The 230,686-nt window shown below is 71.1% G+C and carries 175 protein-coding genes, 1 tRNA gene and 4 pseudogenes (1 of these 180 only partly in view); 96 read left to right on the forward strand and 84 right to left on the reverse strand.

Annotated elements, in window-relative coordinates:
- Both AB0M67_RS06520 and AB0M67_RS06525 read left to right on the forward strand, forming a co-directional pair.
- Positions 1 to 13, forward strand: the end of a protein-coding gene (locus tag AB0M67_RS06520) for an RNA polymerase sigma factor (protein WP_365743281.1). Its footprint begins 704 nt before the window's first position; 13 of the gene's 717 nt are visible here — the last part of the coding sequence; its start codon lies off the left edge, out of view; the stop codon is at positions 11 to 13.
- Entirely contained in the window at positions 10 to 951 is a 942-nt protein-coding gene (locus AB0M67_RS06525) for a CU044_5270 family protein (RefSeq protein WP_365743283.1), read from the forward strand. Before AB0M67_RS06520 ends, AB0M67_RS06525 begins: the two co-directional genes overlap by 4 nt.
- Before the next feature lie 63 nt (positions 952 to 1,014).
- On the opposite strand, the gene AB0M67_RS06530 is transcribed toward AB0M67_RS06525, so the two are convergent.
- Positions 1,015 to 2,058, reverse strand: coding sequence for an alpha/beta hydrolase (locus tag AB0M67_RS06530; RefSeq protein ID WP_365743284.1), 1,044 nt, complete (start codon positions 2,056 to 2,058; stop codon positions 1,015 to 1,017).
- Positions 2,059 to 2,348: 290 nt separating this feature from the next.
- On the opposite strand from AB0M67_RS06530, the gene AB0M67_RS06535 reads away from it, so the two are divergent.
- Together AB0M67_RS06535 and AB0M67_RS06540 are read left to right on the forward strand one after the other, a co-directional pair.
- Positions 2,349 to 3,317: an SDR family NAD(P)-dependent oxidoreductase gene (locus AB0M67_RS06535; RefSeq protein ID WP_365743286.1), complete on the forward strand. Its 969-nt coding sequence runs from the start codon at positions 2,349 to 2,351 to the stop codon at positions 3,315 to 3,317.
- Between the two features lie 122 nt (positions 3,318 to 3,439).
- Positions 3,440 to 4,270 carry an aldo/keto reductase gene (locus AB0M67_RS06540; RefSeq protein WP_365743288.1) on the forward strand — a complete coding sequence of 277 codons (831 nt, stop codon included), beginning with the start codon at positions 3,440 to 3,442 and terminating at the stop codon, positions 4,268 to 4,270.
- Positions 4,271 to 4,335: 65 nt separating this feature from the next.
- Here the strand turns inward: AB0M67_RS06540 and hypE are convergent, their stop codons facing one another.
- From hypE to AB0M67_RS06570, 6 genes are all read right to left on the reverse strand, one after another.
- Positions 4,336 to 5,325: a hydrogenase expression/formation protein HypE gene (gene hypE / locus AB0M67_RS06545; RefSeq protein ID WP_365743712.1), complete on the reverse strand. Its 990-nt coding sequence runs from the start codon at positions 5,323 to 5,325 to the stop codon at positions 4,336 to 4,338.
- A 118-nt stretch (positions 5,326 to 5,443) separates the two neighbouring features.
- A complete protein-coding gene (gene hypD, locus AB0M67_RS06550) occupies positions 5,444 to 6,589 on the reverse strand; it encodes a hydrogenase formation protein HypD (RefSeq protein ID WP_365743289.1) in 1,146 nt (381 codons plus the stop codon).
- A gap of 66 nt (positions 6,590 to 6,655) precedes the next feature.
- Positions 6,656 to 7,015, reverse strand: coding sequence for a HypC/HybG/HupF family hydrogenase formation chaperone (locus tag AB0M67_RS06555; protein ID WP_365743291.1), 360 nt, complete (start codon positions 7,013 to 7,015; stop codon positions 6,656 to 6,658).
- 62 nt (positions 7,016 to 7,077) lie between these two features.
- On the reverse strand, positions 7,078 to 9,534 hold the full coding sequence (hypF, locus tag AB0M67_RS06560; protein WP_365743293.1) for a carbamoyltransferase HypF: 2,457 nt from the start codon (positions 9,532 to 9,534) through the stop codon (positions 7,078 to 7,080).
- Positions 9,531 to 10,355: a hydrogenase nickel incorporation protein HypB gene (gene hypB, locus AB0M67_RS06565; protein ID WP_365743295.1), complete on the reverse strand. Its 825-nt coding sequence runs from the start codon at positions 10,353 to 10,355 to the stop codon at positions 9,531 to 9,533. The genes hypF and hypB overlap by 4 nt, the downstream gene beginning before the upstream one ends.
- Positions 10,339 to 10,761: a hydrogenase maturation nickel metallochaperone HypA gene (locus AB0M67_RS06570; RefSeq protein WP_365743297.1), complete on the reverse strand. Its 423-nt coding sequence runs from the start codon at positions 10,759 to 10,761 to the stop codon at positions 10,339 to 10,341. Before AB0M67_RS06570 ends, hypB begins: the two co-directional genes overlap by 17 nt.
- A 149-nt stretch (positions 10,762 to 10,910) precedes the next feature.
- Here AB0M67_RS06570 and AB0M67_RS06575 point away from each other — a divergent pair, with 149 nt between their 5' ends.
- Positions 10,911 to 11,327 carry a helix-turn-helix transcriptional regulator gene (locus AB0M67_RS06575; protein WP_365743299.1) on the forward strand — a complete coding sequence of 139 codons (417 nt, stop codon included), beginning with the start codon at positions 10,911 to 10,913 and terminating at the stop codon, positions 11,325 to 11,327.
- A 118-nt stretch (positions 11,328 to 11,445) separates the two neighbouring features.
- Here the strand turns inward: AB0M67_RS06575 and AB0M67_RS06580 are convergent, their stop codons facing one another.
- The 8 genes from AB0M67_RS06580 to AB0M67_RS06615 all read right to left on the reverse strand — a co-directional run bounded on the left by AB0M67_RS06580 (position 11,446) and on the right by AB0M67_RS06615 (position 19,054).
- Positions 11,446 to 11,604, reverse strand: coding sequence for a hypothetical protein (locus AB0M67_RS06580; RefSeq protein ID WP_365743301.1), 159 nt, complete (start codon positions 11,602 to 11,604; stop codon positions 11,446 to 11,448).
- Between the two features lie 5 nt (positions 11,605 to 11,609).
- The gene (locus AB0M67_RS06585) at positions 11,610 to 12,176 is read right to left on the reverse strand and encodes a hydrogenase maturation protease (RefSeq protein WP_365743303.1); all 567 of its coding nucleotides are present in this window, start codon (positions 12,174 to 12,176) and stop codon (positions 11,610 to 11,612) included.
- 1 nt (position 12,177) lies between these two features.
- On the reverse strand, positions 12,178 to 13,743 hold the full coding sequence (locus AB0M67_RS06590) for a hypothetical protein (protein ID WP_365743305.1): 1,566 nt from the start codon (positions 13,741 to 13,743) through the stop codon (positions 12,178 to 12,180).
- Positions 13,740 to 14,378: a DUF6084 family protein gene (locus tag AB0M67_RS06595; protein WP_365743307.1), complete on the reverse strand. Its 639-nt coding sequence runs from the start codon at positions 14,376 to 14,378 to the stop codon at positions 13,740 to 13,742. Before AB0M67_RS06595 ends, AB0M67_RS06590 begins: the two co-directional genes overlap by 4 nt.
- A complete protein-coding gene (locus AB0M67_RS06600) occupies positions 14,375 to 15,121 on the reverse strand; it encodes a DUF5947 family protein (RefSeq protein WP_365743309.1) in 747 nt (248 codons plus the stop codon). Before AB0M67_RS06600 ends, AB0M67_RS06595 begins: the two co-directional genes overlap by 4 nt.
- Positions 15,118 to 16,074: a NifU family protein gene (locus AB0M67_RS06605; RefSeq protein WP_365743312.1), complete on the reverse strand. Its 957-nt coding sequence runs from the start codon at positions 16,072 to 16,074 to the stop codon at positions 15,118 to 15,120. The genes AB0M67_RS06600 and AB0M67_RS06605 overlap by 4 nt, the downstream gene beginning before the upstream one ends.
- A gap of 72 nt (positions 16,075 to 16,146) precedes the next feature.
- Positions 16,147 to 17,931 (reverse strand): nickel-dependent hydrogenase large subunit, encoded by a 1,785-nt coding sequence (locus AB0M67_RS06610; protein ID WP_365743314.1) that lies wholly within the window; start codon positions 17,929 to 17,931, stop codon positions 16,147 to 16,149.
- 34 nt (positions 17,932 to 17,965) lie between these two features.
- Positions 17,966 to 19,054 carry a hydrogenase expression protein HypE gene (locus AB0M67_RS06615; RefSeq protein WP_365743316.1) on the reverse strand — a complete coding sequence of 363 codons (1,089 nt, stop codon included), beginning with the start codon at positions 19,052 to 19,054 and terminating at the stop codon, positions 17,966 to 17,968.
- 361 nt (positions 19,055 to 19,415) lie between these two features.
- Between AB0M67_RS06615 and AB0M67_RS06620 the strand changes: the two genes are divergently transcribed.
- Positions 19,416 to 21,008, forward strand: coding sequence for a substrate-binding domain-containing protein (locus tag AB0M67_RS06620; protein WP_365743319.1), 1,593 nt, complete (start codon positions 19,416 to 19,418; stop codon positions 21,006 to 21,008).
- On the opposite strand, the gene AB0M67_RS06625 is transcribed toward AB0M67_RS06620, so the two are convergent.
- Both AB0M67_RS06625 and AB0M67_RS06630 read right to left on the reverse strand, forming a co-directional pair.
- The gene (locus AB0M67_RS06625) at positions 21,002 to 21,253 is read right to left on the reverse strand and encodes a hypothetical protein (RefSeq protein ID WP_365743321.1); all 252 of its coding nucleotides are present in this window, start codon (positions 21,251 to 21,253) and stop codon (positions 21,002 to 21,004) included. The genes AB0M67_RS06620 and AB0M67_RS06625 overlap by 7 nt on opposite strands.
- A 14-nt stretch (positions 21,254 to 21,267) precedes the next feature.
- On the reverse strand, positions 21,268 to 22,413 hold the full coding sequence (locus tag AB0M67_RS06630; RefSeq protein ID WP_365743323.1) for an inorganic phosphate transporter: 1,146 nt from the start codon (positions 22,411 to 22,413) through the stop codon (positions 21,268 to 21,270).
- A gap of 393 nt (positions 22,414 to 22,806) precedes the next feature.
- Here AB0M67_RS06630 and AB0M67_RS06635 point away from each other — a divergent pair, with 393 nt between their 5' ends.
- From AB0M67_RS06635 to AB0M67_RS06650, 4 genes are all read left to right on the forward strand, one after another.
- The gene (locus tag AB0M67_RS06635) at positions 22,807 to 25,707 is read left to right on the forward strand and encodes a carbohydrate-binding protein (protein WP_365743325.1); all 2,901 of its coding nucleotides are present in this window, start codon (positions 22,807 to 22,809) and stop codon (positions 25,705 to 25,707) included.
- A gap of 20 nt (positions 25,708 to 25,727) precedes the next feature.
- A complete protein-coding gene (locus AB0M67_RS06640) occupies positions 25,728 to 28,460 on the forward strand; it encodes a ThuA domain-containing protein (RefSeq protein ID WP_365743714.1) in 2,733 nt (910 codons plus the stop codon).
- Between the two features lie 171 nt (positions 28,461 to 28,631).
- Positions 28,632 to 30,059: a polyprenol phosphomannose-dependent alpha 1,6 mannosyltransferase MptB gene (gene mptB / locus AB0M67_RS06645; RefSeq protein WP_365743327.1), complete on the forward strand. Its 1,428-nt coding sequence runs from the start codon at positions 28,632 to 28,634 to the stop codon at positions 30,057 to 30,059.
- The gene (locus AB0M67_RS06650; protein WP_365743329.1) at positions 30,056 to 31,432 is read left to right on the forward strand and encodes a glycosyltransferase 87 family protein; all 1,377 of its coding nucleotides are present in this window, start codon (positions 30,056 to 30,058) and stop codon (positions 31,430 to 31,432) included. Before mptB ends, AB0M67_RS06650 begins: the two co-directional genes overlap by 4 nt.
- Here the strand turns inward: AB0M67_RS06650 and AB0M67_RS06655 are convergent.
- Positions 31,344 to 31,783: pseudogene (locus AB0M67_RS06655) on the reverse strand (PP2C family protein-serine/threonine phosphatase); the annotation flags it as partial. The gene AB0M67_RS06650 and the pseudogene AB0M67_RS06655 sit on opposite strands and share 89 nt — an antisense overlap.
- A 372-nt stretch (positions 31,784 to 32,155) precedes the next feature.
- On the opposite strand from AB0M67_RS06655, the gene AB0M67_RS06660 reads away from it, so the two are divergent.
- Positions 32,156 to 32,923 carry a DUF4232 domain-containing protein gene (locus AB0M67_RS06660; protein ID WP_365743331.1) on the forward strand — a complete coding sequence of 256 codons (768 nt, stop codon included), beginning with the start codon at positions 32,156 to 32,158 and terminating at the stop codon, positions 32,921 to 32,923.
- A gap of 68 nt (positions 32,924 to 32,991) precedes the next feature.
- On the opposite strand, the pseudogene AB0M67_RS06665 reads toward AB0M67_RS06660, so the two are convergent.
- Positions 32,992 to 34,360: pseudogene (locus AB0M67_RS06665) on the reverse strand (CAP domain-containing protein).
- 295 nt (positions 34,361 to 34,655) lie between these two features.
- Here AB0M67_RS06665 and AB0M67_RS06670 point away from each other — a divergent pair.
- Positions 34,656 to 35,525, forward strand: a complete 870-nt coding sequence (locus AB0M67_RS06670; protein ID WP_365743333.1) for an aldo/keto reductase — start codon at positions 34,656 to 34,658, stop codon at positions 35,523 to 35,525.
- A 13-nt stretch (positions 35,526 to 35,538) separates the two neighbouring features.
- Here the strand turns inward: AB0M67_RS06670 and AB0M67_RS06675 are convergent, their stop codons facing one another.
- Complete coding sequence (locus tag AB0M67_RS06675) at positions 35,539 to 36,585, reverse strand: ferric reductase-like transmembrane domain-containing protein (protein WP_365743335.1); 1,047 nt, start codon at positions 36,583 to 36,585, stop codon at positions 35,539 to 35,541.
- 156 nt (positions 36,586 to 36,741) lie between these two features.
- On the opposite strand from AB0M67_RS06675, the gene AB0M67_RS06680 reads away from it, so the two are divergent.
- Positions 36,742 to 37,416: a hypothetical protein gene (locus tag AB0M67_RS06680; protein WP_365743337.1), complete on the forward strand. Its 675-nt coding sequence runs from the start codon at positions 36,742 to 36,744 to the stop codon at positions 37,414 to 37,416.
- A 243-nt stretch (positions 37,417 to 37,659) separates the two neighbouring features.
- Entirely contained in the window at positions 37,660 to 38,283 is a 624-nt protein-coding gene (locus AB0M67_RS06685) for a sigma-70 family RNA polymerase sigma factor (protein ID WP_365743339.1), read from the forward strand.
- Between the two features lie 24 nt (positions 38,284 to 38,307).
- Here the strand turns inward: AB0M67_RS06685 and AB0M67_RS06690 are convergent, their stop codons facing one another.
- From AB0M67_RS06690 to AB0M67_RS06705, 4 genes are read right to left on the reverse strand one after another with little or no spacing between them, the layout of a single operon-like run.
- Positions 38,308 to 39,636 carry an MFS transporter gene (locus tag AB0M67_RS06690; RefSeq protein ID WP_365743341.1) on the reverse strand — a complete coding sequence of 443 codons (1,329 nt, stop codon included), beginning with the start codon at positions 39,634 to 39,636 and terminating at the stop codon, positions 38,308 to 38,310.
- Positions 39,623 to 40,855, reverse strand: coding sequence for an ATP-grasp domain-containing protein (locus tag AB0M67_RS06695; protein ID WP_365743343.1), 1,233 nt, complete (start codon positions 40,853 to 40,855; stop codon positions 39,623 to 39,625). The genes AB0M67_RS06690 and AB0M67_RS06695 overlap by 14 nt, the downstream gene beginning before the upstream one ends.
- The gene (locus AB0M67_RS06700; RefSeq protein WP_365743716.1) at positions 40,852 to 41,877 is read right to left on the reverse strand and encodes a pyridoxal-phosphate dependent enzyme; all 1,026 of its coding nucleotides are present in this window, start codon (positions 41,875 to 41,877) and stop codon (positions 40,852 to 40,854) included. Before AB0M67_RS06700 ends, AB0M67_RS06695 begins: the two co-directional genes overlap by 4 nt.
- Positions 41,878 to 41,912: 35 nt before the next feature.
- On the reverse strand, positions 41,913 to 42,653 hold the full coding sequence (locus tag AB0M67_RS06705; RefSeq protein WP_365743345.1) for a methyltransferase domain-containing protein: 741 nt from the start codon (positions 42,651 to 42,653) through the stop codon (positions 41,913 to 41,915).
- A 127-nt stretch (positions 42,654 to 42,780) separates the two neighbouring features.
- On the opposite strand from AB0M67_RS06705, the gene AB0M67_RS06710 reads away from it, so the two are divergent.
- Positions 42,781 to 43,098: a DUF6191 domain-containing protein gene (locus AB0M67_RS06710; RefSeq protein WP_249950476.1), complete on the forward strand. Its 318-nt coding sequence runs from the start codon at positions 42,781 to 42,783 to the stop codon at positions 43,096 to 43,098.
- A gap of 38 nt (positions 43,099 to 43,136) precedes the next feature.
- Here the strand turns inward: AB0M67_RS06710 and AB0M67_RS06715 are convergent, their stop codons facing one another.
- From AB0M67_RS06715 to AB0M67_RS06760, 10 genes are all read right to left on the reverse strand, one after another.
- On the reverse strand, positions 43,137 to 43,826 hold the full coding sequence (locus tag AB0M67_RS06715; protein WP_365743347.1) for an NAD(P)-binding domain-containing protein: 690 nt from the start codon (positions 43,824 to 43,826) through the stop codon (positions 43,137 to 43,139).
- Between the two features lie 79 nt (positions 43,827 to 43,905).
- The gene (locus AB0M67_RS06720; protein WP_365743718.1) at positions 43,906 to 45,117 is read right to left on the reverse strand and encodes an exo-alpha-sialidase; all 1,212 of its coding nucleotides are present in this window, start codon (positions 45,115 to 45,117) and stop codon (positions 43,906 to 43,908) included.
- 2 nt (positions 45,118 to 45,119) lie between these two features.
- Complete coding sequence (locus AB0M67_RS06725) at positions 45,120 to 45,464, reverse strand: aldolase/citrate lyase family protein (RefSeq protein WP_365743349.1); 345 nt, start codon at positions 45,462 to 45,464, stop codon at positions 45,120 to 45,122.
- Positions 45,461 to 45,916, reverse strand: coding sequence for an aldolase/citrate lyase family protein (locus AB0M67_RS06730; protein ID WP_365743351.1), 456 nt, complete (start codon positions 45,914 to 45,916; stop codon positions 45,461 to 45,463). Before AB0M67_RS06730 ends, AB0M67_RS06725 begins: the two co-directional genes overlap by 4 nt.
- A 106-nt stretch (positions 45,917 to 46,022) precedes the next feature.
- Positions 46,023 to 47,006 (reverse strand): aldo/keto reductase, encoded by a 984-nt coding sequence (locus AB0M67_RS06735; protein ID WP_365743354.1) that lies wholly within the window; start codon positions 47,004 to 47,006, stop codon positions 46,023 to 46,025.
- Positions 47,003 to 47,914, reverse strand: coding sequence for an ABC transporter ATP-binding protein (locus AB0M67_RS06740; RefSeq protein WP_365743356.1), 912 nt, complete (start codon positions 47,912 to 47,914; stop codon positions 47,003 to 47,005). The genes AB0M67_RS06735 and AB0M67_RS06740 overlap by 4 nt, the downstream gene beginning before the upstream one ends.
- Positions 47,911 to 48,786, reverse strand: a complete 876-nt coding sequence (locus AB0M67_RS06745; protein WP_365743358.1) for an ABC transporter ATP-binding protein — start codon at positions 48,784 to 48,786, stop codon at positions 47,911 to 47,913. Before AB0M67_RS06745 ends, AB0M67_RS06740 begins: the two co-directional genes overlap by 4 nt.
- Positions 48,787 to 48,789: 3 nt before the next feature.
- Positions 48,790 to 49,782, reverse strand: a complete 993-nt coding sequence (locus tag AB0M67_RS06750) for an ABC transporter permease (RefSeq protein WP_365743360.1) — start codon at positions 49,780 to 49,782, stop codon at positions 48,790 to 48,792.
- A 3-nt stretch (positions 49,783 to 49,785) separates the two neighbouring features.
- Positions 49,786 to 50,715 carry an ABC transporter permease gene (locus AB0M67_RS06755; RefSeq protein WP_365743362.1) on the reverse strand — a complete coding sequence of 310 codons (930 nt, stop codon included), beginning with the start codon at positions 50,713 to 50,715 and terminating at the stop codon, positions 49,786 to 49,788.
- A gap of 3 nt (positions 50,716 to 50,718) precedes the next feature.
- Complete coding sequence (locus AB0M67_RS06760; RefSeq protein WP_365743364.1) at positions 50,719 to 52,341, reverse strand: ABC transporter substrate-binding protein; 1,623 nt, start codon at positions 52,339 to 52,341, stop codon at positions 50,719 to 50,721.
- 230 nt (positions 52,342 to 52,571) lie between these two features.
- On the opposite strand from AB0M67_RS06760, the gene AB0M67_RS06765 reads away from it, so the two are divergent.
- The 13 genes from AB0M67_RS06765 (at position 52,572) to AB0M67_RS06825 (ending at position 72,999) form a co-directional block, all read left to right on the forward strand.
- Positions 52,572 to 53,867, forward strand: a complete 1,296-nt coding sequence (locus AB0M67_RS06765) for a four-carbon acid sugar kinase family protein (RefSeq protein ID WP_365743365.1) — start codon at positions 52,572 to 52,574, stop codon at positions 53,865 to 53,867.
- Positions 53,864 to 54,922 (forward strand): 4-hydroxythreonine-4-phosphate dehydrogenase PdxA, encoded by a 1,059-nt coding sequence (pdxA, locus tag AB0M67_RS06770; RefSeq protein ID WP_365743368.1) that lies wholly within the window; start codon positions 53,864 to 53,866, stop codon positions 54,920 to 54,922. Before AB0M67_RS06765 ends, pdxA begins: the two co-directional genes overlap by 4 nt.
- 49 nt (positions 54,923 to 54,971) lie before the next feature.
- On the forward strand, positions 54,972 to 55,784 hold the full coding sequence (locus tag AB0M67_RS06775) for a DeoR/GlpR family DNA-binding transcription regulator (protein WP_365743370.1): 813 nt from the start codon (positions 54,972 to 54,974) through the stop codon (positions 55,782 to 55,784).
- A 468-nt stretch (positions 55,785 to 56,252) separates the two neighbouring features.
- A complete protein-coding gene (locus tag AB0M67_RS06780) occupies positions 56,253 to 58,139 on the forward strand; it encodes a BTAD domain-containing putative transcriptional regulator (RefSeq protein ID WP_365743373.1) in 1,887 nt (628 codons plus the stop codon).
- 65 nt (positions 58,140 to 58,204) lie between these two features.
- Positions 58,205 to 60,490, forward strand: coding sequence for a TOMM precursor leader peptide-binding protein (locus AB0M67_RS06785; RefSeq protein WP_365743375.1), 2,286 nt, complete (start codon positions 58,205 to 58,207; stop codon positions 60,488 to 60,490).
- Positions 60,480 to 62,414, forward strand: coding sequence for a TOMM precursor leader peptide-binding protein (locus AB0M67_RS06790; protein ID WP_365743377.1), 1,935 nt, complete (start codon positions 60,480 to 60,482; stop codon positions 62,412 to 62,414). Before AB0M67_RS06785 ends, AB0M67_RS06790 begins: the two co-directional genes overlap by 11 nt.
- A 127-nt stretch (positions 62,415 to 62,541) precedes the next feature.
- A complete protein-coding gene (locus AB0M67_RS06795; RefSeq protein WP_365743379.1) occupies positions 62,542 to 64,191 on the forward strand; it encodes a nitroreductase family protein in 1,650 nt (549 codons plus the stop codon).
- 20 nt (positions 64,192 to 64,211) lie between these two features.
- Positions 64,212 to 67,031, forward strand: a complete 2,820-nt coding sequence (locus AB0M67_RS06800) for a lantibiotic dehydratase (protein ID WP_365743381.1) — start codon at positions 64,212 to 64,214, stop codon at positions 67,029 to 67,031.
- Positions 67,019 to 68,134: a lantibiotic dehydratase C-terminal domain-containing protein gene (locus tag AB0M67_RS06805; protein WP_365743384.1), complete on the forward strand. Its 1,116-nt coding sequence runs from the start codon at positions 67,019 to 67,021 to the stop codon at positions 68,132 to 68,134. The genes AB0M67_RS06800 and AB0M67_RS06805 overlap by 13 nt, the downstream gene beginning before the upstream one ends.
- Positions 68,131 to 69,246 (forward strand): peptidase M50, encoded by a 1,116-nt coding sequence (locus AB0M67_RS06810; protein WP_365743386.1) that lies wholly within the window; start codon positions 68,131 to 68,133, stop codon positions 69,244 to 69,246. The genes AB0M67_RS06805 and AB0M67_RS06810 overlap by 4 nt, the downstream gene beginning before the upstream one ends.
- Before the next feature lie 29 nt (positions 69,247 to 69,275).
- Positions 69,276 to 70,295 carry an ABC transporter ATP-binding protein gene (locus AB0M67_RS06815; RefSeq protein ID WP_365743388.1) on the forward strand — a complete coding sequence of 340 codons (1,020 nt, stop codon included), beginning with the start codon at positions 69,276 to 69,278 and terminating at the stop codon, positions 70,293 to 70,295.
- A complete protein-coding gene (locus tag AB0M67_RS06820) occupies positions 70,292 to 71,047 on the forward strand; it encodes an ABC transporter permease (protein WP_365743392.1) in 756 nt (251 codons plus the stop codon). Before AB0M67_RS06815 ends, AB0M67_RS06820 begins: the two co-directional genes overlap by 4 nt.
- Positions 71,044 to 72,999, forward strand: a complete 1,956-nt coding sequence (locus tag AB0M67_RS06825; RefSeq protein WP_365743394.1) for a TOMM precursor leader peptide-binding protein — start codon at positions 71,044 to 71,046, stop codon at positions 72,997 to 72,999. Before AB0M67_RS06820 ends, AB0M67_RS06825 begins: the two co-directional genes overlap by 4 nt.
- An 87-nt stretch (positions 73,000 to 73,086) precedes the next feature.
- On the opposite strand, the gene AB0M67_RS06830 is transcribed toward AB0M67_RS06825, so the two are convergent.
- A complete protein-coding gene (locus AB0M67_RS06830) occupies positions 73,087 to 73,263 on the reverse strand; it encodes a thiazolylpeptide-type bacteriocin (RefSeq protein ID WP_249950498.1) in 177 nt (58 codons plus the stop codon).
- Positions 73,264 to 73,475: 212 nt separating this feature from the next.
- Here AB0M67_RS06830 and AB0M67_RS06835 point away from each other — a divergent pair, with 212 nt between their 5' ends.
- On the forward strand, positions 73,476 to 74,723 hold the full coding sequence (locus AB0M67_RS06835) for an amidohydrolase (RefSeq protein ID WP_365743720.1): 1,248 nt from the start codon (positions 73,476 to 73,478) through the stop codon (positions 74,721 to 74,723).
- 94 nt (positions 74,724 to 74,817) lie between these two features.
- Positions 74,818 to 76,134 (forward strand): MFS transporter, encoded by a 1,317-nt coding sequence (locus AB0M67_RS06840; protein WP_365743397.1) that lies wholly within the window; start codon positions 74,818 to 74,820, stop codon positions 76,132 to 76,134.
- A 48-nt stretch (positions 76,135 to 76,182) separates the two neighbouring features.
- Here AB0M67_RS06840 and AB0M67_RS06845 read toward each other — a convergent pair whose 3' ends face one another.
- Positions 76,183 to 76,953, reverse strand: coding sequence for a FadR/GntR family transcriptional regulator (locus AB0M67_RS06845; RefSeq protein WP_365743399.1), 771 nt, complete (start codon positions 76,951 to 76,953; stop codon positions 76,183 to 76,185).
- A 266-nt stretch (positions 76,954 to 77,219) separates the two neighbouring features.
- On the opposite strand from AB0M67_RS06845, the gene AB0M67_RS06850 reads away from it, so the two are divergent.
- From AB0M67_RS06850 to AB0M67_RS06875, 6 genes are read left to right on the forward strand one after another with little or no spacing between them, the layout of a single operon-like run.
- Positions 77,220 to 78,593: an MFS transporter gene (locus tag AB0M67_RS06850; protein WP_365743401.1), complete on the forward strand. Its 1,374-nt coding sequence runs from the start codon at positions 77,220 to 77,222 to the stop codon at positions 78,591 to 78,593.
- Between the two features lies 1 nt (position 78,594).
- Positions 78,595 to 80,322 (forward strand): dihydroxyacetone kinase family protein, encoded by a 1,728-nt coding sequence (locus tag AB0M67_RS06855; RefSeq protein ID WP_365743403.1) that lies wholly within the window; start codon positions 78,595 to 78,597, stop codon positions 80,320 to 80,322.
- A gap of 27 nt (positions 80,323 to 80,349) precedes the next feature.
- On the forward strand, positions 80,350 to 80,862 hold the full coding sequence (locus AB0M67_RS06860; RefSeq protein ID WP_365743405.1) for a ribose-5-phosphate isomerase: 513 nt from the start codon (positions 80,350 to 80,352) through the stop codon (positions 80,860 to 80,862).
- Positions 80,862 to 81,647, forward strand: coding sequence for a triose-phosphate isomerase family protein (locus AB0M67_RS06865; RefSeq protein ID WP_365743407.1), 786 nt, complete (start codon positions 80,862 to 80,864; stop codon positions 81,645 to 81,647). The genes AB0M67_RS06860 and AB0M67_RS06865 overlap by 1 nt, the downstream gene beginning before the upstream one ends.
- Complete coding sequence (locus AB0M67_RS06870) at positions 81,647 to 82,447, forward strand: TIM barrel protein (RefSeq protein ID WP_365743409.1); 801 nt, start codon at positions 81,647 to 81,649, stop codon at positions 82,445 to 82,447. Before AB0M67_RS06865 ends, AB0M67_RS06870 begins: the two co-directional genes overlap by 1 nt.
- The gene (locus AB0M67_RS06875) at positions 82,447 to 83,304 is read left to right on the forward strand and encodes a phosphogluconate dehydrogenase C-terminal domain-containing protein (protein ID WP_365743411.1); all 858 of its coding nucleotides are present in this window, start codon (positions 82,447 to 82,449) and stop codon (positions 83,302 to 83,304) included. The genes AB0M67_RS06870 and AB0M67_RS06875 overlap by 1 nt, the downstream gene beginning before the upstream one ends.
- 115 nt (positions 83,305 to 83,419) lie before the next feature.
- Here the strand turns inward: AB0M67_RS06875 and AB0M67_RS06880 are convergent, their stop codons facing one another.
- Positions 83,420 to 86,386: an FAD-linked oxidase C-terminal domain-containing protein gene (locus AB0M67_RS06880; protein WP_365743413.1), complete on the reverse strand. Its 2,967-nt coding sequence runs from the start codon at positions 86,384 to 86,386 to the stop codon at positions 83,420 to 83,422.
- A gap of 28 nt (positions 86,387 to 86,414) precedes the next feature.
- A complete protein-coding gene (locus AB0M67_RS06885) occupies positions 86,415 to 87,581 on the reverse strand; it encodes an aminotransferase class V-fold PLP-dependent enzyme (protein WP_365743414.1) in 1,167 nt (388 codons plus the stop codon).
- A gap of 97 nt (positions 87,582 to 87,678) precedes the next feature.
- Here AB0M67_RS06885 and AB0M67_RS06890 point away from each other — a divergent pair, with 97 nt between their 5' ends.
- The 3 genes from AB0M67_RS06890 to AB0M67_RS06900 all read left to right on the forward strand — a co-directional run bounded on the left by AB0M67_RS06890 (position 87,679) and on the right by AB0M67_RS06900 (position 90,599).
- A complete protein-coding gene (locus AB0M67_RS06890) occupies positions 87,679 to 88,464 on the forward strand; it encodes an IclR family transcriptional regulator (RefSeq protein ID WP_365743416.1) in 786 nt (261 codons plus the stop codon).
- A gap of 92 nt (positions 88,465 to 88,556) precedes the next feature.
- Complete coding sequence (locus AB0M67_RS06895; protein WP_365743418.1) at positions 88,557 to 90,014, forward strand: SLC13 family permease; 1,458 nt, start codon at positions 88,557 to 88,559, stop codon at positions 90,012 to 90,014.
- A 111-nt stretch (positions 90,015 to 90,125) separates the two neighbouring features.
- Complete coding sequence (locus AB0M67_RS06900; RefSeq protein WP_365743420.1) at positions 90,126 to 90,599, forward strand: hypothetical protein; 474 nt, start codon at positions 90,126 to 90,128, stop codon at positions 90,597 to 90,599.
- Between the two features lie 56 nt (positions 90,600 to 90,655).
- On the opposite strand, the gene AB0M67_RS06905 is transcribed toward AB0M67_RS06900, so the two are convergent.
- Positions 90,656 to 91,291, reverse strand: coding sequence for a TetR/AcrR family transcriptional regulator (locus AB0M67_RS06905; RefSeq protein ID WP_365743422.1), 636 nt, complete (start codon positions 91,289 to 91,291; stop codon positions 90,656 to 90,658).
- Between the two features lie 117 nt (positions 91,292 to 91,408).
- On the opposite strand from AB0M67_RS06905, the gene AB0M67_RS06910 reads away from it, so the two are divergent.
- From AB0M67_RS06910 to AB0M67_RS06920, 3 genes are all read left to right on the forward strand, one after another.
- A complete protein-coding gene (locus AB0M67_RS06910; RefSeq protein ID WP_365743424.1) occupies positions 91,409 to 92,428 on the forward strand; it encodes a hypothetical protein in 1,020 nt (339 codons plus the stop codon).
- 83 nt (positions 92,429 to 92,511) lie between these two features.
- Positions 92,512 to 92,751, forward strand: a complete 240-nt coding sequence (locus AB0M67_RS06915) for a hypothetical protein (protein WP_249953645.1) — start codon at positions 92,512 to 92,514, stop codon at positions 92,749 to 92,751.
- The gene (locus AB0M67_RS06920) at positions 92,751 to 93,128 is read left to right on the forward strand and encodes a toxin Doc (protein WP_249953644.1); all 378 of its coding nucleotides are present in this window, start codon (positions 92,751 to 92,753) and stop codon (positions 93,126 to 93,128) included. The genes AB0M67_RS06915 and AB0M67_RS06920 overlap by 1 nt, the downstream gene beginning before the upstream one ends.
- A gap of 54 nt (positions 93,129 to 93,182) precedes the next feature.
- Here AB0M67_RS06920 and AB0M67_RS06925 read toward each other — a convergent pair whose 3' ends face one another.
- On the reverse strand, positions 93,183 to 93,851 hold the full coding sequence (locus AB0M67_RS06925) for a TetR family transcriptional regulator (protein ID WP_365743426.1): 669 nt from the start codon (positions 93,849 to 93,851) through the stop codon (positions 93,183 to 93,185).
- Between the two features lie 195 nt (positions 93,852 to 94,046).
- Here AB0M67_RS06925 and AB0M67_RS06930 point away from each other — a divergent pair, with 195 nt between their 5' ends.
- Together AB0M67_RS06930 and AB0M67_RS06935 are read left to right on the forward strand one after the other, a co-directional pair.
- Complete coding sequence (locus tag AB0M67_RS06930) at positions 94,047 to 95,246, forward strand: cytochrome P450 (RefSeq protein ID WP_365743427.1); 1,200 nt, start codon at positions 94,047 to 94,049, stop codon at positions 95,244 to 95,246.
- A gap of 3 nt (positions 95,247 to 95,249) precedes the next feature.
- Positions 95,250 to 95,465, forward strand: a complete 216-nt coding sequence (locus tag AB0M67_RS06935; RefSeq protein WP_365743429.1) for a ferredoxin — start codon at positions 95,250 to 95,252, stop codon at positions 95,463 to 95,465.
- Positions 95,466 to 95,685: 220 nt separating this feature from the next.
- Here AB0M67_RS06935 and AB0M67_RS06940 read toward each other — a convergent pair whose 3' ends face one another.
- Together AB0M67_RS06940 and AB0M67_RS06945 are read right to left on the reverse strand one after the other, a co-directional pair.
- Entirely contained in the window at positions 95,686 to 97,278 is a 1,593-nt protein-coding gene (locus AB0M67_RS06940) for a helix-turn-helix domain-containing protein (RefSeq protein ID WP_365743431.1), read from the reverse strand.
- 71 nt (positions 97,279 to 97,349) lie between these two features.
- Positions 97,350 to 100,589, reverse strand: a complete 3,240-nt coding sequence (locus AB0M67_RS06945; RefSeq protein WP_365743432.1) for an alpha-L-rhamnosidase — start codon at positions 100,587 to 100,589, stop codon at positions 97,350 to 97,352.
- Positions 100,590 to 100,850: 261 nt separating this feature from the next.
- Between AB0M67_RS06945 and AB0M67_RS06950 the strand changes: the two genes are divergently transcribed.
- A complete protein-coding gene (locus tag AB0M67_RS06950; protein ID WP_365743434.1) occupies positions 100,851 to 101,666 on the forward strand; it encodes an SAM-dependent methyltransferase in 816 nt (271 codons plus the stop codon).
- 191 nt (positions 101,667 to 101,857) lie between these two features.
- Here AB0M67_RS06950 and AB0M67_RS06955 read toward each other — a convergent pair whose 3' ends face one another.
- On the reverse strand, positions 101,858 to 102,556 hold the full coding sequence (locus AB0M67_RS06955) for a Tat pathway signal sequence domain protein (RefSeq protein WP_365743436.1): 699 nt from the start codon (positions 102,554 to 102,556) through the stop codon (positions 101,858 to 101,860).
- A gap of 705 nt (positions 102,557 to 103,261) precedes the next feature.
- Here AB0M67_RS06955 and AB0M67_RS06960 point away from each other — a divergent pair.
- Together AB0M67_RS06960 and AB0M67_RS06965 are read left to right on the forward strand one after the other, a co-directional pair.
- A complete protein-coding gene (locus tag AB0M67_RS06960) occupies positions 103,262 to 103,903 on the forward strand; it encodes a DUF6230 family protein (RefSeq protein ID WP_365743437.1) in 642 nt (213 codons plus the stop codon).
- 65 nt (positions 103,904 to 103,968) lie between these two features.
- Entirely contained in the window at positions 103,969 to 104,349 is a 381-nt protein-coding gene (locus tag AB0M67_RS06965) for a DUF6114 domain-containing protein (protein ID WP_365743722.1), read from the forward strand.
- Here AB0M67_RS06965 and AB0M67_RS06970 read toward each other — a convergent pair.
- Both AB0M67_RS06970 and AB0M67_RS06975 read right to left on the reverse strand, forming a co-directional pair.
- Positions 104,264 to 105,490 carry a hypothetical protein gene (locus AB0M67_RS06970; protein ID WP_365743439.1) on the reverse strand — a complete coding sequence of 409 codons (1,227 nt, stop codon included), beginning with the start codon at positions 105,488 to 105,490 and terminating at the stop codon, positions 104,264 to 104,266. The genes AB0M67_RS06965 and AB0M67_RS06970 overlap by 86 nt on opposite strands.
- A gap of 82 nt (positions 105,491 to 105,572) precedes the next feature.
- Positions 105,573 to 106,133, reverse strand: a complete 561-nt coding sequence (locus AB0M67_RS06975; protein WP_365743440.1) for a MarR family transcriptional regulator — start codon at positions 106,131 to 106,133, stop codon at positions 105,573 to 105,575.
- A 211-nt stretch (positions 106,134 to 106,344) separates the two neighbouring features.
- Between AB0M67_RS06975 and AB0M67_RS06980 the strand changes: the two genes are divergently transcribed.
- From AB0M67_RS06980 to AB0M67_RS06995, 4 genes are all read left to right on the forward strand, one after another.
- Positions 106,345 to 107,544 (forward strand): cytochrome P450, encoded by a 1,200-nt coding sequence (locus tag AB0M67_RS06980; protein ID WP_365743442.1) that lies wholly within the window; start codon positions 106,345 to 106,347, stop codon positions 107,542 to 107,544.
- Between the two features lie 29 nt (positions 107,545 to 107,573).
- Entirely contained in the window at positions 107,574 to 107,768 is a 195-nt protein-coding gene (locus tag AB0M67_RS06985) for a ferredoxin (RefSeq protein ID WP_365743444.1), read from the forward strand.
- Positions 107,769 to 107,782: 14 nt separating this feature from the next.
- The gene (locus tag AB0M67_RS06990) at positions 107,783 to 109,000 is read left to right on the forward strand and encodes an FAD-dependent oxidoreductase (RefSeq protein ID WP_365743446.1); all 1,218 of its coding nucleotides are present in this window, start codon (positions 107,783 to 107,785) and stop codon (positions 108,998 to 109,000) included.
- Positions 109,001 to 109,185: 185 nt separating this feature from the next.
- On the forward strand, positions 109,186 to 110,220 hold the full coding sequence (locus AB0M67_RS06995; RefSeq protein ID WP_365743448.1) for a LacI family DNA-binding transcriptional regulator: 1,035 nt from the start codon (positions 109,186 to 109,188) through the stop codon (positions 110,218 to 110,220).
- 7 nt (positions 110,221 to 110,227) lie between these two features.
- On the opposite strand, the gene AB0M67_RS07000 is transcribed toward AB0M67_RS06995, so the two are convergent.
- From AB0M67_RS07000 to AB0M67_RS07025, 6 genes and pseudogenes are all read right to left on the reverse strand, one after another.
- Positions 110,228 to 110,935, reverse strand: coding sequence for a hypothetical protein (locus AB0M67_RS07000; RefSeq protein WP_365743450.1), 708 nt, complete (start codon positions 110,933 to 110,935; stop codon positions 110,228 to 110,230).
- Between the two features lie 130 nt (positions 110,936 to 111,065).
- On the reverse strand, positions 111,066 to 113,033 hold the full coding sequence (locus tag AB0M67_RS07005) for a beta-galactosidase (RefSeq protein WP_365743451.1): 1,968 nt from the start codon (positions 113,031 to 113,033) through the stop codon (positions 111,066 to 111,068).
- Entirely contained in the window at positions 113,033 to 115,240 is a 2,208-nt protein-coding gene (locus tag AB0M67_RS07010; protein ID WP_365743453.1) for a 1,4-beta-glucanase, read from the reverse strand. Before AB0M67_RS07010 ends, AB0M67_RS07005 begins: the two co-directional genes overlap by 1 nt.
- Positions 115,241 to 115,319: 79 nt before the next feature.
- Positions 115,320 to 116,273: a carbohydrate ABC transporter permease gene (locus tag AB0M67_RS07015; RefSeq protein ID WP_365743455.1), complete on the reverse strand. Its 954-nt coding sequence runs from the start codon at positions 116,271 to 116,273 to the stop codon at positions 115,320 to 115,322.
- A pseudogene (locus AB0M67_RS07020) lies at positions 116,270 to 117,193 on the reverse strand (ABC transporter permease subunit); the annotation flags it as partial. The pseudogene AB0M67_RS07020 and the gene AB0M67_RS07015, both read right to left, overlap by 4 nt.
- 142 nt (positions 117,194 to 117,335) lie before the next feature.
- Complete coding sequence (locus tag AB0M67_RS07025; protein ID WP_365743457.1) at positions 117,336 to 119,009, reverse strand: extracellular solute-binding protein; 1,674 nt, start codon at positions 119,007 to 119,009, stop codon at positions 117,336 to 117,338.
- Between the two features lie 338 nt (positions 119,010 to 119,347).
- Between AB0M67_RS07025 and AB0M67_RS07030 the strand changes: the two genes are divergently transcribed.
- Entirely contained in the window at positions 119,348 to 122,236 is a 2,889-nt protein-coding gene (locus AB0M67_RS07030; RefSeq protein ID WP_365743460.1) for a glycoside hydrolase family 3 C-terminal domain-containing protein, read from the forward strand.
- Between the two features lie 95 nt (positions 122,237 to 122,331).
- On the opposite strand, the gene AB0M67_RS07035 is transcribed toward AB0M67_RS07030, so the two are convergent.
- Positions 122,332 to 124,023 carry a lysyl oxidase family protein gene (locus AB0M67_RS07035; protein WP_365743462.1) on the reverse strand — a complete coding sequence of 564 codons (1,692 nt, stop codon included), beginning with the start codon at positions 124,021 to 124,023 and terminating at the stop codon, positions 122,332 to 122,334.
- Between the two features lie 362 nt (positions 124,024 to 124,385).
- On the opposite strand from AB0M67_RS07035, the gene AB0M67_RS07040 reads away from it, so the two are divergent.
- On the forward strand, positions 124,386 to 124,994 hold the full coding sequence (locus AB0M67_RS07040; RefSeq protein ID WP_365743464.1) for a SigE family RNA polymerase sigma factor: 609 nt from the start codon (positions 124,386 to 124,388) through the stop codon (positions 124,992 to 124,994).
- Positions 124,994 to 125,689, forward strand: coding sequence for a hypothetical protein (locus AB0M67_RS07045; protein ID WP_365743466.1), 696 nt, complete (start codon positions 124,994 to 124,996; stop codon positions 125,687 to 125,689). The genes AB0M67_RS07040 and AB0M67_RS07045 overlap by 1 nt, the downstream gene beginning before the upstream one ends.
- A gap of 23 nt (positions 125,690 to 125,712) precedes the next feature.
- Here AB0M67_RS07045 and AB0M67_RS07050 read toward each other — a convergent pair whose 3' ends face one another.
- The gene (locus tag AB0M67_RS07050; RefSeq protein ID WP_365743468.1) at positions 125,713 to 128,709 is read right to left on the reverse strand and encodes a glycoside hydrolase family 2 TIM barrel-domain containing protein; all 2,997 of its coding nucleotides are present in this window, start codon (positions 128,707 to 128,709) and stop codon (positions 125,713 to 125,715) included.
- Positions 128,709 to 128,918 (reverse strand): annotated as a pseudogene (locus tag AB0M67_RS07055) (carbohydrate ABC transporter permease); the annotation flags it as partial. The gene AB0M67_RS07050 and the pseudogene AB0M67_RS07055, both read right to left, overlap by 1 nt.
- Positions 128,919 to 129,035: 117 nt before the next feature.
- Here AB0M67_RS07055 and AB0M67_RS07060 point away from each other — a divergent pair.
- Positions 129,036 to 130,382, forward strand: coding sequence for a 6-phospho-beta-glucosidase (locus AB0M67_RS07060; RefSeq protein WP_365743470.1), 1,347 nt, complete (start codon positions 129,036 to 129,038; stop codon positions 130,380 to 130,382).
- 20 nt (positions 130,383 to 130,402) lie between these two features.
- Positions 130,403 to 131,671 carry an alpha-L-fucosidase gene (locus AB0M67_RS07065; protein ID WP_365743472.1) on the forward strand — a complete coding sequence of 423 codons (1,269 nt, stop codon included), beginning with the start codon at positions 130,403 to 130,405 and terminating at the stop codon, positions 131,669 to 131,671.
- 80 nt (positions 131,672 to 131,751) lie between these two features.
- Here AB0M67_RS07065 and AB0M67_RS07070 read toward each other — a convergent pair whose 3' ends face one another.
- The 9 genes from AB0M67_RS07070 to AB0M67_RS07110 form a co-directional block, all read right to left on the reverse strand.
- Complete coding sequence (locus tag AB0M67_RS07070) at positions 131,752 to 133,698, reverse strand: DUF2264 domain-containing protein (protein WP_365743474.1); 1,947 nt, start codon at positions 133,696 to 133,698, stop codon at positions 131,752 to 131,754.
- The gene (locus AB0M67_RS07075) at positions 133,695 to 134,723 is read right to left on the reverse strand and encodes a hydroxyacid dehydrogenase (RefSeq protein ID WP_365743476.1); all 1,029 of its coding nucleotides are present in this window, start codon (positions 134,721 to 134,723) and stop codon (positions 133,695 to 133,697) included. The genes AB0M67_RS07070 and AB0M67_RS07075 overlap by 4 nt, the downstream gene beginning before the upstream one ends.
- Positions 134,724 to 134,767: 44 nt before the next feature.
- On the reverse strand, positions 134,768 to 135,643 hold the full coding sequence (locus AB0M67_RS07080) for a carbohydrate ABC transporter permease (RefSeq protein ID WP_365743478.1): 876 nt from the start codon (positions 135,641 to 135,643) through the stop codon (positions 134,768 to 134,770).
- A complete protein-coding gene (locus tag AB0M67_RS07085; protein ID WP_365743480.1) occupies positions 135,640 to 136,632 on the reverse strand; it encodes a sugar ABC transporter permease in 993 nt (330 codons plus the stop codon). The genes AB0M67_RS07080 and AB0M67_RS07085 overlap by 4 nt, the downstream gene beginning before the upstream one ends.
- 43 nt (positions 136,633 to 136,675) lie before the next feature.
- On the reverse strand, positions 136,676 to 138,025 hold the full coding sequence (locus tag AB0M67_RS07090; protein ID WP_365743482.1) for a sugar ABC transporter substrate-binding protein: 1,350 nt from the start codon (positions 138,023 to 138,025) through the stop codon (positions 136,676 to 136,678).
- Between the two features lie 101 nt (positions 138,026 to 138,126).
- The gene (locus AB0M67_RS07095; protein ID WP_365743484.1) at positions 138,127 to 139,290 is read right to left on the reverse strand and encodes a substrate-binding domain-containing protein; all 1,164 of its coding nucleotides are present in this window, start codon (positions 139,288 to 139,290) and stop codon (positions 138,127 to 138,129) included.
- Positions 139,291 to 139,471: 181 nt separating this feature from the next.
- Positions 139,472 to 140,608, reverse strand: a complete 1,137-nt coding sequence (locus tag AB0M67_RS07100) for a PQQ-dependent sugar dehydrogenase (RefSeq protein WP_365743486.1) — start codon at positions 140,606 to 140,608, stop codon at positions 139,472 to 139,474.
- Positions 140,609 to 140,861: 253 nt separating this feature from the next.
- Positions 140,862 to 141,743, reverse strand: coding sequence for a YegS/Rv2252/BmrU family lipid kinase (locus tag AB0M67_RS07105; protein WP_365743489.1), 882 nt, complete (start codon positions 141,741 to 141,743; stop codon positions 140,862 to 140,864).
- A gap of 2 nt (positions 141,744 to 141,745) precedes the next feature.
- Positions 141,746 to 143,365 carry an FAD-binding oxidoreductase gene (locus AB0M67_RS07110; RefSeq protein WP_365743491.1) on the reverse strand — a complete coding sequence of 540 codons (1,620 nt, stop codon included), beginning with the start codon at positions 143,363 to 143,365 and terminating at the stop codon, positions 141,746 to 141,748.
- A gap of 132 nt (positions 143,366 to 143,497) precedes the next feature.
- Between AB0M67_RS07110 and AB0M67_RS07115 the strand changes: the two genes are divergently transcribed.
- The 4 genes from AB0M67_RS07115 (at position 143,498) to AB0M67_RS07130 (ending at position 148,492) form a co-directional block, all read left to right on the forward strand.
- Entirely contained in the window at positions 143,498 to 144,097 is a 600-nt protein-coding gene (locus tag AB0M67_RS07115; protein WP_365743493.1) for a TetR/AcrR family transcriptional regulator, read from the forward strand.
- Positions 144,094 to 145,677: a glycerol-3-phosphate dehydrogenase/oxidase gene (locus AB0M67_RS07120; RefSeq protein ID WP_365743495.1), complete on the forward strand. Its 1,584-nt coding sequence runs from the start codon at positions 144,094 to 144,096 to the stop codon at positions 145,675 to 145,677. Before AB0M67_RS07115 ends, AB0M67_RS07120 begins: the two co-directional genes overlap by 4 nt.
- A 300-nt stretch (positions 145,678 to 145,977) precedes the next feature.
- Entirely contained in the window at positions 145,978 to 146,856 is an 879-nt protein-coding gene (locus AB0M67_RS07125; protein WP_365743497.1) for an LLM class F420-dependent oxidoreductase, read from the forward strand.
- Between the two features lie 301 nt (positions 146,857 to 147,157).
- Positions 147,158 to 148,492 (forward strand): DUF3089 domain-containing protein, encoded by a 1,335-nt coding sequence (locus tag AB0M67_RS07130; RefSeq protein WP_365743724.1) that lies wholly within the window; start codon positions 147,158 to 147,160, stop codon positions 148,490 to 148,492.
- Between the two features lie 72 nt (positions 148,493 to 148,564).
- Here the strand turns inward: AB0M67_RS07130 and AB0M67_RS07135 are convergent, their stop codons facing one another.
- A complete protein-coding gene (locus tag AB0M67_RS07135; RefSeq protein ID WP_365743499.1) occupies positions 148,565 to 148,981 on the reverse strand; it encodes an organic hydroperoxide resistance protein in 417 nt (138 codons plus the stop codon).
- Between the two features lie 208 nt (positions 148,982 to 149,189).
- Between AB0M67_RS07135 and AB0M67_RS07140 the strand changes: the two genes are divergently transcribed.
- On the forward strand, positions 149,190 to 149,627 hold the full coding sequence (locus AB0M67_RS07140; protein ID WP_365743726.1) for a MarR family transcriptional regulator: 438 nt from the start codon (positions 149,190 to 149,192) through the stop codon (positions 149,625 to 149,627).
- Positions 149,628 to 149,636: 9 nt separating this feature from the next.
- On the opposite strand, the gene AB0M67_RS07145 is transcribed toward AB0M67_RS07140, so the two are convergent.
- Positions 149,637 to 150,281 (reverse strand): hypothetical protein, encoded by a 645-nt coding sequence (locus tag AB0M67_RS07145; RefSeq protein ID WP_365743501.1) that lies wholly within the window; start codon positions 150,279 to 150,281, stop codon positions 149,637 to 149,639.
- Between the two features lie 113 nt (positions 150,282 to 150,394).
- Between AB0M67_RS07145 and AB0M67_RS07150 the strand changes: the two genes are divergently transcribed.
- Together AB0M67_RS07150 and AB0M67_RS07155 are read left to right on the forward strand one after the other, a co-directional pair.
- Positions 150,395 to 151,300: an NADP-dependent oxidoreductase gene (locus tag AB0M67_RS07150; RefSeq protein ID WP_365743503.1), complete on the forward strand. Its 906-nt coding sequence runs from the start codon at positions 150,395 to 150,397 to the stop codon at positions 151,298 to 151,300.
- 105 nt (positions 151,301 to 151,405) lie between these two features.
- The gene (locus AB0M67_RS07155) at positions 151,406 to 152,113 is read left to right on the forward strand and encodes a ribonuclease H (protein WP_365743505.1); all 708 of its coding nucleotides are present in this window, start codon (positions 151,406 to 151,408) and stop codon (positions 152,111 to 152,113) included.
- 72 nt (positions 152,114 to 152,185) lie between these two features.
- On the opposite strand, the gene AB0M67_RS07160 is transcribed toward AB0M67_RS07155, so the two are convergent.
- The 4 genes from AB0M67_RS07160 to AB0M67_RS07175 form a co-directional block, all read right to left on the reverse strand.
- Positions 152,186 to 153,151, reverse strand: a complete 966-nt coding sequence (locus tag AB0M67_RS07160) for a PfkB family carbohydrate kinase (protein ID WP_365743507.1) — start codon at positions 153,149 to 153,151, stop codon at positions 152,186 to 152,188.
- Complete coding sequence (locus AB0M67_RS07165; protein WP_365743509.1) at positions 153,148 to 154,626, reverse strand: cytosine permease; 1,479 nt, start codon at positions 154,624 to 154,626, stop codon at positions 153,148 to 153,150. Before AB0M67_RS07165 ends, AB0M67_RS07160 begins: the two co-directional genes overlap by 4 nt.
- A 158-nt stretch (positions 154,627 to 154,784) precedes the next feature.
- Positions 154,785 to 155,777: an ADP-ribosylglycohydrolase family protein gene (locus tag AB0M67_RS07170; RefSeq protein ID WP_365743511.1), complete on the reverse strand. Its 993-nt coding sequence runs from the start codon at positions 155,775 to 155,777 to the stop codon at positions 154,785 to 154,787.
- Positions 155,774 to 156,493 carry a GntR family transcriptional regulator gene (locus tag AB0M67_RS07175; protein WP_365743512.1) on the reverse strand — a complete coding sequence of 240 codons (720 nt, stop codon included), beginning with the start codon at positions 156,491 to 156,493 and terminating at the stop codon, positions 155,774 to 155,776. Before AB0M67_RS07175 ends, AB0M67_RS07170 begins: the two co-directional genes overlap by 4 nt.
- Positions 156,494 to 156,678: 185 nt before the next feature.
- On the opposite strand from AB0M67_RS07175, the gene AB0M67_RS07180 reads away from it, so the two are divergent.
- The 13 genes from AB0M67_RS07180 to AB0M67_RS07240 all read left to right on the forward strand — a co-directional run bounded on the left by AB0M67_RS07180 (position 156,679) and on the right by AB0M67_RS07240 (position 188,686).
- Positions 156,679 to 157,368 (forward strand): TetR family transcriptional regulator, encoded by a 690-nt coding sequence (locus tag AB0M67_RS07180; RefSeq protein ID WP_365743513.1) that lies wholly within the window; start codon positions 156,679 to 156,681, stop codon positions 157,366 to 157,368.
- Between the two features lie 373 nt (positions 157,369 to 157,741).
- On the forward strand, positions 157,742 to 158,755 hold the full coding sequence (locus AB0M67_RS07185) for a ketoacyl-ACP synthase III family protein (protein ID WP_365743515.1): 1,014 nt from the start codon (positions 157,742 to 157,744) through the stop codon (positions 158,753 to 158,755).
- Positions 158,752 to 159,030: a phosphopantetheine-binding protein gene (locus AB0M67_RS07190; RefSeq protein ID WP_365743517.1), complete on the forward strand. Its 279-nt coding sequence runs from the start codon at positions 158,752 to 158,754 to the stop codon at positions 159,028 to 159,030. Before AB0M67_RS07185 ends, AB0M67_RS07190 begins: the two co-directional genes overlap by 4 nt.
- Positions 159,014 to 160,300, forward strand: coding sequence for an acyl-CoA dehydrogenase family protein (locus AB0M67_RS07195; RefSeq protein ID WP_365743518.1), 1,287 nt, complete (start codon positions 159,014 to 159,016; stop codon positions 160,298 to 160,300). Before AB0M67_RS07190 ends, AB0M67_RS07195 begins: the two co-directional genes overlap by 17 nt.
- Positions 160,297 to 161,379 carry an HAD-IIIC family phosphatase gene (locus tag AB0M67_RS07200; RefSeq protein WP_365743520.1) on the forward strand — a complete coding sequence of 361 codons (1,083 nt, stop codon included), beginning with the start codon at positions 160,297 to 160,299 and terminating at the stop codon, positions 161,377 to 161,379. Before AB0M67_RS07195 ends, AB0M67_RS07200 begins: the two co-directional genes overlap by 4 nt.
- Positions 161,380 to 161,395: 16 nt before the next feature.
- Positions 161,396 to 163,414 carry an amino acid adenylation domain-containing protein gene (locus tag AB0M67_RS07205; protein ID WP_365743523.1) on the forward strand — a complete coding sequence of 673 codons (2,019 nt, stop codon included), beginning with the start codon at positions 161,396 to 161,398 and terminating at the stop codon, positions 163,412 to 163,414.
- A gap of 31 nt (positions 163,415 to 163,445) precedes the next feature.
- Positions 163,446 to 169,058: a condensation domain-containing protein gene (locus AB0M67_RS07210; RefSeq protein WP_365743525.1), complete on the forward strand. Its 5,613-nt coding sequence runs from the start codon at positions 163,446 to 163,448 to the stop codon at positions 169,056 to 169,058.
- A 33-nt stretch (positions 169,059 to 169,091) separates the two neighbouring features.
- Positions 169,092 to 170,066, forward strand: a complete 975-nt coding sequence (locus tag AB0M67_RS07215; RefSeq protein WP_365743527.1) for a 3-hydroxyacyl-CoA dehydrogenase family protein — start codon at positions 169,092 to 169,094, stop codon at positions 170,064 to 170,066.
- A complete protein-coding gene (locus AB0M67_RS07220) occupies positions 170,059 to 177,177 on the forward strand; it encodes an amino acid adenylation domain-containing protein (RefSeq protein ID WP_365743529.1) in 7,119 nt (2,372 codons plus the stop codon). Before AB0M67_RS07215 ends, AB0M67_RS07220 begins: the two co-directional genes overlap by 8 nt.
- Positions 177,174 to 186,761 carry an amino acid adenylation domain-containing protein gene (locus AB0M67_RS07225; RefSeq protein WP_365743531.1) on the forward strand — a complete coding sequence of 3,196 codons (9,588 nt, stop codon included), beginning with the start codon at positions 177,174 to 177,176 and terminating at the stop codon, positions 186,759 to 186,761. Before AB0M67_RS07220 ends, AB0M67_RS07225 begins: the two co-directional genes overlap by 4 nt.
- Positions 186,758 to 186,976 carry an MbtH family NRPS accessory protein gene (locus tag AB0M67_RS07230; RefSeq protein ID WP_365743533.1) on the forward strand — a complete coding sequence of 73 codons (219 nt, stop codon included), beginning with the start codon at positions 186,758 to 186,760 and terminating at the stop codon, positions 186,974 to 186,976. The genes AB0M67_RS07225 and AB0M67_RS07230 overlap by 4 nt, the downstream gene beginning before the upstream one ends.
- A 139-nt stretch (positions 186,977 to 187,115) precedes the next feature.
- Positions 187,116 to 187,961 carry a M23 family metallopeptidase gene (locus AB0M67_RS07235; RefSeq protein ID WP_365743728.1) on the forward strand — a complete coding sequence of 282 codons (846 nt, stop codon included), beginning with the start codon at positions 187,116 to 187,118 and terminating at the stop codon, positions 187,959 to 187,961.
- A complete protein-coding gene (locus AB0M67_RS07240; RefSeq protein ID WP_365743535.1) occupies positions 187,958 to 188,686 on the forward strand; it encodes a type 1 glutamine amidotransferase in 729 nt (242 codons plus the stop codon). Before AB0M67_RS07235 ends, AB0M67_RS07240 begins: the two co-directional genes overlap by 4 nt.
- Positions 188,687 to 188,801: 115 nt before the next feature.
- Here the strand turns inward: AB0M67_RS07240 and AB0M67_RS07245 are convergent, their stop codons facing one another.
- On the reverse strand, positions 188,802 to 189,479 hold the full coding sequence (locus AB0M67_RS07245) for a GAP family protein (protein ID WP_365743537.1): 678 nt from the start codon (positions 189,477 to 189,479) through the stop codon (positions 188,802 to 188,804).
- A gap of 446 nt (positions 189,480 to 189,925) precedes the next feature.
- On the opposite strand from AB0M67_RS07245, the gene AB0M67_RS07250 reads away from it, so the two are divergent.
- The 3 genes from AB0M67_RS07250 (at position 189,926) to AB0M67_RS07260 (ending at position 193,474) form a co-directional block, all read left to right on the forward strand.
- Entirely contained in the window at positions 189,926 to 190,579 is a 654-nt protein-coding gene (locus AB0M67_RS07250; RefSeq protein ID WP_365743539.1) for a hypothetical protein, read from the forward strand.
- Between the two features lie 293 nt (positions 190,580 to 190,872).
- The gene (locus AB0M67_RS07255) at positions 190,873 to 192,222 is read left to right on the forward strand and encodes a Dyp-type peroxidase (protein ID WP_365743541.1); all 1,350 of its coding nucleotides are present in this window, start codon (positions 190,873 to 190,875) and stop codon (positions 192,220 to 192,222) included.
- A 55-nt stretch (positions 192,223 to 192,277) separates the two neighbouring features.
- Complete coding sequence (locus AB0M67_RS07260) at positions 192,278 to 193,474, forward strand: catalase family protein (RefSeq protein ID WP_365743543.1); 1,197 nt, start codon at positions 192,278 to 192,280, stop codon at positions 193,472 to 193,474.
- A 224-nt stretch (positions 193,475 to 193,698) separates the two neighbouring features.
- Here AB0M67_RS07260 and AB0M67_RS07265 read toward each other — a convergent pair whose 3' ends face one another.
- Positions 193,699 to 197,556, reverse strand: coding sequence for a CHAT domain-containing protein (locus AB0M67_RS07265; protein ID WP_365743545.1), 3,858 nt, complete (start codon positions 197,554 to 197,556; stop codon positions 193,699 to 193,701).
- 80 nt (positions 197,557 to 197,636) lie between these two features.
- Between AB0M67_RS07265 and AB0M67_RS07270 the strand changes: the two genes are divergently transcribed.
- The 5 genes from AB0M67_RS07270 (at position 197,637) to AB0M67_RS07290 (ending at position 200,821) form a co-directional block, all read left to right on the forward strand.
- Positions 197,637 to 198,029, forward strand: coding sequence for a hypothetical protein (locus AB0M67_RS07270; protein WP_365743547.1), 393 nt, complete (start codon positions 197,637 to 197,639; stop codon positions 198,027 to 198,029).
- 22 nt (positions 198,030 to 198,051) lie between these two features.
- A complete protein-coding gene (locus AB0M67_RS07275) occupies positions 198,052 to 198,978 on the forward strand; it encodes a hypothetical protein (protein ID WP_365743549.1) in 927 nt (308 codons plus the stop codon).
- A gap of 340 nt (positions 198,979 to 199,318) precedes the next feature.
- Entirely contained in the window at positions 199,319 to 199,657 is a 339-nt protein-coding gene (locus tag AB0M67_RS07280) for a PadR family transcriptional regulator (protein ID WP_365743551.1), read from the forward strand.
- Complete coding sequence (locus AB0M67_RS07285; RefSeq protein WP_365743553.1) at positions 199,654 to 200,673, forward strand: hypothetical protein; 1,020 nt, start codon at positions 199,654 to 199,656, stop codon at positions 200,671 to 200,673. The genes AB0M67_RS07280 and AB0M67_RS07285 overlap by 4 nt, the downstream gene beginning before the upstream one ends.
- Positions 200,651 to 200,821, forward strand: a complete 171-nt coding sequence (locus tag AB0M67_RS07290; protein WP_365743555.1) for a hypothetical protein — start codon at positions 200,651 to 200,653, stop codon at positions 200,819 to 200,821. The genes AB0M67_RS07285 and AB0M67_RS07290 overlap by 23 nt, the downstream gene beginning before the upstream one ends.
- A gap of 236 nt (positions 200,822 to 201,057) precedes the next feature.
- Here the strand turns inward: AB0M67_RS07290 and AB0M67_RS07295 are convergent, their stop codons facing one another.
- Together AB0M67_RS07295 and AB0M67_RS07300 are read right to left on the reverse strand one after the other, a co-directional pair.
- Positions 201,058 to 202,017 (reverse strand): sigma-70 family RNA polymerase sigma factor, encoded by a 960-nt coding sequence (locus AB0M67_RS07295; protein WP_365743557.1) that lies wholly within the window; start codon positions 202,015 to 202,017, stop codon positions 201,058 to 201,060.
- 22 nt (positions 202,018 to 202,039) lie between these two features.
- Positions 202,040 to 203,239 carry an FAD-dependent oxidoreductase gene (locus AB0M67_RS07300; RefSeq protein WP_365743559.1) on the reverse strand — a complete coding sequence of 400 codons (1,200 nt, stop codon included), beginning with the start codon at positions 203,237 to 203,239 and terminating at the stop codon, positions 202,040 to 202,042.
- Between the two features lie 277 nt (positions 203,240 to 203,516).
- On the opposite strand from AB0M67_RS07300, the gene AB0M67_RS07305 reads away from it, so the two are divergent.
- A tRNA-OTHER gene (locus AB0M67_RS07305) sits at positions 203,517 to 203,607 on the forward strand.
- A gap of 3 nt (positions 203,608 to 203,610) precedes the next feature.
- On the opposite strand, the gene AB0M67_RS07310 is transcribed toward AB0M67_RS07305, so the two are convergent.
- From AB0M67_RS07310 to AB0M67_RS07320, 3 genes are all read right to left on the reverse strand, one after another.
- The gene (locus AB0M67_RS07310) at positions 203,611 to 203,943 is read right to left on the reverse strand and encodes an HU family DNA-binding protein (RefSeq protein ID WP_365743561.1); all 333 of its coding nucleotides are present in this window, start codon (positions 203,941 to 203,943) and stop codon (positions 203,611 to 203,613) included.
- A gap of 94 nt (positions 203,944 to 204,037) precedes the next feature.
- Positions 204,038 to 204,577, reverse strand: coding sequence for a glycosyl hydrolase 108 family protein (locus tag AB0M67_RS07315; protein ID WP_365743563.1), 540 nt, complete (start codon positions 204,575 to 204,577; stop codon positions 204,038 to 204,040).
- 563 nt (positions 204,578 to 205,140) lie between these two features.
- The gene (locus AB0M67_RS07320) at positions 205,141 to 205,917 is read right to left on the reverse strand and encodes a class I SAM-dependent methyltransferase (RefSeq protein ID WP_365743565.1); all 777 of its coding nucleotides are present in this window, start codon (positions 205,915 to 205,917) and stop codon (positions 205,141 to 205,143) included.
- Positions 205,918 to 206,408: 491 nt separating this feature from the next.
- Here AB0M67_RS07320 and AB0M67_RS07325 point away from each other — a divergent pair, with 491 nt between their 5' ends.
- A complete protein-coding gene (locus AB0M67_RS07325; RefSeq protein ID WP_365743567.1) occupies positions 206,409 to 206,933 on the forward strand; it encodes a hypothetical protein in 525 nt (174 codons plus the stop codon).
- Positions 206,934 to 207,100: 167 nt separating this feature from the next.
- Here the strand turns inward: AB0M67_RS07325 and AB0M67_RS07330 are convergent, their stop codons facing one another.
- The gene (locus AB0M67_RS07330; protein ID WP_365743569.1) at positions 207,101 to 208,039 is read right to left on the reverse strand and encodes an ADP-ribosylglycohydrolase family protein; all 939 of its coding nucleotides are present in this window, start codon (positions 208,037 to 208,039) and stop codon (positions 207,101 to 207,103) included.
- 149 nt (positions 208,040 to 208,188) lie between these two features.
- Positions 208,189 to 209,514 (reverse strand): aspartate aminotransferase family protein, encoded by a 1,326-nt coding sequence (locus AB0M67_RS07335; protein ID WP_365743571.1) that lies wholly within the window; start codon positions 209,512 to 209,514, stop codon positions 208,189 to 208,191.
- 89 nt (positions 209,515 to 209,603) lie between these two features.
- On the opposite strand from AB0M67_RS07335, the gene AB0M67_RS07340 reads away from it, so the two are divergent.
- On the forward strand, positions 209,604 to 210,515 hold the full coding sequence (locus tag AB0M67_RS07340) for a LysR substrate-binding domain-containing protein (RefSeq protein ID WP_365743730.1): 912 nt from the start codon (positions 209,604 to 209,606) through the stop codon (positions 210,513 to 210,515).
- Between the two features lie 116 nt (positions 210,516 to 210,631).
- Here the strand turns inward: AB0M67_RS07340 and AB0M67_RS07345 are convergent, their stop codons facing one another.
- Both AB0M67_RS07345 and AB0M67_RS07350 read right to left on the reverse strand, forming a co-directional pair.
- Complete coding sequence (locus tag AB0M67_RS07345; protein WP_365743573.1) at positions 210,632 to 212,059, reverse strand: hypothetical protein; 1,428 nt, start codon at positions 212,057 to 212,059, stop codon at positions 210,632 to 210,634.
- 26 nt (positions 212,060 to 212,085) lie between these two features.
- Entirely contained in the window at positions 212,086 to 216,534 is a 4,449-nt protein-coding gene (locus AB0M67_RS07350) for an ATP-binding protein (RefSeq protein WP_365743575.1), read from the reverse strand.
- 148 nt (positions 216,535 to 216,682) lie between these two features.
- Here AB0M67_RS07350 and AB0M67_RS07355 point away from each other — a divergent pair, with 148 nt between their 5' ends.
- Positions 216,683 to 217,684 (forward strand): translation initiation factor 2, encoded by a 1,002-nt coding sequence (locus AB0M67_RS07355; RefSeq protein WP_365743577.1) that lies wholly within the window; start codon positions 216,683 to 216,685, stop codon positions 217,682 to 217,684.
- Between the two features lie 43 nt (positions 217,685 to 217,727).
- Positions 217,728 to 218,171 carry a cyanase gene (gene cynS / locus AB0M67_RS07360; protein WP_365743579.1) on the forward strand — a complete coding sequence of 148 codons (444 nt, stop codon included), beginning with the start codon at positions 217,728 to 217,730 and terminating at the stop codon, positions 218,169 to 218,171.
- Positions 218,172 to 218,200: 29 nt separating this feature from the next.
- Here cynS and AB0M67_RS07365 read toward each other — a convergent pair whose 3' ends face one another.
- Together AB0M67_RS07365 and AB0M67_RS07370 are read right to left on the reverse strand one after the other, a co-directional pair.
- Positions 218,201 to 219,343: a cytochrome P450 gene (locus AB0M67_RS07365; protein ID WP_365743581.1), complete on the reverse strand. Its 1,143-nt coding sequence runs from the start codon at positions 219,341 to 219,343 to the stop codon at positions 218,201 to 218,203.
- A gap of 369 nt (positions 219,344 to 219,712) precedes the next feature.
- A complete protein-coding gene (locus AB0M67_RS07370; protein ID WP_365743583.1) occupies positions 219,713 to 220,231 on the reverse strand; it encodes an NUDIX domain-containing protein in 519 nt (172 codons plus the stop codon).
- 144 nt (positions 220,232 to 220,375) lie between these two features.
- Between AB0M67_RS07370 and AB0M67_RS07375 the strand changes: the two genes are divergently transcribed.
- The gene (locus AB0M67_RS07375) at positions 220,376 to 220,978 is read left to right on the forward strand and encodes a TetR/AcrR family transcriptional regulator (RefSeq protein ID WP_365743585.1); all 603 of its coding nucleotides are present in this window, start codon (positions 220,376 to 220,378) and stop codon (positions 220,976 to 220,978) included.
- Positions 220,979 to 221,104: 126 nt separating this feature from the next.
- On the opposite strand, the gene AB0M67_RS07380 is transcribed toward AB0M67_RS07375, so the two are convergent.
- Positions 221,105 to 221,902, reverse strand: coding sequence for an SDR family oxidoreductase (locus AB0M67_RS07380; RefSeq protein ID WP_365743587.1), 798 nt, complete (start codon positions 221,900 to 221,902; stop codon positions 221,105 to 221,107).
- Positions 221,903 to 222,432: 530 nt separating this feature from the next.
- Here AB0M67_RS07380 and AB0M67_RS07385 point away from each other — a divergent pair.
- The 6 genes from AB0M67_RS07385 to AB0M67_RS07410 all read left to right on the forward strand — a co-directional run bounded on the left by AB0M67_RS07385 (position 222,433) and on the right by AB0M67_RS07410 (position 229,175).
- A complete protein-coding gene (locus tag AB0M67_RS07385; RefSeq protein WP_365743589.1) occupies positions 222,433 to 224,493 on the forward strand; it encodes a SpoIIE family protein phosphatase in 2,061 nt (686 codons plus the stop codon).
- Between the two features lie 82 nt (positions 224,494 to 224,575).
- A complete protein-coding gene (locus AB0M67_RS07390; RefSeq protein ID WP_365743591.1) occupies positions 224,576 to 225,388 on the forward strand; it encodes an aquaporin in 813 nt (270 codons plus the stop codon).
- A 224-nt stretch (positions 225,389 to 225,612) separates the two neighbouring features.
- Positions 225,613 to 226,581: a sigma-70 family RNA polymerase sigma factor gene (locus AB0M67_RS07395; protein WP_365743593.1), complete on the forward strand. Its 969-nt coding sequence runs from the start codon at positions 225,613 to 225,615 to the stop codon at positions 226,579 to 226,581.
- Between the two features lie 90 nt (positions 226,582 to 226,671).
- A complete protein-coding gene (locus AB0M67_RS07400) occupies positions 226,672 to 227,610 on the forward strand; it encodes an alpha/beta hydrolase (RefSeq protein ID WP_365743595.1) in 939 nt (312 codons plus the stop codon).
- Between the two features lie 142 nt (positions 227,611 to 227,752).
- Positions 227,753 to 228,589, forward strand: a complete 837-nt coding sequence (locus tag AB0M67_RS07405) for an alpha/beta hydrolase (RefSeq protein WP_365743597.1) — start codon at positions 227,753 to 227,755, stop codon at positions 228,587 to 228,589.
- Positions 228,576 to 229,175, forward strand: a complete 600-nt coding sequence (locus AB0M67_RS07410; protein WP_365743599.1) for a TetR-like C-terminal domain-containing protein — start codon at positions 228,576 to 228,578, stop codon at positions 229,173 to 229,175. Before AB0M67_RS07405 ends, AB0M67_RS07410 begins: the two co-directional genes overlap by 14 nt.
- 96 nt (positions 229,176 to 229,271) lie before the next feature.
- Here the strand turns inward: AB0M67_RS07410 and AB0M67_RS07415 are convergent, their stop codons facing one another.
- Positions 229,272 to 230,525 (reverse strand): hypothetical protein, encoded by a 1,254-nt coding sequence (locus tag AB0M67_RS07415; RefSeq protein ID WP_365743601.1) that lies wholly within the window; start codon positions 230,523 to 230,525, stop codon positions 229,272 to 229,274.
- Positions 230,526 to 230,686: the final 161 nt, after the last annotated feature.

Raw genomic sequence — 230,686 nt, forward strand, 5'->3', positions numbered from 1 at the left:
GGGAAACCGATGAGCTTCTTCTCACGATGGCGGTCCCGCGCCTGGCATGAGGAATCGGTTCCGGTCCCCCCTGCGCCACCATGCGAAGACCTCTCCTCCGAGCGGCAGCGTTTCCTCAAGCAGCGTTTTCTGCGACAGATCACCCGGGAATCCGTGTCCGCGCCCTCACCCGTACGACCGGTCCGTCCCGGTCGGCGTCGGCTGACCGCTCTCGTGGCCGCCCCCACTCTGCTCGTCGCGGCCGTGGCCGCGGTGACGGGCCTCACGGGCGTGTTCCGCGGCTCCGCGGCCGACCACCACGAAGCGGTGCGGCTGCTGGACCGTATCGCTCTGGTGGCCGCCGAGCGTCCGGCCAGGACGGTACGCGACGAGCAGTACGTCTATACGAAGATCAAGGGCTCGTGGCCGGTGTCGGACGAGGGCACGGACGTCTTCGTCCGTGAGGAGTGGACCGCGGTGGACGGCGCGCGGAACGGTCTCGCCCGGCAGGTGTTCGAACCGGGAAGCCCTTCGCTGGACTCCCGGCGCCCCGACGGGAAGACGGTGCTCGACAAGGACTCCACCATGACCACGTACCGTGAGCTGGAGGCCCTTCCCACCGACCCGGGCGCCCTGCTGGAGAAGATCGAGAAGGACACCGAGGGCCAGGGCCCGGCCCATGGCCAGGCGGTCTTCGAGGCCATCGCCGAGATGCTCCCGCAGTCGACCCTCCGACCCGAGCTGAACGCGGCGCTGTACCGGGCGACCGCCAGGATCCCCGGGGTCGTCGTCAGGCAGGGCGCCATCGACGCCGCGGGACGGTACGGCATCGGCCTCGCCTTCCACACGGACGGCGACGACGTCGTCTGGGTCTTCGACAAGGACCGGCTGACCTATCTCGGTACGAACAAGGTCGCGCTCCTCGATGTGGGCATCGCCGACGCGACGGACCAGCGGCCCCTCTCCCGCTGAGGGGCGGATCCACCCGCGCCGCCACACCCGGACGTCCGTCCCCGGATGTCGGTGGTAGCGCGCTCAGGACGTGGCGCTCTCCCGGCGACCGGCGGCTCCCGCGGCTTCAGCGGCTCCAGCGGTTCCGGCGGCTCCGACAGCCGTGCCCAGTGCCTCCGGCTTGCTGGCATACGGCAGTTCGTCGAGCGGCCGGTCGGTGCAGAACCGCACCATGAGGTCGGCGAAGTCCGCGATCCGCTCCACCGGAGCCAGATGGTCGGTCTCGTCGATGGTCAGGAACCGCGCCTCGGGAAGCTGTGCGGCCACCTCACGCCCCATGGCGGGCGTGCACAGCGTGTCGTGCTCACCGGTCACCACCAGGCTCGGCACAGCGGGTACCGGTTCCGGCCGGTACCACTCGTGCCGCATCAGCCGGGTGTTGTGCTCCGCGGACTTCTTCAGCTGCTCGGGATCCTGCCCGGCGATCTGCTGGTACACCAGCCGGGACACGGCGGCGTGCTTGCGTACCCGTCCCGTGCCGGGCGGTGACATGAAACGGTCGGCCAGCTCACGGGCGATGGTCTCCGTCTCACCACGGTCGATCATGACGGACCAGCGCTCCATCGCCGCCGCGTAGTCCGCCGGGATCCGAGTGGTCATCCCGACCAGCAGCAGCCGGGCCAGCATCCCCGGGTAGTGCTGGGCGAAGCGCAGACCGACCGCGCCGCCGTAGCAGGCGGCGACCAGATTGACGCGCGGTACGTCGAGTTCGGTGAGCAGATGCCGGATGGTGGCGGCGAGGAAGTCGACACCGTAGTGCGCGGGCAGGAAGTCGGCCGTACCGTACCCCGGCAGATCCACGGTGATCACCTGCCCCAGTGGAGCGAGCCACTTCTCGTGCCGTACCCAGGAGTGGCGGTCCTGGGACGAGCCGCCCAGCACGAGAACGGGCTCGGTCAGCGCGGTGCCGTGATCGACGATGCGGCAGGTGTAGCGGAAGCCGTCGAACGTCAGGTCGCGTTCCTCGACCGGGCCGTCAGGACCGCCCTCCTCGGCCGGCTGCTCCGGGATCAGCGGAGGGGCCATGGGCGAGTCCTGCTCCTGGGCGAGAACGGCATCGATGGGCATGGGTCACTCCAGAGCTACGGAACGGACAAGAACGTCCCTGCCTAGCAGTTGACCCGGCCCGGCCACGCATCGCTGACCCGATCGTGGGCGGTTCGCGCCCCGCGGCCCGCTGGTGGATTCGACTGTCGCTCAGCAGCACGGGGAAGCGGTACCCCTGAGGGTGCGCCTACGGTCCGCCGGGGCATCCCGGCATCGCCGACTTCCCGGACAAACCCGTCGCCGGGGTGAACCTTGCGAGGCCCGGTCGGTGCCCTTGACTTCGAGTGCGCTCCAATTCGTAGCCTTCAGCCATGACAACCCCACAACACACGATCGGATCCGGTTTCGGAGCCCACAGCACCACACAGGACGTGCTCCGCGGTATCGATCTCAGCGGCGAACTCGCCGTCGTCACCGGCGGATACTCGGGTCTCGGCCTGGCGACCACACGCGCCCTCACCGGTGCCGGAGCCCATGTCGTGGTGCCCGCCAGGCGACGCGAGACCGCCGAGGAGGCGCTCGACGGCATCGACGGTGTCGAGGTCGACGAACTCGACCTCGCTGATCTCGACAGCGTCCGCCGGTTCGCCGAGCGTTTCCTCGCCTCGGACCGCTCGATCGACATCGTCATCAACAACGCGGCGGTCATGGCCTGCCCGGAGACCCGGGTCGGCCCCGGCTGGGAGGCGCAGTTCGCGACCAACCACCTCGGCCACTTCGCGCTGGTGAACAGGCTGTGGCCGGCGATCGCGCCCGGCGGGGCCCGGGTCATCTCCCTCTCCTCGTCCGCCCACCGCAACTCGCCCATCCGCTGGGACGACATGTGGTTCGCGCACGACTACGACAAGTGGCAGGCCTACGGCCAGGCGAAGACCGCCAACGCGCTGTTCGCCCTGGAACTCGACGCGCTCGGCCGCGACTCCGGTGTACGGGCGTTCTCGGTGCACCCCGGCGGCATCCTCACCCCGTTGCAGCGCCATCTCCCCAAGGCGGAAATGGTCGCCGCCGGCTGGATCGACGAGGCGGGAAACGCGGTGAACCCGGTGTTCAAGACGGTGGAGCAGGGCGCGGCGACCCAGGTGTGGGCGGCGACCTCGCCCCAGCTGGCGGGCGCGGGCGGCGTGTACTGCGAGGACTGCGACATCGCCGGGCCCGCCTCGGAGGATGTCTCGGTGCCCGGTGGCGTACGCGCCTACGCGACCGACCCCGAGCAGGCGAAACGCCTGTGGCGGCTCTCGGCCGAGCTGACCGGGGTCAACGCGTTCGCGGCGACCGCGTGAGCGGACTCCTCCGCCGCAGGGACCCGCTCCGCCTCACCGGCCGGCCCAGGCCCGCCGGGCCCGGCGCCCGGACGCCCCATAGGCTGGGCGGACCCGTACCCGTGAGGGAAGGCGAGAGATACGTGACCAGTACCCCGGTGCACACGCTCAATGACGGCACCGCCCTGCCCGCCGTCGGCCTCGGCACCTATCCGCTCGATGACGACGAGAGCGAGAAGGCCGTCGCCGGCGCGCTGGCACTCGGCTACCGGCTGATCGACACCGCGCTGAACTACCGCAACGAGACCGGCACCGGACGGGGTGTCGCGCGCGCCGGGGTGCCGCGCGAGGACATCGTCGTCACCACCAAGCTGCCGGGCCGGCACCACGGTTACGAGGAGACCCTCGCGTCCTTCGAGGAGTCCCGCGCCAAGCTCGGCCTCGACTACGTGGATCTCTATCTCATCCACTGGCCGCTGCCGCGCGTGGACAAGTATGTCGATTCCTGGCGGGCCATGATCAAGCTCCGGGAGGACGGGCTCGTCCGGTCCATCGGGGTCTCCAACTTCACTCCGGAACATATCGAGCGCCTGGAGGCGGAGACCGGCGTCCTGCCCTCCGTCAACCAGATCGAGATGCATCCCGCCCTTCCCCAGGAGGAACTGCGCGCCGCGCACGCGGCCAAGGGGATCCGTACCGAGAGCTGGAGTCCGCTCGGGCGGGGCAGCCGGCTGCTGAAGGATCCGGAGACCGTGGCGATCGCCGAGGAGCACGGCGTCACCCCGGCGCAGGTGGTGCTGCGCTGGCACACCCAGCTCGGCGCCGTGCCCATCCCGAAGTCCGCCGACCCCGGCCGTCAGCGGGAGAATCTGGATATCTTCGGGTTCGAGCTGACGGCCGGTGAACTGGCCAGGATCTCGGCCGGTCCGCATCGCAGGCTCGGCGGCGACCCGGAGCACCACGAGGAGTTCTGACGGCCGTCCGACGGCCGGCGCACGCGCCGCTGCCCGGTCCCGCCGTGTCCGGGCCGCGGCGCGCGTCAGCAGATACGGGGGAGTTGCTCGCCCAACGGCGTGTCCACCACCCGGGTGCCGCCCAGACCGGTGCTCACCACGACCATGCCGGGGTGGTCCGTCGTGCACGTGCCGATCGCCACCGCCCCACGGCCCCGCGGATGCGCCCGCATCGCCGCCAGCACCTCGTCGGCGTGGGCGGGCGGTACGAACGCCACGAGCTTGCCCTCATTGGCGACATACAGCGGATCGAGGCCCAGGAAAGCACAGGCGTTGGCGACGGAGTCCGGCACCGGAAGCGCCTGTTCCCGCAGGGTGATGCCCACGCCCGCCGCCGACGCGATCTCGTTGAGCGAGGTCGCGAGCCCGCCGCGGGTCGGATCCCGCAGTACGTGCAGATCGCGGCAGACGTTCAGCATGGCCTGGACGAGCGAGGCGAGCGGCGCCGTGTCGCTCACGATCTCCACCCCGAACTCCAGACCCTCCCGGACGCTCATGATGGCCACGCCGTGCTCACCGAGCGGACCGCTGACGATGACCACATCGCCGGGCGCGGCACGCCGTGGACGGATGTCGATCCCGTCGGGGATCAGTCCGATGCCCGCCGTGTTGATGAAGATGCCGTCGCCGTGTCCGGCGTCCACGACCTTGGTGTCGCCCGTGGCGATGACCACCCCCGCGGCCCTGGCTGCTGCTCCGAGGGCCTCGGCCACCCGGCCGACCGTGGCGAGTTCGACGCCCTCCTCCAGAATGAACCCGCAGGACAGATAGGCGGGCATGGCGCCCATCATGGCCAGGTCGTTGACCGTCCCGTTGACCGCGAGATCGCCGATGCTGCCGCCCGGGAAGAACAGCGGACGCACCACATACGAGTCGGTGGAGAAGGCGAGATGTGCTCCGCCGAGGGTGACGGTCGCGGCATCGCCCAGCTCCGCGAGGACATCACCGCCGAACGCCGGCGCGAAGAGATGCTCGACGAGTTCGGCGGAGAGCTGTCCACCGCCGCCGTGTCCCATGACGACCTTCGCGTGGTCACGGAGCGGGGCGGGGCAGGTCCAGCCGGAGAAGTCGGCGGTGGCGGGCGGCGCTTCGGGCAGGACGGTGTCCGCCTCGCTCACCCGGAGCCCGGTCGTCTCAGCCAAGGGAAGTCACCTCTTCGCGCGTACCGGCGGCGGTGCCCGCCACGTCCGGTGCCGCCAGCCTGCGGTACAGGTAGTACGCGGCGCAGGCGCCCTCGCTCGACACCATCGTCGCGCCGAGCGGATTGCGCGGGGTACAGGTCGTACCGAACGCCTCGCACTCATGCGGCTTGATCAGCCCCTGAAGCACCTCACCGCTGCGGCACTCCGTGGACTCCTCCGTATGCATCTCCGTCACCGAGAAGCGGTACTCCGCGTCGTACTGCCGGTACGCGGGGGACAGCCGCCAGCCGCTGGCCGGGATCATCCCGATACCGCGCCAGGCCCGGTCGGTGACCTCGAAGACATCGGCCAGCATGGCCCGCGCGGCCGGGCTGCCCTCCGCCTGGACCGCGCGCGGGTAGGCGTTCTCGACGGTGTGTTCGCCGGCCTCCAACTGGCGTACGGCGCGCCGGATGCCCTCCAGGATGTCCAGCGGCTCGAAGCCGGTGACGACGATGGGGACGCGGTGCCGCTCGGCGAGTTCGGGGTACTCACCGAGACCCATCACCGTGCAGACGTGCCCGGCCGCGAGAAACGCCTGCACCCGGCAGTCGGGCGAGTTCATGATGGCGTCGATCGCCGGGGGGACACGGACATGCGAGACCAGCAGGCTGAAGTTCGCGACGCCGAGCTTCTTGGCCTGGTAGACCGTCATGGCGTTGGGCGGGGCCGTGGTCTCGAACCCGATCCCGAAGAAGACCACCTGACGGTCCGGATTCCGCTGGGCGATCCTGAGCGCGTCGAGCGGGGAGTACACGACCCGTACGTCCCCGCCTTCGCTCTTGACCTTGAACAGATCACGGCCGCTGCCTGGCACTCGCAGCATGTCGCCGAACGAACAGAAGATCACATCGGGGCGGGAGGCGATCTCCAGCGCCTTGTCGATGACGTCCAGGGGGGTCACACAGACCGGGCAGCCCGGGCCGTGGATGAGTTCGATGGCTTCGGGGAGCAACTGATCGATGCCATGGCGGATGATCGAGTGGGTCTGGCCGCCGCAGACCTCCATCAGGGCCCAGGGCCGGGTGGTGGTGGCGTGGATGTCGTCGAAGAGGCGCCGGGCCAGTTCGGGATCGCTGAATTCGTCGAGATACTTCATCTGATGGTCTCTTCCTAAAGGACTCAGGCTCGGGACTCAGGGCTCGGGGGTTCTGGGCTCGGGGGTTCAGGGCCGCGGACTGAGGGGACCGGGGTTCGCGGGCCCGGCCTGCGGCGACCCGGGGGACGGCGGGGTCCCGGCGGGACGCTCGGCCCCCGCCTCCCGCGCGGCCCGTCCCCAGGGGTCGCCGAACTCCTCCTCCAGAACGCCCAGATTCTCGAAGAGCCGCAGTGTCTGCCGCGCGGATTCCTCGTCGAGCCGCTGGAGCGCGAAGCCGACATGGACGATCGCGTAGTCACCGACCTTCATCTCCGGCACATACTCCAGACAGACGTCCTTGACGACGCCGCCGAAGTCGACCTGGGCCATCCGGGTTCCTTCGCGCTCCTCGATCTCCAGTACTCTGCCGGGCACGGCAAGGCACATCGCTCCTCCTTCACGTCAAACGGTGGTCAACGGGTAGTCCGGCCGGAACCCCGGCCGGTGGCTCAGCTCGTCGTCCGGGCGGCGACCATCAACTGGCCCAGCGCCAGCCCGCCGTCGTTCGGTGGCACCGTGCGGTGCCGCAGCACGGTGAATCCGTCGCGCTCCAGCCGCTGCGCACAGCCGCTGGTCAGCAGGGCGTTGCAGAACACCCCGCCGGTCAGCGCGACGGTGGTCACGCCCGTACGGTCACGGGCCGCCCGGCACACCTCGTGCGCCAGCGAGACGACCGCGCCGTGGAACCGGGCGGCCACCGTGCTCGCGTCCGCGCCCGCCCGCAGGTCCTCGGCGGCGGCGGCCAGTACCGGCGCCGGATCGGCCACCAGCGGCGCGTCCCCTGACCTCGGGGCCGCGGGCAGCCCGAACCGGTAGCCGAAGGACCGTATGTCCCCGGCCGCCGTCAGCGCCGCGTGCTCCAGCTCCATGGCCGCCTGCGCCTCGTACTCCACGCGGTGGCACACCCCGGCGAGCGACGCGACGGCGTCGAACAGCCGCCCCATGCTGGAGGTGGGCACACAGCTGATGCCCCGGTCGAGCTGACGCTCCAGCAGCCGCCGTTCGGCGGGCGGGCACGCGGCGACACACGGAAGTTCCTCGGACCACGGCAGACCCGCGGCCCGCAGATGGGAGAGCGCCATGCGGTAGGGGTTGCGTACGGCCGCGTCGCCGCCGGGCAGCGGCACATACGCCAGATGCGCGAACCGCCGGAAGCCGTCGTAGTCCGCGATCAGCACCTCGCCGCCCCACACGGCGCCGTCGTCGCCGTAGCCGGTGCCGTCGAAGGCGACACCGATCACCGGCGCCGAGCCGTCCAGACCGTGTTCGGCCATCGTGGACGCCACATGCGCGTGATGGTGCTGGACACGGCGCACCGGGCGGCCCTCCGCGTGACGCTCCGCCCACTGGCCCGAGCGGTAGCCGGGATGCCGGTCCGCGACGAGCACCCGAGGGGTGACCGACGCCAGCTCCGAGAGCTGTTCCACCGCGCTCTCGAAGGCGGTCAGTGTCGCCAGGTCGTCCATGTCACCGACATGGGCGGACAGCCACGCGTACCGGCCCTCCGCGACACAGAAGGTGTTCTTCAGGTCCCCGCCGACCGCGAGTGCCGGTTCCACCGGGACGGGCAGGGCGACCGGCAGCGGGGCGTAGCCGCGGGAGCGCCGCACGGGAAGCTCCTGGCGCGCGCAGACCCGAACCACCGAGTCGTCGCACGGCACCCGCACCGGCCGGTCATGCGTCAGCCAGGCGTCGGCGAGACCGTCCAGCCGGATCAGCGCCTCCTCGTCATCGGTGACGATGGGCTCGCCGGAGCGGTTTCCGCTGGTCATCACGAGCACGGGCGGGCCCGCCGGATCGCCGGGCAGGCCCAGCAGCAGATGGTGCACGGGCGTGTAGGGCATCAGCACCCCGAGATCGGGACTGCCGGGCGCGACACCGTCCGTGACGAGCGACCAGGACCGTGACCCGGTCCTGGCCGTGCCGCGCGAGCCGGTCCCCGACCCGTCACGGCGCCGCAGCAGGACGACGGGTCGGCGCCGGCCGAGCAGCAGATCGCGCTCCAGCGGGCTCGTGAAGACGAGACGCTCCACCGTCTCCAGCGAGCCGGCCATCACCGCGAACGGCTTCGCGCCGCGGTTCTTGCGTGTGCGCAGCGTCTGAACGGCGGCGGGATCGGAGGCGTCGCAGGCGAGGTGATAGCCGCCGAGCCCCTTCACCGCGACGACCGCTCCCGCCGCCAGCAGCCGCCGCGCCCCGGCCAGCGCGTCCTCACCGGTCGGCGGCGCGCCGGTGGATCCCCGGGTGATCAGGGTGAGCCGGGGACCGCAGGCGTGGCAGGCCACCGGCTGGGCGTGAAAGCGCCGGTCGGCGGGGTCCGCGTACTCGCGTGCGCAGTCGGCGCAGAGCGGGAAGCCGGCCATGGTGGTCAGCGCCCGGTCGTACGGCAGTCCGGTCACCACGGTGAACCGGGGGCCGCAGTGGGTGCAGCTGATGAACGGATGGCGGTAGCGGCGGTCGCCCGGGTCCGCCAGTTCGGACAGACAGTCGTCACAGGTCGCCATGTCGGGGGAGACGAGGGTACGGCCGCCGCCGCCCGCCGAGGGACGGATGGCGAACCCGCTGCCCCCCGCCGTCGGTACGGTACGGAGCTGGACGGATTCGACGACGGCCAGCGGGGGAGCGTCGGTGGCGAGCCGCTCACAGAACGCCATGACATCGGTGCTCGCCCCCTCCACCTCCGTCTCCACACCGTCCGCGTTGTTCGTGACCCAGCCCGTCAGGCCCAGTTCACTGGCGAGCGCGTACACGAAAGGCCGGAACCCGACGCCTTGGACGACACCGCGTACGACGGCACGCCGGCGTTCGAGGGGGGCGTGGCGCGCCCCCCGGGGAGCGTCGTCGTCGGTGCCGACGGCCGCTTCGGTGTCGGCACCCGTGCCGGTGTCGGTGACGGGTCGGCTCATGGCGTGTCTGCCGCTCCGGCGACGGGGACGGAGGCCGCGGCGGGGTGTTCGTGGGAATGCCCGTGCCCGTTCTCGTGTCCGTCGTGCGTCCGGCCGTCCTCGTCGTCGTGATGGTGGTGCAGATACCGCTCGTGCTGATGAGCGAGCACGGGCCGGTGTACGGGAGCCCCGTCGGCGACCCCGAGGATGAGGGCCAGCAGTTCGTCCACCCCCGCGCCGGTACGCGCCGAGGTCTCCAGCACCGGCACGCCCGGGTTCACCTGCCGCACATTGCGGTGGAACGCCGCCGCGTCGAACTCGACGGCCTCGGCGATATCCGTCTTGGTGATGACCACGAGATGGGCCAGGCCGAACGCCGTCGGGTACTTGAGCGGCTTGTCCTCGCCCTCGGTGACGGAGCCCAGTACGATCCGCAGGCTCTCCCCGAGGTCGTAGGAGGCGGGACAGACCAGGTTGCCGACGTTCTCCACGAAGAGCACCCGGGTGTCCCGCGGCAGCCAGCCGTCCAGACGCTCCCGGAGCATCCCGGCCTCCAGATGGCACAGGCCGTCCGTGAGCACCTGCTTGACCGGCGCCCCGGCGCGGGCGAGCCGCCGCGCGTCGTTCTCGGTGGCCAGATCGGCGGTCACCGCGGCGACGCTGACGCCCGCGGCGACGGCGCGGGCGAGCAGCAGCTCCAGCAGCGCCGTCTTACCGCTGCCGGGACTGGACAGCAGATTCACCTCCGCCGTTCCACGGGCGGCGAGATGCTCACGCAACTCCGCGGCGCCGGCATCGTTCTTGGCCAGCACGGCTTGGCGCAGATCAACCACTCGGCACATGGGTTGCCTCCTCGGGCGTATCCCGATCGTCACCGCTGACCGGGCTCGGCGCATCCGAGGGATCCGTGAGGACGACCTCGGCGATCTCCAGCTCCCGTCCCGACAGCAGTTCGCCGAGCGGGCGCGCGCACTCGGCGCACCACAGGATCGGCGGCACGCCGGTGTCACTCTCCCGGCCGCAGCCTCCACAGCGGGCGCGGCCGGGGACGGTCTCCACCTCCAGCCGGGCCCCGGCGAGTACGGTCCCCTCGCTCGCCAGCCCGAAGGAGAACCGGAGAGCCTCCGGCACCACCCCCGCCAGCTCGCCGATCCTCAACCGCAGCGAGATGACGCGACCGCCGCCGTTGGTACGGACGGCTTCCTCCACCTGGGCGACCACGGCGGTGGCGATGGACAGTTCATGCACGGCTCTCACCTCGTCAAGGAGTCCCATCAGGTCCGGCGGGGCCCCGCCCGCGCGGACGGCGACGGCTGGCCCGGCGGGACCGGGCTGGTTAGCGTGGGAAAGGGCCACTCACCGCACCGTCGCACGGCCACCCGCAGGAGACCGCCGCCATGACGACGCACGACACCGAACGCCGGGCGCTGATGACCCCCGTCATCCTGCTGCTGCTCTCCGAACGGCCCGGACACGGATACGAACTGACCCAGCGGCTCGGCGCGTTCGGCTGGGCCGAGGCCGAGTCCGCGCATGTGTACCGGCTGCTGCGCGGCATGGAGAGGTGCGGCCAGATCTCCTCCCAGTGGCGGGCGTCCGCCTCCGGGCCGGCCCGCCGGGAGTACGAGATCACCGCGACCGGGTCGATGAGTCTGGCGCTGTGGTTCGTCCGGTTGGGGGAGCTGCACAGCACGCTCCATCTGTTCCTGGAGCGCTACGTCCAGCTGAACGGCCCGGACCTCGCCGGGAGCGACGCCGGAGCACAGCCGCTGTTCGGGCACCCGCCCGCCAGAACTGACCCGCACGCCAACTGACCCGACCGCCGGCCGGGTCCGCCCGCCCACTGGTCCGCCCGGCGTCGAAGCCCTCCCGACTGCCCGACGCCTCCCGACTGCCCGACGCCTCCCGACTGCCCCACGCCTCCCGCGCACCTCACATGCGCCGCATGCGCAGATAGCGGCGCAGGTCGGGTACGGATCTCGCCGTCTCGTACGCCACTCCGGCCATGACCACCCCGGCGCAGACCCACAACCAGGTCAGGTCGCCGTCCTTGGTGTGGTCCATCCCCTTCATCGGACGCGTCGTGTGCATGGAACTCATCTCCTTCGGTGTGCCGTGCTGGGGACCGCGCCCGGCGGGCGCCGTACGAGGTCGAGTACGAGGTCCGCCGCCGGTCCGACGGCGGCGGCCACCGGCTCGCTCAGCCCGATGCCCTCCTCGGCGGAGAGCGGCTGGCAGCCGACCACCTGCACCTGCTCGGGGAGGGTGCCGCCCGCCCCGGCGTGCAGATCCCTGACCAGTCGGAGCACCGCCGCCGGGTCCATCCCGTGCCCGTCCAGCTGGGCGGGCGGTGCCTCTTGCGGCGCGGTGGCCGCCGGGTCCACCTCGATCACATAGACCGTTCCCGGCGGAGCGCCGCGATCGACGGTGTCGACCAGGACGAGCCTGCGATAGCCGTCCAGCAGCCGGTAGGCGAGATGGACACCCCGGATGCCCGCGTCCATCAGATCGACACCGGGCGGCAGCGGCCGGCCGGTCAGCCTGCGGACGGCCTCGACGCCGAACCCGTCGTCGCCGAGGAAGATATTGCCGATGCCCGCGATCAGGGTCCTGCCGTGCGAACTGTCCGGCAGCGGTACGGAGACCGAGTCCGTGGCGGCCATGTCAGCCCCCTCCTTCGCCGTCCGGCGCGGGCGCCCGAGCGGGATCCGGCAGCGGATCCACCTCGTCGGGGCGGAAGTAGAGGAACCGGCCCTGCTCGCGCCGTACATCGGTGCCTGGATCCCCGTCCACGGTGACCGCGATATGGGTCTCGCCGTCGAAGTCCTCCAGCACCGCCTCGACCGTCGCCTGGCGCCCCGCGAGGAAGATGTCCTGGGCGTCCGACCTGCGCGGCCCCGGCTGGAGCAGCACCCTGCTTCCGGCGCCGATGACCTGCCCGTCAATGGTGACCGTGCCCTGGCCGGGCGCCTGCCTCGTGTCCTGGGCGGGGTCCCACCAGGGCAGTCCCGGGCCGGTGGGCAGCCGGAGCCCGGCGCTGGGGGACAGGGCGGACGGCGGCATGACGGCCAGGTCGATACCCGGGTCGTACGAGTCCGAGGGCCGCGCCCCGCCGGGGAGGTCACCCGCCCCCGTACGGCCGGTGACATCGCTCGTCAACTCGCCGGTCACCTCGCGCAGTCCGCGGATCGCGCCGTGCAGCCGCTCCCACACCTCGGCCGGCATGCCGTCCACCAGATCGATCACCTCGGCGGCGCGGGCGTCCGTCCCGCGCGCCTCGCGTTTCTCCCGTTCGGTGAGCGCGGCCGTACGCAGCGAGAGGATCTCGTCGATCTCGGTGGCGTCGTAGAGCGGCCCCGGACTCTCCGTCGCGACCTCGGGATGGTCGTCGAGGATGATCGGCGAGGACAGCATGACCTCGTCCCGGCCCTCCCCGCGGGCCAGCGCCGGCCAGGTGTGCTCATTACGGCAGGTACGCGCCGCCGGCCGGGCCCACTCCGGCGGGTCCGCCATCGACAGGAACCGTCCGCCGGGCAGCCCCAGCAGCAGATGCGCCCCGATCAGACTGTGCGGCAGGGCGGATTCACGGTCGCCCCGCTCGCGCGGGCCGGGTGCCCAGGCGGACACATTGTGTACGGTCGCGGTCAGCCGCAGCGCCCCGTACGGACCGGGCAGCGGCTCGGTGGCGAGCCGGATCTCGCCCGCCAGCGGCCGACTGTGGCGTACCAGACGTCCGACGACCCCGGCCGCGCCGCCGTCCACCGGCTCGTGCTCCACCCCGCCGGGCAGCTCGAACCGCAGCGTGTGCCCGTCCCCGGCGAGCCGGTCGAGCGGTACGTCGAGTTCGACACGCTCCTCCTCGCCCTCGTCCCAGGGCACCAGCACCCGGTCGGGCAGGTCGAGTTCGGCCACCTCGGTCCAGCTCTCGCCGTCCGGCGACAGGCGCTCGACCGAACGGCGGCGCACATGGAGGAAGCGCAGCTCCACGAGGAGCCGGTCGGCGCCCCGGGGCTCCAGGAGGCATTCCGTCCGCTGCCAGGTGTGCTCACCGCTCGCATCGGCGTCACCCCAGGCCGGCGGCACCAACACGCCGAACTGCCAGCGCAGTTGGTTCTTCCGCGCGGAGGCACGGTACGGATACAGCACATACCCCTCGAACAGCAGCGCGTCCGCGACCCGGCGGGCCTCGGTGAAGCCCGCCGTCACCCGGTCCACGGTGTCGCCGGTCATGGCTGCCCTCCTTCGGCGGTGCGCAGCAGCTCCTCGAAGACCCGCTCCCAGGACGGCAGGGCCCGCTCCGAGCGATAGCGGCGCAGGGATTCCAGACAGTCGTCGCGCACCCGCAGCCAGCCCGAGCCGGGGAAGTACTGCTCGATCATGTTCTGCCAGACCTTGACCGGCATCCGGAAACCGGTCTCCTTGTGCCAGGGGACCGGCTCCGCCGTGAAGCCGCGCTCACCGGTGAAGACCGTGCCGGAGAACAGCAGCAGGAGCGGGATCTCACCGTCCGCGAGAGCACGGAAGTACTTGGCGGACGCCACCTCCATGTCGTACGTACAGGCCACCGGCAGCTCGATCTCGGTGGCGCCCGTGAAGCCGGGCACGGTCACCGAGGCATGGGCGAACTGGAGCGGTTTGAGTGTGCTGCTCCACCGGTCGGGCTCGCCGAAGAGATCGCCGAGCATCTCCATCTCGGCCGGGGTGTAACGCCGTTGGACGGGCTCGATCCGGAGCTGGCAGCGCAGCGCGACGGCGTGTACCCGCGCACCGTCGGCCGCCTCGATCCGCAGTCGGAACAGCAGGGTCGGGCCGGTGCCGTACGGCTCGGGCCGTACATCGAGACAGGAGAACTCCAGCTCGGTCATGGGCCGGCCTCCTCCTCCGCCGGCGGGCGGGCCTTGGCCCGGACCCGGGCGAAGAACTCCGCCAGATCCGCGCGCGCCTCGGCGCCGCCGTCGAACCCCTGCCAGTGCAGCCGCATCCGGCCCACCAGCTCGTAACAGGCGTCGACCGGCACCAGATAGCACTCACCCGTGCCCAGTCCCTCCGCTTCGCGCTCGCGCCGGATCAGCAGCGCCTCGGTGTCCGGCCGCAGCAGCGCCGCCAGTCGGCTGTGGCCGAGGACATCGCGCCAGGTCTCCGGGTCCAGCTCGCTCTCCGTGGCGCCCGCGGGGCTCGGGTAGAACGCGGCCAGCCGGTCCAGCTCGGAGTTGCGGAAGAAGAAGGCGAGACCGACCGGGATCTGCAGCCGGTTCCAGCTCTCCTCGTCCAGGGCGAAGTCCGGGTCCGTCAGATACCGGTCGGGCACCGCGCGGAAGTGGCCCGCGCCCGCGCCCGGCCGGGTGAACAGCAGATAGCAGCCGGTGCAGGCGCACATCAGCGACCGGTTACGGGTGTCGACCAGATGCCGGTGTTCACCGGACAGCGGCTCGGCGCACAGCTCGCACCGTTCCCGCGCGGGCGGCGGGCGGCGGGTGAAGCCGCGCAGCCCGGCCGGGCCCGATACGGCGCCAGGTCCGCCGAGGGGCCGCGGTGTCGCGGCGCGCCCTCCCATGGCCTGCCGCGCTGTGCTGGGGGCCGCCCCGGCCGGGGCGCGCCGGGCCGTCATGTCCCCGTCCCCAGCAGGATGCCCGGCAGCGCCACCCGTACGGAGCCGTTCTCCTCCAGCAGGGGCACGGGTTCCAGATGGCCGCGCTCGCCCAGGCCGGCCCGGCGGATGTCGTACTCCGCCGCGCAGGACGGACAGCGCAGCGACTCGCCGTCCACCGTCGCCTCGCCCAGCCTGCCGGCGCAGCCAGGACAGTGGTCGCGGTACGCGTACAGATTGCCGGGCAGCCGGATCAGCAGCAGCGGGGTGGCGCCCGCGCTCTCGTACACCGCGGACTCGCCGTCGGCGAGAGCCGGCAGCCCCGGGAGCGGCTGCCACTCGGCCGGGGCACCCCCCGCCGGCCGGGTACCGTCGGCCGGAAGGGTGCGACCGGGGACGTCGTCGCCTGGCGCGTCCGGGGGCCGGGTGGTGATCTGCAGAAGCTTCGTCCGTGGCTCCTCCTCCGTCACACCCTCGACCTCCACCGTCGAGATCTCGGGGACACGCCGGGCCACGGCCTCCTCGATCGTCCAGCGCACGGTCTGCGCGGAGGACGGACAGCCGTCGCAGCTGCCCCGCAGCCGCAGCCGGAGGGTGAGTCCCTCCGTTCCCCCGTCGCCCTCCGGGTCGATCCCGGCGATGTCCACATCGCCCGCGTGCGATCCCAGATACGGGCGGACCTCGTCCAGCGCCCGCCCCACCCGGGTCAGTGTGTCCTCGGGGTGGAGGTCGTGCAGCACCAGCAGTCCGCCGACGAGTTCGTCACCGCCGAGCAGGGTCAGCGGGTCGGTGCCTTCCGGCGCGTCGCGCAGCAGCTCGACCACACGGGCCAGCCCGCACCCGTAGAACTCGACGATGCTGTGCACGAGTTCGTCCGCGAGATCGCGCCCCGCGGGCCCCATCGATCTGCCGAGATCATCGAGCAGCGCGGCGATATGCTCACCCGCCTGCCGCTCCTTGGCCGTTGCTGCCATGTCACGGTGCCTTTCCTCCGCTGGGGACGGCTCCCCCCCCGGGGTGGACCCGCGTGGCTCAGCCGGTGAGCCTCAACCGGCCAACCCACTGAGCCCGGTGGGCATATGCGTCTCCTGGATGGTCCTGCCACCGCCGACGTACATATGGACGCCGCAGGGCAGACACGGGTCGAAGCTGCGCACCGCCCGCATGATGTCGATGCCCTTGAAGGAGTCCGGGGGGTTCTCCTCGAAGATCGGTGTGTTCTGCACCGCGTCCTCGTACGGGCCTGGCGTGCCGTAGGAGTCACGCACACTGGCGTTCCACGGAGTGGGCGGGTACGGATGGTAGTTGGCGATCTTGCCGTCCCTGATCACCATGTGGTGGGAGAGCACACCGCGTACCGCCTCGGTGAAACCGACACCGATCGACTCGTCCGGCACCTCGAAGCTCTCCCAGGTCTGGGTGTGACCGGTGCGGACCTCCTCCATCGCCCGCTCGGCGAAGTGCAGCGCGCAGGCGGCGGCGTAGGCCTGGAAGTAGGTGCGCGCGCGGTTGCGCTCCAGCGCGTTGCTCCACCGAGGGATCCGCCACTCGAAGGTGGTCTCCGGCTTGGTCATGGTGCGCGGCAGATTGATCTCGACGCTGTGTCCGGTCGACCGCACATAGCCGAAGTCGACCAGTCCCGACAGGGCGGTGGACCAGAGCCGGGCGAGGGGGCCGCCGCCGGTGTCCAGGGCGAGATGTTGCGTACCGTCGAACCAGCGCGGGGACATGACCCAGCTGTACTTGTCCTCGAAGTTCCGCTTCTGCGGGGCGGGGATGGTGTGCTGGTTCCACGGATGGCGTTCGTCCACCGGATTGCCCAGCGGGTCGCGCTCGACGAACTTCTCCTGGCCCGCCCAGTCGTCGTAGTACGAGCTGCCGAGCAGGATCCGGATGCCGAGGTTGATGTCGACGAGATCGTTGGTGATGAGCTTGCCGTCGACGATGATGCCCGGTGTGACGAACATGCGCCGTCCCCAGTCGGACATGTTCCGGTACGTGAAGTCGCAGTGCTCCGGGTCGTTGAACGCGCCCCAGCAGCCCAGCAGCACCCGGCGCCGGCCGACCTCCTCGTACCCGGGCAGCGCCTCGTAGAAGAAGTCGAACAGGTCGTCGTGGAGCGGGACGACGCGCTTCATGAACTCCACGTAGCGCGTCAGCCGGGTCAGATAGTCCGTGAACAGCTGGATGGTGGCCACGGTTCCGACGCCGCCCGGGTAGAGCGTGGAGGGGTGGACATGCCGTCCCTCCATCAGACAGAACATCTCCCGGGTCTCCCGGCTGACCTGGAGCGCCTCCCGGTAGAACTCGCCCTCCAGCGGGTTGAGCGAGCGCATGATGTCCGCGATGGTGCGGTAGCCGTGGTCGCCCGCGTGGGGGGCCTCGGTACGCTCGGCCAGCTCCAGGACGCCGGGGTTGGTCTCGCGGACCATCTTCTCGCAGTAGTCCACCCCGACCAGGTTCTCCTGGAAGATGTTGTGGTCGAACATGTACTCCGCGGCCTCGCCGAGGTTGATGATCCACTCGCCGAGGTGCGGGGGCTTCACGCCGTACGCCATGTTCTGCGTGTACACCGAGCAGGTCGCGTGGTTGTCACCGCAGATCCCGCAGATCCGGCTGGTGATGAAGTGCGCGTCCCGGGGGTCCTTGCCCCGCATGAAGACGCTGTAGCCACGGAAGACGGACGAAGTGCTGTAGCACTCGGCCACCCGCTTCTGCTTGAAGTCGATCTTCGTGTGGATACCGAGGCTGCCCACGATCCGGGTGATCGGATCCCAGGACATCTCCATCAGGCCGTTGCCGTCCTCGGCTCGCTTCGTCTTCGGCGCCATGGGGTGCGCACCTTTCCTCGACGGGGGGACTGGATCACCACGGGGGCTGGTAGCCGGTCAGGACCTTGTCGCCCTTGCGCCGCCACTTCGGTTCCTTGTCCACGGTTCTGGCCGTGACACCGCGCAGCTTGCGGATGACCTTGCCGTAGGCCCCGCTGGCCGCCGCCGACACATGGCCGCCCGGTGGCTCGTCCATGAAGGGCATGAACTTGTCCGGGAAGCCGGGCATCGTGCAGGCGATACAGATGCCGCCGACATTGGGGCAGCCGCCGACGCCGTTGATCCAGCCGCGCTTGGGGACATTGCACTTGACGACCGGGCCCCAGCAGCCCAGTTTCACCAGGCACTGCGGTGAGCCGTACTCGGTCGCGAACTGGCCCTGCTCGTAGTAGCCGGCCCGGTCGCATCCCTCATGCACGGTCGCGCCGAACAGCCAGGTCGGGCGCAGCTGTTCGTCGAGCGGGATCATCGGCGCGGATCCGGCGGCCTGGTAGAGCAGATACAGCAGCGTCTCCGACGCGTTGTCCGGGTGGACAGGACAGCCGGGGATGCAGACGATCGGGATGCCCGCCCCGGACTTCCAGTCCCAGCCCAGATAGTCGGGCACCCCCATCGCACCGGTGGGGTTGCCCTCCATGGCGTGGATTCCGCCGTATGTCGCGCAGGTACCGATGGCCACGACGGCCAGCGCCTTGGGGGCGAGCCGGTCGATCCACTCACTGGTGGTGATCGGCTGCCCGGTCTCGGGATCGTCGCCGAATCCGCACCAATAGCCTTCGCGTTTGATCGACTCGTTCGGAATGGATCCCTCGATGACGAGCACGAAGGGCTCGATCTCTCCGCGGTCCGCCTTGAAGAACCACTCGACGAAATTGTCGGCGCCCTGCACGGGTCCGCATTCGAAATCGATCAGGGGCCAGTGCACGGCCACTTTGGGCAGTCCGGGAAGGGCGCCGAGGGCTATTTCCTCGATACTCGGCTGGCTGGCCGCGGTGAGTGACACGGAGTCTCCGTCGCAGCTCAGACCCGCGTTGATCCAGAGGATATGGACCGTCGGGTCCTCTGTCTCATTCTCTCCGCCGGGAGTCGCGCTGCCCTCGGAGACCGGTGTGGCGGTATCCATCATCCCCTCCTCGCGGGAATCGGGGTGAGGCTTCAGGGGAGGGGACGCACACGAGTGGCGAGCCTCTCCCACGAGCTTCCCTCCATGAATAACCGCAAAGGGGGGCTCCGGGTAAGTGCTGGATGGTCCTATGGGCCGGTCCACGGACGCGCCCACGAGGAACTAGGACGCGCCCACGAGGAACTCACGAGAAACCCACTGGACGACCGGGTCCCTTCCCGCCCCGCTGAACCTTTGGTGAACGAGGGCACACGGAGCAGCGAAGTGGGCGGCCCGTCGCCCACGGCGACCGTACCGTGACCGGACGATCTCGCCATCGGTCGCTTGTTCGAGTCCGGGTTTTCAAGGGGGGCGCACGGCCATGGAATGGCTCAGCGCGGAGAACATCATCGCTGTCGGTACCGCGGTCCTCGGTGTGATCGCCTCGCTGGGGGTGCTCTGGTACGAGCGGCGCGTACCACGGCGCACCCGCATCGGCTACCGGGTCCAGCTGGACACCCCGGTGAGCAGCGCCGAGCGCACCGGCCGGGCCGGGGTCAGGCTCGGCCTCTTCCAGGACAACCCACATCTCTCCGATGCCACACTCGTACTGCTGCGCATCGAGAACGATGGCTCCCAGAGCATCGCCGACGCCGACTACACCGGACGTGAACTCCACGGTCTGACAGCGGAGTTCACCTCCCGGACGATCCGGGGCATCGCGGTCACCGCGCCGGGCGGCGCCGACCATCTGCTCGACCATTTCACCCCCTCCGCCGGGCTGCGCCACGCCGACGACCGTGTCTATCTGCCCCGGGTGCCGCTCAACCGGGGCCAGTACTTCAAACTGCTCGTCCTGCTCACCGGGGGACAGGTCGGCGACGCGATACAGGTCACCGGCGGCATCAGGGACGGCGGGATCTACCCGAACCGCGGTACGACGCCCGACGACACCCCGCCCGTGTTCAGCAGGGCTTCCCGGCTGATCATCGTTCTGCTGACCGTCTGTGTGGTCACGCTCGCCTCGATCATCGTCGTACGCGACGACGTCCGGCCGCCGATGGGGTGCGCGACGGGCGAGCTGACCATCACCGGCTCCACCGCCTTCGACCCGGTCGCCCGGGAACTCGCGGACAAGTACGAGAAGGACTGCGCCGGTTCCACCGTGCGCGTCGACTCGCGCAGCAGCCGCGAGGGCGTCCAGGAGCTGAACGAGCGCGGCGCCGCCGCGAAGGACGGGTCACCCGCGCTCATCGCGCTCTCCGACGGCCCCAAGACCGACGGCTTTCCCCGGCTGCGGGAGAACCCGGTCGCCGTCTCCGTCTACACCCTGGTCGTCAACGACTCCGTCACACTGCCGGGTCTGACGACCGACCAGGTCCGTCGCGTCTACCGCGGTGACCTCACGCGATGGAACGCGCCCGAGCTCGGCGGCCCCGATCTGCCCATCATCCTCGCCAGCCGGAAATCCGGCTCGGGGACCCGTGACATCTTCCAGCGCACCGTGCTCGGCGGCGAGTTCGAGCAGGCCGACTCCTCGGCCGACTGCCGCCGGAAGGACGACACGCGCGCCCGGGTCTTCCGCTGCGAACTGGACAGGACGGACCGGGTCCTGTCCACGGTGGCCGCCACCCCGGGGGCCATCGGGTACACCGAGCTGCGCTCCGGCAGTATGCCGAAGGGGCTGCATCCACTGAGTCTGGACGGACAGTCCGCCTCCGCGGACACCATCGCCGACAGCACCTATCCGTTCCGGGAGATCGAGTACGCGTACACCTACGGGAATCCGCCCGCCGGTTCCCTCGTTTCCAGCTTCCTCAACTATCTGCTGCGCGGCAGCGGCCAGGACGTGGTCCGCACGCATGGCCATCTGCCGTGCTCCTCGCCGAAGGGGCGGAGCGTGTGCGTCGGCGCGACCCCGGGCGAGGATCCGGGTGGCCCCTCGGGCGGGGCCCAGGACGGGGCCGCTCAGTGAAACTGCGGGACGATCAGATACAGGCCGTACGCGACGGCCGTCGCGCAGGCGAGGAAACAGAGCGCGGCGACGGCCTTCGCCCCCGCGGTCGGCGGCCGGACCCGGGCCCCGTCCCTGCGCCGGACGCCGTTCACGTCCCGTGGCGCCAGGGCACGTACGCCCAGTGAGAAGACGATCACGACCCCCACGGTGGCGCCGATGCTGACGAGGGCCACCTCCCCGAAGTCGTTCCAGTTCAGAGCCATGCGGTCTGTTCCCTTCAGGCCTTCGCCCTGGCGGCTCCCGAGCGGACGGTCACGGTGCGCTCCTCATTCACATTGCCCGGCGTGACGGGATGCCGCCGGGAGACGATCACGATGAAGACGGCCACGGCCGCGGCGGCCAGGGCGATGACGATGGTGCCGATGGTGCCGCCGTGGACGACCATCACGGCGGCGAGCGCGCCGACGGCCGCCGCGGCGGGCAGCGTGACGCACCAGGCGATGAGTATCCGGCCCGCGATCCCCCAGCGGACCTCCGCCAGCCGCCGGCCGAGCCCCGCGCCGAGGATCGCGCCGGAGCAGACCTGGGTGGTGGAGAGGGCGAAGCCCAGATGCGCGGAGGTGAGGATCACGGTCGTGGCGGACGACTCGGCCGCGAACCCCTGGGGAGCGCGGATATCGGTGAGGCCCCGGCCCATGGTCCTGATGATCCGCCAGCCGCCGATATAGGTACCGAGGGCGATGGCCAGCCCGGCCGAGCCGATCACCCAGAGCGGCGGTCCCGATCCCGGTGCCAGGGTCCCCACGGAGATTAGGGTGAGGGTGATGACGCCCATGGTCTTCTGGGCGTCATTGGTGCCGTGCGCCAGGGAGACCATCGAGGCGGAGACGACCTGCCCCAGCCGGAACCCCCGGTCGACGGAGGCGCCCCGGCCCCGGACGGTCAGCCGGTAGGCGAAATAGGTGGCCGCGAGCGAGGCGATCCCGGCCACCACCGGTGAGGCGACCGCCGGAAGAATGATCTTCTCGATCACCTCGTCGAAATGTACGGCGTTCTGCCCCGCGCCCACCCATACGGCGCCGATCAGCCCCCCGAAGAGCGCGTGCGAGGAGCTGGAGGGCAGTCCGAGCAGCCAGGTCGTCAGATTCCACAGAATGGCGCCGATCAGCCCGGCGAAGACCATACCCGGTGTGACCAGGGCGTCGTTCACGATGCCGCCGGAGATCGTTCTGGCGACCTCGGTGGAGAGGAACGCGCCCGCGAGATTCAGTACCCCGCTGATCAGTACGGCGACCTTGGGGCGCAGTGCTCCGGTGGCGATCGAGGTCGCCATCGCGTTCGCGGTGTCATGGAATCCGTTGGTGAAGTCGAACGCCAGGGCGGTCAAGATCACCACTGTCACAAGAAAAGTGATGTGGTCCATTTACCTCATACAAGCGCAGGAGCCGGTGTCCGGACGCCGGGGGGCGTGGGGACACCAGGTCCTTCCTCCCAAAGGATGAGTGGATCAGCCACTTCGCGCCCTGCGCCGGCGGGGGGCGCCCGGGGGCGTGCCCGAACGGGCTCCGGGGGGCGCGACCGGAATTTTGACACGGCCTTGACAAATTATGGCGCCGTTGCCAGCATGCAAAACTCTCGCGAGTTTCCGCAATCCGTTGATGCCGCATCGAAACACTCCGCCAAAACGATTCCACTGCACCACGGGTGACGGGACATCACCCGCGCACGCAGGCTTCGCACCCAGTGAGACGGCAGCGTGGTTTCGCGCGCCCGCATGCCTGGCTCACGCCCCCCACCAGGTCAGGAAGGAAGCTCCATGTCTGGACCGTCAGCACTGTCAGGGCCGCCGAAACGGAGGCGGACATGGTCGAGATGGCTCACCGCTCTCGCGTTGATCGTCGCGGGCGGTGCCGTCACCGGCCCCGCCGCCGGCGCCCCCGCCCCCGACTCCACCGCCAAGGCGCCCGCCGCGTCCGCCGCCCCCGCGGTCATTCCGCCTGGCGATTACCAGCAGGTACAACTGGCGCTCGGAGCAGCCGAGTTGGGCGAGGCGATGTCGCTCGCCGTGCTGCCGGACCGCGCGGTCGTGCATACGGCCCGCGACGGCACGGTGCGTTTCACCGACGCCGCCGGCAACACCAAGACGGCCGGGAAGCTCGACGTCTACACCCATGACGAGGAAGGCCTTCAGGGGATAGCCGCCGACCCCGGCTTCGCCTCCAACCGCTATCTCTACCTGTACTACTCACCCAAGCTGAACACCCCGGCGGGCGATGCCCCGGTCACCGGCTCCGCCGCCTCCTTCGAGCCGTGGAAGGGCCATCTCAATCTCTCCCGGTTCACCCTGAAGACCGACGGCACCCTCGACATGGCCAGCGAGAAGGTCGTCCTCGAAGTGCCCAACGACCGCGGCCAGTGCTGCCACGTCGGCGGGGACATCGACTTCGACGCCGCCGGGAACCTCTATCTGACCACCGGTGACGACACCAACCCGTTCGAGTCGAGCGGCTACGCACCGATCGACGAACGGACCGACCGCAACCCGCAGTTCGACGCCCAGCGCTCCTCCGGCAACACCAACGACCTGCGCGGCAAGGTCCTCAGGATCAAGCCGACGGCCGCCGGCGGCTACACCGTCCCGGCCGGGAACCTCTTCGCCCCCGGTACGGCGCAGACCCGCCCCGAGATCTACGCGATGGGCTTCCGCAACCCCTTCCGGATGTCGGTCGACAAGGCCACCGGCATCGTCTACCTCGGCGACTACGGACCCGACGCCGGGGGCACCGACGGGGGCGGGCGCGGACCCAGCGGTCAGGTCGAGTTCAACCGCATCACCGCACCCGGCAACTACGGCTGGCCGTACTGCACCGGCACGAACACCGCCGCCGAGACCTACGGTGAGTACACCTTCCCGAGCGGTCCCACCGGAGCGAAGTACAACTGCGCCGGCGGCCCGGCCAACAACTCCTTCCGCAACACGGGCCAGGCCACGCTGCCCCCGGCCAAGCCGAGTTGGATCAGATACGGCGGCGACGCCGGTTCCCCGCCCGAGTTCGGCGGCGGCTCCGAATCGCCCATGGGCGGACCGGTCTACCGCTACGACGCGAACCTGAACTCGAACGTGAAGTTCCCGCAGTCCCTCGACGGCCGCTTCTTCGCCGGTGAGTACGGCCGCAAGTGGATCAAGGCCATCGAGGTGAAGGCCGACGGCTCCCCCGGCGTCATCGAGGCATTCCCCTGGACCGGCACCCAGGTCATGGACCAGGCGTTCGGCCCGGACGGCGCGCTGTACGTGCTCGACTACGGCACCGGCGCCAATAACCAGGCCCTCTACCGAGTCGAGTACCTGGGCGGCAGCAACCGCAACCCGGTCGCCGTCGCGGCGGCGAACAAGACCTCCGGGCCCACCCCCCTGACCGTCGCGTTCTCCTCGCAGGGCAGCGCCGACCCCGAGGGCAAGGCCCTCACCTACGCCTGGGACTTCGGTGACGGCTCCACCTCCACCCAGGCCAACCCCTCCCACACGTACACCACCAACGGGACCTTCCGGCCGACGCTGACGGTCAAGGACCCGGAGGGGCTCACGGGTTCGGCGAGCCTGGTGGTGACGGCGGGCAACACGGCACCGACCGTCAATCTCACCGCACCCAAGGACGGTGAGCTGTTCTCCTTCGGTGACACCGTGCCCTTCTCGGTCACCGTCACCGACCCCGAGGACGGTGCCATCGACTGCGCCAAGGTCAAGGTCACCTATCTCCTGGGCCACGACGAGCACCGTCACGCGATCACCTCGAAGAACGGCTGCACCGGAACGATCGCCGTGCCGACCGACGGTGAGCACGACAGCGCCGCCAACCTCTACGGTGTCTTCGACGCCGAGTACACCGACGGCGCCGGACTGACCTCGCACAGCATCCGTATCCTCCAGCCCCGCCACCGGCAGGCCGAGCACTTCTCGGCCCAGTCCGGCATTCAGGTGGCCGCGCACGGCCCCGCCGAGGGCGGCAACACCGTCGGCTTCACCGACAACGGCGACTGGATCTCCTTCAAGCCCTACGCGGTCGGGAACGCCAACAGGATCACGGCCCGGGTCTCCTCGGCCGGCCCCGGCGGCACGATCGAGGTACGTACAGGATCGGCCACCGGCACGCTGCTCGGCACGGTGACCGTACCGAATACCGGCGGCTGGGAGACCTTCACCGACGTCTCCGCCAATCTGGCCAACGCACCGGCCGGGTCAACGGAGTTGTTCCTCGTCTTCAAGGGACCCACGGGACAGGGCAACCTCTTCGACCTGGACGCCTTCACCTTCGCCACCGGCACCGGTGCCACCGGCCAGACGGTGGAGGGGGAGTCGTACTCCTCGTCCCAGGGTGTCCAGATCGCCGACCACGCCTCGGCCAGCGGCGGCAAGACGCTCGGCTACATCGAGAACGGTGACTGGGCGGGATACGCGTCCGTGCCGACGGCCGGGACCAAGACCTTCAGCGCGAAGGTCTCCTCGGGCGGCGCGGGCGGCACCATCCAGATCCGCTCCGGATCGGCGACCGGCGCCCTGCTCGGCTCCGTCGCCGTCCAGCCCACCGGCGGCTGGGAGACCTTCACCACCGTCTCCACCGCCCTGACCGGCACCGCCGCCTCCGGAGCGCTGTTCCTCTCCTTCACCGGCGGCGCGGGCTCCCTGTTCGACATCGACACCCTCACCCTCACCAAGTGAAGCGCGGGAAAGGGATCATGATGTTCCATCGGCCCCCACACCGACCCGCCGCGCGCCGGCGTCGAATACCGGCGGCGCTCGCCTCCGCCCTCGTCACCGCCCTCGCTCTCATCGGGGCGTTCCTGACACCGGCCGTCACCGCGCAGGCCGCCGACCCCGCGTACAAGGTGCTCGTCTTCTCCAAGACGGCGGGCTTCCGGCACGACTCCATTCCGGCCGGTACCCAGGCCATCCGTGATATCGGCGCGGCCAACAACTTCACGGTCACGGCCACCGAGGACGGCGCCGCCTTCACCACGGCCAATCTGGCTCAGTTCAAGACGGTGGTGTTCCTCAGCACCACCGGCGATGTGCTCAACGACTCCCAGCAGTCGGCGCTCCAGTCGTACCTCGACGGTGGCGGCGGCTATGTCGGTGTGCACGCGGCGGCCGACACCGAGTACGGCTGGCCGCAGTACGAAGGGATCGTCGGCGCCTGGTTCAAGAGCCACCCGGCGATCCAGCAGGCCACACTGAAGACCGAGGACCGGGCCCACGCGGCCACGGCCCACCTCGGCCAGACCTGGTCCAGGACCGACGAGTGGTACAACTACCGGACCAATCCGCGTGCCAACGTGCGTGTGCTGCAGAGTCTCGACGAAAGCAGCTACAGCGGCGGGGAGATGAGCGGCGACCACCCCATCACCTGGTGCCACCCGCAGGGCAGCGGCCGGTCGTTCTACACCGGTCTCGGCCACACCGCCGAGTCGTACGCCGACCCCGCCTTCCGCTCCCTGCTCCTCGGCGGAATCCGGTACGCGGCGGGCTTCGCCAAGGCCGACTGCCGGGCGGAGAGCGGCTACACCCCGCTCTACAACGGCTCGACCACCGGCTGGTCGCAGGCCGGCCCCGGCAGCTTCACGAACACCGACGCCACCCTCACCTCGACGGGCGGCATGGGGCTGTTCTGGTACCGCGCGAAGGAGTACCAGTCGTACTCCCTCAAGCTCGACTGGAAGATGCAGGGAGACGACAACTCCGGTGTCTTCGTGGGCTTCCCCGCCTCCGACGACCCCAACTCGGCGGTGAACCAGGGGTACGAGATCCAGATCGACGCCACCGATACCGCCGACAGAACCACGGGCGCGGTCTACGGCTTCAAGTCGGCCGACATCGCGGCCAGGGACGGCGCGCTCAACCCGCCGGGGGAGTGGAACGGCTACGAGATCCGGGTGGAGGGGGAGCGGCTCCAGGTCTTCCTCAACGGTGTGAAGATCAATGACTTCACCAACACCGACCCCGCCCGGTCCCTGGCGCAGGGCCACATCGGCATCCAGAACCACGGCGCCGGCGACGACGTGTCCTTCCGCAACATCCGGATCAGGGAGCTCGGCGGCACCGGCACGCCACCGTCGACCTTCGAGGGCGAGTCGTACACCTCGTCCTCCGGGGTGCAGCCCGCCGACCACGCCTCCGCCAGTGGCGGCAGGACCCTCGGCTATATCGAGAACGGCGACTGGGCCGGCTACTCACAGGCATCGCTCACCGGCACCAGGACGTTCACCGCGAAGGTCTCCTCGGGCGGCGCGGGCGGCACCATCCAGGTCCGCTCCGGATCAGCCACCGGACCAGTGCTCGGCTCACTGGCCGTACCGAACACCGGCGGCTGGGAGAACTTCCGTACCGTCTCCACCACACTGACCGGTACCCCCACCGGACCGGTCTTCCTCACCTTCACCGGCGGGGCCGGCTCCCTCTTCGACATCGACACCTTCACCCTGGAGAAGCAGGCGGTGACCGCCGCCCTGTCGTCCAATGTGCATCTCTTCTACTACCCGTGGTACGGCAGCCCGGTGAAGAACGGCGGCTACCGCCACTGGCAGCAGGGCGGTCGCACCCCGCCGCAGGACATCGGCGCCGACCTCTACCCGAAGCTGGGGGCCTACGACTCCGGTGACTTCGCCGGGGCCGTCGCCCAGCACATGCGGTGGGTCAAGCAGTCGGGCGCCGGTGTCATCGTCTACAGCTGGTGGGGGAGGGGCGGTTACGAGGACACCCTCGCCAAGGGCGTGCTGGACGCCGCCCAGCAGCAGGGCGTCAAGGTGGCCTGGCACATCGAGCCGTACGCGGGGCGCACCGCGGCCTCCGTCGTCTCCGACATCCAGTACCTCAACTCCACCTACGGGAGCCATCCCGCCTACTACCGCGACGCCGAACACAACAACCGCCCGGCCTTCTACATCTTCGAGAGCCTGAAGATCACGGACTGGGCCGCACTCGACCAGGTCACCCAGAACAACACGGTCCTGGCGCAGACCACCGACACCTCCAAGATCGCGCACTTCTCGGGGCTGTACACCTACGACGGCATCGCGGGCGCCACCGCCCCCGGCTGGAAGCAGGCCGGTGACTACGCCAAGGCCAACGGTCTGATCTGGGCGCCCTCGGTGGCACCCGGCTATATCGACGACCGCGCGGTACCGGGCAACACCACCCCCACACTCGGCCGGGACAACGGCGCGGCCTACGACAAGCAGTGGAACAACGCGCTCGACCCGGCCATCGGCGGATCGCCCACCTGGGTCTCCGTCACCTCCTTCAACGAGTGGCACGAGGGCAGTTCGATCGAGCCAGCGGCCGCCAACCCGCCCGCCGGTTTCGGCTACCAGACCTTCTCCGGCGCGTACGGGAAGACCGGGGCCGAGGCCGAGACCGTCTATCTCGACCGTACGAAGCACTGGGTGGGTCAGTTCGACGCACGGCGTGTGCGCTGACGCCGTGACCGGCTGATCCGTCACCCGGTGGTGGCCGCGCGACGGCCACCGGACGGGCCCCGGCATTCCGTCGGGGCCCGTCCGTCGTCTTAAGGCAGCGGCTATACGCCTGCCACCCGGCCGTGGTGATCACGTCGTCTTCCGGCCACCCCCTGCTGCGAGCCTCCACAGATGCTCGCCCTGAACGCTGATGTGGACCCGAACCGATGCCGGACGCTGGGGCTCGCGGGGTCTGTCGCGCTCACCGTCGGCGGGCTGACCGCGGGCGCGCTGCCGGTACGCGACGCGCTGCTGCCCTCCTCGGGCCGGGCCGCCCTGGGCGTGCTCTGCGCGTACTTCGGTCTCGTCCTGCTGATCGCGGCCTGGTGGTGGCTGGGCCGCGCGGTACGCCGGCCCCGCCCGCCCGCGCCCCGGGAACTGCTGGTGACGCTCGCGATCTGGGCGGCGCCCCTGCTGATCGGACCGCCCCTGTTCAGCCGGGACGTGTACAGCTATCTCGCCCAGGGCGCGATGGTCGACGCGCGGATCGATGTGTACACCCACGGACCCGCGCAGTTGGGCGGCCCGCTCGCCACCGAGGTCGCGCCCGTGTGGCAGCACACCCCCGCCCCGTACGGCCCGGTCTTTCTCGCCGTCGCCGCCAAGGCGTCCGATCTCGCCCATGTCGGCATGTCCGCCGGAGTGTTCGGCATGCGACTGGTCGCGCTGCTCGGCGTCGCGCTGATGATCGTCTTTCTGCCGTTGCTCGCCGACCGCTGCGGCGTCGACCGGTCCGCCGCGCTCTGGCTCGGCGCGCTCAACCCCCTCGTACTGCTGCATCTCATCGCGGGAGCCCACAATGACGCCCTCATGCTGGGCCTCCTCGGCGCCGGACTCGTGGCGGCTCTCGGCGGCCGACCGGCCAGTGCCGCGGTCCTTGTCGCGCTCGCCGCGCTGGTGAAGGCGCCCGCGGCGCTGGGGCTGCTCGCGGTGGTGGCGCTGTGGTCGGGCCGGCTCACCGGCCGGGCGCCCACGGTCAGAGCCGCCGCGCTCACCTGCGTCATCGCCCTGGCCACCACCGCCGTGGTGACGGCCGCGACCGGCACCGGGTACGGCTGGCTCAGCACGCTCTCCACCCCCGTATCGCCCGACAACTGGTCACTGACCAGTGCGCTCGGCCGGCTCAGCGGCGCGCTGCTGGACGCCGTGGGCAGCGGACTCGCCGACCGGGCCGTACCGGCGTGGCGGTTGTTCGGTCTGCTGGCCACCGCCGCCGCCGTGGTCGTCCTCTGGCTGCGCCGGGTGCCCTTGGGGCCCGTCTACGCCCTGGCGCTGAGTCTGCTCGCGGTCTTCGCGCTCGGCCCGGCCTTCCGGCCGTGGTACGCGCTGTGGGGGCTGTTCCTGATCGCCGCCGCCGCGCCCGACGGACGGGTACGGCGCTGGGCCGCGGGCGGCAGCGGCGTCCTCGCGCTTGCCTTGCTGCCCAGCGGATCCCCACCGGACGGCATGCAGCTGACACTCGCCGTGGGCGGCGGCGCGCTCGCCCTGATCGCGCTGTACTGGATGTTCGAGATGTCCGACTCCGGCACGGTCCACTCGCGGACGCGGGTGGCGTCATGAGGCGACGGCGCTCCATCCCGACCGGCACCTGGGGACGACCGGCCCTCGCGGCGGTCCTCGTCGTGGCCACCGCCGTCTTCCTGGCCACCGTTCCCCTGCACCGCGGCTTCTTCGACGTCGGTGTCTACTACGGCACGGTCAACGACTGGGTCCACCACGACGGCCGGGTCTACGACTACCTACGGCCCGGTACGCACTACGGCTTCACCTACCCGCCCTTCGCCGCCGTCGTCATGCTGCCGATGGCGCTGGTCTCCTGGCATGTGGCCATCGCCATCAGCACCGTGCTGAGCGTCGTGGCCTCGGTGCTGCTGCTGCGCTGGCTGGCCGGTCCGGCCGTGCGGCGCCTGGTCGGGCCCCGCGCGGAACCGGGCCAGGACGGAGAGCCGCGGCAGGGGGAGCGGCGACCGTGGTTCGTGTTCGTCGTGGCCGGGTGTCTGTTCGCCCTGTTCGAGCCGGTCCGTGACACCTTCAGCTTCGGCCAGGTCAATCTGCTGCTCGTCGCGCTCGTCTTCGCCGACGCACGGCTGCTCGCCACCGGGCGGGGCCGGTACGCGGGCATCGGCATCGGGCTGGCCACCGCGATCAAGCTCACGCCCGCGCTGTTCATCGGCTATCTGCTGGTCACCGGCCGTCGACGGCAGGCCGCGGTGGCGACGGGTACGGCCGGCGCGGCCACCCTGCTCGCGGCCCTGGTCGACCCCGGCGCCTCCCGGGCCTTCTGGGCCGGCGCCCTGTGGGACACCGACCGGGTCGGCTCGCTCAGCTATATCTCCAACCAGTCGCTGCAAGGTGTCCTGGCCCGGCTCCAGCCGGAGCATCCGAGCCGGCTGGTGTGGCTGGTCTGCGTCCTGGCCGTCCTCGCCGTGTGGGTGTACCGCGCCCGCGCGGCGGTGCGCGATGGCGACGACAGGACCGGATTCGCCCTGACCGGCCTCGCCGCCTGCCTGGTCAGCCCCGTCACCTGGGTGCATCACCTGGTCTGGCTGGTGCCGGCCCTGCTCGTACTGACGGACTCCGCACTGAGCAGGAGCCCTGGTGAGCGCCGACGGCCGCTCGTGGTGTGCGCCGTGCTGTACGCCGTCCTGTGCAGCAGCGTCGTCTGGCTGTGGCGGTGGGACTCGACCGGCCCGGACGCGTTCCTCGGCGCGAACAGCTATGTCTGGATCACTCTCGGCCTGCTGTTCGCGGCCGGGAGCCCGGAGAGGAGCACGCGATCCGTACTCGCGCCGGGCGCCGGGCGGCTGCCCGGGGCGACGGCCGCCGTGGTCACCGACGGGGTGGTCACCGACGGGGTGGCCGCCACTCGATCAGCAGGAGCGTGGCGTCGTCGCGCAGTTGATTCTTCCGGTGATCCAGGATCGAGTGGATGATCCGGCGCAGCGTCTCGGGGGCCCGCTCACCGGCCGCCGCCCCCCCCGGATAATGGAGTCGGTGAAGCGGCGCAGCCCCAACCGGCCGCCGCCCTCGATCCTCGCCTCCGTCACCCCGTCCGTGTACAGCAGCACCCGGTCACCGGGTTCGAGCAGCGTTTCATAGGCCGCGCGCGGAGCCGTGGAGAACTGCGCGGGCAGCCACTGCCCGAGCGCCTGGTCGATGGTGTCGACCAGCTCGGGCAGCTCGGCGCCCGCGCGGCGGGCGTTGCGGCAGCCCGCCACGGCCACGGTGGTGGTCAGCCCCGAGGCCAGATTGTGGCCCATGGCGTCGAAGATCGCGGCGTGCAGGTACGGGCAGATCCATCGGCGCCACGGTGTGGACCTCGGTGAGCAGCGTTTCGAGCAGCCGCTCCCCGGCGCCGGGTACGTCGCCGGGCGTGGGAACGGGAGTGGGGGTGGACGTGTGCGCGGGAGTGCGAGCGGGCGTGTGCGCGGACGGGGGCGCGGCCGTGAGTGCGGGATCGTCGCCGGGGGCGGGGGATCCGGTCGCCATCGCCGATCACCTCCTCCTCAGAAGTCTCACACCGCCACCGCGGTTCCGCCCGGCCGGACGGTCCGCGCCCGTGCCCCGGCCGCGCACGCGAGCGCTCCCCGCTTTTCCGGGTATACGTACGACGGGCCCGACGGGCATACGTGCGACGCGATGGGCAGGTGAGCAGAGTGTCCGATCACTTCCAGACCTTCAGGACGTCATCCCAGGAACAGGGCCGGAACAAGGACGAGATCATGGACAGGGAAGGGGGCAGGGAAACGGACAGGGAAAGGGGCAGGGAAGCGGACAGGCCACGACCGGTGCGAGCCGGAAAGATGTGGCGGAGGGGCGCCCTCGCGGCCTCCATAACGCTGCTGGCCGTCGCGACGGCCGCGTGCGGCGGTGGCGGCTCCGGCGGCTCCCCGGCATCGGCCCCCGAGGGCTCCGGTGGGGACGGAGCCCCGGCCGTGTCCAGCGCACCGCCCTCGTCCACGGCCCCGGTCCAGTCGGCGCCCTCGGCGGGGCAGAGCGGTACGGGGCAGGCCGCCGCCGCGTCGTCGCGGTGTACGGCGAACCAGCTGGGACTGAGTCTGAGCGCCCCGGACGCGGGCGCCGGCAATATCCGCTACGACCTGCGGCTCGTCAACAAGGGGGCGGGAGCGTGCGTGCTGCGGGGCTTCCCGGGCGTCTCGCTGCTCGCGGGCGACGGCGCGATCATAGGCAAGCCGGCCGCCCGTGAGGGCGAGCAGCTGCCCGCCGTGACGCTCGCTCCCGGAGGTACCGCGGATGTCACCCTGCATACGCTGAACAAGGGCATCAAGGGTTCCTCCTGCTGGGCCGCGCCCAGCCTCCTCAGGATCTATCCGCCCGGCTCCAAGGACGCCATGACGCTGCGGACTTCGACGCCGGTCGTCTGTGGCGACACCTTCACCGTGACAGCGGTGCGCTCCGGCTGAGCGGTCCCGGGCCCCGGTCGGCGGGGGTGTCCGAGCGGCCATGGCCCATGGCCCATGGCCCATGGCCCTCAGGTCCGGCCGAAGAGCTGCGTCCAGTAGGTCCCGGCGGGGCCGCCGCCCGCGAAGCCGACTCCCAGGTGGGTGAAGTCGGGCTTGAGGATATTGGCCCGATGCCCGGGGCTGTCCATCCAGCCTCGGACCACCTCGCGCGGATCGCGCTGACCGCAGGCGATGTTCTCACCGATGCCCCGGTGCGTGGCCCCCGCGGCGGCGGCGCGGTCCCAGGGCGCGAGCCCTTCCGGTGAGGTGTGTGAGTAGAACGCGCGCGCGGCCATGTCCGCGCTGTACACCTGCGCGGCAGCCGCCAGCTCTCTGTCGTCGGCCAGTGGACGGAGCCCGGCGCGGGTCCGCTCGGCGTTGGTGAGGGAAAGGACCTCCGCGACTGTCCGCAGCAGACCGGCCGCGGTGAACGGCGCCGCCCACAGCGCGGTCCAATAGACGTCGCCGGAGCGGGAGTCGTGGTGATGGGCGATACCCGCGTCCGTCAGCGCCGGGTCATGGAGCGGGCGGCGGGTCGCCCCGTCGGTCAGGCAGTAGTCGATGAACTCGGCGGCGGTACGCGGACCGGAGACCAGCTGCTGGTCGATACGGAGATAGCGGTAGCCGCCCGCGGTGACCCGCTGGAAGACCGAGAGACCGCCGGGGCCCTCCGCGCTCAGCCGCCGCTGTCCGGCCATCACCGCCGCATGGGCCCGCGCGGCGGCCCGAGAGCCGCCCGTCCAGGGTCACGGGCGCGACACCCGCCCCGAGCCGGGCGGCCCGGACGAGCCCGGCGAACTCCGCCTCCATACCGCTCGCCGGAACGGCCGGCACCGCGACGGCCGGCGTGGGAACGGCCGGCGCGGGAGCGGTCGGTGGCGCCGCCGGGCCGGGTGACGGCGATACGGGACCGGTGGCCTCCTCAGCGACCTCGACCCCGAAGTCACGGGCGATTCCGGCCAGTCCGTCCGCGTACCCCTGACCGAGGGCGCGCAGTTTCCAGGTGGCGCCGCGCCGGTAGATCTCCGCCAGCAGCAGCACCGTCTCATGGGTCGGGCGCGCGGGGGTGAGCCGGGCCAGGACGCGTGTGCCCGCCCAGGTGACCGTCAGTACGGGAACGGGCAGTCGGCCGAGGGGGGTGCCGGGCTCGGCGGGGCTGACGACCACGGTGACCCGGCTCGCGCCCGCCCGCAGCCGCCGGGGATCCACCCCGATGCCGTCGGCGCGCAGCCGGGCACCGGGGGCCGACGGCTGGTTGTAGAAGACGAAGTCGCCGTCCCCGGCGACCTTCCCGCTGTCACCGGTGATCAGTACGGAGAGATCGAAGGGGCCCGCGACCCGGAACCACAGCTCCGTGTCCGGCAAGGGCATGTTTCCGCCGGGGACCAGCTCGTTCATCAGTACCGTCCGTCCGGCTCGGGATCGGGTCGGGGCACATCGGCCCGGTGTGACGCTGCCCAGGGAACGTCGCGGGATGGCCCGACGGTTCCGCACGGGCGCGAGGGGCGCGAGGGGCGCGAGGGGCGCGAGGGGCGCGAGGGGCGCGAGGGGCGCGAGGGGCGCGAGGGGCGCGTACGGGGGAGAATGGGAGCGGAAGACGGGGCTCCGCCGAGGCCGGGCCAAGAGAACGAGTCCGTCGGCCCTCGCGTTGACGCCCGTGTAACGAAAGGCGCAGTCCACCCAGGAGCTGATCATGACCGTCACCCGGCAGCCTGCTCGCGCGTCCGGCACCTTCCTCCTCGGCGGCGATCTGCCGGTCACCCGGCTCGGCTACGGCACCATGCGGCTGACCGGCCCCGGCATCTGGGGAGACCCCGAGGATCCGGCGGAGGCCGTGCGGGTCCTGCGCCGCGCCGTCGAGCTGGGTATCAATTTCATCGACACGGCCGACTCGTACGGCCCCTTCACGGCGGATCTGCTGCTCAGGAAGGCGCTGCACCCGTACCCCGACGATCTGGTGATCGCCACCAAGGTCGGATTGACCCGCACCGGGCCCGACGAATGGGTGCCGGTGGGGCGTCCGGAGTATCTGCGTCAGGAGGTCGAGCTGAATCTGCGTCATCTCGGGGTGGAGCGCATCGATCTGCTCCAGTTGCACCGCATCGACCCGAAGGTGCCGCTCGACGAGCAGCTGGGCGCGCTGGTGGCGTTGCAGGGCGAAGGCAAGATCCGTCACCTCGGGCTGAGCGAGGTCTCCGTCGCCGAGCTGGAGGAGGCCGGGACGATGGCGCGGATCGTGTCCGTGCAGAACCGCTTCAACCTCGCCGACCGCGCGGCCGAGGACGTGCTGGAGTACGCGCGGGCCCAGGGGCTGGGGTTCATTCCCTGGTTCCCGCTGGCCACCGGCGCCCTCGCGGTCGCGGACAGCCCGCTGACGAGGATCGCCGCCGAACGTGGGGCGGCGCCCGCGCAGCTGGCCCTGGCCTGGCTGCTGCGGCGCTCACCCGTCATGCTCCCGATCCCGGGCACCTCCTCGGTGGCGCATCTGGAGGAGAACACCATCGGCGCCACCCTCGAACTGACCGACGACGAGTTCGAGACGCTCTCCCGCGCGGCCGGCTGAGTCGTGTGCGTGCTCAGTCGTGATTGTGGGTGGAGGACGTATCGGCCGGAGGGATGGTGCGACCGCCGTCCCTCCCGCTGAGGACGACCGCCAGGATCGCGACGACGACGGCGGCCACGGCGAGGCGCCCGACGAGCCGCAGGGACCAGCCCGACCAGCCGCGCCAGCCCGCGCCTCCGGTGCCGGTTCGGGCGCCGGCTGTTCCCGCGCCGGGGAGTGACAGCTGCTCGGAGCGGCGGGCGGGGCGCAGCAGCCGTACGAGCAGCAGGGCCGCGATGGGCAGTTGCAGCAGCCAGATCGAGGTGCGGAACCACCCGTCGTACCAGACGTTCGTTCCGTACAGCAGGGTGTGCCAGACGCTCAGGACGTAGACGACGATCACGAAGCGGTGCAGGACGCGCCAGGTCTTGGGGCCGATGCGATGTCTGACGTAGAAGAGCAGCCCCAGGGGAATGGCCAGATACAGGGCGGCCTGGCCGAGCGGCATCGCGATCTGCCCGGTGCCCGAGTCATAGCCGCCCGGCACGAACGCCTCGATGAAGGCCGTCCACAGCCGGGAGTTCCACCGCGCGGTGTCGTGCCGTACCAACTCGGCGGCGAACAGCAGGGCGTGAGCGGCGATCAGCGCGATCGTGTTGAGGCTTGTCGTACGGTGCAGCCGTTCCAGCCGGGGGCCCGACAGCGGCAGCCGCTTCGGGCGGGGCCCGGAGAGCAGCAGCCCGAGGATCACGGTCCCCCATGCCCACAGCAGCGCCGCCCAGCCGAACGCCTGGCTGAGGAAGTACATCCAGAAGCCACCCGCGTCCGCCATGAAGGGCATGATGGACACGGTCGACGAGGTCTTCGCCCGGATCCGGGCGTAGAGCAGCGCGAAGATGGCGGCGGTCACCACCAGCGCGATCAGACCGTCGGGGACCGAGGCCCTGAGGTCGGACCTGAGGGTGGACCGGGGGGTCCTTCGGTCCGGGGTGGTGGCGGGCTCTTCGGCCGATGCGGCGGATGTGGCCGGTGCGGCCGGCTCGCTCGGCTCGGGGGCGGCGGACGCGGGGGACGACTTCATACCGGAGCAGTCGGCCACCGGACATGGAAAGTTCCCGCCGATGTCATGTGACATGGATCACATCTCTTGGTGTCGTTCTATAACGGTCGAACCGTCGACGTATCCGGATCACAAGCTCTTTTCCTCGACTCGGCTCCGGGTGGCACGATGTCGGCCATGGGAGCCGGGCCCGCATTCCGCCTCACACGTGCCGCGACCTTCGCGGTCGTGTGTGTAGCGGTGTCCGGTCTCGGCCACGCGTTGCGCTCCGAAGCCCCCTTGCCCCGGCCCGCGTTGGCCCTCGCCCTGGTGTTGGCGGGCGGCGCGGGATGGTGGCTGGCCGGACGGGAACGCGGGCTCCCGGCCATCGCCGGGGCGAGCGCCGTCGGGCAGCTGATCCTGCACACCCTGTTCAGCTGGACCCATATGCTCCCGCCGCCCGCCGGGACGGCGCCCGCCATCGGCGTTCCGGGCGAGGGCGGTTCCGGTACGGCGATGGCGCACGGCCACTCCGGGATGAGTGAGGCGCCGCCGGATGTCATCGCCCAGGTCCTGGCCTACGACGGCCATTCCCTGACGTCGGGCATGGCGGTGGCCCACTTCGTCGCGGGGCTGCTGTGCGGCTGGTGGCTGTGGCGCGGTGAGGCGGCGGTCCTCCAACTGGGCCGCACACTCACGCTGTTCGTCGCCGCTCCCCTGCTGCTCGCCTGGCGGGTGCTGACCGGCGGCGTATTCGCCCCGCCCCGCACACGGATCCGGACCCCGGGCAGGCCGCGGCGCGGGCCGCGCCCGCTCGTCCTCCTGCGCGGTATCACCCGCCGGGGTCCGCCCGTCCTTCCGTCCCTCCGCTGACCCTTCGTCCGTCCCCGCTGTGCCGCGCGCGGCCGAGGGTCTTCTCAGGCACGTATGCGTGCCTGTTCACAGGCATGCCGGTCGCCCTGCCGCGGGGGACCGGCCACCGATGGAGCCGCGCGGACCCCCGCGTCCGGCGTGGCCCCGCGAGGACACGAAGGATCACCCGCCATGTGCCCTGCTCCGACGATGAATCCCGCCGCCCGCGGCACGAGACCGGCCGCTTCCCCTACTTCCCCCGCCATGTCCCGCGCCCTGGAGGGCGGCTCACCGGGCGTCGGATCCGCGCACCGCGATCCCCAGATCACCGCCTGGGCGCTGGCCGCGGGCACCGGCGACCGTGAGGCCGCCGAGCGGTTCGTGCACGCGACGTACGACGACGTACGCCGGTTCGTCGCGCATCTCAGCGCCGATGTGCCCGGGGCCGACGATCTGGCCCAGGAGACCTATCTACGGGCCCTGACGAGCCTGGCGAAGTTCGCCGGCCGCTCCTGCGCGCGCACCTGGCTGCTGTCGATAGCGCGGTGTGTGGTCATCGACCGCTACCGCGGCGCCGCCGCCAGGCCCCGGCTCGCCGACACCACCGACTGGCAGTACGCCGCCGAGCGTGTCCAGCCGCGCCATCTGCCCGGGTTCGACGAGGGCGTCGCGGTGTTCGACGCGCTGGGCGCGCTGGAGCCGTCGCGGCGGCAGGCGTTCGTACTGACCCAGGTGCTGGGGCTCTCCTACGCGGAGGCCGCCGACGCCGCCGGCTGCCCCGTCGGTACGGTGCGCTCACGCGTGGCGCGGGCGCGCCGGGACCTCACCGCCGTATGGCTGGCGGACCGTGACCCGGGGCTGCTGCCCGTTCGCACGGCGTCCCGGTAACGGACGGCCCGGTCCGCGCCGTCCTCACGCTCGGGTACGGCGCGGACCTCCGCCGTCCGCCGTCCGCTTCTCCGGCCGGGTGCGGGAGCCGTCGTACCGGCGGCGCACCGCACCGGCCAGCGGGACCAGCAGTACCGGCAGGACCAGAGCCTGGAGCGCGACCGCGAACCAGAAGCCGCGCGCCGTTCCCATATCCTCGGCCGCCCCGTACAACTGACCGCCCGCCACCCCGCTGGCGAACGCGCCGATCCCCGCCGCCAGCCGCTGCCGGCCGAACACCACGGCGGGCGCGGCCGACGAGCGGGCCAGCGCCTCCAGATCGTTCTTGAGGAAGAGCACGATCTCTCCCAGGCAGATCAACGCGGCCCCCACGCCGATCCCCGCCCGCCCACCGGCACCGATGACCGCCGTCCCGGCGGCCATCGCGCCGAAGCCCACCCGCATCGCACGCCGGTAGGAGAGCCCGGCGATCCACTCCGACAGCAGCGGCTGGGCGATCACCAGCAGACAGGCGTACCCCATCAGCACCCCGCCGTAGAACGACGCCGATGTGCGGGGGACCGCGTAGAGCGCCAGATAGTGCTGGAAGAACATGAAGACGTACACGCTCAGTACGGTCACCACGAACGGCAGACCGCCCCGGTCAGGACCCCCGGCCGGGGCGGCGTGATCCTCGTCCGTCCGCCGACCGCCCGCGGCGGGGCCGGCGGACGCGGCCGGCAGCAGCGCGTGCCCGAGCCCGACCACCGCGAACAGCACGGTGACACCGGCGAACAGGGCGCCGGGCGAGGTCAGTACGAAGGGCGCCGCGGCCGGCGGGCCCAGCGCGATCCCCGCGTTGAACGCCGAACCGCTGGCGGACAGCAGCCGGGGCCGCTCCGCCTCCGCCGCCCCCTCCACCAGATACGCCTTGTTCGCGGGGAGATACAGCGCCGCCCCGCACGACACCAGGAACAGCGCGCCGATCGCGGCCCACGGACTGTGGAGCCCCGGCACGAACGCGGCGAACCCTGCCGTACGCACGCCCAGCGCCACCAGCATGGTGGCCCGCAGCCCGATCCGCCTCGCCAGGGCGCCGCCCGCCACACCACCGGAGAACTGCACCAGCGAGGCGACGGCGAGCACGAACCCGACCGTGCCGAGTCCGAGCCCCAGCCGCTGGTGCAGCAGCACCGACATGTACGGCAGTACGGCGAAGCTGCCCAGGGTGATCAGGAACGAGCAGACCAGCAGGAACGACCGCGGACCGCCCGGCCGCCATCTCCCGGCGACACGCTCGTGCCCGACTCCGGCCCCGCCGCCGCCCTTCCCGCCGCCGCCCCGGCGTGTCGGCCCGCGCTCAGTGCCCGCCATCGGCCACCAGGACGGGGCGCACGCGCGCGGCGGCGCTCGCGGCCCGGTGCAGTGCCAGCTCGGCGGTGGCCGCCTCGGCCAGCACCATCCCGGTGCAGCCGCGTTGGTCGGCCACGGTATGGATCTCGTCCCCCGGCGCCCTGACCGGATACCAGCGCACCGCCCCCGGATAGGCGTCCAGCTCATCGAGCCCCCGCCAGCCCGCGAGCGTCCCCGGCCGGTCCGGATAGACGAGCACGAAACCGCAGGCGGCGCCTGAGTGGTCGAGTGGCTCATCCATGAGCCGGGGACGGCGCCCGAGCGCGTCCTCGATCATCGCCTCGTACACATTCGTCCGCAGCGACCGGCACAGCGCCTCCCCGACGAGGGCGCCGCCGATCCTCCGGTTGATCTCGACCAGTTCGGGGCCCTGTCCGGTGAGGATGAACTCCACATGGGCGAAGCCGCTGTCATGCCCCGCCGTCCGCAGCACACGGCCCACCCAGGTCTCGATCTCACCCCGCTCGGCCGGGGGCAGCGCGACGGGAAAGGCGGCGGCCTCCTCCCGTACGGCGATGTCCCGCGAGGTCTGCCGGCTGAGCACCCCCAGCAGCCGGGTCTCCCCGGCCCAGCTCAGCGTCTCCGCGCTGTAGAGCGGCCCGGCGAGGAAGGATTCCGCGAACAGCCCCCCGGTAAGGGCCTGTTGGGCTGCCTCGCCGAGCGCGGCGCGCAGCTCCTCCGCGTCCCTGACCACCCAGACGTTACGGGAGGAGGTGCCCGCGGAATCCTTGAGGACGAGCGGTGGCGTGAGCGTACGAAGCACCTCGCCCGCGCTCTCCGGATCCGGCGCCACCGGTACGGCGGGGCTCTTGCTCAGCCCGTGGCGGTGCAGCAGTTCGCGTACCCGTGACTTGTCGCGGAGCAGCCGCACCGCCTCGGGATCGGGCCCCGGCAGGCCGAATTCGGCCGCGAGACCGGCGGCCGGGACACTCCAGGTGTCCGTGGTGTTGATCAGACCGGCCAGCCCCGGCAGGGACGCCAGCACCCGCCGGGTCTCGGTCAGGTCGAAGGTGTCGACCTGGACGACCGACAGCGGCGCGTCGTCCGGCAGTGACTCCAGCTCGTGCCAGTACACGGACAGGTCGTGGGTGAGCAGGGTCAGCCCGTGCCCGGCACCGGCCGCCGCGGCGGCCATCCGGGCCAGTCCGAACGACAGCGACTCCAGCGCGGCGATGGTCACAACGCGTCCCCTTCCGAACCGACTTCGGCCCCCACGGGCTCCTTGTGCGGGCGCCGTGCCCACTCCATCACCGACCACGGCGGTCCGAGGTCGTCGAGGGCGTGGATCCTGCGCGGCCGGAGCGTACGCCGGTCCAGGGCCTCGGCGTGCCGGGCGAACACCCGCTCCACATACCGGTGTCCGGTGTCCGCGCCGATGACGAGATGCTGTCTCCCGGGATCGCGCTCCGCCTCCCACGAGGCGACCAGATGGGCGGCGCCCGTCGACAGCCCGGCGAAGACGGCGTGTTCGCGCAGCAGCCCCACCGCGCCCGCCATGGCATGCCGGAAGTCCACCCAGTGCATCGTGTCGTACAGCTCATGCCGGACATTGCCGAACGGGATCGAGCTGCCGATGCCCGCGATGATCGCCTCCGGATCGCTGAAGCGCTCGCTGCCGAACGTCACACTCCCGAAGGGCTGGATGCCCACCAGCCGCACCGCGCGCCCGGGGCCGTGCCCCGGTTCCCGCAGCGCCCGGACCAGACCGCCGGTGGAGGCTCCGGTGCCGACGGCGCCGACGACGGTCAGTGAACGGTCCGGCAGCGCCGCCGTCACCAGCTCGGCGAACTCCCGGTAGCCCGCGTAGTGCACCGCGTCGTGGTACTGCCGCATCCAGTGGAAGTCCGGCCTGCGGGCCAGCAGTTCCCGTACATGCCGCACCCGTCGTTCCTGGTCGAGCCGCAGACTCTCCGACGGGGGCATCTGGTCGACCGTGGCGCCCAGCACCTCCAGCTGCGCCCGCATCGCTGCGTCGACCGTGGTGGACGCCACGATGTGACACCGCAGTCCGTACCGGTGGCAGGCCATCGCGAGCGCCAGTGCGTAGATTCCGCTGGAACTGTCGATCAGCGTCTGTCCTGGCACGATACGGCCGCGCCGCAGCAGTGTGCGGACCGCGCCGAGCGCCGCGTAGACCTTCATCGTCTCGAAGCGCGCGAGTACCACATTGGGGCTCAGCCGGATCAGGTCCGGGGCCTTCATCGCGTCGGTGACGTGCTCATGTACGCGTACATCCGTCACTTCCGTACCCCCCTGACGATCAGCCGGCGGGAGTGCTGGTCATAGACACCGCCGTCGAAGTCCCCGAAGCACTCGACCTCCGTGAACCCGGCCGCCACGAAGAGATCGTGCAACTCGGCGGCGCTGTAGAGGAAAGAGGTGAGCGACGCCGTACGGGCCGAGGTGCCGCGTACCAGCGTCCAGTCGGTGCGCAGCCGGCGCCAGCTGTCGAGCACCACATCGCGCTGCACCACATAGGAGCCGTCGGGCAGATCCACGGCCTGGGGCCGCCCGATCCAGCCGGCCAGCACCTCCTTGCCCATCACATCCACCACGAGCCGGCCGCCGGGGGCGAGGGATTCGCGGGCGTTGCGCAGGACCCGCAGATTGTCATCGGGATCGTCGAAGTAGCCGAAGGAGGTGAAGACGTTCAGTACGGCGTCGAAGGAGCCCGGCTCCACATGGTCGAGCATGTCGGCCCGTACCAGCCGGACGTCCGCGCCGGCCTCCGCGCAGGCGGCCCGTGCCCGTTCCAGCATGGAAGGACTGAGATCGACACCGGTGACCGTGTAGCCGCGCCGCGCCAGCGGCACCAGGAACAGCCCGGGGCCACAGCACAGATCGAGCACCCGGGATCCGGGCGGGAAGTCGAGAAGCGGTGAACTCGCCACGATGCCGGCGGCCTGCTCGGCGCGGCCGGGGGAGAACATCGTGGGCGCGAAGTCGGACCAGAGGGAGTCGTCCTCGTACCACTGCAAACCGGCTGTCCTCCTCCGGAGCCTCCACGGCCCCTGACATGAGCGCTGGTACTCGCTTTCGTGTCAGTAGTCGGCCCTCGCGCCCGGCTGGTTCCCGGCGATCGCGGGGGGCCCGCACAATAGGGCGATGGAGACAGTGGTGTTCATGACGCTCCCCGGGCTGGTCATCGTGCTGACCTTGGTGGCCTTCATCGACCAGTTGCTGCTGCGCGCGGGGCGCGCGGGCCTGCTGCCCTGGCGCAACAGTGCGCGGCAGGGACAGATCTCGGCCACCGGGTTCGAGCAGCTGCACGCGAGTTTCTCGCCGGGCAAGCAGAACGAACTGAAGGAGCGGCAGTCCGCGCTGCTGCTCAGGGACGACGAGGAGGACGGCGCCCCGCCGCACAGGACCACGGTGGATCTGGACGGCGGGACGGCGGTCATACGGATGCCGGACGCGCGGTAACGGACCCCGGCCGGTATCCCCGGCCGGGGATACCGGGATCAGCCGCGGGTCGCGGCGGCCAGGGCCGTGCGGAGCGTCGCGGCGTCCGCGCTCCTGCCCGGGTCGTCGGCAATGGCGAGACCCTGCGGGTCCTGCGCGTACGGAACGCCATACGCCGGTGTGCCGGGCTGGAAGCGCCAGCTGTCGGCGAGCGTCCCCACATCGACGGCGTCGAACCCGAGAAGATCGAGCAGCCGGGTCGCGGACGCCTTCGCCTCGGGGTCGTCACCGGCGATCGGAAGGGCCGTGCGGTCGGCCGCGCCCGTGGGCCGGGTGAGTGCGGCCAGATGCAGGAAGAAGATGTTGTTGAACGCCTTGACGACGTGGGCGTCGGGCAGATGCCGCTGGAGGAGTTCGCTGCTGGTGGTCTCCTCCGCGTCCAGCTCGGCGATCTGCCCGTCGCGCTCCTGGCCGTAGTTGTTCGTGTCGAGAACGACCTTCCCCGCCAGCGGCGCCACCGGCACCTGGCGGTAGTTCTTCAGCGGGACGGTCACCACGACCCAGTCCCCGGCCGCCGCCGCCTCGGCGGGGGTCGCGGCCCGTGCCCGCGGTCCCAGCTCCGCCACCAGTTCGGCCAGGGTCTCGGGCCCGCGTGAATTACTGAGGACCACATCCAGCCCGGCGGCTACGCCGAGCCGCGCGAGGGTGCTGCCGATGCGTCCACTGCCGATCAGTCCGAGAGTGCTCATGCTGATCCCAGCCGGACAGCCGGCCGCGGTATTCCCGCCCGCGCGCGACCGGCCCCGATTGGCCCTGTTCGGCCCAGCCTCAGTCGCTCGTGTTTTCCCCCGCTGTCCAGGCGGGGCTCAGACGCAGATACTTGATGACGCGACGATGGTGTGTGAAGGCGATGTGCAGCGTTCCGTCGGGGGACCGGGCGACGGACGGATAGGACAGTTCGCGGTTGAGGCCGTCCCGGGAGTTGTTGGTGAGGCAGTAGCCGTCGCCCGTCTCCAGATCGTGGCGCACCGGCCAGGAACGGCCGCCGTCCGACGAGAAGGAGAGGGAGAGCGGGGCGCGCGGAGCGCCCCAGAAGGCGGCGCTGTCCGGAGGCGGCGGCGCGGTGTCGGTTCTTCCCGTGTCCCCCGGGAGCGCGGTGTCGCTCACACCGTCGTCGTCGATCTCGTCGTACAGCGACACCCGCCGTTCGGTGGCATCGGCGGCGCTGCTGTGGTTGTGCACGAGGGCGAGCCGGCCGTCGTCCAGCGGGACATACTGGAGCGAGGAGTTGTTGTTGGGGACGGGCAGCGGCTCCGGTGCCGTCCAGGTCTCCCCGTCCTCCGACCGGCAGCGGTACACATGATCCGCCCGCCGGCTGCGGAACAGCGCGAGCGCAGAACCGTCCGGCAGTGTGTGGATGTTCATGTGCACCAGCCCCGTGGAGCCGGGCACCGGCCGTTCGTCCCAGGTCGCGCCCGCGTCATCGCTGACCATGACCGAGCTGGTGTCCCGGCCGCCCGACCAGCGCTCGCCCGGTGTGCTGACACAGCGGAACACCGGTAGCAGCCAGCGCCCCGACGGCAGTATGGCGACCGGCTGCCGTACGAAGACCCCGCCCCCGGACGTGGCGGGGAACAGGACCCGCGAGGGGCCCCAGGTCACGCCGTTGTCCCGGCTGATCCGCCGTCGTACCTCCGCCGTGTCCTGGTGGCCCGCCCGCTGCGCGGTGTGCAGCAGCCACAGCTCGCCCGAGGGCGTCGGGAACAGTACGGGGTTCTGCTCGGAGCGGGTGGCGTCGTCGGAGAGCCGGACGGGCGCGGACCAGCCGGCGGCCTCCGGGGTGAGCCGGGAGAACCAGACGGAGATGTCCGCGACGCCCTCCTGCGTACCGGCGAACCAGACGCAGCCCAGATCCCCGCCGGGCAGCACGGTCAGATTCGCGGCGTGGTTCTGCGCGGCGGGCGCGGCCAACGAGGCTTCGGTACGGCCCGGTTCGCCGGGATGCGGGCGCAGGACACCGTCGGCGACCGGGTTCGTCATGGTCACCGGGCCTCGTCGGTGCCACGGGCGGCGGCGAGGTGGCTGCCCGCGATCTGTTCCAGATGCGTCAGATCGCTGGAGACGGTGGCGAAGGTGAAGCCCTCCGCCAGCCGCCGGGCCGCACTGGCGCCGTCCGCGTTGTGGATACCGGCGGCGATTCCGGCGGCGGCCGCCGTCTCGCGTACGGTGACGAGCGCGGCCTCGAACCGGTCGGCGACGGCGGGATCGGTGGAGGTGGCGCCACCGAGGGCGATCCGCAGATCGGAAGGGCCGACGTAGACACCGTCGAGTCCGTCGGTCGCGCAGATCTCCGCGACATTGGCGAGGCCGTCGGCCGTCTCGATCATCGCGAGGACGACGGTCTGCTCATGCGCGTCGCCGGGTCGGGCCCGATCCGCAGTCCGGAGCGCATCGGGCCGTAGGAGCGGCGGCCGAGCGGTGGGTAGCGTACGGCGGCCACCGCGTCGGCGGCGTCCTGGGCGGTGTCGACGAGCGGGACGATGACCCCGGCCGCCCCCGCGTCCAGCGCGCGGCCGATCGGCGCCGGGGCATTGGCCTCGGTGCGCACCAGACCGACGGCGGTGCTCCCCTTGGTGTCGATGGCGGTGAGGGAGGCGAGCAGCCCCGCGTACTCGATCAGGCCGTGCTGGGCGTCCAGCGCCACATAGTCGTAGCCGAGGCGGGCGATGCGCTCGGTGGAGACGGGGGAGTCGAGGACGGACCAGTAGCCGATGAGCTGTTCGCGGGCGCGCAGGGCGGTGGCGAAGGCGGCGGGCGTACCGGACGGGGGGCGGGTCATGGAAGTCCCTTCGAGGTGGGGCGGGATGGCCGGCACAACAGTGGGCCGGGTCTGGGGTGCGGGGGCCGGGCCGGGCCGGGGTCAGGGGCGGGGGTCAGGGGCCGGGTCAGCGGTTGTACGCGGGCATCGGGCCGCGCAGCCGGGCGCCGACCTCGTCGCAGGCGGCGCTCACCCCGGCGGGCAGCGGACCCGCCTGCGCGGCGGCGATATTGGCCCGCAGCTGCTCGGTGCGTGAGCCGCCGAGCAGCAGCGCGTCGGTGGAGGGCCGGTCGAGCAGCCAGCGCAGCGCCAGTTCGGTGAGCGGGATCCCGGCCTCCTCGGCGATCCCGGCGAGCTGGCCGACCGCGGCGAACAGCCGCTCGTCCCAGTAGCGCTGCCGGTACATCGCGGCGAGCCTGGAGTCACCGAACCGGCCCGATTCCGGGGTCTCGCCGAAAATGTGACGCCCCGTCAGAAGGCCGCCGCCGAGCGGGTTGTAGACCATGGTGCGCAGCCCTGTGACGGCCGCCGCGTACTCGACGTACTCCTCCTCCAGCCGGCGCGCCAGCAGATTGTGCAGCTGCTGGGCGATCGCGGGGCGCGGTGCCCCCACCTCGTCCGCCGTGCGGACGAGTTCGGCGATCTGCCAGGCCGCGTGGTTCGAGACCCCCAGCGCGAGGATCTTTCCCTCGGCGACGAACTCGGCGACGGCCGCGAGGGTTTCCCCGAGCGGAGTGGCGCGGTCCGGCTGGTGCAGATAGAAGAGATCGACCCGGTCGGTGCCCAGCCGCTTGAGGCTGCCCTCCAGCGCGGCGCGCAGTCCGGCGGCGGAGAGCGGGGCGTGTTCGCCCTGGTCGGGGTGGGGGATCCCGGCCTTGGTGGCCAGCACGATGCGGTCGCGACGGCCCGGCAGCAGTCCGGCGAGGATACGTTCGCTCTCGCCGCCCGCGTAGCCGTTGGCGGTGTCGACACCGGTGATGCCCGCGTCGAGCGCGGTGTCGAGCATGGCGGCGGCGCCCGCGCGGTCGACGGTGTCGCCGAAGGTCATGGTGCCCAGGACGAGCCGGGACAGCGGGACGGGGAGCTGTGGCAGGGGGATGCCGGTGGTCACGGGCGGGTGCCTTCCGATGCGTGGGTGGCTGGGTGGCCGACTGTCCGGGTGGCTGGGCCAGTCGTGCCGCCGCCGGCCGCGGCACTGAGCAGCCCGCGGGGCTTCACGCCCCGGATCGCCGTGGGGTCGAGGGCGGCACGGCGCAGCGCCCGGGTGTAGGGCTCGGCCGGTGAGGCGAGTACGGAGCCGGTCGGGCCACTCTCGACGATCCGGCCCGCGTTCATCACCAGCACATCGGTGCTGATCTCACGCACCACCCCGAGGTTGTGCGCGATGACGAGATAGGCGATACCGGTCTCGGCCTGGAGTTCGCGCAGCAGTTCCAGCACCTGCGCCTGTACGGAGACATCGAGTGCGGAGGTCGCCTCGTCGCACACCAGCAGTTCCGGCCGGGACGCGAGTGCGCGGGCGATCCCGATGCGCTGGCGCTGGCCACCGGAGAACTCGGGTGGCCGGCGGTGCAGGGCGGTGGCCGGCAGTCCGACGCGGTCGATCAGCTCGGCCGCGCGCCGCGCGCGCTCCGTCCTGTCGCCGACGCCCGAGAGGCGCAGTGGCTCGGCCACGATCTGCTGGGCGGTCAGATGCGGGTCGAGCGAACCGTACGGATCCTGGAAGACCATCTGCACGCGCCGCCGCAGCGGGCGCAGCCGCCGCTCGGGCAGCCCGGCGATATCCGTACCGTCGAGGACGATCCGGCCCGAGGCGGGCTTCAGCAGCCGGACGAGAGCGCGGGCGAGGGTGGACTTGCCGCACCCCGACTCGCCGACGACCGCGAGTGAGGCGCCGCGCTCCAGCTGGAAGCTCACCCGGTCGACCGCCCGGAACGGTCCCCGCGCGGTGGCGTAGTCGACCACGAGGTCCTCGACGCTCAGAAACGGACCGGCGCCGGTGGTCCGCGCGGGAGTCATGTCCGTGCTCCCCGCGTCGAGGCCGGCGCGAGGGAGTCCTCGTCCCAGGCACCGAGCCGGGGCACGGCGGCGAGCAGATCGCGGGTGTACGGCGCGGCCGGCCGGTCCACGATCTGCGCGGCGGATCCCGACTCCACGAATCTGCCCTCCCTCATGACATGGATACGGTCGGAGACGACCCGGGCCACCCCCAGATCATGCGTGATCATCAGCATCCCGAGGGACTCCTGTTCCTGTAGTTCCATCAGCAGATCGAGAACGCTCGCCTGCACCGTGGCGTCCAGCGCGGAGGTGGGCTCGTCGGCGATCAGCAGCTCCGGTTCCCCGGCGAGCGCGACGGCGATCAGCATGCGTTGCAGCATGCCGCCGGAGAACTGGTGCGGATACGCCTTCCAGCGCGTCTCCGGCCTCGGGATACGGACCTGGGCCAGCAGATCCGTGCCCCGCTCCCTGATCGCGGCGCGGGACAGTCCGGGGTGCCGCAGCCGCAGCGCGTCGCCGAGCTGCCGGCCGATCGTATGGACCGGGCTGAGGGCCGTCATCGGGTCCTGCGGGATCAGCGACACGGTGCGTCCGCGTACCTCACGGGCCGCGTTCGGGTCGGCGAGGACATCCCGCCCGGCGATCCGGACGCTTCCCGACAGCACCGCCAGCCCCTCGGGCAGCAGCCGCAGCACGCCCATGGCGGTGGTGGACTTGCCGGATCCGGACTCCCCGATGAGTGTCACGGTCTCGCCCACGCCGACGGTGAAGCTCACCCCGTCCACGGCGCGGACCACCCCGTGCGTGGTGATGAGCTCGACCCGCAGGTCCTCGACGTCCAGCAGGGGAACCCCCTCCGGGGGAACGTCTGTCAGCGGCACATCCGTCATGGCTCAGGCTCCCTTCTTGACGTGCCCGGCGCGCGTGCCACGCGGCACCCGCGCGCCGCGCGGCGCCTTCGTCGTGGGCGTACGGTCGCGCAGCCCGTCGCCGAGCAGGTTGACCCCGACCACCAGCAGGGCGATGACCAGACCCGGCAGGGTGACCAGCCACCAGGAGGTGGTGATGTAGTCCTGGCCGTCGGAGATGATCCGGCCCCAGGTCGCGAACGGCCGCTGCGGCCCCGCGCCGAGGAAGCTCAGCGCGCTCTCCAGCAGGACGGCCTGGGCGAGCAGCAGCAGGACCACGAGGCTCGCCGGACGGATGACATTGGGGATGACATGCCGGCCGAGGACCGACCAGCCGCGCAGTCCCAGGACCCGGGCGGCGGCGACATACGGTTTCTCCCGTTCCACCAGGACGAGGGAGCGGGTGAGCCGCGCGACCTCGGGCCACTGCGCGACCGCGATCACACAGGTGATGACGGTGACGGACGGACCGAACAGGGCGACCACGAGCAGCAGCATCATCAACAGGGGCAGCGCGAGCTGGGCCTCCAGCAGCCGGGAGACGACCGCGTCGACCCAGCCGCCGAAGAATCCGGCCGCGGAGCCCGCCGCGATACCGATCAGTCCCGAGACGAGGACGGCGAGGACGCCGACCGTCAGCGACACCTGTCCGCCGTGCAGCACTCGGGAGAGCAGATCGCGGCCGAGCTGGTCGGTGCCGAACAGATGCCCGTCACTGAGCGGGGGCAGCCGGCGCCGGGACAGATCCTGTACGTCGGCGCCGGGCAGCGGCAGCAGACCCGCGAGCGCGACGGGCAGCACCACGAGCGCGGTGCAGACGGCCCCCGTCCACAGTTTGAACCGGGCGCCGCGCCGCTGCCGGGTGGCGGTGGCTCGGGCGAGATCGCGGGCGGTGGCGGCGCTCGGCCGGGCGCCGGGGGGTACCGCGCCGGCGGGCGGGGCGCCCGGGGAAGCGGCGGTACGCGGGGCGGTGGTCATGTCTCAGGCCGCCTTTCCGAGGCGCACCCGCGGATCGAGCAGCGGGTAGGCGAGGTCGACGAGGAGTTGGACGAGGATCGCGAGGGTCGCGGTGACCAGCACGGTGGCCTGGATCAGCGGATAGTCCCGGGTCTCCAGCGCACGGACGACGAGCGAGCCGACGCCGGGCCAGCCGAAGACGACCTCGACCACGACCACGCCGTTGAGGAGCGCCGCGAACCGCGTACCGATGGCGGTGAGCAGGGGCACCCCCGAGTTGGCGAGGGCGTAGCGCCAGGTGAGGGTGCGCTCGGAGAAGCCGCGCGAGCGGGCGACGGTGAGATACGGGGAGTTGAGCGCCGTGGTCATCTCGCGTCGTACCAGCCGTGAGATCAGGGCGAGTTGCAGGATGGCCACGGTGACCGTCGGCAGGACGAGACCGCTCCAGGAGGTGAATCCGGAGGCGGGCAGCACGGGAAGGAGCACCGCGAAAACGGTCAGCAGCATCACGCCGGTCCAGAAGTCCGGCATGGACTGCCCGGTGATCGTGAGCACATTGGCGCCCAGCTCACGCTTCGAGTCGGCGCGGCGCGCCATCCACACACCCAGGGGTACGGCCACCACGGCGGTGACGGTGATCGCGGAGACGGCCAGCGTGATGGTGTACGGCATCCGGTCGAGGACCACATCGAGGGCCGGGGCGTGGAAGGAGTAGCTGGTGCCGAGGTCTCCGGAGAGCAGATCGCGCAGGAAGATGCCGTACTGCGTGAGCAGCGGCTGGTCCAGGCCGAACTGGGCGCGGATACGGGCGAGATCGGCGGTGGTGGCGGTGGGGCCCGCGTAGGCGGCGGCCGGGTCGCCGGGGGCGAGACGTACCAGCAGGAAGACGGTGGTCAGGGTGAGGAAGACGGTCAGCAGGCTCTGGCCGAGCCGTTTGGCGAGATACGTCGGCACGGCTCAGCCCTCCAGCCGTACGGCGGACAGGTCATAGGAGTTGATCGGGAGCAGCGACATTCCCCGGACGCGGGTCCTGCGGGCGAGGAGCGTCTTGGGCGCGAAGGCCCACAGGCTGGGCCACGTCTCCCAGATGGCCTGCTGCACCGTGGCCAGCCGCTTGGTGCGCTCGGCGTCGTCCACCTCGGTGGAGGCGGCGGTGAGCTGCCGCTCCACGCGCGGGATCACGTACCCCATGAAGGCGTCGCGGGTACGTTCCTTCGCCGCCGTGCCCCCGTACATGCCCTGGAGTGTGGTGAGAGCCTGGCCGGTGGGGCTGCCGTAGCCGTTGCCGATGACATCCCAGTCGCCGGCCCGGCCCTGACGCCAGGTGAGGATGTCGCCGCCCGGCTCGAACTGCTGGAGCGAGGCGCGTACACCGACCGCCTTGAGCATGTCCAGGACGGCTTCCATCACGGAGGTGTCGGCGGCGAACTCCCCCGACTCCCAGATGATTCTGATCCGCAGATCCGTCGCGCCCAGCGACCTCAGCAGCGCGCGTGCCTTGCCGGGGTCGTACACGTACGAGCCGGTGCGTACCGCGCCTTCGAGGGCGAGCGGCACCACACCAGCGGCCTCCTCGGCGGAGCCGTTGAGCACATCGTCGACCAGGGCGTCGCCGTCGATGGCGTAGGTCAGCGCGCGCCGCACCCGGGGATCGGCGAGCGGAGTGCCCTCGGGCTTGCGGAAGTTGTAGAAGAGCTGGCACATCCGGACGCCCGAGGTCTCCTCGACCTGGACGCCCGGCAGGCCGGTGAGCTGCTCGGCGGAGTCCGGGGTGAGTGTGTCGACGACATCGAGTTCACCGCTGCGCAGCGCGACGACCCGGCTGGACTCCTCAGGGACGAACCGGACCCGTACGGTCTCGATCCGCGGCCGGGCGCCCCAGTATCCGGGATTACGGCCGAGCGTGTACTCGCCGGCGCCCGCGTTGGCCTTGAGGACGCGGTACGGGCCGGAGCCGAGACCGGTCCGCAGCTCCTCGGGCCGGTTCTCGGCGGCGGGGGTGATGTGGATGCTGGCCATCAGCCGGTCGAGCACCGGCACGGGCTCGTGGGTGTGCAGCAGGAAGGTGCGGGGGCCGGTCTTCTCGACGGTGGGCAGCTCGGGGAAGAGACCGAGCAGGAAGGAACCGTTGACCTTTCCGTACATCCGCAGAGCCGTGGCGACGTCCTCGACGGTGACGGGGCTGCCGTCGGAGTAGCACACACCGTCGCGCAGCCGCACGGTCCAGGCGGTGGGCCCGGTCATCTCGAACCGGTCGGCGAGGATCAGCCGCGGCTTCATCCCGGGCCCGATGCGGGTGAGCGCCTGGCGTACCGCGCGCTGCACGGTGACCGCGGCGTCGAACTGGTTGAGCTTGTTGTCCAGGCTCACCAGGGAGCGGTTCAGACCGAGGGTGAGGGTGCCGGGGCCGGGGGCCCCGGTCGGGCCCGCGCAGGCGGCCAGCGGGCCGAGAGCCACGCCCGCGCCACCGGCGGCGCCCCAGCGCAGCAGGGTGCGGCGGCCGAAGCTCTCACGTGCGGGCTCGGGCGAGGACTCACGCGGGGGAGCGTCGGGAGGAACGCTCTGAGGAGTAGGGGTCATCGTCGACCTTCTCGGGTGCTGGGAAGCGACCGGCTCAAGCTGTCGGTGCCGGGTCCGGCGGACGCCGGGGCGTGGTTCCCGGGGTCCGGTCTGTCCGGCGGTGACAGGTGTCGCGCCGCACAAGGTGGCACGATTGCGTGTTTCGCGCAAGAGGTCTCGCGCACTTCGCGCAACGTATGTCATCATCGACCACCGAGGCAGCCTGTCCGGGCCGCCCGGAGGAGGTATCCGTGGTCAGCAACCCCCGAGGCGGGCGTGAACCGTGCCGCGTACTCGCCCTCGCGGACGATCTGTCCGGCGCCGCCGAGACGGCGGCGGCGCTGCGCCTCCCCGGCCGGATCGACCTGGGTCCGGCGCCCGTGACCCTCCCCGCCCCGGGGGAGGCGCTGGTGCTCGATCTCGACACCCGCCAACTCCCCGCCGACGAGGCCGCCCGTATCGTGCGCGAGGCCGTGCGCGGCGCCGCCGCCGGCACCGTACTCATCAAGAAGACGGACTCCCTGCTGCGCGGCAACCTCGCCGCCGAGGCCGCCGCCTACGCGGAGGACGCGGACGGACTCGTGATCGCCCCCGCCCTGCCGGTGGCGGGGCGCACCGTCCGCGACGGCGTTGTCCGGCTGCGCGGCACCCCGCTGCACGCCACCGACGCCTGGCGCGCCGAGTCGCTGCCCGCACCGACCTCGGTGGCCGCCGCCCTCGGCGGCCTGCGGACGGCCGTCGTACCGCTCGACGCCGTACGCGCCTCCCGCCGGGAACTCACCGGCCGGCTCCGCGACCTCGTGTCCGCCGGGCTGCGCCCCGTCTGCGACGCCGAGACGGACGCGGACCTCGACGCGGTGATCGCCGCCGCGCTTCCCCTCGGACCGGACGTACGGCTCATGGGAACCGGCGGACTCGCCGCCGCGCTCGGCCGGGTGCTCGGCGGCGCTGACATCCCGTCACCGCGCGGCCCCCTCCTGCCGCATCGGCCGCTGCTCGTCGTGGTCGGCACCGCGGAACCCACCGCCGTTGCGCAGATCGCGCAACTCACCGCGGTCGGGGCCCGGCACATCGCACTTCCGGCCGCTCTTCTCGCCGAGGCCGGCCCGCCGCTGTCCTTTCCCGTCGACGCGCACGGTATGACGGTCATCAGCGTCGACAACTCGCACGGCATCCTCGCCGGTTCGGCCCGACGCGTGGTGGCGGGGCTCGCCCGTGCCGTCGCCGCCGTGCCCCACCCCGCCGATCTCGTCCTCACCGGGGGCGAGACCGCGCGGCGTGTCCTGGACGCGCTCGGTGTCACCCGGCTCCACCCGGTGGGACAGATCCACCACGGAGCGGTGCACTGCCATACCGACGACGGCCGCCACGTCGTCACCCGCCCCGGAAGCTATGGCGACACCGGGTCCCTGCTGCGGATCGCCCGCGCCCTGCGGCCGGTTCACCCCATCGTTCCGGGCGATCACCCCGCTGTTTCGGGCGGGGTGTCCGCCGCGCCCGTCCCCCCACCGTCCGTGTCATCCGCACCACAAGGAGAAGTCCAGTGAACGCAGCCCCGACGACCGCCCCCGCGGAGGCCACCGTGCGGACGGAGACGGCCGCCGCGCCGCTCCCGATCATCGCGGTCACCATGGGAGACGGCGCCGGCATCGGCCCCGAGGTGATCGTCCCCGCGCTGCTCCACGCCGACACCGCGCGCCGCTGCCGCCCCGTCGTCATCGGCGACGCCGAACGCCTGCGCCAGGCGGCCCGGATCCTCGGTGTCACCTGCGAGATCGTCCCCGTCGAGACCCCGGCCGACGCCGTGTTCGGCCCCGGCCGTATCCATGTCATCGATCTCGGACTGCTCCCCGCCGATCTGCCCTGGGGACAGCTGTCCGCCGTCGCGGGCGACGCCGCGTACCAGTACGTACGGGTCGCCGCCGAACTCGCCCTGCGCGGTGACGTCCAGGGCATCTGTACCGCCCCGCTCAACAAGGAGGCCCTGCACGCGGGCGGCCATCTCTACCCCGGACACACCGAACTCCTCGCTCATCTCACCGGGGTCGAGGAGGTGTCGATGATGCTGTCCACCCCCAAGGTGAAGGTCATTCATGTCACCACCCATATCGGGCTGATCGACGCCGTACGCCGGATCGAACCCGGACTCGTCGAGCGGACCGTGCGCCGCGGCCACGAGGCGATGGTGCGGGCCGGTGTCGCGAAGCCCGTCATCGGGGTGTGCGGCATCAACCCGCACGCGGGCGAGAACGGTCTGTTCGGCTACGGCGAGGAGGAGGAGAAGATCGTCCCCGCCATCGAGGTGCTGCGCGCCGACGGCATCGACGCCGTGGGACCGCTCCCCGCCGACACCGCCTTCTTCCTCGCCTCGCGCGGCGACTACGACCTGATCGTCGCCATGTACCACGACCAGGGCCACGGCCCCGTCAAGGTCATGGGCATCGAAGCCGGCGTCAACCTCACCGTGGGACTGCCGGTCATCCGCACCTCCGTCGACCACGGCACCGCCTTCGACATCGCGGGTACGGGCCGGGCGGAGGCCGGTAGCATGGTCGAGGCGCTGCGCCAGGCCGCCGAGATGTCCACCACTCCGGCCCGTTGACCCCCGATCGTCCCTACCGGAGGACAGAAGACCGGAGGACTGAGGACTGATGTCTGCGATCGGATCGAAGGCCCGGCGCGATCGAATCGTCCATCTCGCCACGACCACGGGACTGGCCAGTGTGGAGGAGCTGTCCCAGCTGTTCGGGGTCACGGCCTCCACCATCCGGCGCGATCTCGCGAAGCTGACCTCGGACGGACAGCTCGCCCGTACCTACGGCGGTGCCATGGCGCTGGCCGCCCACCCCGAGGCGTCGCTGCGGCAGCGCACGGGCGAGGCGTTCGAGGCCAAGCGGGCGATCGCGCGGTGGGCCGCGGCGGAGGTACGGCCGGGGGAGTCGCTGCTGCTGGACGCGGGATCGACCGTCGGCGCGCTCGCGCACGAACTGCGCACGGCGAAGGACGTCACCGTCGCGACCACGGGCCTGACGGCCCTTCAGGAACTGGCGGACGTCGAGTCGGTCCATGTCGAGTGCCTCGGCGGGACGTTGCGCCCGCTGAGCCAGGGGTTCGTGGGGCCGCTCACCGAAGCGGCCCTGGAACGGCTCACGTTCGACCGGCTCTTCCTGGGTACGGACGGCGTCTCGCCCGAGTACGGCATCTGCGAGGCCGATCTGCGGCAGACGCGTCTCAAGGAGCTCATGGCCCGGCGCGCCGACCGGGTGTACGTCCTGGCCCACGCGGCGAAGCTGGGCCGCCGGCCGTTCCACACCTGGACCCCGCTCCGGCCCGACTGGACGCTGGTGACCGACGACGGAGCGGACCCCCGCGTCGTCGAGGGGCTACGCGCACGCGGAGTCACGGTCGTCCTGGCGGAGGCGGAGTACAGGACGGAGGCGGAGCACACAGGTACGGCGGGCTGACCCCGACACCCGGTGCGAGGGAGGTCCCGCGGAGCGCGCTCCGCGGGACCTCCCCTTTGTCTGTATTCGCGACGGCGAGCCGTATTCACACTCAATAAGTGCTTCTTTCCGGTTGGTTCGCCGTACGGGAATGCCGCGGTACCGGAGGGTCGACTTTCCTTGGGCGAGTTACTAGGATGCCCAACAAGTTCTGGCCGCCGGTATTGTTTTGGAAACAGTCGCACGCGTACCGTCGGTCTATTCATCCGTTGGTAAAGCAATGTTAATTTCCTTTGGAGCGGCGGTACGTATCACTCCGCTGAGCTGGCCCTCGTCCATGGCGATGAACCAGATCAGCAGCGTGTCTACGGGGGAGTAGGAAATCAGTGGGGCCTGGCAGAGGTCTGTACCACAGAAAAGAGCGCAGCATTTCCGTCCACGAATGTCCTGATGTTGTGGGGTGCCCAGGAATCGGCACTTTCATGCGTCATGGACGCGAGTACTGATTCGGGGGGCAGAGGTCGCGTGCGTTTTCAGCTTTTGGGCCCTTTGAGTATTGCCGAGGGTCATGACGTTGTTGTTCTTAAACCGTCCAAACCGTCCAGCCTGCTGGCGGCTCTCCTCCTTCATCCCGGATCCGTCGTTTCCACCGGCTATCTGCTGCGCGCCCTCTGGGACGAGGACCAGCCGGCCACGGCCAGGGCCGCGCTCCAGAGCTGTGTCCTTCGACTGCGCCGGATCTTCGCCAAGTACGGCGTCACGGGCAATGTCATCGAGGCGGTGCCCGGTGGCTACCGGATGAACGCCGACGCCGACTCGCTCGACCTGGTGCGGTTCCGCGCGCTCGTACGGGCGGCGGACGACGCCGGTGACGCCGAGGGCGAGCTGTACCGGCTCAAGGAGGCGCTCACGCTCTGGCAGGGGCCCCTGCTGGCGAATGTGCCCTCCCCGATGCTGCACCGCGACGAGGTGCCCGGGCTGACCGAGGAGCGGCTGCGTACGCTCGAACGGGCCTGCGACATCGAGCTCGCGCTGGGCCGATGTCGTCAGGTACTGGTCGACCTCTGGGAGGCCGCTCGCCGGCACCCCGGTCGCGAACGGTTCTCCGAACAGCTCATCGAGGCCCTCTACCGCACCGGCCGGCAGTCGGAGGCGCTCTCCGAGTACCGCAGTGTGAAAGGCCGGCTGAAGGAAGAACTGGGCATCGATCCCGGGCCGTCGCTCCAGCGGCTCGAACTGTCGATCCTGCGCGGCGACGACCTCGGCCCACCGGCGCTGGACCCGGGGCTCGACCGGACGGCGCCGCTGCCCGGCGGCCGTAGCGCGCCGGCTCTCGCGCCGCGCACCGAACCCCTGGCGATCGCCGCCCCGGCTGCGGCCACCGTGCCCGTACCGGCCGGCCCGCCCGTACCGCCCGCGCCCGCCGTACGGTCTGCGCCGCCGGTGCCGCCCGTGCCGTCATTCACCGGCCGTACCGCCGAGCGGGCGGCGATCACCGCCCGCCTCACCGCGGGATCCCCGGGCACCACCGTCGTGGTCCTCTCCGGAGCCCCTGGCATCGGAAAGACGGCGCTGGCCCAGCAAGCCGCCCATGACGCCCAGGACAGCTTCCCCGGCGGTGTGTTCATCCTGGCCCTGACGCGTGAGGACGGTTCCTCCGTCACCGCGGCCGAGGCGCTGGCGCACCTGCCGCCGCCCGGAACCGCCGCCGGGGCGACGCTGCTCGTCCTCGACGATGTGACCAGCCCCGACCAGGTCCGTCCCCTGCTGCCCGCCGTGGCGGGCAGCGCCGCGATCGTCACCAGCAGACGCGGTCTCGCCGGACTGATGGCCACGCACGGCGGCAGCGTGCACCGGCTGTCCACCCTGGAACCGGCGGAGTCCCGGCAACTGCTGGCCGCCGCGCTCGGCCCCGAACGCGTGGCGGCGGAAGAGGAGGCCGCGGCCGAACTGGCCCGTGTCTGCGGCCACTTCCCGCTCAGTCTGCGGATCGCCGCCGCCCGGCTGCTCACCCGGCCCGGGCTGCGCATCGAGGACTGCGTCGCCTGGCTGGCGGAGGATCTGCCGGCCAGGCTCTCCCTCGCCGACGATCCCCGGCTCTCCGTACCTCAGGTGTTCGGCGGCGCGCTGCGCCGGCTGGAGCCGCGCTGGCGGGAAGCCTTCCACCGGCTCGGCGACCACGAGGGGCTGCTGCTCCCCTCGCACGCGCTCGGCAACTCACCCGAGGCGGAGGAGGCGTTGGAGCGGCTCGCCGACGCGGGGTTGCTCGAAGAAGGGCCTCCTGGCCCGTACCGCATCCATCGACTGCTGAAAATCTACGCGCGTCAGCAGGCGCGCGAGAGGCACAACAGCCAGGCGGCGACAGCACGCCACTGACGGGCGACGCCCGAACTCCACCACGATCAAGCCACCTTGACCAAGCATCCAGGGGTGTCATTCTCATGGGCTCAGCGACTTACGAAACCGTTGCCTCGACCCGCCCGCGCATCCGTCGCGACGTGCTGTTCACCGAAACACCGGAAGGGGTGCTCTTCCACAACGCCGACGGCGGGTTCCAGCTGACCGCCAAGTCCGCCTACCGGTTCGCCACCCTGATCGTCCCGCATCTCACCGGGGCCCACTCGGTCTCCCAGATCTGCGAGGGCCTCGGTGACCAGCAGCGCTCCATGGTCGGCGAGCTGGTGAAGAGCCTGTACGAAAGGGACTTCGCCCGGCCGGTCCCGGCGACCGAGGGCGAGGCGCACGACACACCGCCCGATGTCGCCCGGCGCTTCGCTCCGCAGATCGCCTACGTCGACCACTACTCCGACGACGCCGAGCGCCGCTTCCACCACTTCCGTACGGCACGGGTGGCCGTGCTCGGTGACGACCTCGTGGCCCGTTGGTGCGTCCTCAGCCTGATCCGCAACGGCTGCTCGACCATCGGTCTGCGGACGGGACTCGGGGCCGAGAACATCGAGACCATCGAGGCCGAGGCGCGGGAGGCGGCGTCCGACGGCTGCCCCGTGGACCTTCCGCGGATCGGGGCGGACGACCCCCGGGAGCCCCTCGGCTGGGCGGACCTCGCGTCGTACGACCTCGTGGTGGTCACCGGGGGCCCCGCGGCCCCGGGGCGGCTCTTCCCGCTGCTCAGGGCCGGTGTGCCGGAGGGCCGTACGCTCCTGCCCGCCTGGTCCTACGGCGAGCACGCCGTGGTGGGACCGCTGATGACGTCCGGGACGGCCGGCTGCTGGTCCTGCGCGGTACTGCGGATCGGTTCCCACGACGGGGCCGCGGCCGCCGCGGACATCTGGAGCGGGCTGGCGCTGCCCGGGTCCGTACCGGCCGGTGAGCTCCCGAGCCGCCCCCTGGCGGCGATGATCGGCAATCTCCTCGGCTATGAGATCTTCCGTATCACCACCGGTGCGCTGCCCGCCGAGACCGCGGGCCGGCTGATCATCCAGGACATGAAGTCCCTCGATGTCACGGCCGAACCCCTGCTGCCGCACCCGCGCTGCCCGTTCTGCGCCGGGGCGGCGGACGACGACGCACCGGCCGGCGCCGAACTCCCGCTCGATCTCCCCGTGGACCTCATGGCGGCCGGGAGCGACACCCCGCCGATGCCGACGGTCGACACGGCCCGGGAGGCCGACGCCCTGGTCGAGGAGTTGAACCGCCGTTCGGTCCTGGTCCGGCCGCGCGCCGGAGTCTTCGGCCGGTTCGCGGACGAGCCCCTCACACAGATACCGCTCAAGGCGACCCTGGTCGAGTTCGGCACCGGCCACGGCGCCTCGCGCCGTATCGCCGCCTTCGACGTGCACCATGTCGCGGGCGCCCGGCTGCGGGCGCTGAACGCGGCGGCCGGGGTGTACGCGGAGCATGTCGTGCCCACCACCGGCATCCTGACGGATCGTCAGGTCGAGGCGGCCGGCACGGGCGTGCGCGCTCTGGAGCCCGCCGCGCTGACCCTCTTCGGCGGTACGGGCACGGGTACGGGCACGGCCTCCGGCGGTCAGCGCGTGACGGCCTGGACCCGGGCCGTCTCGCTGCTCACCAAGGAGCGGATTCTCATACCGGCCGCGGCGGTACGCACCTTCGGCCCGCACAACGCCGACCGGCTGTTCGACCCGACGCGCGCCGGAACCGGCGCGGGAGCCACGGCGGCGGACGCCGCCGCCGACGGCCTGCTCTCCGCCCTCGCCCATGACGCGCTGTGCCGCACCCTGCGGGGCGGTACGGCGAGCAGGGTGCCGCTGAAGCCGCTCGCGGAGGGCGAGGAGGCCGACGCCGAACTCACCTTCCTCATCCGGTCGGCGGCCATCCTCGACATCGAAGTGGACCTGCTCGACCTGGGCGAGAGCGACCGCTCCGGGGTGCATGTGCTGCTCGCCCGGGGAGCCGGACACTGGGCCATCGGCAGCGACACCGGCGCGCGGCCCGCGGCGGTCGCCGCGCTGCGCGATCTGCTGGGACAGGTGCAGCTGGGCCGGGAGGAGACGGCCGCGCCGTTCGATCTCGGGGACCCGCTGCTGCGCGACCTCGACGCGACGACGATCCACGCCGCGGACACCGAGGGAACCGGGGCCGTCACCGCGCGGGCGGTGACCGACTGGTCCGAGGTGCTGGACCGGCTCCGTACGGCGGGACGCGACGCCCTGATGGTGGACACCGGCTCCGCGGACCTGGCCACCGCGGGTATCAGCACCGCCCGCGTGTTCCTCACCACGGAGGCATCCCGTGGGGCTTAGCACACTGGATGTCCGCCCGGCGGAGGGCCTGCTGCGACAGGCCCTGGGGCGGCTCGGCGGACCGGAGGTGAGCATCGGCGCGCTCGGTACGCACGACGCGTTCGCCACCGACCAGGACGCCACGGGATACCCCGACACGTCGGTCCCGGTGCGGCTGTACGGCGCGCACGCCGTCATCGGGCCCCTGCCCGGTACCGACGGCGCGCCGGCCCCCGCCTGCTCGCACTGTCTGGCCCGCCGCTGGCAGGCCGTACGGTCCGTGGCCCTGCGCGACGCCCTCGAACTGGGCGGGGAGACCAGGGCGGCGGGCGAGTGGCCCTACGCCACACCGTTCGCGGCGGACGCCGTCGCCGCGCTCGTCACCGCACTGTGCGAGCGGCCACCCGTCCCCGGGGGCCCGTTCCCCGAGATCCGGCTGGTGGATCTGCGGACCCTGACCGTCCGCCACTACCCGCTGGTACCCGACCCCGAGTGCCCGCGCTGCGCCACCCCCCGTACGGACACCGCCGACGACGCCCGGATCACCCTGCGCCCCGCCCCCAAACACCGTCCGGGGTCCTTCCGGCTGCGGCCCATCGAGGCGTACGACATCGACGTCGCCGCGTTCGCCAACCCGGTGTGCGGCGCGCTCGGGCCGTCCGTGGTCCATGACATCTCCTCCACCTCCACCTCCGCGACCATCGGCTGTTTCTCGATGCGCTCCGGCGATTATCTGCGCGAGACGTTCTGGGGCGGCCACGCCGACTCCTTCGGCCACAGCAACCGGATCGGTGTGCTCGAAGGCATGGAGCGCTACGCGGGGATGCGGGCGCGCTCCCGGATCACCAGCGTCACCGGAAGCCTTGAACAGTTCGGTGCCGATGCCGTCGATCCCCGCGAAGTGGGGCTGTACGCACCGGACTTCCACCGCGCCAACCCACGGGTCCGCCCGTTCGCGCCCGACCGGGAGATCCCCTGGGTATGGGGCTACTCCCTGCGCGACGGGCAGCCGAGGCTGGTCCCCGAGGTGCTGACGTACTATCACGCGCCCGGCCTGGAGAACCGGTTCGTGCAGGAGAGCTCCAACGGCTGTGCCTCCGGGGGCTGTCTGGAAGAGGCGATCTACTTCGGGCTGATGGAGGTCATCGAGCGCGACGCCTTCCTGCTCGCCTGGTACGGGCAGCAACCGCTGCCCGAGATCGACCCGGCCACCAGTGCCCGCGACTCCACCCGGCACATGGTCGACCGGCTGGCGATGTACGGCTACCGGGCCCGGTTCTTCGACACCCGGATCACCTTCCCGGTCCCGGTGGTCACCGCCGTGGCCGAGCGCTTCGACGGCGGCGCCGGCCGGATGTGCTTCGGCGCGGGCGCGGGACTCGACCCCGAGTCCGCGCTCGACTCGGCGCTCTGCGAGATCGCGACCGACGCCGTGAACCTGCGGGACCGGACCGAGCGCGACGGGCCCCGGCTGCGCGCCATGGCCGCGGACTTCGACCGGGTGACGGCGCTGCACGACCATCCCCTCGTGTACGGCGTGCCGGAGATGGGCGAGCACGCCGGTTTCCTGCTGGACCCCGACAGCCCGCACCGTCGTGGGGTGGCGCCCGAACCGCCGTGCGCGGTGAGCGAGTTGCGCTGGCCGGACCGCTCCGGCGCGATGGCCTCCGGTGACCTTCGCGAGGATCTGCGGCGCTGTGTCGACGCGGTGACCGGAGCCGGTTTCGACGTGGTGGTGGTCGACCAGACCATGCCCGAGCAGCGCACGCTCGGGCTGCACACCGTCAGCGTGCTCGTCCCCGGGCTGCTGCCGATCGACTTCGGCTGGTCCCGGCAGCGCGCCCGCACCATGCCCCGGCTGCGCACCGCTCTGCGTCAGGCGGGACTGCGCGACCACGATCTGGGACCGGACGACATCAACCCGGCCCCGCATCCCTTCCCGTAACCCATCGTGCGAACCAGAACCGTGCGGTCCAGAACCATCCAGCCCAGTCCAGCCCAGAACCATCCAGCGCAGAACCATCCAGCCCAGAACTGTCCAGCACAGCACCGCCAGCAGAGAGGAGGGTCCCGTGGGCTACGCCCATGACTATGCGGCCGCGATCATGCAGCGCGGCCGGATCCCGATGGAGCCCGCCGATTTCGTCCCCGACTGGGCGGATCGGCCGAGGAAGGCGAAGTTCTACCCCGGCGTCGAGTCCTTCCCGCTGCCGGACACGGACTTCCCCGAGGGGGCGACCGTGGCGGCCGGCTGTACAGGTACCGAAGAGCCCCGCGAGCAAAGGCCGTTCACCCTGGACTCGCTCTCCGGGATGCTGCGCGACTCCTACGGGCTGACCGGACGCCGGCTCGGTGTCCAGACCAATACCGACCTCGCGGCGCTGCCCCACTACACCCAGGCCAACTGGTCCCGTGGCACGGCCTCGGGCGGCGGTCTCTACCCGGTCAGCGTCTACTGGGTCTCCGGCCCCAGCGGGCCGCGGGCGCCGGGCATCCACTACTACTCGGCCCCGCACCACTCCATGCAGCGGCTGCTCGCGGGCGATGTGACCGGTGAGGTGCGGGCGGCACTCGGCGAGGGGGCGGCGGGCGCGGACCGCGACCAGTTCCTCGTCCTGGGCATCAAGTACTGGCAGAACGCGTTCAAGTACAACAGCTTCTCCTTCCACGCGGTGAGCATGGATCTCGGCGCGATCGTCGGGACCTGGCGTATCTGGGCCCGCGCGCAGGGGCTGAGTGTCGAACCCGCGCTGTGGTTCGACGAGGAGAGGCTGAGCCACGTGCTGGGTGTGCCCAACGAGGAAGAAGGCATCTTCGCCGTCGTCCCGCTGACCTGGGAGGGCGCCGAGCCCACCGGCGGGCGCTCCACCCCCGGCCTCTCCACCCCCGGCCTCTCCACCGCCGCGCTCCCCGACGTCCCCGCCGTCCGGCACACCGACGTCGAACGCTCGCGTACGGTAGTGCGCTTCGAGACCCTCCAGCGGATCCACGCGGCGACGGCGGAAGCCGCCACCGACCGCCCGGAGCCCGGTGCGCTCGAACCGGCGGCCGCGATTCCACCCACCGGCACGGGCACGCCCGTCGCGCTGCCGGAGCCCGAGCTGCCGCCGGTGAGTGTGCGCGACGCCCTGCGGGAGCGGCGCAGCAGCTTCGGACGCTTCGACGCGGCCCGCCCGGTCACCACCGCGCAACTGGCCGCCACCCTCGACGCCTGCGTCGCCGCCTCGCTCGGCGGCGACACGGAACAGCCCGCCGCACCGGACGGCTCCGCGTCGCCCGGCCTGGTCACGCTGTACGCGTTCATCAACCACGTCGAGGGCGTCGCGCCCGGCGCGTACGCCTACGATCCCGTCGACCACACGCTGCGCCCGGTGGTGACGGGCCCGCCGGGACCGTTCCTCCAGCGCAACTACTTCCTCTCCAACTACAACCTGGAGCAGGCCGGTGTGGTGATCGTCCCCACCATCCGCACCGCCGCCGTCCTGGACGCGGTGGGGGACCGGGGCTACCGGCTGGTGAACGGCACGATCGGGGCCGTCGCGCAGACCTTCTACACCGTGGCCTCCGCCCTCGGGCTCGGCGCGGGTGTCGCCCTGGGCTTCGACAACATCTCGTACATCGAGGAGCTGGATCTCGAACGCACCGGTGAGAAGCCTCTGTTGATCATGCTGCTCGGCAATGAGCGGCCACGGCCCGCCGACTTCCGCTACGAGATCGGCTGACCGGGATGGGGGAGCGAGTGATGACACCGGACGCGGATACGACGGATGCCGGCTGGGAACCCGGACGCCGGTTCATGCTGCGCGTGGCCGGGCTGCCCGTCGAGTCCGTCCAGGCGCTGCGCTGCGGCGACAGCCGTCAATGGGCGGACGACGTCCTCGCGGCCGAGGAGCGGCTACGGGACCGGGCGGCCGGACTGAGCGATCTGCTGCACGAGGCGGTGGGTACCACGGATGTCGCCCCGGACGGTGCGGGCGCGGGCCAGCGCCGTGAACTGCTCGGGCTGCGCCGCCAGATCTTCAACAACCGGCTGCCCGCCGACCCCGACGCGGCCGTCCGGCTGGTCGCCGGACTCGACCCGCGCGCGGCGGAGGCGACCGCCGAGTGGCTGCGGGACCGGCGCCATCTGGAGAAGCTGCGGGCCGAGGGCGCGCCACTGCTCGCCGCCGACCTCGACAGGACCCGGGCGGCGCTGCGCGGGCTCCTCGCCGAGGACCGGCTGCGCTGCGGGCTGCTGCTTGCCTCCCCGACCCTGGAGGGCCAGCTCGACGCCTATATCGACAAGGCCGAGGCGGCGGCCGCGGCCGGTGTGTCCCCCGACAAGCGGATGCGGAAGATCGAGCGGTCGGTGCTGTCGTATCTGTACCGCACGGCCTGCAAGACCAGCCCGTTCAGCACCTTCACCGGGGTCGCCACCGGTGTGTTCCACGACGGCGACGACGAGCGGCCCGGCCGCGACGCCGCGGACGCCGCCATCCGTATCGACGACGAGTGGTCCAGCCACGTACGGCTCAATGTCGTCGTGCTCGGCCGGTTCGCCGAACTGATCCTCGCCGACCCCGCCCGGCGGGGCGATCTCCCCGTACGGCCCGCCTCCGGCTGGGAGCGGGACGACGACCGGATCCGGTACGTACGCCAGTGGATCAGCGCGGGCGACGACTCGGCCGCGGTCACCTTCGACGCGGTCAAGGACCGGCTGTTCTTCCTCCGCCGCAGCGGCACGCTGGACCGGCTGCTCGGTCTGTTCGAGGGGCGGGACGAACTGCGCTACGGCGAGCTGGTGGAGTGGCTCCGTACCGAGCACGACGCCGAGCCCGCGCAGTGCGAGACATATGTGGCCGCGCTGCTCCAGCTCGGTCTGGTACGGGTGCCGTGCCTGGACACCGATGTCCACAGCCCCGATCCATTGCGGTCCTTCCGGAGCGAGCTGCGCACGCTCGGGCGTCCCTGGGCCGACCGGCTGGCCGCCGCCTTCGAGGGGCCCGTACGCGCCATCGACCGCTTCCCCTCCGCCGGCCGCGCCGAACGGGTGGAACTGCTGCGTGAGCTGCGCACCGGACTGCGCGAGGCCCAGGCCCAGTTGGGGGCGGCGGAGGCCACACTGCCGCAGACCCTCCTCTACGAGGATGTCAGCGCCGGCCGTGAGGTGAGCTGTGGGCTCGGCGCCTGGACCGGGCCGGCCGGCGGGGCGCTGCGCTCCGTCGAGCGGATTCTCCCCGCCTTCGATCTGACGCTCCCTCAGCGGGTCACCTTCAAGGGCTTCTTCACCGCGCGCTACGGCCGTGGCGGCCGGTGCGACGACCTCTTGGGCCTCGTCCACGACTTCCACGAGGACTTCTTCGATCAGTACCTCTCGTTCGCGGGCAAGCGGCGCCCGTTCGACGACCGGGGCGAGTATGTGCCGGAGGAGAACTGGCTCGGACTGCCGGGGATCCGCGCGATCGACGCGGCGCGGCGCGCCTTCATCGACCGGATGCGGCAGCTCTGGCAGGAGCACGCGGACGCGGCGGAGATCCGGCTCGACGAACGGGACCTCGGGCTCGTCGCGGACGAACTCGCCCCGATCGAGGCCGACTTCGCACCGCAGTCCCACCATCTCCAGCTCACCGGGAGCGAGGGCGCCCCGCTCGTCGTGCTCAACCGCTCGTACGGTGGACTGTCCTTCCCCTTCAGCCGTTTCACCCATGTCTACGACCCGGACGGCACGGACGACACGGCTGACACGGACAGCCCGGTGGAGCCGGCCGGGGCCTTCTCGCGGGGGCTGCGTGACACCGCCAAGGCCGTCACCCCCGACGGAGCGGTCCTGGCCGAGATCACCGGAGGGGCGGTCACCAGCAATCTCAATCTGCACAGTCCGCTCACCGAGTACGAGATCGTCTGCCCCGGAGAATCCAGCACCGTCCCCGAGGACCGGCGCATCCACCTCGACGATCTCCATGTCGAGCACGACGCGGAGACGGACCGGCTGGTGCTGCGCTCCACCCGGCTCGGCCGTGAGGTCGTCCCGGTCTATCTCGGCTATCTGGTGCCGCTCGCGCTGCCCGAGATCCCCCGTACGCTCCTGCTGATGTCCCCGACCTCGATGGCGCCTCTGGACGTCTGGGGAGGCGTTCCGGCGGGCGAGGGGCACGAGGGTGTGACCACGCGGCCCCGGGTGCTGCACGGCGAGGTCGTCCTCAGCCGCCGCAGCTGGACCACGACGGCCGGGGCGCTGCCGGTCCGCCGGCCGGGTACCGGCGATGAGGAGTGGTTCCTCGGCTGGCAGCGCTGGCGGCGCGAACACGCCCTGCCCGACCAGGTCTTCGCCACCGTGTCCAGCGGTCCCCGGGGCGGCGCGGGGGCCAAGCCGCAGTATGTGGACTTCGACAGCCTTCTCTCCCTCTCCGCCCTCGAAGCGCTGCCCACACACCCGGACGACCGGGTCGTCCTGCGGGAGATGCTCCCCGGGCGCGACGGACTGCATGTCCGCTCCGCGCGTGGCAGCCATGTGGCCGAGCTGGCCGTGGAGACCTTCACCTCGACCCGACGCAGAGAGGGCGCACCGACATGTCAGAGCTGACCCCCGCACCGAGCCCGGCATCGAGCGCCACGCCGGCCCCCGCGCCCGACCTCGCCCCGGGTGCGCCCGACTGGCAGGCCATCCACATCTTCTACGCGGCCAATCCGCAGCCCCTGCTGGTGAACTGTGTCCGCCCGCTGGTGGCCGAACTGACCGCCGACGGCCTGCTGGCCGGTCACTTCTTCATCAACTACTGGCTGGAGGGGCCGCATGTCCGCCTCCGGCTCAAGCCCGTGAACGCGGCGGCCACCACGGAGGTACGGCGCCGCGCCGAGGAGGCCATCAGCGGCTTCCTCCGTACCCGCCCCGCCCTCTACGAGGTGGACTCCGGGTTCCTCAACGAGTTCTACAACACCCTCTTCGAGATCGAGTTCCCGGAGGGCGACCGCGGCGCGTTCATGAGCGAGGACGGCCGGATGAACCTGCGGCCCAACAACTCCTTCTCGTACGAACCGTACGAACCCGAGTACGGCAAGTACGGCGGCCCGGCCGGGATCGAACTGGCGGAGTGGCACTTCGCGCACTCCAGCGATCTCGTCATGGACGCCTTCCGCACCATGAACCTGCATCTGCGTACCGTACTGCTCGGCACCTCCGCCCAGCTGATGATGGTCATGGCCGGCTGCTTCCTGCCCGAGCGCGAGGAACTGGGCGGCTATCTGGACCGCTACTACGAGTTCTGGCACAACGCCTTCCCCGGCACGGGCTTCATCGGGTCGAAGGAGTACGACAAGAACTACGCCGAGATGGCCCCCGGCCTCGGCCGCCGCTTCGAGGGAATCCGGGGCGCCGTCCGCACCGGTGAACTCGGCACGCTGCCCGCCTTCCTGCGCGGCTGGGCCGAACACTGTCTGGAACTGCGCTCCCGCGCCGAGGAACTGACCGTGGGCGGCGAGCTGGTGTTCCGCTCCTGGGACGGTACCCGCGACGAACGCGTCACCGATCCCGCCGTGGCGCTGCCGCTGCTGCTCTCCCCGTATATGCACATGACCAACAACCGGCTGCATGTGACGATCCGCGACGAGGCGTATCTCTCCCATGTGCTCGGCCGGGTCCTGCGCGAGGGCACCGTCACCCCACCCGCCCCGGCGGCGATCCCATGACCGCCGCCTCCGGGGAACTCCTCTCGCACCGCCCGGCGCTGCGCCCGGACATCCTGCTGAGCCCCGCCCTGCTGCACGGCCCCGCCACCGTGCATCTGATCAAGGAGCCGGAGGGCGGCGCCGCCTTCGAGGTCGGGGCGAAGGAGTACTTCCTGATCTCCCGGCTCGACGGCAGCCGCAGTCTGGCGGAGATCGGGGAGGAGTACGCCGAGACCTTCGGCAAGCGCCTCGCCGCCGCGCACTGGCAGCGGCTGCTGCAGCTGCTGGGCACCAGAAGCCTGCTGGCCGGCGCACCGCCCCGGCCGGCGGTTGCCACCACCCCGCCGGGCAAGCCGTTCAGCGGCACTGTGCTGCGGGGCACCCTGCGGCTGGTCGCGGACGCCGACGCCACCACGACTCGCCTGCACGGTCTGCTGCGGCCCCTGCTGCGGACCACGGTCCTGCTTCCGCTGACCGCCCTCCTGGTGGCCATGGAGGTCCTGCTCGCGACGGCGCTGCCCGAACTGGCCGACGACACCTGGTGGTTGTGCCACCAGCCCGTCGCGCTGATCGCGGTCTTCACCCTGCTCTGGCTGAGCACGGCCCTGCATGAACTGGCCCATGGGGTGAGCGCGCGGCACTACGGGGGTACGGTCAGCGAGATCGGGCTGCGCTGGCGGCTGCCCGTGGCCGTGATGTACTGCACCGTCGACAACTATCGTTACCTGCGCTCCCGTTGGCATCAGCTCGCGGTCGCGGGTGCGGGCGCCTTCGCCAATCTGCTCTTCCTGCTGCCGTTCCTGGCCTGGTGGGCCGCGCTCCCCGAGGGCGATCCGACCCGCCGAGTGCTGTCCGGGCTGCTGCTGCTCGGCAGTGTCCAGGCACTCGTCAACCTCCTGCCCCTGCCTCCGCTCGACGGCTACGCGATGCTGAGCCACGCACTGCGTGTCTCCGGTCTCGCGCCGGAGAGCGGGCGTTATCTGCGGCTGTGCCTCAGCGACCGGCCGGCCGCCGCCGCGTACCCGCGCCGGGCCCGATCCGTCTACCTCGGTTACGGGGTGGGGTCGGCCCTGCTCGTCCTTCTCCTGGTGGCGGCTCTGGCAACAGGCCTCTACTTCCTACTAGTTCACTGACCCACAACCCCCGAGGGGCGCAGAACCACATGAGCGAGGCCAGGACCATGGCGTCCGTGCCGCACGAGGCGGCCACCGAAGCGGCGATCGTCGTCGAGGACGTACGCAAACGATACGGGGACCGGCAGGCCGTCGACGGGGTGTCACTCCAGGTCGGCCACGGGGAGTTCTTCGGACTCCTCGGCCCCAACGGCGCGGGGAAGACCACCCTCGTCGAGATCATGGAAGGCCTGCGCCAGGCGGACTCCGGAAGCGTCTCGGTTCTCGGCCAGTCCCCCTGGCCGCGGAATGTGGCGCTGCTGCCGCGGCTGGGTGTCCAGACCCAGTCCTCCGCCTTCTTCGTGCGCCAGACCGCGCGCGAGCATCTGCGTACCGTCGCGGCCCTGTACGGGGCGAGCCGCGCCGACGCGGACAGCACGCTCGGTACCGTCGGGCTGGACGATCAGCGTGATGTCATGGTCGAGAATCTCTCCGGCGGCCAGCGCCAGCGCCTGGCCATCGCCTCGGCCCTGGTCCACGGCCCCGAGCTGATCTTCCTGGATGAGCCGACCGCCGCCCTGGACCCGCAGGCCCGCCGCGATCTGTGGAAGGTGCTGCGCGAGCTGAAGAGCGAGGGCCGCACCATCGTCTACACCACTCATCATCTGGACGAGGCCGAGGCGCTCTGCGACCGGGTGGCGATCCTCGTGGCCGGCTCGGTCGTCGCGCTGGACTCCCCGCACCATCTGGTGACCGCCGCCGGGGCGCCGACCCGTCTGCTGATCCCCGCCGAACGGATGAGCCGGCAGGACGCGGCGGCCATCCCGGGGGTCGACCGGGTCACCGAGCAGGGCGGCTCCCTCGTCCTGGAGACGGCCGAGTCCGGGAAGGTCCTCCAGGCGGTCGACGCGCTCGGCGGTCTGGAGGGTGTCCAGACCCGCACCGCCACGCTGGAGGACGTCTACCTCGAACTGACCGGCAGCAACGACACCACCGGCAGCAACGACCCCACCGTCAGCACGGACCCCACGGTCGGCACGGACACCAACGACACGGAGCAGCAGGGATGAGCGCGTACGCAGCACTGACGGCGGCCGGCTACCGGGCACAGGTCCGGGACAAGGCCACCCTCTTCTTCACCTTCGCCTTCCCGCTGCTCTTCCTGGTCGTCTTCGGACTGATCTTCCGGGGCCAGGAGGTGGAGGAGACCGGCCGTCCCTACATCTCCTACATCGCGCCGGGCGTCATGTCCTGGGGCGTGGCCAACGCCGCCGTCTTCGGTGTCGCCTTCACCCTGATGCAGTGGCGCTGCGACGATCTGCTGCGGCTGATCCGGATGACCCCCACCCGGCTGTCGTCGGTCCTCGGCTCCCGCTATGTGCTCGCCCTCGCCGTGGGGGTCTTCCAGGCGGTGGTGTTCATCGCGGTGGCGATGCTGCCGCTGTTCGGTCTGGAGCTGAACGCCCGGTGGCCGCTGGCGCTGCCCGTGCTGGTGCTCGGCATCACGGCGTTCCTCACCATCGGCGTGGTCATCGGCTCGTACGCCAACACGCCCGAGGCGGTCGCGGCCATCGCCAACTGCCTGATGGTGCCGATGGCCTTCCTCTCCGGCTCGTTCCTGCCGCTGGACATGATGCCGTCCTGGCTCCAGACCATCTCGCGGGTGCTGCCGCTGCGCTATCTCAACGACGCGGTGTCCGCCGCCCTTTCGGGCCGGGGCGACCTCGGGGACATCGCACTCGGATGCGGGGGACTGGTCGTCTTCACCGTCATCTTCGGGGCGCTGGCCGTGAAGACGTTCCGTTGGAGCAACTCCACATGACCACCACCACGACGACCGACGCGGCGGTGGACGGCGCTCCGCTGGAGGCCGCGTGCGAGCTGCTGCGCCGGGAGCTGACCGTACGGCTCGGCCCCGCAGCCGGGCCGACCGTGGTCCCCCTCGGCGCCGGTGATGTGCTCGGTCACCGGGGCGAGGACCGGCACGCCGCCGTACGCCCGGGGGCCACCGTCCAGCTCACCTCGGGGGCCGTGCTGGTGGGCCCCTGGGGCGGCGACGACGCGACCGCCGCCTGCGGCCAGTGTCTGGCCATGCGCTGGCAGCGGCTGCGTACCCGTACCGAGCGGGACGCCCTGGAGACCGGAACGCGTACCCGCGCGGTCGGCCTCTGGCCCCGGCTCACTCCGTACGCCCTGGACGCCGTGGAGGCGCTCCACCGCGCGGTGTTCCTCTCGGACACCGTGCTCCCGCCGGGCCCCGGCGCCGCCGACCGCTCCCTCCCACAGGTCTCCCGCCTCGACCTCGCCACGCTCGAAGTGCGGACCTATCCGCTGCTCGCCGATCCGCTCTGCCCGCACTGCGGGCCACGCGGCACGGACAGCCCGGCCGAGGAGGGCTTCGGTCCGGTGAGTCGGCCGAAGCCCGCCCCGGACACCTACCGGCTGCGCCCGGCGTCCGCGTACCCGATGCCGGCCATGGCGCTCGCCAACCCGGTCTCCGGGGTCCTCGGCGCGGGCACCTGGATCAATGTCACCTCACCCACCACCGCGCCGGTCGCCGGCAGCGTCTTCATGCGCGGCTACGCGGGGCTGACCGATGTCACCTGGAGCGGCCAGGCCAACGGCTTCGACGCCAGCCGCGATCTGGCCTATCTGGAGGGCCTGGAGCGGTACGCGGGTACACACCGGCGCACCGGCACCACCCTGCTCACCGCGGCCTACAGCGATCTCGGCGAGCCCGCCCTCGACCCCGCCACCTGCGGCTTCTACGCGCCCGAGACCTACCGTGACGACCCGATGGTCAGCCCCTTCGACCCCGACAGGCCCATCCCCTGGGTCTGGGGCCACTCCCTGCGCGACGAGCGGCCGGTGCTGGTTCCGGCCAGGCTCGTCCACTACAGCGCGGGCCTCGCCTCCGACAACTTCGTCTTCGAATGCTCCAACGGCTGCGCGATAGGCGGCTGTCTGGAGGAGGCGATCCTCGGCGGGCTCCTCGAACTCATCGAGCGGGACGCGTTCCTGGTCGCCTGGTACGGCGCCACCCCGCTCACCGAGATCGATCTCGGCTCGCTCGACAACCGTACCGTCCGCACCATGATCGACCGGGCCGCGCTCCAGGGCTATGACGTCCATGCCTTCGACAACAGGATCGATCTCGGCGTACCGGTCGTCACCGGCCTGGCCGTACGGCGTGACGGCGGCCCCGGCACCTTCTCCTTCGGCGCCGGCGCGAGCCTTGACCCGGCGGCGGCCCTGGAGGGGGCTCTCTCCGAGGTGCTCACGTATATCCCGCATCTGCCCCGGCAGGTGGCCGAGCGCCGGGCCGAACTGGAGGCCATGGCCGAGGACTTCGGGAAGGTGCTGCATCTCAAGGACCATGCCCAGCTCTACGGCCTGCCGAGGATGGCGGAGCACGTCCGTACCTATCTGGAGCCCGCCGCGGTGCGGTCGATGACGGAGGTGTACCGCGACTGGGAGGAACGGGAACGGCCGCGTACGGGCGACCTGCGTGACGATGTGGCGTACTGCCGCGACGCGTTGGCCGGGGCGGGACACGATGTCATCGTCGTCGATCAGACCACCCCGGAGCAGCACCGCATCGGTCTGCGCACGGTGGCCACGATCGTCCCCGGTCTGCTGCCGATCGACTTCGGCTGGACGCGTCAGCGCGCGCCGCGTATGCCGCGACTGCGTGGCGCCGCGTTCCGGGCGGGGCTGCGCGACCGGGAACTGACGGAAGCGGAGATCCGGCTCGTGCCGCATCCGTTTCCGTGATGCGGGGGCGGTGGCCGGACACAGCGGAGCGGGCGGCACCTGTGGAAGTCACGGGGGCCGCCCGCCCGTTGTGCGGAGCGCGGAGGATCAGGCGCTGCAGGAGGTGGTGCTGGTGGTGGAGGAGCAGGTCGACGTCGAGCTGCAGCTGGTGGAGCCCGCGAGCACGACCTCGCTGGCGTCCGAGTAGTCGGAGATCTCGAAGGTCTCCGACTCCAGCTCCATGATCTCGTCGGCGAGGGAGGCGAGGAGGGTCTTGTCAGCCATGGTGACTCCTAAGCGGGAAGGCCGGGCCACCAGGCTTTCCCCGGCGGTCCCTTGTCGTGCCACAGGTATTCCAGCCGACCCCACTTCCACATCGGCAGGTCTTCCACTGACCGGTCGTGTCAGTGGTCTGTAGGTCACCCGCCGTGCCCCTGCCGCAGGATGGGCGGGTGAACCACGTACCCGTCGCGTATCCCGGTGAGAACACCCCCGTCCTGGACGGGGTGCGGCGGATTCTCCGTCCCGCGGTCGCCTTCTATCTGGACCTGCACCGCCACCCCGAGCTCTCCGGTGAGGAGCGGCGCACGGCCGCCCGGCTGGGGGAGTGGCTGACGGAAGCGGGCTACGAGGTGACGGCCGGAGTCGGCGGCCATGGCGTCGTCGGCGTTCTGCGCAACGGGGACGGACCGCGCGTGCTGATCCGCGCGGAACTGGACGCGCTGCCGGTCAGGGAACGGACCGGGCTGCCGTACGCGAGCGAGGGCCCGGTGATGCACGCCTGCGGCCACGATCTGCATCTGGCCGCGGCGGCGGGCGCGGCGTCACTGCTGGCCCGCGCCAGGGACCGGTGGCGCGGGACGGTCGTGATCGTCGGCCAGCCCGCGGAGGAGACCCTCGCGGGCGCGCGGGCCATGCTGGCGGACGGGCTGTACGAGCGGTTCGGCCGGCCGGACGCCGTCCTGGCACAGCACTCCGCCCCGCTGCCCGGCGGCATGGTCGCCCATGGGTACGGTCCGATGCTCGCCGGAAGCGTCGGCTTCGAGGCCGTCGTCCATGGCCGGGCCGGCCACGCGGGCACCCCGCAGCTTGCGGTGGATCCGCTGGTCACCGCGGCGGCCGCGGTCCTGCGGCTGCAGAACGTGGTGTCGCGCGAGTGCGCCCCGACCGAACCGGCCGTGCTGAACGTCGGTTCCTTCCACGCCGGATCCGGCGGCAATCTCATCCCCGACCGGGCGACGCTCGGCATCACCGTCCGCGCCATGTCGGAGCGCGCGCTCGACCGGATGGCGGCCTCGGTGGAACGGATCGTACGGGCGGAGTGCGCCGCGTCCGGCTGTCCCCGCGACCCGGAGATCACGGTCGTCTCCCGCTCCCCGGTGACCCATCCCGACCCCGGGGCGACGGAGCTGGTACGCGAGGCCCATCTGGCGCTCTACGGGCGTGAACGGGTGGCGCCCTGGCCGCCGGCCATGGCGAGCGAGGATTTCCCGCTGTACGGGGACGCGGGGGTGTCCGTGCACGGAATGGCGGGGATTCCGCTCGCCTACTGGATGTTCGGCACGGTGGGCCCGAAGACCTGGGCGCGGACCCCCGGATCGGCGGAGGAGAAGCTCGCGGCCCTCCCGCCCAACCACTCGCCGGAGTTCGCCCCGGACGTCCGTACCGCGCTGCCCGCCGGGATCACGGCGATGACGGCGGCGGCGCTGTGCTGGCTGAAGGGCGGCGCCGGACCCGGAGACTGAGCCGCCGGGACACCCGAAGAACATGCAGAGGATTCTCTGCAAAATAAGCCGAGAACTCTATGCAGAGGATTCTCTGCAACATAGAGTGGCCGGCATGCCTGCCACACACGCTCAGTTGAGCCCGCGCGCCCCGGAGTCCGCGTCCGCGCCCCGGAGCGGCGGTCTGCTCCGCCGCCACCGTGACTTCCGGCTGCTGTGGGGCGGTGAGGTCGCGGGCAAGTTCGGCGCGGCCGTCACCGGAGTCGCGATGCCACTCGCCGCCGTCTCCACCATGGACGTGGGCGCGTTCGCCGTCGGCCTGCTCAGCGCCGCGGCCTGGCTGCCCTGGCTGATCATCGGACTTCCGGCGGGTGCCTGGGTGGACCGGCTGCCGCGTCGCCCGGTCATGCTGGCGTCCGTCGCCGTATCGCTCGTCCTTTTCCTCAGTGTTCCGCTCGCCCACTGGACCGGTCGGCTCACCTTCGGCCTGCTGCTCGCCGTCGCTCTGCTCGCGGGCGTCGCCGCGGTCTTCTTCCAGACCGCGTACACCGTCTTCCTCCCCGCCATCCTCGAACCCGGGGACCTCCAGGAGGGCAACGCCGCCCTGCACGGCAGCGCGTCCGCCGCGATGATCGCGGGCCAGGGCGGTGGTGGACTCCTCGTCCAACTGGCGGGCGCGGTCGGCGGGTTGCTGACCAACGTCGGGACCTTCGCGATCAGCCTGGGCTGTCTGCTCGCCATTCGCCACCGCGAGCCGCCCGTCGTGAAGGAGCGCCGTCCGGCGGGCGCGCTGCTGGGGGAGATGGGGGAGGGGCTGCGGCTCGTCGCCCGCGACCCGTGGTTCCGCGCGCTCTCGCTGTACGGGGCCGCCTCCAACCTCGCCCTGATGGGGTACCAGTCCCTCCTGGTCGTCTTCCTGGTCAAGGACGTCCACCTGGCCTCGGGCGCGGTCGGCGTGCTGATCGCCGTCGCCAACGCCGGTGGTGTGGTGGGGGCGTTCGTGTCCCGGCGGATCGCCGCCCGGATCGGTACGGCGCGCGCCGTACTCCTCTTCGCGCTCGGGCCGTCCGCCCTCGCGCTGCTCATTCCGCTCTCGTCCCCGGGCGCCGGGGTGCTGTTCTTCGCGGTCGGCGGCTTCTGTGTCTCCGCCGGTGTGGTCGCGGTGAATGTCGTCGTGGCGGGCTTCCGGCAGCGCTACTGCCCGCCCGAGCTGCTCGGCAGGGTCTCCGCCGGCTCGTCGTTCCTCAACTACGGCACGCTGCCGCTGGGCGCGCTGCTCGGCGGGGCGCTCGGCTCCGCGCTCGGTGCGCGGCCCGCGCTGTGGATCCTCACCGCGGCTGTCCCGCTGGCCGGACTCCTTCTGCTCGGCTCACCGGTACGCGGCCGTCGCGAGCTGCCCGCCCGGCCCTTCGACGGCGGTCGGGCCCGGTAACCGGCCAAGGAACGAGGGCAGTCGGGCGAAGGCGACGGCCGGCGGCGGTCAGCCGGCCGGCCGCTCGTCCGAGCCGATGGACTCCCGCAGTCGCGCGTTGGCCATACGCATGTGCTCCGCCATCGCCTCGTTCGCCGCGTCGGGGTCGTGCGCGCGGATCGCCTCCAGCACGGCGTCGTGCTCGCAGAGCGTGCCGCTGACGGTGCCCTCCAGATCGCTGACCCGCTCCATCCACACCTGGAGCAGCGCGCGGATGCTGTGCAGGATGTCGCTGAGCACCGAGTTGCGCGCGATGTTCGCCGTCTCCAGATGGAAGGCGATATCGGCGTCGATGAACGCGGCGGCATCCGTACCCGCGTCCCGCATCCGCTGAAGATGCTCTTCGAGCCGCGCCACATCCTCCTCGGTGGCGCGCTCCGCCGCCAGTCGCGCCGACACGCCTTCCATGTGTGTGCGCACCTCCACCAGATCCTGGGTGCGCCGCTGGCCCAGCATCAGGCCCCAGTTGATGGCGCGCGGCAGGAACTCCGAGGTCCCCTCGCGTACATATGAGCCCGAGCCGGGGCGGATCTCGATGATGCCGAGCACATCGAGCGCCGAGAGCGCGCCGCGCACGCTGGAGCGCGCGACCCCCAGCGCCTCGGCGAGCTGGCGCTCCGCGGGCAGCCGGGTGCCGGGCTTGATGTCACCCGCGGACAGATGGTCGAGAAGCCGCTTGGCGACCTCGCTGACCGAGGACTCGCGCACCACCGGGCGCAGCAGCTGGGCGAGATCCGGTGAACCGGACGGATGCTGATCGGGCTGACTGGTCACGGTCACCAGTACACCAGATGGGTATTCCCGCTGCTCACGGGTGTCCGTACACACCCCGTCGGCGCGGCGCGAACGGCTTTGTCAAGAGAGATGCAGGTCACTCGAAAAGTGACCCTCCCCACATTGGTCAATTGGTGACCAATTTTCTTCCGAGGGTTACGTTGAAGACACATCAGTCGGTCGAGCGGGAGCTGCGCCCTGTTTCAGCCACGATCGCTGCCGACTGTGCCCCGAGTCCGGACAGAGCTGTCCGGCGCAGCCGAGGAGTCGCCATGGGTGCCACCGCGTTGCCGTCCGCGCCATCCGCCGTGGAGAGATCAGCGATCAAGAAGGTCTCGATCCGGCTTGTCCCCTTCGTGGCCCTGATGTTCTTCGTGAACTATCTGGATCGCACCGCTGTCTCGTTCGCGGAGCCGAACGGGATGGGGACGGATCTGGCGCTCACCGCGGCGCAGTTCGGATTCGCCTCCGGTGTCTTCTTCATCGGCTACATCGTCCTCGAAGTCCCCAGCAATATGGCGCTCCACCGCTTCGGTGCCCGCCGCTGGCTGGCCAGGATCATGGTGACCTGGGGCATCGTCTCCCTCCTCTTCACCTGGGTGCAGAACAGCGACCAGCTCTATGCCTTGCGCTTCCTGCTCGGTGTCGCCGAGGCCGGGTTCTTCCCCGGGGCGATCCTCTTCCTGAGCCAGTGGGTGCCCACCCGGCACCGTACGAAGGTGCTCGCGCTGTTCTATCTCGCGCAGCCGCTCACCACCGTCCTCGGCGCCCCGCTGGCCGGCTGGCTGATCGGCCACCACGGTCTGTTCGGTCTTGAGGGCTGGCGCGTGATGTTTCTGTTCGTCTCGATCCCCGCGATCCTGCTCGGCGTCGTCGCCTGGTTCTATCTGATCGACCGTCCCGCCGACGCCAAGTGGCTGACCACCGCGGAGAAGGAGTGGCTGACCGGCGAACTCGCCGCGGAGAACGCCACCAAGACCGGGAGTTCGGAGCGTGGCCATGGCCGTGAGGCACTGAAGGACGCCTTCCGCAGCGGCCGGGTCTGGGTCCTCGCGATGGTGTACTTCGGCTTCATCTACGGCCTGTACGCGCTCGCCTTCTTCCTGCCGACGATCATCGAGGGGTTCCAGGAGAGCTTCGGTACGTCGTTCAGCGTGATGGACAAGGCGCTGATCACCGCCATTCCGTATCTGCCGGCCGCCGTCGTCCTCTTCTTCTGGTCCCGGAGCGCCACCCGGCACGGAACCCGCACCTGGCATGTCGCGGGCCCGGCCGTCGTCGGCGGAATCTCCATCCCGCTCGCGCTCTACATGGACTCCCCGGCCGCGACCATCTCCGTCATCACCGTGACGGCCTGCGCCATCTTCGCCGCGCTGCCGGTCTTCTGGTCGATCCCCTCCCGCTTCCTCACCGGCGCGGCAGCGGCGGCGGGCATCGCCCTCATCAACACGGCGGGCAATATCGCGGGCTTCGCCGCCGGCTATGTCACGGGCTGGCTCAAGGACTTCAGCGGCGGCTACACCCTCTCCATGTTCGTCGTGGGCGGCTTCATGCTGCTGTCCGCCGCGCTGATGGTCGCCCTCTCCCGACGCCGGCCCGCCGGCCCCTCCCACCCCACGGACCAGCCGCTTCTTGAGGTGCACTGACATGACCCGCCTGTTCAACGCTCCCGCCGCCTTCGCCGACGAGGCGCTCGAAGGCTTTGTCGCGGCCCACCGCCGCTGGGTACGGCCCGTGTCCGGCGGGGTCGTACGGAGCGCACCGGCCCCCCGGGGCCAGGTCGCCGTCGTGATCGGCGGTGGCTCGGGCCACTACCCGGCGTTCTCCGGTCTGGTGGGCCCCGGACTGGCGCACGGCGCCGCGGTCGGCAATGTCTTCGCCTCGCCGTCCGCCCGGCAGATCCGTACCGTCGCGGAACACGCCCACGCCGGGGGCGGAGTGCTGCTGATGTTCGGCAACTACGCGGGCGACGTCCTGCACTTCGGGCAGGCCGCCGGGCAGCTGAACGCGGCGGGCATCGAGACCCACTGTGTCTCCGTCACCGACGACATCTCCAGCGCGGACCGGGCCGACCAGGACAAACGGCGGGGCATCGCCGGTGACCTCCCCGTGTTCAAGGCCGCCGCGGCGGCGGCCGAGCAGGGCCGCGATCTGGCCGGGGTGGTCGCCGTCGCCCGGCACGCCAATACCCGTACCCGCTCCTTCGGGATCGCCTTCAGCGGCTGTACGCTCCCCGGCGCCGACCACCCCCTGTTCACGGTCGACGAGGGCAGGATGGCGGTCGGCCTCGGGATCCACGGCGAGCCGGGCATCGGCGAGCGCGAGGTGCCCAGCGCCGACGGCGCCGCCGAACTGCTGGTCTCCGCGCTGCTCGACGAACTGCCCGAGGGCGTCACGCGGCCACATGGCGAGCGCGCGGCCGTCATCCTCAACGGGCTCGGCACCGTCAAGTACGAGGAACTCTTCGTCGTCTACCGGCGGGTGGCCCAGCTCCTGGCCGAGGCGGGCGTCGAGGTGGTCGACCCCGAGGTCGGCGAGCTGGTGACCAGCTTCGACATGGCGGGCGTCTCGCTCACCCTGTGCTGGCTGGACGAGGAACTCGAACCGCTGTGGACGGCCGGCGCCGACACCCCTGCCTATCGCAAGGGCGAGGTCACCGCCCCCGTCCCGGGACCCGCCCAGGAGATACGGACCGACGAGCCGGGCGAGACCGTTCCGCCCGCCACCGAGGTCTCCCGTACCGCCGCCGCCACAGCCGTCGCCGCGCTGCGCGCCGTCAAGGACACGGTGGACACCCACGCCGAGGAGCTGGGCCGTATCGACGCCGTCGCCGGTGACGGTGACCACGGCATCGGGATGCGCCGCGGCTCCGGGGCCGCCCACACGGCGGCCGTCCGCGCGGCCGAGGCCGGCGCCGGCGCGGGTACGGCGCTCGGCGCCGCCGCCGACGCCTGGGCGGACAGGGCCGGCGGCACATCCGGCGCGCTGTGGGGCGTACTGCTCCACGCGGTCGGCGCCGCGCTGGGCGACACCGAAGCGCCCACCGCGGGGACCGTGGCGCACGGTGTGTCCGAGGCATCCGCCGCGGTACGCCGGCTCGGCGGCGCCGAGGTCGGCGACAAGACCATGGTGGACGTCCTCGTACCGTTCGCCGACGTCCTCGCCGGGGCCGTCGCCGACGGCGCGGCGCTCCCCGACGCCTGGCACCGCGCCGCGACCGCCGCGGAGGACGCCGCGAAGGCCACCGCCGGTCTCGTCCCCCGTGTCGGACGGGCCAGGCCGCACGCCGAACGGTCCCTCGGGACCCCGGACGCCGGCGCCCACTCCCTTGCCCTGATCGTCCGCGCCGTGCACGGCGTACTCGCCACGCACTGACCCCCACCCACCGAGGAGCAACACCCCATGAGCGACAAGCTGCGGATCGTCGTCGGCTCGGACGACGCCGGTTTCGACTACAAGGAGACACTGAAGAGGGACCTCCAGCGGAGCGATCTGGTCGCCACCGTCACCGATGTCGGTGTGGACGCCGACGGACACACCGCGTACCCGACGATCGCGATCGCCGCCGCCGAACTGGTCGCGCGCGGCGAGGCCGACCGCGCGCTGCTCGTCTGCGGCACCGGCCTCGGGGTGGCGATCGCCGCCAACAAGGTCAAGGGCATCCGCGCCGTCACCGCCCATGACTCGTTCTCCGTCGAGCGCGCGGTCCTCTCCAACAACGCGCAGGTGCTCACCTTCGGCCAGCGCGTCGTCGGTCTGGAGCTGGCCCGCCGGCTGGCCGGCGAGTGGCTGACCTACCGCTTCGACGAGTCCTCCGCCTCCGCCGCCAAGGTCCAGCTGATGAACGACTACGAGACCGACGACGCGACCGGCGACGCGACCGATGCGGCGACCGATGAGGAAGCCGCCGCCTGATGTCCGCCACCACCCTGCTCGGGGTGAGTCTGAAGATGTACTTCGGACATCACGAAACCCTCAACTGGGCCCGCCGCGTCGGCGACCTCGCCGCCCGGCACCCGGCCGTCACCGAGGGCCGCACCGAACTGTTCGTGCTGCCGGCCTTCCCGGCGATCGTCCCGCTCCGCTCCCTCCTCGCCGGTACGGGCGTCCGCGTCGGCGCGCAGGATCTCGCCACCGACGACCGGGGCCCCTTCACCGGCGAGGTCTCCGGCCCGTATCTCAAGGAGATCGGCTGCTCCTACGCGGAGGTCGGCCACGCCGAACGGCGCCGGCTCTTCGGCGAAGGGGACACCGTCGTCGCGGCCAAGACCGCCGCCGCCCTGCGCAACCGCCTCACGCCCGTGCTCTGCGTGGGCGAACTGGACCCGGCCGGCCCCGCCGAGGCGGCCGACCGTACCGTCGCCGAGCTGGCACGGATCCTGGCCACCGCCCAGCACGACGGCGGCGACGGCGGCGAGGTCGTCGTCGCCTATGAACCGCAGTGGGCGATCGGCGCACCTCGGCCCGCCTCCCCGGAACACATCACCACGGTCTGCGCGGCCCTGACCTCCTGGCTGGCGGCGCGCCCCGGGTACGCGGGCAGCCGGGTGATCTACGGCGGAAGCGCCGGCCCCGGGCTGCTCGGCAGCCTCGGAGAGGGAGTCGACGGACTGTTCCTCGGGCGCTTCGCCCACGATCCGGACGCCGTCGAGCGGATCCTCGACGAGATGAGCGACCGCACGGCGAAGGCGGGCAGCTGATGGCGTACGGACTCAGCACCTACGCGTACTTCTGGCGCCTCTCGTCCCGTGCGCCGAAGCCCCTCACCGTCGAGCGGATGCTCGTCAACACCCGTGAACTGGGCGGCGATGTCTTCCAGATCTGTGACTACCCACTGATCGAGACCTTCGACGACACCCGGCTCGCCGACATCCGCGCCACCGCCGAGGACCTGGGCATCACCCTGGAACTGGGCACCCGCGGTATCGGGCGGGACCATCTCGCGCGCTATCTCGAACTGGCGGGCACGCTCGATGTCACGCTCGTCCGCTCGATGATGAACACCACCGACCACCGGCCGGACACCGCGGAGGCGACCGCGCTGCTGCGCGCGAGCGTCCCCGCCTACGCGGACCAGGGCGTCACGCTCGGCCTGGAGACCTACGAACAGGTCTCCACCGACGACCTCCTCACCGTCATCCGCGCCGTCGACGACCCCCACCTGGGTGTCGTGCTCGATCCGGGCAACTGCGTGGCGCGGCTGGAACACCCCCGGGACGTCGTCGAGGCGACGGCTCCCCATGTCGTCAACATCCATGTCAAGGACTTCGCCTTCACCCGGCGGGACGGCTGGGTCGGCTTCACCTACGCGGGCTGTCCGCTGGGCGAGGGACAGCTCGACCACGCCCATATGACCGCGACCGTACGGCCAGGCCAGCGCGGGATCAATCAGATCGTGGAGCACTGGCTTCCGTGGCAGGACGACGGATTCGAGACCACCGCCCGGATCGAGGACCGGTGGACCCGGCACTGCATCAGCACACTTCAGAGGAGCGAGTAATGGCCATCGAGAACAAGACCGTCGCCGTCATCGGTGCCGCCGGAAAGATGGGCCGGCGCGTCTCCGACAACCTCGTCAGGAGCGACTTCCGGGTGCTGTTCGCCGAGAACTCGCCCCAGGGCCAGGAACTGATCCGGGGTCTCGGCCGTGAACTGACCGACTCCGCCGAGGCCGCCGCACAGGCGGACGTCCTCATCCTGGCCGTGCCGGACGTCGTGCTCGGCGTCGTCTCCGAGCAGCTCGTCCCGCTGATGAGGCCCGGCTCCGTCCTGCTCACCCTCGACCCGGCCGCGGCCTACGCGGGTCTGCTCACCCGCCGCGACGATGTGCACAACGCCGTCGCCCACCCCTGTCACCCGTCCGTCTTCCTGGAGCGCACCACCAAGGAGGAGTACGCGGACACCTTCGGCGGTATCGCCGCGCCGCAGGAGGTCGTCGCCTCCTTCGAGGGCCCCGACCCGGCCGTCCAGGAGCTGGCCGAGTCCGTGATCCGCACCATGTACGCGCCGGTCGTGGACGTGCACTGGGTGACGGTCAAGCAGCTCGCCGTCCTGGAACCGACCCTGGTCGAGACCATCGCCTGCATGGTCGGCGCGCTGCTCACCGAGGCGCTGCACGAGACCGTGCACACTGTCGGCGTCCCGGAGAAGGCCGCCCGCGCGATGCTCCTCGGCCACACCCAGGTGGCGCTGGCCAACACCCTCAAGGGCGACAACCCGTTCTCCGACGCCTGTCTGATCGCCATGGACTACGGCCGCGAGTCGATCGTCAAGGACGACTGGAAGAAGGTCTTCGAGGACGACGAGCTGGACAAGGTCATCACACGCATGCTGCGGATCAAGGAGATCAGGCGCTGACGACGTCCGCCACCGCTCTCCCGGCCTCCCCGGCGCACACGCCGGGGAGGCCGTCCTTATCCACGGGATACGCGGAGCCATACGCGGGACACGCGGGGCTCAGCACATACGGGGCTCAGCGTCCGGCGGACGAACCGGTGGGTTCCACCGCCTCCCGCAGCAGCTGAACGGGATGCCACGCGTCGCGGCGCGTGCCGTGGAAGATCTGCTGACGGCAGGAGACCCCCGTCGCCACCACCACGGTCTCCGGCGGCTCCGCCTCGACAGCGGGGAAGAGCCGGTCCTGACCGACGGTCATGGACACCTCGTAGTGCTCGGACTCGAAGCCGAAGGACCCCGCCATCCCACAGCATCCGGCGTCCAGTTCTGACACCTGCACCCCGGGGATTCGGTTGAGCAGACTCATCGTCGCGGCGGTGCCGACCTCCGCCTTCTGGTGGCAGTGCCCGTGGTAGAGCAGTCTGCGTCCGGCGAGCCAGGAGTCCTCACGCAGCCGCAGCCGGCCGTCGTCCACCGCCTCGACCAGCAACTCCTCCACCTGACGCACCCGCCCCGAGATGTCCTTGACGGCCGAGTCGTTCGGCAGCAGCGCCTTGTGTTCATCGCGCAGCGTCATCAGACAGGACGGCTCGCAGCCCACGATCGGTGAGCCGGGCTCCGTCGTCTCGGTGAGCAGATGGGCGAGCGCGAACGCCTTGTCCTTGGCGTCGTCGACCAGCCCCTTGGAGAGACTGGACCGGCCGCAGCAGCCCCGGCTCTCCAGCCGTACCTGCCAGCCCGCCAGCTCCAGCAGCTCGATCGCGGAGCGGCCGATGTCCGGCTCGGTGAAGGTGGTGAAGGAATCGGCGAGGAACGTCAGCGTTCCCTGGGTGGCCGCCGGACGGCCCGACGCGGCGGCGCCACGCGCGTGCTTGCGGAACCACCGCACCAGATTGCGCCGTACGAACACCGGCAGCGGGCGCTCGGACGCGATGCCCAGCCAGCGGTCGAGCAGCAGCCGCAGCGGGCGCAGCCGCCCCGGCAGATTGGACAGCGGCGCCGCCACCGAACCGAGCCGGTTCAGCAGCCGGATCGAACCGAAGATCCGTGAACGCAGTGGTACCCCGTGCAGATCGTGATGGTGCGACAGCGACTCGGCCTTGAGCGTGGCCATGTCGACACCGAGCGGGCACTCGCTCTTGCACGCCTTGCACATGAGGCACAGATCAAGGATCTCGTGCAGCCGCTCGTCGCCGAGCGCCTTACGGGGATCGGGTTCGGAGAGCGCCTTGACCAGGGCGTTGGCCCGGCCGCGGGTGGAGTCCTCCTCATTGCGGGTGGCCATGTACGAGGGACACATGGCGCCCGTACCGCTCTTGCGGCACAGCCCGATGTTCATGCACCGGTCCGCGGCGCCCCGCATACCGCCCACCACCTCGAAGGAGAGACGGGTACGCAGTGGCTCGGCGGGGGGCAGCGCCCGGTCGCGGAGGTTGTCCGTCATCGAGGGCGCGTCCACGATCTTGCCCGGGTTCATCCGGTTGTCCGGGTCGAAGACCTGCTTGACCTGACGCATCGCCTCGTACAGCCGGTCGCCGAAGATCTCCCGGTTGAACTCGCTCCTGGCCAGACCGTCGCCGTGCTCGCTGGAGTTGACGCCGCCGTACTCCGTGACCAGGTCCTTGATCTCCTCGGCCACCGCGCGCATGGTGTCGACCTGTCCCGGGTCGGTCAGATCCACGAACGGCCGGATGTGGAGACAGCCGACCGAGCAGTGGCCGTAGAAGCCCGCCGTCAGTCCGTGCCGGTCGAGCACCTCCTTGAAGCGCTTGGTGTACTGGGGGAGATGGACCGGATCGACGGCCGTGTCCTCCACGAAGGCCAGCGGCCGGCGGGTGCCCTCACCGGCGGCCATCAGCAGACCGAGACTTGACTTGCGGACCTTCAGCAGGGAGGACTGCTGGTCCGGGGTGATGGCCTGGAGGGTGTGATAGCCGTGGCCGTGCCGGGCCCAGAGCTTGGTCAGCCGCTCCATGCCGGCGAGCAGTTCCCGCTTGTCGTCCCCGGTGAAGCTGACGAAGAGCAGCGCGTCGGGATCGCCTTCGAGGATGGTGCTCAGCGAGGCGTACTCGATCTTCTGCCGGGACAGGTCCAGGATCGTACGGTCCATCAGCTCCACCGCGGCCGGGTCGCAGGCCAGCGCGTCCTCGGTGGCTTCGATGGCGGCGGCCGTGCTGGTGAAGTGGCCGACGGCGATCACGGTGTGGCGCGGTTTGGGTACGAGATCGACCAGCGCCTCGGTGGCGATGACGAGCGTGCCCTCCGAGCCGACGACAAACTTGGCCAGGTCGAACGGGGTGTCCGGGCGTGCCATCCGGTCCAGCCGATAGCCGCACGCCCGGCGCCAGAACTCCGGGAAACCCTCCGCGATGGCCGCGGAGTTGGCGCTCACGATCTCCGGCAGCCGCCGGTAGAGACTTCCCTCCAGGGTCGGCAGCGCGGCCCGGCGCGCGCGCTCCCCCTCGTCGACCGGCGCCAGCAGCGCCCGGCTCGCGTCGGAGAGGACGACATCGAGCTCCCGGACATGGTCGATGGTCATGCCGTAGCGCAGCGAGCCGCTGCCCGCCGAGTTGTTGCCGATCATCCCCCCGACGGTGGCCCGGTTGCTGGTGGAGGTGTCGGGACCGAACATCAGCCCCAGCGGCCTGGCCGCCCTGTTCAGCTGGTCCTGGACGACCCCCGCCTGGACGCGCGCCGTGCGGCGGCCGTCGTCGATCTCCAGGATGCGGTTCATATACCGCGACAGATCCAGGACGAGCCCGGGGCCCACGGTCTGCCCGGCCAGACTGGTCCCGGCTCCGCGCGGCACCAGCGGTATGCCGTACTCCCCGGCCGCCGCCACCGCCGCGCGCACATCGTCGGCGTGACGGGGGAAGACCACACCCACCGGGGTGATCGCGTACATGCTCGCGTCCCGCGAGAACAGATGCCGGGTGTAGTCGTCGAAACCCACATCACCGTCGAGCTCCCGCCGGAGACGGTGTGCCAGGTCCTCTGCCGCCGCACCGCCGATCGCGGGGGCGTCCGAGTTGATCATTGTCATGTTCACTCGCTCCACATGGTTCGGACCGTCAGCGGGAACGCAGCACGTCGAGGGCGTCTCCCAGACCGCGTGGACTGATGGGTACGCCGGCGAGTTCGAGGCCCATCTGCACCCCGGCGAGCGTCCCGGCCAGGGTGAGGTCGTTGAAGTGGCCCAGATGCCCGATCCGGAAGACCCGGCCGCTGAGCTTGCCGAGGCCCGCGCCGAGGGACATGTCGAACCGGTCGAGGATGATCTCCCGGACCTTGTCGGCGTCGTGGTCGCTGGGCATGAGCACCGCGGTCAGCGACCCCGAGTGCTCGCGTTCGTCGGCGCACAGCACCTCAAGTCCCCAGCCCCGGACGGCGGCCCGGGTCGCCGCGGCGTGCCGGGCATGCCGGGCGAACACCGCGTCCAGCCCCTCGTCGGCGAGCATGCGAAGGGCTTCCTCCAGCGCGTAGAGGAGGTTCGTCGCCGGGGTGTACGGGAAGTATCCGCGCCGGTTGAACTCGATGATGGGGCCCCAGTCCCAGAAGGACTTGGTCAGCCGGGCGGTGCGCGCGGCGGTGAGCGCCTTGTGGCTGACGGCGTTGAAGCTGAGGCCCGGGGGCAGCATGAGCCCCTTCTGCGATCCCGCCACCGTGACATCGACGCCCCACTCGTCATGGCGGTAGTCGATCGAGCCGAGCGAGGAGATCGTGTCGACGAGCAGCAGCGCCGGGTGACCCGAGGCGTCGATCGCCTGCCGGATCTCGGCGATACGGCTGGTCACGCCGGTCGAGGTCTCGTTGTGGACGACACAGACCGCCTTGATCGTGTGGGTGAGGTCCGCCGCCAGTCGCTGGGCCACGACCTCGGGGTCGGTGCCGTGGCGCCAGTCCCCTGGCACGAAATCCACTTCGAGGCCGAGGCTCAGGGCCATGTCCCGCCACAGCGTGGCGAAGTGGCCGGTCTCGAAGCAGAGCACCCGGTCGCCCGGACTCAGGGTGTTGACCAGCGCGGCTTCCCAGGCGCCGGTCCCGGAGGCGGGATAGATCACCACCGGGCCCGCGGTGCCGAACACCGGCTTGATCGCTTCGAGCAGACGCAGGGTCAGGGCCTCGAACTCGGGGCCGCGGTGATCGATCGTGGGCGCCGACATGGCGCGGAGTACCTGGTCGGGGACGTTGGTCGGGCCCGGGATCTGGAGGAAGTGGCGGCCGGTACGAGAGGTCATGCGAGCGGCTCCCCTCAAGGTTGTGCCGTAAGACGGCACGGCGTATCGTGTGATGGCACGGCGGAGCATAGGGTTCGGTTGTGGAAGGAGTCAATGGATGCAGAACGTCCTCAACGCGCTCAGGGCGCTGGAGGAGGTGGCCGCGCGTCAGCCGGTCGGGGTCGCGGATCTGGCGCGGGCGATGGAACTCCCGAAGAGTTCCGTCCAGCGCGCGCTGGTCACCCTGCACACCGCGGGGTGGATCCGCCCGGCGGGCGGCGCCCCCACCCGATGGGTGGTCACCACCAAGGCGCTGCACGTCGGTCGGCACGCCACCGGCGAACTGGGGCTGCGTGATGTCGCCGTACCGGTGATGGAGGACCTGCGCCGCCGTACCGACGAGACGGTCCATCTGGCGGTGCCCGAGGGTGGCAAGGTCGTGCTCATCGAACGGCTGGAGACGGCCCAACCGGTGCGCATCATCCTGCCGTTGGGCCAGGTTCTGCCGCTGCATGCCTCGGCCAACGGCAAGGCCGTGCTGGCGGCGAGCTCCGCCGAGGTCGTCGGCCGGCACCTCGACGGGGGGCTGTCCGGTTTCACCACCACCACGATCACCGATCCGGAGCTGCTGCTCGCCGAGCTGGCCGAGATCCGGGAGCGCGGTTACGCGACGAATGGCGGCGAGTGGCGCACGGATGTCTCGGCGGTCGCGGCGGCCGTCATCGGCGGCTCGGGGCAGCCGGTCGCCAGCATCAGTGTCAATGTCCCGACCAGCCGTCTGACCAGCGAAGACCGCTCCGCCTATGGCCTCTTGGTGCGGGAGGCCGCGGCGGCGGTCGGCGCCGCGCTGGGGGGTGTGCACACCCCGCCGAGAGGTGACGGTTCGTCAGCGCACGACTCTTGACGCCTTCTGGTGCCGCTTCCATACTTCCCACTGCGGAAACGGGATTCCGTATTGCGGAAAAATTGGAGCCGGACTGAAGGCGAGGAAGCCTTGTGTCAGATCACGTCATCTCCATCATCGGTCTCGTACTGATATTCACGGTCGCCACCGTTTTCTCGGTGCATATGGGCGCACTGGCCATCGTGGTCGCGTTTGTGGTGGGAACCGTATTCGTGCACGAAACCGCAGATGAAATCTTCGCGGGATTCCCCGGGGATCTATTTGTGGTATTGGTCGGTGTGACCTTCCTCTTCGCGATCGCGAAGAACAATGGCACGGTGACCTGGCTCGTCCACGGGTCCATGAGAGTGGTGCGTGGCCGGATCGCGCTCATCCCGTGGATCATGTTCCTGGTCACCGCCGTGCTGACCGCCGTCGGCGCGGTGGTGCCGGCGGCCGTCGCGCTCGTGGCGCCGATCGGCCTGGGGTTCGCGAAGCGCTATCGGATCAATCCGCTTCTGATGGGTCTGTTCATCATCAACGGCGCCAGCGCGGGAGGTTTCTCACCCATCAGTGTGTTCGGCAGCATCACCAATGGGGTGATGTCACGGAACAACCTGCCCGGAAACCCCGCGCTGTTGTTCCTCTGCTCCTTCCTTTTCAATGTCGCCCTCAGTCTGGTCGTGTTCTTCCTGTTCGGTGGTCGCACACTGCTGGGGCGGCGGGAGGCGGTGGACGGTCCGGGCGCTCCGGCCGGGAAGTCGCACCACGGTGACAGTGTGGGCGGCGGAGGTGGCGGGGCCGGTGACGGCGGCGGCCGGACGGTCACCACGGCGTTGTCCTCGGGGTCTTCGGGGTCTTCGGGGCCTTCCGGGTCCTCGGTGTCGGCCACGGCGGTGGCGCCGACGGGCGGTGGCGGCTTGGCCGTCGCGGTCGCCGACGACCCGGTCACCGCTGAGGAACCACCGCTCACCCTCGACCGGGCCCGTGTGCTCACCCTCCTCGGTCTGCTCAGCCTGGTCGTCGGATCCCTCTTCTTCGACCTCAATGTCGGGCTGATGGCCCTCACCGTCACCGTCGTCCTCTCCCTCGTCTCACCGGAGTCGGCGAAGGGGGCGGTGGACAAGTGCGCGTGGTCGACGGTCCTGCTCGTCTGCGGCATCGTCACGTTCGTCAGCCTGATGGAGCGGATCGGCACCATCGACTACCTCGGCGAGGGCGTCGCCTCGGTCCGTACCCCGCTGGTGGGAGCCCTGCTCATCTGTCTCATCGGGGCTGTCGTCTCGGCCTTCGCCTCCACCACGGGCATCCTGGGCGCGCTGATTCCGCTGGCGGTCCCCTTCCTGCTGGGCGGTGAGGTCGGCACGGTCGGGCTGATCGTCGCGCTGGCGATCTCGGCCTCGGTGGTGGACTCCTCGCCCTTCTCGACCAGTGGCGCCCTGGTGGTCGCCAACTCGCCCGAGGAGCGGAGGGACACGGTCTTCCGCGGTCTCATGGTGTGGGGCCTCGCCATGGCCGCGGTGGTGCCGGTCGTGACATGGGGTGTGTTCGTGGTCCCGGGCTGGTTCTGACACCGGCCTGCGCCAGGAGTGTCGTTTCGGCGATGAATTCGCTGGACCGTACGGGTGAGTTCGCGGGCTCGGGCTGTCGCGGGCACAAGCGGACTGCCTTAATCCGTTGTTGTGATCAAGAACCTCGTGCGGCGCGGCCTTCCCGCGCTCGCCCTCGCAGCCCTGCCCGTCCTGGCCGCCGTTCCCGCCGCTGACGCCGTCGAGACCGGCCACACCGTCCGGAGCGCGGGACCCCAGGAGGCCCCGCGAAGCGACTCCCACTTCTACCCGCCCGCCACCCTCGGCAAGAACCAGGCATGGACCTCCGGAAACGGCCGCGCGATCCTGCGTGTCCAGAGTGACGGCAATGTCGTCCTCTACAAGGACAACCGCCCCGCGTGGCAGGCCCCGAACGTCTACCCCAACGCCGACCGCCTCGTCATGCAGGAGGACGGCAACCTCGTCGTCTACAACAAGGCCGGCAAGGCCCTGTGGGCCGCCGGAACCTGGCACAAGGGCCGTTACCTCGCGGTTCAGGACGACGGCAATGTCGTCGTCTACAACAACGCCAACCAGCCCGTCTGGGCCACCAACACCGGCGACTGACCCCGGCGATCATCGAGCCCGCCACCGCGAAGGTGGCGGGCTCTCCGGCGCAATCGTCAGGTGGGCCGTTCGCGGCGGTGTGTCGCACCGCGCTGCCGGACCAGCGGGAGGTAGACCTCATCGACGATCTCGACGATGACCTCGTCGGGTGCGGTGGGGACCCCGCGCACAACGAATTCGTCTCGGAGCAGGACCACGGCCACGGTGGCGACCCGTGGATGGAGCGCTTCGGGGGAAGCCTCGCCCCGTGCGATCGCCCGCCCCAGGACGGTCAGCCAGGAGGCGGCCACGGCGTCGGTGGACTGCTCGGGCAGCTGCGCGACGAACTCCGTCGCCCCGCCGGCGGCCGACATCAGCTCGCGCAGGACCATGCCGAGCGGTGAACTCCAGTGACGGTTCGCCCGGCGCAGCAGTTCGAGGACGTCGTCGCGCAGATCGCCGGTGTCGGGAGGCTGGAGTGTTGTGGCCAGTTGCCGGTAGGCGGCGATGCCGAGCGCGAGGCGGCTGGGCCAGCGGCGGTAGATCGCGTTCTTGTTGGTGCCGGCACGTCGGGCGACCTGGTCCATGGTCAGTCCCGCGTAACCGGACTCGATGAGTTCGTCGGCCGCGGCCCGCAGGATCGCCTCCTCCAGTACGGCGCCGCGGCGCCGTGTCTGTGCGGCGCCTGGCTGCTTCGTCGGATCGTCCGCCATGCCCTCTGCCCGTGATTCGGTACTGACCGTTCCCCCCAACTGTGGACTTGATCCTGGGACGCATGCAATTAGGGTACTCTCAGTACCTAAAAGTCTCTGAGGGAGAGGGCATGGCGCATGCGTGCCAAAGGCATCACCTACGACACCGGATTCATCCGCGAAGGTGTGAGTTCCCGTGAGCGCTTCGACCCGGAGGTGGTCGAGCGTGAGCTGCGCGTCATCCGTGACGATCTGCACTGCGATACGGTCCGGGTCACCGGCGGTGACCCGGACCGGCTGGAGCTCGCCGCGGGCTTCGCCGCCGGACTGGGGCTGGAGGTCTGGTTCTCGCCGTATCCGCTTGAGCTCACCACCGACGAGATGCTGTCGCTGTTCGCCGACTGCGCCGAGCGGGCGGAACGGCTCAGGCGGCGCGGCTGCGAGGTGGTGTTCGTCACCGGAGCCGAGATAAGCCTGATGAACAAGGGGTTCCTGCCCGGCGACTCCCTCGACGAGCGGGTCGGGCAGCTGACCGTGCCGGACCGGATGCGTGAGCTGATCGGCGAGGTCGGTACACGTGTCAACGACTTCCTCGGCAGCGCCGCGGCCATCGTCCGTGAGCGCTTCGGCGGCAGGATCACCTATGCCTCCATACCGCTGGAGCGCGTCGACTGGACACTCTTCGACATCGTCTCCCTGGATCTCTACCGGACGGTCGAGATGGCCGACCGGTTCACCGCGGGTGTCCGTGACCTTGTCGCGCGGGGAAAGCCGGTCGCGATCACCGAGTTCGGCTCCGCCGGCTTCCGGGGTGCGGGCGACATGGGCGCTCGCGGGCTGGAGATCGTTGAGTACGACAAGACCGGACCGGTTCGGCTGAAGGGGGAGTACGAACGCGACGAAGTCGGCCAGGCCAGGTATCTGCGCGAACTGCTGGAGGTCTTCGAGGCGGAAGGTGTCGACAGCGCCTTCGTGTTCATCTTCGCGCTCTACGACCATGTGCACCGCCCCGACGGCGACCCTCGCGACGATCTCGACCTGGCCAGCTACGGCATCGTGAAGGTCCTGGAGGACCGCTACGGGGACACTTACCCGGACCTGCGGTGGGAGCCCAAGGCCGCGTTCACCACCCTGGCCGAGTTCTATCGAGAGCACTGAGAGCGACCCTCGGGGCACGGCGGCGGCCGTGCCCCGGGGATCCGCCACTTCCCTGTTCGGTACCAATTAGGTACCGTACGGCTATGCCGTCACTCAACATCAGCTTCACCGACGACGAGCTGGAGGCGGTCCGCGCGGCGGCCGCCGCCGAGGGCAAGTCGCTCAAGCAGTACGTCCACGACCTGCCCCTCCGTGAGCAGCAGCGTCTCCAGTTCGTCCGCTACGCCGTCAGCTGGGGCGAACAGCACCGGGGCGAGTTCGACGAGGCCTTCGCCAACGAGGTCCCACCAGCGCGGCACGACAGGCGGGCGGAAGCCGCCTGATGCCGGTGCTGTACATCGACGTGGCCTGGCTCCTGGACGTACAGGAACAGGCCGTTCCGGAAGATGTCTCGGTGGCCGACTACTCGGCGCTGGTCGCCGCCGTGGCCCGGCACAAGACCCGCATCCCGCGCCCGGCGACCAGTGAACCCGATGTGGCCTGGCGCGCGGCGGCGCTCATCCACACGCTGGTGCGCCTGGAGCCCCTGCCGTACCGCAACAGCCTGTACGCCTGCCAGGTCGCCGCCGCGTATATGCACGCGTCCGGCGAGGGGATCGATCCGCCGTACGGGGCTCTCGTCGAACTCGTCCGTGCCATCCAGTCGGGCAAGGCCAGTGTGTACCAGGCGGCGGACCAGATCCGCGGCTGGCGCATCTGAGACGCGCGAGCCTCCTCCGCGAGCCCACTCGGGGAGGTCTCGGGGGAGGCCTGCTCAGGTCCCCTGCGGCTGACGCCCGGGGGCCGGAGCGGGAGACGGGCCCGGAACGCCGGCCGATCTGGGCGCGGTGACCGGAGCCCGTGCGGGCGCCGGTGCCCGGTCGACCCGTTCCAGCAGTGTGCTCACCGCGCCCAGCACCAGTGCGGTCACCTCGGCGGGATCGGCCGTCGACAGCGGCTCCTTCGGTGCCACCACACGCAGCAGACCGATGCCCAGCAGCCAGGCCAGCACGAGATCCGCGCGCAGCGCCGCGTCCGGGCGGGCGGTCAGTGTGCGCAGCACCCGCGCGTACTCCGCGCCCAGCTGCTCGCGCACCGCCGAGACCACCCCGCCGTTGCCGCCCGAGCGCAGGAACGCCTCCAGGGACGGGTCCCGGTCGGCGGCGGGCGCGAGGAGATCACGCAGTACCGTGGCGAGCAGCTGTTCCGCGGGCGTGGTGGCCAGCTGCTCCCGCCCCACCTCCGCCATCACCTCTTCGAAGAGCGCCTCCTTCGAGCCGAAGTAGCGGAAGACCAGCGCCTGGTTCGCCTCGGCCAGACCGGCGATGTCCCGCACCGTGGTGCTGTCGAAACCGCGCTCGGCGAAGAGCGTGGTGGCGGCGTCGAGCAGCGCCTGCCTCGTATCAGCGGCATTGCGCCGTCGCTCGGGCCCCTGGTGGGCCATGTCGCACCTCCCGTACTCCGTGCACCGGACACGGTAATGCCGGGACGGGACGAATCCACCGGCCGCGAGGCCCGGTTGACGGGACCGGACGCCCCTCCTACCGTTTGTAATCGAGCGCTTACATTCCGCGGCTCACGCACGGGCGGCCCGTGCGCGCAACGAGCCGCGTCAACGACTCGCGATCGGGGCTCTTCGATGACCGATGTACAGGACGCACCCGCCGGACCCGTCGGCTACCCCTTCAACCGGACCGACGGGATCGCGCTGTCCGAGGCGTACGCCCACGCCCGCGACCTCCCGGGGCTGCTGAAGGTCAGACTGCCCTACGGGGAGCCGGCCTGGCTCGCCACCCGCTACGCCGACGCCCGGCTCGTCCTGGGCGACCGCCGGTTCAGCCGCGCGGAGGAGGACCGGCACGACGCTCCCCGCCAGTGGGCGGAACAGCGCGCCGGCGGCATCCTCGCCATGGACCCGCCGGACCACTCCCGGCTGCGCACCCTGGTGGCCAAGGCGTTCACCGTCCACCGTGTCGAGAAGATGCGGCCCGACATCGGCCGGCTCGCCGACGGGCTCGTGGACGATCTGATCGCCGCCGGCCCGCCCGCGGATCTCGTCGAGGACTTCGCGCTGCCGATCCCGGTCGCCGTGATCTGCCAGCTGCTCGGTGTACCGGTGGAGGACCGCCCGCTGTTCCGCGAGTGGAGCGACGCCGCACTGTCCACCAGCGGGCTCACCCCCGAGGAATTCACCACCAAGAGAGACGAGCTGCGCGCGTATATGGCCGGTCTGATCGGCCGGCACCGGGAGGAGCCCGCCGACGATCTCATGTCCGCGCTGATCGAGGCGCGCGATGTCGACGACCGGCTCTCCGAGCCGGAACTCGTCGATCTGTGTGTCGGCATCCTGATCGCCGGCCACGAGACCACCGCGACGCAGATCCCGAACTTCGTCTACGCCCTGCTCGAACACCCGGACCAGCTGCGGCGGTTGAGTGAGGAGCCCGCGCTGATCCCGGGCGCCGTCGAGGAGCTGCTGCGCTTCGTACCGCTCGGCGCGGGCGCGGCGTTCCCCCGGTACGCCACCGAGGACATCGAGGTCGGCGGCACCCTCGTACGCGCGGGGGAGCCGGTGCTGGTCGCGGTGGGCGCGGCCAACCGGGACGCGCTCAGGTTCAGTTCACCGGGCGTGCTGGACATCGAGCGCGAGGGCAACCAGCATCTGGGCTTCGGACACGGCGTCCACCACTGCCTCGGCGCGCCACTGGCCAGGGTGGAGCTCCAGGAGGCGCTGCGCGCGCTGCTGACCCGGCTGCCCGGGCTGCGGCTGGCGGGCGACATCGTCTGGAAGCAGCAGATGATCGTCCGTGGTCCGCGCACGATGCCGATCGGGTGGTGACCGATGGCCTGGCAGCTCCACGTCGACGGAGAACGCTGTATGGGGTCGGGGATGTGCGCGGGGATGGCGCCCGACCACTTCACCCTGGAGGACGACCGGGCGCGGCCCCTCGCCGGAAGCGTCGATCCCCATGAGGCCGTGCTGGACGCGGCCGACTCGTGTCCCGCGATGGCGATCACCGTCGTGGACGGCGGACGCGAGATCGCCCCGCGCCCCTGACCCGCCCGCCGTCACGCCGGCCGCGCCGTGTGATTCGGCCACCCTGTCCCCCGACGCGGGGTGGCCGAAATCGACACACAGGCATGAGATCGCTTTACCCGGCCGGCTGACAGGCCCGGTCACTGGTCACGGTGCCCGAATTCCTCGGTGGGGGTGTGCACGACGCACGGGACGGCGCGCGGATGGTGCGCCGTGCGCGGTCGGGGCGGCGGCGTTCTGGTCACGGTGCACGGTCGGGGGCGAGCGGGATCTCCCCCAGCAGACCGAAGGCGTACACGAGATCGTGGACGCCGGAACCGGTCGCCAGCAGATCCCGGTTGAGCAGGCGCTCCGCGGTACGCAGATGGGCCGTGACGGTCGTACGGCTGTTGCCGAGGCTCCGAGCGGTCCGCTGCGCGTCGGTGTTCGTCTCGATCCAGGTACGCAGTGTGGTCCGCACCCGGCGATGGCCGGCGCCTTCGAGGGGTTCGAGGAAACCCTCGGCCCACGCGGCGGCGGCCGGGGTGCGGAACAGCGAATCCGCGCCGGGGACGTCAGTGCCCCCGGCGACGGGTTCCGTGTCCTGATGCAGGCCGCTGACGGCGAGGGCCAGCGCGACGGTGGCACGGGAGCGGACGTCCCGGAGGTCGACGCCGAGCGCGTCCTCGGCGCGATGGAGATGGGCGGTGACGGTGTTGCGGCTGATGCCCAGCAGATCGGCCACGCCGGATCGCGGGAAGTGCATCGCCAGCCGGGTCGTCTCGACGGTGAGCGCGGGCAGCGAGCGCAGCGGCCGGAGAAGGGAGCGGGCCCAGCCGACGGCGGCGTCGCGCGGCAGCAGCCGTTCGAGCGGCTCCTGGCCCCGGTAACCCGCCACTCTGCCGGGGGCGTTGCCCGCCACCGCCAGGGCGTGCCTGGCCTGCTCGTACGCCTCGGCCGTCGCGCGGAGCGGATGCGCACCGCTGATGCCCAGCGCGTACCGCGGATGCTCCCCGACCAGCTCGCGCAGCGCCCCGCCCAGATCGCCCGGACCGTCCGGTGCGCCGGGACCCCGCCCTTGGCCGTCCCCCGGTCCGTCGTCCTCGGCGATCAGACAGATCAGATGCTCGTCGTAGACGGGGCAGCGCACCATCAGGCCCCGTCCGTGGTAGCCCGAGGAGTCCTGGTGGACCCGCGCGAGCCGGTCCCGGTCCTCCGGCGGGCAGCGCAGCAGATGGACCCGGACCCGGTCGCACTCCAGCAGCGCGGGTACGGCCCCGGTCGTCATCCGGCGAGCCAGCACCGTATCCCCGGCCATGAGGGCCATGAAGAGGGCCACACGCAGCTGGTGCGCCTTCTCCTGGTACCCGTGGAGCGCCGTGTCGGCGGTGCGTGCGCGGTGCAGGATGCTGATGACGCTTCCGGTGTGCGACGCGAGGGACGACGCCCGGGGGCTCAGCCCGGTGGGCCCGGCGAGCACCAGCACCCGGCGCGGTGACTCGGTCCCGACCGCCTCCAGCCGCAGGTGCACCGCGCCGATCTCCGTGGCGGCCGAGGACATCCGGCCGGTGGTCAGCCGGGTGAGCATCGGCCCGAGCGGGACGAGGGCCTCCTCGGGGAAGCGCGGGGTGGACAGCTCGACGGCGCCCGCGCTGTCGATGAGCGCGATCTCCCTGCCCAGCTGGCGGTGGAGCCAGTCGACCACGCCTTGCAGGCCGGCGTCCGGTCGCCAGGCCAACTGCCCGACCACATAGAGGAACTCATCGAGACGGCCGTCGGGTGCCCGTCTCGCCGGGTCACCCTCCATCAGATCCGTCCCTTCGAGTCCGTACGGGACCAGCGCCCGTTTCGGCAACGGTCAGTCTATGTCCGGTGGGGGCGGGGCGCGTTGACGCCCCGCCCCCACACCTTCCGTTCGCGGCCCGCTCAGCTGGTGAAGTGATGCCTCCCCGACCCGGCGGCGAACACGGCGCAGCCGTCCTCCCGTCGCAGGAACGTGGCGGTTCCGTGCCGTACGTCCGCCCCGCCCTTCGCGGTCGCGGTCGCCGTGCCGCTCTCGGGGATCCACACCTCGGCGGTGGTGTTGGCGGGCAGGGAGACGGTGAGCCGGAAGCCGTCGGAGTCCTGCGTCCAGTCTGTGCTGATCGGGCCGTAGAGCGAGTCGTAGCGCCCCGCGGCCTCCGTCACCCCGCCACCCGGCCGCGGCCGTACGACGATCTTCCGGAACCCCGGGCCACCCGGGGCGATGCCGACGATGTTCGCGTACATCCACTCGCCCACCGAGCCGTACGCGTAGTGGTTGAAGGAGTTCATCCCGGCGTCCTGGAAACCGCCGTCCGGCCTGATGGAGTCCCACCGCTCCCACATCGTCGTGGCGCCCTGGTCGATCTGGTAGCCCCAACTGGGGAACGTCCGCCGTGTCAGCAGCCGGTAGGCGACATCGTTGTGACCGGTGGCGGTGAGGACCGGCAGCAGCCGCGGGGTGCCGAGAAAGCCCGTCGACAGATGCCAGTCCTTGGCCCTGATGAGCTCGACGAGCCGGTCGGCGGCGGGCCCGCGGTCGGCCTCGGCCAGCAGGTCCATCGACAGGGCCAGGACGTACGCGGTCTGCGTATCCCCCTTCACCCGGCCGCCCGCGGAGACATACGCCGCGCGGAAGGCATCGCGTACGGCGCGGAACAGCGCGGCGTACGGCGCCGGATCCTTGCCGAGGACCTCGGCGACCCTGGCGACGAGGTCGGCGCTGTGCGCGAAGTAGGCCGTGCCGATGACGTCCTTCGGTGTCTCGTCCTGGATGTTGAGCCAGTCGCCGAACCCGTCGGCGGGACGCAGATAGCCGCTGCTGTGCGCCTCCAGATAGTCGAGCCACTTGAGCATGGAGGTCCAGGACTGCTCCAGCACCCGCACATCCCCGTACGCCTGGTGGAGCGCCCAGGGCACGGTGACCCCCGCGTCTCCCCAGCCGGCCGCGCCGCTGCCGACTCCGGCGATATCAGGGGCGACATGGGTGAGGGCGCCGTCGTCCTCCTGCGCGTCACGCAGATCCCACAGCCACTTGGTGAGGAAGCGTGCCGATTCCATGGTGTACGCGGCGGTGGGCGCGAAGACATTGATGTCACCGGTCCAGCCGAGCCGTTCGTCGCGGGCGGGCGTGTCGGTGGGTATGGAGAGGAAATTGCCGCGCTGGCCCCAAGTGATATTGCTGTGCAGCTGGTTGAGCATCGGGACGTTCGTTCTGAAATCCATCGTGAACGGCGCCGAGGTGTGGATGACCCGCCCCACGACCGCGCCGAGTGCCGGCTTCCCCGGATAGCCCGTCACCTCGACATAGCGGAAGCCGTGGAAGGTGAAGCGCGGCTCGTAGGTCTCCCGGCCGGCACCCTTGAGTGTGTAGGTGTCGGTGGCACGCGCGGTGCGCAGATTGTCCGTGTAGATCGTGCCGTCCGGGTTGAGTACCTCGGCGTGGCGCAGCCGTACGGTGGTGCCGGCGGTGCCTGAGACGGTCAGCCGGACCGCGCCGACCATGTTCTGGCCGAGATCGAAGACGAAGACGCCGGGTCGGGGCTCCGTCATCTTCTTCGCGGGGAGCTCACCCGCCACCCGTGAGGGACCGTCCACCTCCGCCACGAGCGCCGCGCCGACCGTGTCGACCGCCTCGGCGGCCACCCAGCCGGTCGCGTCGAACCCGGGGCGCGTCCAGCCGTCGGTCTCCAACCGGGCGTCGTACGCCTCGCCCGCCATGAGATCGGCGCCGGTCACCGGTCCGGTCGTGGCGCGCCAGTCGGTGCCCGACAGCACCCGCTCGGTCGTGCCGTCCGTGTAGGTGACCTCCAACTGGGCCAGCAGGGCGGGCCGTTCACCGTACTGGTGCGGGCCGAACCAGGCGATGTTCCCCGCGTACCAGCCCGCCGCGACCGTCGCCCCGAGGGCGTTGGTACCGGATCTGAGCAGCCGGGTCACGTCGTACGTCTGGTACTGGACGCGCTGGTGGTAGTCGGTCCAGCCGGGCGCGAGCCGGTCCTCGCCGATCCGCTCGCCGTTGAGATGGGCGTCGTACAGCCCGAGGGCCGTGGAGTAGAGCCGGGCGCGCGCGACCTTCGCCCCGCCCCGCAGCCGGAACTCGTGGCGCAGCTGTGCGGCGGGGGAGTAGGAGACCGGCACCGCGCCCCAGGGGCCCGAGCCCCACGCGGCGAGCGTTCTGGCGGCGGGCCACGCGGCGTCGTCGTAGTCGATGGTTCCCCAGTCGGCCGAGGGCTCCCGGTCGGTGGTCCGCCAGCTCCCGTCGGTGGTGAAGGCGGTGGTGCCGTCCTCTGTCGTCAGCTCCAGCAGACCGAGCAGACCCGCGGGCCCGGTGGTCGCGTTGGTGGCGGAGACGGCGATCACATTGGCGCCGGGGCGCAGTTGACCGGTCACATCGACGACGACGGGGCGTTTCCAGTTCTCGGCGGGGCCGTTCGCCTCGGTGTGCGCGACAGGGACGCCGTTCACCGAGGCGGTGAAGCCGTCGTCGGCGGTCATGACCAGCCGGGCGCGGGTGACGCCGGCCGGTATCCCGGCCCGGCCGCGGAACCAGCGGGTCGCCGCCGGGGCGCTGCTCGCGGGATCCCCCTCGGGGAACCAGATCCAGGAGGCGCCGTCCAGCGCGGGCGCGCCGACAAGCGCGGCCGGCGCGGCGATCCAGCGCGCCGACCAGTCGGAGGCGTCGGTGAGTCCGGTCTCCCACCAGGACGGCGCGCTCCACCCCGACACCCCGCCGTCGGCGTCCCACACCCGCACCGACCAGTGGTAGCGGGTACGAGCCTTCAGCTCGGGTCCCGCGTACGGGACCAGGACCGACTGGGAGGAGGTGATCCGCCCGCTGTCCCAGATGTCGGGCGTGGCGAGACGTTCGGGAGAGGTGGCGACCCGTAGCTGATAGGCGCTCTGCCGCTGTCCGGGCCGGTCGGAGACGATGGGCCAACTCAGCCTGGGACGTGGGGTGTCGAGGCCCAGCGGGTGGCGCACGTACTCGACGGTCGGTTCGGTGACGCGCGCGCCCGCCCGGGCACCCGGCCCGGCGGCCGGTGCCATGGACGGATCGGCTCCGGCGGCCGGCACGGTCCCGGCGACAAGCGCTGTTCCCAGGGCGGTGGCGGACGTGCCGAGCAGTCGTCTTCTGCTGATCACAATGCGACTCCGTTACGACTCGACGATGAATCGTTTCACTTTTGGGAAAGTAGGGAGGCGCATGTGAACTGTCAAGGGTTCTGTGACGGCCATGCCGAAGCCGGGAGAACGACAAGTTCCCCCTATTGACGGGGTGGTTGGCGTTGCTCTAGCTTCCCTGGAGGGCCTGTTGAAACCTTTCATGTGCGTAGCTCACGCGATCTTGAGATATCTCAATGCCTAGACTCCTGGCCAAAGCTTCGATCGGGACCTGGAGTGAAGATGGCGCAGCAGGAGCATCCAGTACGGCGGATCAACACGGGCGAGGCGCATTCGGCCCGCGTCTACGACTACATCCTGGGCGGGAAGGACAACTACCCCGTGGACAAGGAAGCCGGAGACGCGATGTGCCGCGAGTGGCGGGCGCTGCCGGTGCATATGCGGGCCAACCGGGAGTTCATGCACCGGGCGGCCCGGTATCTCGCGCGGGAGGAGGGCATCCGGCAGTTCCTCGACATCGGCACCGGCCTGCCCACCTCGCCCAATGTGCACGAGGTCGTCCAGGAGGTCCGCCCCGACGCGAGCATCGTCTACGTGGACAATGACCCGATCGTGCTCGCGCACGCGCGGGCGCTCCTGACCAGCTCCCCCGAGGGCCGCACCGCCTATGTCGACGCCGATATGCGTGACCCCGACGCGATCCTCGGCTCGCCCCAGTTCCAGGAACTCCTCGATCTGCGTGAACCGGTCGGGCTGCTGGTCATCGGCATCCTGCACTTCATCCTCGACACCGACGACGACCACGGCCTCGTCCAGCGTCTGCTGGAACCGCTGCCCGCCGGCAGCTTCCTGGCCATGACCATCGGCACCGCCGACTTCGCCCCGCAGGAGGTGGGCCGCGTCGCCGCCGAGTACGCGCGCCGCGGTATGCCCATGCAACTGCGCACGCGAGCCGAGGCCGAGGCGTTCTTCGACGGTCTGGAGCTGGTCGAGCCCGGCGTCACCCAGGTCCACCACTGGCGGCCGGACGCCGACCAGGACGACATCGACGACCGTGACATCGCCATGTACGGAGGCGTCGCCCGGAAGAACGCCTGAGCCGGAGCCCGACTGAGCCGGAGCCCGACTGAGCCGGAGCCCGACTGAGGCGGAGCCTGACTGAGTCGGAACCCAACCGAGTCGGAGCCCCGCTGCGCGCGGAACAGCCAGCGGCCGATGCCCGTGCGAGGGCCCTCGCACGGGCATCGGTGTGTCCGCCCGTCAGCTCCTCAACGTGTCCGCGCGCCGGATCAGTTGATGAATACGGACGGGCCGCCGGACTGGCTCGTGTCCTTGACCGGGCCGTACTTGGCGGAGAAGTAGCTGGAGCCCGGGCAGGTGGCGGGCCCCGACGACCTGCTGAACAACTGGTTGGTGAACGTGATGGAGTTGTCGGTGTTGGATGTGGCGCCGCTCAGCCCCGTGGACGTGTAGACGCAGGTCGTCAGGCCGAGCAGGGTGTTCAGCTTGACGGTCGTCTGTACCGCGCCCGCCGCTCCGGCGCCCACGGTGAGCGGCCCTCCGGAGGCGACGGTCGTGTGGTAGGGCAGCCGGTCGACCGTGATGCTCTGCACCCCGGTGGTCCCCAGGATGTTCGAGGTGCAGCCGCCGAAGGTGTGCGCCGTCAGCGACTCGGTGGCGGTCCCCGGTGCGGCCGGATTGCCGGTGACGGTCGCGGTGAACTGCGAAGCCGTGCAGGTGATTCCGGTGGAGCCGCCGGCCGTGGTACGGATCGCGACGCTCGCGCCGCTGCTGAGCGAGGAGGTGAAGACGTCCCCGACCGCGACGGCGGGGCCGCCCGCGCTGCCGTAGGTGAGTACATTGCCGGCGGCTCCGGCGGCGGACGCCGAACCGGTGGCGGTGGCCGTTCCGGTGGTGAGGAGAGCGACGGCGGCGCCGACGCCGGTGGCGGCGAGAACAGTGCGTCGTAAGCCCGTGCGAGTACGCATGCGAAGTCCCTTTCGCGAGCGGTGGGATGAGATGTGGCGAACGCGCTGTGGCGGCTCGGCCAGGCGCGTCGTCATGGCCGGCGAGGGAGGCGGCCGGCTGTGAGGCACCCGCTCCTCAAGGGAGCGGCGGGGCGGGAGGACGGTGCGAGAGGGCGGTGCCCGCGGGGGCAGCGCCATGAGGGGGTGGGGTGAACAGTTGCGGTACGGGACCGGCGCCACGGACCCGCACCGCGCCGCGAACGAGCGCGGCACAGAAGGAAACCCAAGAGGGTTGTAAACCTGTCCGGTGCACGGAGTCAAGGCCCCGAGGGGGAAGTCGCCGATGAATGTTACCCACGGTACCCGGACGTCAGCGGTGTTGCCGGGGGCGCGCACCGGCCGCGCGCCCGAGCGGTCCATCCGGCGCTGAGCGCGGCGCACCGGACCGGGAACGGATCTCCTGCGCGATCAACACCCAATTTTCACAAGGTGGTTGACCGCGTGGATACCTGGGAGTAACTTTCCGGGTCGACTCCCATGGCCGCGCCGTCGCCCAGGGCGTGTCTTCCCAGCAGCGCCGTCCGCCCGAAGGCCGGGCGGGCGGGATGTGGCAGACACGGCCGGACGGGACCTAGTCCCGGGGAAACCCGTCGGCGCCGGGAGCCGTCCGCGCCAGGACATCGCCGCGCAAGCTCGTTCCGGTCATCACACCCTCAGGAGCAGCTCATGGCCACGTCCGACATCACCGGCGGCGAACCGCCAGAGAGAGCCGAACGGCGGGGGAGAGTGCGGCTGCGCCGCGCCGCGCTCATGGGCGTACCGGCGGTCGCCGCGGCCGCCACCCTCGTGATCCTTACGGCGCAGGGCGCCATCGCCGCGCAGTTCGCCATCTCCGGCATGCCCTTCACCGTCACGGCCGACCGCCTGGAGGGCCAGGGCTTCGAGCAGTTCGGCGGCATCGACAACATGGCGGAGGGCAGCCCCAACGCCGGCGACACCGGAGGCCAGGTCCTGGTCGTGGTCTCCGCCATCAAGAAGGCCAAACTCACCAAGCTCTGCCAGAGCGTCGAGATCGGCGGCACCTATCTGCACATCACCGCGGGCGACAAGGGCACTCCCGTGTCCGCGACCGATCTGACCACCGACTCCACCGTCCTGACGGGCAATCAGGCGGACTTCGACAACATCGAGATCGGCGGAGACGCGAGCACCTTCACCAAGGCGGGCGTCAAGGGGCCGCTCGGCGTCTTCGGCCAGCAGGCCGACACCGTCACCATCACCCATCTGCGGCAGACCAACTGGGCGACCACCGCTGCCAAGTTCCGGCTGCCCAACCTGCATCTCGGCTTCAGTTCGAAGAGCTGCTGAGTGTGGCTCCCCTCGAACCGAACCCCCCGGCCGGGGCCGCCGTCCCGGCCGGGGGCCGCCATCCGCTGCGTGCCCTCACCGCCTGGCGCGGACGCCGGCCCTTCTGGGGCGGGACGCTCCTGCTGCTCGGCGGAGTGGAGATCCTGCTCACCGAACAGGCCTCGATCTCCGTCGTCCTACAGGCGGGCGCGGGCGGCATCGCCGCCTATCTGCTTCCGCTGGTCATGGTCGTATGCGGGCTGCTCGTACTGCTGAACCCGGGGCAGCGGCTGTTCTACTCGGTCATCGGTGTGCTGGTCACCCTGGGCACCTGGATCACATCCAACCTGGGCGGGTTCTTCGTCGGTCTGCTGCTCGGTGTCATCGGCAGCTCGCTGGCCTTCGGCTGGCTCCCCGACCAGGAGCCGCGCCGTTGGCGGCGGCGCGCACCACGCGAGACGGCCTGACGGTGTGACTGCCTGACGGCTGAATGGTGTGACAGTGGAACGGTGTGACGGTGTCGGCCGACTCGTCGTGGATACGCGCGCCGGGGGAGTTGCCGGAGTGCGCCGAACCGGGCGGTGTGGGGGAGGGCGTGCCCGACTGTCCGCCGGTCCACAGATACGTGACGGTGACCCAGCCGTTGTCCGTCAGTCCGATATCGGCGAAGGTGCCGTCCGCCAGATCGATCCCGGCCGGGTTGGTGACCCGCCGGCCCGAGCCGTCGAGGCCGCCGTTGTAGCCGTTCTCGTGCGCCGCCTGCGCTTCGGGCTTCCCCTGCGGCAGGTCTGGGAAGCTCTCCCGTAGCGAGGAGGGGTTCCAGTGGTCGTCGCGGGTGTTCCAGGGACCGACGTCCCAGACGGGGGCGGTCTCGCACCGCGCGGGACCGCAGACCTGGACGGAGTACTGACCGCCGCCGTTCGGTGACAGGCCCCGTCTGGAGGGCAGCGCGACGAAGTGGTCGTTCGGCTGGATGACATGGCCGTTGGCGGTCGTTCCGCCGACGAGCCCCTCACGGGTCGCGAAGACGCGCGCGCTGACGGCGGCGGCTCCGGCTCCGGCGGCGGCGCGCGGCTCGGGGCCCCGGTCCGCCGTCAGCCGAAGCCCGGAGACCCGGGCCCCGCCGCTCTCGTCGGTGAGGGTGACACGCGCCTGTACGGTGCTGACGGTGCGGGGCAGGGCCACCGCGGTCGCCGCCACCTCGCGCCACTCGGTCCAGGAGCCGTCGGCGGAGCCTCCCCTGACCTCGACGGTCACCCGCGCGCCGGAGGGCAGCCGGGCCATGAGCTCGGCCCGCACTCGGTTGACGGGACGGTCGAGCGTCCGCGGCGCCAGCACCTGCGAGCCGTACCCCCGGCCGCTCCGCGCCGACGCGGTGCGCGTGTCCGGGTCCCGGAGGCGCAGCCCGTCGTGGGAGTGGCGCACATTCACGTCGTCGGAGTCGACCCGGGAGAGGTCCTCCGACCAGGAGACCCCGTCGGCCGCTCCGCGCGTGGACACGTATGCGTCCGCCGCCGTCGCGGGCGAGATGGCCACCCCGGGTCCCAGACACACGAGTGCCGAGACGAGTCCGATCGGCCAGTGGTGCCGCTGCCACCTGTCACGCATCCTGAGTCGCCTTCGTTCCGGTCCGGGTGACGCCCCGTCACCAGTGTGGGGGGACAGCCGGCGCAGCGGGATCCGCCGTGGATCAGCCGGCTTCCTGAACGCCTGACGCCCGCTGGTCGGGGACGCCGCCGGCCGCGCCCGGGGCATGGGTCTCGTACTGCTCCGGATGTGCTTGCGTACGTACCCGGCGCACATAACCGTCGACGAGCCGTTGGAGCACATCGACGGTGGTGGCGATGTCGCGCTCCGCCACGCCGTGCAGGGCCCGTTGGAGACTGTCGCGGTTGGCCTGGTGGAGCTGGGTGAGGAGGGCCGTCCCCGCCGCCGTGATCACCACCCGGCGGGCGCGGCCGTCGAGCGGATCGGGTGTGCGCTCGACGAGCCGCTGGGCCTGCAACCGGGCGATCTGACGGGTGACATGGGAGGGCTCCACCATGAGCCGCTCGGCGAGATCGCCGACCCGGCTGCCGCCTTCGCTCTTGTCGAGGGCCAGCAGCAGATACACGTCCGAGCGGCGGGCGGTCACGCCTGCCTGCGAGATCTGCTGGTCGTGCGCCTGGGAGCGGGTGAGCAGATATGACAGCAGAGCCAGCATCTTCTCCAGTGCGGCGGTGGGTTCCGGGGCGGTGTCGGCGTCCGGCATGGAGGAACTGTAACGGCATCACCGCGCAAGGGGGCGCAGGTAGCGGCGGTCGGCATTCGGCCAATGTGGAACCCGCCCTTCTGTCCCCCTTCCTTCCGCACGTACAGGCGCGTTAGCGTGACCGAGAGTTAATTGCTTTTGTTAGGCAATTCGCTCGTTGCTCGGTCTCCCCGGAAGTCCATCCGCACCCTGTGCGAAGGAGAACCCCCCCATGACCGTCACCGACCACCCCCCGCTCCTCACCGCCCCCGCCTCCCGGGGCGGTTGCCCCTTCTCCCCGCCGCCCGAGTACGAACAGGCCCGCGAGGAGGCCCCCGTGACCCGGGTGACGCTCTGGGACGGCTCCCAGTGCTGGCTGATCACTCGTCATGAAGACGTCCGCGCGGTCCTCGGCGACCCGAGGTTCAGCGCCGAGGCCACCCGCCCCGGGTATCCCTTCCTCACCCCCGCCCGCAAGAAGCTGGCCTCGGGCGAGTCGAGCTTCATCCGGATGGACGACCCGGACCACGCCCGGCTGCGCCGGATGCTCACCGCCGACTTCATGGTCAAGAAGATCGACGCGATGCGCCCCGAGATCCAGCGCCTCACCGACGAGCTGCTGGACCGGATGACCGCTTCCGGGTCGGCGGCCGACCTGGTCGCGGAGTTCGCGCTGCCGCTGCCGTCCCTGGTGATCTGCCGTCTGCTCGGGGTGCCCTACGAGGACCACGACTATTTCCAGGAGCGCAGCCGCGTCCTGCTGCACAACGCGTCGACGGAGACCGAGGTCGCGACCGCCAGCGACGAACTGCGCGAATACCTGATCGCGCTGGCGAAGGCCAAGGAGCACACGCCCGACGACGGCATCATCAGCCGGCTGACGGCCCGGGGCGAACTCAGCGTGGGTGAGGCGGCGTCCATGGGGCTGCTGCTGCTGATCGCCGGCCATGAGACGACCGCGAACATGACCGCGCTGTCGGTGCTCGCGCTGCTGCGCGAACCGGACCAGTGGACCCGGCTCCAGGAGGACCCCTCCCTGGTGAAGGGGGCGGTCGAGGAACTGCTGCGCTATCTGACCATCGTGCACAACGGGGTCACCAGGGCCGCCACCGAGGATGTCACCGTCGGCGGCCGGACGATCCGCGCGGGCGAGGGTGTGATCTGCACGCTCAACACGGCCAACCGCGACGCCGGTGTCTTCCCGTCGGGCGGGGACCTCGATGTGACCCGGGACGCGCGCCGCCATGTCGCCTTCGGCTTCGGAGTCCACCAGTGCCTGGGCCAGCCACTGGCCCGGGTGGAGCTCCAGATAGCTCTGGAGACCATCATCCGCCGGCTGCCGGAGCTACGGCTCGACGTGCCGTTCGAGGACATCCGCTTCCGTGGCGACATGGCCGTGTACGGGGTGTACGGGCTTCCGGTGGCCTGGTGAGCGCCGGAACGGGAACAGAGGGGCAGATCATGGAAGTTCAGCTCGACCAGGACAAGTGCTGCGGAGCGGGACAGTGCGTCAACGTCGCCCCGGAGGTGTTCGACCAGCGTGACGAGGACGGCATAGCATTCGTTCTCGACGCGCGGCCGCCGGCCGCGCTGCACGAGCAGGTACGCGAGGCCGCGCTCATCTGTCCGGCCGCCGCGATCCGACTGGAGCGATAGTGAGCGGAGCGGGAGTGAGTGAAGTCCGGCAGGTGACCGTCGTCGGTGCCTCGGCGGCGGGTATGGCCACCGCCGAGGGGCTGCGCCGGGCCGGCTTCGAGGGGCGTATCACCGTCATCGGTGAGGAGGTCCATCTCCCCTACGACAGACCGCCGTTGTCGAAGCAGCTGCTGTCGGGCGCCTGGGAACCCGAGCGGCTGCGGCTGCGCGGCGAGGACGTACTGACGGACCTCCGGCTGGATCTGCGCCTCGGTGTCCGGGCGACGTCCCTGGACACCACCGCGCGCGAGGTCGTCCTGGCCGACGGTGAACGGGTCGGCTACGACGCCCTCGTGGTGGCGACGGGCGCCACCGCCCGTCGGCTGCCCGGTACGGAAGGCATCGCCGGGGTGCATGTGCTGCGCACCCTGGAGGACGCCCTCGGTCTGCGGGACGATCTGCGCGGCCGGCCGCGGCTCGTCATCGTCGGGGCGGGTTTCGTCGGCTGCGAGGCCGCCGCGGTCGCCCGTGAACTGGGCGCCGAGGTCACCATGGTGAGCGATGTCCCGATGCCGCTCTCCGACGTACTCGGTCCGGAACTGGGCGCGATGCTCTCCGAGGTGCACCGCGACCACGGAGTACGGCTGGAGACAGGCGTGCTCGTCGAGGGGATCGCCGCCGAGGGCGGCCGTGTCACCGGGGTCCGGCTGGCCGACGGCCGTACGCTCCCCGCGGACGCGGTACTGGTCGGGATCGGCGCCAGGCCCAGCACCGGCTGGCTGGAAGGAAGCGGTCTGCCGGTCGGCGACGGAGTGGAGTGCGATCCCACCCTGTACGCCGGGTCGGGGGTCTGGGCGGCCGGCGATGTCGCCTGCTGGCTGCACCCGCGCACCGGCGCGCCGACCAGGATCGAGCACCGCACGAACGCCGCCGAACAGGGTCTCGCCGTCGCGAGGAACATCCTGGCCGGGCCCGCGGCGGCCGTTCCGTTCGCTCCCGTTCCGTATGTCTGGTCCGATCAGTACGACCTGAAGGTGCAGATCTTCGGCCGTACGCGGGGCGCCGACCACATGCGCGTCGTGGAGGGCGCCGTCGCGGACCGCAAGCTCATCGCGCTCTACGGGCGCGAGGGCAGGGTCTGCGGCGCGGTCTCCGTCAATATGGCGCGGGCGGCCCGTCCTTACCGCGCGCTGGTGGCCGACGCCGCCGACTGGGAGACCGCGGTCGGCGCGCGCACGGAGCTGGTGACATAACCGGGAGTCACTCTCGTGTGAGCGGGTCCGGCCGGGTCGGCCGGACCCGCTCTTCGTCGTACGGGTGTCGAAGCGCTTCGATCCGACTATGGACAGGTCATGGACGCGCCATCTAACCTCGAAGGCGGATCTGTCGAAGGACGTCGAAGCGCTTCACTTCTCAACCGGCCCGCCTGGAGAGCTGAATGGTCACCCTCGCCGATGTCGCTCAGCATGCCGGAGTGTCCGCCAGCACGGTGAGCTACGTCCTCAGCGGCAAGCGGTCCATCTCGGCCTCCACCCGGGAACGGGTCGAGCGCAGCATCGAACAGCTCGGCTACCACCCCAACGCCGGTGCCCGCGCACTGGCCAGCAGCCGGTCGAACATCATCGCGCTCATGGTGCCGCTGCGCACCGACATGTACGTACCGGTGATGATGGAGATCGCCATCGCGGTCGCGACCACGGCCCGTACCTTCGGCTACGACGTGCTGCTGCTGACCGGCGAGGAGGGGCCGGCGGCGGTGCGCCGGATCGAGGGCAGCGCCCTCGCGGACGCGATGATCCTGATGGATGTGGAGTTGCACGACGACCGGCTGCCGCTGCTGCGGGAGGCGCGGCGCCCCTCGGTGCTCATCGGACTGCCCGCCGACACCACCGGACTCAGCTGTGTGGACCTCGATTTCGCCGCCGCGGGCGCCGTGTGCGCGGAGCATCTGGCCGGTCTCGGCCACCGCGAGATAGCGGTCATCGGCGAGGCCCCGGGGGTGTACGAACGCCTCACCGGCTTCGCCGAACGTACGCTGAGCGGTCTGCGCGAGCGCAGCGGGGAGCTGGGGCTGCGGCTGCTGCACCGGCCCTGTGAGGGCAGTTACGCGGCCGTCTCCGCCACCGTCGGCCGGATCTTCGACGAACGCCCCGGCACCACCGCGTTCATCGTCCAGAACGAGGCCGCCACCGACCCGCTGCTGGCCCTGCTGCGCCAGCAGCGGCGCGCCGTGCCCGAGGACATCTCGGTGGTGGCCATCTGCCCCGATCAGGTCGCCGTCCATGCCTCCGTCCCCCTGACCTCGGTCGCCGTACCGGCACAGGAGATGGGACGGCACGCGGTCGAGCAGGTGGTCGCGAAGCTCGCGGGCCGGGGGATGGACGAAGTCCTGCTGCTGCGGCCCGAGTTGACCGTGCGGGAGAGCGCGGGTCCCCGGTCCGTCGCCGGGGACCCGCCGCCGCGACGGAACTGACGCGACGTCAGCCGCCCGAGACCGAGAAGCTGTTCGTGGTGAAGTCGAGACCGCCGGACGACGAGGTGATCTCATAGCCGAACTGCACGTCCCCGATGGTCTCGTTGCCCCACCAGCCCTTGGTGTTCTTGATCCACCTCAGAATGGGCAGGATGTCGACCGTGCCGGAGGTGGAGTCCGAGGTGCGCAGGAACGAGAAGACCTCGTTTCCGCCGTTGTTCCCCTTGTAGACGTTCCAGGTGTGGCCGCCGAGTGTCGCCGTGCCCTGTGAGGTGCCGAGCGGGCCGACCGCGCCGTTGTGGTTCACCCAGAGCATGACCTCGTAGTCGTAGTCGGTGTCCCAGATGTCATACGACGTGTTGTACGCACCCGAGGACGGCACGGAGACGTGGTAGTTGCTCCGGAGCGAGGAGAGGGAGTCCAGCGGCTTGTTGATCACCTTCTTCGCGTTGGGGTACGACTTGATGCCGCCGGTGTTGGGGTGGGCGGCCCATACCCCCCAGTTCGAGGAGGAGTTGGCCCAGATGGTCTGGGAGCCCGCGCCCGAACCCCAGATGTTGTTGTAGAGCGTGTAGCCGTCGGAGGTGGTGTACGAGCCCCACTGGTCCGACGAGGACCAGATGGCCGCGTGGGCGGGGGCGGCGGCGAAGCCGATGAGCGCGGCGAACGCGGCCGTGGGGGCGAGCAGCAGCCTGCCCGGGGTACGGAGGTTCATGGCGTCCCTTCCCTGAGGGTTCAGCGGGTCAGTGGGTCGGCGATTCCTCGGTGACTCGGTGGCTCGGTGGTTCAGTGGTTCAGTGGCTCGGTGGTTCAGTGGTTCGGCGACTCGGTGGTTCGTCACGGCATCAGCCCGGACGGAGGATCGCCACACCGTGGCGGCCCAGCTCGACCGAGCCGTTCACCGCGCGATCGCCGAGCAGCTCCCGGTACGGGCCGCCCACCGTCACGGTGACGTCCTTCGCGCCATGGTTGAGCAGAAAGAGCAGCTCGCCCCGGCGTACCGCCTCCACCCCCTCGGGCCCTCCGTCCAGCACGGGCCGGACACCCGCGCCGTCCGCCACCCGGGCGAGCAGCGCACGCAGCGCCTCCGGTTCGGGGAGCGTCGAGACGTACCAGGCACGGCCGTTGCGCAGGACGGCGGGAAGCCCGGCCAGCTCTCCGCTCGTGTACGAGGCGATGGTCTCGCCCGTCGACACCTCCAGCTCCTCTGACCACAGGGTGGCCCGGAACCCGTCGCACTCCACGGTCTCGTCCGCGTCCAGCGGCCACCACTCGTGGACCGTGCCGATGCCGAACAGTTCGCGCAGCCGGGCGTCCATCCCGCCCTCCCGCACCCGGTCGTCCTCGTCGGCGACGCCCGTCAGAAAACCGGACACGAGGGTGCCGCCGTCGCGTACGTACCGGACCAGGTTGTCGATCGCGGCGTCGGTCAGGAGATACAAGTGCGGTACCACCACGAGCCGGTAGGTGCTCAGGTCGTGATCGGGACGGGCGAAGCCGGTGCGGAGGTTCGACTCCCACAGGGCGCGGTGCCAGGCGCGCAGGACCTCCGGGTAGTCCAGACGGGACGAGAGCCCGCCGTCCTGCTGGTCCGCCCACCAGGAGTCCCAGTCGTGCAGCACGGCGATCTCATCGACGGTGTGCGTGCCCGTCACTTCCGCTCCCAACAGGTCCAGTTCCGCGCCGATGCGGGTGATCTCCCGGAAGGTACGGCCCTGTTCGCCCGCGTGGCTGAGCATCCCGGAGTGGAACTTCTCGGCGCCCTGCCGGGACTGGCGCCACTGGAAGTAGCAGATGGCGTCGGCGCCGCGCGCGACCGACTGCCAGGACAGCAGCCGATTGAGGCCGGCCGGCTTGGGGTGGTTGACGCCCCGCCAGTTGACCGACCCCGCCGCCTGTTCCATCAGTACCCAGGGACCCCGTGCCTGGGAGCGGGTCAGATCGCCGAGCATCGCGTTGTACTGACCGCCGTACGGATCCCTCGGGTCGGGGTAGATGTCGACGGACACCACATCCTCGCGCTCCGCCCATCCCCAGCCGTCCTGACCGCTCCACAACGGCATGAAGTTGCTGGTCACCGGGGTGTCCGGGGTGTGGCGCACGACGATGTCGCGTTCCGCGGCGTAACACTCCAGCAGCGCGTCCGAGGTGAAGCGCCGGAAGTCGAGGGTATGCCCGGGGTTGCGCAGATACTGGGCGCGCCGGGGCGGGATGACCTCGTCCCAGCTGTCGTAACGCTGGCTCCAGAAGGCGGTGCCCCAGGACTCGTTGAGCGCGTCGAGGCCGCCGTGCCGGGCGCGCAGCCAGGCGCGGAAGTGGCGTGCCGTCTCGTCGCACCAGCAGTGGGTGCAGTACTCGTTGTTGATGTGCCACATGCGCAGCGCCGGATGGCCGCCGTACCGCGCCGCGAGGTCCTCGGTGAGGGCGGCGGCGTACGCGCGGTAGACGGGCGAGCTGGGGCAGAACTGCTGCCGCGAGCCCCACCACACGATCCGGCCGTCCTCGTCACGCGGCAGCGTCTCCGGATGGCGCGACCCCATCCACGGCGGCGGAGAAGCGGTCGGGGTGGCCAGGACGACCCCGATGCCGTTCTCCGCCATGAGGTCCATCAGCCGGTCGAGCCAGCCGAAGTCCCGTGCGCCCGGCCGCGGTTCCAGCTTCGCCCAGGAGAAGACCCCGAGCGTGACGGAGTTGACCCGGGCCTCCCTCATCAGCCGCACGTCCCGCGCCCAGGTCTCCTCGGGCCACTGTTCGGGGTTGTAGTCGCCGCCGAAGAGCACCCGGCCCCGCGTGGCGTCGTCCAGGGAAGGCATCAGGCGGGGTCTCCGTACTGGATACCGCGGCCGTTGGTGCCCAGATAGACACGGCCGTGGACGCGTGGATCGCCGGTGATCACCTCACCGGTCCAGCCCCACTGATGGGCGTCGTCGTTGATCCGGATCCAGCCGGCCCCGGCGTCGTCGGAGCGGTACACCCCGACGAAGCCCTCCGTCGCGCCGGTCTGGAAGACGGCGGGATAGGCCGCCCCCGGAGCGGCCTTGCCGAAACCGAGGGCGTACGAGGCCCAGCAGCTGGTGACCTTGGTGAAGGAACGACCGCCGTCGGTCGACCGGAACAGCCCATTCCATTTGGCCGACAACCAGAGATCACCGGTCCGTCCCGGCGCCGCCGCGATCCGGAACTGGACATCCCCGGACGGCAGTCCGCCCGCGCCGCGTACGAACGTCGCGCCCGCGTCCGTGGAGCGGTACACGGCGCCGCCGTCCGTGTCGTACACATAGAAACACCGCGGGTCGACCGGGTCGGCGACCGGTACCGCGCCCCGGGGGAAGGTGGCCACCTCGCTCCAGCCGGCGCCCCCGTCGGTGGAGCGGAAGCCCGGGTGCCGTGTGCCGTCCCAGTGGACGAACGACCACAGCAGCGTGGCGCCGTCCGCGCTCACCGCGATCGGCCCGGGAGCGGTCGAGGCGATCGCGGGCTGCCCGGCGAACGGCCGCCAGCTCCGGCCGCCGTCCGTCGAGGAGGCGCCGTTCCCGTGGTCGCCCCAGCCGGTGCGCACCACATACGCCGGCTTCAGCGTGGCGAGCGCCAGACCGGTCGCCGTACCGAAGACCGGGTTCGTGGCCATGCCCCGGGACGGGGAGACGGTCAGCGACTCGTGGTACATCACCCCGATATCGCCGAGACCGCTGAGCAGAGGGGCGGTTCCGGTGGCGGGCGAGACCAGCTGGCGCACCGCGGACTCCTCCAGACCGCGGATCCAGGGCGCCCAGCGCACCAGATCGCGGGTCGCGAACAGGGTGGCGCCCGTGCCGAACACGAGGTGCTTCGAGTCGTACGGATCGATCGCGACGGTCTGGATCCACCAGCCGAACTTGGGCGTGGCGCCCCAGCCGAGATACGGCGTCTCGCGGATGTCGAGCGTCGCGGTGTCCTTGAGCGAGACCCAGCTCCCGCCGCCGTCCGTGGAGCGATAAAGGGTGTCGACCGGTCCCCAGCGGTTGTTGGTGGAGACGACGACCGTACCCGGGACCCGGGCGTCGACGGCCACACCCCCGTAGCCGAAGGCATCGGCCCCCGACGGCCGGACGGGCGTCACCTCGGTCCAGCCGCCGGTGGCGGTGTCGAGCCGGTGGACCGATCCGTCGGTCTGGTTGTTGGGGCCGGGCGCGTTGGCATAGGTGACGTACAGGGAGAGGGAGTTCGCGTCGAAGGCCGCGCGGATCGGCACCCGCGCCGCCGCGCCCGACGGCTGACCGGGGACGGCCTCCCACGCCATGCCGTCGCTCGTACGGTAGAGCGCGCCGCCGCCGTCGCCCCACCCCGCGTACACCACACGCCCGGCGGCCACCAGGAAGGTGATGCCCTGGCCGGAGGCGCTCGCGGCGGCGGGGAAAGGGGCGGCGGCCCAGGTCGCGCCCCGGTCGGTCGATGTGAGCAGTCCGTCATGGCGGGTGCCCAGATAGAGGGTGTCGCCGTTACGCGGGTCGACGAGCAATCGCTCGCCCGCGCCCCGGCCGTCCTCGTTGCCGCCGAGTTTCACGGGCAGAGCGGTACGGCTCCAGGTGGCCCCCCGGTCGGCCGACCGCAGCACGGCGCCGTCGCCGGCCCAGGACTGCGTATAGGCGCCGAGAGCGAGATAGAGCCGGTCGGGCTGGTTCGGATCGACGGCCATGGCCTCGACGCCGAGCAGATGGTAGTCGTCCCAGCCGAGATGGTCCGTGAGCGGTGTCCAGCGCTGGGCCGCGTCGTCCCAGCGGTAGGCGCCGCCGATGTCGGTACGGGCGTAGGCCAGTCCCTTGACCGCGGGGTGGAAGAGCACGCCGGTGAGGAAGCCGGTGCCACCGATGGTGACCGCGCGCCAGCGGTACGGCTGCTCCGCCGCCGCCCGGCCGTCGGCGACGGGGGAGCGTTGGGGCGCGGCCACCGCCGGGGCGCCGGTCAGCGCGAGGGCCGCCGCCGTCCCCGAGGCCGTGCTGAGAACCGTACGTCTGCGGGGTCCATGCGTCGGATCGGACATGACGTCACCTTCCGTCGTGGGGGAGTGCGCGCCGGGGCGGCACCTGGTGAGGTCGTGCGCGAGCAGGCCCGGGGGCGCGTCAGCCCTTGACAGCGCCGGTGAGCATGCCCTTCCTGAAGTGCTTCTGGACAAAGGGCGAGGCGACGGCGACAGGCAGCAGCGCCAGCACCATGACGGCCATCTGCACGGCGAGCGGGGAGAGCCCGCCGGTCTTGATCCGCTGCCCCAGGCCCGTCGGCGGTTCCTGCTTCTGCACCAGCTGGATCATGACGTTCTGCAGCGGCATCATGTCCTGGTCCGTCAGATAGATCGACGCGTTGAACCAGGCGCTCCAGTAGCCGACCGCGTAGAAGAGCGCGATGACCGCGATCACGGCCCGGGAGAGCGGAATGACGATCTGCCACAGGATCCGCAGATCGCCCGCGCCGTCGATCCGCGCGCTGTCGAGCAGCTCCGGGGAGATGTTCATGAAGAACGAGCGCAGGACCAGGACATTGAAGACGCTCACCGCGCCCGGCAGGATCAGTGCCAGATAGGTATCGGTCAGCCCCAGCGCCTGGACCAGGAGATAGGTCGGGATCAGCCCGGCCCCGAAGAACATGGTGGCCAGCAGCGTCATCAGGATCCAGCGGTGGCCGAGTGAGTGCGTACGGGAGAGCCCGTACGCGCACAGGACGGACACCACCATGCTGAACGCCGTGCCCACGACCGTCACCCCCAGGCTGACCAGGGCGGCGCGCTGCACCTGGCCGCCGCTCAGCAGCTCCTCGTACGCGATGAGGGTGAGGTCTCTGGGCACGATCACCAGACCGCCGGCCGCGTCGATGGTGCGCCGTGAGGAGAGGCTGGTGACGATCACGATCCAGAGCGGGAAGAGGATCGCGAGACAGGCGGCCGAGAGGGCGATGCCCTTGCCCGCGAGGCCCGCCCCGGTGGGCTTCTCCTCCCAGACCGGACGCGGCGGCGCGGACCAGGGACGGCGCCCACGCGGGGCGGCGGTTCCGGAGCCGGTGGGGGTGGCGGTGCCGCTCACTTCTTGTACACCCCCTGCTCGCCCATGAGATGGGCGACCTTGTTGGCCGTGAGCACCAGCCCCAGACCGATGACGCCCTTGACCAGACCGGCGGCGGCGGCGTAGCCGAAGTCCTGGTTCCGGATGCCCGTCCACCACACGAACGTGTCCAGCACCTCCGCCGCGTCGCGTCCCACCGCGTCGCGCTGGAGCAGGATCTGCTCGAAGCCGACGGTCAGCGCGTCGCCGACGCGCAGCACCAGCAGCAGGGCGATCACCGGGCGCAGCGCGGGCAGGGTGACATGCCACATCCGGCGCCACCGGTCCGCCCCGTCCATCGCCGCGGCCTCGTAGAGCTCGTGGTTGACGGAGGCGAGCGCCGCGAGGAAGACGATGATGCCCCACCCGGCGTCCTTCCAGACGCCCTCGGCCGTCAGCAGGAAGGCGAAGAGGTCCGGGTCGGTCATCAGGTCGAAGCCCTCGACGCCATGGCGCCGCAGTGTCTGGGCGATGATGCCCGCGCCGCCGAAGATCTGCTGGAAGACGGTGACGACCAGGACCCAGGAGAAGAAGTGCGGCAAATACAGCACGGCCTGGGCGACCGCACGCACCCTGGGCCGTACGACACTGTTGATCAGCAGCGCGAACAGGATCGGGACGGGAAAGTAGAGCACCAGCTGGAGGAAGAACAGCACCAGGGTGTTCTGTACGGCCGCCCAGAACGCGGAGTCGCCGAAGATCCGGGCGAACTGGTCGAAACCGACCCAGGGGCTCTCCAGTATCGCGACGAAGCCGTTGTCGCTGAGGTACGGGTCGTAGTCCTGGAAGGCCACCACATTGCCGAGGATCGGCAGATAGCTGAAGACGAGCACCAGGAGCACCGCGGGCAGCGTCATCAGGATCAGCGCCCGGTCCCGGCGCCACCGCACCCGGAGGGCCGGTCCGGAGGTCCGTCCGCGCCTCGGCGGCCGGTTCCCGCCTTTCCGCCGCGGTGGCCGGGGTGCGCTCCGCGCACGCCGGCGTGCGTCCGCGTCCGGAAGCGTGCTCTGCGACACCTGAACTCCCTGCGTCGTGTGGCGCCTGTCAGTTCGCGGCCGGTCCGGACTCGTCGAGCAGCTTTCCGTACCAGTCGCGCAACTGGTCTCCGCCCCCGCTCCGCCAGTCGGAGACGGCCCGCCGCATATCGCCGATCTTCTTCCGGCCGCGGACGATGTCGTCCTCCAACTGCTCGAAGTCATCGGCGAGATTGGTCCAGCGCGTGGGCTCGGTGATGGTCAGCCCGTAGAAGGAGGTCTTCTTGGTGAAGGCGCCCATGCGCTGCTGCCACTCCACCTGCGCCCTGGCGATATCGGGTCGGTCGGGGTGGGCGACATACGCGGCCGGGTCACCGGTGTAGTCGAAGGTGCCGGCGACCTCGATGGTGCCCTTGTCGTTCTTGACGGGCAGCCCCTTCTCGACCGTGTAGTGCGTGCCCTCGACGCCGTAGTCGGTGAGCATGCGCTCCTTCGTGCCGTACGGCGCGGCCGTGAAGTTGGCCATCGCCAGCACGTCCCTGACCAGCTTCTCCGAGGAGCCCTTCCGGACGAAGGCCCAGATGCTCGCGGGCTGAACGGCGTAGAGCTCCGGGTCACCGCCCGCGTGGCCGAAGAGGTCCAGGGCGCCCATCGCGAACCCGGGGGTGGCCGCCTGCTCGACGGTCTTCGCGTACCAGTGGGAGAGGTCCTGGTTGTAGATCAGGACCTGACCGGCCGTGAACCGGTTGCCGGCGTCGCCCTGTACGGCCTTGGCGTCGGGATGGACCACCCCGGCGGCGTACAGCTTGCGCGTCCACTCCAGGGCTTCCAGATACTCGGGGGTCTCGACACGGTTGACCAGCTTGCCGTCGACCAGGTCCCACCCCAGGGCCTTGTCGTTGCCGGAGAGCACCCCGAACATATTGAAGGCGGTCCACTTCATGTCGTCGCAGGCCCACACCTTCGATCTGGCGCTGGTGATCTCCTTGGCGAGCGCGAGGAACTCCTCTGCGGTGCGGGGCAGTTCGTATCCGCGCTGCTCGAAGAGGTCCTCGCGGTAGAAGGGCGCGATGTTCACGACATACGAGGCGGGCATCGGGATGCCGCGCAGCGCGCCGCCGAAGATCGAGCGCTGCCACGCGTCGGTCGGCACGGCCGCGAGATTAGGGAAGTCCTTGACCTTGTCGCCGGAGAGATACGGTCCGAGGTCCTCGAACTTGGCGTTGACGGCGCTTGGAATCTTGCCGGTCAGATTCCAGCCGGGCACGATCACCACATCGGGGATCCCGCTGGAGGCGAGCACGGCGCCGAGCTTCTCGTCGTAGGTGTTGCCGTCCTGGTTCTGCCAGACGGTCCGTACCCCGATCGCGTCGTTCATGGCCGCGTAGTACGGGTTGTCACCGGACGGCGGGGTGCCCCAGTACGGCGACATGATGGTGATCCGGCTGCCCGCGCCGAGCTTCTCCGGCACCGAGCCCTTGAGATCCGCGTCGGCGATCGCCCGGGTGAATCCGGCGGAGGAGCCGTTCTCGGGCGGGATGTCCGGTGCCACGACGCTCTGTGCCACGAAGGCCGGAAGGATCTTCCGCGCCTCCTTCCTGGAGGTGGTGCCCTCCTTCTTGCCGCTCCGCGTACCACCGCAGGCGGTGAGCAGCGGTGCGCCGCCTGCCACGGCGATGGCGGCGACCGCGGTGGAGGCGAGGAAGCTTCTCCTGCTCGGTGCGGAGGAGGACTTCGGCGTCATTGCGTCAAACCCTTCGTGGTGCGCAGGAACGTACGGCGGAAGCCCACCGGTCGGCTGCGGTGTCGAAGATTTGTCGAAGCGCTTCGATGTTGCTGCGAGGTTAAATGAACCCTTCCGGAGGCACAAGAGCCGCCTCCAAGATTCCTCGCCGATCGGTCAGTCCCGGTCAACAAGCGTGATGAGAAAGGAAGTTGTCCGGATACGGCAGCGGTGCCCGGCTCCCCGGGATGTCTTGACAGCCGACCGGCGGACTCGGAGCATCGAAGCGCTTCGAAAGTCGAACGGGAGCCTCTTCCGGCTCTTTCGGCCCTACCGACCTTCTCCAGGGAGAACCCTCCGTGACCGAGGACCAGCCGCTCTTCCGTGACCCCGGGGCGACCCGTGCCGCGCGCGTCGAGGATCTGCTCGCGCGGCTGACCCTCGATGAGAAGACCGCCCTGCTGCATCAGTTCGCCCCGGCGGTGGAACGCCTGGGCGTCGCGGCGTTCCGTACCGGACAGGAGGCACTGCACGGTGTCGCCTGGATGGGGCCCGCGACCGTGTTTCCGCAGGCCGTCGGGCTCGGCGCGACCTGGAACGAGGAACTGGTGCGGCGGGTCGGGGAGGCCGTCTCGCACGAGATACGGACGATGCGCACGCGGGACGGCCGGGTCGGTCTGAACGTCTGGGCCCCGACGGTGAATCCGCTCCGCAACCCGCTCTGGGGACGCAACGAGGAGGGGTACGCGGAGGACGCCCGGCTCACCTCCGTCCTCGCCACCGCCTACACCCGGGGGCTGCGCGGCGATCACCCCGACTACTGGCGCACGGCTCCGGTGCTCAAGCACTGGCTCGCGCACAACAATGAGACGGACCGGGCCACCACCTCGTCCTCCATCCGCCCCCGCGTTCTGCACGAATACGATCTGCGCGCCTTCCGCGGGGCCGTCGAAGAGGGTGCGGTGGCCGGGGTCATGCCCGCGTACAACCTGGTCAACGGGCGTCCCAACCATCTCTCGCCCGCGCTGCGCGAGCATTTGCGCGGCTGGACGGACCAAGAGCTGCTGGTCTGCTCCGACGCGGGCGCGCCCAGCAATCTCGTCGACGCCGAGGCGTACTTCGACACCCATGAGGAGGCCACCGCGGCGGCGCTGCGCGCCGGGGTCGACAGCTTCACCGACCACGGCACCGACGCGTCCGTGATCACCGGCCGGATCCGCGGCGCCCTCGAACGGGGGCTGATCGGTGAAGCCGATATCGACACGGCGGTACGACGGCAACTGACGGTGCGGTTCGCGCTCGGGGAGTTCGACCCGGAACGCGATCCGTACCGGGAGACCTCGGCCTTCGACACCCCCGGACACCGCGCGCTCGCCCTGGCGGCGGCCGAGCAGGCCGTCGTCCTGCTCAAGAACGACGACGACCTGCTGCCGATCGCGCCGGGCCGCCGTGTCGCGCTGGTCGGTCCGCTCGCCGACGAGTGCAAACTCGACTGGTACAGCGGCACCCTGATCCGCCGTTTTACCCCGCTCGACGGGCTCCGTGACCGCTTCGGTGCCGACCACATCACCTTCGCCGACGGCGCGGACCGGGTCAGGCTCAGGGCCATGACGGGCGGCTGGGTCCGGGTGCTGGCGTCCGGGCCGGTGGAGGGGATGGCGAAGGAGACGGCGGGGGAGACGGCGGGTGGGACCCGTGACGCCGAGGGCGCGCTCGACCCGGCGCTGACGGCCGGACGTACCGACCTCCCGCCGCTGACCTGTGACGCCGACGGGGCCGCCGAGGCCACCGAACTGGTTCTGACCGACTGGGGGAACGGGCTGATCACGCTGCGCGCGCCCGACCGCCGCTATCTGTCCGTCGCCGAGGACGGGTACGTACGGGCCTCCGCCGATCAACCGGGCGGCTGGGTGGTCCAGGAGACCTTCCGGCTCGAAGAGCACGAGAGCGGGCACCTCCTTGTACACGCGGGGACCGGCGGGTACGTATCGGTCGCCGCCGACGGCCTGAAGGTTGCCGGTCCCGGCACACTTTTCGAGATCGCCGTCCTGGAGCGCGGCGAGGACGCGGTGGCCCGCGCGGCGGCCGACGCCGACGTGGTCGTCGTCGTGGCGGGCAATGACCCGCATATCAACGGCCGGGAGACCGAGGACCGCCGCACCCTCGCCCTGCCACCGCACCAGGACCGGCTGTGGCGGGCCGCGCACGCCGCCAATCCGCGCACCGCGCTCGTGCTGACCTCGGGCTATCCCTACGCGGTGGCCGACGCGGGAGCCGTGCTCCCGGCGCTGCTGTGGACCGCGCACGGCGGCCAGGCGGCGGGCACCGCGCTGGCGCGGATACTGGCCGGCGATGTCTCACCGGCGGGACGGCTGCCCCAGACGTGGTACGCGGACGACGCGGATCCGGCCGGTCTCCTCGACTACGACATCATCGGCTCGCGGCAGACCTACCTCTACTTCGACGGCACGCCGCTGTACGCCTTCGGCCACGGGCTGTCGTACTCGTCCTTCCGTTACGACGCCCTGGAGGTCGGCCGGACAGGAGGTGATTTCCGGGCACGCGTCACGGTCACCAATACCGGCTCGCGCGCCGCCGACGAGGTGGTGCAGCTGTATGTCGGGCAGGCCGCCCCGCGCGTCCCGCGTCCCCGTCGTCAGCTGGTCGCGCACGCCCGCGTACCGCTCGCGCCGGGGGAGTCCCGTACCGTCCAACTGGCCGTCGGGAGAGACGAACTGGGCCACTACGACGTGGCGCGCGGCGCGTGGACCGTACCGGAGGGAACGTATGTGTTCGAGGCGGCGGCCTCCAGCGCGGACATCCGCCGCTCCGTCCGGCTCTCCGTCCCGGGCGACACCCCGTGCGCCAGGGACCTGAGACGGAACGGACTGGCGGCGGCCGACTACGACGAGCAGACCGGCACCGAGATCGTCGACCGGACCAAGGTGTCGGGTGACGCGGTGACCCCGCTGGACTCGGACGGCGAGCGGAGGGCGGGCGAACTGCTCTTCCGTGACTGTGACTTCGGGGACGGCGCGAGCGGTATCGTCCTCGACGCGGCGGGCGAGGGGGAGGTCACCCTGACCACGACCGACGGGACACGCGCGGTGATCGAGGTCCGGGCGGGCGGCGGCCCGTACGACTACCGCACCACCCCACACGCCGGGTTCAGGGTCTCGGGCGTGCACGACCTACGGGTCACCCTGCGCGGCCCCCTGCGGCTCGCGCGAATCGATGTCACCGGATGAGCACGCGGACGGGGGCCCGGACGGCTCGCACCGCCCGGACCCCCTCGCCGCCGAAGGACCGCGCGTCAGCGGTCCGCGGATCAGCGGTCCGCGGATCAGGGAACGTTGATCAGATCATGCGCGGGCACGGTCACCTTGCGGGCACCGGTCGTGCCGCTCAGCACCACCTTGCGCAGCGCGGTGTTGTTGGACAGGCTGGTCTCGTGGAGCCGGCGCTCGGGGTTGGCGAGCACCTCGATGTAGTACGTACCGTTCGGCAGGTCGGTGATGTCGAACGACTGACCGGGGCGGTACTGGGTGTACGTGTCACCGGAGCCGACGTCCAGCACCTCACGTACGGAGATGGAGCTCTGCACACCGCAGGCGGTGGACAGATCGGTGTTGTTCGGGTGCCAGTTGGCGTTCTTCACGGTGTAGTCGATGGCGTCGGTGTTGGCCAGACAGAAGGCTTCCTTGCCGCTGCGCACGGCCTCCTTCTTGTCGGCCCTCAGCAGCCGGTAGCTGGCGAAGTCGGTGAAGTGCCAGTGCTCGTGGCCCTGCCGCGCGTCCCACTCCATGGTGCCGGCGGGCTGGTAGCCGACCTGCTTGCCCTTGGCGTCGTAGAAGTACTGGTACGCGTCCATCAGGTCCTTGCCGGGACTGCGGAAGCCGTCCACGACCAGCGGCGCGGGACCGGCGTTCCACACGTTCGCGCTGAACGCCAGATAGTCCTTGCCGGGGATGTCCCCGTCCTCGCCGTCGGTGATGGAGATGTCCCACGCCGGCAGCGCGCGCAGATCGGGCTTGGGTACGTCGGGCACGCTCGCACGGCCGGTCGGCCGCTTCGCGTTGGGCTTGAGCGCGGGCGCGATCCGCGAACCGTCGGTGTGCCCGGGGCCGTCACCCAGATGGGCCGCGGCCTTGCCGGACATGAGCGCGTTCGGCAGCGCGGGCGGCGCCGGGGCGTCGGCCCCGCGGCCGTTGCTGCTCACATGCGCCGAGGCGCCGGCATGCCCCGCCGGCGCGCCATGACCACCATGGCCACCGCCGTGACCCGCGGCCTTGGCTCCCGAGGGAGCCGCTCCGACCCCGCCCCCCTCGTCCCACTTGCGGTCGCGCACCGTGACCTTGATCGACTTCGACGTGTTGGGCATGCCGAACAGGTCGCGGTACTTCTTGGTGACGGACACCTTGGCGGTGTACTCCCCGGCCGGCAGGTCGACCGGCTCGGAGTAGTACCCCAGGTTGGTGTTGGTCGCCCAGCCGTTCTCGACGCCCCACACCGAACCCAGCGTGAACGGGTTGGTGGAGCAGCTCTCGGGATACTTCGAGGTGGACGGGGCGTCCGGCCGGATCCGGCCCGAGGCGTTGTTCGGACAGAACGTCTCGGTGGTCTTCACGACCGCCGCGCCCGCCGCGTCGCTGACGGTCACCTGGAGGAAGCCCGGCAGACCGGAGAAGTCCTTCACCAGACCCTTCGGGAGGGTCTTGGTCGTGGTCTTCTTCCCCTCGCGGATGACCTGCTTGGCGACCACGGCGTCCTTGTAGGACGCGCGGGTCACCCGGAACTCCAGGGGCCCGCCATCGGCGGTGACATAGGTACCGAGGTCCAGATAGACCCCCGGTTCGCCCTCGTAGCGGTCGATTATCACGGAGTTGGAGGCGGCGATCAGGGAGAGCTTGGGGCCCGCCGGCGTCGCCGCTCCGGCGAACGGCGCGGCTCCCGCCACGCCCGCGATCACCGCGAGCGCCGCCCCGGCGGCGATCGCCGATCGGCGTGTACGGCTGTGGTGGTGAGGTCTGGTCATCGGTTCCTCGTCTGCGAGTGCCAGAACAACAGTGGTGCGCACGGATGGCTCGGGGTCCGCCGGCCGGGAATATCCCGACGTTTCATGACGGGCCCCATGCGTCATCTATGTGTCACCTGTGAGATCAGAAGGACGTCACTCCGGGTTGCCCGCGGACCCACAAGTCGCCGATGGTTGGCCGGAATTGTGCGACGAAACGCGGATCAAGCCATCAGTGCGTGATTCCTGCCCCAGGAACCCCTCGGCTGTGCTACTGAGGCCGGGAGAAACAAGGGGTGGAGTCACGCGAGTGCTGGGCTCGCGCATCCCGCGGCGGCGGGAACGGCCGGTGCGGGAGCGGACAGCGGACAAGGAGCGGCTCCGTGGGCACAGTGGTCGATGACGCCACCGCTGCCGAGTTCCATGCGTTCTTCGAGCGGCACTACGCCGAACTGTCCCGGCTGGCCTATCTGTTGACGGGCGATGCCGACACGGCGGACGATCTGGCCTCGGACGCCCTGCTGGCGATGTGGCGCCGCTGGGACCGGGTACGGGCCGCCGATCACCCCGTCGCGTACGCCCGCGGGGTGGTCGCGAATCTGGCCCGTTCCCGGATCCGGAGCGCGGTGAGGGAGCGCCGCCGCGTCTCGCTGTTCTGGTCGCAGCGGAGCGATCGCTTCGACGATCCGGACGTACCGGCCGTGCTCGATGTCCAGGCGGCGTTACGGCGGCTGCCGTTCCGTAAACGCGCCTGTGTGGTGCTGAGATATGCCCTGGATCTCTCCGAACGGGACACGGCGCTCGCCCTGGGCATCTCGGTGGGCACGGTGAAGAGCCAGTCGTCGCGGGGGATGGCCGAGCTGGGACGGCTGCTCGGACCGGGTGCCACAGCGGAAGAGGTGCAGGCGACGGTGGCCTCGCAGCGTGCCGCGGCGCCCGCCCCGGCACATGGTTCCGGGCGCGCCTCGACACGTGCCGAAGGCAGGGGCTGATGGACGAGCTGCACAGGCGGCTGAAGGAGACGGCGCGGGCCCACCACCCGGACCGGGAGCGGATGCGCGCGCGCATTGAGCGGGGCATGGCCGGGCAGGAAACGCGCCCCGCGGGCGGGCGCGCCCACCGCCCGGCGTCCTGGTTCCGGGTCGCCACGGCGGCGGTCGCGGCGACCGGCGTCCTCGCCGTCGGAGCGCTCGCCCTCGACGCGGTCATGGACGACGGCGCCGGTCGGGCGAGGACGGTGGCGACCACCCCGGGCCCGTCGAGCGGGACACCCGACAGCCCGCCCGCGGGTACCCAGGACGGCTATCTCTGGTCGGACGGCGTGCTCGACCCGAACAGCAACGCCTACTGGGCACAGAGCAACATCACGCTCAGAACGGACCGACCACTGACCTCGCTGACCCTCGAACTACGCGTCGCGCAGACCGGAGGGGTACGGGACACCGGCTCCTGGCGGTCGCTGCCCGAAGAGGACTTCACCGTCTCCGTACGCCCCGAGACCGGTGCGCTGGTCTACCGGTGGACGCTCAAGGACGGCGTGACGGTCCCGGCGGGCGAGCATGTCTTCGCGGCGCAGTACAACCACGCGGAGGGCGCGCGGGACGCCGGGGACGACCGGTACACGGCGGTCGCGACCGGCTCGGGCGGGCCCGCCGAGGTCCGGGGGGACTTCACCGCGGCGCGGTAGCACGCCGGCCGGGACGCGGCCCGTCACAGCGGGCGCAGCGTCCATGACCAGCGATAGGTCCCGGCGCCCAGCCGGTAGCGGGGCAGCGTGTCCGGCCCGCAGGACGCGGTGCCGAGACCCCGGTGGGCCGCGTCCAGATGGACCACGCAGTGCGGCAGCGGTACCAGCTCGTCGTGGTGCGTGGCGGCGGCGAGACCGGCCGCGCGGTGGCGGGTGACCGAGACCTGCCGGGGCGCGTCGAGCCGTACGGTCAGCCCGCCCCCGGTCTCCTCCGACAGCAGCGAGAAGCCCCGGACACCGGAGCGCCCGCCGCTCTCCTGCGGGCGCAGATACGGGGTGAACAGCCGGTCCACCGGGGCGCGGTGATGGCCGACCTGGCCGCCCGCGCGCCGGTCGGGATAGGTCTCCCAGGGCCCCTGGCCGTACCACTCCATCCGGTCGAGACCGCTCACCGTCTCGAAGACCGTGCCCACGCGCGCGGCGTCGGTGAGCCCCTCCGGGAGGACCGCGGTCTCCTCGACGAGCAGTCCGCCGCCGCTCAGCGGGGTGAAGACCTGCTCGTGCGCGACGGCTCCGGCGGCCGTCGGGTACGTGGCGCGCACCGTGACAGGGCCGCCGACGCGCTCGACCGAGACCGGTTCGCGTACGAGCCGGTCGAGGCCCAGTTTCCGCCAGTGGTCCGCCGAGCCGCCCAGCACGTCGTTGTCGGTGGGCGCGCGCCACAGGCTCAGCGCCGGCGGGGACGACAGCAGCGGATGCCGCAGCAGCCCGTCCGCGCCGACCACCGCCCAGTCCTCGTCCCAGGTCCCGCCCTCGGCGGAGGCCCACACGGCGGGGGTGTACCGCCGCCGCAACTGGATCTGCGGGGTGCATACTTCGGTGCCGCGTGGCGCCCAGGGCTCATCGTCCCGGGTGGTCACGCGGAGCGTCAGCCACATCTCACCGCCGTCCCCGGCCGGTCCGGCGAGGAGCCCATCGGGGACGGGAACGTCAGCCGATCCACCGGGCGGCACCTCGGGCAGGACGGCCGGCGCGGTACGGGTGGCTGCCTCCTCCGAGGACAGCACCCATTCCGCGGTCAGCCAGGACAGATCGCGGAAGTGCTGGGCGTTGGTGATCCGCACCTCCCCGTCGGACCCGGACGACGGCCCGTGGGAGGGTACGTGCGAGAGCCGGACAGGGGCGGCGATCTCGCGGTGCTCGTACATCGCGGGCTTCGGCGTGCGGTCGGGGAAGACGAGCCCGTCCGCGCAGAACGCGCCGTCGTTCGGGGTGTCGCCGAAGTCCCCGCCGTACGCCCAGCGATAGCCCTCCGCCGTCACCCCGTCCTCGTACGCGCCCGCGCCCGCGAGGCCCGCCGGGCGGCCGGGTCCTTCCCCGTCGTCGGTGCGCTGGAGGATCCCGTGGTCCCAGAACTCCCAGATGAAGCCGCCCTGGAGCCCGGGAGTGGACTCGATGGCCGCCCAGTGGTCCGCGAGCGTCCCGTTGCTGTTGCCCATGGCGTGCGAGTACTCGCACAGGATCAGCGGCTTGGTCTGCTCACCGGAGGCGGCGTGCGCGACGATCTCGTCCAGTGGCGCGTACATCGGACAGAGGATGTCGCTGGCGACCTCCGGCGACGACCAGTCGGTCCTGGCCGCGCCCTCGTACTGGAGCGGACGGGTCGGGTCGTAGCGGCGCAGCCAGCCGGCCGCCGCGTCATGGTTGGCGCCGTAGTCGCTCTCGTTGCCCAACGACCAGACGATGACGCTCGGATGGTTCTTGTCGCGCAGCGCCATCCGGGAGACCCGCTCGGTGAAGGCCGCCAGATAGCGCGGGTCGCCGGCGAGTTCATGGGCGTGGTGGTGGCTCTCGATGTTCGCCTCGTCGACGAGATAGAGCCCCAGTTCGTCGGCGAGATCGAGCAGCGCGGGATCGTTGGGGTAGTGCGAGGTGCGGACCGCGTTGAAGCCGAAGCGCTTGATCGTCTCCAGGTCGGCGCGCATCTCCGCGGCGGTGACCGTCCGTCCGGTGAGCGGATGGAAGTCATGCCGGTTGACGCCCCGGATGAACACCCGTTCGCCGTTGACCAGCAGGTCCTTGCCGACGATCTCGACGGTGCGGAAGCCGGTGCGGTGGTGGGAGGTGTCGGCCACCGAGCCGTCGGGGCGGTGCAGCCGGAGCGTCAGCCCGTACAGCTCGGGTGTCTCGGCCGACCAGGCACGGACGTCGGGTACGGTCGCCCGCAGCCGGGCCTCGCCGAGGAACTCGGAAACCCGTGTCCGCCGGGCGTACCGCTCGGCGAACTCCGGGTCGGGGACCAGTTCACCGGCGCCCTCGATCCGGCCGGAGACCCGCCACCCCTCGGGCAGCGGGCCGTCGGCCGTGCGTACCTGGGCGTCGATCACGAGCCGGCCGTCGACGGGCGCGGTGATCCGTACGTCCGCCAGCCAGAGCGGATCGGTGGCGTAGAGGAAGACGGAGCGGGTGATGCCGCCGTGCCACCACTGGTCCTGGTCCTCGATGTGCGAGGCGTCGGACCACTTGACCACTGTCAGCCGTACGGTGCTCTCGGTGCCGGGACGCACGGCCGGGGTGATGTCGAACTCGCTCGCCAGATGCGAGTCCTTGCCGATCCCCACCGGGCGGCCGTCGACCTCGGCGATCAGCACGCTCTCGGCGGCGCCCACATGGAGCACGACACGGCGGCCGGCCCAGTCGGTGGGAACGGTGAACTCCCGCTCGTACACCCCGGTCGGATTGGCCGCGGGGGACAGCGGCGGGAACTCCCTCCACGGCATACGCCAGTTGGTGTACCGCGGCAGATCACCGGTGTCCTGGGTGGTCCAGCAGCCCGGTACGACGGACTCCGTCCACTCCTCCGACAGCGGTGCGTCGGGCGCCGGCAGCAGCTGGAAACGCCAGGCACCGTCCAGCGGGAGGCCACCGGAACGGCGGTCCACGGCATGCATGGGCAGCCGCCGCCAGGAGGTGAGTTCGGGAGACTCCCAGGGACGTACGGTCAACGGCGATCCGGTCATCAGCGAATGGCCCCCTTGGCCAGGTCCGCCACGATCTGGCGAGCACCCGGGACGAACACGACGAGCAGTGGGATCAGCGTGAGCAGCGGCCGGACATCGTCGTTCCACTGCCCCATGAAGGTGAAGATACCGAGGAAGGCGAGCCCAGGCCCGACAACCGGCGGCGCGACATGCCGGTACGTGCGCGGAAGGCAGCGGCCGTCGAGCCGGAAGCCGTCCGGTGCGAGTGCCGCCCGGTGACCCGGTTGCCCGCGCCGCCCTGGGCGAGGCCGGTGTAAAAGTGGTTCCAGTTGGAAGTCGGCTCAGGTACCGAAGGCGGTTCAGGCGTGAGGCTCACCATTCTCGGCGGCGGCGGATTCCGGGTGCCGCTGGTGTACGGAGCACTGCTCGGCGATCACGCGGAGGGTCGCGTCACCCATGTCACCCTGCACGATCTGGACGCCGCGAGGCTCACGGCCGTCGCGCGCGTGCTGGCCGAGCAGGCCGCGTCCGTCCCCGACGCACCGGCCGTCACGGCCACCACCGACCTCGACGAGGCGCTGCGCGGCGCCGACTTCGTCTTCTCCGCCATCCGCGTCGGAGGGCTCGAAGGCCGCGCGGCCGATGAACGCGTCGCCCTGGACGAGGGCGTGCTCGGCCAGGAGACGGTCGGCGCCGGAGGCATCGCGTACGGACTGCGCACGGTCCCCGTGGCCGTCGATATCGCGCGACGCGTCGCCCGGCTCGCCCCCGACGCCTGGGTCATCAACTTCACCAACCCGGCCGGCCTCGTCACCGAAGCCATGTCCCGGCATCTCGGCGACCGCGTGATCGGTATCTGCGACTCACCCGTGGGCCTGGGCCGCCGTGTCGCGCGCGCACTCGGCGCCGACCCCGACGAGGCGTCGATCGACTACGTCGGCCTCAACCACCTCGGCTGGCTGCGCGGGCTGCGCGTCGCCGGACGCGACGAACTGCCCCGGCTGCTCGCCGACACCGAAGCCCTCGGCTCCTTCGAGGAGGGCAAGCTCTTCGGTACCGAATGGCTCCAGTCCCTCGGCGCGATCCCCAACGAATACCTCCACTACTACTACTTCAACCGGGAAGCGGTACGCGGCTACCAGGAGGCCGAGCAGACCCGCGGCGCGTTCCTCCGTGACCAACAGGCCCGTTTCTACGACGAGATGGAGCGGCCGGGCACCCCCGCGCTCGCGGCCTGGGACCGTACCCGCGCCGAACGCGAGGCCACGTACATGGCGGCGAACCGCGAGGCGGCGGGCGTCGGCGAGCGGGACGCGAGCGACCTGGAGTCGGGCGGCTACGAGAAGGTCGCGCTCGCCCTGATGCGCGCCATCGCCCGTGACGAACGCACCACGCTCATCCTCAACGTCCGCAACCGCACCACGCTGCGCGTGCTGGACGAGGACGCCGTCATCGAAGTGCCCTGCCTCGTGGACGCCAACGGCGCCCATCCGCTGGTCGTCTCCCCCCTGCCGCACCACGCCACCGGCCTGGTGTGCGGCGTCAAGGCCGTCGAGCGCGAGGTCCTGGCCGCCGCCGAGAGCGGCTCGCGCGCCACCGCGGCCAAGGCGTTCGCCCTGCACCCGCTGGTGGACTCCGTCACCGTCGCCCGCCGTCTCGTGGACGGCTATACGCGGGTACACCCCGGTCTCGCCTATCTGAACCAGAAGTAGGACCTCACAAGGAGCGCCGTATGACCATGCAACCGTGGTTCCCCGACGCCAAGTTCGGGATCTTCATCCACTGGGGCATCTACGCCGTGGACGGAGTACAGGAATCCTGGTCGTTCTTCGAGGGCGATGTTCCGCACGACCAGTACATGGCCCAGCTCGACGGGTTCACGGCGGCCCGCTACGACCCCCGGGAGTGGGCGGAGCTGTTCGCCCGCGCGGGCGCCCGGTACGCGGTGCTGACCAGCCGTCACCACGATGGAGTCTCCCTGTGGGACACCGCGCTCGGTGATCTGAACGTGGTACGCCACACTCCGGCAGGCCGCGATCTGGTCGGTCCGTACACCGAAGCCCTCCGGGAGCAGGGCCTGAAGGTGGGCCTCTACTACTCGCACAGCGACTGGAACCACCCCGACTATGCCTCCACGCGCCACGAGGACCGCCCCGCCGGGCAGGAGACCAATCCGTACGCCGAAGTCCCCGAGGAACAGCGGGACCTGACCGCCTGGGCGCGCTATCTGGACTACCGGGACGGCCAGGTCCAGGAGCTCGCGACGCGGTATCGCCCCGATCTCCTCTGGTTCGACGGCGAGTGGGAGCGCACCGAGGAGCAGTGGCGGATACGCGAACTGGCCGCGCTGATCCGCTCCGAACTCCCCGCGTGTGTCCTGAACGCGCGCATGCTCAGCGAGGGCGACTACGCGACCCCCGAACAGGGCGTGCCGATCGAGGCCCCCGAGGGCCCCTGGGAGCTGTGCCTGACCTTCAACGACTCCTGGGGCTACCGGCACCAGGATCATCACTACAAGTCCACCGGCCAGCTGATCCGCTACTTCACCGAGACGATCGGCGCGGGCGGCAATCTGCTGCTCTCGGTCGGCCCGAAGGCGGACGGCACCCTGCCCGCGGAACAGATCGAACGCCTCGAAGGCATGGGCGCCTGGATCGCCCGGCACTCCGAGGCGGTGTACGGGACGGCCGCCGGTCTGCCCGCCGGGCACCACTACGGCCCCAGCACCCTGTCGGCCGACCGCCACACCCTGTATCTGACGGTCTTCGACATCCCGCGCGGGCCCGTCGGCGTACGGGGGCTGCGGACGCCGGTGCGCCGGGTGAGCGTGCTCGGTACCGGCACCGAACTGGGCCATACGGTCCTGGGCGGCCTCCACGAGGTGCCGGGCGTGCTCTGGATCGACCCGCCCGGGGCCGCCGACCTCGATGAGCACGCGACGGTCCTCGCCGTGGAACTGGACGGCGAACTCGACCTGTACCGCGGCGCCGGACGCTCCTGATTCCGTACCGGACCGGATGGCCGATGGCCGGGGCGGCGCTCCTCCGAAGACCCGGCCGCCCCGGCCGGATACCGGGCTCCCTATCCGTGCCCGACCGTCAGCGGGTCGAAGACGATCCGCGTCCGCGACCCGTCGTCCGCCCACCTCACCTCGACCGTTCCCGTATCCGCGGCCACCGTCACCTCGCTCACCGCCTCGGACAACGGCGCCGCCTCGGACAACGGCGCCGCGCCGGGCTCGGCGGTGAGCGAGGCGAGAGCCACGAAGAGCGCCGTGCCCCGCGCCTCCCCGGTCAGCCGGGGCACCACCGCCCAGCGGGTGTACGCCGTACCCTGCGGGGCGCGGACCTCGTCCCGTGTCTCCCAGCCGTGCAGGGCGTGCAGGGCGGACCGTACGGTCTCCTCGGGGCCGGTCGCCCAGCCCGTCTGCCGTACGCGCGCCCCTGGCGGCGCGCCGAGTACCCGGTGCGCGCGCAGTTCGTACCGGCCCCGGACCACGATGACGCTCTCCACCCGCAGTCCGGGCACCATGGGCGCGCCCGAGGTGAAGACGGGCAGATGGGCGGAGGCGGCCCAGCCCCAGCCGTCACCGTGCCCCGCGCCGAGCGGCTGGATCCGGCGCCGTCCGCCGGCCGCCCCCGCGATCTCGACCGTCAGTTGGTTGTCCGGGACATTCGCCGCCGACGTCGGTCCGGTACGGGTGGAGTAGGACTGCCGGCTGTAGAGCGGATCGTCCGCCACGCCCGACTCGCCCTCGTGCGGCCGGATGTGGTCGCTGCCGTGGTTGTGCAGCCGTACGATCCCGTCCGCCCGGGTGGAGTGCACCAGCAGCCCCGGCGCGGCGAGGGCGAGCACCCGGTCGGGTCCCTCGCTGGGCGCGGCTTCCTCGATGGCCGTCCACAGCGGATGGTCCCGAGGGGCGAGCAGCGCGACGAACGCCTTGGACGCCCAGTACGGCGAGGCGGGACCGGAGTAGGACTGGAGTGTCGCGTCGTGCGGACCGTGCCAGCCGAGGCTGAGCAGTCCGTCCGTACCGGTCGCCCCGCGGTCGAGGAAGTACCGCAGTGAACCGTTCACCAGCCGCCGTGACACGCCCGGGGCGAGCGGCGTGTGCCCGGTGACGGCGCCCAGGGCGACCGCCGCGCTCGCCGCGAACCGGTAGGTCAGCGAGCGGCCGAAGTGGATCGGCGCCCCGTCGGCGCCGAACAGCAGGGAGAAGCCCTCCAGATGCTCACGCAGCCGGTCGCCGTAGGGCGCGGGCGCGGCTGTCTCCGGGGCACCGGCCAGCAGCGCGTCCAGCACCGGATAGAGGTGCAGGGCCCAGCCGTTGTAGTGGTCGAAGGCACGGCCGTCGCCGTCGGAGTACCAGCCCTGCCCGCGATACCACCCCTCCATCAGGTCGCGCGCCCGCTCCCGCGCGCGTGCCGTCTCCGCGTCGCCGCGGCCCACCGACTCCAGGAACCCGGCCACCGAATAGGGGAACAGATACCAGTTGTTGGGCGCCGGGGTGTGCCGCAGCGCGCCGCGCAGCCACTCCTCGGCGCGGTCCCGCACCCCGGAGTCCAGCCTGTCCCAGAGCCAGGCCCTGGTCAGCCGGAGCCCGAGGGCCACGGACGCCGACTCGACCATCGGCTGGCCCTGGACATGGTGGTCGAGTATCAGCGGCCAGGACTCGGTGTCGTCCCGTCCCGGAGTACGGGTACCGGCCGCGAGCCCGTCCGCGTACCGGTCGAGCCAGCCGTGCGGATCCTCGCCCTCCGCGCCCGCCACCCGGAACGCGGCGGCGAGGAACGTACGGGCGTAGCCCTCCAGACCGTCGGACCGCACGCCCGAGCGGGAGGGCCGTCCTGGCAGGTCGAGCAGCGCGCGCCCGGGGGTGGCCCACTGCCAGGCGGCCCGCAGCAGACCGTCGGCGGCGGCCTCCCAGTGCGCGCGGGTATAACCGGTGTACGGGCTCAGCGTCCGGTCCTCGGCGGGGAGTTCGAACGCGAGCTGTGCGGGCACGGACGGTACGAGGGGTGCGGTCATGCGAGGAACGCCAGCCTTTCGCGTCGTACGGGATGGGCGAAGCCGTCGCCCGCGACCCAGCGTTCGACCTCACCGACCGCCAGATCCGCCAGCCGTCGTGTCTCATTGCCCTGCGAACCGGCGAGATGCGGCGTGATCAGCGCGTTCTCACAGGTCCACAGCGGATGGTCGGACGGCAGCGACTCCGGCTCCGTGACATCGAGGACGGCCCGGATCCGCTGACGGCTCAGGGCATCGGTGAGGGCGTCCTGGTCGACGACGGCGCCGCGCGCGGTGTTGATGAGCACACCGTCCTGGCGCATGGAGGTGAGCAGTTCCCGGCTGACCAGCCCGCGGGTGGCGGGCAGCAGGGGGGTGTGGACGCTCACCGTGTCGCTGTCCGAGAACAGTTCGGCGAGTCCGACCGGCCGGACACCGAGCGCCGCGGCCTCCTCGTCGGAGACATACGGATCGTGCAGCAGCACCCGGAAGTCGTACGGCCGCAGCAGTTCGATGACGCGCCGGCCGATCAGTGAGGCGGACAGAATGCCCACGGTACGGCCGTAGTTGCCCACGGTACCGTCCATGCCCAGCCAGTCGTCGCGATCGCGCGTCGCGCGGTAGTCACGGGCCCGTTCCAGCGCGCGCTTGCCGGAGAGCAGGATCATCGCGACGGTGTACTCCGCCACCGGCAGGGCGTTGGCGGCGGCGGCCGAGGACACTTCGATGCCCCGCTCCCAGCAGGCCTCGGTGATATGGCCGCGGATCGTGCCCGCGGTATGGGCGACGGCGCGCAGCCGGGGCGCCAGGTCCAGTACGGCCGGGTCGAGGGGCGGGCAGCCCCAGCCGGTGACGAGGATCTCCACATCCGCGAGCGTGGCGCGGGCGCGGTCGGTGGTGAAGTCGTCGAGTACGGGCGGTGGTGTCAGATCGCAGACCGCGCCGAGGGCTGCCAGGGTCTCGGGTCCGAGGACCGAGGAGGCGGCATCCGGTTTCATGGCGAGGGCGGCGCGCGGACGGGGACGTGCGGTCGGTGCGGTGGGCATCTCTCTCCTGGTACGGGGGAACGGCGGCCGGTGGGCCCGGCCGACTACTTGACGGCGCCGGCGGTGAGGCCCGATCGCCAGAAGCGCTGGAGCAGCGCGAAGGCGAGGATCAGCGGAAGGACGGCGAGCAGCGACCCCATGATCACCACGGGGTAGTACTCCGGGGAGACGGAGGCGGAGCTGTTCCAGGTGTAGAGGCCGAGACTCACCGGATACAGGTCCTGGTCGGAGAGCATCACCATGGGCAGGAAGAAGTTGTTCCAGATCGCGGTGAGCTGGAAGAGGAAGACGGTGACGAGGCCGGGGCCCAGCATCCGCAGGGCGACCCTGACATAGGTGGTCAGTTCACCGGCGCCGTCCACCCGCGCCGCTTCGAGGACCTCGTTGGGCACATAACCCTGGCTGAAGATCCGGCCCAGATAGACGCCGAAGGGGTTGAAGAGCACGGGGATGAAGACCGACCAGAAGGTGTTGACCAGGCCGGTGCCCGACGCCATCAGATAGAGGGGCAGCGCGAGCACGGTCTGCGGCACCATCACCGCCGCGAGGACCAGACCGAACAGCTTCTCCTTGTGGCGGAACCGGTATTTGTCGAACGCGTAACCGCAGGCGATGGAGACCAGGGCGCCGAGCGCGGCTCCGACGACCGCGTACAGGAGGCTGTTTCCGTACCACCGGCTGTACAGCCCGCCGTCCATCGCGAACAGGTCCTTGAGGTTGCGCAGGAAGGAGAAGTCGCTCAGCGACAGCAGATCGCTGCTGAACAGCGCGTCGCGGCTCTTGGACGCGGCCAGTACCAGCCAGAGCACCGGCAGCAGGGTGTAGAGCACCGAGATACCCACGACCAGGTTGACGACCGAGCGGCCGAGCAGACGCGGGCGCGGCGAGGCGGCGGTGGGGGTGGTGCCGATGGCGCTCATCGGGCGGCCTCCTCTTGGGCGTTGGCCCGGTTGGTCCAGCGGGTCACGCCGTAGAAGAGGGCGATCGTGCAGAGCAGCAGGACGACGGAGGCGGCGGCTGCCAGGCCGTAGTTGTTACGGGTGAACGCCGCGTCGTAGATATACATGCTGGGCGAGAAACGCGAGTTGATCATCGGGGTGGACTGGCTGAGCAGCATCGGTTCGGTGAAGAGCTGGAGTGCGAAGATCAGGGTGAACATCGCGACCATCACGATCGACGAGCGCACCAGCGGCGTCTTGACCTGGAGGGCGGTGCGTACCGGGCCCGCTCCGTCGACGACCGACGCCTCGATGACCTCGCGCGGTACGGCCTGGAGGGCGGCGTAGAAGACGACCATGTTGTAGCCGAGATTGCTCCACAGCGCGATATTCACGATGGACGGCAGCACGGTGTGCACACCGAGGAAGTCGACGGTGATATCGGCTCTGCCGAGCAGTTCGATCACCGGACTGATGCCGGGTGTATACAGATACAGCCAGATCAGGGCGGCGATGATGCCGGGCACGGCGTGCGGCAGGAACAGTCCGAGCTGGGCCCAGGACCGCAGGCGCGCCACCCCGGAGTCGAGCAGCAGCGCCAGCGCCAGCGCGCCGATCACCAGCACGGGGATATAGACCACGCAGTACAGGACGACGGTGCCGAGTCCGCCGAGGAAGGTCGGGTCGGTGAGAACCGCGGTGTAGCTGCGCACTCCGGCGAAGACCGTGCGCTCCGGGCCGAATCCCAGCCCGGGCTGGTCGTCGCTGAAGAAACTCAGCCACACGGCTGTCGCGACGGGGATCAGGAAGACCGTCACCAGAAGGACGAAGAAGGGGGTCATCAGGACGCCTGCGGCGCCGAGTTCACGGCGCCGGGCGGACTTCCGGCCGCCGCGTCCGGACGGGGCGGTGGGGCCGGCCAGGGGCTTGCCGACGGGGGTGGTGATAGGGGTGCTCAGGGGGTTGCTCATGGGGTGTCACCTGCCTTTCTGCCGCTGGAACGGGGGACGCGCGTCAGCTGCCGCGCTCGGTGGTGGTCAGACCGAGAGCCTTCAGATCCGGCATGGTGCCCTGCTGGGCCGCGCGTACCGCCTCGATGAGCGAGCCCTGGCCGCCGCTCACCCGGGCGAAACCGTCCTGCATCACCTTCATGGTGGCCGTCATCCGCGGTCCCCAGATCCAGCCGTCCCGGATCTTGCGCGCCTCTTCCTGGAAGAAGCGGTAGATGTCCTGGCCGCCGTAGTAGGAGCGGTCGAACGCCTCGCGGCCCACGGCGACGAGGCCGGGCGCGGCCGGATACTGGCTGCTGGTGCCGCTGGCGAGCCGGGCGCGCAGTGCGTCGGGGTGCGAGATCTGCCACTCGATGAACTCCATGGCCGCCTCGGGGTGCTCGCTGTCCTTGGTGACCGCGAAGGTGGAGCCGCCATGGGTGCCCACACTGGGCCTGGCCGGGTCCCACTGGGGGAGCGGCGCGATGGCCCAGTCGCCCTTCTGGCCCGGCCGTGCGTTCATCTGCGCCCCGGCGTCCCAGGCGCCGCTGAGCCGGGCCAGGACCTTGCCGTTGCCGATCTGGGCGTCGCTCTGCCGGCTCTCCACCGCGTTCATGAAGACCAGGTCCTGGTCGATCAGCCGCTGCCAGTACGCCGCGACACGGCGGGTCGGCGCGTCGGTGAGCGAGACGTTCCAGGCGCCGCCCGCGGTGTCGAACCACTGGGCGCCCGCCTGCCAGGCGAACGCGGCGAGCTGCGGGGCGCCGTCGGTGGCGAAGAGCGCGAGACGCCGGTCGGGGGCCTTGCTCCGTACCGTCCTGGCCACGTCCTCGAACTCGTCCCAGGTGCGGGGTACTTCGAGTCCGTACTCCCGGAAGAGGTCGGTGCGGTAGTGCATCACCATCGGCTCGATATCGAGCGGCAGACTGAAGACGCGCTTCTCGAAGGTGGTCAGTCCGAGCGCCTGCGGCAGCAGCTTGGCGCGCAGTGCGTCACTGACCAGATCCGTGACATCACGGGCGACACCGTCGATGGCGAAACCGGGCACCTGGGGGTACTCGATGGTGGCGATGTCCGGCGCGTTGCCCGCGCGGGCGGCGTTGCTGAGCTTCGCGTAACCGCCCTGGGCCCCGGAGGGGATCTGCTGGAAGTCGACGTGGACACGGTCGTGGCTCCGGTTGAACGCGTCCACCACTTCCTGGCTGCCGCGCAGGGCGGACCAGAAGGTGATGCGTGTGGGTTTCCTGCTGCTGATCTTGCTCGCGCTGTCTGATCGTGACTCCCCGCCGCCTCCGGTGCAGGCGCTGAGCGCACCTGTCAGAGGCAGCGCGGCGATCGTGGCGAGCACGGATCGACGGCTCTGTCGACCAGGCATGGGCGCCTCCCGCGGCTCCGGTATGAGACACGGGGAATCCTGATCGGCTGATCGGAAGGGGTCAATAGATCGCTCAGAAGAAAATCAAAGCGGTCAAACGCTCAGTCTTCTTGAGGGGTTGGCCGGGGTGCCGGCCGCTGGGTCGAACCGCGTACCTTCAGCGTGGGCAGCAGCTCGATCCTGCGTACCGGACCTGCGGCGCCGTGCGGCCGGGCCAGCCGGTGCAGCAGCAACTCGGCGGCGGCCCGTCCGACCTCCGCCTTGGGCGGCGACACCGCCGTCAGCGGGGGGCTGCCCAGCGCCGCGACCACGTCGTCGTACGCCACGACCGAGCAGTCACGCGGCACCCGCACCCCCTGTTCCGCGAGCCGCTGCACCAGCATCAACGCGTCCACGTCGCCATGCAGCACGGCGGCCGTGGCCCGGTGTTCGGCCAGCAGCGCGGCGAGATCGAGCGGGGTACGGTCACGCGGAGCGCCGCCGAGCCGGGCGCCGTCGTCCTTCTCGGGGCCCGGCACCGCGTCCGGTGAGCTGAGGACCACCGACCACTCCTCCACCTCGGGCCGGGCGGCGGCGATCTCGGTGAAGGCGTGGCGTACGGAGCGCGCCGTGGGGCTGTCGTCCCGGGCGGCCAGCACGATCCGGCGGTGGCCGAGCGCGACCAGATGATCGACCGCGAGATACGTCCCGTACCAGTGATCGGAGCAGACCGAGTCCAGGGCGTGCAGCGCGCTGCCGGGCCGGGGCCGCCGCTCCATCAGCACGGTCGGCACCCCGACCTCGGACAGCCAGCCGTAATCCGCCGCCTCCGAGACCGCACCGCGCCACCTCGGGGCGATCAGCAGCCCCCGCGCGCCGGCCGCCAGCGCCGCTTCCACCAGGGGCCGTTCGGCGCCCGGCGCCCGCGGCGCGATATGCAGGGCGATACGCATCCCGGCCTCCTCCAGCACCGGCCGGGCGCCATGGGCCGCCTCGTACAGATACGAATGCCGCTCAGGCACCACCAGCGCGACCGGTCCGCCGTCCCGCCCCGGCTCCTCGGCCCGCGCGGCCGGGACCGTGACCTCCTCGACGGTCCCCGCCACCGGACGGGCCACGCCGTGCCCGCGCCGCAGCCTCCCGGCGCGGGCCAGCTCCTCGACATCCCGCCGGACCGTGACCACCGAGACATCCAGCTCCGCGGCGAGCACGCTCACCTTGACCGCGCCCCGCGACCGCACCACCGCCAGGATCCGCTGGCGCCTGAGCTCGACCGGCTCCCGCATACTGTTGGCCCCCTTGCCGCCACCACCGCGCTCTGTTCGTTTGAATGTTTCGTATGAGCGCTTGGGGCCGCAGCATAGCCGCGCCCAGCACATCGGGCCCGGTGCTGATCGCTCAGCACCGGGCCCGACCCGTTCGATGGTTTCCTCATCCAGCGGTGGTCACACAGCGGTCAGACCGCGCTCACACCGGGTCGATGCGGGAGACCTTGCCGGCGATGTCCAGCAGGTACAGCTCACCGTCGCCGTCCTGTACGAACGAGATGACCTGGCCGCCGTTGACTCCGAGGTCGCTCTCGCCGGTCACCTCGCCGTTCGCCATCCGCAGAGCGCGGACGGTTCCGTCGCAGTAGTCGCTGAACAGGTACTGACCCTTGAGATCCGGGATCGCGTCGCCGCGGTAGACATATCCGCCGGTCACCGAGCAGCCCAGCCCGCTACGGTCGTACTCGTGGACCGGCGGTACGTGGTTCGCGGGCTCCGTGCCGCCCCGGAAGGGATGGTTGCCCTCCATCGAGGCCCAGCCGTAGTTCTCGCCGCCCTCGCTGCTCGCCGGGGCCCAGTCGATCTCCTCCCATTCGCTCTGGCCGACGTCGCCGATCAGCAGGTCGCCGGTGCCCGCGTCGAAGGAGAACCGCCACGGGTTGCGCAGCCCGTACGCCCAGATCTCGCCCTTCGCGTTCGGGTCGTTCACGAACGGGTTGTCCGACGGGATCGCGTACGGCTTGCCGCCGCGCGGGTCGATCCGCAGCATCTTGCCGAGCAGTGTGTCGAGGTTCTGCCCGTTGCCGTGCGGGTCGCCGCCCGAGCCGCCGTCGCCCAACGCGATATAGAGATAGCCGTCGGGGCCGACCTTGATGTCGCCGCCGTTGTGGTTGGAGTACGGCTGCGTCTGAGTGAGGACGGTGCGCCGGGTGTTCGGCTGGATCTTGCCGTACCGCACCTTGAACTCGTCCACGGTGCTGGTGCCTTCGAGGTCCGTGAACGAGATGTAGAAGTGCGCGAACTTCTTGTCGAACGCGATGCCCAGCAGGCCGCGTTCGCCGTCGGTGGTGGTCTCGTCGGAGATGTCGAGGACGGGTTGGCCGAGTCCCTGACCGCCCAGGACCCTTACGGTACCCGCGCGTTCGGCTATCCAGACCGTGCCACCGGGCCCGGCGGTGCCGGCGATCGGATTCTGGGCCGTGGCCACTTGTTTGAGCGTGACCCCCGCCGCCTGACGTGGCGCGACGGGCTCGTCGGCGGACGCCGTGGCTAACGTGAGAGACGCGACGAGGCAGATGGTGCCGATGATCGCCGAGCTTCTGGTGCGAACTTTCACCGTGATCCTCCTGGAGGCGGCGAGTGGGGAGATAACCCGGCTGCTTGGGGCAGAGTGGTATGGGTGTCGCCCGCGCCAGCACGCAACCTGGGTGGGGGGATTGTGTGTCGCTGGTCACGGATGAGGATATAGGGACAGGGGCGGTTGGCGTAGACCAATGCTCGATCCAGTTGCTTCCGTTCCGTTCCGCACCGCGCCTTCCGCTGTCCGTCGCCGGGCCGTGCCCATGGCGAGGGAAGGGGGCCGGGACGGGTCAGGACAGCAGATTCAGGGCCCCGGGCAGCACCCGTGCCGTGACCGGCAGACCGGCCTCGACCTCGCCGTCCGCGCCGTAGGGAAGGTCCCGGTCACACTCGATCCGCACCTCGCGTCCTCGCAGGGTCTCCACCTGCCGCCGGTGCACATGCCCGCCGCTTCTGAGCTCGTTCATCACGGCGAAGAACAACAGGCGTGAGGCCTGATGGATGATGACGACATCGAGCAGGCCGTCGTCCACGGCCGCGGCGGGTGCGATGCGCCGGCCGAAGCCGTAGTAGCCGGAGTTGGCGACGACGACGGTGAATCCCCTGCGGTGATGGACGGTGCCGTCGACGGTGACGCGGTACCCGGCCGGGCGCCAGCCCATCACCGCGCGCATCCCTCCCACGTAGTAGGAGGCGGCACCGCGCAGCAGACGGCTCCGGTTGGCATGGCGGTTGGCCAGCGCGTCAACGCCGGCGTAGACGCTGCCGAGGACGGGCATACGGTCGTGAACGGCCGACTCGACCTCGATGACGTCCGTCGCCCTCGGCTCGCCGCGCAGGAGCAGTTCGGCGAGCCGGGCCGGTTCGGCGGGCAGGCCGACCGCGCGGGCGAAGTCGTTCCCACGACCGGCGGGTACGATCCCGCCGACCGCCTCGGTCCCCGCGAGAGCGCCGATGACGCGGCCGGTGAGGCCGTCACCGCCGACGCCCAGCACGATCCGGCCCTGTCCGGCGGCTCTCAGGGCCAGTTCTCGCGCATGACCGAGACTGCGGCTGTACTCGACTTCGAGTCCGGCGCCCGCCTCGCGCAGCAGTCCGGCGAGCGGGATGAGGGCCGCCGCCGATCCGGCGCCTCCCGCGCTCGGATTGACGATGGCCGTGAACTGTCGCATGGCTACGCTCCGGTGGGCCGGGACCGCGTGGGCGGCAGAAGGATGCCGGGATTGAGGATGCCGGACGGATCGAGCCGGTCCTTCACCGCGTGCAGGACCTCGACGCCAAGCGGGCCGATCTCCTGGGCGTACCAGTCACGGTGATCGGTGCCCACACCGTGGTGATGGCTGATGGTGCCGCCCGACGCGAGGATCGCCTCGCCCGCCGCCCGTTTGGCGAGCGCCCAGTTGGCCACCGGGTCTTCGCCCTGTGCGCAGAGCACCGTGAAGTACAGCGACGCGCCCGCCGGGTACACGTGCGAGACATGGCACATGACCACCGGGGGAGTGCCCGCGCCGGCCAGGGCGGTGGTGAGCGCGGTCCGCACGTTCTCGTGGAGCGCGGGGATACCGGACCAGAACGCGGCGGTCTCCAGCGTCTCGGCGAACGCCCCGATGTCCAGCAGGGCATCGCGCAGATACGGTGCGGAGAAGCGTCCGCCGAGCCACTTCTCGCCGGGAGCCTCGCCGAGGAACTCCCCGCCCCGGTCGCGCAGTTCGGCCTGGGTGCGCGTCCTGTGCCGCGGCACCTGTGCCGCGCCGCCCTCGTGGCCGACGACCGCCAGGCAGCCCGTGCCCGCGCCGAGGGCGGTACCGATGGAGCCGGGGTCCGCCAGACCGACGGCGGTCTCGGTCTCGTCGGACAGCCGCAGTACGGTGGGCATCGGCCCGTTCTGGGCGAGTGCCCGCAGCGCGTCCCGGCCCGCCGCGAACGAGCGGAAGCGCCAGCCCTCGTAGGCACGGGTCTCGGGAGCGGGGCGCACACGTACCGTCACCGACGTGATCACACCGAACGCGCCCTCGGAGCCCAGTATCAGTTGCCGCAGATCCGGCCCGGCGGCCGAACGCGGAGCGCGCCCGATGTCCAGGGTCCCCTCGGGCGTGGCCACCCGCAGCGCCGTCACCATGTCGTCGAAGCGGCCATAGCCCGCCGACGCCTGGCCGCTCGAACGCGCGGCGGCGAAACCGCCGATCGTCGCCCACTCGTAGGACTGGGGGAAGTGGCCGAGGGTGAAGCCCTGTTCGGCGAGGAGTGCCTCGGCCTCGGGCCCGCGCAGCCCGGGTTGCAGGACCGCGGTACGGGAGACCGTGTCCAGGGCGGTCAGCCGGTTCATCCGGCGCAGATCGAGAGCGATGAAACAGTCGGGGGTGCCGGGTGCGAGGCCCCCGACCACGCTGGTGCCGCCCCCGAAGGGGACGACCGCGATCCGGTGCAGCGAGCAGGCCCGCAGGACGCCGAGCACTTCGTCGTGATCGGCGGGCATGACCACCGCGTCGGGTGCGTCGTCGACCGCTCCGGCACGTATGCGCAGCAGATCGGTGGTGGACTTGCCGCGGGTGTGCCGGACCCGGCTCTCGGCGTCGGTGAGGACATGCCCCTCTCCCACGATCCGCGTGAGCGCCTCCTCGGCGCCCGCGGTCAGCCGGTGGGCGCGCGGCTCGACGTCCGTCAGCTCCACCGGCCGCCCGTCACCGGGCCGTACGCCGAGCAGTTCGCCCAGTACGCCGGTGATCCGGCCGGGCAGGGGAGCCGCTCTGCCCGGGTCTCCCCAGCCGCTCCACAGCATGTGCGTCGGGTCCATCCGAATCCTCGCTTGTCCGGCTTGTCGGCCTTGTTCTCACGGCAGTTGGGCCCACGGTTCCCACGGCCGTCGGCCCCCGCGCGGCGCGGACTCTCCCTTGCCGTCGCCGTCTGCGTCGTTACACTGTGACATGTGACGCCTAAACGAAACACCCCGCGGGACGACAATCTTGTCCTCGACGCGGCGCGGGACTGTGTCCTCGCGGTCGGTGTGCGACGAACGACCCTGACCGACGTCGCCCGCAGGGCGGGGGTGTCGCGGATGACCCTCTACCGGCGCTGGCCCGATGTACGCGCACTCGTCGGCGACGTCATGACCCGTGAATGGGTGGCGGTCACCCTGGGAGCCGTTCCGCCGGACGACGGAACCCGGCAGGTACGTCCCCACCTGGTCGACACCCTTGTCGCCGGACTCCGGGCGCTGCGCGGCCACCCGTTGCTGCGCAAGATCCTCGACGTCGACCCCGAACTGCTGCTCCCCTACCTCTTCGACCGGCGCGGCGCGAGCCAGGACAGGGTGCTTGAGTTCATCGAGGACGCGCTGCGGCGGGGGCACGCGGACGGTTCCATCCGCGCGGACCATCCGGTACGGCAGGCGCGTTGCCTGCTGCTGGTGCTCCAGTCGTTCGTGTTCTCGACGCGGACGATGACCGACGACACCGACCCCGAGCTCACCGAGGCCGCCTTCCACGACGAACTCAGGCACCTTCTCGAAAGGACCCTGGCCCCATGAGCCCCGCCGCCCGGCCCGACTTCTCCCTCAACGCGGCACGCCGGTCCCGGGAACTGGCCGAACTGGCCGCGGGAAAGCGGGTCGACGTCCTTGTGGTGGGCCTGGGGGTCACCGGCGCGGGTACGGCGCTGGACGCCGCCTCACGCGGTCTCTCGGTCGCCGCGATCGACGCGCACGACCTGGCCTTCGGCACTTCCCGCTGGAGCTCCAAGCTCGTCCACGGCGGACTGCGGTATCTGGCGTCGGGTCAGGTGGGCCTCGCCCACGAGAGCGCGGTGGAACGCGGGGTGCTGATGGAACGCACCGCTCCCCATCTCGTACGCGCCCAGCCCTTCGTCATGCCGCTGACCGCGCTCACCTCACGCCGGAGCGCCGCCCTCGCGGAGGCCGGGCTGCGCGCGGGTGACCTCCTGCGCGCGGCGGCCGGCACGGCTCGCCGCACGCTGCCGGGACCACGGCGACTGTCCGCCGTCGAGACACTGAGGGCGGCGCCCGGCCTGCGCGGCCACGGGCTGCGCGGCGGACTGTGCTCCTGGGACGGCCGGCTCGTCGACGACGCACGGCTCGTGACCGCGATAGCGCGCACCGCCGCCGGTCATGGCGCCCGTGTGCTGACCCGGACGCGCGCCCTGTCCGTCTCCGGCACCGGAGCCCTGGTACGCGACGAGCTGACCGGGCAGGAAACCCGGATCCGAGCCCGGATGGTCATCAACGCCACCGGTGTCTGGGCCGGCGGGCTCGTCGAGAACATCCGGCTCCGCCCGTCACGCGGTACCCATCTGGTGCTCCGCGCCGAGACCCTGGCCGGTCTCCACACCGGCCTGCACATCCCCATCCCGGGCGAGACGAGCCGCTTCGTGCTGGTCGTCCCCCAGGACGACGGCAGGGTGTACGTGGGTCTGACCGACGAACCGGTCGACGGCCCCGTGCCCGATGTGCCCGAGGCGCCGGAGTCCGACATCGGCTTCCTGCTGGACATCCTGGGGACCGTACTGGACACGCCGGTTCGCCGCCGTGACGTCGTGGGCGCGTTCGCGGGGCTGCGGCCTCTGCTGGACACCTCTCAGGGGGTGGCGGCAGACTCCCCACGGACCTCCGACCTCTCGCGTCGGCATGCCGTGATGACCTCCCCGGAAGGGGTGGTGACCGTCGTCGGCGGCAAGCTCACCACCTACCGCCGGATGGCCCAGGACGCCGTCGACGCCGCGCTGGCCACCCGTCAGCCGGCCGCCCCGCCGGGCCGTGGCACCGCGCGCCTTCCCTTGGTCGGCGCCGCTTCACGGGCGACCCTGGCGACTCTTTCCGCCCCCCGCGGACTGATCGGACGCTACGGAACGGAGGCGACCGCGATCCACGCGCTGGGGGAGCGGAACCCGCGCCTCCGTGCGCCCGTGGCCGACGGTCTGGACATCACACGGGCCGAACTCCTCTGGGCGGTACGGCACGAGGGCGCGCTCGACGCGTCCGACCTGCTGGACCGTCGCACACGCGTCGGCCTCGTACCGTCCGACCGCGCCGCCGCGCTGGACGCCGCACATGAGGCGCTGGCCGCGACGGCGCCTTCCGCCACGGGGAGCTGAGCGGGCATCCGCGCCCGCGCTCCCGGGTCCGGGGCCCGTTCAGCTGTTCGGCGGCGTGGACGAGGCGGGTGCCGTCCCGGCCGGTGATGATGGCAGGGGCGCCGCTCCCCGGTCTCGCGGGACAGCCACCCCGCGCGCTCCAGGAGCCCGGGAGTCCCGGAGGCCCGGAGGCACCCCAAAAGCCCGCCAAGTCCCAAGGAACTCAAGGCTCCCAGGAATAGGCCGCGCGGGCGCCGGGTTGGCACGGTCACGGGGTGGCGCGGTCATGTCTGGATTCGAGTGCGAGCGGGAGACAACACGATGGTGAATCTGCGGGAATCCGTGGGCCGTTACGGGATCTGGAGCGTGGAACTCCGCTCCGAGGACGCCGCCCTGCGCGGGGAGATTCCCGAGGCCGCCGCCGAACTGGAGGAGCTGGGCTTCGGCGCCGTCTGGCTGGGCGGCAACAGCGGTGTCGAGCACGCGGTGCCCCTCATCGGGGCCACCTCCCGGCTCACCGTCGCCACCGGCATCCTCAGCATCTGGCAGTACGAGGCCGCCGACGTGGCCGCCCGCTTCCTGAAGCTGGAATCCGAGCACCCGGGGCGGTTCCTGCTCGGGCTCGGCGCCAGCCACGCCAAGCTCGCCGAGCAGTACCGGCGCCCCTACTCGGCGATGGTCGGCTATCTCGACGCGCTGGACGCGGCGGGGATGCCGGCCGGGCGGATCGTGCTGGCCGCCCTCGGGCCGAAGATGCTCGAACTCTCCCGGGACCGCGCGGGCGGCGCGCACCCGTACCTCGTCACCCCCGAACACACCGCCCAGGCCCGTGAACTCCTCGGCCCCGACCCGCTGCTCGCCCCCGAGCTGAAGGTCGTCCTGGACACGGATCCGGAAACCGCCCGCGCCACGGCCCGCGGCTATCTCGCGATGTATCTCGGCCTGCCCAACTACACCAACAGCTTCCTGCGGCTGGGGTTCACCGAGGACGACTTCACCGGCGGCGGCAGCGACCGGCTGATCGACGCCGTCTACGCCTGGGGCGACGCGGCCCGGATCCGGGACCGTATCGACGCCTTCCACACGGCCGGCGCCGACCATGTCGCGCTCCAGATCGTCACGGGCGACAGCGCTCCGGGGGCGCAGGGCGGCGCCCTGCCGCGCGCCGAGTGGCGCCGGCTCGCCGAGGTTCTGGCCTGACGCGTGACCTGTGACGCCGTGACCCCTCGCGCCTGACACCTGGTGTCGTACCGCCGCCGCCCACGCCTCCTCGATACCGTCCGGTCCAACCCTCAGGTAGAGGGTGAGGCGGCTGCCGTCCGCCCGGTGGTGGTTCACGGCGCGCACGAAAGTCCCCCACCACATTGGCCGGTTGTCGCCATCCTCGGCGCCCGAGGTGTGAAGTCCGTCCCTTTGGATCAAGGTGAGGGAGACGGGCCGGACCGGCCTGCGAGGAGAGCGACCGCGCGCCTGCTGATCGGAGGGAGCACCCGTGTCTCGTATGGACGCTGTGCGCAGACTTCTGATTCCGGTGGCCGCTGTTCTCGCGATGGTGCTGTTCTCCACGAACGCGCAAGCGGGCCCGGCGACGGGAGCAGCCGTCGACCCGGGCGCGCGACCGCTGGACCGTACCGTCTGGCTGTGCCGGCCGGGGCTGGTGAACAACCCCTGCGGGCAGGACGCCGAGGGCATGCCTCAGTCGGGCGGCCCCGAGCTGGTGACCCGTTACCCGAGCGGGGGGACCCGGCTGCTGGACGCCACCCGGTTCGCCGCCGACGGAAGCGGGAAGCGTGAGCCGTTCACCGTCGCCAAGAAGCCGCCCGTCGACTGCTTCTACGCGTATCCGACGGTGGACCTGCTCCCCAACCCACCGCTCCCGATCGGCGGCCGGGCACCGGTGCCGCAGGACGTCCACCAAGCCGTGACGCTCATGCAGAGCGCCCGCTTCGCCGGCCTGTGCCGGATGTTCGTTCCGGTCTACCGCCAGGTGCCGCTGCCCGCTCTGGTCGCCGGGATCGTCATCGGCTCGGGCGCGGATCTGACCACGGCCACCATGGACATCCGGGACGCCTGGGACGACTACTGGACCCATGACAACCGCGACCCGGAGACCGGCGAGCGACGCGGGGTCGTCATCCTGGCCCACTCCCAGGGCACCGCCGTCGCCGCCGCGCTGATGCGGGAACGCGTGGACGAACACCCCGGGGTACGACGGCAGCTCGTCACCGCCGCTCTGCTCGGCGGGAACATCGAGGTGCCCGAGGGCCGGGACGCGGGCGGTGGATCCGACCCCGCGTCGACGTTCCAGCACCTCCCCGTCTGCCGGCGCCCCGCCGGCGCGCCGATGCCCATCGGCTGCGTGGTCTCGTACGCCACCTACTCCCTGCCCGAGGGCTCCCTGCCCGCCGTGATCGGCAGAACGGCGAGCCCCGGCCACCGCGTGGTCTGCGTCAACCCGGCGGCGCTGCTGCGCGGCGAGGCCGCCGGCGCCCGCGTACCGCTCGATCTGTATCTGCCCACCCGGCGGCTGGTCGGCGGCAACGCACTGCTGCCGAACGGACCTCTGGCGGTGCCCCTGAACGGCTACCAACTCCCGGATCTGGCCACGGGCTTCGCCCACCACCCCGACGCGCTCACGGGGGAGTGCACCCATGCCACCCAGGGCACGATCAGCGCCGACTGGCTTCAGGTCGGCGGAGAGCTCTCGTACTTCCCCGCCTCCGCGCCCGCCGGACTGACCGGTCTGCATGCCATGGACTTCAATGTGGCCCAGGGTGACCTGATCGCCCTGGTCACGGCGCAGACCCGCGCGTGGCTGGACCGCCGCGACCCATGACCGCACCCGGTCGCGCCGCCGGGCCCGAGCCGGTGGCGCGCCGGGTTCATACGGGAGAGCGGCGGCCGGCCGTTACTCGATGACCAGCTCGACGGGGATGTTGCCGCGGGTGGCGTTGGAGTACGGGCAGACCTGGTGGGCCTGGTCGACGAGTTCCTTGCCCAGCGGGCCTTCGAGGTGCTCGGGCAGCTCGACCCGCAGGACGACGGAGAGCCCGAAGCCCGAGGCCACATCGCCGCCGATGCCGACCTCAGCCGTTACGGACACGTCCTTGGTGTCATGACCGCCCGCGCGGCCCACCGCGCCCAGAGCGCTGGCGAAGCAGGCGGCGTAGCCGGCGGCGAAGAGCTGCTCGGGGTTGGTGCCCTTGCCGCTGCCGCCCATCTCACGCGGCGGCGCCAGCTGGACGTCCAGGAGGCCGTCGGAGCTGACCGCCCGGCCGTCGCGGCCGTTCGCGGTGGCGATGGCGGTGTAGTGCGTCGTGGTCATCGGATCTCCTCAGAAGTGGCGCGGCATGGCTGGGAGTGCGGCCGACGACGGGGGCGTCGGCCGACCTCCACGAGAAGAGTGTAGTGCAATTCAATTGCGCACAACTGAAGAGTACGATGGCGTCATGGAACGCACAGCGGACACGGCCCTGGAGAACGGGGCGGCACACCTCACCCCGTCGGGACGCGGGGCAGCCCGCCCGGAGGAGATGCTGCGCCTGGACCGGCAGGTGTGCTTCGCGCTGCACGCGGCATCCCGCGCGTTCGACGCGCTCTACCGGCCGCTTCTCGGGGAGCTGGGCCTGACGTACCCGCAGTACCTGGCGATGCTCGCGCTCTGGGAGCACGACTCGCTGACCGTCAAGGAACTGGGCCTCGCGCTCCGGCTCGACTCCGGGACCCTCTCGCCCCTGCTCAAGCGACTGGAAGCGGCCGGACTCGTGGTGCGCGAGCGCAGCCGCAGCGACGAGCGCTCGGTGAGTGTCCGGCTGACCACCTCGGGCGCCGCGCTCAAGCGGCGCGCCCGGGTGCTGCCCGAGACGGTGCTCGCCTCGACCGGTTTCGACGAGGCTGAACTCACCGCGCTGCACCAGTCGCTCGGCAGGCTCACCGCGGCTCTGGACAGCGCGAACGCTCGCCGTTCCTGACGCTGCCCGTCAGTGGGGCATGGCATCCGAAGGCAGCGCCGCGGTCGCGGCGGCCAGGGTCTCCGCGGCCTCCGCGCGTACCCGCTCGTCGGGATGGGTCCCGGCGTTCTCGGCTGCCGCGACGATCCCGGGCAGCGCGGCGCGGCACTCCAGGACGGCACGCGCGAACAAGGCGTCGGCGCGCACCTCGTCGTCGTAGAGGAGTTCCGTGACGTCCTCGTTGTCGTCGTCCTCGTCATTCTCGCTGTCGCGACCGCGGGCGCCGTCGACAACGTTCGCGTCAGCGGGCTCCAGCATCGCTGCGACCTCGGCCTCGATGTCCCGCCCGGCGGGACGGGCAAGGGACTCGATGTCGTCCTCGGCGCCGATCGCGGCGGATTCGGCCACCTCCCCCAGGAAGCGCAGAAGCCTCACCAGCGTCTCCTCGTCCGTGACGGCGCCGCGCCGGATTATCGCGCTGACGTACTCGGTGGCCGGTCCGGTGGCGGTCCATGGCGTGCCCTGGTGCACGATCGCGGAGTTCAGATGGTGGACAGCCGCGTCACGGGCCGCCGGGTCCCCGGCCGTCAGCGCGTCGAGATGGCCCGGGGTGTCCACGGCCCGACCGTAGGCGTGCAGCAGCAGATCAAAGCGGGGCGCGTTCGAAGAGTTCACCGCCACAGTATGGAGGCGGTGTCCGACAGTGCCGTTCCGAGGTGTGCCGTACAGAGGTGTGCCACAGAGTGGGGGTGGGGGAGGACGGGATCGGACCGAGAGGACGCAGGGACATGTTGGCAGTGGAGTACGCGGAGTACGGCGATCCGTCGGTTCTCGGGGTGGCCACCATGCCGGAACCGCACGCCGGTCCCGGACAGATCCGCATCGCGGTGTACGCCGCCGGGGTGAACCCTGTCGACTGGAAGGTGCGGTCCGGAGGGCTCAAGGATCTGATGCCGCGGAAACTGCCCGCGATTCCCGGCATGGAGGCGGCCGGTGTCGTCGACGAGGTCGGCGAGGGCGTCGACACGGTCGCCGTGGGGGACGAGGTGTTCGGGCTGGGCACCGCGACCTCCGCGCAGTTCGCCGTCCTGGATCACTTCGCTCCGAAGCCCGCCTCGCTCGACTGGTCCCAGGCGGCTGGGCTCGCGTTCGCCTCGGAGACCGCGGCGCGCGCCCTGAAGATCCTCGGTCCGTCCCCCGGGCAGACGCTTCTGATCGACGGTGCCGCGGGCGGGGTGGGGAGCGCCGCCACGCAGTTCGCGCTCGCCGACGGGGTCGCCGTGATCGGTACGGCCGGTGAGTCGAACCACGCGTATCTGCGCTCCCTCGGCGCCGAGCCCACCACCTACGGACCGGGACTGCCCGAGCGTGTGGCCGCCCTCGCCCCGAACGGGGTCGATGCCGCGCTCGACACCGTCGGGAAGGGATCCCTGCCGGATCTCGTCGCGATCACCGGTTCCCCCGACCGGGTGGTGACCGTCGCCGACCTCTCCGCCGCCGAGCACGGCGTACGGATCACCACCAAGGCATCGGCGTTCGACGCCCTGGCCAAGGCCGCGCGCCTCGCCGACGAGGGCAAGTTCGGTGTCCGTATCGCCACGGAGTTCACGCTCGCCGACGCGGCGAAGGCCCATGAGATCAGCCAGGGCGGACATGTCATGGGCAAGGTCATCCTGCGGTTGACCGGAGTCTGATCCGAGCCCGACCGGAGCGTGGCCGGAGCCCGGCCCGGAGGGACAAACGGCTCGGTCGGCGGGGGAGACGAGGGTGCGGTGCTCGGCGGGCCACGCGGCACTGGCATGATCGGTGGCATGGCTGAACGCGTTATCGCCGCGTGTGACGGGGCGTCGAAAGGAAATCCCGGGCCCGCCGGCTGGGCCTGGGTCATCGCCGAGGGGGACGGGACCTCCGTACGGTGGGAGGCGGGCCCGCTGGGCACGGCGACCAACAATGTCGCGGAACTCACCGCGCTGGAGCGGCTGTTGATGGCCGTCGACCCCGGCGTTCCGCTGGAGATCCGGATGGACTCGCAGTACGCCATGAAGGCGGTCACCACCTGGCTGCCCGGATGGAAGCGCAAGGGCTGGAAGACATCCGCAGGCAAGCCCGTCGCCAACCAGGAACTGGTCGTCAGTATCGACACGCTGCTCACGGGGCGCTCGGTGGAGTTCCGGTATGTGCCCGCGCACCAGGTGAACGGCGACCGGTTCAATGACTTCGCCGACCGGGCCGCCAGCCAGGCGGCGATCGCCCAGAAGGCCGCGGGCAGCGCGTACGACTCGCCGGAGCCGCCCGCCGCGCCCGACACCGTACGTTCGGGCGGTGCGGCGAAGGCGGCCCCGTCGCGGCAGCGCACCTCGGGGAGCTCGAAGAGGACGCTCAACGCCAAGTTCCCGGGGCGCTGCCGCTGTGGGCGCGCGTATGCCGCGGGCGAATCCATCGCCAAGAACCCGGACGGCTGGGGCCACCCGGCGTGCGCCACGGCGACGGCGCCCGCCCAGACGTAGGGCCCACCCAGACGTAAGGCCCCAGGCCCCAGGCCCCAGGCCCCAGGCCCCCGGCCTAAGGCCAGCCCAGGCCTAAGGGCTGTCCCCGAACAGCCGCTCCGCCAGGGGATCCCCGCCCAGGAACGCCGCCAGCTCCGCGCGGTCCGGCGCCGTGGCCGGGCCGCGGCGCCCCACCGCGTACGCCGCCGCCGCGTTGGCTCCGCGTGCGGCCGTCAGTGGGTCGTGGCCCTGGCCGAGCAGGGCCAGGAACGCGCCCACATGCGCGTCCCCCGCCCCATTGCTGTCGACCGCGTCGACCGGGAAACCCGGCACATGCCGCGGCGCCTCACCGGGCGCCGCGAGCCAGCAGCCGTCCTTGTCCGCCCGTACGAGTACCCCCGCGCCCGGAGCCAGCAGCTCCCGCAGCGCCACCGCCGCCGTGCGCGGATCGTCGTGGCCCGACATCAGCCGGGCCTCGCGGGCGTTGCCGCTGAGCCAGTCCGTACGGGCCAGGACCGGGGCGAGTACCGCCTCGGGGATGTCGGCCACCAGCGGCGCCGGGTCGAAACACACCGTGATGTCCGTGGGCAGCCCCGCCGTGAAGCGGGCCAGCAGCGGGCCGTTGACCGGCATCACCAGCCCATAACCGGAGAGCTGCACCACATCGCCGGGCCGCAGTCGCGCGGCGACCGCGTCGACGTCGGCCTGTGTCAGCTCCGCGTCGACCCCGAAGCTGGTGACGAAGGTACGTTCGCCGCCGCCGTCGACCAGGGCCACGGTGAAGCCGGTGTCGCCGTCCGTACGGGCGGGCAGCAGCGCTTCGATGTGTTCGGCGGCCAGCGCCTCGCGTACGAGGTCGCCGTACGGCCCCGTGCCGTGCAGCCCGGCGAAGACCGCTTCCGTACCGAGGCGGCGGGCCGCGACCAGGGTGTTGAAACCGCCGCCCGCGGTCAGTTCCGTACGGGTGCCGATGACATCGCCGCCGCGTTCGGGCAGCGCGGGGACCTCGATCACCAGATCGGCGATGACATTCCCGGCGAGGATGAGACGGCCGCTCATCGTCCGGCCTCCTGGAGGGCGGGGGAGACCGGCTCGTTCCCGGTGCCGGCCGTGGCGCCGGTACGGCGGCCGAACAGCGCGTACACCGCCGCGCCGACGGCCATGGAGATCGCCCAGCCCAGCCCGTTCACACCGAACCAGGTGTCGGCGAGCGGGCCCGCGAACCAGACGTCGGTCTCGCTCGTCGACGCCTTGGTGAAGAGCAGACCGGCCACGATGGCGACGGCCCAGCCGAGGACGGCCGGCAGATGGAAGCCGCCCGCGTACCAGTACCGGCTGGTGCGGGTGGTGTCCATCAGCGCCGCGGGGTCATGCGTACGTCCGCGCAGCGAGTCCACCGCGATCACCCCGATCCAGGCCGAGATGGGGACGGCCAAGAGCGTCAGGAAGGTGGAGAAGGGGCCGTAGAAGTCATCGGCGATCAGCATGAAGTAGACACCGCCGGCGAACATCAGCACCACATCGAGGGCGACGGCCACGGGGCGCGGCACCCGCAGCCCCAGTGTGATCATCGTCAGTCCGGCCGAGTAGGTGGAGAGATGGTTCGACATCAGCAGTCCGCCGAACGCCGCGATCAGATAGGGGATCGCCATCCAGGAGGGCAGCATCGCGTTGATGGCGGCGACCGGGTCGGAGGCTGTGGCGAGTGTCGGATCTCCCGCCGAGAGCAGCGAGCCGAGCGAGATCAGCAGCACGAGCGGGATGCCCGCGCCGAACGCCGAGGCCACGATCAGCCGTCTGCCCGGAATCTCGCGGGGCAGATAACGGGCGTAGTCCGCGCCCGCGTTGGCCCAGCCGATACCGGTACCCGCCGCGATGAAGCCGATGCCCGCGATGACACCGCTGGTCGGGCCTGTCGGGGTGTCGAGGACCTCGGTCCAGTCGACGGTCGCGACCAGGAAGCCCATCACGATCAGATTCAGGACACCGAAGACGACCGTGGCCCACTTGTTGATCCACATGATGGTGGCGTGGCCGAGACCGCTGATGAGCAGTGTGCAGCTGATGAAGACCAGCAGACAGACGAGTGTGAGCACGGTGTTGCGGCCGACACCGAACGCGATGCCGAGCAGCGCCAGCAGCGCGTACGCCGCGGTGGTCGTGGTGATCGTCTCCCAGCCGACCCGGCTCAGCCAGGTGATCAGGGTCGGACCCGCGTTGCCCCGCTGCCCGAAGACCGCGCGGGAGAGGGTGAGAGCCGGGGCGCCGCCCTTCTTGCCCGCCAGGCTCAGGGCCCCCACGAGAGCGAAGGAGCCGAAGGAGCCGACGACGGCGACGAGCACCGCCTGCCAGATGTTCAGGCCGCGGAAGGCGACGAGGGTCGCGCCGAGCGGGAGCCCGAGGATGCTGATATTGGCGGCGAACCAGGTCCAGAACATCTGTCCGGCCTGGCCGTGCCGCTCATTGTCGGGGACCGGTTCGATCCCTCGGGTCTCCATGGCACCGACGCGATCGTTCGTCTTCGACACGGCCATGACGGAACCTCCTAGCAAGGTGCGAAGGGGTGGGTGGTTGAAGCGGCTGGTTGAAGCGGGTGCTCCAGGCGATCGGTTACCGGGGAGGAGCGGGCCCCGGGCCGAAGGAGACCCGGGTGTCCGGCTGTCCGCGTGGCGCACAGGGGTCCCGGGGCGGCTCAGCGGAGGGCGAGCAGCCGGGCGGTCAGGGGTTCCAGGGTGAGGGAGTTCACGGTACGGAGGGTCCGGACCGCCTCGGACGGCAGCGCCGAGAGCCCGGCGACCGATCCGGCGATCGCGCCCGCGATGGCGCCGATGGTGTCGCTGTCGCCACCGAGGTTGGCGGCGAGCAGGGCCGCGCGCCATGGTTCGCCGTCGGCCACGGCGAGTACCGCGAAGGCGGCGGGCACCGACTCCTGGCTGGCCACGCTGGTGCCGATGAGCGCGCAGATCCGGTCCAGCGCCTCGGCTTCCGGGAGGCCCCGTACCAGCTCCCACGCCCACTCGATCCGGGACGCGATATCGGCCCCCGCGACCCAGTGCCCACGCCGGGCGCCCGCCCGGGCGGCGGCCACCGCGGTGGCGACGGCCTCCCCCAGTGTGCCTCCGCCGACACCCGTGCTGACGGCGGCGGCGACGGCCGCCGCGCCCGCGATCCCGACGGTCGTGTCATGGGTGACCTGGCAGGACTCGACGACATGGCCGAGGAAGGAGTCGAGCGGCTCGACGGCGAAGGCGATCCCGACCGGGGTGACACGCATCGCGGCGCCGTTGGTCGTGCCGTATCTCCCCGCCTCGTACGTCGGTACGCCACGGGCCACCGCGTCCAGGGCGGCCTTGGTGGACGGGCCGAGGAGATCGAAGGAGCCCTTGGCCTTCATCTCCTTCTCCCAGTCCAGCAGCTCATGGGCGAGGCGCAGCGGATCGATCCGGCCGCGGCCCTCGTCGATCAGCCGGCCGACGATGACGGCCTGGTCGGTGTCGTCGGTGACGGAGCCGGCCGGCATACCGGCGCTGACCGGGTTGTCGGGGAGGGCGGGTTCGAAGCCGGTGAGGGTGCCGTAGACCCGTACGACCTCCTCCCGTGACATCACCTGTGTGGGCATGCCGAGAGCGTCGCCGAGGGCGAGTCCGTAGTACGCGCCGAGGGCGCGGTCGAGTCGGTCGGTCACAGTCGGCCTCCTCGGCCCGAGCGCACATGCAGTTCGAATCTGGCGGGGTCGAGCAGGCTGGTGACCTGCTCGGTGACCGAGCCGTCGGCGGCCCGGTAGACCTGGGCGAGCCGCAGGAAGGACTCGCCCGGGGAGCGGTGCAGTACGGCGGCCTCCGCGGCGTCGAGCCCGATGACCGACACCAGGCCCTCGCCGGAGTCGGTGATCCGGCCCGCGGCGATCAGCGCCCGGTTGAGCGAGCCGCCGTCGAGGCCGCGCTCCGGCAGCCCGACAAGGTCCCCGGTGGCGGGGACCCTGCTGCGTTCGAGCGATACGCCCTGCCCGTCGGCGAGCTGTCTGACCCGGTCCAGCGCGATGAACGCACTGGACGCGAGGCCCAGTTCGGCGGCCAGCTCCGGGTCGGTCACCTCCTCGAAGCGGAGGGTCCGGGTCGTCAGCTCGGTGCCCTGCTCGGCCAGTGCCCGGGTCCAGCCGAGGCGGTTGTCCAGCGGTGTCCCGTCGAAGGTGACGAAGGACCCGATCCCCGCGTGGGTGGAGATCAGCCCTTCTTCACCGAGGACCTGGAGCGCCTGCCGCAGGGTGGTGCGGCTGACGCCGAACCGCTGGGTGAGCGCGTGCTCCCCGGGCAGCCTGCTGCCGTCGGTATGGACGCCGGAGCGGATCTCGTCGGCGAGAACGCGGGCGATGCGATGGTGCTTGTGTACCTGTCCAGGCATGTCTAGAAGGTAAACGGACAGGATCCTTCCGGTCCATAGCCCGCGGAGATTTTCTTTCGCCGGTACGGAATGGCGAGTTCCGGGTGCGGAGGGGTGAGTTCCGAGTGTGGAGGTGCGTTCCAAGGAGAGCTTTCACTGTCTGCATACCTTGCAGTTCGTGAAATGTTCTGGCTACAGTCGATCATGTGACACCGAAACCGAGATCGCGAACGGGGAGGCCCGAGGGCCTACGTGAACGCAGGCGGCGCGAGACCCACCGTCTGCTGGCGTCCACGACGCTGCGTCTGGTCGTGGAACGCGGCCTGGACGGGGTGACGGTGGAGGACATCAGCGGCACCGTCGGCGTCTCCTCGCGCACCTTCTTCAACTACTTCGCGACGAAGGAGGACGCGCTGGTCCTGCCCTATCCGGACGCGGCCGAGTTCTCCGTCCTGGCGGCGGAGGCCGTCGTCGCGGCCCCGGACGGACTCGCTCCGCTGGACGCCGTCGCCCATGCGTGGCGGCCGGGGATGGAGCGCATCGACGCGGACCGGGACGAGTGGCTGGCCCGGGTGTCCGTACTGGCGGAACACCCTTCGCTCGTCTCCCGGATGACCGCCATGGAGGCGGGGGACGAGCGGCGCATGATCGAGGCGATCGCCCTCCGTACCGGTCTCGCCGCGGACGACTCGTACCCCGCGCTCCTCTACCACATCGCCGGCGGCGCGCTGCGCGCGTGTCTGCGTCGCTGGCAGCAGCTCGGCGGCGCGCGGTCGCTCGTCGGGCTGATGGACCACGCGGTCCGTGTGGTGGCCGTCGGTCTGCCCGCACCCCCGGTGCGTGTGTGCCGCGGCACACACGCGGAGGGCGAGTCGGCGTACGCGAAGGAAGGGTGAGCATTCGGCCAGGGCCGAAGTATCCGGAAGTGATTTAGATCACAGTCGCGATGCGGGTGGGCGTGTGTGCCGGAAATCGCCGTCCCTCGCGGGTGTGCGTGCGAGGGGGGCTGCTCTGGCTCCGGGTGACGGATGTCATGGCCGAGCCTGATGTATGTCAGGAAATGGATGCTCTCGTTCCTCATCTCGCTGTGATCTGCGTCATATGACGCTGGGTTGGGTCGGTGCTTACATCCGTCCGCACGGTGTGGTGATCGGCTCGACGAACACGGCCCGTGGGCTGTCCCAGCCGCTCTCCCCAACTCCCGTGCCGAACAGCGCCGATGCTCAGAAGCCCAGGCTTCCCGCCGCCCAGGACCGAGAGGGAGAGCGCGTGACCGATCCAGCCGAGCGCGGAGGCACGGCACCGCTCGCCGTACGTGAGGCAGCCTGGTATCTGCCGGATCCGGTCGTTCCGGTCGCCGCGCTCGCGGCACGGGACGAGACCGAACTCCGCGCCCGCGGGGGCCTGGGAATCGACACCGTACGCGCGGACGACCGGGTGAGCGCGGTGGACCTCTGCGAGCGCGCCGCGCGCCGTGTGCTCGACCGATCCGGAGTGGACGCCAGGGAGTTGGGAGCCCTGGTCCTGGTCGAGTCGCGGGCACCGGAGACCCTGCTCAGCTCCGAGGCGACCCGGCTGCAGCATCTGCTCGGCGCCGACGCGGCGACAACCCTCACGGTGGGCGGGCTCGGCTGTGTCTCCATCAGTGCCGCGCTGATCACCGCCCGCGGGCTGCTGGCCGGGGACGCCTCCATGGACAACGTCCTGGTCGTACACGGCAGCAAGCCGGCCGCGGCGGTGCGCTACCGCCACCCCGTGACGGTCAACGGCGACGGCGGGCAGGCACTGCTGCTCTCGCGCCGCGGTCCTGTCCGGATCCTCGACATCGCGCAGCGGACCAACGGCCAGTACTGGGACCTCTTCCAGGTGAAGTACCGGGACCGGCCCACCGCCCAGTGGCACGAGGAGTGCGGCGACCCGGCCACCTACTCCTTCCGGCTCGCCATGGAGACACGTGGCGCGCTCTCGGCGATGCTGCGCGCGGTCCTGGAACGAAACGGTCTGCGCCCGGCGGACATCCGCGGCTACCTCAGCCACAACCTGTCCGCGGGCAGCTTCACCTTCACCGAGGAATCCCTCGGCATCGACATCCTGCCCGTCTGCCGGGAGAACCTCCGGCGCTACGGGCACCTCGGCTCGAACGATGTCTTCCTGAACCTCTACACGGCCCTGGAGCGCAAGGAACTCGCCACGGGGGACCGCGTCGTACTGATCAATGCCAGTCCGGTAGCCGCCTGGAGTCTGCTGCTGGTCGAGATAGGACCACAGGAGGGTGTGGCGTGAACGGCATCACCGGCATCACCGAAGAGGTCACGGAGTTCCTGACCGCGGCCCTCCGCCGGCCGATCGGCCCGGACGACGACTACTTCGCCATGGGCCTCGCGAACTCGCTCTTCGCGCTGGAGCTGGTGACCTTCGTCGAGGAGCGCTTCTCCTTCACCGTGGAGGTGGAGGACCTCGACCTGGACAGCTTCCGCACAGCCAACCGCATCACGGAACTCGTGCTCCGCAAGACCGGGGCCGACCGGCTGACGGAAACCCATGACCAGGGTGCCTGACGCCACGACGCCCGGAGCCGGGCCGCCGGACGACACCCTGACGCACCACACCGTGATGCACGACCCCCCGGCGCTCGCGGGCCGGCCGGGAGACGGCCAACCGGCCGCCGCGGAGCAGTCCTTGATACGCGCGGCGGCCGAACTCGCCGCCGGGGCACGCGGTCCGGCGGCCGACTGGGACCGGACCGGCGGACTGCCCGACTCCGTACGGGAGGAGCTGGCCGCGACGGGTCTGCTCGGCGCCGATCTGCCCGTGCGGTACGGCGGAGCGGGCCTCGGCCCCGCGGCGCTCGGCGAGGCGGCGGCGCACCTGGGCGGGGCGTGCAGCGCGTTGCGCGGGCTGCTGACCGTGCAGGGAATGGTCGCGGCGGCGCTGGCGCGCTGGGGCACCCGCGAGCAGCGCGCCGACTGGCTCCCGAGGCTGGCGAGCGGCGAGCTGACCGCGGGCTTCGCGGCCACCGAGCAGGGCGCGGGCAGCGCGCTCGGGGCCGTCGAGACCCGTATCGACGACCCCGGCGACGGCGCGGACATCGAGGTGACCGGCCGCAAGAAATGGATCACCTTCGGGGCGGTCGCCGATGTCTTCCTGGTGCTGGGCAAGAGCCGGGGCAGGCCGGCCACCGTCCTCGTCGAGGCGGACCGTACGGGCGTGAGCCGGGAGCCGGTGACCGGCCAGCTGGGCATGCGCGCCGCGAGGATCGCCCATGTCACCTTCGACGCGGTACGGGTTCCCGGGGACCATCTGGTCGCCCAGCCGGGGCTCGGGCTGTCCCATGTCGCGGCGACCGCGCTCGACCACGGACGCTTCACGGTCGCCTGGGGCTGTGTGGGCATGGCCGAGGCGTGTGTCGCCGACGCCGCCGCGCACGCCGCCACCCGCTCCCAGGGCGGTGTGCCGCTCGCCGGTCACCAACTGGTCCGCTCCCTGCTGGCCCGCTGCGCGGTGGACACCGCCGGCGCGCGTGAACTGGCCCGCCGGGCCGCGGAGTTCCGAGCGGCGGGCCCCGGCCGGGGCGTCACGGAGACCATCGTCGCCAAGTACGCGGCCGCCGCTGCCGCCGCCTCGGTCAGCCGGGACACCGTACAGATCCTCGGCTCGGCCGGCTGTGAACCCGACAGCAGACCGGGCCGCCACTTCCGGGACGCCAAGGTCATGGAGATCATCGAAGGAGCGCAGCACGTGTCCGAACTCCATATAGCCGATCGCCTCCTGCGTCAGTTCGGGGCTCCGCCCGCCTCCGGCACACCAAGCCCCGGGGAGCCGGCATGACACCGGACCAGGACGCCCGCACGCGCGCCCCGTCGGCCGCCCCCGCCGCCCCCGTCGTCAAGTGCCTGGTGTGGGACCTGGACGACACGCTGTGGGACGGGGTCGTACTGGAGAACGACGATCCCGAGCCCTTCCCCGAGGCACTGGAAACCCTCAGCGCCCTCGACAAACGGGGCATCCTGCACGCCGCCGCCAGCCGCAGCGAACACAGCGCCGTCACCCGCCATCTGACGGACCGCGGCCTGGACGACTGGTTCTGCGCGGTGCGGGTCGGCTGGGGCGCCAAGTCCGGCGCACTGCGCCAGATCGCCGACACCCTCAACATCGGTCTGGACACCCTCGCGTTCGTCGACAACGACCCCGCCGAGCGGGCCGAGGTCGAGGCGGCACTGCCCATGGTGCGGTGCTACCCGGCCGACGAGGTCGGCCGACTCCCCGACCGCCCCGAATTCCAGCCGGAGCAGGTCACCGAGGAGGCGTCCAGGCGACGCGCGCTCTATCGCACCGAGTGGCGGCGCCGGGAGGCGGAGGAGGAGTTCGGCGAGGACCGGCAGGCCTTCCTCGCCTCACTCGATCTGGTGATGCGGCTGCGCCCGGCCACCGAGGACGATCTCGCGCGAGCCGGCGAACTGACCGTCAGAACCCATCAGCTCAACAGCACCGGCCTGACCTACGACGCGGACGAGCTGCGGGCACTGAGCGCCTCACCGGATCATCAGGTGCGGGTGGCACGGCTCAGTGACCGGTTCGGTGACTACGGGATCATCGGCCTGGCCGTCACCGAACTCACGCCCTCGGACTCGGTCCTGCGGCTGATGCTGATGTCCTGCCGGGTCGCGTCACGGGGGGTGGGCGGTGTCCTCCTCAACCATCTGGTCCGGGAGGCCCTGACGGAGGGCCGCCGGCCCGTCGCGCACTTCGTACCCACTGACGTCAACCGGAACATGCTGGTCACGCTCCGGTTCGCGGGGTATCGGCCGGTCGCCACCGAGGAGGGCCGGATGGTGCTCGCGGTCGATCAGGACCGTCCGGCTCCGGAGCACCAGGGCCACACCCGTGTGATCACCGGCGCGGAGTGAGAGAGAGGGGGAGACCATGGTGGTGTACAGCCACGCGCGTGACCACGACGGAGCCGCCGGGGCGCGGGCCCGGAGCGCGTCCGGGACTCGGGCGCGGACCGCGACCGGGAGCCGGGACCGGGGCGCGACCGCGACGGACCAGGGGCTCTCCATCCTGGACGCCTTCCGGCGACAGGCCGCCCGCTCACCGGAGACGACCGCCCTCATCATCGGGGACGCGGCCCTCACCTACCGCGAACTCGACCACGCCTCGGCCGGGCTCGCCCAGCTTCTGCGCCGGCGCGGCGCGCGGCCGGGCCGGGTCGTCTGCATCCGCGTCGAGCAGAGCGCGCTCGCCGTGATCGCGGTACTCGCCGCCCTGCGGACCGGCGCCGCCTGGGCCGCGCTCGAACCGGACCTGCCGGTCTCGCGCGTACGGGCGCTGTTCCGGGACACCGACTGCGCGGTGGTGCTGAGCGCGGGCGACGACCCCGCCATGACGGGCCTGGCGAACCCGCCGGAGCTGCTCGAAGCCGCCGGACTCCGGATTCCCGGCCTCATCGAGACGGGCGAGTCGGCCGTGTATGCCGACGAGGGGTACCCATCGGTCTCCGAGGACGCCCCCGCCTATCTCGTCTACACCTCGGGATCGACCGGGCTCCCCAAGGGGGTCATGGTCAGCCGCGCCCAGCTCGCGGCGTCCATCCGCTGCCGCGGCGGGGTCTACGGCACCGAGCCCTCCACCTTCCTGATGGCGATGCGGCTGTCGTTCGACGGCATGCTCGGCGGCATGTTCTGGTCGTTCAGCAACGGCCACACCCTGCTGCTGCCCGATCTGCGGCAGTTGAGGCAGGTCCAGGAACTGGCCGGGCTGGCCGGCAGACACCGGGCGACCCATCTCATCGTCGTTCCCTCCTACTACCGCGCGCTGCTGGACGAGAGCCGGCCGCTCCCCGATTCCCTGCGGCTGGTGGTGGTCGCGGGCGAGGTCTGTACGCCGGAGCTGGTGCGTACCCACCATGAACGGCTGCCCGGTGTGCGACTGGCGAACGAGTACGGCCCCACCGAAACGATCATCTCCTGCACCGTCGAGCCCGACCCGGACGCTTCCCGGCCACGGATCCCCATCGGCCGGCCCTGGCCGGGCGCCGAGGCCTGGGTACTGGACGACCGGCTGCGCGAGGTACCGGCCGGGGTGGAGGGCGAGCTCTACATCGGTGGCGCGTTCGTGGCCCTCGGATACGCCGCACAGCCCGGCAGAACGGCCGAGCGGTTCGTCGCGGACCCGTTCGGACGGCCGGGCGCGCGCCTGTACCGCACCGGTGATCTCGCCCTCGTCGACGAACGGGGAGCGCTGCACTACCACGGCAGGACGGATCTCCAGGTGAAGATCCGTGGCACCCGTATCGAACTGGGCGAGATCGAGAGCGTATTGGAGCGCCACCCCGCCATCGGCCAGGCCGTGGTGGTCCCTGAGCCGGCCGAGGACAACGAGCCGCGGCTGATCGCCTTCGTCACGCCCGCCGGGCCCCAGATCACACCGCCCGGCGGTATGACACTGCGCCGGCACTGCCTCGGACATCTGGTGGAACAGGCCGTCCCCACGATGTTCGTGCCGGTCGCGCGGATGCCGCTGAACAGCAGTGGCAAGGCCGACCGCGCGGCGCTGCTGCGCGACCGCGTGCCGGCGGGCGGAAGCGAGCGGGACCCGGTGGCGGGTCCGGACGCTGGCCGTACGAGCGCGGAGTCCCCGTGGGAGCTGTGGACCGGCCACCGGCGCACGGTCGGCGCCATCTGGGCGGCCGTCCTCAGACAGTCCGAGACCGGACCCGACGACAACTTCTTCGCGGTCGGCGGCAGTTCCCTCAAGATCATTGATCTGCACGCCCGGCTGAACCAGCGATGGCCCGGGGTGCTGCGCATGGGGGAGCTGTTCGACCTCATCACCATCTCCGCCCAGGCGGAGGCGATCACGAGCCGTGTGGGGGCGGGCACGGACGCGGGCGCGGACGCTCGGCGAGAAGACCCCACACCCCCGACCGCCTATGAGCTGTGAAGGCAGGGAGCCGCATGAACGGGAGGGCGACATGACCGGGACGGGTGTGGCGTACGGGACCGGGACGGGTGTGGCGTACGGGACCGGTGCGACGCGGGAAGACGGTGCGACCCCCGAGGACGGTGCGACACGGGCGAGGCCGGCCGTCGCGGTCATCGGTATCGCCACGCGCTTGCCGCAGGCCGACAACCTCGACGCGTTCCGCGCGAATCTGCGCAACGGCGTCGACTCGGTGCGCCCGATACCGCCCGAGCGGGTCGAGTCCACCTGTCTGGACCCCTCCGTGGACTACCCGGAGCTGGGATATCTGGACCGGATCGATCTCTTCGACCATGAGTACTTCGGTCTGTCGCGGCGCGAGGCGGAGGTCACCGATCCGCAGCACCGGCTCGCCCTCGAACTCACCCATGAGGCTCTGGAGAACGCGGGATACGCCCCCGAGGGCCTGCGCGACAGCCAGACCGCCGTGATCTTCAGCTCCCCGAGCAACGGTTACGCGCCGCTCGTCCGCGAGCACGGCACGCTGAGCATGATCGGCAACATCCCGTGCGGACTGCCCGCCCGGGTCTCCCACATCTTCGGGCTCACCGGGCCCTGTTACGGCGTCGACACCGGCTGCAACGGATCGCTCGTCGCCGTACACCAGGCATGCCGGGAGCTGCGCGACGGCGACGCGCGGTACGCCCTGGCCGGCGGGGTGAGCCTGCGCCATATCGTCGCCCCCGCCGCCACCGTGGCGGACTTTCCCGGCATCAGCTCGCCGACCGCCAGGTCCCGCGCGTTCGACCACGCGGCGGACGGGGCCGGCGGCGGTGAGGGCGGCGCGGTCCTGCTGCTCACCACCCTGGAGCAGGCGCTGGCGGACGGCGCGTTCATCCACGCCGTGATCCGCGGCAGCGCCGTCGTACACAACGGCCGGCACTCCGCCACCATCAGCACACCGAGCGCCCGGTCCCAGGCGGAGGTCATCCGCAAGGCGTGGCGCAGCGCCGGCCTGGACATCGCAATGGCCGGCTATGTCGAGACACACGGCTCGGGCACCCGGCTCGGCGACGCCATCGAGGTGGAGGGGCTGACGCTCGCCCGCCCCGGCGACCGACGCGACCTCGCGGTCGGATCGGTGAAGACCAACCTCGGACATCTGGACCACGCCGCGGGAATCGCCGGGCTGGTCAAGGCCATCCTCAGCGTGCGGCACGGTGAGTTGTACCCCTCGCTGCACTTCGAACGGGCACCGGAGGAGATCGACCTCGACGGCGCCCGTCTCGATGTCGTGACCTCGGTCAGGCCCTGGCGGGACGAGGTGCGCCGTGCCGGTGTCAGCTCGTTCAGCCTCGGCGGCATCAACGCCCACTGTGTGGTGGAGCAGGCGCCTCCGACGGCCCCACGGCGCGCGGCGGAGACCGGCGACGACATCGACGAGGCGCGGTTGGTCGGTGTCTCCGCCCGTACGCCCGCCGAGCTCATCGCCCAGTGCGAACGGCTCTCGCTCGAACTGCGCTACAGCACCCAGCCGTTGGCCGATATCGCCAGGACCCTGAACGAGGGACGGGAGCACCACCCCTACCGCGTCGGCGCGGTGGCCCGCCGGACCGCCGAACTGGCCGTCGCGCTGGCCGCCGAGGCCACCTGGCAGCGGCTGGCGGCTCCCGGCACGGCGATGTCCCCGGGGGCCGGCCGGGCCGAATCCCGGCGCGCCGCGCCCCGCGTGGTGTTTCTGTTCTCCGGTGACGCCGACCCCGGCCGGTCGCCGGGGACAGGCCCGTCGCCGGACGCGCTGCCCGAGCGGTTGCCCGTACCGGCCGATCGCGCCGCGATGGTACGTGCCCAGCTCGCCGCGTACACCCGGCTCACCCGGGCCGGAGTGGCCCCCGGCGGGCTGATGAGTTCCGGGATCTCCCGGTACACCGTCCGGTATCTCCAGAACACCCTGACGCCCGCCGACACCACGGCGCTGGAGCGGGCGACGAGCGGCCAGGACCCGACGGTGGCCGGCCGGGCCCTCCGGCTGGAGCAGCTGCGGGCGGCGGCGGACGAGCAGCTGGGGGGCGGTCCCGTCGTCTTCGTCGAACTGGCGGCCCGTGGAGAGCTGGGCGAGCGACTGTCGGAGTATCTGGACGGCCGCCCCGACGCCCGCGTCCTGACTCTGGAATCCGGCACGGACGGGGTACTCGATGTGCTCGCCCGGCTCTACGAGCTGCGGTGGGATCCCGACTGGCCGGTACTGACGGCGCCGGCGGGCGAACGCGGGGGCGGTGCCGGCCGGCGGGTACCGCTGCCCGGCCACCGGCTCCGGGGCGTCCGCTGCTGGGCCCGGCCCGTGGACGACATCATCTCCTTCGAGGGGTTCGCAACGGCCGCGTCGACGGCGGCGCCGACGGCGGCGGCCACCGAGGCGGCGGCGTCCCCGGCGCCCACCGCCGCGCCTGTTCATGTCCCGGCCCCTGCCCATGTCCCCGCGCCCAGGCCCGTTCCGGCGCCGGTTCCGGTCCCCGTACCCGTCGTCCCCGGGGCCTCCGAGCCCGTGCCCGTGCCTGTGTCCGAGCCCGGTCCGAACGCGCCGTCCGGTTCGCAGACGGTGCTGAGCTGGCTCCAGGAATCCCTGACCGAGCTGCTTCGCGCGGACGAAGTCCCCGCCGACGCCGACTACTTCACCATCGGCGGAAACTCCGTCATCGCGCTCCAGCTCGTCCAGGGAATGGAGCGGCGCTACGGCGCCCACCTCAAACTGGTCGACATCTACGACCACCCCATCGTCGGCGACCTCGCGGACGCCCTGTCGGCCCGGCTGCCGAAGGCCCCGGCGGAACAGGGCGCATGGCCGGAGCTGTCGGCCGGGCCCGCCGCCCGGGTCGACGGCCCCTCGCTGCCGCCGATCCTCCCCGGCGAGGAACTGGTGCTGTCGTACGGGCAGGAACGCATGTGGTTCCACCACCAGTTGGATCCGACCACCACGCTCTACAACCTGCCGGGCGTCTCCCGGCACCGCGGCCCGCTGGATCCCGACGCCGTACGGCTCGCCTGGGAAGATCTCGCCCAGCGGCACGAGACCCTGCGATCCAACTTCGTCGAGGCCGATGGACGGCCCCGGTTGGTGATCCGCCCGGAGCTGGGCGACTTCTTCCGGTACGAGGACGTCTCCGCCGACCCGGACCCCGAGGCCGCGGCGCGCGCGGTCATCAGGGCCGAGACCGGCTGGGTGTTCGACCTCGCCCGTGACTCGCTGGTCCGGGTGACGCTGGTGCGTGTCGCGCCCGACGAGTATCTCTTCTGCTGGGCGATGCACCACGCGGTCAACGACGGCTGGGCGCCCCAGATCCAGCTGAAGGAATTCCTGGCGTTCTACACGGCCCGCCTGGCAGGCCGCGTACACCGGTTCGAACCGCTGCCCGTGCAGTACCGGGACTACGCGCGCTGGCAGCGGGAGCTGCTGGACGGCTCCCGGCTCGACGGTGAACTGGACTACTGGCGTGGTCGATTGAGCGATCCTCCGGCGCTCGAACTGCCCACCGACCGGCCGCGTGCCACCCGGATGGACTTCGCCGGAGCCTCCCACGGGTTCACCATCCCCGGCGAACTGGTCAACGGGCTGAGGGCCGTGGGCGGCCGGGAGACCGCCACACTCTTCATGGTGCTGCTCACCGGCCTCAAAGTGCTGCTCTCGCGCTGGTCAGGTCAGCGGGACATCGTGATCGGCACCCCGACCATCGGCCGCAGCCGCCCCGAACTGTGGGACCTGCTCGGTTTCTTCAACAACACCATCGCCCTGCGCTCCGACCTCTCCGGTGATCCCACCTTCCGGGAGCTGCTGCGCCAGGTGCGCGCTGTGGTGCTCGGCGCGCTCGACCATCAGGAGATCCCGTTCGACAAGATCGTGCGTGAGGTCGCACCGGAGCGTGATCCCAGCCGGAACCCGATCTTCGATGTGATGTACGTCCACCAGACGCTTCCGGCGGGCCTCGCGTTCGGCGAGGACCTGTTCGGTCCGGCCGGACACGAGGACACCGGTCCCTACTTCCCCGGACTGCCGCAGGGCACGGCCAAGTTCGACCTCACGGTGGTTGTCGCGGAGCGGGCGGGCGAGGAGTCGCTCGACGTGGTGATCGAGTACGCCACCCAGCTCTTCGACGCGGATACGGTCGAGGCCCTGTCGGCAGCGCTGATGGAGCTGCTGGGCGCCGTCGCGGCGGACGAGGACACCCCGTACGGGGAGATACCCGTCCGGCCTGCCCCCACCCGGCGGGCCGCCTCCGAGCCGACGGCCACCGACCCCGCCGCTCCGGACACCCCAGCCCCGTCCGTCGTCTCCGGAGACCCGGTCAGCGTCTGCCTGGAGCTGCGGGGCGAGATGGACGGGGCCCGGTTACGTACCGCGTTGCGGGAACTGGCCGAGCGTCACGCGGTGCTGCGCCCCGTACGCGGTGACTTCTTCACCGCCGTCGACACCTCCGACCGGGACGACCCACCGGCCGCCGCACGGGAACTCGCCCTGGCGGAAGGGCGGCGCCCGCTGGAACCGGTGGCGGGCCGTCCACTGCGCGCGCTGCTGATCACCACCGGCCCCATCGAGCACATCCTTGTGGTGACCACCCACCCCGCGGCGTACGACGGAGGGCAGCCCGGTGTGTTCTTCCGGGACCTGTTCACCCTGTACGGCGCACGGCTGCACGGACACCCGGCGCGACTGCCCGCGCTGCCCGAACTCCCTGTCCCGGACCAGGAGTATGTGCGCCCGGGGCACCGGCCGGGCGCGGAAGGTCCGGGCGCGGATGCTCCGCTCAATGGCCGGCTCGACCACTGGAAGCACACCCTCGCCGGGCTGCGCGCCTTCGACCTGCCCGCCGACCGGCCGCGCCCTCTGGCCGGTACGGGCGCCTGTGCCGCCCACACCTTCCGCGTTCCGCCGGACCTCGCCGTCGAACTGGGCCGCGCCGGAGCCCGGGAGGGACTGCTCGCGGGCATCGCCACGCTCCTCGCCCTGCGTTCCGAGACGGAAGAAGCGCTGATCGGACTCACTACGGCGCCGGACGCCGGGAAGCCGGAAGAGAGCGCGAAGCCGGGAGTGAGCGGAAAGCCGGGAGAGAGCGGGAAGCCGGGAGAGAGCGGGGAGCCGACCGGGACCGGCGAGTTGATCGGCCCGTTCGCGCGCACGCTGCCCCTGCGGATCGCGCTCGCCGACGAGCCTTCCTTCGACCGGCTCACCGGGCGCATCCGGGGGGTGGTAGCCGACGCGGAAAGCCATCGGGATGTGCCGCTCCCCGAGATCGTCCGTGCGGCCGGTGTGCCTCAGGAGCCCGGCCGGGCGCCGCTCTTCGATGTCGTCTACGTCCACCACCGGCTACCGGCGACGCTCGGCGCGGCGGCCGGCATCGAGGCCGGTGCCGTGCGATGGCCGGGGGAGGAGGCGGGACGGCTCACCCTGCCCAGCGGTACGGCGGGTCACGATCTGGTCTGGTCCGTCGTCGAAGGCCCCGGGCCGGACGCGTTGCAGGTCTCGGTGGAGTACCGCACCGAGATGTTCGACCCCTCGACAGTCGCCGCCTTGGCCGACGATCTGGTCGCGCTCGTGCGCGTCGCCCTCCGTGAGCCCGCCGCGCCACTGTCCCGTCTGTGGTTCAGCGCCGCCGCGTCACTCGCCGACTGACATCCCGGACAGAGCCGAAGGAGATCCGTAACCGTGCGCGAACGCAAGGACAGTGAGCCGGCCATGACCACTGGCGCGCCCGTGGGCGTCGTCGGTGCCGGAACCATGGGGGTCGGCGTGGCGCAGTGCTTCGCGGAGGCCGGGTATCCCGTGGTGGTCGTCGATCCCGATCCGGCGGCGCTCAGCAGCGGCCCGGCCCGCCTCCGCGCGGGGGTGCGGATGGCGAGGCTGTTACGACGGCGCTCCTCTCCGTCGCCGTCCCCGACCCCGACCCCGTCGCCGTCGCCGTCCCCGTCCCCGGAGGACCGGATCGTCTGGTCGGCGGAACTCCCGGACCTGGCCCAGGCTCTCTTCGTGGTCGAGTGCGCGCGGGAGAAGGTGCCGATCAAGGAGGAGATCCTGCGGCAGCTGGATCAGGTGTGCGGTCCTGACACGGTCTTCGCGTCCTGCACCTCGTGCATCCCGATCACCCGGCTCGGCTCGGTCACCGGCCGGCCCGACCGGGTCATCGGCACCCACTTCATGAACCCGGCTCCCCTCAAGGACGCCGTGGAGGTCATCCGCGCGCCGGGGACCAGCGAGTGGACCGTCCGGCGGACCGTGGACCTCCTCGCGGACCTCGGCAAGCGGGCCCTCGTGGTCCGTGACGCGCCCGGCTTCGTGACGAACCGTGTGCTGATGCTGACGCTCAACGAGGCCGCCACCGTACTGGGCGAGGGAACGGCCGACGCCGAGACCGTGGACCGGATCTTCCAGGACTGCTTCGGCCATCCGATGGGGCCGCTGCGTACGGCCGACCTGATCGGGCTCGACACCGTGCTCGACTCACTCGAAGTACTGCGCGAGTTCACCGGCGACGAACGTTTCCGGCCGTGCGCCCTGCTCGCCCGTCATGTCGCGGAAGGCAGCGTCGGCCGTAAGTCGGGCCGCGGTTTCTATCAGTACCAGGAGCAGAGGCAGCATCCGGAGCACCATCTCGTCTCGCGGGGAGGAGCCAGCCATGGCTGACCACCAGAGTGCGCGTACCGCGATGTCCGCCGCGGGCCTGGAGGTCTGGCGCGAGTCGCCCGCCGACCCCTGGGGGCCGGGCCGGTTTGTCGCGGAGGTCGTGGAGATCCATGGCGCCCTGGACGTCACGGCGTTCGAGAAGGCGCTGGCCCAGGTCGTCCAGGAGAGCGACGCGCTGCGCGTGCGGCTGCCCGCGAGCGATCCGGGTACGCAGGGGCCCCCGGCCCTGGAACTCACCGAGGGCCTGCCGCTTCCCCTGGTGGACGTCAGCGTCTCGCCCGCCCCGGTCACCGCGGCCGAGGAGTGGATACGGGCCCAGCTCGCCCGCTCGCCCCGCCCGGCCGGGAACGCGGCGTCGGCGCAGGCGCTGATCCGTCTCTCCGCGCACCGCTTCCACTGGTTCCACCGGCATCACCGTTCGATACTCGACGGCTTCGGCTGCTCGCTGATCACCCGCCGGGTGGCGGAGGTCTACACGGCGCGCGCCGAGGGACGGCCGCCGGGGGATTCGGCGTTGGCGTCACCGGCGGTGCTGCTCGCGGAGGAGGCCGAGTACCGGGCGTCGGACGAACGCGGCAGGGATCTCGCGTTCTGGCGGGAGTATGTCGCGGGCCGCACCGAGCCGGTGACCCTCGCCGAGGAGTCGGCGCGGAGTGCCGTCGACGCTCCGGTCCAGGCTCCGGCGGAGCCCCCGATTCCGGTGGTTCTCACCACCACCGACTCCGACCGGCTGCGCGCCGCGGCCCGCTACAGCGGCACGGCGTCCCGGGCCGTGCTGCTGGCCGCCGTCGGCGCGTACACGCACCGGATGACCGGCGGTACGGACCTGGTGCTCGGGCTGCCGGTCGACGGACGGCAGAGCCGGGTCTCCCAGCGTGTGCCGGGCGCCGCCGAGGACATCGCGGCGCCGCGGCTGACGGTGCGTCCCGGTATGGGCTTCGGCCAACTCGTCCAGCGGGCGGCCCAGGAGAGCCGCCGCATCCGCGCCCGTCAGCGGCTGCGGCACGAGGAACTCTGCCGGGAGCTGGGAATCCCGGGCACCCGCCCGCGGCTCTACGGGCCCGTCGCCGATATCCGGACCCCCGGGCCGGAGATCCGGTTCGGGGCGCTGACCGCCGTCACCCGCAGGGTGGACCATGAACCGGTCCAGGATCTGCGCGTGGTGATGGACGAGCACCCCGGCGACAGCCGTCTGAGGATCACCTTCCTGGGCGCGCCGAGCCGGTACACCGCCGCCGAACTGGCGGCCCACGGACGGCGTTTCGGACGTCTGCTGTCCGCCGCCGTGGCCGCTCCCGGCCTGCCCGTGGGCTCCTTCGAGCTGCTGGACGCCGGCCTGCGCGCGACCGTACACGGCTGGACGGGGGCCCCGGAGCGGCGCTCCCCGCAGGGCACGCTCACGGAGCTGCTGGAGAGCGCGGCGGCCAGGCACCCGGACGAGATCGCCGTCCGGGACCGTACGACGCGGCTCACCTACGGCGAACTCCACGAGCGGGCCAATCGGCTGGCCCATCTGCTCATCCGCCGCGGGGCAGGACCCGAACAGGTGGTGGGGCTGCTGCTGCCCCGGTCGGCCGAGGCGATCGTCGCGATGCTCGCGGTGCTGAAGACCGGCGCCGCGTATCTGCCGCTCGACCCCGCCTACCCGGCGCGGCGACTCCGCTTCATGATCGACGACGCGCGCCCCCGGTGCCTGGTGACCGACGCGGCCGGCGCGGACCTGGACATCGACGGTCTCCCGGGCGGCGTCGGCGTACTCGTACTGGATGACGCGAAGACCGCCGACGAGCTGGTGGGCTGCTCCCCGAAGCCGCCCACCGACGCGGACCGCGTGGCGCCACTGCTGCCCGAGCATCCGGCGTATGTGATCTACACATCGGGATCCAGCGGGACACCGAAGGGTGTCGTGGCCGCTCACCGCGGGGTGGTGCCGCTGATCGCCTGGGTGGCCGCCGAGTTCGGCGCGGGGGCCCTCGCCCACACGCTGGCCGCTACCTCGTTCAGCTTCGATGTGTCGGTGGCCGAGATCTTCCCCGCGCTGGCCACCGGCGGCAGTGTCGAGGTGGTCGGCAATCTGCTGTCACTGCTCGACGGTGACCCGCCGCGCTGGTCGGGCGGGCTGCTGTGCGCGATTCCCTCCGTGTTCGCGAAGCTCATGGAGTTCGGCGGCGTGGAGCTGTCGGCCAAGACGCTCGCGATGGCCGGCGAGGCACTTCCCGCCGCCCTCGCCGCCCGCGTGGCGCGGACCATGCCCGGCAGCAGACTGCTCAATGTCTACGGACCGACCGAGGCCACCGTGTACGCCACGGCCTGGTCCTCCGACGGATCCCCGGCCGGGGACTCAGCGGCCGGTGAGTCCCCGGCTGGCGGTGCGCCGCCCATCGGGCGTCCGCTGACGCATATGCGCGCGTACGTACTCGACGGCGCGCTTCAGCCGGTGGAGCCGGGACGGCGCGGCGAGCTGTATCTGGCGGGTGCCGGGCTGGCCCGCGGCTATCTGCGCAGGCCGGGACTGAGCGCGGCGAGCTTCGTGGCCGATCCGTTCGGTCCGCCGGGCAGCCGTATGTACCGGACCGGGGATCTCGCCCTCTGGCGCGAGGACGGACAACTCCGTTATCTGGGACGGGCCGACGCGCAGGTCAAGATCAGCGGATTCCGGATAGAACTGGGCGAGCTGGAGACGGTACTCGCCGCTCACCCCGGGGTGAGCGAGGCCATGGCCGCGGTACGGAAGGACGCGGCCGGTGACGCACGGCTCGTCGCCTACGCGGTGCCCGTGACGGGAGCGGGGTGCCCGGATCCCGAGGCGCTTCGGGAGTGGGCCGCCGAGCGGCTGCCCGCGTATCTGGTCCCGGGGGAGGTACGGCTCGCCGAGTCGCTGCCGCGCACCCCCAGCGGCAAGCTCGACCGTGACACGGAGCCAGCCGTCGCGCCGGAGCCCGCCGCCACGGCACCGGTCGCCGGGCCCGCCGAGCCGGCCAGGTCCGCGGAGCCCGCCGAGCCGGCCGCGCCCGTCGCGCCCGCCGAGCCGGCCGCGCCCGTCGCGCCCGTCGCGCCGGAGCCGACGGCTCCGCGTGCGCCCCTGGTGACGCCCGCGGAGACCCGCGTCGAGCAGGTCGCACGGGTGTTCTCCGAGGTCCTGCGGCAGTCCGAGGTCCCCGTGGACGCCAGCTTCTTCGACCTCGGTGGCGACAGCATCATGTCGATCCAGCTGGTGAGCCGGCTGCGTCAGGTGGGGCTGGTGCTCACCCCGCAGGACATCTTCGAGTACAAGACCGTCAAGGCGCTGGCCGCCGCCGCCCGTGAGACCACGCGTACCAGGTCCGGGGGCGCCGCCTCGGGCGTCGGCGACATACCGCTCACCCCGATCATGCGCTGGCTCCGCGAACTGGACGGCCCGGTCGACGGCTTCCACCAGGCCGTGCTGCTCCAGGTCCCCGGCGGGGTGCGCGAGGACCGGCTGGTCGCCGCCGTACAGAAGCTCCTTGACCACCATGACGCCCTGCGGCTGCGGCTCGACCGGTCGTCGGCCGAGTGGCGGCTCTCGGTACGGCCGCCGGGCTCGGTGTCCGCCGCGTCGTGTGTGCGGCGGGTCGATGTCAGGGGTGTCGATGATCTGGGGCGCGTCCTCACCGCCGAGGCCGGCCGGGCGAAGGGCCAACTGGACGTCCAGGCGGGCACGATGGTGCGTATCGTCTGGCTCGACGCGGGCGCGGACGCACCGGGCCGGCTGATCTTCATGGCGCATCACCTGGCCTGTGACGGGGTGTCCTGGCGGATTCTGGTGCCCGATCTGGTCGGGGCCTACCAGGATCTCGAAGCGGGCCGGGTTCCCGCGCTGCGTCCGGTGGAGACGTCGTTGCGGCACTGGAGCCGCGCGCTGTCCGCGCAGGCGCGCGAGGAGCGCCGTACCTCCGAACTTCCTCTGTGGACCGGGATACTGGCCACGCCGGGGCCCCGGCTGGCGAAGAGGCCGCTGGACCCGGCCGTGGACACCACGGGGCGCGCGCGCTCCCGTGCGGTGACGTACGGCGCCGACCGGGCCCGGCATCTGTTCAGCACGATTCCGGCCGCTTTCCACTGCGAGATCAACGATGTGCTGCTGACCGCGCTCGCGCTGGCGGTGCGGCGCTGTGTCGGCGGTGAGAGCGATGTGGTGATCGATGTGGAGGGGCACGGCCGTGAGCCGGTCGTTCCCGGCGCCGATCTGTCCCGTACGGCGGGCTGGTTCACCAGCATGTACCCGATACGGCTCGCGCCCGGCGCCGCCGGCACCCCGGACCGGCGCGACTCCCCCCAGGAGCTGGGCCGGGCGCTGCGGCGGGTGAAGGAGCAGCTGCGGGCGATCCCCGACAAGGGCATCGGTTTCGGTCTGCTGCGCTTCCTGAACCCGGAGACCTCGGGCGCCCTGGCCGCCGCCCCGCCGAGGGAGATCGGATTCAACTACTTCGGGCGGTTCCTGCTGCCCGCGGCGTCGGGGGAGGCGGACTGGGGTCCCGCGCCGGAGACGGGCATGAGCGCGGGAGCCGACGCGGACATGCCGCTGGCGCATCCGCTGGAGATCACCGCCCTGACCCAGGACACGGCGCGGGGACCCGAACTCGGCGTCAGTCTCACCTGGCCGGATGGCATTCTCGACGAGCGGCTGGTCGATCGGCTGGCGGACACCTGGTTCGAGATCCTGGACGCGCTGGCCGCGCATGCCGCGGAGCCCGGGGCGGGTGGCCGTACGCCGTCCGACTTCCCGCTGACCGGCCTCAGCCAGGACGAGGTCGAGCGGCTGGAGCGCGACTATCCGGACCTGGAGGAGATTCTTCCGCTGTCGCCGCTGCAACAGGGGCTGCTGTACCACGTCCTGGTCAGCGGATTGGGCACCGATACGGAGACGGACGAGGGCGCCCGGGAGGAGGCGGGGGAGGCGGACGCACCGGTCGGCGAACACAGCGTCTATACCGTGCAGGTGTGGCTGGAACTCATCGGCGATCTGGACCCCGACCGGCTGCGTGCCGCGGGCCGGGCACTGCTGCGGCGGCACACCAACCTGAGCGCCGCCTTCGTCCACGAGGGCCTGGCCGAGCCGGTCCAGGTGTTCGGTGCCGCGGCCGAACTGCCCTGGCGGGAGGAGGATCTGGGCGCGCTGGCGGAGGACGCCCGCGAGCCGGAGATCGATCGCCTGCTGGATCTGGAGCGCGGCCGTCGATTCACCCCGACCGCTCCGCCGATGATGCGGATGATGCTGATCCGGCTGGGCGACAACCGCCACCGGGTCGTTCTGACGACCCATCACATCCTGATGGACGGCTGGTCGTTGCCCATCGTGCTGCGGGAGCTGTTCGCCCTCTACCGCGAGGCGGGCGGCGAGGGTTCCGTCACGCGTGGGCACCTTCCGCCGGTGGATCTTCCGGCCACCACCCCCTTCCGGGAGTATCTGTCGTGGCTCGGCCGGGTCGACGGTACGGAGGCGGAGGCCGCCTGGCGGGAGGCGCTGGCGGGGCTGACGACATCGACCCGGGTCGCTCTGGAGGAGGGCACGGCCGAGCCGATGGCGCCGCGCAATGTCACCGTACAGCTGAGCGCGGAGACGACCGTGGCCCTGGTCGACATGGCCCGCCGGCACGGCGTGACGACCAACACGGTGCTCCAGGCGGGCTGGGGCATTCTGCTGGGGCAGGAGACCGGCAACACCGATGTGGTGTTCGGCTCCGTGGTCTCGGGGCGGCCCGCGGAACTCGTCGGTGTGGAAACGATGGTCGGGCTCTTCATCAACACCGTGCCGACGCGGGTGCTGCTGGATCCGGTGGAGTCGTTGGGCGCGCTGCTGGTGAGGCTTCAGCGGGAGCAGGCCCGGCTGCTGCCGTACCACCACATCAGCCTCGGTGAGATCCGCCGGATCACGGATGTGGGGAACCCGTTCGACACCGTGATGGCGTTCGAGAACTACCCGCTGGACACCGACGAGTTGGCGGAACCCGCACCGGGGCTGAAGCTGGCGCGGGCGTATGGGGACGACGCCCCGCACTTCCCGCTGAATCTGGTGGTGTCCGCGCGCGGCGAACGGCTGCTGCTGCGCTTCGACTACCGCCCGCATCTGATGGAACGCGAGCGGGTGGAGTCGCTCGCGGACCGGTTCGTCGGGCTGCTGACCACGGCGGCCACCGAGCCCACCCGGAGCGTCGGCGGTTTCATGACGGGTGGCGAGAGCGCCGGAGAGAGGGCCGGCGAGTCCGCCGGGAGCACCGACGCGGCGGCCGAGGTACTGCTCGCCGGCACACAGCGGGACCCGGGGAGCGGGATCGGCGTTCTGCTGCCGCTGCGCGAATCCGGCGCGCGTCCGCCGCTGTTCTGTGTCCACCCGGCGGCGGGGATCGCCTGGTCCTACGCCGGGCTCACCGGTCCGCTGGGTACGGACCAGCCGGTGTACGGCCTCCAGGCGCGGGGACTTGACGGCGAGGAGGTGCTGCCCGCGTCCCTGCGGGAGATGGCGGCGGACTATGTGGATCACATCCGCTCCGTGCAGCCCACCGGCCCGTACCAGTTGCTCGGCTGGTCGTTCGGCGGGCTGGTGGCCCACGAGATGGCGGTACAGCTCCAGTCGAGCGGCGAGAGCGTCCGACTGCTGGCGGTTCTGGACGCCTTTCCCGCGGACCGGGCGAAGGACAGCGCGGGCCGGCCGACGGCCCAGGTGACCGGCGGGGATGTGCTGGCGATGGTGCTGGAGTTCTTCGGGTACGACCCCAGCGGCTGGGCGGGCGAGTCACTGACCTATCCCCGGTTCGTGGAGATCGCCCGCGAACAGACGGGGCTGCTGGCCTCGTTCGACGAGCAGCGCGTCGCCGCGGTCGCCCGGATCTTCGCCAACAACTCGGCGCTCTCCTACGCCCACAAGCCCGGCCGGTTCACCGGCGACCCACTGATCTTCACCGCACGGGAGACCTCCCCGGAGGTCGCCCGTGACCTGTGGCGTCCGCTGGTGGACGCCGGCGGGGTGGAGATACTGCCCATCGACTGCACCCACGGTGAGCTGGGGCGGCCCGGCCCGCTGGGCGATGTCGCCCAGGTGCTCTCCCAGCGGCTGAAGGCCCGTCCGGCCACACCGGGGAATGTCGTATGAGGCAGGGTACGGAGCCGGGGAACACGGCGGACCGCCCCGGCTCCGTCCCTCTTTCCACCGCGCAGTACGGGGTATGGCTGGGACAGCAGTTCGCCCCGCCGGCCCGGTACCACGTGGCGGCGGGTTTCGAGGTGTCCGGGGAGCTGGATCCCGGGCTGTTCGAGACGGCTTTCCGGCTCACGGTGGCGGAGGCGGAGCCGCTGCGGGCCCGGTTTCCCGCGGCGGAGGGCGAGGAGCCCCGGCAGCGGGTCGGGCCGCTGCCGCCGTGGCGGGTGCCTGTGCTGGATCTGCGACGGGAGCGGTTCCCGATGGCCGCGGCGGTGGAGTGGATGCGGGCCGACGCGGCGCGCCCGTTCGACCTCGCGGCGGGTCCGTTGTTCCGTACGGCGTTCATCCGGCTCTCGGACGGGCGGGTGTGCTGGTATCTGCTCTGCCACCACCTGGTGATGGACGGCCTGGGCGGCGCGCTCTTCGCCCGGCGCCTCGGCGAGATCTACGCGGCGCTGGAGCGCGGGGAGACCCCTGAGCCCGGCCCCCGGGTCCCGCTGGAGGCGCTGCTGCGGGCGGAGGCCGACTACCGGTCCTCATCGGACTTCGGCGCCGACCGTGCGTACTGGACCGGCCGGATGGCCGACCCGCGCCCCCTGCCGGCCCGGCCCGAAACCGGTCGCGCCGGTCCGGGCGGACCCGGCACGGCGGACGCGCTCGATGGGGGAGAGGCCCTGAGCGGGGTGGCGGCGCGCGGTGTCGCCCGGCTGCCGGGACAGGGGCTGGCCGAACTGCGGCTGCTGGCCCGGCGGCTCGGGGTCCGGTGGCCGGCGGTGGCCACGGCCGCGGCGGCCCTGCTGGCACACGCGCGCGCCGGAGCGGGCGGCGGCGAGGAGGTGGTGCTGGGGCTGCCGGTCGCCGGTCGTACGGGCGCCGTGGCCCGCGCCGTGGGCGGTATGACCTCGAACGTGCTGCCGTTGCGGGTGCCGGTGCGCGTGGACCGGCCCGCGGCCGAGCTGGTCCGTGCCGTGGCTGCCGAGATGACGTCCGCCCTCGCCCATCAGCACTACCGCGCCGAGGATCTGCACCGCGATCTGGGCCTGACCGGTACCGGGCAGGCGCTGTACGGGCTCGCCGTGAACGTGATGCCCTTCAGTTTCGGACGGCGGTTCGCGGGCCGGCCGATGACGATGCACCATCTCGCCGTCGGCCCGGTGGAGGATCTCTCCGTCACCGTCCACCCGGAGACGTCGCGCTCCGGGCTGCGCGTCGACCTCTACGCCGACCCGGCCCGGTACGGCCCGCGCGAGGCCGCCGCCGAGGCGCGCCGGTTCGTACGGCTGCTGACCGGTCTGCTCGCCGAACCCGACCGCCCGGTCGGGGAGTTGGGGCTTCTGTCGGTCGGGGAGCGGCGGCGGACGGTGCCCCGCGCCGGCACCCCACCGCTCCGGCCCACCGTCACACTGCCGCGGCTGGTGGAGCGCTGGGCCGCGCGGACCCCGGAGGCCCCGGCGGTCACCTGCGGGCCGGACGTGCTGTCGTACGGGGATCTCAACGCCCGTGCCAACCGGCTGGCCGGGGCGCTGATCCGACGCGGCGCCGGTCCGGGGGACACGGTCGCCGTCCTGCTGCCCCGCTCGGTCGAACTGGTCACGGCGATCCTCGCGGTGACCAAGACGGGCGCGGCGTATGTGCCCATCGACCCGGCCTGGCCCGCCGACCGCGTCGGCACGATCATGGCGGACGCGCGGCCGGTGTGTGTGGTCACTCCGGACGATCCGGCCGGGCCTCTGGAGGAGTTCTCGTCCACCGACCCGCTGGACGCGGACCGTAAGGGCCCGCTGACGCCCGGCCACGCCGCGTATGTCATCTACACCTCGGGCTCCACCGGCCGGCCCAAGGGCGTGGTGGTGGAGCACCACAGCGTGGTGTCGCTGCTGGAGAGTGCCGCGGCCGGCTTCGGGTTCCATGCCGGTGATGTGTGGACGATGTTCCACTCCTGCGCCTTCGACTTCTCGGTGTGGGAGATGTGGGGCGCGCTGGCGCACGGCGGGCGGCTGGTCGTCGTCCCTCGTGATGTGAGCCGGTCGCCCCGGGAGTTCCTGGGCCTGCTCGCCCGGGAGCGGGTGACGGTGCTGAACCAGACGCCGTCCGCCTTCTACGCGCTGGCGGCGGCCGATGACGAGGAGCCCGACCGGGGCCGGGACCTGGCGCTGCGCTGGGTGATCCTCGGTGGTGAGGCGCTGCGGCCCGCGCGGCTGCGGTCCTGGTTCCGGCGGCGCGGTGACGCCTCTCCGGTCCTGGTCAATATGTACGGCATCACCGAAATCACGGTCCACGCCACCCGGCTCGATCTCGCCGCCCGTCATGGCGGCCGGCCGGGCAGCCCGGTCGGGACGTCGCTGCCCGGAACCCGCCTCTACGTACTGGACGGCCGGCTGCGTCCGGTGCCGCCCGGGACGACGGGGGAGCTGTATGTGGCGGGCCCCGGGGTGGCCAGGGGATATCTCGACCGGCCCGGTCCGACCGCGGCGCGCTTCGTCGCCGACCCCTACGGCCCGCCGGGATCGCGGCTGTACCGGTCGGGTGACCTCGTACGGTGGCGGCCGGACGGCGACCTGGAGTACCTCGGCAGGTCCGACGACCAGATCAAGGTCCGCGGCTTCCGTATCGAGCCCGCCGAGATCGAGAGCGCGCTGCTGGGCGTGTCCGGGGTCGCGCAGGCGGTCGTGGCCGCCGTACCGGACGACGCCGAACACAGCGGCGGGGGCGGTCGTGGTGACGCGCGGCTGGTGGCGTATGTGGTTCCCGCGCGCGATGCGACGACGACGGCGGCGGTGGGCGATTCCGGCCCCTTCACCGCGCGGCTGCGGGAGCACCTGCGCGAGCGGCTGCCCGGGCATCTGGTCCCCGCGCTGTTCGTCGTCCTGGAGTCGTTGCCCCTCACCGCCAACGGCAAGCTGGACCGGGCGGCGCTGCCCGCCCCGGTCCCGGCGGCGCCGGTACGCGCCGCGGGCTCGCCCGGCACCCCTCGGGAGCGACGGCTCGCCTCCCTGTACGCGGAGCTCCTCGGTACGGGGCGGGTCGGGCCCGAGGACAGCTTCTTCGATCTCGGCGGCGACAGTCTCCGCGCGACGCGGCTGGTCAGCGCGGTGCGCGAGCGATTCCGGATGGAACTGGACGTACGGGATGTGTTCGCGCGGCCGACGGTGGCGGAACTCGCCGCGCACCTGTGGCGGCACACTCCGGACGTCGGCCTGGACGTGGATGCGGACAGGACCAACGGCATCGAAGGAACCGAAGGAAGCGACGGAACCGAAGGAAGCGAAGGGGCCGAGGACACCGAAGGCTCGGATCCGGCTTCCGGCGTGGTGACGGACGGCCGTCCCGACCACCTGCCGCTCTCCTTCGCCCAACGGCGTCTGTGGTTCCTGCACTCGCTCACCGGTCCCGACAGCGCGTACAACGTGCCCTTGGTGCTGCGGTTGACCGGCGAGGCGGACGAGGAGGCGCTGCGGGCGGCACTGTTCGATCTGACGGTACGTCATGAGACCCTGCGCACCATCGTCCAGGAGGCGGGCGGCCGACCGGTCCAGCGGATCCTGTCACCGGCGGATGCCGGCTCCCGGCTCACCGTCACGCGGACCGGTGCGGGGGAGTTGGCCGAGGCGCTCGCGACGAGTGCTCGCTACGCCTTCCGGCTGGATGCCGAATGTCCGCTGCGGGCCGAGCTGTTCATCACCGGCCCGGACGAACAGGTGCTGCTGCTTCTGCTGCACCACATCGCCTGCGACCACGCGTCCCTCGTTCCGCTGCTGGCCGATCTCCGTACGGCCTACACCGCCCGTCTGCGAGGCCGGACGCCCGACTGGGCGCCCCTGCCGGTGCGGTACGCGGACTTCACCCGGTGGCAGCGCCGGGCGCTGGGTACGGACGGCGGCCCCACACCTCCGGCGCGGCGCGGGCTCGCCCACTGGACCCGGGTACTCGACGGACTGCCGGAGCGGATCGAACTGCCCGCTGATCGGACGGCGGGGACTACGGGGACGACGGACGACGAGGCGGTGGACGCCGGGGACACGGTGACGTTCCATCTACCCGCACCGGTGCACAGCAGACTGGCGGAACTGGCCGCCACCGAGCGCGCCAGTGTGTTCATGGTGGTGCACGCCGGGCTGGCGGCACTGCTCACCCGGCTCGGCGCCGGTACGGACATCCCGGTGGGGACGGCGGTCTCGGAGCGCGCCGACGCGCGCTGGGACGGGATCGTCGGATTCTTCGTGAACACACTGGTGTTGCGCACCAGCACCTCCGACCCCTCGGGCACGATGACGTTCCGTCAGCTGCTCGGGCGGATCCGGGAGGCCGATCTGGCCGCCTTCGCCCATCAGGACACCCCCTTCGACCAAGTGGTGGAGGCGCTCGCGCCGCACCGCTCCGCGAGCGGGCAGGCGCTGTTCCAGGTGATGCTGGTCGTCACCGCGGCGCCTCCGCGGCGACTCGAACTTCCGGGACTGTCGGCCGAGATCGGTACGGTCGGCACCGGGGCCGCCAAGTTCGATCTCTCCTGGAGCCTGTACGAGCACCGCGGTCCGGATGGCGCCTGCCTGGGGATGGACGGCGTACTGGACTACCGGACCGGGCTGTTCGACCGGGCGACCGCGGAGGCGATCCGCGACCGCTTCGCACGTCTGCTGGAGGGCGTCTGCGCCGGTCCCGACCTCCCCGTGCGTCTGGTCGACATCCTGGAGGGCGGGGAGCGTGCCCGGCTGCTCACCGCCTGGGGCACCTCACCGGTCCCCGCGCGGCTCACGCATGACACCGTGCCGGGGAGATTCGCCGAGCAGGCGCGTCGCGCACCCGACGCTCCGGCGGTCCTGGCCCCGGGGCAGGTACTGACCTACGGGGAGTTGGACGCCAGGTCCGACCGGCTGGCCGCACGGCTGGCCGGGTACGGCGTCGGGGCCGAGACCCCGGTCGCGGTGCTGATGGAGCGGGGCGCGGATTTCGTGGTGGCCGTGCTGGCGATCCTCAAGTGCGGTGGCGCGTATGTGCCGTTGGACTCGCGGTCGCCGCGTGCCCGGCGGGACCGGGTGCTGGCGGAGTCGGGCACGCGGCTGATGGTCGTGGGCGAGGGCACCCCCCTGGACGACGTGCCTTCGGGAGACGCGTTCCCGGGCGCCGGATTCCTGGGCGGCGGGCCCGAGGGCGGTCCGCGGATCATCGACGTACGGGACGCCGGTCCGGCCACCGCCGACAACCGATGGACTCCTCCGGTGGGCGGCCCGGCGAGTCCGGCGGGTCTGGCGCAGGTCATCTACACCTCCGGCTCGACCGGTGTGCCCAAGGGCGTGGCCGTCACCCATGGCGATGTGCTCGCCCTCGCGCTCGACAGTTGCTGGCAAGGCGGCCGGCCGCCGCGTGTCCTGATGCATTCGCCGCTCTCCTTCGACGCGTCGACCCTGGAGACATGGGTCCCGCTGCTGAACGGCGGGGAGGTGGTGGTGGCCCCGCCCGGCGAACTTGACCTGGCGACACTGGAGCGCCTGATCACGGGTACGGGGATCACCACGCTGTGGCTCACCGCCGGTCTCTTCCACCTCGTGGCCGAGGAGAACCCCGGTTGTCTGCGGGAGCTGGACGCGGTGTGGACCGGGGGAGATGTGGTGGCGCCGCGCGCCGTGAGCGCCGTGCGCCGGCACTGCCCGTCCACCCTCGTGGTGAACGGCTACGGGCCGGCGGAGGCGACGACGTTCGCGACCCGGCACCCGGTCGGCGGCCCCGTCCCGGCCGGTCCCGAGGACCGGACCCACCGGTCGGGTGTGCCGATCGGGCGCCCGCTGGACGGCGTCCGCGTCTATGTACTCGACGACTTCCTGCGGCCCGTGCCCGCGGGTGTGACGGGTGAGCTGTATCTGGCCGGTGCGGGGGTCGTACGGGGTTATCTGAACCGCCCGGGGCTCACGGCCGAGCGGTTCGTGGCCGACCCGTTCGGCCCGCCGGGGACGCGGATGTACCGTACGGGCGATCTGGCCCGGTGGCTGCCCGACGGCGTGCTGGCGTTCGGTGGCCGGGCCGACGGCCAGGTGAAGCTGCGCGGATTCCGTATCGAGACCGATGAGGTCGCCGCGGTACTGACCGGACACGGCGGGATCGGCCAGGCGGCGGTGGTCGTACGGGAGGACCGGCCCGGCGAACGACGCCTGGTGGCGTATGCGGTCGCGGAGGAGGGCCGGAGGGTTGATGAGGCGGCGGCGCTGGAGTACGTGGCCGGTGTGCTGCCCGAGTACATGGTGCCGACGACCGTCGTCCTCCTGGACCGCCTCCCGCTGACCCGTCACCACAAGCTCGACCGCGCCGCACTCCCCGCGCCGCCCCGGCCCGTGCCGCGTTCGGCGGCGCCGCGAACCACGCGTGAACGGGTGCTGTGCGACCTGGTCGCGGAACTGCTCGGTGAGGAGTCGGTGGGCGTCGATGACGGCTTCTTCCGTCTCGGCGGCGACAGCATCATGGCCATTCAGCTGGTCAGCCGGGCCCGCGAAGCGGGTCTGCGGATCACCGTGCGCGATGTCTTCCGCTACCCCAGCATGTCCCAACTGGCCCAGCGAGCAGAGGCGTTCGAAGCGAGTGCCGCCCCGGTGCCGTCGCAGGAGGACGACGGCAGCGGTGTGCTGCCGCTGACTCCCATCATGCGCTGGTGGCGGGACCAGCCCGGTGGCGATCCGGCTGCCTTCAGCCAGTGCGTCACGCTCCGGACCCCATCGGGCTTGACCCGCGAGCAACTGGCCGACTCCGTACAGGCCCTGCTCGACCATCACGCGGCGCTGCGGCTGCGGATGAGACCCGCCGGGCCGGCCGAACCGGCCCACGCGGGCGGAGACAACCGGCCCCCTGGCTCGGCCCGTTCGGGCGGTCCGGCTGATACGGCGGTCCGGGCGCTGGAGGCCCTGCCGCCCGGCGCGGTGCGGGCGCGGGACCGTATACGCCGGGTCGATGCCGCCGCCGACTGGGCCCGGCTGCCCGAACTGCTCTCCGACGCGGCCCGCGCGGCCCGGGGCAGCCTGGATCCCGCCGCGGGCGCGATGGTGGCGGCGGTGTTCCTCGACGGCGGGCCCCTTCGGCCTGGCCGGCTGGTCCTCGTCGTACATCATCTGGCCGTCGACGGGGTCTCCTGGCGCATCCTGCTGCCGGACCTGGCCGCGGCCCATCGGGCCGTCGCCGACAGCCGCCCTCCCGTACTGCCCTCCGCCGGGACGCCGTTCCGCGACTGGGCCGGGTATCTCGCCGGACAGGGCGAAACCGGCGCACGGCAGGGCGAGTTGGCCCGGTGGAAAGAGGCGCTGTCCGGAGGAGACGCGCTGACGGACGCCCCGGAGGGGGCGGCGGGGGGAGCGACACGGCGGTTCGCGGCGACGCTGCCGCCGGAGCGCACCCGCCCCCTGCTGACGGAAGTGGGCGCGGCCTTCCGGTGCGGTGTGGAGCCCGTACTGCTCACCGGGCTGGCCCTCGCCGCGGAGGAATGGCGCCGCCGCCGGGGCCGGACGCCCGGCGGGGACTCCCGTGGTCTGGTCGTCGAGCTGGAATCCCATGGACGTCCCGAGCTGCCGGAGATGGATCTGTCGCGGACAGTGGGGTGGTTCACCAGCATGTTCCCCGTCCGGCTGGTGACCACCGGATGTGACTGGACGGATGTGTGGACCGCGGGCCCGGCGCTCGGCAGGGCCCTGAAGCGGGTCAAGGAACAGCTGCGGGCCGTGCCCGACCTGGGTATCGGTTACGGCGTACTGCGTCATCTCGACCCGGCGGCGGCACCGGAACTGTCCGCCTTGGGTACGCCCCGGGCCGGATTCAACTACCTGGGCCGAATCGCAGCGCAGGGCCGTGAGGACTGGGACATCACCGCGGAGTTCACCACACTGCCCGACTCGGACGGGGCACTCACACCGCCCGGCGGACATCTCCTCGGCCTCGACGCGGTGACCGTCGACGGTCCGGCCGGACCGCGGCTGAACGCCACGTGGTCGTGGGCGGAGACCGCGTTCACGGAGGCGGAGATCCGGGAGCTGGCCGAGCTGTGGTTCACCGCGCTCGACGCCCTGGTCGTGCACGCCAGAACCCCCGGGGCGGGCGGACACAGCCCGTCCGATCTGCCCCTGGTCCCGCTCCAGCAGACGGAGATCGAGCACCTGGAGTCGGCCCACCCCGGCCTCATGGACGTCCTGCCGCTGACACCGCTCCAACAGGGGCTGCTCTTCCACTCGCTGTACGCCCCGGACAGCCCGGACGTCTATCAGGCGCAACTCGTCCTGTGTCTGCGGGGCGAGGTGGACGGGGAGGCGCTGCGCGCGGCGGCGGCGGGGCTGCTGGAGCGGCACCCCAATCTGCGGGCGGCATTCGTCCATCACGAGCTGCCCCGTCCGGTCCAGGTGGTGCCGGGCGCGCTCGTGCCCGAGTGGCGTGAGACGGATCTCGGGGTGGTGTCGGCCGGGCGCCGCGAGCGGGTCTTCGACCGGCTCGCGGCTGCCGATCTGCGTCGGCGCTTCGAGCTGGACCGGCCTCCGCTGCTCCGCTTCACGCTGTTCGCGTGGGGGCCGGACGAACACCGGCTGGTGCTGACGCATCATCATCTGGTGCTGGACGGATGGTCGGTGTCCTTGCTGGTCGGTGAGTTGTTCGCGCTGTACGCCGAGGGAGGCGCCCCCGGCGCGCTGCCCGCGGTGACGCCCTACCGCGAGCATCTGTCCGTGCTGGCGGCCCAGGACGGTGACGCCGCCCGGGACGCCTGGCGGGCCGCTCTCGCCGGAGCGGAGGCGCCGTCGCTCCTCCAAGGCACCGACGGCGAGGCCGTTGTCCGTGGCGGCGCGGTGCCCGTACGGTCCGTGGAGTTCACCCTGCCCGAGGCGCTGACCGCTTCGTTGCGTGACCTGAGCGCGCACGGCCTCACGCTCAACACTGTGGTCCAGGGCGCCTGGGCGCTCCTCCTCGCCCGGCACGGCGGGGTGCGGGACGTGGTGTTCGGCACCACCGTCTCGGGCCGTCGGCCGGAGATCGCCGGGATGGAATCGATGATCGGACTGTTCATCAACACCGTGCCGGTACGCCTGCGGTTCGACCCGGCGGAGACCGTACTGAACCTGCTGGCACGCTTCCAGGACGAGCAGGCCGCGCTCCTGCCGCACCAGCATCTCGGGCTGGGAGACATCCAGCGGCTGGTGGGCCGACGTGAGCTCTTCGACACGCACGTCGTCTTCGAGAACTACCCCCTCGACCGGGTCAGCCTGGCACGTGCCACCCCGGGATTGCGGCTCGTGCACAGTGAGGGGCGCGACGCCACCCACTACCCACTGACGCTGGCGGCATTCGCCGGCGACGGCCCGTTGACGCTGCGGCTCGGCCACCGTCCGGACGCGGTGGAGCGTCCCCGTGCCGAGCGGATGGCCAGCGAGCTGGAACGCCTGCTGGGGGCGATCGCCGCGGCGCCCCACGACGCGGTGGCCGGCCTGCTCAGCCCCGGACCTCCAGCCCGGAGCACGGCCTCTGCCCCTGCCTCCTCTCCACGCCATGCCCGAACCTGTGAAAGGAACGAACCTCTATGAGCGCCAACCCCTTCGACGACGCCGACGGCGTCTTCCACGTCCTGGTCAACGACGAGGGCCAGCACTCCCTGTGGCCGGCCTTCGCCCCGGCCCCCGCGGGCTGGACGGCCGCGCTGAGCGACGTGGACCGTGAGACCGCCATCGACTACGTCAACGAGCACTGGACCGATATGCGTCCCCGCGGTTTGCGCGAGACATCGGACACCCCGGCCTGAACACGGTGGCAACACCGGGACATCGGATGGTATTGCTGACGGCGGAGCCGAATTCGGCCCGTAACTGACGGATCGCCCGTCGGCCGGAAGTGGCCCCGCTTCGGGGAATGTACCTTCTGGGAATGTACGAGGGATGTGTCTGCCGGTGACGCTGTGGAAGCGCCATGGTCTGCTGTTCGGTGCCGGGACGCTGTGCATTGTGGTGAACGTCCGGGGGATCGGGCCGCTGTGGTACGTGGGTGTCGCGCTGATCGCGGTCGCCCTGCTCCTGCGCTGGGCCCTGGTACGGACCCAGCGCCCGGCCGGCGACCGGCGGCCCGTGCTGGTCCAGCTGCCCGTCACCGGGCGCTGGACAGCGCTCAACGGCCCCGCGACCAAGATCCCCAGCCATACGCACAGCCACGCCCAGACCTACGCCATCGACCTGAAGTACGAGCCGCCGCAGGACGCCGGGGACGCACCGCACACCCCGCCCTTCAACTGGGTCTGGCCGGTCGGCCGGCGTCCGCGGTCGTATCCCTCCTTCGGGAGGCCCCTCCTCGCCCCGGCCGACGGAGTGGTCGTCGCCGCCGCGAGCCGGCAGCGGGACCATCTGAGCCGGATGTCGCTTCCCGGCCTCGCCCTGCTCGGTCTGGAGAGCTTCCTGCGCGACCTGGGATGGCCGCGCCACCTGTTGGGCAATTACCTCGTACTGGACCTCGGCGACGACGTGTACGCGGTCCTCGCCCATCTGCGGCGCGACTCCCTCCTCGTGGCGGTGGGCGACCGCGTCACGGCGGGGCAGCAGCTCGCCGAGTGCGGGAACTCCGGGAACTCGTCCGAACCTCATCTGCACTTCCAGCTGATGGACGGCCCCGATCCGGCGATCGCGCGCGGCGTGCCGTTCGAGTGGGAGTACCGCGACGACGACGGGGCCGAACAGCGCGGCGTGCCGCGGGACTCCACCCATTTCTGGTCCGGTGAGCCGGTCAGGCGCGCGGCATGACGGGGCACAGCGTGCTCGTGGTGCAGAACACGCCGACCGGCGGTCCCGGCCGTGTCGGCCGCTGGCTGCGGGAGGCAGGAATGGGCCTGGAGACGGTCCGCGCGTACACCGGCGAGCCGCTGCCCGAAACGCTCGGACGCCGGGCGCTGATCGTGCTCGGCGGCGGATTCCTCCCGGACGACGACGCGCGTGCGCCCTGGCTTCCCGCGGTCCGCCGTCTTGCCGGACAGGCGCTGGAGCACGGCAATCCGGTGCTGGGCATCTGTCTGGGCGGTCAGCTGCTGGCTCATGTCGCGGGCGGTACGGTGCGTGGCCGGTCCGGCGAGCCGGAGTGCGGGAGCACGCCGATCCGGCTGCGCGCCGAGGCATGCGAGGATCCTCTCTTCGGAGGACTGTCCCCTGTGGTGCCCGCCATGGAGCGCCATGTGGACGCCGTGACCGAACTCCCGCCGGGGGCGGTCTGGCTGGCGGACAGTGAGCGGTGCCGGTATCAGGGATTCCGCCTGGGGGAGCGTGCCTGGGGCGTGCAGTTCCACCCCGAGGCCGTGGCGGCGGATATCCGTCGCTGGGACCGGGAATGGCTGCGGTCGCGGGGCTTCGACCCGGACGGACTCTATGAGCGTGCGGTGGCCGACGAACCGGCGTCCGCCGCGGCCTGGGAGGGATTCACCCGTCGTTTCGCCGAGGTCGTGGCCCGAGGACGGGACTTTGAAGACACGCCCTAGGGCGTGTCTTCAAAGTCCCGAGTGCTGTGGCCGCGAGGACATCTCCGTATCAGCCAGAGAACCGCATTACCGAGGTTTCGGTTTCGGACCACATCGTCAGGCGTGGGTGAACCTGTCAGGAGGCGAGGATGCCTATGCCGTCTCCAAGCAGTTTCAACCCGAGAACGAAGAACAGGATCCCCATGACAGCGACGTTGTGCCGCGCAGCCCATTCTTTCCAGTTGCCGAATGTGGTTTTGGCTCGCTCTCCCCCGAGGAGGAAGACTCCCAGTGGGGCCAGCAGGCCGAGGGTGGCTATGAGGACGAAGATGGCCAGTGATGCGATCTGCTGCCCGACCGGTATTCCGGCTGAGCCGATCGTGGCGCCCGCGGCGATGGTCAGCGGGGCGTTCTTGGCGTTGAGCGCGGCCAGGGCCACTCCGAGTGCGAAGACCTTGAGCGGTGTGAGGCGGTCTATCGCGCCCATCCACTTCGGCAGCTGAGCTTGCGAGGGGTCTTCGGGGCGCCGGTGCCATTGCCGGGCGCCGAAGAGGACGAGGAACAGGCCCAGGGCGAGCTTGAGGGCGCCCACCCAGGTGGCCGGGTGATTGTGGGAGGAGGCGCCCGCTGGGGAGGCGATCACCAGCATTACCGCGCCCAGTGCCGAGAGTCCCAGGATCCAGCCGACGGTGAAGAGGGGGCCGTTGAGGCGTCCTTGAGGCGTGGCGAGGATGAGGATGATGGCGATGATCGGGAGCGGGCTGATGGCGACGGCGGCCGCGAAACCCAGCACGTCGCCGAGAACTGCGCCCATGGTTGCCTCCGTGTGGGGGGTCAAGGTGGCGATCCAGTGGAGCAGGGCTTGTCGGAGGCGGGTGCCCCGATCTCCCGGGCCTCGCAACGGGTTGTTCTGTGATCGGCTGCGCCGCTGTCTTCTCGTCTTCTCGGCGCTGTCTTCTCGTGTTCTCGGCCGTGCGGAAGTGGCTGCCCGAGAAGGGTGACGGCGATGTACTCGGCACGTCCCAGTTCCATCTTCCTGCGCCTGGCCGGATCTGTCCTCGGGAGCCTCCTCTCGGCACAGTGACGGAGACACTGCACGGAGCGTAATCGTCCCTGGTGGGGGAGTGTGAAGGGATCAGGATGGCCTCCGCACAGCCGGAGGTTCCCGGGAATCCACCCCGGGTGAGCACACGCAGGTGGGCACGCAGGTGCCGAGATGCGAGGCAACACCTCCGAAGTGAGGATGGAGAGGTGAGGGCGATGGCGCCTCTTGTCCGGGTGCTTGGCGACCCTCGCACCGATCCGTGGCAGGAGAATCTCACGATGACTGCGACGTCAGGTGCAGCCCAGTCAGCTCACCCAGAACGCCCCGGCAGGTCGGACGGGGTCTGCAGCGAGTTCACCGTCTTTACCAAGATCAAGCCGGGCGAGGCCGACGCGCTGTGTAAGGATCTCGCCATGCTCGCCGACGCGGCGGACGACGAGAAGGTCCATGCGGCGGTGCGCCAGATTGGCACCCTGCATGACGCACGGCACGTGATCTTCGACAATGACACCCGCTTCATGTTCGCAAGCGTCTTCGACGGCTCCTGGGACACCTACATCGACGACTTCGCCCAGACCGTGGTCGGGGACCGTTTCGACAAGGTCTTCTCGCACAGCGAAGGGTTCCCCGGTGTCAAAGATCCGGGGGCGAAGGACTGGTTCGTCGCCCACCAGGCGCCCGCGGGGGTCTTCGTCAGCGCCTATCCCGACCTGACCGTTCAGCAGATCTACAAGGACCAGCGCGTGGAGGAAGCGTTCGAGGAGGTGCTGGACACCCCCGAGTTCCGGGCGGCTCTGGAGAACCCGGCCAACGCGGATTTGGTGGCCACGCCGGCCTTCCAGAAGCTGCTGGAGGAAGCCTCGGCCTAGGGCGTGTTGCGAAAGTCCCGCCTGCCCGGCGACGCCCGGCACGCACGCTCGCTGCGTTGTCGGATCACCCCAGTACGTCCAGTACTGGGGAGACCCTCCGCCTTGCGATCGCACGCACCGGACGCCGCAGGCCCCGCCCTGCGGGCGGACGGCGCTACTTTCGCAACACGCCCTAGAACCCGGACACAGCCAGCCCCCAGAGCCGACCCACTATCGGTGGACCGCCAGTCCGGTGCGAGTCGGCCATTGCACGGCTGCCCAGGCAAAGACCGAATGTGGAGGCACAAGCGACCATGAACACGGCGTACGGCAGCGCGGCCGGTGTGCGCGTCGAGATCGACGACGTCCAGAGCGGGGCCCTGCGTCCGAGGCCCGTGCCCTACCAGGGAGAGTTCGTCTTCCTGCGCGTCGACGACCGCCACGCAGGGCGCGACCTGCTGCGGCGGCTGCTCCCGGTGACCGCGGGTGGTCTGCCCAGCGCGGACCGGAGCCAGGATGCCTGGGTGGCGGTGACGCTCACTTACCAGGGGCTGCGGGCCCTGGGGGTGCCCCAGGAGTCGCTTGACAGCTTTCCGCGGGCGTTTCGTGAGGGCATGGCCGCTCGGGCGGAGCTGATCGGCGACGTGGGCGAGAGCGCACCGGCCCACTGGGAGGCGCCGTTCGGAACGGGCGACATCCACATCGCCTTGAGCGCCCTCTCCTCCGATGCGACGCAGCTGGACAAGGAGCTGGAGCGGGCCCGTGCCGCCTACGAGGACACGCCCGGAGTCCAGGTGATCTGGCAGCAGGAGGTCCACCAGCTCCCGACCGGGCGCACCACCTTCGGATTCCGCGACGGCATCAGCCATCCGAACATCGAGGGCGTCGGACTGCCCGGCTCCAACCCGCAGGAAGCCCCCATCAAGGCCGGCGAGTTCATCCTCGGCTACCCCGACGAAACCGGCAGCCTGCCGCCCATGCCCACCCCCGACGTGCTGGGGCGCAACGGCACCTACGCGGCCGTTCGCAAGGTCCACACCGACGTGGCGGCCTGGCGCCGGTACCTGCGCACGAACACCTCCAACGCCGAGGAGGAGGCGCTCCTGGCGGCAAAGATGGTCGGACGCTGGCCCAGCGGCGCGCCGCTGACGCTGACGCCGGAGCACGACGACCCGGAACTGGCGGCCGATCCGCACCGCATCAACAACTTCCTGTACCGGGAGAACGACGATCGTGGCTTCCGGTGCCCCGCCGGTGCGCACATCCGGCGCACCAACCCCCGTGATTCCACCATCATCGGCGATGCGCGAATGCACCGCCTTATCCGCCGCGGCACCACCTACGGGCCGGCGCTGCCCGAGGGCGTGCTGGAGGACGACGGTGCCGACCGGGGCCTGGTCGGAGTCTTCCTCGGGGCCCATCTCGAACGGCAATTCGAGTTCATCAAGGCCGAGTGGGTCAACGACGGCAACTTCATCGGCTACCCCGGCGAGAAAGACCCGGTGGCCGGGCATCACGGCGGAACCGGCAGCGTCACCATCCCGGAGAAGCCGGTCCGGCGTCGTCTGCGGAACCTGCCCAGCTTTGTGGTCACCCGGGGCGGTGAGTACTGCTACGTGCCAGGGCTGCGTGCTTTGCGCTGGCTCGCCGAACTGGAGGGCTGAGGGCCGTTCCAAGCCGCTGAGGTCCGGTCACGGTCTTCGAGGAGAGGTCGCAGTCATGACAGCACAGTTCGTCCGCTACACGCCTGACGTCGAAGACGACGACCCGCACTTTGACCGCAATGTGCAGACGGTGATCGAAAAGACCGAGAGCTACATTGCCGAGTCGGTCGGGGCCGGCGGCACCGGACGGGCCCTTCGGGACGCCCATGCAAAGGGCTACGGGCTGGTCCGAGGGGAAGTGGAGATCCTGGACGGGCTCCCTCCCGAGTACGCCCAGGGAATCTACGCGACCCCAGGAACCCACGATGCGCTCATCCGCTTCTCCAACGGCTCGCCGCACGCCGGAGCCGACGCGCGACTGGGCGCCGCCACCGGACTGGCGCTGAAGATCTTCGACATCCCCGGACCGACCCTGCTGGAAGACGAACCGGACACAGGCACATTCGACTACGCCAACATCAACGGACCGATCTTCTTCTGCAACACGGTCGAGCACTACCTCTTCATCCAGGAACTGTTCCTGAACGCGCCGGCCTACTTCTCCCAGGGCCGACCCGGCGCACATCGTTTCTTCACCGAGTTCGTGACCGGCAAGGGAACCCTCGACCAGGACAACTGGGCGTGGGACGAGTTCCTGGCCTTCCTGCACCTGGCAAAGACCCCTCCGGCAAACCTACTGCTGTCGAGCTACTGGACGATGGGCGCGGTCCGGCACGGGGACTACATCGCCAAGGTGCGCATCACCCCCGACCCTTCCTTCGCCGCCGCGGTGGTCCGGCGCGACATCGACCCGACCTCGGCGGCGGAGGTCTTCCGACCTGCCCTGGAGGCCGAGTTGCGGGAGCGGCCCTACGCCTTCGACATCCAGGTTCAACTCTGCACCGACCTGGAGCGGATGCCGGTGGAGGACACCACCGTGGAGTGGCCCGAGCAGCTCTCGCCGTCCGTCACCGTGGCGAGGCTTCGGCTGCCGCAGCAGGACATCTCCGAGCCAGAGAACCTGGAGAAGATGGACGCGCTGTCGTTCACGCCCTGGCGGGTCACCGCCGAGCACGCGCCCCTGGGCAACATCATGCGGGCTCGCAAGGAGGTGTACCGGCGATCCTCCGTCGCGCGTCACCAGCTCAACCAGCAGCCGCGCACAGAACCCCGTAGCGCTGACGAAGTACTCGGTACTGACCCCGCCCACCACCGCGACGATGCATCAACCAAGGCGGCCGGCCCTCACGGCTCGACGTCGTCGCCGGTCTGACCACCGGCCTCGCGCGCATCAGGGCAAGGGGCCGGCCGACTGAAACCCTGTCCACATGGTCTGAATTCCCCCTGAGGGTGGCGAGGATCCAGCGAGTGGTCAATGACTGACCGCCGCCAAGGCTCAGCCGGTCAAGGTCGAGCCGGTGCCCTTGTGACTCGACCGGTGGCGATGTCCTACGTACAGCAAGGCCGCCCATCGGGCCTGGTGCTCGTTTCGAGCCCCTAGGGACCCGCGTGCACCTGGCAGGCCCACAAGCTGGGGGTCTGGGGATATGTGTCACGCAGCGCGCACACGGTGGAATGCAGGGCCTCGGCTGTCCGGCCGATGTCCAGCGCGCCGCCGCCCGTGCTCAGGGCCTCGTACACGCTCTGGGCGACACCGGCTCCGATCGTGTCGTCGACATGCCAGAGCGAGCCGACGACATGGGGGAAGCCGGCGATCTGGAGGGCGCTGACAATGTGGACGGACTCATCGGCGAGTTCGGGGCTGGTCCGCAGGGTGTCGCAGGCGGAGAGATAGGCGAGCCGGACCGAGGGCAGCCGCAGCCGGGCGAGGTCGCGGACGGTCAGTGGACGTTCGGTGTGATCGTGCAGGACGAGCCGGCTGCCGGACGGGCGCTCCAGATCCCCCAGGGCGTGGCAGGCGAAGTGCGCGTACGCGTGCCGGGGCAGGGCGGAGACCACCGCCGAGTGGGTGGCGGACGCGCCCGTCAGCACCTCGGAGCCGGGCAGCAGCCGGGCGAGGCGTTCGGCCTCACGGCGCGCGGCGGGCAGCGGTGCGAGACCGGCGGCCTCGCCGACGGCGACGACGAGCGCGCCGGTGCCCGCCGGACGGGCGGCGCGCTGCCTGGCGTGGTGCAGCGCCCGCAGAGTCGGCGTGTACGAGGAGACGACCCGGCCCAACGCACCGGGCGCGCCGTCCTGGGGGGTCGCGGCATGCAGCGGCAGGGTCCCGAGGACGCCGCCCGGCGACCACCACACACGGGTCAGCGGTCCGGCGGGGGCGGCCGGGATGCCCAGATGGTCGAGGACCGGTCCGGTGGCCGCCCGCCACAGCCAGGAGAGCGTGTCGCGGACGACTCGCTGCGCGCGCAGGGACTCGGCGCGTGAGGTTCCGGGCGTCTCGATACGTAACAGCGCGTCCTGGAGGGCCTGCCGGCGGGCCGCCGTTGTCCGTGGGTCCAGTCCGGGGAGCGGTACGGCGTCGATGGCGTGCTCGGTGACGACCAGTGCGTCGCCGCCGTACGAGGAGACGTTGACCAGCACCACCGGGCCCGCCGTCGCCGCCGCGCGCAGTTCCCGCTCGTCCCACTCCCGTACCGGCCGCAGCAGTCCGAGTTCCGGGTGCTCGGCACGGATCCGCGCGGTCAACTCCCGCCACTCGGCGGCCAGTCGCTGCCGCAGATCGGCGCGGGCGCCGAGGCCGCGCTCGTCGCCCCGGGGCCCTTCGGGCCCTTCTTCGACGAACCCCTGATCCTGGCTGTCGGTAGCCGTGTCCAGGGCGTCCCGGAGCTCTTCGAAGCGGTCGGCGAGCTCCGGGGCCGTCTCCCGGAGCCGGGTCAGATCGCTGTCGGCGTCGAAGGCGTGGGTGAGCAGTACGCCCCTGGCCTGTTCGAGGAGCCCGACCGCGAGCCCGGGCCTGCCGCGGCGCACCGCGCAGGCCGCCGCCTCGGCACCCAGCCCCACGGTCCTACTCAGCAGGAACTCCTGGTCGTCGCGGACGAGATGGCGGGGTGCGACGGAGTGCAGCAGGTCGACCGCCATCGCGTAGCCGTCCAGAGCGCCCGCCCAGTCACCGAGCTCTGCCCGGACGGCGCCCCAGGCCCGTGCGGCGTCCAGGCGCAGGGAGGGGGCGCACTGCCGCTCCAGGGCGGCTTCCCGGAACACGTCGGCCGCCTCGACCAGATCGGATCGACGGCGCCGGCGGCGCGGCCCCCGGTTCCGCAGGACGGTGCCGAGAGTCAGCAGACGCTGGGTGCGCTTCGCGTGGCCGGGCGGGGTGACCTCGACCGCCCGGCGCAGCAGTGCGATCGCCTCGTTCCGGATCGCCGACGACAACACGGCGCCGAAGCCCGACAGCCGGGCGCCCGCGGCCACCATCAGGGCTCCGGGCAGTTCGGGCGAGTCCGCGGGCAGCGTGGCGATCACCGTGTCGGCCAGCTCGCGCGCCTCCCGCGCGTCAACGAGCCGTTGCGCCGTCAGGAAGCGGGACATCAGGGCCACGGCCAGATTGTGGCGCCGACGCGGCAACAGGCGGTCGTCCGCCGGGGTGAGGGTGAGCGCCTCCCGGAAGAGGGCGATCGCCTCGTCGAGTTGGGCGACCGGGTCGACGGCACGCTCGAATCCGGTCATCCGGCTGATGGCCGTCGAGCCGAGCAGCGCCGCCCGGTGCGTGCGGCCGAGACCGGGCAGTTCCATGGCCCGGCGCCGGCACTCCCGGGCCTCTCGCAGATCCTCGCCGTCCTCGGTGAGCTGGTGGCGCAGGCCCAGGGCCATGCCGAGATTGAGCAGCCGCACGCCGAGAATCTCGTGCCCTTCGACGGTGAGCGCCACCGCCTCCCGAAGAGCCTGGACGGCCTCGTTCAACTCCTCCGGGTTTCCGGTGCGTTGGTAGCTGGTGCTGAGCACCAGCCCGAGATCGCCGAGCGTCACGGGCCGCTCCGGATGGCCCGGCGGCAGAAGCGTCCCGGCCCGCCGCAGCAGTCGCAGGGCCTCGGCCAGATCCGCACTGTTCCCTTCCGGATCGAGGGCATGGCGGGCGTGCAGGGCCATCGCGGGCGCGATCAGCCGCGTCGCGGTGCGGGACGTCGGCTCCCCGGAAGCGGCGACCACCGCGGACGACTCTGTGATCGCCGCGTCCAGATCGGCCGGATCACCGGTCAGCGCGTAGCGGGCGCGCAGCGCGTTGCCCAGGGAAGCGCGGACGCCGGTGCGCTGCTCCGGGTCCCGGGATGCGCCCAGCGCCCCGGTCAGTACGCCGACCGCCTCGTGCAGATCATGCGGCCGACCGGTGCGCTGGTAGCGAAGGACGAGCCCGAGCCCCAGATTGAGACCTGCCACCGTCGGCCCCTGAGGATGGTCGGGAGCCGCCCGGCGGAACAGCTCCACCACCTCGTCGCACTCCGCCGGCGTGCCGCCCTCCCGCAGCCGCAGTTGCAGCAGCGCGCCGCCGAGCGCGGTGAGGTGTTGGGCGAGATGCGGGCTGTGCGCGGGCAGTTGGGCCAGTACGTCGCGCCCGATGCCGACCGCTTCGTACAGGTCGTCCGGATCGTACGACCGCCGGTATCGATCCAGGAACTGGATGCCCAGGTTGCCGAGGGTGAGCAGCCGGTCGGGGGAGTCGGCGGGAATGCGTTTGAGGGCGCGGTGCGTGAGACGGAGCGCCGCGTCAGGACCCTCGTCGGCCGATAGCCGGTCGTCCGTCATCGGCCCGTCGTCGGTCATCTGCCCGTGCTGCCCGGCGAGGGACAGCGCGTGGCTCAGATCGGCGACCCGGGTCGCGTACATGGGGTCGTACTCCGGCGTCGTGAGGACGGCGAGGCTGCCCATCCCCACCGCCGTTCCGAGCAGTAGCTCACGCGTGGGCAGCGCGGCCCCGAGCTGTACGGCCAGCTCGTACAGCCGGAGTTCGTCTTCGGGAGCGTCGCGCGGCGGATGGTGCGCTCGGCCCTCGGCCGCGATCACGGCCGCGGCACAGTTGGCCGACCACTCGGCGGGACCGTCGGCGTTCGCCGGATCGGGGCGGACCGCGGGGTCGGTCGACGCATAGCCGGCCGCCAACTCTGCCGGCACAAGACCGGGATCGGCCATCCACACAGGGAAGAGCAGCGTCCCGGCCATGGCTCCGTGGACACCGCCACGCGTGCCGGGCGAGGCCGCCGCGCGAGCGATGCAGAGCCAGCCCGCCACCTGCCGGGCCTCCAGGTCGGTCCTGGTGTCGGCGATCCGGAGCAGTGCCCGGAGTTCGGCGTCGGCCTCCGGGCCGAACACCACGTCCCCGTGCACACCCCCGTCCGCGGTCCCGGCCCGCGCGAGGCGCGCGCCGATCGCCTGTACCAGCCCGTCCCGGTCGTCCCTCACCTTGTCGCTCCCCCTGTGGTCGACTCCGGTAGCGCGGCGACTCACCTTCGGCGGTGCCCGCTCTCCGGCACACTTGGAGCATGACCGTATCGCCTGATCACCCCGAACTCGCCCACCGAGCCGCGGCGTTGTGCTCCCTGCTCGGCTCGTCGCACGACATGCGGCAGCCCGGGGTCCAGGAGCCCGCCGAGCGCGCGCGGGACCTGCTGCGGTCGGGCGAGGACGCCGCCGCGCTGGCGGCCTGCTACGACGACCTGGACCACGCGTTGCGCCTGACCGGGGTCGCGGGCGGGCTGCTCAACGACTCCCGAGGTGCCACCACTCCCGGCGTCACACCCCACATCAAGGTGGCGGTGTGCCCGGGACCGGCCCGCTGCACGCGGCTCGAACGGGCCCGCGACCTGCTGCCCGCCCCCCACTGCGCGGTCAACGGCACCCGCATGCGCAAGGGCCGGCTGGACCCCGGACAGTGACCGCCTCCGGCCTCCCGACCTCATGAACCCACTCCTCGCCACCCTGGGCGGCAAACTCACCGAGCGCTGGCTGAATCTGCTGGTGCTGCCCGGCGCTCTCTTCCTCGCCGTCGCAGCGGTCGGCGCCACCCTGGGGCACCGCCACTGGCACGATGTCGAACGGCTGCGCGGCACTCTGGACGACCTCGCCGCCCGCCCCGCCCTGGACCGAACCGGTACCGCCGCGATCCTGGTGGCGTTCGTGCTGCTCACCGCCGCCGCGGCCTCGCTCGCCGCGCAGTTCCTCGGCGGTGCGATCGAGCGGTACTGGCTGCGGTTCGGCCGGGACCCGCTCTCGCGTGCCCTCACCGCACGGCGGGAGCGACAGTGGAGCGAAAGGGACGCGAAGGTGGCGGACGCCGTCGCGCACGCCGGTCCGACCGGCGTCGCAGCGAACGGCACGGTGACGATCCCGAGGAGCACCTGGGCGCGGATCCAGGCCCTCACCGAGGCTCGCGACCGCATCGCGCTGCGCGCGCCGGCCCGCCCCACCTGGTACGGCGACCGTATGCAGGCGACGGCGGACCGCGTCGAGGCCGCCTACGGTGTGGACCTCGCCGCCCTGTGGCCGCGACTGTGGCTGATCCTCCCCGAACCCGCCGGCCGCCAGATCCAGTCGGCCCGCGACTCCTTCAGCGCCGCGGCCCGCCTCACCGCCTGGGGCGTGGGCTACGCACTCCTCGCCTGCTGGTGGTGGCCGGCCGCGCTGGTCGCCGTCGCCTGCGCGAGCGTGGCCCGTTCCCGCGCCCGGGCAGGGCTGGACGCGCTCGCAGGCCTCATCGAGGCGGCCGTCGACGTACACGGCAGGGAACTGGCCGCCCGCGTCGGCCTGATCGCGCCCGACGCGACGGGGCTGCTGGCCCATGACACGGGAGACGGGATGTCGGAGGTGTTCAGGAAGGCCGAGTGAGGGTCCGGGGTCCTCTCCCGGGGGCGCTGCCGCGCGGTCAGGAGGGGCCCTCGTTCTGCTCCTGGTCGACGACCACCGCCGCGGTGCATGCGCGGCCGTGCTCGTCGGTGGCACCGTAGCCCTCAACAGGGGTGCGGTCATGGTGTCCGGAGGATCCCGGATCCGCGTATGACTGAACGGTGTTGTCCAGCCGGACATCCGGACATTCCCGTCTCCGGACAGCCGCGCGTGCGCCACGCCGACACCTGGAGACGGCGGCGGGTTCGGCCACGACACAAGCCCGGACTCCATCTCGCGGCCGACATATGCCGACAGCCGACAGGTGACTTACGATGCTGACATGAGTGATCGTGCGATGCAGGAACCCACCCTCCTCCTTCTGACCGCGCTCGCGGACGAGCCCCGCCATGGCTACGCGATCGCCCGCGAGGTGGAGAAGATCTCCGGCGGACGGGTCAAGCTGCGGACCGGAACGCTGTACGGCGCACTGGAACGGCTCCTGGGGCAAGGGCTGATCGAAGTGCATGAGGAAGAGATCGTGGACAGCCGCCTGCGTCGTACGTACACGCTCACCCCCCTCGGCCGGCGGAGTCTCGCCGCCGAGGCGCAGCGGATCGCCGCCACGGCGCGCGAAGCGGTCCGTCGTCTGGGCGTCCTGGGGGAGTCGGCGACCGCGTGAGCCCCTTTCTCCTGCGTCTGTACCCGGCGAGATTCCGCCGTGACTTCGGCGACGAGATAGCCGAGGCGTACCGCGAGGCGACCCAAGGAGCCGGTCCGGTCGCCCGTTTCAGGGAAGCCTGCGACATCACGGCGCACGCGCTCCGTCTCCGTCTGGGGCTGGGCTCCGCGCGGCGGGGCGGACGTCTCTTCGCGGCCGTGGCGCCCTTCGCGCTGGCCGCCACGGCCTCGTACGCGGCCTTCAACCTCGTCTCGACGATCTCCGACTGGCGCGTCAGCGGTGACCCCGAGTTCCTCGTACCGCTCAGCTACGCCACGAGCGGCTGCTATCTGCTGAGCCTCATCGGCGCGGTCGTGGCCATGAGCGGACGCTTCGCCGGCGCCCTCTGGGCCCTGCTGGGCATGGCCGGCACGGCTGTCTGCTTCCTCACCGTCGTACGGTCGTCCGCCCCCCTGCCGGTGCCGTGGGAGTTCATCGGCTTTCTGCTGCTGCCGGTGGTCTTCGCGGCCGTCCCACTGGCCTGCCCGCCGGACCTGCGCCCACCCCGCAGGATCCACAGCACTTCGGGTGTCGTCGCTCTCGCGATATGGACACCGCTGATCGTCGTACTCTTCGCCTTGATCGATTCGACGGGGTCCGGGCTTGTCCCGTACTGGCGCTATGCCGTTCCCGTGGCGGCGGCCCTGGCCCTGGCGGGCCGTCCGGCGCTGTCCGGGATCCGCACCGCCGGTCAACTCGCGCTCGCGGCGGTGCCTTTCGTGGCCACCGGATTCTTCGCGGGCGTCCTGGACCAGGACGCCATCCTCCCGGCCCTCGTGGTGATCGCGGGCGCGGCCCTCGCCGTACGGCTGTGGCGGGGCGGGGACCCCAGTAGGTCCAACACTCTGGGACTTGCTCGGGCGGCGGGCCGTTTCCGCTGGTCACAGGGGGTATCCCATGGCGACAGGCGCTCAGGTCACGGCACGCAGGAAACCTCTGGTCTCCCGACAGACCATGAAGAAGACCACCGAAGCTGACCTGTTGCTGCGTAAGTCCAAGGTTGTCCGCGCTATGGGCGCAGTCCTCGACGGTGAGGTTCCGGCCCTGTGGGGGTACGCGCGCGACAGGTTCAGCCGCAAGGGCGCGGAAGCGGTCGTACCGATCCTCGCGGCAAAGCCCGAGTGATCTTCGACTACGAACGTCTCGACTCGATGGACGAGCGGGACCGTCGGTGGATCATCGATCGCGCGGAGAACGTGCGTGAGTACTCGTAGCGTCTGTCACACAACGTCCGCAACACAAAGGCCAAGTCCTGCCGCACCTCGTCTTCGGACATCAACTGTTCAACACCTGTGCCGATTTTGTAGGTGAGAAATGACTCCTCCTGCGGCCTCGATGTGGCGGGTTGAGCCTGTGTCGGGTCACCACTGGGTGACGAGCGGGGTGTCCGGTCCGTGCTGCCGCCAGGCTTCGGTGAGGCGGACGAGGCGGGTGGGGGCGGCGATGCCGCGCACGGTTGCGATCTTGCCGCCTGTGATGTCGAACGTCACGGTGCCGATGATCTGGTCGCCGATCACGAAGAGGATGGCGGGGGCGCCGTTGACGAGTGCGTAGTGGATGGCGGGTGTGCCGCCGGCAAGTCGCCGTTTCGCGGGTGTGGGTTTGAAACCGGCCCGTGCGATGGCGGCGATGCGCTGCGGAGTGTCGTACCGCAGCAGCGTCTTGGCCGCGCCGGCGCCGTTGGAGTCGGCGATCGCGGTCGCGTCGTCGGTGAGCAGCGCCACCAGGCGTTCGGTGTGGCCCGAGGAGGCGGCGGCGAGGAATTCCTCGACGATCCTGCGGGCGGATGCCGGGTCGACTTCGCCGCCGTTGGGGCGCGCGGTGGTGATGCGGTGCCGGGCCCGGTGGAGGTGCTGCTGGCTTGCGGATTCGGTGATGTCGAGGATCTCGGCGATCTCGGCGTGGCTGTGGGAGAACGCTTCGCGCAGGAGGTAGACGGCCCGCTCAAGGGGTGACAGGCGTTCCATGAGAGTCAGCACGGCCAGGGAGACCGATTCGCGCTGCTCGAAAGTGTCGGCCGGGCCGAGCATCGGGTCGCCGTCCAGGAGCGGTTCGGGCAGCCAGGCGCCGACGGTGCGTTCGCGGCGGGTCTGTGCCGAGCGGAGCCGGTCGAGGCACAGGTTGGTGACGACTTTGGTCAGCCATGCTTCCGGCACCTTGATCAGTCGCCGGTCGGCGGCCTGCCAGTGCAGGAACGCGTCCTGCACGGCGTCTTCGGCATCGGCGGCGGAGCCCAGCAGCCGGTACGCCAGCGAGGCCAGCCGGTTCCGGCTGGCCTCGAACCGACTGGTGTCGAAGCGATCGGTGGCGGTGCTGTCCATGCGGACCTCCCTCGTCAGGCGGCTACGCGACCGTCCTCTCGGCTGCCGCATCCGGTACGGCGGTCAGGTGGCGCTTGAGCTTGGGCAGGCCGAAGGTCGGGTGCGAGGTGGTCCACAGCGACATTTTGAGGATGCCCGCCTTGATCCGCGCGGCCTTCCGGCCGCCCACATACTTCGGCTTTGCCTGCGCTTCTCCGTCGACCATCTGCAGGATCCCATCCCGCCGCCCGAGGCTGATGTGGTTGCCCAGGTACTCCAGCTTGGTGTTCGGGATCTTGCGGCCGGTCAGGCGCCCCACGATCGCGGACGCGGCCTGCATGCCGGTGTAGCCGGCCGAAGCGCAGGACATCGGCAGCGGCCGGCCGTTGTCGCCGATGGCGTAGGCACTGTCGCCGACGGCGTAGACGTTCGGGCGCGAGACCGACCGCATGGTGCGATCGACGACGATCCGACCGTTCTCGGTGACCTCCAGCCCGCTGGTGGCGGCGATGGGGCTGACCGCGAACCCTGCCGTCCACACGGTCGCGTCGGACGCCAGGGCGGTGCCGTCGGCGCACAGCACCCGCGTTGCTTCGACGGCTTCGACGCTGATCTGCTCCAGGACGGTGATGCCCAGCCGGTCGCAGGCCCGGCGCAGGTGGCTGCGGGCTCCGGCGGAGAGCGGGGCGCCCAACTCGCCGCGGGCGACCAGCGCCACGGACAGGCCGGGCCGGGATTCGGCGATCTCGGTGGCGGTCTCGATGCCGGTCAACCCGTCGCCGACGACCAGCACGCTCCCGTCCTCGTCCCGCCTGCTCAGGCTGTCCAGGCGCGCGCGCAGGCGCAGCGCCGCCGGACGACTGCTGACGTCGAAGGCGTGCTCGGCCACGCCGGGGACGCCGCGGCCGGCGGCGTGGCTGCCGAGTGCGTAGAGGAGCGTGTCGTAGCCGAGTTCGCCGCCGCCCTCAGCGTCGGCCACGGCGACGACCTGGCGCTCGGGGTCAACGGCGGTGACACAGGCCAGGCGCAGCCGTATCCCCGTGCCCACAAAGACGTCAGCGAGCTGTGGAGCCTTGATCTCCTGGCCGGCCGCGAGCTGGTGCAACCGCAGCCGCTGGACGAAGTCCGGCTCAGCGTTGACCACGGTGATCTCGGTGTCCGCCGGGGACAGCCGACGGGCCAGGGTTCCGGCCACGTAGGCCCCGGCATAGCCGGCGCCGAGGACGACGATGCGGTGCTTCATGTGCTGCTCCTGTCGGTTCGCTTGGCTCTCCGTGACTTGAGCGGAACAGCGCCCCGATTACTGACGGGAACTACATGTGGCATGCGTCACATCACGGCAGGAACGGCGCGCGGATGTACGCCGTCGACCCCCGCCGCACCTGGGGTCGTGAGGCAGAGCGCGGGGACCACACCGCTCGCAAGTAAACAGCTCGGCCACGAGTCGCCGAACGGGGTCGCGAGCCCGTGTGGTCCCCATCGTGTCCGGACCGGCCCGGGCCGGCGAGGACAACGAACATGCCCATCTACCCAATCGGTAGAGGTGCGCGGTACCGGCCCGGCAACGGGATACCGGCCGCAGAGTTCCGGGTTCAAGTCCCGGGGTGGGCACTACTACGCGTTTAGCGCGTCCTTGAACGTCTTACCCGCCACGAACTTCGCAGTCCTGCTCGCTGCGATCTCCAACGGTTCACCAGTCTTCGGGTTCCTTCCAGTGCGCGCCGCACGCTCCCCCGCGGTGAACGAACCGAATCCAATCAATTGCACAGAATCGCCCGACACGACAGCATCCTTGATGGTGTGCAGTGTTGCATCGAGAACCTTGCCAATGGTTGCCCGAGAGACTTCGGTTGACTCCGAAATGGCATTGATGAGTTCCTGCTTATCCAATGTGACTCCTCTATCAGGGGCGTTCGCGTACGGGGCGTACGAGGGGCGGCCGAGCATCCGTTCCCGACCAGCCGGACTAGGCCTTGCCCGATGGGCCAGTCACACCGACCGATCGAACAAGACCTCATTGGTTATCTCAACGGCGATCCCGTCATGCTCGGTTCACCAGCCAGCCAAAGACAAATGCCTCGTTCTGCTCCCGATTCTCGGCCAACTCGATGTATCGCGCCCCCTGGAGGCTGGTGAGCGCTTTAAGGAACGCCACTCCGCCTTGCTGCTTACGCTTCTCCATGAAAGTGGCGAACGCTGTGACTGTTTTCGGGCCGATCGCGCCGTCCACAGTCATGTCCGGATAATCGGCTTGTTGCCGATTGAACACATTGAGCGCGCGCTGCGCGAACTTCGCCGCCGATCCGGTGCCCATGTTGACGCCGATGTCGAACAGTTTCAGCGCGATCGGCTTCGAGGTCGCGGCGATGTCGTCCAGGCGAAGCGGCTTCCAGTAGCGAAGCTGATAGATTTCTTTGGCTTTCTCCAGTGAAAGTTCCGACATCTGACCCGTATATCCGTTCTCCCGGGCCACGGCCTCGGTGATGCCATAGTTGGTGGCGCCGCCCCTGTCGGCGGCATGATTCGAATAACCACCTTCCAGTGACACCGTGTGCTCGAATGCCTCGTCGAACGCAGTCATATATCTGTCTTTCTCGATGGAATTGGCGTATGTGATCTCTGTCGACCTGGAGCCGGCCCATCACTTAGTCATGCGTACGACTAAGCCGGTCTCGCGGTCAGTGACAGCCACCACTCACGGGTAGGTTTCCGGCTCGACTGGCCATAAACGGCTGCGACGCTTGATTCACTCGAACTAGCGAAAGATGTTCCAACAGCACAGCGGATGATGGTGTTTAGCCCGCTGACAGGACCCACCGCCCGTGCACTAGCGATGGGTGAGCCATGCCGCGAGCCCGCTTCCCATGGCCGTGGCGAGAGCCGCCACCAGCCATCCGGGGACGCGGCTGTGCGGCCCATGAGCGGGAAGCGACTGCTCGGCGTGTGACACCCGGAACAAGCGCGTACGGGCGCAGCTGGCCGAGACGGAATCGTTGCCACATGCCGGTCGACCCAGCCACGCCGTAGCGTTCGGCGCCGGACCTACACCCAGCGACGTGTTCCAACGTCCGTAGACGTACGTACGTACGTACGCACAGACAGCAGAAGCCCCGTTCGGCCAGGTGCCCGTCGGAGCTCCGGGGGTCAGTCGGCGGTGACCCGGATCTTGGACTGGCCGTGGCCGAGCTCCTCCCAGTCCCCCATGAACCGTGCCACCAGCCCGTGCCGGGCGGCCAGATCGATAAGAGTCTCGGTGCGGTAGTAGAAGTCCTCGCGCAACACCTGGTGTTCGGTACCGGTGGTGCGGTCGAAGGTGAAGTCGAAGTGGCCGCTGGGGGCCAGGACCCGGCCCACATGCGCGAGACACTCGTCGATGACCTCGATCGGCGAGTGCGAGAACACACTGTGCGCGTGGACGACATCGAAGTGGCCGTCGGGCAGGAAGTCCAGCGTCAGGTTCTTGGTGAGGGTCAGATGCGGAACCTTGGCCTGGAGCCCCCGCGCGGTCAGCGTCTCCTTCGCGGCGATCAGGATGTCGGGCGAGATGTCGATGCCGTAATAGTGGCCCGTCTCCAGGTAGTCGATGAAGCGCCAGCCCGCACGCAGGTTGCCACAGCCGATGTCGAGCATGCGGGCCTGCGGCGCGAGCCCGTGCCGGAGCAGGAAGTCGAACTGCATCCGACCCAGCGCGAGCCACCGCTCGTGCGTCTGACTGCCCACGGCCGCCTCGGGGTTGCGCCGGGTGTCCGAGGCCATCACGGCGCGGTAGTAGCTCACGTGGTCGGGGTGCCTGAAGGCTAGCCATCGATCACGGGCGGCCCGCTTCAGATACGGGGCGATGCGATGCGGCCGGCTCGCCGCGTACCGGATCTTGTGAGTGAGGGACGCCCGGTTGGCGACGAGGTTCTTCCTGCTGGCCATACGTACTCCGTCTCAGTCACACGCCCATGTCCGGGCAGGCGGAACGGTGTTGACCGCCGCCGGAAGGGGGACTCATGCGGACACTATATGTCGTCCACCGGCATATGTAACTCGGCGGGGTGGGGTGGGGGTCCATGCGGGGCCGGGGGAGGGGCGACGCGGCCGACACGGTGGCCGACCTCGCCGTCCACGGCGACGCGCCGACGGCGGTATGACGAATAAAAAGCCATCCGTCACCGTGCTCGCACGGATATCACGCGCCTCATATCCGTTATCGGTGACCGGTCGAATGAGATGATCTATGGCGGCACAGAATTTGCCGCCATTTTCCTCAACGTCCTACAACCATCAGGTCTGTTGACCCGCACGGACGCACGCGGCAAATACCGCGGAATTTCGGGAACCTCATCCTCTCCCGCACGGTCTTAGGGATGGCCAAGGCCCGCGAAAGCCGATATCGCGGAGCCGAACCACGGGGAAGGTTCATTCGTATGCGCACGGGCATCCGCACCACGCTCATCGCCTCCACGGCTGTCGCCGCCGCTCTTTCTCTGACAGTGATCACACCGGCACTGGCCGGCTCCACCACCACTCCCACCAAGGTCGCCGTGGGCACCTCGCACGGTGTGCAGGCCGCTCCCGCGGCTTCCCAGGGTGACCCACGCGACGTCACCGGCCGCGTGGCCGACTTCTACGGCTCCTACATCGACTCCGTATACGACAACGAGGACCCGGCGGCGGGCGCCAACGCCCAGGCGCTGCGCGCGTTCTATCTGAGCGCCGCGGCGCGGAAGGCGGTCGCCGCGTACGAGGCGAAGGAGCACGCCGACGGGATCCTCTTCGCCCAGAACGTCCCCGTGAAGTGGCAGGTCACCTACACCGGCTCAGGAGCCGGGCACGCCACCTCACTGGTCACGCTGACCTGGAGCGACGGCGCGAACCCGGAGGTCACGAAGATCAAGGTCCAGTCCGATCTGAAGACCCGCAAGATCACCGCCCTCTCCCCGGCCGCCTGAGCCCAGAGCCGACGGCCTCGGTACAGCGGTACTCGCCCGCGGACACGCGTCCCCGCGGGCGAGTCGTCTGCCGGCCGGCTCTCCACCGTCGGCGATGTCGTGCCGCGGACGTAGGCTGCCCGCCCACGACCGACCGACCGCGAAGGTCTCCCGGAACATGTCCTTCGTCAATCCGGATCAGCCACGAGACGCCGCGAAAGATTGATCAGATCGTCCAGGCGCAGCACTCGTCCGTCGAACCCCGGCAGAGGGACATGCAACGGCTCGGTCCAGCGGCCGGGTATCGCGTCGAGTCCGTAGTGGGCGCCCGCGAGACCTCCGGTGACCGCGGCGACGGTGTCCGTGTCACCACCGATGTCAATCGCCGCGCGGATCGCTTCCTCGAAGCTGGTTGTGTCGCGCAGGGCCCAGACCGCCGACCCCAGGCAGGGCCAGACCGCTCCGTTGAACTCGGTTGCCTGGTCGGGGTGCCAGTCAGGAGCGAGGACTGTGGCATAGCGCTGACGGTGGTCGGGATGGATGAGGTCCAGGATGTCAGGAAGGGCGGAGAGGGGGTCAGCGCCCGCCAGGGTGCGCCGAATGAGCTCGTGAAATATGGCGATGCCTTCCCAAGCGGCGCGGTCGCCGTGGGTAAGGGCGGCAATGCGCCGGGCGGCATCCATCGTGGCCGACTGCCCGGCGCGTGCGAAGTGGACCGCGGATGTCGAAGCTCTCATCAAGGAGCCGTTGCCGGCCGCTCGCCGGTTGACCTGGAAATGGATCGCGGCGGCCAGATCCCAGGGCATGCCGTTGGTCAGAACATCCTCGGTCTGCAGGCCGATGTCTTTGGGATCGGACGCTGCCCACCGTTGGAAACGGACGAAGATGTCCGGCAAGTCCAGTCCGCCCCGTTGCAGTAGCGACTCCGCCACAAGAACGGCCATCTGTGTGTCGTCCGTGGCTTCGCCCGGTTCCCAGCCACCTCCGCCGCACATCTCGCCACCGACCCCCGCGGCTGGAAACCGCGCGGAGAAGGCACCCTGGGGGCCGAACTCGAAAGGCGCTCCCAGCGCATCGCCCACCGCTGAGCCGACGACCGCCGCTGCGGCTCGATCCGTACGCTTCATCCGCGCAGGATATCGACGTCCTGTTCGCCGCCCGGTGGTCATGGTGACGGAGGACGCGGTCAGACGTTGTGACCGACCGGGAGGACGGCCAGGACCGAACCGGGCGTCGTGAGGGGGGCGCAGCGACCACCACGTCGTAGCCGGCGTCCTCAAAGTCCGGCGCAGGCGTCGCCGATCGCCTCGTCCAGAATCGTCAAGCCGAGCTCAAGCTCGTCCTCGGTGGCGGTCAGCGGCGGCGCGATCCGCAGGACCCCGCCCATGCCGGGGAGCTGGACGATGTTCGTGTGCAGGCCGAGTTCGAGGCAGCGTCGGGTGACCCGGGTGCCCAGCTCGTCCGACGTCTGCTTCGTCTCGCGGTCGACGACGAGTTCGAGCCCGGCCAGCATGCCCCGGCCGCGGATGTCGCCGACGACCGCGTGGCGCCCGGCGATGTCCGTCAGGCCGGCACGGAGGAACGCGCCCAGGGACCGCGCGCGCTCGTCGAGCTTGTCGGTGATCAGGACATCGAGGACGGTGTTCCCGACCGCGGCCACCAGCGGATCGGCGACATGCGTGGTGAAGAACAGAAACCCGCGTTTGTGGGCCTCCTGCTCGATCTCGTCGCTGGTGAGCACGGCCGCGAGGGGGAGTCCGGCGCCGAGCGTCTTGGACAGCGTGAGAATGTCGGGGACGACACCATCGCGCTCGAACGCGTACCAGGTCCCGGTGCGGCAGAGGCCCGTCTGGGCCTCGTCCAGGATCAACAGCATGCCGCGTTCCCGGCACTTCTCCCGCAGGGCCGCGAAGTACCCGACCGGCGGCTCGATGATGCCGCCCGAGCTCAGAATCGGCTCGACGAGGCACGCGGCCAGGCTGCCGGTCGACTGGGCGTCGATCAGGTCGAAGGCGAAGTCGAGCTGACGGTTCCAGTCCAGCGAGCCGTCGGCCGCGGTGAAGTCGGGACGGTACGCGTTCGGCACGGGGATGGCGAAGTTGCCGGGCGCGGCCGGGCCGTAGCCCTTGCGCCCCGTGCTGTAGGTGGCGGACGCGGCGGCCTGTGTCATGCCGTGCCAGGACCGCGCGAACGAGACGATCTCGTGTTTGCCGGTGACAAGCTTGGCCATCCGGATCGCGGCTTCATTCGATTCGGCGCCGGTGGTCAGCAGCAGCGCCTTCTCCAGCGGTGCCGGCAGTGTGTCGGCCAGCCGCCGGGCGAGGTCGACCACCGGACGGCTGAGCATGCCGCTGTAGAGGTGATCAAGGGTCGCGACCTGTCGCTGGACGGTCGCGACGATCGCCGGGTGCGAGTGGCCGAGGAGCGCGCTCATCTGGCCGGAGGTGAAGTCGAGGATCTTCCGGCCGTCCGCGGTGAACAGGAAACTCCCGGCGGCGCGGTCGATGATCTCGCGGGTGAACTCGCCGCCGTAGCGCACGAGGTGCCTCTCGGCATCGGACCAGAAGGATTCGGCGGACGGCGGTGCGGTCGAAGCAGCCATGCGTCTGACGGTAGGTCGCGCCGAGCGACACGTCCATCTCACGATTCCGGCTTTCCTGTTCGGTGGAACCGCACAACAATGGCGGGGTGATGAACCCGTGGAGGCTTCGGCTCCTGAGTCGGCTGGACACGCTGGGCACGGTTCGGGCGGTCGCGAAAGCCGCCAACCTGAGCCCGTCGAACGTCTCCCAGCAGCTCGCCCTGCTGGAGGCCGAGACGCGCACCCAGCTCCTGGAACGATCGGGACGCCGGGTACGACTGACCTCCGCCGGGCTGATCCTCGCGCGACGGGCGCGGGCGATACTCGATCACATGGACGCCGTCGAGGCGGAGCTGCGCGGGCTCGGCGAAGAACCGGCCGGGCTGGTGAGGATGGGGGCGTTCCAGAGCGCGATCCACACCATGGCCGTGCCGGCGGTGACCCGTCTGGCGCGCGAGTATCCGCGTCTCACCGTCGAGCTGCTGCAGCTGGAGCCGCACGAGAGTATGCCCGCGCTGCGTGGTGGTGACGTCGACCTCATCATCACGACCACACACTTCGACGAGCTGCCCCTGGGACCGGACCTCGACCTCGTGCCGCTCGCCACCGACCCGATCCTGCTGGTCACACCACCCGGGCATCCCGCGGCCGGGCGCGGCACCGTGGACATCGCGGCCTACGCGGACGAGCCCTGGGCGTTCGACATGCCTCAGTCGTACATGGCGAATCTCGCGCTTCGACTGTGCCGTCAAGCGGGTTTCGAGCCACGGGTGGTGTGCCGGTTCAGCAACTACATGATGACCTTGCAGCATGTCGAGGCCGGGCTGTCGATCGCGCTGCTGCCCGGCCTGGCGGTCGACCGCCGGTATCGCGTCGCGACGAGGGAACTCGCGACTCCTGTGACGCGTACGATTACGGCGGCGATCCGCCGCAGCGGTCGCGGCACACCACCTCGCGCGGCGGTGCGCGTGGTGTTGGACGCGCTGCGGCGTGATCAGTACCCACCCTCTGCCGGGGCATGAGAGTGACCGACCGGCTCCGGATGGCAGATGTCCCTCGCACGTCGCTGTGTCCCTTCCAGGTCACGGCGTCGTGTGTCGTGCGGGAGGCCGACCCGTTCACCCGGCCAGGACGAGCCTCACGCCGACATGAGCGTGACCACCTCCCGGCACACTGTGCGCGGGTGCTCGGAGATCACTTCCAGTACCCAGGTCCCCGGACCGCCCTCCAGCTCCGCGCGGAAACCCTCACCGTCGGGGACGAAGGCGACAGGATCGCCGTACGGAACATCGTCCCGGCGCAGCACCGCCCGCAGATTCCGGTCCGCGAGCCCGGATCCCACGGCTCGGACCTCGAAAGGCTCTCCGGCCGCCGCGCACTCGGGTACCTCAAGGCCGAACTCCTCGTCGGCCGCGAGCATGTCGCCGGCCGGCAGGCCCTCCCTGATGACCGCGAGCTGGTGGCCCACAGCACCGCCGCCGGCCATGTCGGCATGCCGGTAGCCGTTCCAGATCCCGTCCTCCTTGTAGTCGAGCGCCCAGCCGGCGAAGGCGGATTCCTGCGGCACCGTCCCGTCGCCGGACCACGGACGGCTGACGTCCAGATCCGTGGTGAACCGGAGGCCGTCGGGCGACAGTTCGACTCCGTGCACCGTCGGGTGTGCCATTCCCCCGAGGCAGTGCACGCGGTAGGGCAGTCGGCCGCCGGCGTCACCGCGGCGATTGGTCTCGCGGGCGTCCCGGAACTCGTCGTGGAAGGCGAAAGCGTCCTTGACCAGGGCGGTGGGCAGGTCGGGCACCTGGTGACGGGTGTCGTTGAGGTAGCGCCTTCGGTTCTTGCCCGGAATCCGGACCGCGTCGTACACGGGCAGCAACTGGGCCACGGAGGGCAGGGTCAGGGCGAGTTCGCGCAGGGTTTCGTTGACGACACGGCCGGTGGCGCCGAGGCCCACCCGGCGGAGTCTGCCGTCACCGGGCAGCGGTCCCACCCCGTTGCCGGTCAGGAACCGGACGGCCTTGGCGGCGCCGCGGTGCGGCGTGCCCAGCGTGACCAGGGTGCGGGCAGTCTCCCGGCCGCCCAGGCACTCCAGGTAGTAGCGACCGATCAGACCCCCCATCGAGTGACAGATCAGAATGACCTTCGGTTCGTCCGGGCGGTCCGGGTAGTGCCGGCCGACCTGCTCGCGCCACCGGGCGAGCTCACGCTCGACGCGCTCCTTCAGATCCTGGGCGGCCAGCCGGTTGGAGAGCCGCCAGTCGTATGCGAAGGGCACGTACTGGCCCTCGGCCAGATCCCCGAGCGCGGCCCGCACATCCGGGTACCCCAGACAGGAGAGCAGCCCGGGCATGGCGTCCGGGGACTTCAGCAGCCCTTCCGCCACCAGCCGGTGCTCCTCGTCGGGACGGTCGTCGCCGATGTCCGGCGGCAGGGCCATACCCGCCATGGCCCGGGCCGGCCGCCGGAGTTGGCAGAGAGCCTGCCTGGACTGGTTCCAGACGTCCTTGCCGTCCCTGGTCAGCCGACTGCCGAGGATCCCCGGTACAAACACCACGAGGTCGTGCTTCACTGTGCTCTCTCTTCTCTCTCCGTGCCTCACGGCTGTTCCGACGTGTCGGTCGTCATCCGGTCCGCGAAGAAGGCGTGGGGCAGCCGGATCAGGTCGCAGCGCTGGTCTCCCTGGAGGGCCACCACCAGACCGTCGGGGTCCGGCGCGGCGGCCACCGCCCGGACCGGGTAGCCGCGCGGGGGCACCCCGTCGCCGTGCAGCCACCTCTTGTCCCACAGATCCCACACCGCCGGCGCCCTGCGTTCGTCGCACACGAGCAGCAGTGGCCGCTCCGGCGCACCGCAGAAGACCAGCGACGTCACTCCCCGCACCGTGCCTGGAAGGTTCTGCCACGTCTCGACTCCGCCCGTGAACTCGGCCACCTTGACCTTGCCGCCGTCCACCCAGGCCAGCAGGGGGAAGGACTCCTCGTCGTCCGGGTCATACAGTTCACCCAGCGTGAGCCGGGTGGCCTCGGCGTTCTCGTCCCTGCCGGGCAACGCGACGCGCGCGGTCACCTCCAGTTGGCCCTCCCGGTGCTCCCACAGCAGCAGTTCGTCCCCCAAGTCGGCGGCCACCCATATCCTGCCGTCCCGCATCCCCCGGGCGTCGACCGCGCAGGCACGCAGCCCAGCGGGTACCGGCTCGCCTCTGAGCCACCCCCGCGAGGCGTCACGGGGCATCTCCGCGTGGTCGATGCGCTGCCGGTCCGGCGCGTAGACACGAAGTCTGTCGGCGGCCCGGTCGATGACCAGGCCGAGCGAGGGCACTTGGTCGCCGGCGTCGCCGCCCAGTGTCAGACCGTGCTCCGCCCGTACGGACAGATCGTCGGCCAACTGCCAGAGTCGTACCGTCCGTTGCGCGGCCGCGACGACGATCCATGTCTCCGCGCAGCGCACCGCCAGGACCGCGGTCACCGGCGCCAGGTGGGTGAGGACCTCGGCCGGTCCGGTGGCCGGAGCGCCGTCGCGGGGCCGGGATACGAGAATCCGCTCGCCCCACACACGGCACAGCAGCGGCGGGCCGTCGGGCGCCCCGGCCAGTGCGACCAGCGGCTTCTGGTCGTGGGCGCGCCCGGGCAGGTCGTGGCCCGGCGACATCACCGGTCCGACCTCCAGCATCCGGATATCGGGACCGTCGGCGAGGGCCAGCACTCCCTGCCCGCCGGGTTCGAAGGCCATGGCCTCGTCCCGCGGTTCGCTCAGCCGGAACCGCGCTTCGTACCGCTGGTCCTCGACGTCGAGGACGCGAACCGTCAGGTTGTCGAGCAGGGCCAGGAGCGTGCGATCGCCGTGGTGTCCGAAGGCCATTCCTCGGGCCGGGGAATCGAGGAGCCGCATCTGTTTCACCACAGGCGGGGCGGAAGGGGCCCGGTCGTCCGTCTCACACCGCCAGACCCGGACCTGGCTGCCGTCCGCGGCGGCGAGCCAGCCGAGCTTCCCGCCCTCCCTCGCCGAGGGCGCACTCTCGGGTGCCGCGATCGCCGCGGCGGCCAGGGCGGGCGCCGTGAGGTCGCCCAGGTCCACGCCCTCGGGCAGCAGGCCGCCCGTCCTGCCGGTCCTGCGGTCGGCCTCGTACAGCACCGCTCGCTGCCCCACCGCCAGAGCGAACAGGCGGGAACCCAGCACGAGCGCCGCCAGCCGCTCGGCGTCGGACATGCTGATGTCCACCAGGCTTCCGTCCCCGCGGTGCGTGCCGCCCCGTTGCCAGCACCACACCCACACGCGCCGGCCGTCGGCGGCCAGGACGACGGCCTCTTTGGCCCGTTGGGCGGCGGCGAGGCTGCGCACCGCGCCGCCCCAGCGGTAGACGTACTCGGGCAGTCGGGAGTCGGACCGCCAGAAGTAGAGGGCCCGGCCGTCGCGGGCGACGGTGATCCAGTGCGGCCCCGTGCCCACCTCCCGCACCTCGGTGAGCGCCTCGCCCCGCTCCCGGTCCGCGCTGTGTGTCCGGCGGGTGAGCAGCCGTCGGCCCGACTCCGGATGCAGCACCAGCACCTCGCCCCGGCCCCCCGCGGCCAGGGTGTCCCCGGACAGCGGTTCCGCCGGTCCCGTACCGCCGCGCCAGCTCAGTGTCCTCGCCCCGCCGAGCGGAGCGGGCCTGCGCCACTCGACCGGCTCGGGCAGCTTGTCCGTCCAGTACTCCTGCCACGGCAGGAACCTGTCGATCCGCTCCAGGGCCTGGTACGAGCGTTCGCGGTGGCTGACGAACGCGGTCGCCCGTAACAGTGCCTTGCGGGTCGTGAGGTCCGCGGCATCGCGGAAGGCATGCCCGACCCGGCCGTACAGAGCCGCACCGTCGCACTCGCGGGCCAGCGTGGACGCGAGCGGCAGCATGACGTCCGGACTGGTCCGGAACAGGAACTCGACGTCCTCGAACAGCGCCCGCAGTTCCTCCACTCCGGCCTGCGCGGCGTGCGCGCCCAGATAGTGCAGCGTGTACGCGTCGGCGTCGGCCCAGCCGTCCCCGGCCCGCGCGCGCAGTGCCCCCACCACGGTGCGGTGTGCCTGTGGCGCGTCGAGGCCGGCCCGCCGCAGGAAGTACGCCCCATAACTGGGGTGGGCCAGGTGATGGACGGTGTCCTGGGTGTCGGGCGCGGGCTGGGCGGAGACGATACCGCCCGCCGCGTTCAGCACCACGCGCCGCAGATCCCCGGCCGTCAGTTCCGGACTGCCCGCGTCGCGCAGCGCGTTGGCGAGCACCAGCCACGGTCCGCGACGGGACAGCCCACGCCCCTGGACCACGGCCAGCGGGCGCAAGAGTTCCTCGGCGCGCTCCGCGCCCGGCTGAGCGGTGAGATGTCCCACCTCCTCCGCGAGGCGCTCGCTCAGAGCCATCCCTCCTTGGCTCATCCACTCGGCGAGTTCCGTCTCGGTCACCGCCCTGAGCCGCCGGGCGAGTTCCCGCGCGGCGAGCCGGGCCACCAGGAACGAACCATGGCTCTCGGCCGCGACGCGTCCCGCGATCCACTCCCGCTCGTCGCGGTGCTCCTCCCCGTGGTAGGGCGAGCCCACGCGGTCCAGGACGGACGCGGCCATGCCGGCGATGCTGTGTCTGGCCTCCTCGTCGTCTCCCAGGACCAGAGGAGCGACGCTCTGGTCGAGGGTATCGAGCAGCGTCTCCTCCAGCACCCGCTCGCTGGTCCGCCGCCGGGGCTGGGGGCGCGTGGCGACGACCACCCGGACCCCCCACAGCGCGGACAGGGGGTTCAGCAGATGCCGGGCGATGTCGTGCGCCTGCTCCGGCATCGCCTCGTCGAGGGCGTCGAAGAGCAGGTTCAGTGAGCCCGCACGCCGGACGAGTTCGTCGACCGCCGCGCGGCACCGCTCCGGCGTCACCGCCGCGCCCGGCAGTGGGTCCATACCGTCGAGCCGGGACAACACCTGCCACAGCGCCGCCGTGAGCGAGTGCAGCGACTGCCCCCGGCAGGACAGGGCCGCCTGCACCGTTCCCGCTCTCGGCAAGGTCGAGGGCACCAACTCCGGTCCGATGGCCCCACGCCACTCCGGCAGCGAGGTCAGGGCGAGCCGGCCGAGCAGGGCCGTCTTGCCGGCACCGGCGGGCCCGGTCACCGCGAGCAGCCCCCTCGGATGGGTGTCCATCCAGCGCACCACACGGCCGAGGGCTCCATGCCGTCCGGCGAAGTGGCGCCTCAGATGGCTGTCGTCCTCAAGCCCGAACTGCTCGGCACCCAGCCATGGTTCACCGCGCAGCACCGCGGGGGTGTAGACGCGCCGCTTGCCGTCGACGAAGAACGGGTTGTCAAGGAAGCTGTTGGGCAGCGACCGTACCTCCGTGTGGCCCGGACGCTGCGCCGGCTCGTCAAGGCCCGAGGCCGCCGCCGCCGAGGCGACCGCCTCGATCAGGTAGGGGACGGGCAGGTACAGCGCGGCGCTGTCGAAGGGGCGGGCATGGTCCGCCGCGACGAAGTCCGGTGTGGCCAGGACCTCCTCCAGCCATCGGACCCAGCGCCCATCGGGCACCGACACGTCGATCCCGGACGTGCCGATGACGACGAACCCGGTCCTTCGGTTCCTGCGCGCCCACCGCACGCTCGCCCGTTCCAACGACAGGGCCTGCTCCAGCGCGTGGGACAGGTGACCGTGCGAGAAGCAGGCGTCGACGATCAGCAGCGTGTCCGTCTCGCAGTCCGGTCGCAGGAGCCGGTCCACGAGATCGGTCAGCGCGATCGCCCGCTCCGGGTCGAAGAACCCGTCCCGCGCCGAGTCCTCGCAGGCGAGGAAGTAGCCCTCGCGGCGCATGTCGACTCCGTGGCCCGTCCAGTAGAGGATCTTCCGCTCGGCGTCATGGGCGAGGAAGCTCTCCAGCCCCTCCCAGAGCCGCCGTCGAGTGGCGCCCTCCTCGTCGACGCGGACCGCGTCGCCGAACTCCAGCCTCTTCCGGGCTACTTCGGTGAACCGTTGGCGCACCTCCGCCACGTTCCGCAGGTCCGACAACAGCGGACGGCCGCCCGGGGGATGGGCATACCGGGACACCGCCACCGTACCCACCAGAGCGGATGCGCGTCGCTCGGATCTGATCAATGCCAGGGGCTCGACCACAGCACGTCCGTATCATGTCCGGGTCTGGTGTGCGGAGACACATTCCAGCAATCAAGTCATCTGCCGCAAAGGATTATTGATGATGCCTCAGGTGCATCGGGACAGATTCACCGTGGTCGGCCGGGAGACGGACTGCCACATCTTCGAGGGCGACGGTACGCGGCCCATCAAGGAGGACGACGTCCGCGTCAAGTACCGGCCGCAGCGGGTGGAGTTCCCGGAAGAGATCGGCGGCTGGCGGCATGCCATACAGGAGGCCGAGGAACGCAAGGAGGCCCTCGGCCGGCCGCACCGCTGGAACAACACGCGCTTCGCCGTCGAGCGCGTCGTCGTGACCCGCACCCACCTCGCCGAAGACCCCGTCGTGACCCTCACCCTCCAGGACGCCGACTACTACGACTTCCTCGCCACGTCGATCAATATGGACCGTACGCAGCAGAACGGGCTGACCCTGCGCGAGCAGTACCTGGAGAGCCGGGACCCGGTCCTGGCACCCCCGTTCATGAACTGCAGCTTCGGTGTGAACGTGGCGTTGGAGACAGGCCGGGACGGCAAGATGCTCTTCTCCCACCGCAGCGCCCAGGTGGTCGGGCCGAACCGCTCCCGCTGGAACTCCTCCGCGAACGAGGGCCTGGCCCGCGACCACGACCTCCCGGAGGACGGCAGCCCGATCAGCCTGTACGCGGTCGCCCGGCGGGCCTTGTTCGAAGAACTCGCCGTGCACACGAGCGACGCGCTGGATCTGGAACTCCTGGGTTTCGGTCTCGACCTGCGCAACAACCAGTGGGCCGCCTTCTTCCGCGCCGTGCTGCCGGACCTGGACGAGAAGACGCTGCGGCTGCGCTGGACGCGCGGCGTGGCGGACAAGTGGGAGCACGACCGCTTCGTCTTCGTCACCGCCGACCCCGACTCGGTACTCGGCTTCCTGGCGGAACAGCCGGCCGAGACCTGGACCCCCTGCGCTCCGGCCCTCTTCTATCTCGCCCTGGTACGCGGTGCCGTACGGCGGGCGGGCGGCGACCCCGCGGCCCGCTTCGAGGTGGAGGAGGCGGAGGAGCGCGTGATCGAACGCCAAGGCCTGTGACAGCCTGTGAACCTGTCAGAGCCTCAGCGAGAGGGAGATGCACATGCTCAGTAAGCGGGAAGCCGCCGAAGCCGTACGTCAGGCCAAGGTGAGGACCGGGGTCACATGGGCCCAACTGGCGGAAGCGGTCGGCAAGTCACTGGCCTGGACCACCGCGGCCCTGCTCGGCCAGCACCCGATGGGCGAGGAAGAGGCGGCCACGGCGGCGGCACTGCTCGAACTCGGCGACGACGCCGCCCTCGCTTTCCAGCTCCAGCCGACCCGGGGCGCCCTGGACGCGGCCGTTCCCGTGGATCCCACGATCTACCGGCTCTACGAGGTCGTCCAGGTGTACGGGCCGACCATCAAGGAGTTGATCCACGAACAGTGCGGCGATGGCATCATGAGCGCGATCAACTTCCGGCTCGACGTCCAGCGTGTTCCCGACCCCGCGGGTGACCGGGTCGTCATCACACTCGACGGGAAGTACCTGCCCTACCAGTGGTAGTGAACGCCTCGGGTGAAACAGGCGCAGTCCTACGCATTCCTGGCGAGGCGGGTCCAGCCCGCCGGTGGTGCCAGGAGCGTACGGACGTGGGGCTTCCATTTCGGAATCCGCACATCGCCCTGATAGCCCTGAAGGATGAGGTGGCCGAGATGCTCAAGCGCTTTGATGGCGAAGCCGTTCGCCGGGCACATCTCCGCACCCTTGCCGAAGGGAAGATAAGCTCGCCGCTGGTGATCGTTCAGCCTGTCCCAGCGTGACGGGCGGAAATCCAGCGGCTTGTCCCACACGGCTCCCGACCGGTGGATCGCGTGTGTGCCGATCAGGATATGTTCACCCCTGTTGACCGGCACGCCGCCTATCTCGTGATCAGCGGCTGCTTCCCTGCCGAGGCGCCACGCGGTCGGGTAAAGACGTAATGTCTCCCTGACGAGAGAGCGGACCTGTTCCGGCCGTACTGCTGGAGTGTTGTACCCGTGCAGGACGCCGAGGAGCACAACCCATTCGAGGGTGACTCCGGTGAAGCCGACCGTGGAGAGTATGAGCCGCTGCAGCAGCTGAGCGCGGTCCGCCGGGGACAACTCACCCCGCAGTCTCAGTACTACATCGACCAGGTCCTTTGCGTCGCCTTCGGGTTCTCGTCCGGGAAGCCGTCTCAGTTGTTCGGCGAAGCCGGTACGGACGCGGCTGACCGAACGATGCGAGCGCCTTGCCATGCGACCGGCAATGTCGTCCGCGACGACGCTCGATCTGATGTATGTATCGACAAGCGAGTTGAGTTCGGTGTGACGCTGATGGGCGATAACGGGAGCGAAGTACCGCCGGACCACTCCGATTCCCCACCTTTGATGCCGCAGACGGCCCCGGCTGTCACTCATCTCATGAAGGGCGGAGTCAATGCCCCATGACGACGGGAGATCATGGTGGCTCAAGGCTTTGATCAGTTCACGGGACGCCGCTCTCCGGAGTGCCTGAGGGAGCGGGGTGGGGCCAATGCGGAAGAATCCGGACTGGGGTAGGTAATGGTCAGCCGAGTCGACCAGAATGTCCCGGGCGGTAGCCGCGTCTGCGACGAACAGCGTCCCGAAGCGGAGCCTGAACGGGCCGTCGGCATTCGCCGCCAGTTCTTCCCACCGCTGTAGATGGCGCCATAGGCTCTGGCTGTCAATGAACATGTTCTCCTATGCCCATCGCGGCAATCCCGCTGTGCACGCCATCTCGCACGAGAGAGTCAATCGCTCCGACCGTACCTGTCACCGTACTGGTTTCGCCGGGCACGCATCTCGCCGCTGAGCGCTCGAAGCTTTCTTTTGATCCATGACATCGCCGGTCCTCCTTGTTGAGCGCCTCACCGCGTGGGCTACGACACTATCCACACCGCGGAACCGGGTGAACTGGCGAAACCGGCCACAGTCGGTGCTGCCACCGGCGCCACTGCCGCCCTATGCGGCACAGACACCCCAAGGCACCCCGGGAGCAGTACGGGCGACGCCGCCGTAGTGAGCCCGGTCCAGCAGGGGCGAGCGCGCGTGGCCACGCGTCGATCAGGCGCCCGGCGTGCCGCTGGGAGTGCGCCGTACGGCGACGAGGTAGCGGCTGAACGCTTCCACGCTGTCCGGTGTGAACGGCTGCTGGAGCATGAACCGATGGAGCTCGGTCTCCGGCAGCCAGCCGTGCCACATCACCTCGTCCGGATCCGGATCCGGAGGGGCGAGCAGGACGGCCTCGTGGATGCCGAGCCAGTGCGGGCTGAGGCCGGTCCGGTTGAGGAACTTCACAATGAAACGAACCGACGTCCGGAGTCCCAGTTCCTCGGCCAACTCCCGGCCCGCGGCCTCCTCGTACGCCTCGCCGGCGGTGACGGCTCCGCCGACCATCGCCTCGTAGTGTCCTGGGAACCGTGAGACGCGCTCGGACCGGCGATGCACAAGGATCCGCCCCTCGCCGTCCCGGCACACCGTCGCCGCGATCCGATGCAACCAGCCGCGGCGGACAGCCTCGCTCCGTCCCACCACCGCCAGCACCCGGTCCTGTTCGTCAACACGCTCGACCAACTCATCCACGAGCCCACGATCTCAGACCCGGCGGCATACGTCGCCCGTCGGCAAGCTGCTGCTCATCCACGGCGAGCTCGACGACATGGAGCAGCCGGGACAGGTCGGGCGGAGGCACATAATGGACTGAGGAGTCCAATCCAGGAGGGTGCCATGAGCGGTGTGCTGACGGCGAAGGGGCAGGCCACCAGGGCTCGGATCATCGCGGGCGCGGCCGAGGTGCTACGGGAGAAGGGGGCCACGTTCACCACCCTGGACGATGTGCGAGCGCGCACCGGTACCAGCAAGAGCCAGTTGTTCCACTACTTCCCCGAGGGCAAGGACCAGTTGCTGCTCGCGGTCGCGCGGTTCGAGGCGGACCGGGTACTGGACGATCAGATGCCGTATCTGGGGTGTCTGAACTCCTGGGACGCCTGGGAGCAGTGGCGGGAAGTGGTCGTGAAGCGCTATGAGGAGCAGGGGGACCACTGCCCGCTGGGCGCACTGACCATGCAGGTCGGGCGCGCGACTCCGGGCGCGCGGGCGATCGTGGTGGAGCTGCTGCGCCAGTGGCAGGAGTATCTGGCCGTGGGCATCAGGGCGATGCGCGACGCCGGACGACTGCCGGCGTCGTTCGACGTCGACGCGACTGCCGCGGCGCTGCTCGCGGGTATCCAGGGCGGAGTATCGATCATGCTGTCGACCGGCCGGTCGACGCATCTGCGGGGCGTGCTGGACAGCGGTATCGGACATATGCGCGCGGCCGGAGCGGGCTGAGGCCACCGTTCGGCGCTGCCGCCCCGCCGCCGCCGGGGGACCCGGTGGTGTGCGGAGCGGCAGCGGGGTCGAAGGACACCCCGTGGCCCTGGCGGTCCGTTGGCGGCGCGGCATCCCGCGTCCGGGTCACATGTCGTAGGCCCCGCCGTCGATGCGCAGGGTGGTGCCGTTGATATAGCCCGCCGCCGGGCCGGCCAGGAAGGCGACCAGGTGGGCGTACTCGTCGGGCCCGGCGATACGGCCGACAGCGTTGGAGGCCAGCTCCGAGTTCGCCTTCGGCTCGATCTCCGCCCAGGTCTCTCCCCAGCCCCGCGCCTTGCCCACGCCGACCAGGTACTCCACCGCGGTGGGAGTGAGAATTCCTCCCGCCGCGACAGCGTTGGAGGTGACACCGGAGTGTTTGAGCTCGCGGGCGAGCGAGGCGGCGAGGTTGTTCCGGGCGGCGTTGGTGGCGGCGTAGTGCGGCTGGCTCGCCGGGGGGCGGTGGCTGGTGACACTGCTGATCTGGATCACCCGTCCCCAGCCGCGCTCGCGCATACCCGGCAGAAGGCGCTGGACCATACGCACGCTGGAGATGACGTTGATGTTGTAGACCTCGGCCCAGGCGTCGGGCGGGGTGTCGCCCCACCGCGCCGCCGGATCGTAGACGCCGACGTTGTTGACGAGGATGTCGACGGGGCCGTCCTCGACCGCCGCGGCCCGGACGTTCTCGGCACCGGCGTCGGTGGCGAGATCGCCGATGGCGATGCCGGTGATACCACCGTCCTCGCGGATGGACTTCGCCACCGCCGCGGTCCTCGTCCGGTCCCGTCCATGCACCACGACAGCGGCGCCCTCGGCAGCCAGCCGCCGGGCGATCGCCTCGCCGAGGCCGCTGCTCGATCCGGTGACCAGCGCCCGCTTGCCAACGAGTTGGAGATCCATTGGTCTGATTCCTTCCATGGGGATGAGACGCCTGGGCGGGGGGTGACGACGGCGTCGGCTGTGTCGGTGCCGGTGCCGGTGCCGGTGTCGGCGTTCCGCGGGTCCGTGCCGTCAGGGCGGGAACGGCGGCTTTCGCCGACGCGCGCACGGGACACCCCTCGTCCCGCTTCGGAGAACGGCGGACTGGGTCTCCGCCGGACACCGGAGACCGTAGGCCGACAAAAATGGACTAGCAAGTCCAGAAAAGGTGCCCGGTGATGTCGGGCCCGCTGTGCGGCCGCCGGAGCGCGTGAGGCGGCCGGTTCGGAGGTGATCCCCGCTTTCGGGAGCGCTCCCCGTAAAGGTGCTATCAGGTGTATTAGATGTATTTGATTTACCTTTGGGGCGAAAAGTGGCATGTTCGACCCTTTCAGCGGTATTGCCGGTGTCACGTGGCCGAGAGTGGCCGGGGGTTCGCTCACGGACGGGAGCCGACGCCGGGGAAGCGCGGCGTCGCGCGATGACCAGAGGGGACCGAGGAAGTGCGGAAGGTGAGTGATCAGAGAGAGCTCGTGGCCGTGATCGGACCCGACGGGACCGTGGCGCTCTGGACCGAGGCTGCCGAACGCCTGTGGGGCCGTCCGGCCGAAGAGGTACTGAGACGGCCGGCCGGCGGATTGCTGTCCGGTGCGGACGTACCGATGCCTCCCGGCCCCGAGGAGGCCGCCTCCGGGTGGTCGGGGCCCGTCGAGCTCAGGCGACGTGACGGCGGCAGAGGCCGCGAGATCAACCTCCGTGTCTCCCCGCTGCCCGTCGAGGGCACGGGGGGCGACTGGCACGTATGGGAGGCCGGTCCCGTCGAACCGTCCGGGGCCTGGCCGGACCCGGCGACGCTGCGCACCCTGTACGGGCACGCTCCGCAGGGCGTGATCGTCTGGGACCGTGAGCTGCGTTGCTACTGGCGGAACGACGCGGTCGACGGCATGGGCCTGCTGGTCGAGGGGCCCCACCTCGGGCGCCGGGTCGAGGAACTGCTCGTGCCGGGCCGCCCCGAAGCGCTGGAGATCGCTCTGCGCCGGGCCCTTGACGACGTGTCACCGTCGAGCAACCTCGAATGGGTGGTGCCCGGGGCGAGCGGGCACGGGGAGAGGGTGCTGTCGCTCTCGCTCCTCCGCCTCGACGCCCCGGACCGCCGGGCGCCGGGCGTGTGCCTGACCGCCGTGGACGTCAGCGAGACCGCGGTCTGGCAGCGGCGGAATCTCCTCCTTGAGGCGGGTACGCGGATCGGCACCACGCTGGACGTCATGACCACCGCCCAGGAGATGGCGGACGCCGCGGTGCCCGCCGTCGCGGACTACGTCACCGTCGACCTGGCCGACACCTTCACCCCTGACGACGAGCCACTCGACCGCCTCGCGGCGACCGACACCAGGATCCCCGCCTTCTACCGGGCGGCAGCCGCGTCCGTACGCCCCGATCTGCCCGAGTCCCTCTGGCCGCGGGGCGAACCGGTGTACGTGCCCCCGAGGTCCCCCTTCACTGCCGTCCTCCTTTCCGGCGCGCCCCACTTCGAACCGCTGCTCGACACATCCCCCGGAGGCTGGCTCGACAAGGACCCCGATCGGGCCCGGGTGATCCACGCGACGGGGATGCACTCGCTGATGGTCGTTCCCCTGCGGGTCTGCGGGACGCTGCTCGGCGTAGCGGTCTTCGTCCGCACGACGAACCCGGTGCCGTTCGCCCAAGCCGATCTGACCCTGGCCCAGGATCTGGCGGCGCGCACCGCGGTCAGCCTCGACCACGCGTCACGCTACCGCCGCGAGCACACGGCGGCCCTCGCCCTGCAGCGTGATCTGCTGCCCCACAGGCTGAACGGCGGTGTCGCGGTGGAGGTGGCGTCACGCTATCTGCCCGCGGACCCCCGCAGTGGTGTCGGCGGCGACTGGTACGACGTCTTCCCGCTCTCCGGTGACCGCGTCGGGCTGGTGGTGGGCGATGTCATCGGCCACGGCATTCACGCGGCGGCGACCATGGGGCGTATCCGTACCGCGGTCCACACGCTCACCAATCTGGAGTTGTCGCCCGACGCGTTGCTCGCGCGTCTGGACGAGCTCGTCGACGAACTGGAGCGCGACCAGCCCGCCGACGAGCCGGTCGTGACCAGCGTGGGGGCCACCTGCGTGTACGCGGTGTACAACCCGGCGTCCCGGCGGTGCACCATGGCGAGCGCGGGGCACCTGCCGCCGGCGGTCGTCTCGCCCGAGGGCGGTGTGGAGTTCGCCGACGTGCCGACCGGGGCGCCCCTCGGTGTCGGGCTGGGGTGCTACGAGTCGGTCGAGGTGGACGTGGCCGAGGGCAGTGTGATCGCGCTGTACACCGACGGACTGGTCGAAACACGCGCGGAGAGCATCGACCACGGGCTCGACCGGCTGCGGGCCGCCCTCACCCTCCCGCGGACCACGCTGGAGGACCTCTGCGTCGAGGTGACCGACCGGATGACGAACGGTCTGCGCTCCGACGACGACATCGCGCTCCTGCTGGCTCGCACCCGTGCCCGTACCCGTTCCCACACTCGCACTCGCCCTCGCACCGGTGTCCGGCCCGGCGCGTGAACCGGGAGGAAACCAACTCCCACCGGTACAGGAACCGGCGTCGGCAACGGCCCACATACCCAAGGCGGTTGAGAGAAGTCCCATGCACCGCTCTTCCCGTGCCCGCGGTCAGGATTCCGCCGTCCCCGCGAGGGCGGTCACACCGTCGGTGATCCTCCGGAACAGCCTCCTGGAACTCCTTCTGACCCTGCTCCTGCTGTTCGGAGTGACCACCATCGTGCGATGGGTAGTGGGCCCCTCGCCCATCTCCTCGGCGATCCCGTCGTTCGAGGTGCAACTGCTCATCGTCGGTGTGGCGGTGGGGGTGCTTCTGTACGGGCTGATCGTCAGCCCGCTCGGCAGGGTCTCCGGAGGCCACATCAACCCCGCGATCACCCTGACCATGTGGCGCTTCCGGGTCTTTCCCGGTGTGTCGGTGATGCCGTACATCCTGGCCCAGCTGGCCGGGTCGCTTCTCGGTGTGCTGGCCGCCCGCGCGGTGTGGGGCCGGGTGACCGACAACCCTCCGGTGAACGACGCCTCGGTGCACCCCGCCCCGGGCTGGTCGAGTTGGGCAGTCTTCCCGGCGGAGGCGGCTTCCATGGTCGTCGTCGTGCTGCTCGTCGGCTGGTTTCTGTCGGTGCCGAGACTGGCTCCCTTGATGCCCGCCGTGGTCGGCCTCCTCGTCGGCCTGGCCATCGCCTTGCTCGGCCCGATCACCGGGGGCTGCGTCAACCCCGCCCGCCAATTCGGCCCGGCACTTGTCTCGGGTCAGCTGGACTTTCTGTGGATCTATCTGCTCGCTCCGATGGCCGGCGCCCTCCTGGCCACCGCGGTGCACAGACTCCTCGCCCGCCGGCCGGTTCTCACCCACAGGCTCTGCGGCACGCGCGCGGACGGGTCACCGCTGCGATGACCCGTCCGCGACCTCCGCGGTCGTCAGAGGGTGGGCGGCAGACCCCGAGCTCGGTGCCGAACTCCCCGCCGGGGGACCTCAGGGAGCATGGCGTACCGGCCGACGCCACCCCGGCCTATCTCGGCTTCACCATGGCCGGATCCGATCGTGGCCTTTCCCGGGTAGGGCCACGACGGCGCGGAGTACGGTCACACGCACGACGAGCGACGCCGGAAGAGGAACGCATGAACGGGAACGCGGGCGAAACCGCGCGCATCGAGGACGCGGTGCTCACACGTGCCGCGCAGGCGGGTGATGTCACTGCCCTGGGGCTGCTGCTGGAACGGCACCGGGCGGGTATGCGCGCCGTGGCGTTGAGTGTTCTGGGGCCGGGGCCCGACGTCGATGACGTGGTCCAGGACGCGGCGGTGACCGCGCTCCGCCGGGTCGGCGACGTGCGCGACCCCGCGGCCGTGGGCGCGTGGCTGCGGATGATCGTGCGCAACGCCGGCCGTTCCCTGCTGCGAGGCTCCGTTTCCGTACAGCCGATCGACGATCTGCACCTGCCCTCCACGGAGGCCGGGCCGGAGCGGTGGCTGGAGCAGCACGCCCTGCGCGACTGGATCTGGGAGGCCATGGAGGAACTGTCCCCGGCACTGCGCCTGCCCCTGGTGCTGTGTCACTTCAGCACCGGCGTCACTTCGTACGAGCGGATAGCCGACGCGTGCGGGGTCCCGGTCGGCACGGTCCGCAGCCGGCTCAGCCAGGGGCGGTCCAAGCTCGCGACCGCCCTCGCCGCCACGGCGGACGCCCCGCACGGCGACACCGCGCGGCGCACCCGTGCCAGCCGGATCGAGGCACACGAGACGCTGGCCGCCGCCGAGGGCGGACACTTCGGCGCGCTGATGCGGGAGCGGTGGTCGCCCGGGATCACGCTGCTCAGGGGGAACGACCCGGTGGGTGACAGCGGGATCCTGGCGCGCGGCATGGACGGTGACATCGAGGCGGGTGTACGGCAGCGTCTGGTCCACGCCGTGGCCGGCCGGTCCCTCGTCGTCTGGGAGATGGACCTCCTCGCCCCGGCCGACGATCCCGACCACTGCCCGCCCTCGGTGGCCTGGCTGATGACCCTGGACGACGCGGGTCGTCCGCACCGGCTGCGTCTGCTGCACCCCAGGCCGGTGCGGGCCATCCAGTCACTCACCCCGATGTGACGGGCGTCACATAGCTCGGATCGAACTTCGCTCTCCCTCCGGCGTCCTGTCGGTGTCATCAACACCTGACGGATACGGAGACCCCATCCCATGACCCCCTCCGCGACCGATCCTCTGGCCATCGGAACGCACACCGTCGAGATCGACGGGCTCGTACAGCGCTACCACGTCCACGGCGCGGGACCGGTGTGTGTCGCGCATTCGGGCGGACCGGGCATCTCCTGGGAGTACCTGCGCATGCCCGCGCTGGAGCGGCACCTGACGATCGTCTACCCGGAGCCGATCGGCACCGGTGCCTCCGGCCGCCTGCCCTCGCACCCGCACGGCTACACCCGGCCCCGCTACAGCCGGTTCCTCGGAGCGCTGGTCGAGCACCTCGGCGTCTCCGAGGTGCGCCTTCTGGGCCATTCGCACGGTGGCTTCATCGCCCAGTACCACGCCCTGCGCCACCCCGAACGTATCGCCGGGGTGATCCTCTACGACAGCGCGCCGCTGACCGGCCCCGAACACGCCGCCGAGGCCATGCGCCAGGTGGAGTCGTTCATCGGGCGCCATGCCGACCACCCCGAACTCCCCGAGATCGTGGCGGCTTTCCAGGCCATCCCCACCATCTCCGACGACACTCGGATGACAGCCGTCACCAAGGGGGTGTTCCCCGCGTACTTCGCCGACTACTGGGGCAGGGCGGAGGAGTTCGCTCCCTTGCGTGCCTCGCTGCGGGCCTGGCACATCTCCGGGCTGGAGGAGAATCTCTCCCCGCACGTCATCGACGATCGCGCGGACCTCGGCTCGCTCACCGTACCGACCCTTGTCGTCGTCGGCCGCCACGACTTCATCTGCGGGGTGCGGTGGGCCGAGGAACTGCACAGGCTGATCCCCGGATCGGAACTGCTGATCCTGGAGAACAGCGGGCACTTCGGTCACCTTGAGGAGCCGGCTGCCTTCGCGCGGGCGGTGACCCGTTTCGCGACGACCGTGCCTTCCCTCGACACCGCCGTGAACTCCCCCGACGACCAGCTCATCAACTAGGTCATTTGCTCGAAGCCGGTGCGGACGGTGCGGCGACCTGTCCTGTAGCCGACGGGCTCGTCGGCCGCCCACGCGCGCTTGCGCGAGATGGCTAATGGGGTTAGCTTATTGGCTACTGAACAGAACCAAGGGGGTTCGCATCATGGTTGAGACCGCATACTCCACCCAGTTCCTAGCCGTCGACGGCGGCCGGATCGCCTACGACGACACCCGAGGCGACGGGCCGCTGGTGGTCTGCCTGCCCGGGATGGGCGACAACCGCACCACGTACCGTTTCCTTGCCCCGGTCCTCGCCGAGCGCGGCTACCGGGTCGTCACCGCCGACCTGCGCGGCGCCGGCGAGTCCGACGCGACGTTCGCCGACTACTCCACCACCGCGGTCGCCGCCGATCTGCGCGCCCTGGTCCGGCAGCTGGACGCCGGGCCGGCCGTCGTGGTCGCCAACTCCTATTCCGCGGGAGCCGCCGTGATCGCGGCGGCCGACGAGGCATCGGCCTTCGCGGGCCTCGTCCTCACCGGCCCGTTCGTGCGCGATCCGAAGCAGCAGGGCGCCGTGGCCCGGCTGGCCATCGCGGTCGTCGGGCGCTTCCCGCGCGCGTGGACGGCCTTCTGGGGAACGCTGTTCGCCGGTGCGAAGCCGGACGACTTCGCCACGGCCCGCGCCCGGCTGCTCGGGCAGCTGCGCGAACCGGGGCGGATGGCCGCGCTGCGCGCCATGGCCGCCGGCGGGCACGACGCGAGCGAACGACGGCTGGGCGAACTCGCCGCCGGCGGGCCGCCGGTGCGGATCGTGATGGGCAGCAAGGACCCGGACTTCAAGCCGGACCCGCGTGCCGAGGCCGACTGGATCGCCGAACGGTCCGACGGGGACGTGGTGATGATCGACGGCTCGGGCCACTACCCGGCCGCCGAGGACCCACGGGCCACCGCCGACGCGGTGCTGCCCTTCCTGGCAGGGGTCGCCGGTGCCGCGCAGTAGGACGGGGGCGGGGAAGGCCGGGGGCAGGGCGGGGCTGAGCCCGGCCGCGGTGGTGGACGCGGCGCTGGCCGTGGTCGACGAACAGGGCCCGGCCGCGCTCACCCTCACCGCCGTCGCCGCCCGTACCGAAGTCGCCGTTCCCTCCCTCTACAAGCATGTCAAGGGGCTGCCGGAGCTGCGGTTGATGCTGGTGAAGCGGCTGTTCGGCGAGCTGGCCGAGCGATTGCGGGACGCGGCGCTGGGGCGCAGCGGCGACGACGCGGTCGCCGCCGTGCTGCACGCGTACCGCGACTACGCCCGCGCGCACCCCGAGCGCTACGCGCTGCTGCCGCAGGGCGCGGACCCGCAGACGAGCGAACTCGGCGCCGAGGTCGTGAAGGTGATCTTCGCCGCGCTGCGCGGCTACGGCCTGGCCGATGCCGACCTGGTACACGCCACCCGCTGTCTGCGTGCGGCGGCGCACGGCTTCGCCGCCCTGGAGACGGCCGGCGCCTTCGGCCTCCCGGACAGCGTCGACGCCTCCCACGACCACCTCGTCACCACGCTCATCTCGGGCCTCGCCACGGCCTTCCGTATCGGCGCCTGACGCGGCGCCACTCGGCGCGTTCGCGTACCCCGGGCTGATCGCCGACCGTCACCAGCGAGTCCGGAACGGTCCGCTGCGCGCCGGTGCGCGGGCGGTTCACCGGCCGACCGTGTCGGTGTGGGCTCCGTCGCCGGGGACGAGGAGGGCGAGGTGGCCTCCGTCGTCGAGCGGTGTCGGGACGGTGAGTGTGGTCAGTTGGACCCCTCGCTCCGCGTCGAAGAGATGGATCTCGCCGTGCCCGCCCCGGGAGACGGCGACGAGCGGGCCGCCCGGCGAGCCCGCGATCGCCCGGCGCTGGACGCCGTCCCACGGTGTACCGCCGCGACGAGGGGCCCCGGCCATCTCCGGCAGCGGGAGCCGTGCCGTGACATACGGACGCTCGCCGGGGCCGACCGGGGCGGCGAGCAGGACGAGTTCGTCGCCGTCGGGGTGGACACGGGCGTACGCGATATGGCCGGCGGTCACCGCCAGTCGGAAGACCAGGCCGGGGCCCAGGTCCAACCGGCCGGTGCTCTTCGTGTCGAGGTGATGCCACCAGGCGTCGTTGGTCCAGTCCGGCCACTGCCCGGGGTCGGCGGGCCCGCCCCTCACACAGGACCACAGGGTCCGCCGGACGGGATCGAGCCGCAGATAGAAACCCCGTCCGCCGGTCCGGCCGTCGGCCCGCCAGGGCAGTGGCGGCTCGGCGACGAGCCGGTCGCCTTCCCGTCGGGCGCTGTGTACGCCTGAGCCCGCCGCGGCGAACAGCCGGCCGGTGAGCGGATCCAGGGCGTCCCCGTGTCCGTCGTCGTCCGGGAGGGCGAGACGCTGAACGGCTTCGGCGGGTGGGCAGGCGGGGGCCGCGGCCATCAGGTCGCTGTGCCGGTGGACCGTCAGTTCGCCCGGTTCCCGATGACGCAGGACGACAAGCGGCTCCCGGCCGCCGAGGACGGTGACTCCCGGCTCGCCCGTGCGTGTGCGTACGCGCACGGCGCCGACGCGTCCGGGTGCGCCGAGGTCGACGGCCGTCAGCAGGTCGGACCATGCCTCCCCGTTGCGCCCGAGTCCGGTGGTGACGGCGAGATACCGCCCGGTCGGGTCGGCCGACAGGTGTTCGGCCGGCGTGGCGACCGGCACCGCGGTCTCCACCAAGGGCCGTCCCGCGTCGGGGCCGTAGGGATCGAGGACAAGCAACTCCCCGGCCCGGTCGTCGACGAACGCGGTCCGGTCGCCGCGCAGTGCGAGGAATCCGGCGTGCTCGGCGAGGTGCCGCCCGCTGATCGCCGTTCGTTCCGTGCCATCGGGAAGGTCCAACAGGGTTATCCGGCCGGCTACTTGGTCGGCGACCAGCAGGCGTGGGGGCAGGGGCATGGCGGTCTCCTGTGTCGGGGCGACTGGTACGAGGGCGGCTCGTGTGAGTGCGGCTGCTGTGGGGGCGGCGACCCGCGGGCGTGGTGGATAGCGGTTATTGGTAATGATTATCATGACGACGTCTTGGTCCGACATGGGGAGTACCGGGCCCCTGCCGAGAC

Origin of the sequence: Streptomyces sp. NPDC051662, from assembly GCF_040681655.1 — a bacterium.
Taxonomy (GTDB): domain Bacteria; phylum Actinomycetota; class Actinomycetes; order Streptomycetales; family Streptomycetaceae; genus Streptomyces.

Coding starts and splice junctions, on each gene's coding strand:
- AB0M67_RS06525 (WP_365743283.1), top strand. CDS start 10: ATGAGCTTCTTCTCACGATGGCGGTCCCGCGCCTGGCATGAGGAATCG.
- AB0M67_RS06530 (WP_365743284.1), bottom strand. CDS start 2,058: ATGCCCATCGATGCCGTTCTCGCCCAGGAGCAGGACTCGCCCATGGCC.
- AB0M67_RS06535 (WP_365743286.1), top strand. CDS start 2,349: ATGACAACCCCACAACACACGATCGGATCCGGTTTCGGAGCCCACAGC.
- hypE (WP_365743712.1), bottom strand. CDS start 5,325: ATGGGACACGGCGGCGGTGGACAGCTCTCCGCCGAACTCGTCGAGCAT.
- hypD (WP_365743289.1), bottom strand. CDS start 6,589: ATGAAGTATCTCGACGAATTCAGCGATCCCGAACTGGCCCGGCGCCTC.
- AB0M67_RS06555 (WP_365743291.1), bottom strand. CDS start 7,015: ATGTGCCTTGCCGTGCCCGGCAGAGTACTGGAGATCGAGGAGCGCGAA.
- hypF (WP_365743293.1), bottom strand. CDS start 9,534: ATGAGCCGACCCGTCACCGACACCGGCACGGGTGCCGACACCGAAGCG.
- hypB (WP_365743295.1), bottom strand. CDS start 10,355: ATGTGCCGAGTGGTTGATCTGCGCCAAGCCGTGCTGGCCAAGAACGAT.
- AB0M67_RS06575 (WP_365743299.1), top strand. CDS start 10,911: ATGACGACGCACGACACCGAACGCCGGGCGCTGATGACCCCCGTCATC.
- AB0M67_RS06580 (WP_365743301.1), bottom strand. CDS start 11,604: ATGCACACGACGCGTCCGATGAAGGGGATGGACCACACCAAGGACGGC.
- AB0M67_RS06585 (WP_365743303.1), bottom strand. CDS start 12,176: ATGGCCGCCACGGACTCGGTCTCCGTACCGCTGCCGGACAGTTCGCAC.
- AB0M67_RS06590 (WP_365743305.1), bottom strand. CDS start 13,743: ATGACCGGCGACACCGTGGACCGGGTGACGGCGGGCTTCACCGAGGCC.
- AB0M67_RS06595 (WP_365743307.1), bottom strand. CDS start 14,378: ATGACCGAGCTGGAGTTCTCCTGTCTCGATGTACGGCCCGAGCCGTAC.
- AB0M67_RS06600 (WP_365743309.1), bottom strand. CDS start 15,121: ATGACGGCCCGGCGCGCCCCGGCCGGGGCGGCCCCCAGCACAGCGCGG.
- AB0M67_RS06605 (WP_365743312.1), bottom strand. CDS start 16,074: ATGGCAGCAACGGCCAAGGAGCGGCAGGCGGGTGAGCATATCGCCGCG.
- AB0M67_RS06610 (WP_365743314.1), bottom strand. CDS start 17,931: ATGGCGCCGAAGACGAAGCGAGCCGAGGACGGCAACGGCCTGATGGAG.
- AB0M67_RS06615 (WP_365743316.1), bottom strand. CDS start 19,054: ATGGATACCGCCACACCGGTCTCCGAGGGCAGCGCGACTCCCGGCGGA.
- AB0M67_RS06620 (WP_365743319.1), top strand. CDS start 19,416: ATGGAATGGCTCAGCGCGGAGAACATCATCGCTGTCGGTACCGCGGTC.
- AB0M67_RS06625 (WP_365743321.1), bottom strand. CDS start 21,253: ATGGCTCTGAACTGGAACGACTTCGGGGAGGTGGCCCTCGTCAGCATC.
- AB0M67_RS06630 (WP_365743323.1), bottom strand. CDS start 22,413: ATGGACCACATCACTTTTCTTGTGACAGTGGTGATCTTGACCGCCCTG.
- AB0M67_RS06635 (WP_365743325.1), top strand. CDS start 22,807: ATGTCTGGACCGTCAGCACTGTCAGGGCCGCCGAAACGGAGGCGGACA.
- AB0M67_RS06640 (WP_365743714.1), top strand. CDS start 25,728: ATGTTCCATCGGCCCCCACACCGACCCGCCGCGCGCCGGCGTCGAATA.
- mptB (WP_365743327.1), top strand. CDS start 28,632: ATGCTCGCCCTGAACGCTGATGTGGACCCGAACCGATGCCGGACGCTG.
- AB0M67_RS06650 (WP_365743329.1), top strand. CDS start 30,056: ATGAGGCGACGGCGCTCCATCCCGACCGGCACCTGGGGACGACCGGCC.
- AB0M67_RS06670 (WP_365743333.1), top strand. CDS start 34,656: ATGACCGTCACCCGGCAGCCTGCTCGCGCGTCCGGCACCTTCCTCCTC.
- AB0M67_RS06675 (WP_365743335.1), bottom strand. CDS start 36,585: ATGAAGTCGTCCCCCGCGTCCGCCGCCCCCGAGCCGAGCGAGCCGGCC.
- AB0M67_RS06680 (WP_365743337.1), top strand. CDS start 36,742: ATGGGAGCCGGGCCCGCATTCCGCCTCACACGTGCCGCGACCTTCGCG.
- AB0M67_RS06685 (WP_365743339.1), top strand. CDS start 37,660: ATGTCCCGCGCCCTGGAGGGCGGCTCACCGGGCGTCGGATCCGCGCAC.
- AB0M67_RS06690 (WP_365743341.1), bottom strand. CDS start 39,636: ATGGCGGGCACTGAGCGCGGGCCGACACGCCGGGGCGGCGGCGGGAAG.
- AB0M67_RS06700 (WP_365743716.1), bottom strand. CDS start 41,877: ATGAAGGCCCCGGACCTGATCCGGCTGAGCCCCAATGTGGTACTCGCG.
- AB0M67_RS06710 (WP_249950476.1), top strand. CDS start 42,781: ATGGAGACAGTGGTGTTCATGACGCTCCCCGGGCTGGTCATCGTGCTG.
- AB0M67_RS06715 (WP_365743347.1), bottom strand. CDS start 43,826: ATGAGCACTCTCGGACTGATCGGCAGTGGACGCATCGGCAGCACCCTC.
- AB0M67_RS06720 (WP_365743718.1), bottom strand. CDS start 45,117: ATGACGAACCCGGTCGCCGACGGTGTCCTGCGCCCGCATCCCGGCGAA.
- AB0M67_RS06725 (WP_365743349.1), bottom strand. CDS start 45,464: ATGATCGAGACGGCCGACGGCCTCGCCAATGTCGCGGAGATCTGCGCG.
- AB0M67_RS06730 (WP_365743351.1), bottom strand. CDS start 45,916: ATGACCCGCCCCCCGTCCGGTACGCCCGCCGCCTTCGCCACCGCCCTG.
- AB0M67_RS06740 (WP_365743356.1), bottom strand. CDS start 47,914: ATGACTCCCGCGCGGACCACCGGCGCCGGTCCGTTTCTGAGCGTCGAG.
- AB0M67_RS06745 (WP_365743358.1), bottom strand. CDS start 48,786: ATGACGGATGTGCCGCTGACAGACGTTCCCCCGGAGGGGGTTCCCCTG.
- AB0M67_RS06750 (WP_365743360.1), bottom strand. CDS start 49,782: ATGACCACCGCCCCGCGTACCGCCGCTTCCCCGGGCGCCCCGCCCGCC.
- AB0M67_RS06760 (WP_365743364.1), bottom strand. CDS start 52,341: ATGACCCCTACTCCTCAGAGCGTTCCTCCCGACGCTCCCCCGCGTGAG.
- AB0M67_RS06775 (WP_365743370.1), top strand. CDS start 54,972: ATGTCTGCGATCGGATCGAAGGCCCGGCGCGATCGAATCGTCCATCTC.
- AB0M67_RS06780 (WP_365743373.1), top strand. CDS start 56,253: ATGGACGCGAGTACTGATTCGGGGGGCAGAGGTCGCGTGCGTTTTCAG.
- AB0M67_RS06785 (WP_365743375.1), top strand. CDS start 58,205: ATGGGCTCAGCGACTTACGAAACCGTTGCCTCGACCCGCCCGCGCATC.
- AB0M67_RS06800 (WP_365743381.1), top strand. CDS start 64,212: ATGACACCGGACGCGGATACGACGGATGCCGGCTGGGAACCCGGACGC.
- AB0M67_RS06805 (WP_365743384.1), top strand. CDS start 67,019: ATGTCAGAGCTGACCCCCGCACCGAGCCCGGCATCGAGCGCCACGCCG.
- AB0M67_RS06810 (WP_365743386.1), top strand. CDS start 68,131: ATGACCGCCGCCTCCGGGGAACTCCTCTCGCACCGCCCGGCGCTGCGC.
- AB0M67_RS06815 (WP_365743388.1), top strand. CDS start 69,276: ATGAGCGAGGCCAGGACCATGGCGTCCGTGCCGCACGAGGCGGCCACC.
- AB0M67_RS06820 (WP_365743392.1), top strand. CDS start 70,292: ATGAGCGCGTACGCAGCACTGACGGCGGCCGGCTACCGGGCACAGGTC.
- AB0M67_RS06825 (WP_365743394.1), top strand. CDS start 71,044: ATGACCACCACCACGACGACCGACGCGGCGGTGGACGGCGCTCCGCTG.
- AB0M67_RS06830 (WP_249950498.1), bottom strand. CDS start 73,263: ATGGCTGACAAGACCCTCCTCGCCTCCCTCGCCGACGAGATCATGGAG.
- AB0M67_RS06840 (WP_365743397.1), top strand. CDS start 74,818: ATGCCTGCCACACACGCTCAGTTGAGCCCGCGCGCCCCGGAGTCCGCG.
- AB0M67_RS06850 (WP_365743401.1), top strand. CDS start 77,220: ATGGGTGCCACCGCGTTGCCGTCCGCGCCATCCGCCGTGGAGAGATCA.
- AB0M67_RS06855 (WP_365743403.1), top strand. CDS start 78,595: ATGACCCGCCTGTTCAACGCTCCCGCCGCCTTCGCCGACGAGGCGCTC.
- AB0M67_RS06860 (WP_365743405.1), top strand. CDS start 80,350: ATGAGCGACAAGCTGCGGATCGTCGTCGGCTCGGACGACGCCGGTTTC.
- AB0M67_RS06865 (WP_365743407.1), top strand. CDS start 80,862: ATGTCCGCCACCACCCTGCTCGGGGTGAGTCTGAAGATGTACTTCGGA.
- AB0M67_RS06870 (WP_365743409.1), top strand. CDS start 81,647: ATGGCGTACGGACTCAGCACCTACGCGTACTTCTGGCGCCTCTCGTCC.
- AB0M67_RS06875 (WP_365743411.1), top strand. CDS start 82,447: ATGGCCATCGAGAACAAGACCGTCGCCGTCATCGGTGCCGCCGGAAAG.
- AB0M67_RS06880 (WP_365743413.1), bottom strand. CDS start 86,386: ATGACAATGATCAACTCGGACGCCCCCGCGATCGGCGGTGCGGCGGCA.
- AB0M67_RS06885 (WP_365743414.1), bottom strand. CDS start 87,581: ATGACCTCTCGTACCGGCCGCCACTTCCTCCAGATCCCGGGCCCGACC.
- AB0M67_RS06890 (WP_365743416.1), top strand. CDS start 87,679: ATGCAGAACGTCCTCAACGCGCTCAGGGCGCTGGAGGAGGTGGCCGCG.
- AB0M67_RS06905 (WP_365743422.1), bottom strand. CDS start 91,291: ATGGCGGACGATCCGACGAAGCAGCCAGGCGCCGCACAGACACGGCGC.
- AB0M67_RS06910 (WP_365743424.1), top strand. CDS start 91,409: ATGCGTGCCAAAGGCATCACCTACGACACCGGATTCATCCGCGAAGGT.
- AB0M67_RS06915 (WP_249953645.1), top strand. CDS start 92,512: ATGCCGTCACTCAACATCAGCTTCACCGACGACGAGCTGGAGGCGGTC.
- AB0M67_RS06920 (WP_249953644.1), top strand. CDS start 92,751: ATGCCGGTGCTGTACATCGACGTGGCCTGGCTCCTGGACGTACAGGAA.
- AB0M67_RS06925 (WP_365743426.1), bottom strand. CDS start 93,851: ATGGCCCACCAGGGGCCCGAGCGACGGCGCAATGCCGCTGATACGAGG.
- AB0M67_RS06930 (WP_365743427.1), top strand. CDS start 94,047: ATGACCGATGTACAGGACGCACCCGCCGGACCCGTCGGCTACCCCTTC.
- AB0M67_RS06935 (WP_365743429.1), top strand. CDS start 95,250: ATGGCCTGGCAGCTCCACGTCGACGGAGAACGCTGTATGGGGTCGGGG.
- AB0M67_RS06950 (WP_365743434.1), top strand. CDS start 100,851: ATGGCGCAGCAGGAGCATCCAGTACGGCGGATCAACACGGGCGAGGCG.
- AB0M67_RS06955 (WP_365743436.1), bottom strand. CDS start 102,556: ATGCGTACTCGCACGGGCTTACGACGCACTGTTCTCGCCGCCACCGGC.
- AB0M67_RS06960 (WP_365743437.1), top strand. CDS start 103,262: ATGGCCACGTCCGACATCACCGGCGGCGAACCGCCAGAGAGAGCCGAA.
- AB0M67_RS06970 (WP_365743439.1), bottom strand. CDS start 105,490: ATGCGTGACAGGTGGCAGCGGCACCACTGGCCGATCGGACTCGTCTCG.
- AB0M67_RS06975 (WP_365743440.1), bottom strand. CDS start 106,133: ATGCCGGACGCCGACACCGCCCCGGAACCCACCGCCGCACTGGAGAAG.
- AB0M67_RS06980 (WP_365743442.1), top strand. CDS start 106,345: ATGACCGTCACCGACCACCCCCCGCTCCTCACCGCCCCCGCCTCCCGG.
- AB0M67_RS06985 (WP_365743444.1), top strand. CDS start 107,574: ATGGAAGTTCAGCTCGACCAGGACAAGTGCTGCGGAGCGGGACAGTGC.
- AB0M67_RS06995 (WP_365743448.1), top strand. CDS start 109,186: ATGGTCACCCTCGCCGATGTCGCTCAGCATGCCGGAGTGTCCGCCAGC.
- AB0M67_RS07000 (WP_365743450.1), bottom strand. CDS start 110,935: ATGAACCTCCGTACCCCGGGCAGGCTGCTGCTCGCCCCCACGGCCGCG.
- AB0M67_RS07005 (WP_365743451.1), bottom strand. CDS start 113,033: ATGCCTTCCCTGGACGACGCCACGCGGGGCCGGGTGCTCTTCGGCGGC.
- AB0M67_RS07010 (WP_365743453.1), bottom strand. CDS start 115,240: ATGTCCGATCCGACGCATGGACCCCGCAGACGTACGGTTCTCAGCACG.
- AB0M67_RS07025 (WP_365743457.1), bottom strand. CDS start 119,009: ATGACGCCGAAGTCCTCCTCCGCACCGAGCAGGAGAAGCTTCCTCGCC.
- AB0M67_RS07035 (WP_365743462.1), bottom strand. CDS start 124,023: ATGACCAGACCTCACCACCACAGCCGTACACGCCGATCGGCGATCGCC.
- AB0M67_RS07045 (WP_365743466.1), top strand. CDS start 124,994: ATGGACGAGCTGCACAGGCGGCTGAAGGAGACGGCGCGGGCCCACCAC.
- AB0M67_RS07050 (WP_365743468.1), bottom strand. CDS start 128,709: ATGACCGGATCGCCGTTGACCGTACGTCCCTGGGAGTCTCCCGAACTC.
- AB0M67_RS07065 (WP_365743472.1), top strand. CDS start 130,403: ATGACCATGCAACCGTGGTTCCCCGACGCCAAGTTCGGGATCTTCATC.
- AB0M67_RS07070 (WP_365743474.1), bottom strand. CDS start 133,698: ATGACCGCACCCCTCGTACCGTCCGTGCCCGCACAGCTCGCGTTCGAA.
- AB0M67_RS07075 (WP_365743476.1), bottom strand. CDS start 134,723: ATGCCCACCGCACCGACCGCACGTCCCCGTCCGCGCGCCGCCCTCGCC.
- AB0M67_RS07080 (WP_365743478.1), bottom strand. CDS start 135,643: ATGAGCGCCATCGGCACCACCCCCACCGCCGCCTCGCCGCGCCCGCGT.
- AB0M67_RS07085 (WP_365743480.1), bottom strand. CDS start 136,632: ATGAGCAACCCCCTGAGCACCCCTATCACCACCCCCGTCGGCAAGCCC.
- AB0M67_RS07090 (WP_365743482.1), bottom strand. CDS start 138,025: ATGCCTGGTCGACAGAGCCGTCGATCCGTGCTCGCCACGATCGCCGCG.
- AB0M67_RS07095 (WP_365743484.1), bottom strand. CDS start 139,290: ATGCGGGAGCCGGTCGAGCTCAGGCGCCAGCGGATCCTGGCGGTGGTG.
- AB0M67_RS07105 (WP_365743489.1), bottom strand. CDS start 141,743: ATGCGACAGTTCACGGCCATCGTCAATCCGAGCGCGGGAGGCGCCGGA.
- AB0M67_RS07110 (WP_365743491.1), bottom strand. CDS start 143,365: ATGGACCCGACGCACATGCTGTGGAGCGGCTGGGGAGACCCGGGCAGA.
- AB0M67_RS07120 (WP_365743495.1), top strand. CDS start 144,094: ATGAGCCCCGCCGCCCGGCCCGACTTCTCCCTCAACGCGGCACGCCGG.
- AB0M67_RS07125 (WP_365743497.1), top strand. CDS start 145,978: ATGGTGAATCTGCGGGAATCCGTGGGCCGTTACGGGATCTGGAGCGTG.
- AB0M67_RS07130 (WP_365743724.1), top strand. CDS start 147,158: ATGGACGCTGTGCGCAGACTTCTGATTCCGGTGGCCGCTGTTCTCGCG.
- AB0M67_RS07135 (WP_365743499.1), bottom strand. CDS start 148,981: ATGACCACGACGCACTACACCGCCATCGCCACCGCGAACGGCCGCGAC.
- AB0M67_RS07140 (WP_365743726.1), top strand. CDS start 149,190: ATGCTGCGCCTGGACCGGCAGGTGTGCTTCGCGCTGCACGCGGCATCC.
- AB0M67_RS07150 (WP_365743503.1), top strand. CDS start 150,395: ATGTTGGCAGTGGAGTACGCGGAGTACGGCGATCCGTCGGTTCTCGGG.
- AB0M67_RS07155 (WP_365743505.1), top strand. CDS start 151,406: ATGATCGGTGGCATGGCTGAACGCGTTATCGCCGCGTGTGACGGGGCG.
- AB0M67_RS07160 (WP_365743507.1), bottom strand. CDS start 153,151: ATGAGCGGCCGTCTCATCCTCGCCGGGAATGTCATCGCCGATCTGGTG.
- AB0M67_RS07165 (WP_365743509.1), bottom strand. CDS start 154,626: ATGGCCGTGTCGAAGACGAACGATCGCGTCGGTGCCATGGAGACCCGA.
- AB0M67_RS07175 (WP_365743512.1), bottom strand. CDS start 156,493: ATGCCTGGACAGGTACACAAGCACCATCGCATCGCCCGCGTTCTCGCC.
- AB0M67_RS07195 (WP_365743518.1), top strand. CDS start 159,014: ATGACCAGGGTGCCTGACGCCACGACGCCCGGAGCCGGGCCGCCGGAC.
- AB0M67_RS07200 (WP_365743520.1), top strand. CDS start 160,297: ATGACACCGGACCAGGACGCCCGCACGCGCGCCCCGTCGGCCGCCCCC.
- AB0M67_RS07205 (WP_365743523.1), top strand. CDS start 161,396: ATGGTGGTGTACAGCCACGCGCGTGACCACGACGGAGCCGCCGGGGCG.
- AB0M67_RS07210 (WP_365743525.1), top strand. CDS start 163,446: ATGACCGGGACGGGTGTGGCGTACGGGACCGGGACGGGTGTGGCGTAC.
- AB0M67_RS07220 (WP_365743529.1), top strand. CDS start 170,059: ATGGCTGACCACCAGAGTGCGCGTACCGCGATGTCCGCCGCGGGCCTG.
- AB0M67_RS07225 (WP_365743531.1), top strand. CDS start 177,174: ATGAGGCAGGGTACGGAGCCGGGGAACACGGCGGACCGCCCCGGCTCC.
- AB0M67_RS07230 (WP_365743533.1), top strand. CDS start 186,758: ATGAGCGCCAACCCCTTCGACGACGCCGACGGCGTCTTCCACGTCCTG.
- AB0M67_RS07240 (WP_365743535.1), top strand. CDS start 187,958: ATGACGGGGCACAGCGTGCTCGTGGTGCAGAACACGCCGACCGGCGGT.
- AB0M67_RS07245 (WP_365743537.1), bottom strand. CDS start 189,479: ATGGGCGCAGTTCTCGGCGACGTGCTGGGTTTCGCGGCCGCCGTCGCC.
- AB0M67_RS07250 (WP_365743539.1), top strand. CDS start 189,926: ATGGCGCCTCTTGTCCGGGTGCTTGGCGACCCTCGCACCGATCCGTGG.
- AB0M67_RS07255 (WP_365743541.1), top strand. CDS start 190,873: ATGAACACGGCGTACGGCAGCGCGGCCGGTGTGCGCGTCGAGATCGAC.
- AB0M67_RS07260 (WP_365743543.1), top strand. CDS start 192,278: ATGACAGCACAGTTCGTCCGCTACACGCCTGACGTCGAAGACGACGAC.
- AB0M67_RS07270 (WP_365743547.1), top strand. CDS start 197,637: ATGACCGTATCGCCTGATCACCCCGAACTCGCCCACCGAGCCGCGGCG.
- AB0M67_RS07275 (WP_365743549.1), top strand. CDS start 198,052: ATGAACCCACTCCTCGCCACCCTGGGCGGCAAACTCACCGAGCGCTGG.
- AB0M67_RS07280 (WP_365743551.1), top strand. CDS start 199,319: ATGAGTGATCGTGCGATGCAGGAACCCACCCTCCTCCTTCTGACCGCG.
- AB0M67_RS07290 (WP_365743555.1), top strand. CDS start 200,651: ATGAAGAAGACCACCGAAGCTGACCTGTTGCTGCGTAAGTCCAAGGTT.
- AB0M67_RS07295 (WP_365743557.1), bottom strand. CDS start 202,017: ATGGACAGCACCGCCACCGATCGCTTCGACACCAGTCGGTTCGAGGCC.
- AB0M67_RS07300 (WP_365743559.1), bottom strand. CDS start 203,239: ATGAAGCACCGCATCGTCGTCCTCGGCGCCGGCTATGCCGGGGCCTAC.
- AB0M67_RS07310 (WP_365743561.1), bottom strand. CDS start 203,943: ATGCTCGGCCGCCCCTCGTACGCCCCGTACGCGAACGCCCCTGATAGA.
- AB0M67_RS07315 (WP_365743563.1), bottom strand. CDS start 204,577: ATGACTGCGTTCGACGAGGCATTCGAGCACACGGTGTCACTGGAAGGT.
- AB0M67_RS07320 (WP_365743565.1), bottom strand. CDS start 205,917: ATGGCCAGCAGGAAGAACCTCGTCGCCAACCGGGCGTCCCTCACTCAC.
- AB0M67_RS07325 (WP_365743567.1), top strand. CDS start 206,409: ATGCGCACGGGCATCCGCACCACGCTCATCGCCTCCACGGCTGTCGCC.
- AB0M67_RS07330 (WP_365743569.1), bottom strand. CDS start 208,039: ATGAAGCGTACGGATCGAGCCGCAGCGGCGGTCGTCGGCTCAGCGGTG.
- AB0M67_RS07335 (WP_365743571.1), bottom strand. CDS start 209,514: ATGGCTGCTTCGACCGCACCGCCGTCCGCCGAATCCTTCTGGTCCGAT.
- AB0M67_RS07340 (WP_365743730.1), top strand. CDS start 209,604: ATGAACCCGTGGAGGCTTCGGCTCCTGAGTCGGCTGGACACGCTGGGC.
- AB0M67_RS07355 (WP_365743577.1), top strand. CDS start 216,683: ATGCCTCAGGTGCATCGGGACAGATTCACCGTGGTCGGCCGGGAGACG.
- cynS (WP_365743579.1), top strand. CDS start 217,728: ATGCTCAGTAAGCGGGAAGCCGCCGAAGCCGTACGTCAGGCCAAGGTG.
- AB0M67_RS07365 (WP_365743581.1), bottom strand. CDS start 219,343: ATGTTCATTGACAGCCAGAGCCTATGGCGCCATCTACAGCGGTGGGAA.
- AB0M67_RS07375 (WP_365743585.1), top strand. CDS start 220,376: ATGAGCGGTGTGCTGACGGCGAAGGGGCAGGCCACCAGGGCTCGGATC.
- AB0M67_RS07380 (WP_365743587.1), bottom strand. CDS start 221,902: ATGGATCTCCAACTCGTTGGCAAGCGGGCGCTGGTCACCGGATCGAGC.
- AB0M67_RS07390 (WP_365743591.1), top strand. CDS start 224,576: ATGCACCGCTCTTCCCGTGCCCGCGGTCAGGATTCCGCCGTCCCCGCG.
- AB0M67_RS07395 (WP_365743593.1), top strand. CDS start 225,613: ATGAACGGGAACGCGGGCGAAACCGCGCGCATCGAGGACGCGGTGCTC.
- AB0M67_RS07400 (WP_365743595.1), top strand. CDS start 226,672: ATGACCCCCTCCGCGACCGATCCTCTGGCCATCGGAACGCACACCGTC.
- AB0M67_RS07405 (WP_365743597.1), top strand. CDS start 227,753: ATGGTTGAGACCGCATACTCCACCCAGTTCCTAGCCGTCGACGGCGGC.
- AB0M67_RS07415 (WP_365743601.1), bottom strand. CDS start 230,525: ATGCCCCTGCCCCCACGCCTGCTGGTCGCCGACCAAGTAGCCGGCCGG.